Raw genomic sequence first — 230686 nt, forward strand, 5'->3', positions numbered from 1 at the left:
GCATCAGCCTCTCGGCAGGCGGAGGAGCCGTTCGCTTCGCTCACGCCTCCTCCACCTGCCGCATCCTGCATCGATCCGAACTTGGAGATCACTGCGCTACACTAACAATCCAACTGGTACAAAATATCGGTCAGACCACCGTAGCACCGACCGGATGACATAGGCAACGCGGTCTGTCTTTCGGTCGCTATGGCTATCAGATAGTAGTCCACGATGCGAGCACGACCCGCCTCCGAAGAGGCGTCCCGCTCACAGTAACTCAGTGGTGAGCGAAGTCAACGACTATGGCGACCAGCCATTGAGCGGCGACGATGAACCACCACCACCCCCTCTTCCGCTCTCTGGCACGTAAGAGCAGCCCGCCCCACGCTAGATTTGCCAGGAGGAACGCACCTAAAACAGGTAGGGCTAAGGCCCATACGAAGGGCTCTCCTGAAATAGGAACCGCCCCTTGCTCCTGCGGTATTCGCCAGCCCCGAGATGCAAGCCAAAGGTAAACGACGATTCCGACTATATTGACGGCAGTAAACGTAAGGTCTAGCGGCTTCATAGGTTTGCCCGATGAGCGGTCTAGGGTATTGCTGGTTGACATGAATAACTCACCTTTCCAGCAGCCAGAGAGAAGCCAAGATTTCTGAACTGTGCCTGCTGCGAAGTAGCCCCATTGTTGGACATGAAGAACGCATACGTGTTCGAGAGCAAGCTCGCCATGCCTTGCGATGCGCCCGTTGCTTGAACGTAGGCTCCCACAGCTATATTGGCTGCCGGTATGTAGTCCTTGTAATACTGCGTGGCAGCGCCAGCCTGGAATCTTTGAAAGTCATAATAGCCACCTTGAGCCACAGCAGCTCGTGTTCCCGCCAGCCCGTTCGCTGCCCCATTCGCGGCTATATTGCTGACGCTGAATCCGGGCGGAGCGGGAAAGCTAACCCCAGTGCTCGTGGTGCAATTCAGATGGTCTGCGGGAAGCGTCATCCTCATGAAGGAACTGAAACCACCCATGGCAGTCACGTAATACCCTGCGTCGTAAGAAATATATCCATTGCCAAGATTACATCCTCCTGAACAAGACATAAACGCACTACCGAAATCGTAATAGAAGTTCTGCTCACCATAAGCGGACAGTGACCCTGATTGATTGCACCCTCGACCGTCGCCATCGTCACCTACTACAACGGATTCAGACCCATCATCATTTTTGAATGTATATGTCTGACATGAAAGGCCTGAAGGATCGAAAAAAATCAAGGCTCCAATTGGCTCCGATGTTCTTTGGGTCATTCGCCATAAAGCGAATATAGAGCGAATATCGGGTGTGGAGAATTTTACGCTTTTCATTCACTTAGAGGCGGCTATCAATACCTGAAAGCAGGAGGCACTGGAGGCCATCATCGAACGATCACGGACGACCGAAACCTACGCCATTTCTTCGCCTTTGTGGGGTCGGATGTGGGGTTAAAGACGCCCCCACAAACAACCCCACACGCATACTGATGTATAGTGATTTTGGGTGTTATTGCACTACGCTAAGTGATTGTGAATGATATACTTGCGCCGTTTGGGAAGCTGACGTTCTGCCACTGAACTACTCCCGCGCTCTGGAAAGCATTATAGCCTGCATGCAAACTGTGGTTATACAATCCCGTTATGCTTTCTGAGAGAACGACTTCCCCCACTGCGATGGGTGCTCCGCAAGTCTCTCTCTTGTTGCGCTCGCCGCGACTATGGTGGGCGTACCTCGCTCTCATCTCCAACGCGCCCCTGATGGAGAGCCTGCGCTGCTACGACCAAGTCGTATGCTTCGATCATCCACACCAGCTCTCCGCCGAGCAGCTCGCCACGACACAGCGCACCAAGTTTCTCCTGATCTTCTGGGACGGCATCTCCGACGACCAGCAACTCGCTGAGTTCACCGGCAGCTTTCCGAGGACGCTGGACGTCGACTGCGTCCTCGTCGGCGACAACGGTGCGACTTCGCCGCATCGATTCGCGACACACAACCTCTACGCAGAGGGCACCTTCAGCTTCTGTCCGAAATCACTCCGGCTCGATGCGCCGACGCGCAAGCAACTGCGGCAGACACACATGAAGAGCTGGCTGGTGCCGGTGAAGAACGTCTTGAAGCGCAGCGGCAGCTTGTCGGAAGCGCTGAGCCTGCTCTTCGGCGCGCGCCGCGTCGTTTTTTGCGGCGGCTACGGCTTAGACAAGGGCGTACTCGGCATGTTCGCCGATCGCTACCGCTCGAAAACATCTGTGCTGATGACCCGCTGCTGGAGCACAGGCATCCAGCACGAATCGCGCGAAGCTTACGTGGCGCATTACGGCGACGATCTGCTCGCGCTGCAGCAGGCCTACGCTTCCGGCGAGATCACCGCGCCATGCCTGGCAGCGTGCGTTCGTCTGCTGGACCGCGAATACTGCATCCGCCATCTGCAGCACACGAAAGTGCCGTTCTTCGTGAATCAGTTCGGCCAGAAGTACATCGACGTCTACACGACACCGTTCTACAAGCAACACATCTTCCTCGACTTTGGCAGCACCGTGGGCAACGGCAATTATCCCCGCCGCGCGGACCTCAGTTACTATGGGAAAACCATGATTGAAGTGCCGCTCATGGACTCCGCGGAAGCAATTTCGCAGAGTATCGTCGACGGCTCGCATACGTCCAGGCTGCATGAGCTCTGGGCTCCGCTTTTGCAACACACCGCACTGATCTTCGGTGCAGGACCAGAGGCCCCCTAAACGTGGACGGCGCAACCAAGAAGCGATTAGTGCTCAGTTTTCTTTCGAGCAGCGTCTCCCGTTTTGCTTCAACGGGCATTCAGTTTGTTCAGGTCCCTGTCTTCCTCCATTTCTGGAGCGTCGGCCTCTACGGCGAGTGGCTCATCCTCAACTCCCTGCCCACTTACCTTGCGTTCAGCAGCACGGGCTTCGGGACCGTGGCCGGAAACAAGATGGCGATGCTCTACGCCTCGGGTGATGAAGAGGGGTCGCTTAGGGTATTCCAGAGCTGCTGGTGGCTGATCGTCGCGGTGTGCGGCATCGTCACGATGGCGATCGCGGGCGCGTTGCTCTTCATTTCGCCGCATCATTGGCTGAACCTGCGCGATCTTTCCGATCACGATGCGCGCTGGATTCTGTTCATGCTCTCGCTGTGCATCCTCGTCGGCCAGCTGGAACAACTGCTTCAATCTGCGTACCGGGCCGTAGGTCGATACCCCTTCGGCACCCTCATCAAGAGCCTTCTGTCCATTGCGGCCTTCGCCTGCACGATGATCTCCGTCGCCGCCAGACGTGGTCCCATGATGACGGCATTCGCCTACGTTCTTGCAAACCTTGTCGGCACCCTGGTTCTCATCATCATGGTGATGCGTGACCTGAAATGGGTGAAGTTTGGCTGGGATCATGCGAGCCGCAAGGAGATCCGCGAGCTTGCCGGCCCGGCGATCGCCTACATGGCGTTCCCCGTTGGTGTTGCGCTCAACCTTCAGGGAACGCTGCTCGCCGTATCGTACGCATTGGGCCCTGTCGCCGTAGTGGTCTTCTCCACGGCGCGCACCTTCTCGCGCGGCGCGCTTCAGATGGTGCAGATGGTGAACTCAACCTTCGAGCCAGAGCTTGCCTTGTCCTTCGGCTCTGGCAAGATCGAGACGACGCGCACCCTGCATCGTCGTTCATGCCAGCTCGCGCTTGGCGTATGTACGGTGATCGTGGCAGGCTGTTTGCTGGTCGGCCCGTATGTCGTGACGAAGTGGACCGGCCACCATATTCCGCCGGACCGCACGCTGCTCGCGATCCTGCTCGCGGGTGTGATGGTCTATTCCCTCTGGGCGACCAGTTCGACGCTGATCTCGTCGGTGAATCGGCATCAGGGTATGGCTGCGGTTTATCTCTCGGCCACGGCCGCGACATGCCTCGCCTGCTTCTGGCTGGCGAAACATATCGGCCTGCACGGCGCTGCGGCAGGGCTGCTGCTCGCGGAAGTCTGCATGATGATCTATGTCGTTCCCGCGTCGCTTCGCATCGCGCAGGACACCTTCTGGGAGTTCGCCGCTTCGCTGCTTTCGTATCCGGCTTCGCTGCGGCCTTCGGCATTGCTCGCAAACGTTCGCGCACGTCGCAACGCCCAGACGAATTAGTTCCGAAGCTGCCATCATCCAACGCTGGATTGCTGATCTAGCGTTCTTCTCTCGCAGCAACATCTGCGAAGAGAGCCAGTCATCGGGCGGCAACGTTCTTTGCTACTGATGCTGCATTTCGATCTGGGTGAAGATGGCAACGAATAAAGGCTACACAGACCTACCAGCGGGGCCTCTTCGTTACGGTGTCAGCAGGAACGAGAAGGTGCATAGCGGACGACTAGCTGCACGGACACGATGAAGCAAAACTCTTTTTACTCAGGTCACGCATGCTCAAGCAGAAAGCTGACAGCGGATCTGCTTCCCCTATGCGCGTCGTGTCATCGAGCTTATATAAGCAACGACTTGAGCTGGATTCCGCACCTCTGAAAAGAAGAAGCCACCGCCAAGAGCATTGGCGGTGGCGTGAAAGAGTCGTTAGTTAGAAGTTGATGCGACCCACAAGTTGCATGGTGCGCATCGGCTGAGCATTGGTGATCTGCCCGAAGGTCGAGCTGTTGAAGGTCGGCGTCGTGCCCGTCACCGTCGTGGTGAGTGAAGTCGACGGGAACTGCAGGTTTACATGATTGAGCACGTTGAAGGCGTCCATGCGGATCTGGAAGTTCACCTTCTTGTAGATCGGAATGATGCGCGAGACCGATACATCGAGGTTCACTTCGCCAGGCCCGGTGATGCTGTTGCGGCCCAGTGTTCCCAGCGCCGCACGCGTGAGCTGTACACGCGAAGCACCGGTACCCGTGAAGGCCGGACCGCTCGGCGTCAGCGGGAAGCGCGGATCACTTGCGGGCATGAAGTACTGGATAGCGTTGCCCACGCGATACGGCGTGATGCGCAGAGGGTTGCTGTCGCCGTTCGGGCGCTGCGCGGTCACGTTGGGGATCAGGTTCGTCTGCGTGATGTTCACCGGCGAGCCTGAACGCATGATGAAGATCGGAGCGATCTTGAAGCCACGCGTCCAGACCGAGCCCTTCGTCGTGTACTGCACGGCGATGTTCAACGTGTTGCGAATGTCGAACGAGGAAGCTGCGTAGTCCTTCTCGCGCAGCGCCGGGATCGCCATGTACTGCGCGTGTGCTGAAGCGTTCGTCGGCACGCCGTTGCCGAAGATGCTCGAGTCATCGTCGCGGTTCTTCGCCCACGTGTAGTTCACGATGAACGCAAGGTTCGTGCTGAACTGACGACGCAGCGAAGCCTGCATGGAGTCATAGCGAGCGCGACCACCGGTGTAAACCGAGGTCCACGTGCCGAGGTTCGTGAACGGCTTGGCGTTCTGCTGCGCCGTGGTGGTGTTCGCGAAGGCCACGGCATCCCATTGCGACTGCGGGACGGTGTTGATAGGAATGTTCAGCGGAAGATGCACGGCGTGGTTGCCCACGTAGTTCACTTCCAGCAGCATCGCCCACGGAAGCTGTTGCTGGATGCCGAGGTTGTACTGCTGCACGAGCGAGAGCGGATCGAGCTTGCCGTATTGCACGCCGGAGATGGTCAGCGGGTTCGAAGCAGAGGTGCCGGTCAGCACTGCAGCGGGGTTGTTGAGGTCGCGCACGCCATTCAAGGGCAAGCCCTGTGAGAGCGTAAAGGGCTGCGCCACGCCCGAGCCGAGGTTGTTATACGACGAGGTCACGTCGTAGCCGGGATACGCGATCTGTCCGCCGAGGTTCGACAGCACGAGACCGTAGAACATACCGAAGCCGCCACGCACCACTGTGGACGGATGGGCGCTCCACGAGAAGCCAACGCGCGGGGAGAAGTCGAGCTTCGGTGTCGTGATGTTCAACGCGTTGGTCGCGTTCTTGCCAGCCACGAGCAGTTGGCCGTTGCTGTCGTTGAAGCGCGAGTAGATGTTGTTCGACACCGTCTGCGGGCTTTCGTACTCATAGCGCACGCCAGCGTTCACCACTAGCGATGGCGTCACACGATAGTCGTCCTGCAGATAGAGAGCGTAGTTGTAGTTGCGGCGACCTGTAGGAGGCTGCGGCAGCTCATAGTTGCCGGTCTTGATCTTGCCGTAGAGGAAGTCTGCGAGCGCGTTCGCGGGCACGCCGCTTACGCTGTTCGCGCTGGTGATCTCACCCGTGAAGGCGAGCGAGCCGTTGATGTACGACGCCGGATTGTACGAGTTGAACTGGTTCTTGCGCAGGCTGAAGCCGGCCTTGAACGTGTGCGGACCCCACGTCTTCGTCACCGAGCCAAACGGCGAGAAAGTGTTCGTCACGTTGAACTGCGTATCGTTCGTCGTCGCGCCCATCGCGGACTCGCCGGTGATGTTCAGATACGGCAGTTGATCGAGCGGCGTCGACGGGATCTTGAAGGTCGTCGCCACGTTCGCGTTGCCGCCGGTCGGGTTGCGGTAGGAGCCATAGCGGAAGAAGCCCATGTGAATCTCGCTCACCAGCGTCGGCGAGAAGATATGCGTTTCTCCGAGCGAGCCCATCCACGCTTCCGTGCAGGCGCAATCATAGCCGGTGTTCAACAGGAGATCGTTGAAGGTCGGGACCTGCGGGGAGCTGTCGGTGAAGCGATAGACCGAAGCAAAGATGCGGTCGGACTGACGAATCTGCTGGTCGAGACGTGCGTCCACACGCTGCGTCTCAGGACGCGTCGTTGTCTGGTAAGCGAAGTTGTTCGTCGAGCGGCCGGGGTTGGTCGCATCCGGCGTTCCCGCCTGGTTCGGCAGCGGCAGGCGCGCGAGAATTGCCGCGGCCGCGGGATCAATCGCGGTCACCTGGTTGTTCACGAGCGGAACCTTCGTGACTGGGTCCACGATCACCGTGTTCGTCGCGTTCGCAAAGTTGCCCGAGCGCCATGCTGCGGAAGGAACCGTCGCCGTTGACGTCGTCGGCACGATGCGCTGCGTGCGGTCGTAGTTGATGAAGAAGAAGGTCTGGTTCTGGCGACCGTAGAGCTTCGGCACGAAGAGCGGGCCGCCGATGCTGCCACCAAACTGGAAGTAACGATCACGTCCACGCTTGATCACCGGGTTCGCATTGCGGTTGGACCAGCTATTGGCGTTCAGCGCTTCGTTACGCACCAGCGTGTAGAGGTTGCCATGGAAGTCGCTGGTGCCGTACTTCGTGCTGACGGTGATGACGCCGCCCGAGGTGCGGCCAAACTCCGCAGGAGCGTTCAGCGCAAGCACGCGGAATTCGGTGATGCCATCGGGCGAAGGCAGCGCCGCCGTGAAGCCGGTCGAGGGCACCACGAGCGAGACACCATCGAGCAGCAACTCAGTGTTGAGCGAGCGGCTGCCGTTGATCGAGATCTGCTGCTGGTTCACATTGGTCGCCGAGCCGCCGTGCGCGATGCCCGGAACAATTGCCAGCAGGTTATACGCGTCGCGCGACTGCAGCGGCAGGTTCTGCACCTCGGCCGGGGAGATCAGCGTGCTGATGTTCGAGCTTTCGCGGTCAAGCTGCTGTGTGCTGCTCGCCTGCACGTCGACCTGCTCGTTTGCGCCGCCAATAGCAAGCGCGACTTCGAGCGAGGTGGTCTGCGAAACGGAGACGGTGATGTTGTTCAGCGTCTTCTTGCTCATGCCCTCAGCGCTGACGGTCAACTGATACTCACCCGGGGGAACCTGCGGCGCGACGAAGGAGCCGTTCTCCAGCGTCTTGCCGGTGTAGACGACGACCTTCGTCTCCTGGCTCTTCAGCGAGACATCCGCCCCTGAGACGAGAGCTCCGGTGGAGTCGGTGACGACGCCACGAACGGTAGCGTTCGTTCCCTGCGCATACGCTGACGGAGCGATACAGGCTGTTCCGATGATCCCGCCCGCAAGCAAGCTCACCGAGGTGAACGACACCGCAGCTCCTATCGTACGAAGGTTCTTTGCTAGGCGCGACTTCTTACCAGCTACTGTCTGGCGGGCTTCCATTTCTGATGACTTCCTGTGCTTCATGGCTCTCCTCGAAGAGGTGCTCAGCCGTCTTACAGCGCGGCGGAACCCACTCTCAGTGCAACCCGAGGACTGTAGGAAGGTGAATCAACGGCTGTTTAGGGCCTTACCGTTAATCGCGGCACGCAGCGCCGCGAAAACGCGTAAGTCATTTGTTGACCGCGTCTTACGTGGGAGCAATACGTGCTGGACAACGACGTATGATACGTCCCTGAGGCCACCAGGATTCCAAAGGCTGACTGACAGCATGTATCATACGGCGTAGTTCGCGGCGCGTTGAGTGCCTCAGAAATGCCTCAATTCAAGCGGTTGAGGAGATGGTCACCATGTCACAGGTAGCGCTCGACACACTTACCGGAGAAGACCGCCGCGAGATCGATCAGGAGCTCGAGCTCATCCTCGCGCACACGCTCTTCCGGCACAGCCGCCGCTTGCCTGCATTCCTGCAGCATGTTGTCCAGGAGTCACTGAGGCATGGTGAGGCTGCTCCGCTGAAGGAACGCACCCTTGGCGTCGAGGTATTCGGGCGTAAGCCGGACTATGACACGAACGCCGATCCGATCGTTCGCGTCACGGCGACCGAGCTCCGGAAGAAGCTCGCACAGTATTACTACACAGACGGCCGCGAGAGCCGCATCCATATTGAGCTGCCCCCGGGAACCTACCTTCCGCTCTTCCGGCGTCAGACTGCGCCGGTAGCGGTGGAGGCTCCGGCGGCGGAAGCGGCTGTGCCTCCTGAGCAGGCTGCCAGCCATACGGAATCTCCAGCGAGCGAAGTACCCGCCTTTGGCGAAACCCGTCCGTCTGCGACTCCGTGGAAGACGCTTTCGCTCCTCCTGGCAGCGCTGCTGGTGATCACGATTGCAGGCTACTATCCTGTGCTTCGCCGCAACGCGCCTGCACCCATTGACACCTTCTGGACCTCGTTCGCGGGGAGCGCAGGCACGACCGTGATCGTAATGCCGGTGATTCGTCGCGTTCCGGTGGCCGAAGTCGTCTCACCGAGTTCGGTCTCCGTGACGCCGAGTCTCTCGATTGAGGACACCACGATTGCGTCACGGGTGGCGGGACGGCTGGAAAAAGCGAACCTCAAATATTGGCTCGCTTCTTCGTCAGACATCAGTTTCTCCGAACTACGCACGGGCCCGGCGATCTTCATTGGCGCGCTCGACAATGCATGGACGTTACGCTTGAGCAGTGATCTGCCCTTCCACTTTGAAGAGTCGGCGGATAGCCGACAAGCCAGCATCGTTTCTCGCGACGGGAAGACGAAGTGGACAGTAGACATCACCACGCCGCATCAGCGCATTGCGCATGACTACGGCATTGTGGCGAAGTTCCGCAGTCCGCTGTCCGGAGAGCCTTCGGTGTTGATCGCAGGTATCTCATCGCAGGGCACGCAAGCCGCAGGAGAGCTGCTCACCTCCTCTACGGTCTTCAAAGACGCGTTTGCAAAACTGCGCGGTGTTGAGAACTTTGAGCTCGTCGTTGAAACCCAGGCGGTCGATGGACGCGCGGGACCTCCGCACATCGTGGCGCTAAAGACCTGGTAGCAACATCGGACGATGCCGTGATCGGAGCCTGACTCAATCACCTGCGGCCCCAAATACATTGTCTTTGCTTCGAGAGGACTTCCAGGGATAAACGTGTTGCGTCAGAGCGCGCAGCGACGGCGATCTTCGCGAGTCCACTCACGGACCGACCGTGACCCCGATTGGAAATTGGAGGCGTTTCTTGCCCCAGATTCTAAGGTGAAAGCCTGGTAATCATTGGTGGAGCTGAGCGGGATCGAACCGCTGACCTCCTCGTTGCGAACGAGGCGCTCTCCCAGCTGAGCTACAGCCCCACGAGAGCACATTCTGCGAACCTCGACCCGTATCTTGCTCCGGGGAAGCTCACTTCCTGCGATGGAGATTAGTCTATCAGCAGACGGCCCTGGCTCCAAGCTGCATCTGATGGTTTGGGCAGTGCCCGGAGGAAAACTCGCATGACACCGCAGGAACAACAACTGATCGATGGTCTGGTCGATCGTATTCGTTCAACCCAGGCTGTCGACAAGGATGATGAAGCGGACCGCTACCTGCACTCCAAGCTGGATAGCGTGCCGGATGTGCTCTACCTGCTCGCGCAAACCGTGCTCGTGCAGCAGTACGGGCTGGACAATGCGCAGGGGCAGATCACTGGACTGCAGCAGCAGATCGACGAGATGCAGGGACAGCTCGAAGATGCGCAGGCGCAGCTTGCCCAGGCACAGCAGAAGAAGCCCGGGAGCTTTCTCGGCAAGATCTTCGGCACGGACGAGCAGCAGCCGCAGGGTGGCTATCCGCCGCAGGGATATCAGGGACAGCCGTATCCGCCGCAGGGCGGACAGTATGCGCCCGTGAACACGGGCTATCCGCCGCCTCCCCCGCCCTATGGGCAGCCGAGCTATGGGCAGCCGATGGGCCAGCCGGGCTACGTGCAGCAGCCTCCGGCGAGCGGCGGCTTCATGCGCGGAGCCTTGCAGACTGCTGCGGGTGTCGCCGCCGGCGCTATGGTCTTCGAGGGCATGGAGTCCATGTTCCGCGGCTTCGGCGGCAGCGAGCATGAGCGCCCCACCGAGGTGGTAAACAACAACTACTACGGCGATGAGAGTCGCGAGCATGAGCACCGCGAAAGCGGCGACGACAGCAGCTTCTACAACCCCTCACAGGACGCGAGCCGCCAGGGCGTCGATGGCGGAAGCGAGCATCGTGGGTTTGCCGACACCGACAACGACAACTCGGGCTTCGACGACAACTCGTCGAACGACTTCAGCGACGGCGGCGACTATGACGACTCCGGCAGCGATGATGGCGGTGGTTTCGACGATGGCGGAAGCAACGACGACAGCTTCTAGCTGCTTGTAACAAACAAAGGAAACGCCACGGAGATCCGTGGCGTTTCCATTTGCGTTGGACTAAGCTTTGCGCGCCGGTGGCTGAAGGCCGAGTTCGGCCATCACCTGCTGCAAATCCTTCCAGGCTTCGCCCTTTTTGGCGGGGTCGCGCAGAAGATAAGCGGGGTGGAAAGTGACCATGAGCTTGGCACCGCGAATTGCGAGCCAGCGGCCGCGCTGCGAGGTGAGCGAGTCGTTGTTGCCGCGGAGGTAGTTTGCGGCAGTCTTCCCGAGCGCGACGATCACCTGCGGCTGCACGATGTCGATCTGCTTCAGCAGGAACTGCGAGCACGTCGTTGCTTCTACGAACTCAGGCGCGCGATTGTTCGGCGGACGGCACTTCACGATGTTCGCGATGTAGACCTCTTCACGCTTCAGTCCCATCGCGTTGATCATGTTGTTCAGCAACTGCCCTGCCTTGCCGACGAACGGCACGCCGCTGAGGTCCTCGTCCTGCCCCGGGCCTTCGCCGACAAACATCAACCGCGCGCTCGGCGAGCCATCGTCGAACACGATATTGTGGCGGCCGGCGTACGCGAGCGGACAGCGTGTGCAGTCGCCGATCTCTGCGCGCAGGGCGGCGAGAGCGGCCGGTCTGTCCGCCGCAGGAACGCGCTGTGTCGGCAAGGGCGCAAGTTCATCGAAGCTCTTGGGCTTGGGCATGGGAGCGGAAAGTTCTGGCGGAAGCGGCGGAGGCGCGTCATCGCCGAAGAATGCAGGCGCGTCGCCGCGCGGAGGCGCCGTAGCAGGGGGACGCGGTGCGGCCACAGGCGGCGTGGGCGCCGTACGCGCTGCGAAGGCTCCTGCGGCAGGTTGCACAGGACGTGGCTGCTGCGCGGCGGGCGCAGCTGCGCGCGCAGCCGTTGCGGGCGCTGCGGACTTCACCGCAGCTACCTTGGAGGCAGCCTCCAGCAAGCGCGTCCGTACGTCCTCCGGGAGCACCGCTGTGGGTGCTTCCCGGGCGTACAGATCATAAACACCCATGTCGCGCAGGTAGTCGACGTAGGCGCGCAGTTGCTGTTCGGGCGACGTTGCCATCCTCTCCAGATTACCGCGAGAGGCTGTGCGTTAGGCTGCCGGTTCGATCAGCGCCGTCTTCTTCGGCATGACCGTGTAGGTCACCTTGCCGTGGCGGATTTCATCCTGCGCCACGCGGCATGCCTTCAGCGAGTTCGACACACCCAAAGGAGGCGCACCCGACTGCAGTTGACGTGCACGACGCGCTGCGCCACGCACAAGGCTGTACTTATTCTGTAGAAGTTCTCCGTTGATCATGTTGCCCTCCGCTACTTGCCGCTCAGAATTCGGTAAAGCAGAACCACAACAACCAGTCGCCGCACGCCAGCCAGCGTGTCAGCGCTTTTCCTACACTTTCGACAACCCTACGTCGAAACTCGCCAGGGCCGCCTCGAGCTTGGGAGAATGCTCGCTCGTGCGGCAGCGCGCAGACTCCGCGCTCAAATCCTCATCGCAATTTTCATGGCGCTCGCAGAGCACGATGGAGCGCATTTCGCTCACGGCCTGCTCCAGTTCATCGTTCACCAGCGCGTACTTGTAGCTGTCGAGCTTCTCGAGCTCCTGCCGCGCTTGGCGCAAACGCTTCTCGATCACCGACTCGTCGGTGACACCTTCCGCCTGCGAACGATGACGCAAACGCTTCTCGAGAATCTGCGGGCTTGGTGGGAGGATGAACATCGACACCGCTTCGGGCACGCGTTCCATCACCTGCAAGGCACCCTGCACATCGATGTCGAGCAGCAGGTCGTGACCACGCTTGCGCGCGTCATCGAGCGCCGAAAACGCCGTGCCGTAGTAGTTATCGCCGAAGACAACGGCGTGTTCGAGGAACTCGCCGGCCGCGATCATCTCGCGAAACTTTTCTTTGCTGATGAAGTGATACTCAACGCCGTCCTGCTCGGACCCACGCGGCTCGCGCGTGGTGTAGGAGACAGAGAACTCGAGGCCCTGCACAAGACGACGTGTCTCATTCACGAGCGTTGATTTGCCCGATCCGCTAGGCGCCGAGATGATGAAAAGTATGCCGGCCATCGCTTCCGTCTGTGTGCAGATGAGTTAACACGAGTGTATCCCGAAGCCTGTGCAGAACTCGTCCCGCGACGGATATTTTTCTAGGCCACGCCTTCGAAGCCGGCCGCGTTGTCGTCGCCGAACTGCAATTGATAGAGGTGGCTGTACATGCCGCCCTTGGCGAGCAACTCCTCGTGTGTGCCGAGTTCGGTGATACGACCGTGCTCCATGACGGCGATGCGATTCGCGCGACGCACGGTGGAGAGCCGGTGCGCGATGACGAGCACCGTGCGGTCCTGCATCAGGTTTTCGAGCGCGGCTTGCACCGCAGCTTCGCTCTGCGTGTCGAGCGCCGAGGTCGCTTCGTCGAGGATGAGGATCGGAGCGTTCTTGAGCAGCGCACGCGCGATCGCAAGACGCTGGCGTTCGCCGCCAGAGAGGCGCGCGCCGCGTTCGCCGATCACGGTGTCGTAGCCCTCCGGCAAGCGCAGGATGAAGTCATGCGCGAGCGCGGCTTTCGCGGCCTCCTCGATGCGCTCCATGGGCACATCCGGCTGGCCGTAGGCGATGTTATTGCGCACCGAGTCGTTGAAGAGCACCGTCTCTTGTGTGACCTTGCCTATCTGCTTGCGCAACGAGGTGATGGTGAGGTTGCGCAGGTCATGGCCGTCGAGCAGGATGCTGCCGCCGGTGACGTCATAGAAGCGTGGCAGCAGGTTCACGAGCGTTGACTTGCCTGCACCGCTGGGGCCAACGAGCGCCACGACTTCGCCACGCTTCACGTTGAGCGAGATGTCGTGCAGCACGTCCTTGGTGACGCCGCCGTCGGCGGTGTAGCCGAAGCTGACGTGATCAAACGTGATGCTGTCGCGGAATCCCTCGAGCTTGGTCGCGCGCTTGCGTTCAACGACCTCGTCCTTCTCGTCGATGAAGCGGAAGATGTCGTCGCTGGCGCCCATCGCCTGCTGAAAGGCGTTGTAGTAAACGGGCATCTTGCGAACCGGATCGTAGAGCACGATCACGGACGCCAGGAAGGTGATGAAGATGCCGGTCGTCCAGTTGCCATGCACGATGCGGTCACGACCGAAGAGCAGCAGCAACGCAATCGCCACGGCGCCAAGCGCATCCATCAGCGGCGACGAGATCGACTGAACGGCGATGGAGCGCATGTTCGCGGTCTTCAGGCGATCCGCCGCAGAACGGAAGCGCGCCATCTCCCAACGCTCCATGCCGAATGCCTTCACGATGCCGTTGCCAGTGATGGTCTCCTGCATGATGTTTTGAATTTCGGCGAGCTTGTCCTGCCCACGGCGCGTGGTCCGGCGCACGCTGCGACCGATGCGACGCGAAGAAGACACGATGACCGGCACAAAGAGCAACAGGATCCAGGCCATTTTGCCGCCGACGAGCACGACGACGCCGATCATAAAAATCAGCGTGAAGATCTGCTGCAGGAAATCACTAAGCACCGTCGACATCGCCGACTGCACACGTTCTACGTCGTTGATGAGCGTTGAGATCAGCGTGCCGGTGGTGTGGCGCTGGAAGAACGCCGTAGATCGGCGCAGCACGGAGTTGTAAAGATCATTGCGCAGGTCGGTGATCATGCCGAAGCCTGCCTTGTTCGCCAGCAGCGTTCCGAGGTAATCGCAAAGTGACTTCACGATCGCCGAGCCGATGAGCGCGAGCGCAACGACGGTCCATGCGTTATGGAAGTGATGCGGGATGATGCCCTGAAGATTGACCGTCCGCGTGGTGTGCGGGATGACAAAAGTGAGCACTTTGTCCGGCGAAGCCGCAGCGCTCAGCACGTTGTCCACGATAGGTTTGATGAGCAGAATGCGGAACGCAGAAAGGCCGCCGACGACGGCCATAAGCAACACCGAGGCGGACACATGCGCGGAGTAGGGGCGCATGTAACTAAGCAGGCGCAGGAATCGATTCATCGCTGCACCTCGGGGCTGTCAAAAAGCGTCACAAACGCCATTGTAACGAGGCGCGAGCTAGCGCGGCATATCGCGGTGCGAAGCTTTGGCGCGATACCCCGCTGCACCGAGACGCTTCTTCAACTCCTCGGTGATGAGCACCGAGCGATGTTGGCCGCCCGTACAGCCGATGCCGATGGTGAGGTAGCTCTTGCCTTCCTTGATGTAGTGCGGCAGCAGGAAGGTCAGCATCTCCGTGGCTTTGTCGAGGAACTCCTGCGTTTGCGGGAATCCGCGCACGTACTTAGCCACCTTGGGGTGCTTGCCGGTGAGCTTGCGGAACTCGGGAACGAAGTGTGGGTTCGGCAGGAAGCGCACATCGAAGACGAGGTCGGCGTCAGACGGCACGCCGTTCTTGAAGCCAAAGCTCATCACGCTGATCGTGAGGTTGCGATCGGTCGTATCGGCGCTGCCGCGCGAGAACTGCGCGTTGATGTGTGCGCGGAGTTCGTGCACGTTGAACTTGGTCGTATCGAGCAGGATGTCCGCAACATTGCGAATGGGATCAAGACGTTTGCGCTCGGCCTTGACCTGCGAGATCACGGTTTCGTCGCGGCCTAGCGGATGCGGGCGACGTGTCTCCGAGAAGCGTCGCACGAGTGAGTTATCCTCGGCCTCCAGAAAGAGCACGCGGACAGCGAGTGTTTTGCGCACCTGCTTGAGGATTGCGGGAAAGCGATCGAGCTTTGCGCCTTCGCGCACATCGATGACCAGCGCCGCATGTGTGATGTCCGCCGACTTCGCGACGAGTTCGGCGAAGCGTGGAATGAGGTCCAACGGGAGATTGTCGACGGAGTAGTAGCCGAGGTCCTCGAAGGTCTTGAGCGCCGAGGCCTTGCCAGCTCCGGACATGCCGGTGAGGATCACCAGCTCGCGTTCATGCTCGGTGTGACGCGGCGTTCCTGCCGCTTTCTTCGCTACGGTCTTGCTGCCCTTCGACGTCTTCGCCGCCTTCGCCATATGCGAGTCATCCTAGCACCGTTGGCATGAGGATGTGATGAGGTTCGGCGGAATGAAAATGGCGGCCGGGATACTCACGGCCGCCACTCCCCTCCTTTTCGCGTCGCCGCTTAGGCTGCGGCAATATCCAACTGATCCGTTGCGACAACGTCAGCAGGTTTGGGCGTGTGATCGCGGACAGTCGCGTTCTTTTCCTTATGACGAACGGCCTGTGTCTCGAGCTTGATCAGCGCATCGTGTAGCGCCTGCTCCATGGTCGTCGATTCACAGCGGGCGACGAGTGATTCGCCTCGGCACTGCATCGTAAGTTCCGCATGCTTCCGGTATTTGTCTTCGGTAAGCGTCACATGCACATGAGTGCAGCGGTTCGTGACTTTGCCGATCCGCGCAATGCCTTCTTCAGCTTGCGTTTTGAGGTTTTGAGTGATGGTCGTGTGCCGGCCGGTGTATTCAATGATCATCTGCACTTTCCTCCATCGCTGCGGTTGGTTCGCCCGCAGTTCTAGGTTGGATGCGTTCATCTCATACGGCGTTGGTGGGTGCTCGGAATGTTCATGTCCTCGCGATACTTCGCCACCGTGCGTCGCGTTACTTTGATGCCCTGACGCTGCAATTCTTCGGCTAGATATTCGTCGGTCCACGGCTTGCGTGGATCCTCTTCTTCGATCAGTTTTTTGACGCGTCGCTTCAGGAGTACGAGCGGCAGGTCTGCGCCTTCGCTTCCGTTGCCACCTTCACTGAAGAAGAATCGCAACTCGTAGACGCCCTGCGGTGTGTGAACGTATTTGTTCGCCACGGCACGGCTCACGGTGGAAGGATGCACACCAATCTCTTCGGCCACCTCCTTGATCATCATCGGCCGCAAACCCTCTACGCCCTTGTCGAGGAAATCCTGTTGCCTGCGGACGATCGCCTCACAGGTTTTGACGATTGTATTCTTCCTTTGCTCGATGTTGCGAAGAAGTTGGATCGCCGATTTGTAACGCTCCTTCACGTACTCGCGAACGTCGCGCTCCGTGCCCTTCTCGCGCATCATGCGGCGATAGCTGGCGCTGAGGCGCAGCGAAGGCATATCTTCTTCATTCATCGCGACTACCCACTCATCGCCGCGTTTCACAAAGGCTACGTCCGGCTCGATGAGGCGCGTGGTGACCTGGTTGTAGCGCGCACCCGGGCGCGGATCCAGTCGACGGATAAGCTCCACCGCGGCTGCCACTTGCTCGCTCGGCTTCTTGGTGACGCGGATCAGTTCGCGGAGGTCGCGGCGCTGAAGCAGCATCAGGTGCTGCGCGACGATGCTCTTCGCCAGCGCGATCACATCCGGGTCTTCCGCGTCTTCGATCGCTTCGCTCTCGAGCTGCAACGTCAGGCACTCCTGCAGGTTGTGCGCACCGAGGCCTGCAGGGTCCAACTGCGTGAGAACTTTGCGAGCTTCGATGATCAGCGCGGTGAGATCTTCTTCCGAGCCAAGCTCGAAGGCGAACGATCCAGCGATCTCCTCATCGGTGGCGTTGAGATAGCCGTCTTCGTTCAGGTTGCCGATAACGATCTCAACGGCCTGACGGAGTTCGACGCTCAGCGTCAGCGAGCCGAGCTGCCAGTAGAGATGATCGCTCAGCGTAGTGGGCGCAGAGAGGAAATGCTCGAACGACGGGCGGTCCGGATCGAAGTCGTCGAAGGACTGGCCGCCGGTCTTGAACCCAGGGTCGAGGTAGTCCTGAAAGTATGAGCCGAAGTCGATTTCGTCGAAGGGGTCCTTCTCGTCTTTGCGCTCGGCAGCGGAGACCTCTTCGGCAGAACGTTCGCGGTCGCCTTCGCGCCCCACGCGTTCGTCGAAGGACTCACCGCCTTCCTCAATCTCTTCAAGGACAGGGTTCTCGACCAGCTCGCTGTTGATCATGTCCTTCAGCTCGAGCTTGTTCAGAGCCAGCACACTGACCATCTGCATCAGGCCAGGCGTAAGCACCTGGCGTTGCGAGACTTTTGTATTCAGTCGCGTGTGCAGCAACGGTTCAGAACCTCTTATCTCTTAGACGAACGGGGCCGCTCATCGGCGCCGGGGACTCTGCAAATGCAGGCGCGTGTGGTCAATATACTCCGGTTCCGTGCCGCGGGGTGAGCGCGGCGGAACGGCACGGTGTCAGGGATTCCGTTTTAGGAAATGTCGTTGGACGCCGCAGCGCGACGCTCTTGCAGACGGAAGTGTTCGCCGAGATAAACGCGGCGCACCTCAGGGTCGCGGCCAAGCTCGCCGGGCGTGCCGGTGCGGAAGATGCGGCCCTGGTTGATGATGTACGCACGGTCGACCACAGCCAGCGTTTCCGCCACGTTGTGATCGGTGATGAGGATGCCGATGCCGGCAGCTTTCAACTCAAAAATGATCTGCTGCAACTCCAGCACAGCGATGGGATCGATGCCGGAGAACGGCTCGTCGAGCAGAATGAAGGCAGGGTCGATAGCAAGGCAGCGTGCGATCTCGACGCGACGGCGTTCGCCGCCGCTGAGCGCATAGCCCTGCGTCTTGCGCACGTGCGTGAGGCTAAGCTGCGAGAGCAGGCTCTCCATCTTCTTACGGCGCGCTTCCCATGTTCCATGCTGCGTTTCCAGCACGGCGAGAATGTTCTCTTCCACCGTCAGCTTGCGGAAGACGGAAGGCTCCTGGGGAAGGTAGGAGATGCGGTGTTCGCGCGCGCGAAGATACATGGGCGTGCGCGTGATGTCGTTCTCATCCGTGACGATGCGGCCAGCGTCCGGGCGCACGAGGCCGACGATCATGTAGAAGCTCGTCGTCTTGCCAGCGCCGTTGGGGCCGAGCAGGCCTACGACTTCGCCCTGCCTGATTTCAAGCGAGACACCGCCGACGACCTGGCGGCCGCCGTAGCTTTTCGCGATCTCCTCGGTACGAAGCGTTCTCATCCGGTGACTCTCAAATCTCCTGCGGCGCCTACGGCTGGGTAGAGGTTTCCGTGCGCACACGGCCTTTGCCCTTGCCTTCGCCCGACACGACGATGGTACTATCCCCGGCGTTGAAAACGAGCGTAGAGCCGGTGACGCTGCCCTGCTGCGCGTCGACGATGTGCGGCAGGTGGCCGGCCGTGCCGGTCAGTACGAAGTTCTCAGTCGCCGCGGTGTAAAGCAGCTGCTCACCGGTACCTGTGCGCCCTGGCTGTAGAAGACGGACGTTATCACTGAGCACCACGTGATCCAGCGAACGACCCGAGGGGTCCGCCGAAGATATCTGCGGGGTCGTCCGGGGCGTGCGTTGCGAGAGGAAGACCGTCGCGCGCTGCGAACGCACATCGCCCGTCGCTGCGAGCATCCTCACACCGCCGGTGAAGACCGCTTCACCACGGGCATCGGAGTAGTCCAGAGCGGCGCTGTTGATGCGCGTGGACTTCGGCGAGGACGAAGACTTGCCCTTCGCCGCAGGCTTTGTGTCAGCACTGCCCCCCGAGGTGAAAATCGCGGTGACCTGCGCCGACGGCGCGTTGGGTCGAGCCATCAGTGTGTGGCCGCGGCCGTCCAGCGTCAGCTTCGCTGCGAGAATCTGTGAGCCACCCTGCCACAGACGTGCAGGCCTGGCATCGCTGCCGGTGAAGATTGCATACTGGCCACCGCGCGAGAACTGTGCAGCGTCGGCCATGATGTGCGAGCTCTCCGACTTGTCCATCGGCTTGCCGGGCAGCAGCGTGGCGAGGATTTCGCCGCTCGCCTGCGCATCCTGCGTCGTATTGTCGAGCGTAATTTCGCGTGCTGCCATCTGCATCTCGCCCTGCTGCACCTGCGCATGCGTGGTGAGCTTCAGCGTCGCGCTTGCTGCATCGTAAAGAGCGTTCTCTGCCGAGCCGGTCGACACTTGCGTCGTGTGGTCTTTGCGGTTCGCTGTCTCGGAACGCAGATGCACATTGCCGACCTCCAGCGCCTGGGCAAGCTGACCGGCGTTATCAAAGCTCATCTGCACGCGGTCCGCGGTGCTTTGCTGGCGCTCGCCGTTCGAGGTCAGTTGATCCAACATCGCATGCCCATTACCAAGCAACTGCTCGGGCACAGACTTCTGACCACTGCGGAACTTCAGCAGCAGGTCGTCGGCGCGAAGATTGGTGTGACGCTTCAGGTTCGTCTTCGCAGTGAAAGAGTCGCCATCGGCGATGGCATGACCAACAACATGCAGCGTGTCCGCATGCGCGGCTCTACCCTTCGTCTTCGGCAAGAGCGAGACGGTGATGAGATCACCCGCCACGGCGCGAGCGAGACCCTTGTCACTCGAGGTGAAGTGCGCCGCCCCCTGCGCGACGACGTCATGCGCTTCCCCCTTGGCGTCGAAGTGAACCTGCGCCACATTCGAGCCGCCATGCATCGGACGATCCGCAGATGTGTCGTCCAGCGTAACGTTGCCGGTCATGATGGCGAGCTTCGGCATGGCGTTTTCGTTCATCGTCACGTCGAGGCGCTGACCGCGCACAATGCGCGTGCCCTCGGCGAGCTGCACATCGCCCGTCGCAACGCCGGATTCCACCGAGCCGTCCTTACGGAGATTGATCAGCGCGTTAGCGGAGCGCATGCGCTTGCCGTCAGACTCTACCGTCGGCTGCTGCAGCGTGGCGATGTTCTTCGTGCGGTCGAGATCAGCCTTAGCCGCGCGCAACGATATAGGCTTGCCATGCAAATCTCCATCGAGGCGAACGTCCGCGAGCAGATGCACGATGCTCTGGTCCTGATCGAACTCCGCTCCGTGCGAGTGCGCGATGAGGCCGCGATAGGAAAACTCGACATCCTCCTGCGTGGCCGCAACGCTCAAGGCCTTCATATAGACCAGGCCGCTGGTCTTCACATGGATCGTGCGGGTCGCATCGGCGGCCGAACGCAATGCGCTGGGCGCGCGACCTTCCTTGCCACCAATTTGCGGCTGCGCTCCTGCCTCCTTCGATAGCGACTCCGGCGCTTGCAGGTCCATATGGACTTCGCCGAGCGCTTTGGCGAGCCCCGCATCAGGGTCGTACTCGAACTCTGCGCCGTAGATGTGGTCCGCGGGCTTGCCGTTCTTGTCGAAGAGTGTGAGGTCTGCGTCGTGAAGAGCCCATTTGCTGTCGTCGCGCTTCTCAGCGCGCGCTGCGTGGATCGTAAAGAGGGTGCGCCCCTTGGAGGTCTGCGAGTAGGTAAAACCGTGCGTGGAGTGCGTGATCGTTGCGCCGGAATGCTTGATCAGATCGCGGAAAGTCTTCAGCGCTTTGTAGCGGCCATAGCCCACAAAGGCAAAGACGACCAGTACCAGCAGGATCGCGCCCGCGCTCAAAACCCACCGTAACCGTTCGACTGACAATCGCATCGCGCTGCGTCCATCTTCTCACCCGGCGCACGAAAAGCCCTACAATGAAGGTGATGGCCGATCAGCTTTTTCTCAGTCTCTGGTATCCGAATTTCCGGCTCGCTTCCCTGCCCGACGCGCTTGCAGGCGTCCTGCGGCAGTTTGCCACCGTCGCTAAAGACGGGCAGACGAACTCGCCTTTTGGGCGCGTCGTCGCGGCGAGCGCGATCCCTATCGACTGGACGGAAGCGCCGATCTATCAGCGCATCTACGTGAATGACGAGCGCTCGGAGACGGGCGAAGAGTCGATCATCGAGAACGCCGTCGCCGAAGCAACGGAGCAACTACACGACGACACAGCCTACGAGTTCGAGATGCGCTGGAACCTCTGGCAGCCCGACACCGCAGAAGGCAGCGACCTCGGCTTCGACACGGCCTGGAAGCTGGAACCGGCGCGCGTGAAGATCATCGGCTTCGGCCCCGAGTTCGACGCCGGCTCGTTTGAGCAGAATGGCCACCTGCGCATCGACTTCGGCCTGGATACGCCGTGGACCTTCGAGACCGAAGAGGAAATCGACGAAGACGCCGCAAAGCGCATTCAGCAGAATGTTGAAAAGCTGCTGGCGTTCACGCTGCTCATCGAGAAGAACTGCGGCATCAGCTCGCGGCTGCTGTGGACGGAGAGCGGCGAACCGCTCGCCGAGAAGCTGGTCGCTAAGCTGCAGCGCATCAACTAGACCAGCCGCTAGTCAGCCGCTGCGAGCTTGCGCGTCGCGTAGCGTTCGCGCTGCTTCAGCACGCTTGCCAGATTTTCTTCCACCCATAGCGCAAGGTCCCGCACCTGTTCGCCTGCTCCCTCACCCAGCGGGGTGAGGCTGTACTCCACGCGCGGCGGCACGGTCGGAAAGACTTCGCGCTTCACCATGCCGTCGGCCTCCAGATGATGCAGCGTCTGCGCCAGCATCTTTTCGCTGACGCCGCCGATCGTCCGGGCCAGCTCGCTGAAGCGACACTTCCCTTCCAGCAACTGGACCATCACCAACATGCCCCACCGCGACGTGACGTGCTCCAGCACCGTGCGCGAGGGACACATCGGCTCCAGCAGATTCCCACGGCCTTTGCGAATGCGAGTTACCAGTCCGGTCTTCATGTAAGTAGCTTACCCAAAGGTACGTACTTACGCAAAGTAAGCTCCTGCGATATTCTCAGTCTCGACAACTGGCATCCAACCAGTTGAAAAGGAGTTTTCCCATGATCGCAGTCACCGGAGCCACCGGCCACCTTGGCCATCTCGTCGTTGATTCACTTCTCAGCAAGCTGCCCGCTGATCAGATCGTCGCCGTTGTCCGTACGCCGGCGAAGGCCGCTGCGCTCGCCGCAAAGGGCGTCGCCGTTCGCGAAGGCGACTTTAGCAAGCCCGAAACGCTGTCCGCAGCTTTTGTCGGCGTGGAGAAATTGCTGCTCGTTTCCTCCAGCGAAGTTGGACAGCGCATCGCCCAGCATCAGGCCGTGATCGATGCGGCGAAGGCCGCCGGCGTGAAGTTCATCGCCTACACCAGCCTGCTGAAGGCGGACACCGCGACCATGCAGCTCGCGACCGAACACGTCGCTACCGAGAAGTATCTGCAGGCGTCCGGCGTTGCTTTCGCGCTGCTGCGTAACGGCTGGTACACCGAGAACCACATGGCGGCACTGGCTCCGTCGGTCGCACACGGGGCCATCATCGGCGCCGCTGGCGAAGGCCGCTTCGCCACGGCTCCTCGCGCAGACTATGCGGAGGCAGCGGCTGTCGTGCTGGCAACGGCAGGCCATGAGAACAAGATCTACGAGCTGGCAGGCGACACCTCGTACAACTACGCCGAGCTCGCGCATGAAGCTGCAGAAGTCTCGGGAAAGCCCGTTGCGTACGCGCGCCTCAGCGAGGCAGAGTACGCCAAGGCGCTCGAAGGCTTTGGGCTTCCTCCGGCTGCAGCAGCCGTAGTCGCAAACGCCGATGCCAGCGCGGCAAAGGGAGAGCTCGACAGCACTTCGGGTGATCTTGCTCGACTCATCGGACGTGCCACGGTGCCGTGGCAGAACACCGTCGCCGAAACGCTGAAGCAAGCGTAAGCAAGCCACAAAAAGGACGCCCTTGTGGCGTCCTTTGCATTTCTATCAGCGTCTTTTGCGTTCCTATCGCTCGCCCCAGCTGAGCTTCTGTCGCAGCACATTGAACAAGCCATTCTCGTTCAGGCGTAGCAGGCGAATCGAGCTCTCGGAGCGGCAACAGTCGATGCGATCGCCGAGTTGCAGCTCGACCGCTTCCTGGCCATCCACCGTGAGATACGTCTCGTGCGGAACGACGTTCACTGTGACCGAGATGCGCGAATGCCCCGGCACAACGATCGGGCGAATGGTCAGCAGATGCGGACAGATCGCGGTGAGCACCATCGCGTCCACCGTCGGCATCAGGATAGGGCCGTTAGCTGCGAGCGTGTATGCCGTCGAGCCTGTGGGGGTAGAGATGATCACACCATCTGCCTTGAAATTCGCGACAGGCTGACGATCAAGCTCGATGGCGAACTCCCCCATGCGCGCGATCGCACCCTTTGCGAGCACGACATCATTCAGCGCTTCGAATGAGCGGAAAACCTGACCCTCGCGAATCAACTCGGTATGCATCAGCCAACGCGAGTCGAGCACAGCCGTGCCGTTCAGCCACGACTCCAGCGTGCGGTACATGTCCGCAACGGGCACTTCCGTAAGGAAGCCCAGCGAGCCGAGGTTGATGCCGAGGATCGGGGTGCCGGTGTGCGCAAACGCGCGTGCGGCGGAGAGCAGTGTGCCATCGCCGCCAAGCGTGATGACGATCTGGTGGCGCTTTGCAGCGAGTTGTGTGCGCTCTACGCCATCCTGCGGACGGCCAAGATAGATCGCCGTCTGCTCATCGAGCGTGACCTCAAAACCATGGTCTTTCAGCCACGCGAGCAGCTCCACGAGGATCGGCTCGAGCTCAGGCTTTTGCGGCTTGGAGATGATCGCGGCGCGTGGCATCGGTGCTCTTAGTGTAACCCTTACGCTGCGCCGCCGAAGCGTGCGTGCAACAGAAACTCCTTGTTGCCTTCGGTACCCAGAATCGGTGAGTCGATCAGCGCGACAGCCTCGCCGCCAAGCTCGAGCACACAGGTGCGCACGCGGTCGATCGCAAGCTGATGCCCGGCGGGATCGCGCACGATGCCGCCTTTGCCGACATACTCTCGACCAGCCTCAAACTGCGGCTTTACCAACAGCACGGCCTCGCCTTGCCACACCTCGCCTGCAGGAGCAAACGCGCGCACCACGGCCGGAATCACCAGCGTCGCAGAGATGAAGCTGACATCCATCGCGAAGAAAGAGATGCGCGGCTCGACGACGAGCGCGCCCGCTTCCAGAATGCGTGCGTTCGTACGCTCGTGCAGCGTCACTCGCTCATCGATGCGGAGCTTATGCGCGATCTGACCGTAGCCGGTATCGACGGCAACCACAGCAACGGCGCCGTGCTGCAACATGCAGTCGGTGAAGCCGCCGGTGGAAGCGCCGATGTCTGCACAAACCTTGCCTTCGATCGAAATATCGAAGTCCTTCAACGCGCCTTCGAGCTTCAGCCCGCCGCGCGAAACGTAGCGCATGTCATCGCCGAGGACGCGCACGGCATCCTCTTCCTTCACCGAAGCGCCCGGCTTATCGACCTTCTGCTCGTTGACGAGCACACGGCCCGCAAGGATCATCGCCTGCGCGCGCTCGCGGCTGGAAAAGAGTTGTCGATCAACGAGAAGCTTGTCGAGGCGGAGCTTGGGTCCAATGGGTGGCATAGATCTTTCGGGCTTCGCGCGATGAACAAAACTACGCGAAAGTATCACTCATAGGATACGAGAGAGCACGTAGACTGAGGCTCGCATCTTCACGATGCAAAAATCGATAGCTGCAAGTAACCTCGAGTGCTGGTACTCTCGTTTGCAGCATCATCACCGCAAAGTGTCAGAAGCTCTGGAGCAATCCAAAGGGCCTTGTAGAACGTTGTTATGGATAGAGAGTTTGGCGTGAACAATCCGACGGCATCCGCGGCGACAGTCAGCGACGAGCAGCTGCTCGCGCTGGTGCAGCGCGGAGACGAGTCGGCGATGGCTTCACTCTACGATCGATACTCTCGACTGGTTTATTCCGTATCACTGCGTGTCTTGCGCGATCCCGCCGCCGCAGAGGACGTTTTACAGGAGATTTTCATGCAGGTGTGGCGCACCCCCGACAGCTTCATTTCCGCGCGAGGAAGTCTCGCTGGATGGCTGTCGATTGTGTCGCGCAATCGCTCGATCGATACCCTGCGGCGCAAGCGCCCCTCAGAGCAAGTGGAAGATGTCGTGCTCGCCATGCCGGGTAATCTGGCTGCAGAAAGCGAACGCTCGTTGATGGCTGAGCGCGCGAAGATTGTCATCGCGCAGCTTCCCCTGGAGCAACGCAAGACTTTGGAGATGGCCTTCTTCGATGGCCTCACGCACGCAGAGATCGCAGACATGACGGGCGATCCGCTGGGCACCGTAAAGACTCGCATCCGCAGCGGCTTGTTGACGCTGAGAAAGGCATTCAGCGCATGAACACGATGAACCATCTATCCGAAGACGATCTCGTGCTCTTCGCGCTGCAACTGCTGGAAGGCGGCGAGCTCGAGAACACGTTGAACCACCTGGAGCGCTGCGAGCAGTGCCGCCATGAGGTTGCGCGCTTCCAGGGAGACCTGTCGATGTATGCGCTGTCGCAGACGGAGCTGCATACGCCTCCTGCTGCCGCGCGTGAGCGCCTGATGCGCCGCGTCGAGAAGGAAAAGAAGATTGTTCCGCCGGCACCTGTGGCCGCGCCGGTAGAGGTGCCTCGCGCGCCTGTGGCTTCGCTGCCGCAGTATGACCGCTCCTCCACCGCTGTACCGATTGCAGCGACAAACCTCCCGCCGTTGCCGCCGCGCTTTGCGGGGAATCCTGTCGCGAATGACGAAGGCGATGTCTTCCTGCCTGCGCGTGGTCGCCGCATCTTCGGCGTGGAAGCGGAAGAGTTTGTCGAAGACGAAAAGCCGCGCCGTTCCGGCAATGGCCTGCTAACCGTGCTGGGCTGGACAGGTTGGGCGATCGCCGCAGGTATGGCCGTGGTGGCGGGCCTGCAGTTCCGTGAGCGTCAGGCCGTGCAGAGCGATATGGCCTCACAGCAAGCGCAGTTGCAAAGCACGCAGGGGTCGCTGACCGATCTGCAAAGCGCGCTCGACACGCTGACGGACAATAACGCAATGCAGGTTTCGCTGCATGTACCGGTGAACGGCCAGCCTGAGCCTCCGAAGCCTGAGGGCCACGCAGCGTACAACGCGCAGAAGGGCTCGCTGCTCTTCATCGCGAACCATCTTGCGGAGATTCCGGCGAACAAGACGTATGAGCTTTGGGTGCTCCCCGCTGGCGGACAGGATCCGATCCCGGCAGGCACCTTCCGTCCGGACACGCGCGGCGTGGCCAGCGTCGTGATGCCGCAGTTGCCGAAGGGTGTTGCCGCGAAGGGCTTCGGTGTGACGATCGAAGACCAGGGTGGCTCGAAGACGCCGACCCCGCCGATCGTGCTCGCTGGACTTTAGTTCCCGATCCCTGCCATGAAATGAAAACGGCCTCGCGAGAATGCGAGGCCGTTTAATCGTTGTGCTCAGCCGCTTCCGCCTCAAGCGAGTCCAGGAAGTCGCGCATCGCCCAGAGCCTTGGGGCTGCAAAGCTCTTCGTCGTCTCTAACCGGATCTTCTCGGGGAGCGATGCCAGCGATTTCTCCAGCGAGCGCTGCACGTCGGCAAAGACATGGAAACGCGTGTCCGAGCCGAGCTTTGCAACGGTGCGCATGACGCCCACCGCGCCAAGCTGCTCGAGAATATCTGCGTCCCGCAGCAGGACCGCTTCGCTCGACGTTGGTTCGTCCTGCGGCTGATGCTGCTCGATCGCCGCAATCACAGCGGGGATCTTCTCTGCTGGAAACCCAAACTCACGCAGGAGACAGGGAGCCTTGTCACGCACATAGGCCACATGGTCCCACCGGACGAGCGCTGCCGGGTCTTCCGGACGATGGCCGATGAAGACGCCGAGATCATGCAGATATGCCGCAGCGAAGACGACATCGTCGTCATAGGCGAGCGCCTCGCGTTGCGCGATCTCATGCGCCAGCGCGTAAAGCCGCGGCTGATGCGAGTACTTCGACGAAGGCTGCGCTTCCCTGCGCAGGTAGGCGACCAGCTCCTCGCGCCAGCTCATGCGCCGCGCACCTGGGGCTTGGCCTCGGGACCGAAGAACTTCGCAATCTCTTCGGCGAGCGCGCGCAGCTTTGGCTTGCGTTCGGCAAGCTGGGCGTCGTTGTACTCAAACGCACCCTGCCATATATCCGCAAGCACGGGCTCCAGACGATCCGCGGTCAGCTCCTCGATGCTCCAGGTACTGATCGCTTCGTGAATCTCTTCGGCTTCGATCTCGTACTCGTCGCCCGGAGCGCCTTCGGCCAGATAGCCTTCGACGTCCACAGTGGCGACAATTTCGTTGATCGACTCAAGGTCAGGCGGTGGTGGCCACTGTGCCATTAGGCGGGCTCCTGTTGGGTCATGCAGTGCAATGCGCCAAGTCCCCAGATGAAGTCGACGCAGTGGATGCCGGCGACCTTGCGCTTGGGGAAGCACTCGGCGATGGTGTTCAACGCGATGCGATCGTTAGGGTCGTTGAAGGTCGGCACCAGCACGAGATCATTCGCGATGTAGAAGTTCGCGTAGCTCGCGGGCAGACGCTCACCGTCGAAGATTACCGGCGCTGGCATCGGCAACGTCTTGATCTCGAACGGACGCTTCTTCAGGTTGCGCGCAGACTTCAAGCGGTCGAGATTCTCGGCCAGCGGCTCGTGGTTCTCGTCGTTCTTGTTCTCTTCCACGGCAGTCAGAATGGTGTTCGTGCCGACGAAGCGCGTGATGTCATCGACGTGTCCGTGCGTGTCATCGCCCGCACATCCGCGGTTCATCCACAACACCTTCTCGATGCCGAGATACTGCTGGAACGCAGCCTCAAGCTGCTCCCTCGTCACGCCGGGATTGCGCTGCTGCACGTCCGAAAGCAAGCACTCCTCCGTCGTCAGCAGAATGCCCTCGCCGTTCGTGTCGATGGAGCCGCCCTCGAGTACGAGACGCTGCTTCCTGCCGTTGGCGAGCGTGACCTCGGGTTGCACCGACTTCATCTTGTGCAGCTTCGCTACACGCGACGGCAGCTTGTCATCGCTCTTCCAGTTCGGATACTTCGCCCACGCGTTGAAGCGCCAATCGGTGATCTGCTTTTCCCCCGCAGCGTTCTTCACGAAGATCGGCCCTGAGTCGCGCAGCCAGATGCGGTCGGTCGCCCACTGGTGAAAATGCACGCGAGACAGCACGGCGTTCTGGCGCGAGAGAATCGCCTTCGCACGCTTCTCTGCTGCAGCATCGTTGACGAGAATGTGAACGTCTTCGACCGACGAAAGCTGACGCACGATCTCCGCGAAGACCCACGGAATCGGCTGGAACTTACCGGGCCAGTCTTCTGCGTTGTGGGGCCATGCGATCCACGTCGCGGCGTGCTCAGCCCACTCAGCGGGCATGCGGAAATTGTTCATCTCAGTGCTCATTTTGTCTTCTTGTAGAACGTGTAAGTTGCAGTGTACGGAACGCGCAGCATCGTTCCAAGGTGTGTAGCATCGCAGCCGGTCGAAGGAGCGTTGCCACCGTGAGTATCCGTGCGGCGCACGTAGGCCGCGCTCGCGAGATACTTGCCAACCGCGCCCTTCGCGGAGGTCTGCAACAAAAGCCACGGCACACTGTCTGCATCGGTCGATGCTTGCTTCGCAAGCACCTTGCCCACGATGAATCCGCCATCGTTCCAGGTCCATGTCGGACCGGCGGAGTGCTCACCCACCTTCAGGCCTTCGCTGTTCAGCAGCTCTGCCTCCGGAGAGACGAAGCTATACGCAAACGCACCTATCTGCTGGTCGCAACGATAGATCTGCACGCCGCGTCCCTGCACCGCTACAAGCGGTGTGGCGTCAGCGGGCGGAGCGATGGACTGCGCCTGCAACGCCGAGGCAAATCCAACCACAAGCCACAAGGCCTTCATGCGAACTCCTTCAAGCTGCCTTCAGCTTAGTCGAGGAAGCGGCTGGTGATGCCGCCGTACGCATCGATGCGGCGATCGCGCAGGAACGGCCAGTGCTGGCGCGTGATCTCCACTTCCTTCGCATCGAGGTCGGCGTACAGAATCTCTTCCTTGTCGTGCGAAGCCTTCGCGAGGATGCGGCCGAACGGGTCGGCAATGAAGCTACCGCCCCAGAACTCGAGGCCTGCGCCTTCGGGGCCCTTCATCATCACGCCGTTGTGCTCCACATCGCCCTGCTCGTGGCCCACGCGGTTTACCGAGCAAACGAAGACGCCGTTCGCGATAGCATGTCCACGCTGAATCGTCTGCCACGCGTCGTACTGACGCTCGCCAAACTCTTCCTTCTCGCTGGGGTGCCAGCCGATCGCCGTCGGGAAGAACAATGTCTCCGCACCCTTCAGCGCTGTCACGCGCGCGCCTTCGGGGTACCACTGGTCCCAGCATACGAGCGTGCCGATGGGTCCAGCCGAGGTGCGCTGCGTCTTAAAGCCGAGGTCGCCCGGCGTGAAGTAAAACTTCTCGTAGTAGAGAGGATCGTCGGGGATGTGCATCTTGCGATACACGTCGGCGATGCAGTCCTGATTGCTGCTGGCGTGGTCGAGGATCGCGGCGGTGTTGTGGTACAGCCCGGGCGCGCGGCGCTCAAAGAGACTTGCCACCACAACCAGCTTGTACTCGCGCACCACCTCGGCCAGCGCAGCGGTCGAAGGGCCGGGGATGGACTCGGTGATATCAAAGAGCGCGTGGTCTTCGCGCTGGCAGAAGTACTGCGCACGGAAGAGTTCCGGCAGACAAATCAGCGTGGCGCCGTTCTCAGCGGCTTCGCGCACACGAGCTACGGCCTTCGCCAAATTCGCCTCGGTCGAGGCCTCACACGACATCTGAATCAACGCTACACGGGTGGTCTTCGCCGCCATTTTTCTGATCCTCTCTGCATGATGCAAGCGAAAGGCGCTGACAGTGTTCGCCAGCGCCTCGCCATCTACTGCTGCCCTTCTAGTTTACTGCGTCTCGTCAAGCGCAGGTTTTCACTCGGTCAATTTCCAGCTAGGAGAGCTCCGCAGCGATGGCTTCCTTTGCCGCGCGCGAGGAGCTAAACGTCAGCGTGACGGCCGCCACGACGATCATCCCGCCGCCCACATACGCCGCCGTCCCGAGTCGCTCCCCCAGCAGAAATACGCCCAGCAGTGAGCCGATCAGCGGTTCCATATTCAACAGCACGCCTGCTTGCGACGCCGGAACCTGCGTCAGCCCCCAGTTCCACAGCAGCGTCGTCGCGGCGGTACAGAGGAATCCTGCGGCAGCAGATGCTGCCCACGCCTTCGCGCTCAGGTGTACGGGGGGCACGCCGTACAGCATGGGCACCATCAGGACGAGCATCAACATTCCCGAAAGGACACCATAGGACGTGATGACGATAGAACTGTGCGACTCCATCAGCTTCTTGTTCGACAGGATCCAGACGAGCGCGATCAGCATCGACGCCACGACCATCAAATCGCCACGCAGCGATGGATGCGCAGCAGCCGCTGCCACCGACTTGCCGAAGACGATCAACGCCGCCCCGCATGTAGACGCGGCGATCGCTATCCACCCGAGCAGAGGCAGACGCTCGCGCGCGAAGATCGTCGCGCCCACGGCGAGGATCACTGGCATCGTGCCCACCATGAGCGATGCATGCGAGACGGTCGTGAGCGAAAGCCCGTAGAACTGGATCAGGAATTGCAGCGGGATGCCGAAGAACGATCCGATCAGCAGCAGGCGCCACTCCTTCGCGCTGAGGCGAGGCTTGTGCGTAAGCATCAACGGCAGCAGGCCGAGCGTGGCGAAGACGAAGCGATAGAAGACCATCGCGCCGACGTTCATTTCGCGCAGCGCGATCTTGCCGAAGAAGAAGCCGCAGCCCCACAACATGCTGGCCGACGCACACGACGCAAAACCCAGCGGACGATTTTGTTTCCCTTGCTGCAACGGAGTCTCCAGCTACCAGCTTCGCATGGTGCGAGGTGAAGCGACGCCTCGTACAAAAGGAAACGCGCCCCGAGCCGAAGCTCGAAGCGCGTCTGCGTGCTTGTTGCCAGGGCGTTGGCTTAGAACTGGCCCCAGAGAAGCTGGTTGTACACATCGTGGTGGAACTGTACTTCGCAGTCCTTCACGATGGTGCCGAGCAGGCGCGGGCAACGGTCAGCCGAAGCCTGCTTCAGGTCAGCGTAGCGCTGCTTCACATCAGCACCCAGCAGTTCGGTCGCCCACTCTGCGCTGCGGAAATCTTCGAGAGCGGTGTAGATGTTGTCCGGCAGATAACGCTCAGCCTGACGCAGGTTTTCAATCTGCGCAGTCTTGCCGTCGAGGCCGGTCTTGAAGATCGAGTAGAGCACCATGTACGGGTTCGCATCCGGTCCTACCGAGCGAACTTCCACACGCGACGACTTCTCGTTGCCGATAGGGATACGAACCATCGAGCCACGATCGGTGGCCGAAGCCTTGATCTGGTTCGGCGCTTCAAAGTGCGGGTCGAGGCGGCGGTACGCGTTCACCGAAGCGTTCAGCAGCAGGCAAAGGTCGTTGCCAGCGGTGAGGATGCGATCGACGAACTCCCAGCCGAACTTCGAGATCTTCTCTTCGCCCGCAGGATCCCACATCAGGTTCTTGCCGTCCTTGGTGATGGACACGTTGGTGTGCATGCCCGAACCGTTCACGCCGGTCACCGGCTTCGGAAGGAAGCTGGCGGTCATGCCCATCTGGTTCGCTACCTGGCGGCAGATCAGCTTGTAGAGCTGGATCTGATCGGCAGCCGTCACCACGTCGCCGTAGGTGTAGTTGATTTCAAACTGCGAGGGAGCCACTTCAGGGTGGTCCTTCTCATTCTCGAAGCCCATGGCGCGCTGTACTTCAGCGGTCAGGTCGATGAACTCGCGGAGCGGGTCGCCCGGCAGCGAGTGATAGTAGCCGCCCTGGTTGGTGTAAACGAACTCGCCGGTCTTGGCGAAGTTGCGCTCTGCGTCGATGCCCTCGAAGAGGAAGCCTTCGATTTCATTCGCTGCGTTCAGTGCATAGCCGTTCTTGGCAAATTGCTCGTTGGCGTAGCTCTTCAGCACGCCGCGCAGATCGCCCGAGTAGTGGCCGCCGTTCTTGTCGATCACTTCACCGAAGACGAGCACCTTGCCTGAACCGAAGATGTCGGCCGGCGTGTAGTAGAAGGCGCTCCAGTCGAGGCCGAGGCGAAGGTCCGACTCACGCTGCGCCGTAAAGCCGCGGATGGACGAGCCGTCGAAGGTCAGGTTGTCGTAGCTGTTGACGAGGAACTTCTTGTCATAGTCCAGCATGTGCAGACGGCCTTCGAGGTCCGAGAACAGAACCGTCACGGCCTTCACGCCCTTGTTGTCCGTCAGCCACTTCAGTCGCTCTTCCTGGATCTTGCCCGGGTCCACGCGCTTCTTGCGCTGGTCTTTGGCCTTGAGGTTCAGCTCCTCAAGTTCTTCGTAGGACAACTCCAGAAAATTGCGGTATTCGCTCGACATAGTGCTCCTTTACATGACTACACAGATGCCCTGACCCCTTCTCCGGGGCCCGGAAGTTGATGCAGATGGTTCGTACTCAAAAGATTACGACAAAGAGAGCGGCCCGATGCAGACAGGGGGCCAGTTGAGTTCAAATTATCAGAAATGCGCAAGGGGTATGCGCTGAATTTGCGTCCGCGCCGCAGACGCGCAGAACGATCAGAACAGGCGAAAGTTTTGACCGCACTTTTGCCATTCTTCGATGCGCTGGTTTTGCGGCAACGGTGATAGCCTTTGTCCACCAATTCTGTGGAGGATCTTTCGAATGCTTCGCTTTGCAGCAACGCTTCTTCTCGCCTCGTCTTTGGCCGCCGTCGCGCAGACCACCAAGCCCGCTCCGCCGCCCGCGGCGACACCCGCACCCTCCGCCGACAAGGGCGGTCCCGGCGCGGACAAGGTCTGGGTCAACACCGACACGAAGGTCTACCACTGCCCCGGCTCCAACTTCTACGGCAAGACGAAGAACGGCAAGTACGTCACGGAGAAGTGGGCGAAGTCCGAAGGTGACAAGCCTGCGCGCGGACAGGTCTGCTCCACGAAGTAACTCCAACCGCGCTCGAAACTGCAACGCCAGCCGGTGAAGGCTGGCGTTGTTCTGTCTGCGTGGCACGCGACTAAACCGGCGTGATGATGCCGCCTACCGGAAGCGACTTCGGCAGAAGCTGCGGCCGACGCAGCTTGATCGCCTCCGCAATCGTGTCTACGTACTTCAGCCCCGCACCAGTGTTGAAGAGCACCACGCGGTCCGTTGACTTCAGCTCCCCGCTGGCGATCAGCTTGTCGTAAGCCGCCGTAGCAGCTGCGCCTTCGGGTGACAGGAAGAGGCCTTCGTTGGTCGCCCAGTCGGCGATGCTCGCCAGAATTTCTTCGTCCGTGCTCGCCACGACCGAGCCGCCTGAGTTTCTCACGATGTCCAGGATGATCGAGTCGCCGTAGGGCTTCGGCACACGCAGACCGGCAGCCACGGTATCGGCGTTCTGGAAGAACTCGCTGGCCGCAGCGCCCGCGTCGTAAGCCGTCGCTATCGGCGCGCAGCCCGTGGCCTGAAGCGCGTACATCTTAGGGCGTTTGCCGGAGACCCACCCGAGCGCCTCCATCTCTTCGAACGCCTTCCACATGCCGATCAGCCCCACACCACCGCCGGTCGGGTAAAAGACCGCGTCCGGATACTCCCAGCCAAGCTGTTCGACGAGCTCGTAGCCCATCGTTTTCTTGCCCTCGACACGGAACGGCTCCTTGAGCGTGGAGATGTCGAACCAGATATCTTCTGCAGGCGTACCGGCCTCGCGCTGCGCCTTGATCGTCTCGCCGACGATGCGCGCGCAGTCGGAGATGAGGCCGTCGACCAGCGTTACGTCCGCGCCGTAAAGCACGCCTTCGAGGTGGTTCGCCAGCGGCACATCCTGCGGCATGTAGAGATGCGCCTTGATGCCCGCCGCGGCAGCGTACGCCGCCAGCGCCGAAGCGGCGTTGCCGGCCGATGGCACGGCGAGGTGCTTCAGTCCGTAGTGCTTTGCCATCGTCACGGCCAGACCGAGACCGCGCGCCTTGAAGGTTCCGGTCGGGTTCGCGCCCTCTTCCTTCACGAGCAGGCCGCTGTAGCGCTTGCTCTGCAGCATCGGCGTCCAGCCTTCGCCGAGCGACACAGGCTCGACTTCCGGCAGCACATCAGCGTAGCGCCACATGCCCAAGCTGCGCGGCGACGCAGCGGCGCGCTCGGCGACGCGGTCGCGCGAGGCGGTGCGGCGAAGCTCGTCCATGTCATAGCGGACGTAGAGCGAGCCGGCGTCCAGCGGGCAAAGGGTTTGCGGAGTGTCGGCCGATACGTGGTGGCCGCAACGTGCACATTCGAGGTAAGCAATCTTAGGCATCGCTCTCAAGGCTAACGCAGGCGAGCGGCGACTTTTTGCGCTTTGTCACGTCTTTCAGGCAGACTGCATAAGTTGGTGTGCGCCTCGACGCGCCGCTGCCCTGGGCCAAACCTTCTGATGATTTCGAACGACACGCCGCCGCGCCTCATCGCCATCGATATGGATGGCACCCTCCTCAACTCCGAGGGGCAGGTGAGCAGCGCGAATCGCGCCGCCATTCGCGCCGCGGAAGAAGCAGGCTGCGAGGTGGTCATCGCCACCGGTCGGCGCCACTCGTTCGCCATGCAGCCGCTGCGTACGCTCGGTCTGAACCCAGCCCACGCACTCATCAGCTCCAATGGCACCGTCATTCGCTCAGTGAACGCGGATCTGCTGCATCGAAGCCATCTTTCTGTTGCGTCGGCTCGCTGGCTGGTCGAACATGCCGACGAGTTCCGCTCGGCAATGGTCTTCACCTTCGACCGCGTACAGCCCTCGGGCTTCGACCATCGCGGCGCTCTCGTCGCGCTGCACGAGCATGAACTGAACGACAACATCGGCCGCTGGATGGAAGCCAACCGTCCCTACTTCGAGTACGTCGACAAGCTTGAAAGCTCGCTCGCCAACGAAGACGACGCTCCCATTCAGGCGATGCTCTGTGGCTCGCTCGAACGCATGGAAGCGGCACTGAATCGCCTGCTGGAAAGCCAGCGCGTAGCGATGGCCGGCGAAGAAACCGATGCATCCGAGATCACGATCCACCGCACGGCATATCCCGGCAAGGACCTGATGATCGTGGACATCCTGCCCGCGCGCTGCTCGAAGGCTTCGGCGCTGGAAATCCTGGCAAAAATGCGCGGCTGCACTGCGGAAGACGTTGTAGCCATCGGTGACAACTGGAACGACCTGCCGATGCTCGAGTACGCCGGACGCCCGATTGTGATGGCGAACGCGGTTGATTCCCTGCTCGACCTGGGACACGAACGCGGCTGGCTTATCGCCCCATCAAACGATGAGGACGGCGTGCAGTGGGCCATCGAACAATGTTTGGCAAATCCCGCGCAATGCCTCGCGCAACCCGCCGCTGGGGCCTGAAATCGCCGCTAACGATTCGCCCGGATGGTAGTCTTAAAGATAATGATCCCCTGCTCCAAGGTGCGTTTGGTTGCGCTGCTGGCGTTGTGTGCCACGGGCCTTTCTGCGCATGCGTTGGAGCGGATCACACTGCGCACAGGCTTTGCGTATGACTGCACGCGGCATGAGCCGATCGAAGGCGGACACGTCCGCCTCTACATCGACAAGGACGGCAGCAACTACGTCGATCTCTCGGCCGAGCAGATCGCCAGCGTGGACGTTCTGCCCGATCCTCCGCCGCCACCCGTGGTGACGGTAGCCGTAGCGCCCCCGGCGAACGTCGACGTGCGTGAGCTGCTCTCGACCGCAGGCGAAAAGCACAACATCGATGTCGACCTGCTGGCAAGCGTAGTCCGCGCCGAAAGCGGCGGACGTTCACGCGCAGTGTCACGCACCGGCGCTCAGGGCCTGATGCAGTTGATGCCCGGCACCGCACATCAGCTTGGCGTGCAGGACGCTTTCCAGCCTGACCAGAACATCAATGGCGGCACGGCGTATCTCGATGCGCTGCTGACCCGCTACCACGACAACGTCGTGCTCGCGCTGGCTGCATACAACGCTGGCCCCGGAGCGGTGGACCGCTACCACGGCGTGCCTCCGTACCGCGAGACGCGCCAGTACGTGACGCGCGTGGTGAACGAGTTCAAGCGCCGCAAAGCGGCCGCAGCTCGTCAGGTAAAACTGGCGCAGCGTTAGATCGCCACGCAATCTCTGTAGAATCCTGAGCAAGATGCTCAAGCCCCGCACTTTCCTCATCTTCGTCCTGGCGCTGCTACTCATCGCCGGGCTGTGGTGGGCGCGCACGCATGTTGCCTTCGACTGGCATAATCTTCGGCTGCAACTCCGCACGGTGCGCTGGAGCTTCGTGCTCGCGGGCTGCGCGGTCATCTATCTCTCGATGACATTCCGCGCATGGCGCTGGCAACTGCTGCTGGGCAGCGAAGGGCGCAACAGCTCCGGCGCGAAGCTCGTCGCCGCACAGTTCGCGGGCTTCACCGCGGTTGCGCTCTTCGGTCGCGTTGCCGACCTCACGCGGCCCTATCTGCTCGCCCGGCGCACCCAGACCTCCGTGGCCACGCAGCTTGCGGTCTATTCGCTGGAGCGCGCCTATGATCTCGCCGCGGCGGCGATCCTCTTCTCGACCACGCTGCTCTTCATGCCGCGCACCGTCCCTCACCACGAGTACTACGTCCGCGCAGGTGTCGTGGCGATGGCAGGAACACTCTTCCTCGTCGGCTTTGCGCTGGCCGTGCGCTTCACGGGGATGCAGCTTGCGTCAATGGCTCGCGGCGTCTTCCGCATCGTCTCGCAGGAGTTCGCCAACGGCGTCGCGGTGAAGCTACTAGACTTTCGCCAGGGTATGCTGGCGCTCTCATCTGCGATGCAGCTATTCGCAGCGTTGCTGTGGTCGCTGGCGATCTGGGCTCTGATTGCGGCGGCTTACTTCCTCACCGCGCGAGCGTTCGTCAACACCGCACAGCTCGCAGGCTTCACCATCGCCAGCACAATGCTGCTGATGGCCACAAGCATGGGCGGCTCGCTGTTTCAGCTTCCCATCGTCGGCTGGTTCACGCAAACCGGCGTCCTCGCCGTTGCGCTGCACAAGTTCTTCGACGTACCGCTGGAAGTCGCTACCGCAGCCGGCGCGCTGATGCTCCTCACCACCACTCTCAGCGTTGTGCCAGCGGGAGTGATGGCCGCACGCATCGAAGGCGTCAGTCTTCGCACGGCGGCACAAGCAGGCGAAGCAGCCGCCGAAGTCAGCTAGGGCAGCGTGACGTCAGCGGTGCCCATGCGGCCATTGCGCGCATCGCGCACCACGAAGCGAATGCGACGCGCGGTGGCCTGAGGCTCAGCGGCAAGGTGATACTCCGCTCCGCCCACGTCGCCACGCGGATACGTCTCTTCGCTGGCGGCGTGGCCGATGATCTTGCCCTTGGCGTCGTACCAGGCCGCAGCGATCGTCGCCTCGCAAACCTGCTTGCCTTCAGGCGTAGGGTCCGACCAGGCGATGCCCTTCTCATCGACGTGAAGCTGCCAGTGACCATCGTTGGTCTTCTGTACATGCAGCGCCAGCCCGTTGTACGACAGCGCCGACGTGAGCGCAGAGCTCAGGTCGAGCTGCAGGTTCGCTCGCACCTGCTTCGGGTCCATCGCCTTATCGAGCACCGGGTTCAAGTCAGCTTCGGCATGAGCGTAGTAACCCTCGCGCGTGACCGCGATCAGGGCTTTATCGTTCAGCGTGATCCGCGTCTTGTGGTAATCCGTCTTGCCCTCGGGCGAGTTCGGCACGTACGCCAGCGTGTAGTACGTTCGGCCCTTACTGATACCTTCGCCAATGACGTTTTCGATGTCGTTACGACCGCGGAAGGCCATGCCACCTGTCGAGTCGGCAAGGCTCGTAAAGCTGATCGAACCGCTGCCGCCCATCGGATCATTGCCCAGCGCGTCGGTGGACATGTCGAGATCATCGGGCGTATCCGGGATGATTGTGGCCGTCTTTCCTGGTGAGGGATCGATCGTGTAAAGAGTCACGCGCGCTGCGAGCAGGCGCGAAGTTACGCGGCGCATCGCCGCTTCAATCGTGTCGATCGTGCCGTCGTCCATGCCATCCAGCGACGCCGACGGGAAACCAAGGCCCACCCACAGCAGATTCTTACGGCCGGCGGTTCCGGTAGAGGCCTGCGCGATCTGCTGCAACGCAGCCATCACCTGAGCCATTCGCTCCACGGCCACAGCACCGGTGCGCTGGTCGGCTTTGAACGGAATGCCCGGCATGTGCTTCTTCACAATCTGGATCAACGCGTCGCGGTCCTGCGTATAGTCGTGAAGCTCCTGAAAGGTCGTACTGGTGGCGACAAGTAACTGCGTCGCCTGCGGCAATACCGCAGGCTGGGTTTGGAGATACTTCACCATCATCTGGCGCGAGTACGCAGAGTCCTCGAAACGTGTGTTCAGCTCATCCAGCACAAGGATGGTCACCGGTGCGTTCCCAATCTTCGAGAGGTCAGCTGCAGACTTCACAATCGGCGTCGCGCTGGGCGGCATCTGGTGTTCGTCCGGGCCTTCAAAGTGGCGGATGCGCTGCTCGACGCCGTTGTCGAATACCTTAAAGTCGTCCTGGGTGAGCTTGCGCTGGACGAGGTTGCCCTTCTTGTCGGTCACCACAACGTCCAGCACGACGAGCTGCGTCGTCACATGCAGCGTGCCGCCATCGGGCTGCTGCGACTGCGCGGCACTTCGTCCAGAAACACCCACAAACGCCGCCATGCAGGCAGCCAGTAAGAACACACGCACGCGCCACGACATCATCGGATGCAAACCTCACAGGAAGGGCAAAGCTTTCTCATCCTAAACGTTCAACCGCGTGAATAGTTGCGTTGGAACGCCCAGGAAGCACCACAGCCAGCCCTCTTTCACCGCAGGTACAATCATAGGCGCTATGAAATGTCCGTTCTGCGGGTTCACCCAAGATAAGGTGATTGACTCGCGCGAAAGCAAGGAAGCTGACTCGATTCGCCGCAGGCGCGAATGCGAGCGCTGCAACAAGCGGTTCACCACCTATGAACGCCTCGACGAGATCCCCTACATGGTGGTGAAAAAGGACGGTCGCCGCGAGAAATTCGATCGCCAGAAGGTGCTCCAGGGCCTGCTGCACTCCTGCCAGAAGCGCACGGTTTCTGTCGTGCAGATGCAGCAGATCGTCGACGCCGTCGAAACCTTCGTGGTCGACTCCGCCGAGCGCGAGCGCCCCACGACAGCTATCGGCGAACTCATCATGGCGCGCCTGAAGGACATCGATACGGTCGCCTATATCCGCTTCGCCAGCGTGTATCGCGACTTCAAGGACGTCAACGAATTCAAGGAAGAGCTCGAAGGCCTGCTGCGCGGCAGCAAGGATCCCCTCCGCGCTCGCCGCAACCTGCGCTAGAAGATTCAGAAACGAAGGAGAAAGTAGATGGCTGAAGTTCGCACACACAAGATCACGCTGGTTCCCGGCGATGGCATTGGTCCTGAAGTCTCGGCAGTGATGGTCGCCGCGGTGGAAGCTGCCGGCAAGAAGTTCGGCGCTGCCTTCGAGTGGCACTCTTTTGAAGCCGGCGCGGACGCCCACGCGAAGAACGGTGTACTGATCCCCGAAGAGCTCTACAAGTCGATCGAGACGAACAAGGTCGCCATCAAGGGACCGACCGCGACTCCCATCGGCGGCGGCTTCTCGTCGATCAACGTGGCGATGCGCAAGAAGTTCGACCTCTACGCGAACGTACGCCCGGTGAAGTCCCTGCCCGGCCTTGAGACAAAGTACCCCGGCATCGATCTCGTGATCTTCCGCGAGAATACCGAAGATCTCTACGCCGGCCTCGAAGTGATGGTCAACCCCGACATCGCGCAGAGCCTGAAGATCATCACGCGCAAGGGTTCGACACGTATCGCCGAGGCCGCCTTCGAGTATGCGAAGAACAACGGCCGCAAGAAGGTGCACTCGATTCACAAGGCAAACATCATGAAGATGTCCGACGGACTCTTCATCAAGTGCACGAAGGAAGTCGCGGAGAAGAACACCGAGATCGCCTACTTCGAGCACATCGTGGACAACGCCTGCATGCAGCTTGTGATGAACCCGTACCAGTACGATGTGATCCTTACCGAGAACCTCTACGGCGACATCCTCAGCGATCTCTGCTCGGGCCTCATCGGCGGCCTCGGCCTGGTCCCGGGCGCGAACATCGGCAAGGACTGCGCGATCTTCGAGGCCGTGCACGGCTCGGCTCCGGACATCGCAGGTCAGGACAAGGCGAACCCCACGGCGTTGCTGCAGTCGGCCGTGATGATGCTGCACTACCTTGGCGAGAACGAGGCAGGTACGGCGCTGCAGTCCGCTATCGAAAAGGTCTACGCCGAAGGCAAGACGCTGACCGGCGACGTTGGCGGCAACGCTGGCACGAAGGCATTCGGCGAAGCGGTTCTCGCAGCGCTGTAACTCATTCGAGGACTCAAATGACAGTCCGCAAAGCATTCAAGGCCGCAGCGATCACGCTCTTTGTGATCTTCTGCGGCCTTGTTGTTTCTGCGCTGCTCCTTTACTGGAGGAACCGCAGACTTCAGATTGCAGACGAAGCAACCTTCGAGATGAAGGCAGTTGAACTCGAGCGCGCCCTACCCGCCGGCACTCCGCGAGCAGCCGTCGAAGACTATGCAAGACAGCACGATCTGGACATCGTCGAAGATGGCTCGTCGAATGTCGTCTTCAGACTCCAGCGCATCCATTCAGCGCAGTGGTATTGCGGGTACTGGATAGGAGTCGAGCAACTTGGCTTCGACTCGAAGAGTGATGCGGCTCCCCGCACAACAGCGCGCCGCCATACCGACGGTGACTGCTTGTGACGAACTGGGACACAAAGGCGCATCATAGAAGCTGTGAAGACGCTCGTTACGACCTCGCTCCTCTTTGCCGCCTCCCTCTCGCTCGCCGGATGCAAGTCCAACAAGCCCCAACCTACTGAGTCCACCAACAACGCTGCCGCAGCCGTCCCCGCCGACGCAGGCACGATCTCCGGCGTGGTGAACTTCTCCGGCAAAGCGCCGGAACGCGTCAAGATCGACATGACGATGGATCCGGCGTGCGGCATGACCGCAGGCACGAACCTCAGCGAGCAATTCGTGGTGACCGGCGGAAAGCTCGCCAATGTGTACGTTTACGTAAAGGGCGTGAAGCCGAGCAGCGCGCCCGCAGGCCAGGCACCCGTTTCGCTCGATCAGAAGGGCTGCAAGTACGTGCCGCACGTCATCGCACTGCAGCAGGGCGGAAGCGTAAAGTTCACGAACTCCGACCCCACCATGCATAACGTGCACACCATGCCGGAGATGAATGCCACCGTAGACGTGAGCGAAGGCCCCATGAGCGGCTCCGACACCAAGCAGTTCGCGAAGGCCGAGACAATGATCCCCGTCCGCTGCAACAACCATCCGTGGATGAACGCCTTCATCAACGTCGCCGACTCGCCGTACTTTGCCGTCACCGGCACCGACGGCAGCTTCACCATCAAGGGCCTCGCGCCGGGAACCTATACCGTCGCAGCCGTGCATGAGAAGCTCGGCGAACAGGATGTGCAGGTCACGGTCCCCGCCAAGGCAACCGCAAAGGCCGCGTTTACGTTCCAAGCGAAGTAAGTAGATTCGCTAGGAGCGTAGCCCATGGGCGTGGCACTCGTTACACACAATATTCCGCTGTGGTTTCTCGTGCTCAGCCTGTTCCTGCCGCGCCTTTGCATCGCGCTCGCGTTCCTGCAACATACGATGGGCCAGTACATTCCGTCAGCGGTCGGGCTCATTCCGATCCTCGTCTGGCTGCTGGTGCCTCGCATCCTCATCCTCTTCTGGATCTATCAGGACCAGGGCATCGGCCTCTGGTTCCTGATCCACGCTATTGCACTGTTGCTGGCCTGGGGCGGCGGAGGCACCCGCGTGGTGCGCCGCCGACGCGTCGAGGTCATTGACTAGCGTTTCTTACGGCAAATAAGCGCTTGGCTATATCGCAATTCTTATCGGGCGATAAGTAAAACCAGCGTTATAGGGGATAACCAATCCGTTATCCTTAAGCCATGGAACGTCGTCAAGTCGGAATTCTGGGTGCAACCGGCGCTGTAGGTCAGCGCTTTATTCAACTCCTCGCCAACCATCCATGGTTCGAGATTTCGTGGATTGCCGCGAGCGATCGCTCTGCAGGCAAGACCTACGAGGACGCCTGCAAATGGCGCCTGAGCACGCCCCTGCCCGAACGCATTGCCAAGATGGTGCTCCAGCCGAACGTGCCGGAAGGCTCGGCTGTCGAGCTGCCTCGCATCATCTTCTCTTCCGTGGACTCCGACATCGCCAAGGAGCTTGAGCCGAAGTTCGCCGCTGCAGGTTGCGCGGTGATCTCGAACAGCTCGGCCTTCCGCATGGGCGCGGATGTACCGCTCGTTGTGCCGGAGGTGAACGTCGACCATCTCGACGTCATCGAGCAGCAAGCGACACGCAAGACCTCGGGCGGCTACATTGTCACCAACCCGAACTGCTGCGCCATCGGTCTTGTGCTTCCCTTGGCAGTGCTCGAGCAGAAGTGGGGCATTGAGAAGCTCTTCGTTTCAACGATGCAGGCGGTCTCCGGCGCGGGCTACCCCGGCGTTGCGTCGCTCGACATCCTCGGCAACGTGATCCCCTACATCAAGAACGAAGAAGAGAAGCTGCAGGAAGAAGTTGCCAAGCTGCTTGGCGGCGTGAACGACGGAGCCTTCGCGCCCGGCGACATGACCGTCTCGGCGATGTGCCATCGCGTGCCCGTCATCGACGGCCACACCGAGGCCGTCAGCGTAAAGCTGAAGAAGCCCGCGACCGCTGAAGAGATCATCGCCGCCTGGCGCGCGTTCAAGCCTCTGCACCAGGGTGCTGACGCAACACACCTGCCCTCGGCCCCGGATTCGCCCGTGGTTTATGAAGAGGGCGTCGATCGCCCGCAGCCGCGCCTCGACCTCGAGACCGGCAACGGCATGACCACGACCGTTGGCCGTCTGCGTCCCTGCACGCTCTTCGACTGGAAGTTCACGCTGCTCAGCCACAACACCATCCGTGGCGCAGCAGGTGCAGCACTCCTGAACGCAGAAATCCTCGCCGTTCTCGGCAAGTTCGACTTCCGCAAATATCCGCCGGTGAACTCCGCGCGTGAAGAAAGCTCGGTGAACGCATGAGCACCCCGCGTCCGCAAATCGTTGTGATGAAGTTCGGTGGCACCTCGGTCGAAGACGCGACCGCGATGCTGCGCACCGCCTCGATCGTTGAGGGCCGTATCCGCAAAGGCCTGCGTCCTGTTGTCGTTGTCTCCGCGATGGCGAAGGTAACCGATGCCCTGCTCGCCGCAGCAGCAGCCGCGGGCAAGAACGAGCGCGATGAAGCGCTGAAGATCAGCGATGGTCTCCGCACGCGCCACCTTGGCGTGGCTGCGGAACTCGCATCGGGTGACGCACTCACCTCGCTGCAGCTCAACGTGCACCACGACTTCGATGCGCTCGACGAAATGCTGCGCGGCATCTGCGCCGTGGGCGAACTCACGCTGCGCTCCACTGACAACATCGTCAGCTTTGGCGAGCGTCTCTCCTCACGCATGGTCACTGCGGCGTTCAAGCACCGCGGCATGGACTCCGCGCACGTGGATGCGCGCACGGTGATCATCACCGACGATCACTACGGTAAGGCCGCGCCCGACGAAGCGAAGATCGCTCTCGCTCTCGAGGCCGGCGTGCTTCCGCTCGTCGAAGACGGCAAAGTTCCGGTCATGGGCGGCTTCATCGGCTCGTGTAACGGCATCACCACCACGCTCGGACGCGGCGGTTCGGACTACACCGCTGCCCTCGTTGGCGGCGGTCTGCACGGCGGCGCCATCGAAATCTGGACCGACGTGAACGGCATCATGACCACCGATCCCCGCATCGTGCCTGAGGCCCTGCGCGTAAAGACGATCAGCTTTGAAGAAGCCGCTGAGTTGGCGTACTTCGGCGCCAAGGTGTTGCACCCCGCGACAATTCTCCCCGCTGTGCAGAAGAACATCCCCGTGTGGGTGCTCAACTCGCGCAACGCCGAGAATGAAGGCACGGTCATCACGGCGACGCAACCGCACTGCAAGAGCCCGTTCAAGTCCATCGCCGCCAAGAAGAGGCTGACGATCATCGACATCGTCGCGAGCCGCATGCTGCTCGCACACGGCTTCCTCAAGATGGTCTTCGACGTCTTCGACAAATACGGTTGCGCGATCGACATGGTCTCGACCTCCGAGGTCTCGATCTCCGTCACGGTGGACTCGCGTGAGTCACTGCCGGAGATCTGCGCGGAACTGTCAAAGATCGCGGACGTAAAGCTCGAAGGCTCCAAGGCGCTCATCTGCCTCGTCGGCGAAGACATTCGCGGCCACGCAGGCATCGCCGGCCAGGTTTTCAGTGCTGTCGAGCATGTGAACCTGCGTATGATTTCGCAGGGTGCCAGCGAAATCAACATGAGCTTCATGATCAACGAAGAAGATGTAGAAGAGGCAATCCGCTCGCTGCACAAAAAGTTCTTCTCTTCGCCAGATCCGAGCATCTTTGACGTAGAAGCTGCAGCCGCAGCCAAGGCATAACTCAGCCACAAGCTGAAGAAGGAAACACCATGCGTATTCTCGTTCTCGGTGTAGGCAAGACCGGCAAGCTCGTCGCGGAGATCGCGGCCGAGCACGGACACAGCGTGCACGTACTCGACGCCAAGGAAAACAAGGACGCAGCGGCGCTCACGCCGCCGTTCGTCGCAGGCTTCGATGTCGTCATCGACTTCACCACGCCTGAGGCCGTCATCTCCAACATGCGTGCGGTGCTCGCCACCGGCGGCAAGATGGTCGTCGGCACCACGGGTTGGTACGAGAAGCTTGCGGATATGAGCAGCCTCGCAGACCGTCGCGGCGCTTCCCTGCTCTACGGCACCAACTATTCCATCGGTGTGCAGATCACGATGGAGCTGGCAAAGCGTATGACCGATGCGCTGAAGAACTTCGGCTACACCTTCTCGATCTCCGAGACGCACCACACCTCGAAGCTCGACAGCCCCAGCGGAACGGCACTGACGCTACGCGATGTCGTCGCCGCAGAGCTTCCTGCAGACACCGCCGTCACCATCACCGCACATCGCATCGGCGATGCTGCCGGCATCCACACGCTGGAAGCCGAAAGCTCCTCCGACAAGCTCCTGCTCACGCATGAGTCGAAGTCGCGCCGTTCGTTCGCCGAAGGCGCCGTACGCGCGGCCGAATGGCTCGCGGAGCAGAAGCCCGCGGTTTATAACTTCCGCGACGTCTACGACAAGGTCTAGGACACGCCAAGACACAGAGGCCCGCGAAGCTAACGCTCCGCGGGCCTCTCCTTTTGCGGCGCTTACTTCTTACTCAAGACAATCTCAACACCACCCCCGAACGCGCGCGTCTGCATCGGCACGCCCACGACCTCCTGATAGCTCGCGTTATTGAGGTTCGTCATCTGCACGTAGGGATGAACACGCCAACGCTCATACGCGGCCGACGAATCAAACACCGGATAGAGCTGCCCGTTGTAGCGATTCACCACGCGCAAACGCTCGCGCAGCGTAAGCCCGCAGCGCAACGAAGCGTTGTAGCTCAGACTTGCGTTCTCGTTGGCGTAGTTGAAGACATAACGCGATTGATAGCCGTTCAGCGCATCGCGAGCACCGCTCAGTCCGGTAAACGCTGCGCGAATCTCCTGCCCCTGCGCTGGTCGCCACAGTACGGAAACCTCTGCACCGGTGAGTTGAATGTGCGTCAGGTTCGCCGCCGTGTAGATCGTTGCAGCATTGGGCCGCACGTAGTCAATCACGTTCTTTTGCGAAGAGGTGAAACCCGTCGCCGAGATCGCCCAGTGCATGCCGGGATAGTAGTCGAAGCCGCCCTCGTAGCTCCAGGCGGACTCCGGCTTGAGATTCGGATTGCCCTTCGAAGTTGGGTCTGAGTAGTAAAGGTCCGTGTACGTCGGGATGCGGAAGCCTTTGCTGATCGCACCGCGCAGCTTCAGCCGCTCACCGATGTACTGGTCCAGCGCAAACGAAGGCACAAACACCTTGGTCCCACCTGAGAAGATCTCTTCGCGTCCACCAATCGTCAGCGCTCCGTGCTTCGTCGTGCGAACGCGTGCGTTCAGATAACCTGCGCCGCGATTGCGTCCATGATGACCGAGGTTCGAACTCGCAATCTGATCGAAGTTGAAGTCCAATCCTGCGTCCAGGCCAAGCTCCTGCCACCTGAAATCATCATGCCGCCGCACCACTCCCTGCCAGCTCGTATCAACATGGTTGTTCTCATACGCCGCGGGGTTCAGACGGTAGAGCACAAACTCGTCGGTGTGCCGGCGATAAGCCACCGCCGTCTGCGTCTGTTTACCGAGTCGCTGCTGCAGCGCGGCATACCAATCCTTCGTGCGCTCCCACGACGGGTAGTTGCCATAGAACTGCGCTGCGCCGTAAGCTCGGTCGCTCGCTGCCACGAGCAATGATCCTTCGCCAAACGGAGCAGCATACCGCGTCTCGTTCGCGACCTCCTCGGAGCGATAATCGCGATCAGCGATGAAGCCTTCAGAGAACTCGCGATTGCCACTCAACTGATCGCTGAACTTCTTACCACCGTAGCCGAGCACCGCGGACCCGCTGTTACCACCAAAGCTCGCAGCGCCCGCCCGCAGGCGCGCCGACCAGCCTGCCTGCGGCTTGGCGGTAGTCAGATTCACCACACCGCTCACCGCATCGGATCCGTAGAGCGTCGAACCCGCACCATGCAGCACATACGCACCATCGAGCGCCTGAAACGGCACAGGGATATCAAGGTTGAAGTGTGAGGTCTGCGCGTCGTTAATACGCAAACCGTTCAAGAGCACCAGTGTCTGCTCATACGACGAGCCGCGGATCGACACGTCGCTCTGTACGCCACCGCCGCCTCGCTGCTGAATATCCACCGAGGCGTCATCACGCAGCAGAGACGCCGTGCCATCCGTAGTGAGTCGCACAGGCTGCACGACCAAAGACGCTGTAGAGCGCTGGCTTTGCGCCTCCGTCACAGGATCGAGCGTGCCGACAACGGTCACCGACTCCTTCACCGGAGCTGGCGCTGCAGGCGCTTGCTGCTGCGCGGCCACTGAAATACAGCAGGCCACGCCAAAGGGCCACAGCAGCATACGCGCCGAAGAAGAGATCCATGTCATATCTTTCGAGCTTGAACGAGCTCGATGAATCCTTCAATCCTAGTTCTGTATGATCTGAAATAATTGAACGCATCAATCAAAGCCATGCGCATAGAAACCTTCCTCCACGAAAGCCCTCTCTTCTGTGTCATGCAGACCTCCCGTCGCTTCGACGCGATGACCGCCGAGCTCTTCAAACCAGATGGACTCAGCCTCCTCGAAGCCCTGGTGCTTTCGGCGCTCTTTTTCGAGTCCGCCGTGCCGGTCAAGCCATCACAACTCGCGGAAACCTTCGATACGACTCGCAGTAACGTGAGCCATTGCATCTCTTCGCTGGAGGCGCGCGGCTTCGTGCAACGCAAGGTCGATCCAGCCGATGCCCGCGCTTATCACCTCGTGCTGAAGCCGCAAGGCCGTAAAGTCGCCGTGCGCGTCATCGGCGCGATGGACAAACTGCAGAACCACTTCGAGCAGCAGGTCGGCAGGGACTCTCTACGCCGCAGCCTCGGCGTCATCCGCAAGCTGGCGACGCCTGAATAAGCCGAAAATCATCCGCCCTTGCCAGCGCGGCATTCGCGACCTAGGCTAGTACGCATGGCAACCGCATCCGCTTCCGTCTTCGCGTCTCTTTCCTTCGAACAAAAACTCGACCGTCTTGCAGAAGTCGCCGTGCGCATTGGCCTGGGCCTGAAGGAAGGCCAGGAGCTCGTGCTGACCGCGCCGACCGACGCTCTGCCGCTTGTGCGCCGCATCACCGAGCACGCATACAAAGCGGGGGCGAAGATGGTGACCACGTTCTTCTCCGACGACGCAACGACGCTGGCGCGCTATCAGTTCGCTCCTGACGACAGCTTCGACTACGCGCCCACCTGGTACTACGACGCGATCGCTGCGTCCTTCAAGTCCGGCGCAGCTCGCATGGCCATTGCTGGCGCGAACCCTGCGCTGCTGAAGTCGCAGGACCCCAACAAGGTTTCGCGCGCCGGCGTTGCGGTATCGAAGGCCTATAAGCCTGCGATGGAGTTGATCACGCGCCATGAGATCAACTGGACGATCGTCGCCGCAGCCACGCCAAAGTGGGCGGAGCTTGTCTTCCCCGGCGAGCCGGAAGATGTTGCCGTGGCGAAGCTGTGGGACGCGATCTTTCACGCTTCACGCATCACCAGCGACGACCCCGTTGCGCAGTGGCGTGAGCACGGCGAGAACCTGAAGCGCCGCGTGGACTTCCTCAACGCCAAGCGCTTTCACTCGCTGCGCTTCCACAGCGATGATGGCAAGACCGACCTAACGGTCGGCCTCGCAGACAATCATCTGTGGGCAGGCGGCGGAACGACCGCAGGTAACGGTATCTACTGCCAGCCGAACATCCCCACGGAAGAGTGCTTCACCACGCCGCACAAGGACCGCGTGAACGGTTTCGTCACGGCATCCAAGCCGCTCTCGCATCAGGGCACACTGATCGAAAACATTCAGTGCGACTTCGTGAACGGCAAGATTGTGAAGGCCACCGCGACCGCTGGAGAAGAAGCGTTGAATAAGTTGATCGCGACCGACGAAGGCGCACGCAAGCTCGGCGAAGTGGCCTTGGTGCCTCATGCATCGCCCATCGCAGAGTCAGGCATTCTCTTCTGGAACACACTTTTCGATGAGAACGCCGCGAGCCACATTGCGCTCGGCCAGGCGTATTCCACCTGCCTTATCGGCGGAGAGAAGATGAGCGACGAGGAGCTCGCCAAGCTCGGTGCCAACGAGAGCCTCATCCACGTGGACTGGATGATCGGCGGACCGACGATGAACGTTGATGGCGTCAGCGAAGATGGCCACGCCGAACCGCTGATGCGCGGAGGCAACTGGTGCGACTAGTTCGCACAGTAGCGATCGCAACTCTGCTGTGTGCGTCCTCCGCGGCGCACACGCAGACGCAGAGCATCGACAGCTACATTCACGAGAGCTGGGATAAGCTCTCGCGCTCGACTACCGAATGCACTTCGGTGGTCGACACCAAGCTCAACACCACTCCGATTCTTTACCTGCCTGCTGACGTGCGCGAACCCGCGTCCGTAAACGCAATGCGCACGCAGTGCAAGGTGGATGTGCAACATCTTCCGCGTGTGATCGAGCACGAGGGCGATGTCATGCCTGCAGACATTCAACGCCCCGGCTTGCTCTATCTGCCGAACCGCTACGTCGTCCCGGGCGGCCGTTTTAATGAGATGTACGGCTGGGATTCGTACTTCATCCTGCTCGGCGAACTCGAAGACGGACGCAACGATCTCGCTCGCGGAACGGTAGAAAATTTCTTCTACGAGATCGATCACTACGGCGCGATTCTCAACGCGAACCGCACGTACTTTCTAACGCGTTCGCAGCCTCCATTCCTCTCCTCGATGGTGCTTGCTGTGTATCGTGCGGAGCAGAAGCAAGATCCGAAAGCCGCGAAGAAGTGGCTGCGTCGCGCATGGCCCTACCTGCAGCGGGATCATGACCTGTGGACACATGCGCCGCACCTTGCAGGCAGAACCGGACTCGCCCGCTACAGTGATCTCGGCCACGGCCCCGTGCCGGAGATGAGCGATGACAGCACGTACTACGTCGACGTCATTCACTGGCTGCGAGCGCACCCTTCGCAGGAGACGGCAGCGTATCTCGAACCTGCGAACGCGAAGCAGAAGTGCGCAGCGAATGAGCAGTGCCTGCGCGCAGAAGCAGACGGCTATCAACTCACGGAGAAGTTTTTTGCGGGTGATCGAGCCATGCGCGAATCAGGCTTCGACACCACATTTCGCTTCGGTCCTTACAGCGGATCAACGGACGAGTTTGCGCCCTTCTGCTTGAATGCGTTGCTCTACAAGTACGAACGTGATGTCGCATTCATCGCTGCAGAGCTTGGCCACAGCGATGATGCGGTGGCGTGGAGCACGACCGCAGGCACACGGCTCGCCAAGATCCGTGAACTGCTGTGGAGCGAGAAGCTTGGCATCTTTGTGGACTACAACACGCACACGCAGCAGCAATCGTCTTACGCGTACTCGACAACGTACTACGCACTCTGGGCTGGGATCGCGACGCCGGAGCAAGCGAAGCGTCTCGTCTCGGCCCTTCCCCTCTTCGAGCGCAAGGGCGGCTTGATGACGAGCAATGTCACGACCGGCGTGCAATGGGACGCACCCTACGGCTGGGCGCCGTTGCAGTGGCTTGCGGTCGATGGACTGCAACACTACGGCTACGATGCAGAGGCTCGTCGCATCGCGGAAGAGTTCATGACGAGCGTGCGCAACGGCTACACCCACGATGGCACCATCCGCGAGAAGTACAACGTAGACACCGCATCTGCCGAGGTCGTCGTCGGCACAGGCTACAAACAGAACGTCATCGGATTCGGTTGGACGAACGGCGTTTATGTGAAGCTGCGCGCCTTACTGGCACCGGCGACGAAGTAAACTTGCAGCATTCTTCCTTGAGAGTGCACAAGCCATGTCCGAGCGACAACTTACACCGAATCGACTCGAAGCCTTCACCGATGGCGTGATCGCCATCATCATCACCATCATGGTGCTGGAGCTGAAGGTCCCTGCGCGCGAAGTAAGCAACGGCGAAGCGCTGATACATACGCTGCCGATGCTCTTCATCTACCTGCTCAGCTTCGTGCAGACGGGTATTTATTGGGTGAATCATCACTACATGATTCATGAGGTGAAGCGCGTCACACACGGCCTGCTGTGGGCGAATCTCTTCTTCCTCTTCACCTTGTCGCTCATCCCTTTCGGCACCATGTGGGCTGGCGAACGAGGCCTCACCTCGTTCAGTGTCGCCCTCTACAGCGTGTGCTGCGTGCTTCCCGCTGTCACATGGAACCTGCTCTCAAATGCCATCTGTCGGTCGGGCGGCAAGCACGTTGCAGGGAGTGGAAGAACGGCGAAACAAGTGCTGTCTGGTTGTCTATACCTTGCTGCGATTCCCACCGCATACTTCTCGCGCATCGCTGCAATCGCCTGTATTGGCGCGGTCGCGGTGATGTGGCTCATTCCTCCGAAAGAGATTCGTGAGCTATCGCGTCAGCCACTCAGCTAACGCGATAAACTTACCTCTGGAATGAACCTCGAAGGCTGCGGCACCGCACTGATTACACCTTTCCGCCATGATGGCTCGCTCGATGAAGCGGCCCTGGTGGCTCACGTCAATTGGCAGATCGCCAACGGCATCAACCTCCTTATCCCATGTGGCACTACCGGCGAAGCCGCCACGCTCAGCGAGCAGGAATGGCTGCGGGTTATCGAAGTGACCGTGCAGACGGCCGCTGGTCGCGTGCCCGTCTTTGCGGGTGCGACCCACAACGCAACACACCAGGCTGTGCTGAACGCGAAGAAGCTCGCGGGCATCGATGGCCTCACCGGCATCCTCACGGCGAACCCGTACTACAACAAGCCTGGGCAGGAAGGTCAGTACCAACACTTCAAGGCGATCGCCGAAGCAGTGGACATGCCGATCATGCTCTATAACATCCCCGGGCGCACCGGCACGAACTTGTTGCCGGAGACGATCCTTCGCCTCGCGGAGTTGAAGAACATCGTTGCCGTGAAGGAGTCAAGCGGCAACCTCGTGCAGATCACCGAGTTGCTCACGCAGGCTCCGCGCTCACTGCGCGTCTTCGCAGGCGATGATGCGCTGGCTCTGCCCACGATCGCCGTCGGTGGCTGCGGACTTATCTCCGTCGCATCGAACGCGATGCCCACGCTGATGTCTGCCATGACGAACTCCGCCGTACACGGCGACTGGATCAACGCGCGCCGACTTAACCGTCAGCTCTTCGAGTTCATGCAGGCGAACTTCATCGAGCCGAGCCCGGCACCGATCAAGACCGTGCTGCAACTGATGGGCCGCAGCAACGGACAACTCCGCTTGCCGATGGTTCCGGTGAGCGCAACGACGCGTCGCAAACTCGAAACCGTGATCGGCGAGCTCGGACAGTTGCAGGACCGTCCTGACGCACGCCCGCGCATGTTCTAAACAACAAACGAACTAGGAGAGGCGAGGAAGTAGGAAGAAGGCACAACTGTGCTGCTCTTCTGAATTCGACCTCACCCTCAGCAAGAGGAGAGATGATGAGCACTGCAACACTGGAACAGACGATTGAACATTGGTTTGCCGCAGGCGCCGACGCAGCAGGCAACGCGGAAGCCAAGCAGGCGTTCCTCGAACTGCGCGATGCGCTCGAAGCAGGCACCCTGCGCTCGGCCGAGCCCGACGCCTCGCAGCCGACCGGCTGGCGCGTCAACGCGTGGGTGAAACGCGGCATTCTGCTCGGCTTCCGCGTAGGCGCGATGGAAGAGATGAACGGCAACCACCCTGAGGGCGGTTCCATCCTGAGCTTCGTCGACAAGTCCACCTACCCTGCGCGCCGCTGGACGCCGGAGCAGGGTGTGCGCGTCGTTCCTGGCGGCTCGTCAGTGCGTTCGGGTGCTTACCTCGCGAAGGGCGTTGTGATGATGCCCCCGGCTTACGTCAACGTGGGTGCGTACGTCGACGAAGGCACCATGATCGACTCGCACGCGCTCGTGGGCTCATGCGCACAGATCGGCAAGCGCGTTCACCTCTCCGCTGCAGCGCAGATCGGCGGCGTACTCGAGCCGGTGAACGCTTCACCGGTCATCATCGAAGACGATGTGCTCGTCGGCGGAAACACGGGCGTGTATGAAGGTACGATCGTGCGCTCGAAGGCCGTGCTCGCGGCTGGAACGATCCTCACGCGTGGCACACCGGTGTATGACCTCGTCAACGGCACGATCCTGAAGGCGACTGCTGAGGCGCCGCTGACGATCCCGGCTGGCGCGGTAGTTGTCCCCGGTTCGCGCGCTGTCACTGCCGGCCACGGCAAGGACATGGGCGTCAGCGTCTACACGCCGGTCATCGTGAAGTACCGCGACGAAAAGACCGACCTGTCGACCGCGCTGGAAGACCTGCTGCGCTAAGCGGCAGTTACCCCAAGTGTTACAAAACGACAAATTTCCGGACCGAACGGAACTCGCCGCACTTTTTCTTCGTCACAAGAGAAATGTGCGGCGACTTATTTGGCGTCATCGTGTTATCAAGAACATCTGTCCTCAGGAGGTGCGTGTGTTTAAGCGTCGATCGCTTTCACTCGTCATGTTAATTTTCGCCGGCGTGCTCGCTGGCTGTGGCGTCGAAAACACGACCTACTCCTCTTGCTCTCCGGGCACGTTGACGAACACGGCCTCCAGCGGCAGTAACTTCACGCTTTCCGCGCCGAACTCCATCCTGACCGTCTATCCCGGTGAAACCACCACCGTCAGCGTCAACGTGAACTCGGTCAACGGCTCGACCGGTACGGTGAACCTCGGAACTACCGCGCTGCCACTCGGCGTCACGCTGACGGGCGGCACCGCCGCCATCGGTTCCACCGCAACGATGACCCTCGCAGCTGGCCTCAACGTCGCAGGCACCTGCTTCACCGGCGTGGTGAACCACATCGAAACAGCGGACCGCACGTTGACCATCACCGGCTCGAACTCCACCGGCAACGCGACGGCGCAGATCGACATGAACGTCGTGCTCGAGAACAAGACCTTCCTGCCGACGACGAACTACCTCCCTGTGGTGAAGATCACCACAACCAACAGCGCGGCGATCACCAGCGAAGATGACTACGTCGATGGCACGATGACGATCACCGACACCGCGAATCCGTCTTACAACTACAGTGGAACGCTCGGCATCAAGGGTCACGGCAACTCGACCTGGCTGATGCCCAAGAAGGCCTATCGCCTCAACCTCGACTCGAAGGCTCCCCTGCTCGGCATGACCTCCGACAGCAACTGGATTCTGCTGGCGAACTATGACGACAAGACCCTGCTGCGCAACGACGTCTCCTCCGAGATCTCACGCCGCTTCAGCATGTTCTGGACGCCATCCAGCACCTTCACAGAGGTCTATCTCAACGGCGAGTACGAAGGCGTCTATCAGCTTTATGAAAAGGTTGAAGTCTCGAAAGCGCGCTTGAACATCGGTTCAATCGACGATGACGACATCAGCGGCACGAACCTCACCGGCGGCTACCTCGGCGAGATCGATGAGCGCAAAGATGAAGACTTCATCTTCAACTCGCAGTACACGCAGCTTGCCATTGGCCTCGATGATCCGGACAACGATGTCGATGTTCAGAACCAGTACTTCAAGACCGCGCTGAACACCGCCGAAGGCTCTTTGTATAGCTCCAACTGGACGGACGCATCGACCGGCTGGCAAGCGTATTGGGACGCGCCTTCAGCCGTGAATTACTTCCTGATCGAAGAGTTTGCGCTGAACCCCGATGCTGGCGATGTCTCAGGTGACTACTTCTACAAGCCACGCAGCGATGCACGGTTCTACCGGGGCCCCGTGTGGGACATGGACATCACCTTCGGCAACGTAAACTACTCGCCGGTGTGGGATCCAACCTACAACTACCTCAACCGCGCTTCAGTCTGGTATGCGCGCCAGTTTGAGGATCCCGCCTTCCCCCCCATGGTGAAGGCACGCTGGCAGGCGATGTACTCGTCGCTGTCGACGATCAACGACTACATCGACACGCGCGCAGCCGTACTGCAGCAGGCACAGGCGAATAACTTTGGCCGTTGGCCGATCCTCGGCGAAAAGGTATGGCCGAACCGCGCAGCGTATGGCTCGTATCAGGCTGAGGTTGATCAGTTGAAGGCGTGGATTACGCAGCGTCTCGCACACATGAACAGCGTCTACGGTCAGTAGACGCTGCGTCCCTGCTACATCTGCACTGTGCCGTCGAGCAGCTTCGTGAACTTGTGCAGCAGCTTGCCGTTAGGATCGATGTGTCGCACGATAATGTGCTCCGTCGTGATCTGGAGATGAGTGAAGCCGTACGTCTCCTGCGAGTACCCGCCATGCCGCTTGCCGGGCAGCGGATACAGGAACTGCCCGCCACCACCCGACATCGCAAACGACGTGTAGTAGCCGCTGATCTCAAGATGCTGCATGTCGTGGTCATGGCCCGCGAGGTACAGCGGCACCTTGTACTGCTGGAAGAGCGGACCCCAGTCGCGAATCAAGGTCTGGTTATCGCCATGCTCGCCGTTTGAAAACAGCGGATGGTGTCCCAGCACAATGGTGAACGGCGCTGTCGTTCCCTGCGCAAGCTCGTTTTCCAACCACTGGATCTGCGCCAGTCGCGAAGCATCGTCCATCGTGTAGAAGTGGCCGGTGGGCAAAGGCTGCGCCGGCTCGTTGGGCATGTTGCTGTCGAGGCATAGAAACGTCACGATCGGATTCACATCCGGAAACGAAACACGGTACGACTGCGCAGGCATCGTCCAGCGAGTCCCCTGCGTCTCTGCAGCGTACTGCTGTTCCGCTTCGTACTTAGAGACGGGCAAGACTTCGTAATCGTGATTGCCGGGGATCGCCAGGGCCGGGCAGTTGAAGGTGTCGTCCGGGTACATCGCCTCAAACTGCGTCTGCCACCGCGTACTGCCCGCGCCGCCGGGCAGCGAACCGTAGAAACTATCGCCCAACATCAGCAGCGCCGAGGGGCTGAGGTTCCATTTCTTCACGTAAGCAGCCATCGCGAAGGCCACCTGAGTCTGCTGTGTAGGCGTGCCATCCTGCCCGTAGTCACCCAGGGCGATGAAGTGCAGCGTGCCGCCAGTAACGGCATCGACCTTCCCCTGCGTGGCATAGTTGATGCCTGATCCGCAGCCAGCCAGCATGGACGCCGCGCTGAACGCGAAGGTGCGTTGCAGAAATTGACGACGATTCAACGGATTTTTCGGATCATCGGCCACAGAGGAATCTCTTTCCGGATGGGGTACGCGACCAGAGACAGCAAATGAAGCAAGCCGCGGCAGAATCTCTGAGCTGCGGCAAAGCGTAGTGCCCTCAATACTCTACGGGGTTAGACGTCATTCTATTGCAGAAAGATGACAGCGCCTGTTTTCGCCTGCGAAAAACGCGCGCAGCGCAAGAGTTATGGCGCGCGGTGCGGGCGCCGCGCAAGTGCTGGGATAAACTGAAGCTCCATGGCAAGTGAAAAACTGCAAGTAATCCCGCTCGGTGGTCTTGGCGAATTCGGTATGAACTGTCTCGCCCTGCGCTACGGTGACGATATTCTCGTTATCGATGCCGGTCTGATGTTCCCCGAAGAAGAGTTGCTCGGCGTCGACATCGTCGTCCCCGACATCAGTTACCTCGTCGAAAACCGCGACAAGGTGCGCGCCATTCTGCTCACCCACGGCCACGAGGACCACATCGGCGGCCTGCCGTGGATTCTCTCCGAGCTGAACGTGCCCGTCTACGGCACCGAGTTCACACTCGCCTACGTCGAAGGCAAGCTCGAAGAGCATCGCCTGCTCGATGACGCCGAACTCATCGAGATGCTGCCCGGTCGCCAGTTCGGCATCGGACCATTCACCGTGCGTCCTATCCGCGTAACGCATTCGCTGGTCGACTGCGTCGCCCTCGCGATCACTACGCCGCTCGGTGTCGTGCTGCACACCGGCGACTTCAAAATCGATCTCTCCTCACCGGACGGTCATCCCTTCGATCTGCAGGCCTTTGCCGAACTCGGCAAGCAGGGCGTGCTGCTGCACCTGCAGGACTCGACCAACGTCGATCGGCCCGGCTTCACGCCCGGCGAACGCGCAGTCATCCCCCGCCTCGACGACATCTTTGCCGCGACCAAGAAGCGCCTCTTCTTCTCCTGCTTCTCGTCGTCGATCCATCGCATCAAGATCGCGATGGACCTGGCCTACAAGCACAACCGCAAGGTCGCGCTCATCGGCCGCTCCATGGACAACTCCACGGAAATCGCGCAGGACCTCGGCTACATCGAGCCACCGCAGGGCCTCATCATCCACCCGAGCAAGATCAAGGAGTATGCGCCTCACGAAGTATGCGTGATGATCTCCGGTACTCAGGGTGAACCGATGAGCGCACTCTCACGCGCCGCAGTCGACAACCACAAGTACGCGAAGATCGAAGCGGGCGACACCGTGCTGCTCAGTTCGCGCGTCATCCCCGGCAACGAGAAGTCGATCTACCGCGTTATCGATCATCTCGAGCGCCGCGATGCCCGCGTCATCCACGACGACGGCACGAACGGCCTCATCCACGTCTCCGGCCACGGCTCGGCAGAAGAGCTGCGCATGATGATCAACCTCACGCAGCCGAAGTACTTCATCCCTGTGCACGGCGACTACCGCCACCTGAAGCGTCACGTCGAGCTCGCGAAGTCGACCGGTATTCCCGAGAAGGTGCTGCTGCTCGAAGACGGTGACGTTCTCGAGATCGACAGCCGCGGCGCAGAGAAGGTGGGCAAGGTCAACGTCGGTCGCGTCTGCATCGACAACAACTCCACCGCTGACGTCGTACTCGACACCGTCATTCGCGACCGCAAGCACCTTGGCTCCGACGGCCTCTTCCTGCCGATCATCGCGATCAACAAGCAGACCGGTGCGATCGAAGGCATGCCGGAGATCACCACGCGCGGCTTCGTCGCAGACGACCCCGAGCTCCTGCGCAACGCACGTGACGTCGTACGCCGCACCATCGAGGAGTCCAGCGGCGAAGAGCGCAAGGACTACGGTGTCATGAAGGACAAGGTGCGCGGCGATCTCAAGCGATTCATTCAGAAGAACGCCAACCGCCGTCCGCTCATCATGCCGATCATTCTCGAGCTGTAAGCAGCAATGCAAGAAAGCTCCCTCTTCGGAGGGAGCTTTTTTTTGTGGGACACTCCCCTTACGCAAGCTCGGACTCCGCAAAGGCGAAGCGCTCAACGTGCCGCCACGGCCCGTCGAGGTACTCCCACCAGTCGAGCCCGACCGCTTCACAACGCCAGGGCTCGAACGAGCGCAAGAGCTCTTCATACAAGCCACGCGCCTCATGCGGCGGTACCTTATTCTGCACGACGACGTGCGGCTGAAACCGCTGCTGGTCCTGCGGAATCAGCTCTGCCACGAAGCGACGTGCCAACGCGTCGTGGAGCGCCAGCAAGGCGGAAGACTCCAACCGATACGCGCTCCCGCGTCCCAGAAAACGGACGCCGGTGATGCTCACGTCGAAGCGGCGCCGCGGCGACGATTCCTCCCGCAACATTCTGCGTGTGGCATCCTCCAACGGCAGCCGGTGAAAGAGTGTCACGTGCGCGGGGATTCGGTTGAACGCTGGCGGAAAGTACAGACGGCGAAGGCCCTCGAAGCGCGCTTGCGACGCAACATCGAGGGCCAATGTCAGTACGGTGGTCGACACCTGCTACTCGCCGTCAGCCTCGGCCGTTACGCTTGACTCGAGCGGCTTACGCGCAAAGTAATACAGGCTGAACGCCAGCAGGCCGAAAGCCACGACGCTTACGCCATCGTGATGCAGCGGGTTCGTCTCGCTGAAGTGCCAGACCGTCTTGTGGCTCAACGACTCGTAGAGCTTCGCGCAAACGCCAACCAGCCCCATGATGCCGCCCGCAGCGATCAGGCCCGAAGCATAAAGCGAACCGGGCGAAACCTCTTCGCTCAGTTCGTCCGCGCCGTGGCCCGAACGCTTCAAAGCTTCGTCCACAAGCCAGCGAATGACGCCACCGCAGAAGATCGCGAGCGTCGTGCCGATCGAGAGATACGCGCCCACAGCGAACGTGAGCGAGCGAATGCCGAGCAGTTCGATGCCGATGACCAGCATCACGCCGAGCGTCACCAGCCCCCACGCCAGCTTGCGGCTCAGGATGCCGTTGATCACGGTGGCCATCAAGCGGCCCTGCGGCGCAGCCACGGTCTCACTGCCAATGCCCTGCACCCACTGCACTTCAATCTGCTGCGTCTGCGGGTTGTAGAGGTACTTGCCGTCCTCAAGCGTGGTCGAACCGATCGCGTTGAGCAGAATGTAGCTTCGCGTATTGCCAAGGTCGGTGTGCGTCACATCGCCGTTCGCGGCCTTCACCGTCAACGAGACATGGTCGCGTGTGAATGCACCCTGGTTGGAGACGCCATCGGGCAAAGCCGCGAGCGAAACCTGCTTCACCACCGGCATCTTCTGGAAGCTTTCGAGGCCGCGGTTCATCGCGTTCATCGTCAGGCCGATCGAGAAGGTCGAGATGATAACGCCGACCATCAGCGCTACCTGCTGCTTCCACGGCGTCGCGCCGATCAGGAAGCCGGTCTTGAGGTCCTGCGAAGTGTCGCCCGCGTTCGAGGCCGCGATGCAGACGATGCCGCCGATGGTGATCGCCAGCGCGCCGAACGCCGGAGCCGTCCAGCCCTTCACAAGGAAGATCGCGGCCGTCGCCATCAGCGTAGCGATCGTCATGCCGCTCACCGGCGACGAGCTCGAGCCGACGATGCCCACGATGCGCGCCGAGACCGTCACGAAGAGGAAGCCGAAAACGAGCACGAGGACCGCTGCAGCGATATTCGCCAGCAGCCCCACCTGAGCGCCGGGCACAGGCTTGAAGTAGAGGAAGATGACGATGAGCGCGAGCAACACAGCGCTGCCGCCGAAGATCACCCAGTTCGGCAGATCGTGCTCCGTGCGCGAGGTCACAGTCGCTTCGCTCACCGCTGCCTTCTTGCCCATAGAGCCCTTCAGCGCGCCGATGATCGTCGGCGCCGTGCGGCACAACGTAATGAGGCCGCTGGCGGCCACCGCGCCTGCGCCCATCGGACGAATGTACGTCTTCCAAAGCGCCGACGGATCCATCATGCTGATGGGGATCGTGCCGGGATACAGCGGCCCGTTCAGGTGCTTGCCGAAGAAGACGATGGCGGGCATCAGCACCAGCCAGGAGAACACGCCGCCCGCAAGCATCACCGCCGCAATGCGGATGCCGATGATGTAGCCCACGCCAAGGTACTCCGGCGTAACGTCCGCGCGCAGTGACGCGCCTTTGAGGATCTGCTGCCCTGCCGGGTCAAAGTTCAGATCAGCCTTCGGGGTGGACGGGAACAGACCGAGCAGGCCGTCGTTCTGGAAGAGCGTGTACGCACCGCCGATGCCAAGGCCCAGGAAGACGCGGCTGGCGAAGGAGCCGCCCTGCTCGCCGGCCTTCAACACGTCGGCGCACGCTGTGCCTTCGGGGTACGTGAGTGTGCCATGCTCTTCCACAATGAGCTGGCGGCGCAGCGGGATCATGAACAGCACGCCAAGCCAACCGCCGAAGAGCGCCAACGCGAAGATGCGGAAGCTCTCAAGATCAAAGCCGAGGAAGATCAGCGCGGGCAGCGTGAAAATGACGCCCGAAGCGATCGACTGACCGGCGTTGCCGGTCGTCTGCACAATGTTGTTTTCGAGAATCGATGCCTTGCCGAACGCGCGCAGAATCGAGATCGACAGCACCGAGATCGGAATCGACGCCGCCACGGTGAGGCCCGCCTTCAGGCCAACGTAAACCGTCACCGCCCCAAAGATAATGCCAAAGATGGAGCCGAGAATCAGCGCCCTGGCGGTCAGCTCCTTGGGCGATTCACTCGCCGGTACAAAGGGACGAAAAGTCGTACGTTCGGCCATTAGAAAAACATCTCCCTACCATTACGGTGCGTTATGAGGGAGTGTATCAGCGGCTAAGGTGTGTTTGCTGACGAGGCGCTCGCCGCGCAATGCTGCTGAACCCACGCGACATATTCCGCGTAAAGCGGCTCCCGCACCATGCGCTTCAGCGCGCGGACGTGCGGATCGTCAAGGTTCCGCCCCTCGCTGCGCACCTTCATGAAGTGAACCCCGGTTGCAAGCGGCCCACAATCGCCTGCCACGGCCATCTCCTTGGTCTTCAGTAAGGAATACTCGAACGCTGCCTGCTCGCTGCGGTCCTGACGACGCTGCTCTGGTGCAGTGGTCTGGTAATAGTGCAGGTGACCGATTTCGTGAAACAGCACGACCACCATCCGGTTGTCGTCGAACTGCGGCCGCGGGTGGTCGAGGAAGTCGAGATCGATCGTGATGACGCCGTTGGGTCTGGCGTTCGCGACGGAACGCGCGATGCGCCCACCACGCTCGAAGCGAATCTGCCGGATCAGCGCATCGTGCTGCTGAATGTCACTGAACGAAGCGTAAAACTTGGGAAACTGAGATTTCGACGCCTGCAGCACAGCCTTCACCTCGGCATCGCTGACAGAAGTTCCTTCTGGCGCTCTTTGCGCAACAACCAGGCCGGGCAGCAGACAGCAGACGAGTGTCAGTCGGCGCAGCACGTAGCCTAGCTCGCGACTTCGAGCGATCTTCCGAAGCGGCTCACGATCGCCAGACGCTCGCCACCGAGAATCCGCTTGGCTTGCGAACGTGCATGGCTCGCCCACGGGCCCTGCGGATCGAGCTGCGCGTACGCCGTCCAATGCTTCAGTGCGCGGCGCGGCTCCTGCAGTCGTTCAAATGCCAGCGCAAGGTTGTAATGCGCGTCCGCATACTGCGGCACCAGCGCCAGGGCTCGCTCGTAAGCCTTGATCGCCTCAGGCAGCTTCTGCATCTCGTCCAGCACGTTGCCGAGGTCAAAGAACGCCAGCGCGTACTCCGAGTCAGCTTCCGTGGCCTGGCGATACAGGCGCTCTGCGCCGAGGAAATCGCGCTCGTTGTAATGGATGGTGCCGAGGTTGATCGCAGCCGCAGCGTGCGCCGGGTCGGCGGCCAGAATCTCCTTATAGAGCGCCTTCGCTTCTGCAAGTGTCGCGGGCTGCTCCTCCAGACGCACCGCGCGCAGGAACATCTCCTGCAGCTCGCCGGGATGCGGCAATGCCTCAAACGCATTGCGATCGACGATCGAGATGCCCTGCGGCGAGAAATCAAAGTCGAAGCCGAGCTGGCCGGTCATGGGGTCAACCAGCGCCCCGCCCTGCCGGAACGCCACGCGCGTGCCGTTCGAAACCGCCACGGACTCCAGCAGAGGATTCGCCATGCCCGCCACCTTGCGCATCGCGTCGACAGACTCGCGAATACCCCTTACCGAAATGCGGGTCTTGGCGAGGTCGCGCAGCTTGCGGAGCTGCACCAGGTGATCAAACGTATATTGCTCAGCGACAGAAACCAGCCCCGCACGCTCCCAGGATGCCAACTGCCGCGACGGCAGACGGAGAATGCGGAGTACATCTTCACGGCGATATCGGCTCACGGCAGCGCTCGTCTTTCGGATGCAAGAACTCAATGACACTCTCCAGCCGAACCCGCCTTAGCTGGATTCCTTGAGATGGAGTATGCGTGTAGTTATTGCCGCATTCAAGAGTTTCGTGCATGGCTTTTGCGAAAAGACGTGGATAACTCGAACCAACGATGGTTCATCCTGACTTTTCAACAGCAAAGCACGTTCCAACAGGCTTTCCACCCATGCGTTGCGTAGACTCGGCTCGATGAAACTTCGCTCGACGCTGCTGCTCTTTGCTCTGCTTCCGCTGGCCGGTTGCCGCTCCACTCCGGCCGTGAACGGCGGCTTCGAAAGCCACTACGCGCCCGCCGAAAACCTCGAAGCCATCGACACCTCGAACTTCCGCACTGCGCAACGCAGCATCGAACTCTGCGCCTACAGCCTCACCGACCACCTGCTCGCGCAGGAGCTCATCAACGCCGGCAAGCGCGGCGTGCGGGTGAGGATCTATCTGGACCAGGTACAGACGCAGGGCGAACTCGCGCGCGAGGACAAGTCCCAGGAGCGCGTGCAGGATGAAGAGTCCGACGACCTCAGCAAGTTCGATGTACTGCGCTCGCTCGCAGCCACGCCCAACGTCTCGGTCGAGGTGAAGCGCTCGAAGACGCTGATGCACCTGAAGAGCTACGTCGTGGACGGCAGCCTGCTGCGCTCAGGCTCAGCGAACTTCTCGCCCACCGGAGAAAAGCGCCAGGACAATGACCTGACGCTCACTCGTGACACAGCTGCCGTCGGCCGCTTTGAACGCAACTTCGAGGTGCTCTGGGCGCGACGCGATAACGTCGGCCTCGACAATCTGCGCCGCTAGCGCAGATTCACCCAGCGCCCTTCAACCTTTTTCTTACCGATGGCGTCGAGGACGCGTGCCTCTTCCTGCCCCAGCCTCGTGCGGCATTTCGCAGTGTCGTTTCCGCTGGTGGACTGGATGCGGCAGGCCCGCAGCGCGAAGAGCAGATCGTTCACCTCCGCGAGCGCGCGCTCCTCGCGGTCGGTGCTCGTCATAGCCTTCAGATTGCCGTAGACGGTTTCCACGTTCTGCATCTGGCTCGTAAGCTGCTCCGGCGCTGCGGCCAGGTCGACCGCGTCCACGGCATCGACGGTGCTCTCCACCGCAGTGACGAAGGTGTTGCTCAGCGGCTCCCCTTCGGGACGCACTTCGCGCGGCGTCTGCGCAGCGACTCCCGCAGAAGCCATCATCAACACCACCGCCAAGCCCCAACGCTTCGTCGCCATCCACTCTCCCCTTGCGGCATCACCATGCCCTTCTCCGAACATAAACCGTCGCGCCGGCTTGGGATCAGAGCGACGACGCAACTATTCGCCAGCGCGATTTGGTTTTCCACGCAATTTTCCGTAGAATGAACTCAAGGAAGTTGGCCGATGTAGCTCAGTTGGTAGAGCAGCTGATTCGTAATCAGCAGGTCAACGGTTCGAGTCCGTTCATCGGCTCCATTACGCCAAGCTTTCTGAATGACCGCCGCTCGCGAGAGCGGCTTTTATTTTTCCCCGCGACATTCTCTGTTCAATTACGACCGCGTTTTCCACAAACGCAAAAGAGCCGCCCGGCAACAGGGCGGCTCTTTCATCTATGGGAGGCAGTTCCAACGGAGGCAAAGCCATCAGAACTCTCTGGTGCAAGAGTATGGTCGGTGTTCCCGCATGTCAAGGTATTCCGCAGGGAAATCATAAACCGTTCTACTTCAATCACTTGCGCGCTTTTCCGGCGGTTTAGCGGGTTTCTTCCGGGTTTTCTGGCCGCTCGACGGATTTTTCCTGTGCAAAGCTCGCGGGAGCGTTCTGCGGATCGAGGTGAAGGCTCAAAAACTCCACTTCTGCAGCCGCGGGCTTGCCGCGTAGCACGCGAATGGCCGCTCTGCCGCCGCCCAGGAAGAGCCCCAGCAGGACCGCCGCTGCGCAGAGGACGCCGGAGAGGATCATGATGTTCGCCAGCAGGCTTGCGGTCTTGCGCACCTCGCTGTGGAACTCCGGCGGAGGATTACCGCGCTCGGTCGAGGCGATCTGCTTCATATGGACGCCATCGATCATCGCCTGCGCCGCTGCTGGTGAGAACGTGCCGCTCGCCAACACTACCAGCAGGGCTTCACGCTTCACCTTGGCCGTCTCGAACTTCGGGCCAAGCCCAGGCAGAACAGCCTGCACATGCTTCAGCGAGGCGGTGGCGATCTGCGGCGTCGGGTAGAAGAAAAGCGTCAGCGTTTCTTCACCCCGCTTGTCCTTATAAGTGGCGGTCACGGCTTCCCCGCTCTTTTCCCAGCCAAGACCAGCGGAAGGCAGCACGCCGCCCTCGCCCGAGTAAGTCGCCGCGCCGAGCGCGTAGCGGACACTGCCGTCCACCAGCGACTTCGTCGGGAGATACGTTGGCAGCAACGGCGGTTGAGCGGCCGAACCGCGAACCGCAGGCAGCGAGCCAGCGAGCGGCTTCAGCGCCTCAACATCGGCACGCGTTACCGGATAGGCCACCACGACGGTCGCGCCCTGCTGAAAGAGGATCGCGTTCTCGCCGACAGCATCGGAGGCACCGAGCGACTTCTCGTCCTTGAGGCCCGGCTTGCGAACGAGCGTGTAAGCACTCCACGCTCCGGAGAAGTCCCCGAACTGAACCGCTTCGACGCGCATCACGCGTCCGCCGGGGCCGACGAAGCTAGTCACCTCCGAGCGCTGCGGATTCGCCTCCTGCAGTGCGGCGTGGTTCGCATTCACCAGCGACATCGCCGGTTCTGCGGTGGGAGCCTGCGCGCTGGCATCGGCCTTCCACGCACCGAAGGCGGGCGGCAACAGAGAGGCGTGCGCGGGTACGAGCGTCGCGGAGTTCTGCGCCAGAGCGGCGGAAGCGGAAGCACCGAGGAGCAAAGCTCCGAGGGCGCTGAAAAGGGTGCGGCTGCGTCGCGTCATCATCTACACCTTCGAGACTACACGCGGTCGAAGGACGCCGCACGAGCCTCCTTATTAGACACCGCTCGCGCGCATCGGTTCCCTTCGCGAAACTCCTCAACTCATCGGGTTAGAATCACCTGCATGGGTATGCGCATTGGTCTCGGCTTCGACTCTCACGCTTTCAAGGCGGATGTTCCGCTCGTCATCGGCGGGCTGAAGATCGATCATCCTGAGGGCCTGGCCGGACACTCCGACGGCGACCTGCTGCTGCACGCCATTACCGACGCTCTGCTCGGCGCAGTTTCTGCTGGCGATATCGGCACGTTCTTCCCGCCGACCGACCCGAAGTGGAAGGGCACCGACTCGACCGTCTTCCTGAAGACGGCGCTCGAGGAAGTCGCGCTCGCTGGCTACAAGATCGTGAACCTGGACTGCGTGCTCATCATGCACCGCCCCAAGATCGTGCCGATCGCCGAGAAGATGCGCGAGCGCGTTGCAGACCTGCTGGGCATCGACATGAAGGACGTGAGCCTGAAGGGCAAGACCCCTGAAGGTCTTCCGCAGGATGGCACCGCGGTAGCGCACGTCGTCGTGCTGCTGGAGTCGATCACGATTCCCGACGAGCACAAGCACCTGACGCTGCACGCTGAAGCTCCGCTCGACGCAGACATCGACGGCGTAGTGGGCGAACTCGTCCGCGACACGCACGACATCTCGGCCCTCGGCCGCAAGGTGCCCGCCTTCGATCCCGGCGACGACCTCACCTAATGAAGCCGCTCACACTCGCTCTGCCGCTCGCGTTGTGCCTCTGCGCTTCGTCCGCTCACGCGAGCGATAAGAACCTGCATCCGTCGTTTCCCATGGATGACGGCAAGGCTACGCTGACCTTTGACTTCACGAACGCCCCCGACCTCGCGGACTGGGGCATGGAGAAGATCGCGCCAGCGATCGAGCGCTGGTATCCGCGCATTGCGACGATGCTCGCCTCGCCCGGCTTCCATGCGTCGAAGACCGTCGTCGTCGAGTTCAAGACGCAGACGAATGTGCCTGCTTATACCGAGGGCCACACCATCACGGCGAACGCGGAGTACTTCCGCAAGCGACCTCAAGACGTAAACGCGCTGGTCCACGAGGCCACGCATGTCATTCAGGCATACGGCTCAGCGGACAATCCATCGTGGCTCGTTGAGGGCCTGGATGACTATATCCGCTTCTACATCGTCGAGCCCGAGACCAACGGCGCAACGATCAAGCCGGAGCGCATCGCGAGCGTGCACTACAACGACAGCTACCGCACCACGGCGAACTTCCTTCACTGGCTAGTGAAGCAGTACGGCTCCAACGTCATCGAGGAGTTGAACGCCGCCATGCGCGACGGTCGCTACAAGCCAGAGATTTGGATCAAGCTGACGGGACACTCCGCGGATGACCTCGGCGCGCAGTGGAAGCAAAACCTCACTGCCACAGCATCGAACTAGCCTTCGATCCTTCGGCTAACTGCGTGATGCGCTACACTGGCGCAAATGCTCCCCCATCGCTGTGTTGCTGCGCTCCTGTTGAGCGCGTCGCTTTCTTGCGCCGCGCAGAGCACCCCCGCCCCTGAACACTTCCGCCTCGTGCTACCTAACGCTCCGGGTGCTATCGTCATCGAAACCTCCGGCGGTTGGGTGATCGATCACGCTACGCTCACGAACAAGGGCAAGCGTCCAGTGGTGCAACTCCACCATGAAAAGCTCGGCTTCGAGGTTTCCTACATCCTCGACCACGACCCACCGTATTACGAAACCGACGAAGCGTGTCTCAGAGACACGTTGAGAGGCCTGGAAAAAGGAAAGCTCTCCACATGGTCGATGTCTGCGCGCAAGACAGCTACGCACCCGCTTGACAATGGCGGCAGTATCCCCGTGATCTCCTACCGCATCGATGCAATCGAAGGGAAACCGGTCGACCAGCAGAACGTCTTTGGCTTCCGTGCAGAGGACCACACCTGCGCCACCATCCACATCTCTCGCGCTAATTTCACCGTTGCGGATCAGCCGGTCCTGGACGCTCTGCTCTCCAATTTCCGCTTCGAACCGAAATACGTCGCCACGGAGGAGGACCGCCAGCAGATGGCGAAGCTTCTGCCTCCGGCAATGGCAAGACTGTATGACAAAGGTCTAAGTGAAGCTGCCGACGCCGGGCCCGTTCCCGCACGGCAAGACAGCCGACAGTCGCTCACCTTCTCCCTGGCATCGCATCCGGGCTACCTCCATCTGGACGCGCCGAATTTCGTCATTAGCGAACTCTCCGCGAAGCCGAATGGCAAGGAGTTCGGCATTCGCGCTGAGGACAAGACGCTAAGCCACGCAGGCTTCCTCGGCTTCCTGTTTCTGCCTGAACCAGCGCAGCCCAATGCAGAGGCTTGCCGAGAGTGGATGCTGCGCCACGAGGGGAAAGGAGGGATGAAATCGAAGGTCCTTTCGAGGTCCACGATCAAGAGCGACTCGGGCGTTGAGATTGCCATGGTTGACCTGCGCGACGATAAAGCTGGAGCCTTCGCCTATCAGCGTCGCGGCTTCATCGCGCAAGGACAGCTCTGTGCGGACCTGGTGCTCTTCGCGGCCAACGAGACGATGCTGCAGAGCGATCAGTCCCTCTTCACCTCAGCCACCTTCCATCCCGATCAAAAGCCAGACTTCTTCGCCAAGATGCGCTACGCCAAGGTGCTATCCGATCACCATGCCGACGTAGCCGCGGCTCCTGTATACGAAGACGCGATCAAGGACGCCGATCAAACACCAGAGCCGTTGAAGTGGCGTCGTGTCGCCGCCGATCAAGCGAGTATGGCCTACGGCATGGCGGGCGACCTCAAGCACTCGCGCGCGATCAACGAAGCGGCTATCGCGAAAGACCCTGACTATCCGCTCTACTACTACAACCTCGCCTGCGCCGACGCCGAAGCTGGCGACGCGAAAGCAGCCCAGAGCCACCTGAAGCAGGCATTCAATCGCCGCGCCAATGTGATCCCCGGAGAAACTCTTCCGGACCCGAGGACAGATGACTCGATCCTGAAACTTAAAGGCAATCAGGAGTTCTGGCAGTTTGTGCAGAGTCTGCCGAAGTCTTAGACTGGTCGCCTCAGCTCACTACACGACTTGCATGCCCTCTGGAGGTTTCACCGATGGATCCGCAACAAGCTCAGCAGCAAATGGCACACGCCTTCGCCCTCCTCATTCCGATGATCCTGATGTTCTGGGTGGTCGGCGCGGCGATCATCATCATTCCCTTCTGGCAGATCTTCAAGAAGGCCGGCATGGCGCCCGCGCTGTCGTTTCTGATGGTGCTGCCGCTGGTGAACCTGGTGATGCTTTACGTGCTCGCGTTCTCGCACTGGAAGATCATCCCGGCACCGCAGTTTGGCTACCAGCCCCAGCAGCCATACCCTCCGGTTCCCTATCCTCCGCAGGCCTACGCACCGCCGCAACCGCCTTCGCCGTACGCCACCCCTCACCCGCCTGCGACCACCCCAACGGGCGATCCGGTCCCGCAGGTCGTCACGTCGATTCCTCCGGCGGACGACGAACCTACGGGCGTCTAGCCGTCATCTGCAGGTCGCGACGCGTTCGCGGCCTGCAGACCTAGTAAGATCAGGGGTGGAACGATTTACGAAATGACTCCTGAGACAACTCCCGCATCCTCTGCGCGCAAGACGCGCGTCCGCATCGCCCCCTCGCCCACCGGCGACCCGCACGTTGGCACGGCCTACATCGGCCTGCTCAACTACCTCTTCGCCAAGCAACGCGGCGGCGAGTTTGTCCTGCGCATCGAAGACACCGACCGCACCCGCTTCGTCGCAAGCTCCGAGCAGATGATCTTCGACGCCCTGCACTGGGTCGGCCTCGAGTGGAACGAAGGCCCCGACGTCGGCGGTCCGTTCGGCCCGTATCGCCAGAGCGAGCGCACCGAAATCTATCGCGAATACTGCGACAAGCTGCTGCAGAGCGGTCACGCGTACCGCGCGTTCGAGACCGCCGAAGAGCTCGAAGCCGAGCGCAAAGCGCAACTCGCAGCGAAGCTGCCCCCGCGCTACACCGGCCGCTCGCGCAACCTGAGCCCCGAAGAAGTACAGGCTGAGCTCGCCGCAGGCAAGCCCTTCACCATCCGCCTCAAGGTGCCCTCCGAAGGCTCGATGACCTTCCGCGACGAGCTGCGCGGCGACATCACCTTCGAGTACACCAACGTCGACGACCAGGTGCTGATGAAGTCTGACGGCTTCCCCACCTATCACCTGGCCAACGTGGTCGATGACCACCTGATGGGCATCACCGACGTCATCCGCGCCGAAGAGTGGATCTCCTCCACGCCGAAGCACGTGCTGCTCTACAAGGGTTTTGGCTGGGAAATGCCCAAGTTCTGGCACATGCCCCTGCTGCGCAACGTGGACAAGTCAAAGATCTCCAAGCGCAAGAACCCCGTGAGCCTGAACTACTACAAGGACTCCGGCTACCTGCCGAACGCGATGCTAAACTTCCTCGGCCTGATGGGCGGCGGCATGGCCCAGCCCACCGAGCAGGAGATCGTCTCGAAAGGCTTGAACACCAAGGAAGGCGATATCTTCTCGCTCGCCGAGATGACCGAGCGCTTCGACTTCTCGCGCATCTCGCTCGGCGGCCCGGTCTTCGACCTCGTCAAGCTGAAGTGGCTGAACGGCGAATATATCCGCAAGCTCACGCCTGAAGAGTTCTTCGCCGAGATGCGCAAGACCGTCTTCTCCGACGAGTATCTGCGCGCGATCGCGCCGCTGGTGCAGAACCGACTCGAGACCCTCGGCGGCTTCGGCGACATGACCTCGTTCCTCTTCTCCGACAACGTGATGCCAGCAGAGACCACGTGGCTGCCGAAGAAGCGCACCGTCGAAGAGACGCTTGCCTTCGCCGGCGAACTGCTCGGCGTGCTCGAAAAGGCAGAGTGGGAAGCCTCGGCCATCGAGGCCGCGATGAAGCAACTCGGCGAAGAGCAGCAGTGGAGCGTGAAGGAAAACTTCATGCTGCTGCGCGCGATCCTTACCGGCTCGACGCAGTCGCCACCGCTGATGGAGTCGCTGATCGTCTTCGGCAAGGCGCGTTCGCTCGACCGCGTGCGCCGCTTCATCGACGCACAGAAGAAAGTTCGTCGCTAAAACCCGAGCGAGGTTTATGCTGACCCGCATGAGCCTCGCTTCTCACGCACCGATCGGCTTCGTGCCGACGAATCACGCAGACCAGGCCCTGGCGTTCTACGAACAGACGCTGGGGCTTTCGTTTGTCTCCGATGACGCTTTCGCGCTCGTCTTCCGTTGCGCCAACGGCGTGATGCTCCGCGTAGTGCGCGTCGGCGAGTTCACGCCCGCGAGCTACACGATCTTCGGCTGGGAGACCGCGAACATCGAAGCCGACGTCGAGGCGCTCGCTGCCAAGGGCGTCGTCTTCGAGCGCTTCAGCAACTTCGAACAGGATCCTCGCGGCATCTGGACCGCGCCCAACGGCAACAAGGTTGCGTGGTTCAAAGACCCGGACGGCAACACGCTCTCGCTCTCGCAGCACTGATAGAACAAAGAAAAGCCCTGTTCCACCACAGCAGGTGGCGGAACAGGGCGTTTCTTGTTCTCGGCAACCGCAGCTTAGGCCGAAGCCTTCAGCTCCGCCACCACTCCGGCGATCTTGTCGAGGATCTGGTTCCAGCCCTCGAGCTGACCGCTTTCCTTCGCGCTCTCCATCGGCTCGTTGCCGATGAAGGTCAGCTTCGTCCTGCCCTCGCCCAGATCTTCAAAGAGCGTCACATCGTAGGCGTCTTCGATCGCTTCATGCTCGATGCCGAGCGCCGACGCGTCGATCTTGTTGCCCTGCGCGTCGGCAAAGTACATCGACGACACGATCTTCTCGTACGGGACGATCTCGATATAGTCGATCCCGTTCCAGAACTCCTGCCCGTCCGGCGACTTCATACAGAACTGCGCCTTGCCGCCGACGCGGAAGTCCATCTTGCAGACGGGGCAGGTGAAACCGTCCGGCCCCCACCACTGCATCACGTACTTCGGGTCTGTCCATGCCTTCCACACCAGCTCGCGCGGGGCGTCGAAAACTCTCGTCACCACCATCCGCTCCTTCTCGCTACCTTTGCTTTCTGCCATCTTGGACCTCCTCTTTCTTCATCTGATCGAGCACCCCTGCCAACTTGTCGAAACTCTGCTCCCAGAACTGGCGATAGCTGATCGCCCATTCGCTGACCGATTTGATCGCCTCAGGCCGAAGACTGCAGATACTCTCCCGACCCCGCTTCGTCTTGATCACGATCCGCGCCCGCACCAATATAGCGATGTGCTTGGAAACCATCTGCTGCGAAATCGCAAAGGGCTCCGTCAGGCTGTGCACCGACGCCGGCCCGCGAGCGAGTTGCTCCATCATCGCTCGGCGGGTCGGGTCAGCCAAAGCAGCGAAAATCAGGTCAAGCGCATCCACAACCATATAGTTGTGGATCGAGGCGCGATTGTCAACGGCAATCTTCTCTGGTTTGAAATTTGAGTCTGGGGCTACTGCCCGGTCACAACGAACCGGAGCGGCAGCGTCCTCGGCGGGAAGCAGCTCGCCGTGTCGCAGGCCTGGTAGCGCAATACACCGCTCACCGGCGTTGTGCCCTTCGGCGCGGCGAGCTTCACGCGCACACGGAACTCACCTTCATAGACATCAAGCAGCTCGCCCTTACCGACATTCAGCTTGAACGGCTTCCCTGCCGGGTACGCCACGTTCAGCACGTGCAGCGACTCGAGTTTCACCGCCGTCGGCAGCAACAGCTCATCCTTCGGCGCGTGCGAGTTGATGTGCAGACCGGAGTCGATGCGGAAGCGCAGCTCAATCTCGTCGGGCTTATTCGCCGCGACGATGTAGGAGTCGCTCAGCAGCTCGACATGCTGACGCACGCCAGGCTTGCTGGCAGAAGGAGTATCAAACGAAATCCCCTGCGCGCGCATGGCGGCAGGGGCAAGAAGGACCAGAGCGAGTGTAAGCTGCTTCACTGGCCACCGATGATCTTTTGAATATTGGCTTCGATTTCGTCCTTGGACGGCGCGCCTGGGGTCTGGATCAACACCTTGCCGTTCGCATCAACGTAATAGGTGCTGGGCAGGTAGTCGCCAAGGCCATACGCCTTCTCGATGCTCGTGTCCGCGATCAGGATCGGATAGGTGACGCCGGTCTTCTTCACCGCAGCGTGAATGTCGTCCTTGCTGGCCCCCTCTTCGTCGTCGATGCCGACGACCTTCAGGCCCTTCGCCTCATACTTCTTCGAGAACTCCTCGAACCACGGCATCTCCAGGCGGCAAGGACCGCAGTATGTCGCCCAGAAGTTGATGACCATGGGATGGCCCTTCAGCGAGGCCGAGTCGAATTTGCCGCCCTCGAGCGTAGCGAGCTTGAACGCCGGTGCAGGCTGGTTGCGAAGGTCTTTGCCGAGCGAGTCAGACGAGCCCTGCATGGTCATCGTCGCCGAGCTGTCGCCGTCCTTCACCAGCTTGATCTGGCTTTCGCGCGCGGCCTGCATCTTCTGCTGGCGCTCGTGGTAGTTATACACACCGCCCCAGATCATCAGCCCCAAGCCCGCAATCATCAGCACTACCATTGCCACGCGACGTAACACTCTTGCACCTCGAAACCTTCTGCGCGGACGAAATCAACGCGCCTCTTCAGTGTAACGCTCTGCTAGCATCGGGTTTGACCCGATATGCTCGACCCGTTTGACGCTCCGCATGATTCGCCCGCCGCGCTTGTCCGCGTAGAAGCTGCTGCGCTGGAAGCGCTGGCCAAGCGCCTCGACGGCCCCATGTACGGCAAGTTTGTCGGAGTGACGAACCTGCTGCTCACCACCGTCCGCACCGGTCGGCGCGTCGTCGTCACCGGCATCGGCAAAAGCGGCCTGATCGGGCGCAAGATCGCCGCCACGCTCGCATCCACTGGCACCCCGAGCTTCTTCCTGCACCCCGCCGAAGCGCTTCATGGCGACCTCGGTGGTGTGATGCAGGGCGACGTACTGATCGCGCTCAGCTACTCCGGCGAGACGGAAGAAGTGCTCCGCCTGCTGCCCGCGGCCAAGCGCATCGGCGTCACTATCGTCAGCTTCTGCGGCGAGCTGCACTCCACGCTCGCCTCGGCAAGCACCCATGTGCTCGATGTCTCCGTGGACCGCGAGGCCTGCAATCATCAGCTCGCGCCCACAGCCTCCACCACGACGATGCTCGCACTCGGCGACGCGCTCGCGATCGACGTCAGCCGCCGCCTCAACTTCCAGCCACAGGACTTCGCGGAGTTTCACCCCGCGGGCAGCCTCGGTCGCAAGCTCGCCACCGTGCAGCAACTGATGCACAAGGGCGATGCACTGCCCGTCGTTTCGCCCACGGCTGCGATGCCGCAGTTGATCCACGAAATGTCCGCGAAACGCCTCGGCATGACAACCGTGCAGCAAGGCGGTCGACTGCTCGGCGTGCTCAGTGACGGCGACCTGCGCCGCCTGCTCGAACGCAACGGCCCCTACGCCTTCCACAAGCAGGCGCAGGACGTGATGCATACGACGCCGCGTACGATTGCCCCGAATCTGCTGGCCGCAGACGCCCTCGCGCTGCTTGAAGAGCACAAGATCACCGCGCTCGTCGTGACCGAAGACGGCACTCCGCAGACGCAGGTCATGGGTGTTGTGCACCTCCATGATCTGTGGGAAGTGGCCCCGGGGAAGAAGTAGCCGTAAGCCTCATCCCGTCAACGCCGCAAAAAACGACGCCGCAAAAACAATGCCGCGAGAAATCAACGCCGTGAGAACCCGTGTTGCAACGAACGGTAGGTCACGGCTTTAGCCGTGACCTCGGACCAACACAAGCCACGCGGTTTCAGCCGCTGAGGCAGGATTGGCCGAACTTACCTCAGGGGCTAAAGCCCCTCGTCATCGGCCATCCATGGCGCGGCTGAAGCCGTGCCCTACCGTTCGTGCCATCCTCATGCACTTGCATCCGTGCCGGCCTCCAATGCTTCCACCTGAAACGTGCGAACGCGTCACGACACACATGAACCACGACGCATTTCCGCCCACGCGCCCCTAGTACAATCAACGCTGTATGCAACGTTGGTCTAAGCTCTTCATCCCTACGCTCCGCGAAGCTCCGGCTGACGCGGAAGTCGCCAGCCACAAGCTCCTTCTCCGCGCCGGATACGTGCGCCAACTGGGAGCGGGCATTTACAGCTATCTGCCGCTGGGCCAGCGCTCCATCAACAAGATCATCGCCATCGTCCGCGAAGAGATGGACCAGATCGCGCAGGAGTTCTTCCTGCCCGCGCTGAACCCCGCCGAAGTCTGGCAGGAGTCCGGCCGCTGGACAGGCATGGGCGACAATATGTTCCGCCTGAAGGACCGCAAGGGCGCCGAGCTTTGCCTCGCCATGACGCACGAGGAGATTATGACCTCGATCGCGCGCAACGAACTGCGCAGCTACAAGCAGCTCCCGCAGATCTGGTATCAAATCCAGACGAAGTTCCGCGACGAACCGCGCCCCAAGTCGGGCCTGCTGCGTGTGCGCCAGTTCACCATGAAGGACGCTTACAGCTTCGACATCGATCAGGCCGGCCTCGATATCAGCTACGACAAGCATGATGCGGCCTACCGCACCATCTTCACGCGCTGCGGACTGGAGTTCGTGGCCGTGGAGGCGGATTCGGGCTCCATGGGCGGCTCGCAGTCGCAGGAGTTCATGGTCTACACCGAAGCCGGTGAAGACCTGATCGCGTCGTCGACCTCGGGCTACGCCGCGAACCTTGAGAAAGCAACCTCCAAGCTGGCGCCGGTCGAAGACCTCGCTGCAACGGCTGAGGCTCCGGAAGAAGTGCACACGCCGGGATTCCGCACCATCGAAGAGGTGGGCAACTTCCTCAGGACGCAGCCGCACCACCAGATCAAGACGATGGCCTACATCGTCGAGCATCCTGAGTCGGACGCCAAGCAGATCAAGACCGTCGGCAAGACGCGCGCCGTCGTCGCCTTCCTGCGCGGCGACCACACGCTGAACGAGACGAAGCTCGGCGCGATTGCGCTCGGCGAAGTGCGTCCGATGACGCCCGAAGAGATCGCTGAAGTCTTCAAGGCTCCGGCAGGCTACCTCGGCCCCATCGGCCTCGAAGCGGCGCCCCATCCCCGCAAGCCGGGCGTACTTGTCGTGCTCGACGCTTCGCTTGAAGGCCGCACGAACCTCATCGCGGGCGCGAACAAAGAGGAGTACCACCTCCGCAACGTGACGCCGGGCCGCGACTTCAAGCCAACCGTCATCGCCGACGTGCGCAACATCAACGAAGGCGAGCTGGACCCCATCGGCGGTCAGCCGCTGCGCCTGGGCAAGGCCGTCGAAATCGGCCACATCTTCAAGCTCGGCTATAAGTACTCCGAGGCGATGGGCGCGCGTGTGCTCGACGCCAACGGCAAGGAAGTGACGCCCATCATGGGCAGCTATGGCATCGGCATCGAACGCATCCTCACAGCGGCGATCGAGTCGAGTGCAGCCAAGTTTGCTGAGCAGACGAAGGATGATCCGAAGGCCACCGAGCAGTATGCACTGCCCGCAGCCATCGCTCCATTTGAAGTCGTCGTCTCCGTCACCAACGTGCGCGAAGCCGACCTCGCCGAGGCCGGCGAGAAGCTCGCGAGTGAGCTCGATGCCCTGCGCATCGATGTGCTGCTCGACGACCGCGACGAGCGCGCGGGCGTGAAGTTCAAGGACGCGGAACTGATCGGCGTTCCTTTCCGTATCAACATTGGAAAGAAGCTCGCCGAAGGTCTCGTGGAGGTGGTCGATCGCCTGACGGGAACCACGGCGGACGTGGCTATCGACGGTGCGGCGCAATACGTCCAAACTCTCGTGGCGACGGCCAAGAAGTAAGCATCCAAACCGTAAGACGCGACAAACGAGTACGACGAGGCAAAGCGCTGATGGCAGTGAAAGTGAAACTGGGTGGCAGCGGCCACTCCATCTGGTGGAAGCTCTTGCGAGTCGTACTCGTGGCCGTACTGGTGGTTGCGGTCATCGGCGGCATCGTCTTCGCAGCGTACTACCACCAGTACGAAGGCCTCGTGGATGCGCGCCTCTCCTCGGGTCCGCTCTTCGCCTCCACCGCGCAGATCTACGCCGCACCGCAAGAGGTCCGCACCGGCCAGCAGCTGTCTGCGCAGTCCATCGCGATGCATCTGCGCAAGGCCGGCTACAACGTCAACCCGCAGATGGGCAGTTTCCAGATGCGTGGCGACTCGATCCTGATCAAGCCGGGCGCACAGAGCTACCTCGCCACGGATGGCGCAACCATCAACACCAGCGGCGGCACGGTGCAATCGATCACCGCAGAGAACGGCGCCTCGCTCGCTGGCTACAAGCTCGAGCCGCAGCTCATCACCGCTCTCAGCGAAGATAAGAACCGCACCAAGCGCCGCATCGTCACCTACGACCAGATTCCACCGCGGATGGTCCAGGCCGTTACCGCGATTGAAGATCGCCGCTTCTTCGAGCACGGCGGCATCAACTACGTTCGTACCGCCAAGTGCGCCGTGCAGGACATCGTCGCTGGCCGCAAGAGCTGCGGCGGATCGACCCTGACGCAGCAATTGGCACGCGGCTTCTTCCTTTCGCCCGACAAGAAAATCTCGCGCAAAATCGCTGAGATCATGATCACCTTCCAGCTCGAGCAGCGCTTCAATAAGCAGCAGATCTTCGCGATGTACGCGAACCAGATCCCGATGGGCCAGCGTGGATCGTTTGCGATCGCAGGCTTTGCCGAAGCGGCGCAATCGTACTTCGGCAAAGACCTCCGCCAGCTTGATCTCGCCGAATGCGCCATGCTCGCGGGCCTCATCCAGCGCCCCAGCTACTTCAACCCCTACAAGCACGCCGACCGCATGCTCGAGCGCCGCAACATCGTGCTCGACTCCATGGTCGAGACCGATGCGATCACCGCAAGCGAAGCGCAGCGCGCGAAGGCCGAGCCGATCCGTCTCGCTCCGCCGAACGTAGATGCCAGCGAAGCACCTTACTTCGTCGATCTCGTGCACGACCAGATCGTGCAGCGCGTCGGAGACTTCAACACCTCGCACTCGCAGCTTCGCATCTACACTTCGCTCGATCCGCAACTGCAGCAGGTTGCCTCTGAGGCGGTCGAAGCAGGCATGCCGCACGTGGACGAACTCGTCCGCAGGCTGCATCGCAAGAGCACAGGCGCGATCACCTATCCGCAGGTCGCGCTCGTAGCACTCAACCCGCACACCGGCCAGGTGCTCGCGCTCATCGGCGGGCGCAACTACGCGATGTCGCAGCTCAATCACGCGCTCGCCGAGCGTCCTACAGGCTCGATTTTCAAGCCGTTCGTCTACGCGGCGGCCTACAACACCTCGCTGAACGGCACCTCGCTCGGCGACGGTGGCGTCTTTACCGCAGTCTCGCGCATCAACGACGATCCGCAGGACTTCGGCGGCGGCTACATCCCCGGCAACTTCGAGAAGGGCGAATATCCCGGCATGGTTACGGCCGCCGATGCACTCGCACACTCGCTGAACATCGCCACCATCGCGCTCGCGCAGAAGGTCGGCTACGACAACGTCGCGAGCCTCGCACGCATCTCTGGCATCACCAGCGTGAAGGCCACGCCGTCGATGGCCATCGGCACCTACAGCGCTACGCCGATCGATATGGCCGGCGCCTACACGGACTTCGCCAACTACGGCGTGCACATCAAGCCGTGGCTCCTGTCGAGCGTTCGTAATGAGCAAGGCGACATCGTCTCCGACTTCACGCCCGATGCGAAACAGATCCTCGACCCGCGCGTGGCTTACCTCACGCAATCGCTGATGGAAGGCGTCATCAACCGCGGCACCGCAGCACGAGTGCGTGGCCTCGGCTTCACCGCTCCTGCAGCGGGTAAGACAGGCACCTCGCATGACGCGTGGTTCGCGGGCTACACCTCGAACCTGCTCTGCGTCATCTGGATCGGCAACGATGACTACTCAAACATCAATTTGCAAGGCGCCGAAGCGGCTGCGCCGATCTGGGCTGAGTTCATGAAGCGCGCAGCGAAGCTGCCGCAGTACTCCGACATGAAGGGCTTCAACGCGCCGGACGGCGTGCAGATCATCCCGATCAACCGCGCCACGAACCTTCCCGCCGATGAGACCTGCCCCGGCGACAGCCTCTCGCTCGCGTTCCTCGCAGGCACCGCTCCCGGCGGCACCTGCTCGCACATGGGTGAAGACGCGCAGTCACTCGGCAGCCGCATCTTCGGCACCGATGGCAGCAGCGACCCGAACGGCGACGGTCAGCATCGCAACTTCTTCCAGAAGATGTTCGGCATCGGTAAGAAGAAGGAAGATGATCCGCAGCAGCAAGCGCCACCGCAGTAGTCCTTCAACAACCTGAGCGTCGACGACGCGGCCCCGTGTGCTTGGTATTGCGACCCACCGGGGCCGCTTCGCTTTGTCCGGCATCGGCAATCCACGGCTGACACTGCGGACACCAGTACGTAGGCCGCGCCTGCTCGCCCTGCAGGCGTCGCTCCACCGCAGTGCCACAGCGCCGGCACTCCTGTCCTTGCCGGCCATACACCCACAGGCGATCGCCAGCGTTCATGCTGTGCGTTGTGCGCCGGTTGCCGGAGTACGTCACAATGCCGTCACCCGAGCCATCCATCACATTCGCCTTCATGTAACGCTGCGAAACATCCGCCATCGTTTCAAGCTCGCGCTCCGTCACCGTACTCATGCGACGAAACGGATTCACTCCAGCAGCGAACGCGACCTCGCTCTTGTACACATTGCCGAGGCCCGCGAGCACTCGCTGATTCAGCAACGTCACCCCTACTTCCGCCTCAGGATGCGTTCGCCCATAATCACGCAACGCAGCCACACCGCCTTCCGGCGTATAGGCATCGCTCAAGACATCCAGACCCAACGCCGGAATCTGACGACTCCTCGCAAGGCTGCGCTCCGTATGAAACTCCGCTATCTGCGCATCAAAGAGCACTGCCTGCATCTCTCCGCAAGTGATGGCGACGCGCATGTGCGAGCGGCCCTTCCACCACTTTTCACCGGTGCGATAGATGTGCCACGAGCCCGACATCAGCATGTGGCTCGTCAGAATAAGATCGCCTGAGAAGAAGATGAGGTTCCACTTGCCGCGCGCCTCAACGCGCTCCACCAAGCGGCCTGCCACCGGCTTGTCATCGTTCACGCTCGCAAGCGTCGCAACGCCAGTTTCAAACGCGGTGACGACGCGGCCTGCGAGCGCTTTCTCCAGTGCGCGCGCCGTGCGAAAGAGTGTGTCCCCTTCAGGCATGAGGCATTTCCTTCATGGCATCATCCGTCGGCAGGCGCGGCAGCGCACGTCGCACGTTGAAACCCACCGGTGACGGAGTGAACCCAGCATCGAGCAGGAAGCGAGCGAATGGGTGCTCCGCGACAGGCACACCATTCACCATGTTGATCAACATGCCGCTGCGATCATGGCCAGGCTCATCCCGCACGCGCTGCGTCTCGCGCACGAAGAACTCTGCAACCGCGCGCGCAAACTGTGAGCGTTGCGGCTCTTCCTCCGGCAACAGCAGTTGAATGCCAGGATTGCCGCGCCGCATGTATGCCGTGAGCGCGCCGTCGACCAGCACGACACGCGCACCCACAGAACGCGTCATCGCCGATCCCTCTTCCTGCGCCGCAGGCCAACGCAACATCGCACCGTAAGGATTCGCCGGATCCGTCGCAGCGAGCATCACGACTTCCTGTTCTTCATCGCGGCTCCCTGCGCGCAAGGACCGCAGCAGATCTACTGCAGCTGGCATAGCGAACTGCGTTACGCCGAGGTCTGCCGCGAAGTATCCGCGACGCACTCTCCCTGACTCCTCCAACGCCTTCAACACGTCATAGATCGCCGAAAACCCACCCGGCAGATTTTCGGCATGAGCGGTCTCACGCAGCACCACTCCGTAGCGCGTGAGCAACTGCTGCGCGATAGCATGTGACCAATCCGTCATCCGCGCAGGCTCAAGCCGATGCAGATCAAACGCCACTTCGTTCAAGCTCCAACGCCCTTGCGCCGTTGGTGGCGTCGTCCGACGCGAACGAAATGCGCTCTGATTATGCACGCGGCGCTGCGGCTTCGCACGTCCTCCGCCTGAAGGCTTCTCGCAATAAGCGCGCAGTGCATGGAGCGCATCATTCGTCAGCAGGCCACGCCACACCAGAGACCAGAGCGCTTCGATCGTCTCGCCGGGAAAGCCGCCGCCGATGCCATCGTGCAACGGCTGAAAGAACGACGCACCATGCGAGCGCAGGTACTCAACGATGGCGGCTTCCTTCTCGCTCAGCGTCTGCTCCGGCGTCGCGCCCTTTGTAGCTCCGCGATAAACATGGTCAGGCGGCCACAGCATGGGCAGCTTCTCCGAAAGATAAAGCCCCACGCGCCCATCGCGTTCACCAAGCGGCTCGAGCCCCGTCCATACGACTTCGCCAGCAGCAATCAACGTGTCGAGATCTGCAGGCCGATACCCGGCGATACGGTATGGCAGTATCTCGGTTTCAATCAGCGACGCCGGCAACGGCGCGCCCTCCAGACTCTCGATCACATCGAGCAGCGCATCCAGCCCTCGACGCGGCTGCAAAACACCCTGCCAACGCGTGAACATCCGCGCAAGCGTCCGCTGCTCTACCGGCTCAATCTCCTTGCGCAGCTTCGCAAGGGACTTGCGTCGCACCGTGCGCAATACCTCCGCGTCGATCCACTCGCGCGCAAGCCCACCGGGACGGAAGCCGCCTTCAACAATGCGCCCTGCTCCGACAAGATGTTGCAGCACAGCTTCAACGCTTGCTGTCGGCAACCCATAGCGCTCCACAATCTCCGCCGTGACGAACGGACCATGCGTGCGAGCAAAGCGACGAACGACATCGAGCAACGCATCCCGCGCTGGCTCGAGAAACGCCGTGGGCAGACCCGGTGGCAACGGTACACCGAGCGCGTCTCGCATACGCGCAGCGTCTTCAACGGCGATCAATCGCTTCTCGCCGTTGATGCCAAGTTCGAGCACACGGCGCGCTTTGATAAGCCGCGTCGCGCTCGCCGCTATCTCCGCGCTCTCGCATCGTGCAGCAAGCTCTTCGCGAGTCAGGTCCCCGAGACGCAGCAGAAGATCGTGCACACCATCCAGCGATCGCGCCTTATAGCTATCGACCACACACTGCAGCTGCTCTTCTGTCTCCTCGATCGCATTGATGTCGAGCAACTCGCGCAGATCAGCATCACCCAGCAACTCGCGAAGCTGTTCCTGATCGATCGACAACGCCTGCGCGCGCCGTTCAGCCAGCGGCGCATCGCCTTCGTAGATGTAGTTCGCCACATAGCCAAACAGCAGCGCACCCGCAAACGGCGAAGGCGTGCGCGAGTCCGTAACATGCACACGGATAGAGCGGTTCTGCAATGCGCGCAGCGTCTCCATCAGCGCAGGCATGTCAAACACATCGCGCAAGCATTCTCGATACGCCTCGAGGATCATCGGGAAGCTTGCATAGCGCGAAGCGACAGACAGCAGATCATACGAGCGCTTGCGCTGCTGCCATAGCGGTGTGCGGCCATCTGCACGACGGCGCGGCAAGAGCAACGCGCGCGATGCGGCCTCGCGGAAGCGCGCTGCAAAGAGCGCGGTCGCGCCGAGCTGCTGCATCACATGCGCGGACGCTTCCTCCGGTTCCATCAGGAGGAAGTCCACATCAGGCGCGGTCTCACTCTCCGGAAAACGCAACACGAAACCGTCTTCGCTCCACATTGTCTCCGCCGCGATACCGGCGGCGCTCAAGCGTGCACTCGCGGCCATGGCCCACGGCGTGTGAACGCGCGAACCGAACGGCGTGAGAACACAGACACGCCAGTCCCCCAACTCATCACGCACTCTCTCTACAACGACCGTGCGATCATCCGGCACCTGCTGCGTCGACAACTCCTGGTCAGCCAGATAGCGCAACACATTCTCCGCGGCGCGCTCATCCAGATCATGGTCCTTGGTTAGTTTCACGATCGCTGCGGAGCGCGGAAGCTCGCGTAGCTGCCGCACGAGCGCACCAATGCGTCTGCCAAACTCAATCGGTCTGCCTGCCTGATCGCCATGCCAGAACGGCATCTTGCCCGGCTCACCCGGAGCCGGCGAAACAAGCACGCGGTCCTGCGTGATCTCATCGATGCGCCACGTAGAAGCGCCGAGCACGAACGTCTCCCCCGTGCGCGCTTCGAAGACCATCTCTTCGTCGAGCTCCCCTACACGCAGTGGCTTCGTCGCGCCTGAGAGAAACACACCGTAGAGTCCGCGATCAGGAATCGTGCCACCGTTCAAGATCGCAAGGCGCTTCGCTCCTTGCCGCGGCGTGATCCAATTACGCTGACGGTCCCACGTCACGCGCGGCCGCAGCTCCGCAAACTCGTCTGAAGGATAGCGCCCGGCGAGCATATCCAACACGCCTTCGAATGCTGCCGTAGAGATACTCGCAAACGGCGCCGAACTCCGCACGAGCGCGACAAGCGCGTCATAAGAGATGCCCGGCGACGCCTCTTCCTCTTCCGTGCGACGGCGCTTGGCACGCAGAGCGACCTCCTCTGCAGGTAACGGAGGTTGTGCGACGATCGCCACGATCTGCTGCGCGAGAATGTCGAGCGGATTACGCAGAAACCGCGTCGACTCGACATGCCCTTCATGCATGGCTTCGGTGACCGCAGCACAAGCGATCAGATCCGCACGATACTTCGGAAAGATGATGCCGCTCGATGGCGCACCGACCTGATGCCCTGCACGACCGATGCGCTGCATCCCGCTCGCAACCGATGGTGGAGCTTCGATCTGCACGACGAGATCGACCGCGCCCATATCGATGCCGAGCTCCAGCGACGACGTACACACGAGTGCTTTGAGTCGCCCGGCCTTCAGCAGTTCTTCAATCTCAGTGCGCTGCGCCGAAGCCAGTGACCCGTGATGCGCACGTGCGATTGAAGCGTCGGCCAACTCATTCAACGCGCCCGCAAGTCTCTCAGCCACACGACGCGCGTTCACGAAGATCAACGTGGACGTATGCGCCTGCACGATCTCCAGCAAGCGTGGATGGATCGACTGCCAGATGCTTGTTCGCTTCGGCCCCTGGGACGCAGGACCACTCGGCAGCTCGTCGATCTCGCCAAGCTTGGCCATGTCCTCGACCGGAACTTCGACTGTAAGCTCCAGCTGTTTTCGTACACCCGCGTTAACGATCGTTACAGGCCGATACTGCGGCCCACTGGCTTCGCTCGGCACGTCAACGGATTCAGAGTCCGCGAACTCCGCCACCAGCTCCGTCTCATCGGAGCTCTGCGAGCGCTTCGGCTTGGCGATGGCCGCACCTTCCGCCCCACCGAGGAAGCGCGCGACCTCCTCGAGCGGCCGCTGCGTCGCGGACAAACCGATGCGCTGGATCGGCCGTCCCACAAGCGCCTGCAAACGCTCCATCGACAGCGCCATGTGCGCGCCGCGCTTGGTCGGAACCAGGGCATGAATCTCGTCGATGATGATCGTCTCGACAGTACGCAGCGTCTCCCCCGCATCGCTCGTGAGAAGCAGATAGAGCGACTCCGGGGTTGTCACCAGGATCTCGCCCGGATGCCGCTTGAACTGCGCACGTTCCTTCGAGCTCGTATCTCCGGTCCGCACACTGATCGTCGGCGTGTGCACCGGTACGCCTTCGCGCTCGGCCATGTTCGCGATGCCCGTCAGCGGTGAGCGCAAATTACGCTCCACGTCCACGGCAAGCGCCTTGAGCGGAGAGATGTACAACACGCGGCAGCCTTCGGTCTGCGGCGGCTCGCGAAGCATCAGCTTGTCCAGGCACCAGAGAAACGCGGTAAGCGTCTTACCCGTGCCCGTCGGCGCAAGGATCAGTGTGGACTCGCCGCGAGAAATGGCAGGCCAGCCTTCACGCTGTGGAGGAGTTACGTCCTCAAACACTGCGCGGAACCACTTCGCCGTCACCGGATGAAACAGTGAAAGCGCCTGCTCGCTGGCATCACTCTGCAGCTTCAGGTCGCTCATCTTTCGGTTTGCCGATTTCTTCGTTGCCACGCGCACCGGTCCTTACGATCCTGCAATCAATCTATTGGATGCAATCAACAGCGCAACGCTGTTTCCACACTGCATCACTTCGTATGCCGACCCGGCTTGTTGCGACCCTGTAAAAGCAACACCCCACACTTGCCGTAAAGCCACAAAGGGGCTACGCTAAACGACTCGACCATGTCGAACGAAACTCAAACACCAAACGCCCTCAGCGCCGAAGCCAAGATCGCGCTACGCCGCCTTGCGCTCGAAGCCGCCGAAAACTCTTACTCGCCCTACTCGAAATTTCGCGTAGGCGCAGCGCTGCTGCTCACCGATGGCACCATCATCACCGGCTGCAACGTGGAGAACTGCTCCTACCGCCTCACCAGCTGTGCCGAGCAAGGTGCCATTGCGCGCGCCGTCGCGCAGTACGGCCCGAAGATCCGTCTGGAGGCCGTCGCCGTCGCCAACCTCAACGAGTCGGCATCGATGCCCTGCGGCGCCTGCCGCCAGACGCTCACCGAGTTCGGTGACGACAGCGTGCTCGTGCTCTACCCCGGCGAGGGTGGCAGCGACGAAGAAACCACCATCGGCGACCTCCTGCCACATGCATTCCGCCTCGAGTTCATCAAGTAGACCAAGACTATGAGCAACACACCGATTCATCCTCTCGACGTCATCATTCGCAAGCGCGACGGCCACGAACTTACCAAAGCCGAGATCGCGCACCTCGTGCATACTGTGGTGCTCAACGGCGAAGCCAAGCTGAACCCCGCCACAGCCCCCACAGTCGCCACCGATAAGATCACCGACGCGCAAATCGCTGCCTTCCTGATGGCGGTCTTCTGGCGCGGGCTATCGCGAGAAGAGCTCGCCCACCTCACCACGGCGATGCGCTTCTCCGGCGAAGTCTTCGACACGAAGTCGCTCAACAGCTTCACGGTCGACAAGCACTCCACCGGCGGCGTAGGGGACAAGAGCTCGCTGCTCATCGCGCCAACACTCGCTGCAGCAGGCATCGAAGGCACGCCTTCGATCTCCGTGCCCATGATCAGCGGTCGCTCGCTCGGACACACCGGCGGCACGCTCGACAAGCTTGAAACGATCCCCGGCTTTAATACGCAGCTCACGCTGACGCGCATGATGGAAGTCCTGCACGAGTGCCACGCCGTGCTCGTCGGCCAGACGCCGAAACTCGTCCCTGCCGACCGCATGCTCTATGCGATGCGCGACCACACCGGCACCGTCGAGTCGCCGTTCCTCATCACCGCCAGCATCATGAGTAAGAAGCTCGCCGAAGACCTGCAGGGCCTCGTGCTCGACGTGAAGGTCGGCTCCGGCGCCTTCATGCCGAGCTACGAGCAATCGAAGTTCCTCGCCGAGTTGATGGTTTCCACCGGCGAACACTCCGGCACCAAGACGGTCGCCGTGCTCACCACCATGGATGAGCCGCTCGGGCGCTTCTCCGGCAACTGGGTCGAGGTGTGGGAGTGCGTGGACATCATGCAGGGCAAGCGCCACGCGATGTCGGCCGACCTCATCGAGCTCTCGAACGTACTCTCCGGCTGGATGCTCTTCCTCGCCGGCAAGTCAGACTCTCCTGAAGCCGGCGCCAAGCTGGCCGACGACCTGCTCGCCAGCGGCGCAGCGTACAAAGCATGGCTCAAGCTCGTCGCCGCACACGGTGGCGATGCCTCCGTCTTTGAAGATCCCGCAGCGTTCCATAAGCCGAAGGCTACACAGGTGTTAAAGGCCAAGCGCAGCGGCTACCTCGCTGGCATGGACTGCAAGGAGATCGGCTGGGCCGTGCAGCGTCTCGGCGCAGGCCGCGCCAAACCCGGCGATCCCGTCGGCGCACACGCTGGCATTGAGTCGCACGCGAAGCTCGGCACGAAGGTCGAAGAAGGTCAGCCGCTCTTCACGCTCTTCGCCGAAGAAGCCTCGCTCCTCGCTGAACCGCTTCGCATGATGGAAGAGACGATCGTCATCGCAGACGAGCCGCCGACCGTACAGCCGCTCATTCGCGAGATCGTGAAGCAGTAGTCCCGCAGCATAACGACGAAGGCCGAGCCATGATGGCTCGGCCTTCGTCGTTCACTACTACTTTGTCTCCGTCCAAAGGAACGCCATCTCGTCCGCGTAGTCCTCCACGAGCTGGCTCATCGACACACCCGCCGAGTGGCCGCCCTTGATCGAGTAGTGCAGCAGGATCGGCCTGCCGCCGCGTGATGCCTCCTGCATCGCAGGCGTCATCTTGCGTGCGTTCATCGGGTCCACACGCGTATCGCCATCGCCCGTGAAGAACATGATGGCCGGATACTTCGCGCCCTGCTTGATGTTCTGATACGGCGAGTACTTTGCGATGTACGCAAACTGATCAGGGTTCTCCGACGAGCCATACTCCGTGGTCCACGTGCGACCCAACAGAAAGTACTGGTAACGCAACATGTCGAGCAACGGATAACCACACCAGATCGCCGCAAAGAGGTCCGGGCGTTGTGTCATCGCCGCGCCCATCAACAGGCCACCGTTCGAGCGTCCACGAATCGCGAAGTGCTCCGCGCTCGTGTATTTGTTCGCGATCAAATACTCTGCCGCTGCAAACCAATCATCGAAGACGTTCTGCTTGTGCTCGAACATAGCGGCCTTGTGCCAGACCTCGCCATACTCATTGCCGCCACGCAGATCAGGCAACGCAAACCAGCCGCCCTGCTCCATCCACCACGCATATTCGGGGTTCCAGTCCGGTCGCATCGCCAGGGCGAAGCCGCCATATCCGGTCATCAGCAAACGCTCTGTGCCATCGCGCTTCAAACCCTTCTTGCCTGCGATGAACATCGGTACGCGCGTTCCATCCTTCGAGGTGAAGAAGACTTCCTTCAGCTCATACTGTCCGCTTTGAAAAGGACTCGGCTGCGTGTAAAAGACCTCGCTTTTTCCGCTCTTCACGTCGTAGTGGAAATACGTCGGCGGCGTGATCAGCGATTGAAACGCGTAGAAGCCATCGTCGCTCTTGAAGCGCCCCGCCATCCCCGACCCGGACCCCACACCGGGAAACGCGATGTGGCCTGTCTCCTTGCCGTCGAGCGTGTAGACGCGCAGATCGCCCATCACATCCTTCAAGCGCAGCACAAACATCCTGCCACCCACGAAGCTCACGCTCTCGATGACGTCCTTACCTTCAGGAAGGATCGTCTTCCACGCATCCGGTGCAACACCGACCTCGGCCTTCAACACACGATGGTTCGGTGCCTTCCAGTCCGTGTCGATGAAGAACTCATCCCCGACCACATCCAACCCGAAGCGCGCATCGATGCCATAGACCAACGGCACAATCGGTGCATCCGGCTTGGTCAGGTCCTTCAGCAGAATGTCTTCGCGCTTCGCAGGCACACCACGGTTGATGTTGAAGACGAGCCAGTGTCCGTTCTCCGTCACACGCACACCGATGCCATCAATCTCGCCCAGCTTCTCGCCTTTGTACTCTCCGCCGAGCAGCAGCTTGTCCGCCGTCATCGGCGTCCCGAACGCGTGGAAGTACACCTTGCAACCGACATGCGGCGTAAAGCGCGAGTAGTAAACACCCTTCTTGTCCTTCGCAATCGAGACGCCGTAATAGCGTGCACTCGACAACACCTCGCCTACATCCTTGCGTGTCGCGAGATCGAAGAAGTGCACTTCGCTCTCATCCGCGCCGCCCACACGAACACCATAGGTCAGCAGCGAGCCATCTTCCGTCACACCCATGAAGTTCACACTGGTGTTGCCATCGGCCGAACGGCTTGGCCCGTCAATGAGCTTCACATCCGCACCATGCAAGCCCTTGCGCATATAGATGGAACCCTGGTTCTCGTCCGCCTTGCGCCTGCTGAAGAAGTACACGCCGTTGCGCTCCGTCGGCATATTCATCTGGTCGACCTTCAGCAGCGCTGCCATCGACTCACGCACCCTGGGTAGCATCGTCAGCTTATCGAGATACTGCTGCGTATACACGTTCTGCGCATCGATGAACGCGCGCGTCGCCGGTGCCTTCGCATCTTCCAGATAACGATAGTTGTCGGTGTACGAGACATCGGCACTGCCGGTCACCTTATACGTGTCCGTAACAGGCTTCTTCTCCACCACTGGCGGAGGCGGCAACGTAAACCCCGCACGGCTCGTAATCACGGGCTTCTCCTGCGCCGCGCCCGTCAGGCTCATCGCTACGCAGGCCAGCATCAATGTCTTCTTCATCGCGCAAACTCCCTCTCCGCATACGCTATCGCATTTGCGCGCCAAATCCCCCTCGCAGGCAGTACACTACTCTGCATTCACCCCCTTGGACTCCACGGAGAGAAGCATTGGCACGTTTCACCGGATTGCTCGGCCTCATCGTTTTTCTTGGCATCGCCTACGCGCTGTCCACTGACCGCAAGGCCATCCGCTGGCGCACCGTGGCATGGGGACTCGGCCTGCAGGTCTTCTTTGCCTTCATCGTGCTGCGTGCCTCCTGGGGACAACGCATCCTGAAGAGCGGCGCTGATGCTGTCGCTGGCCTACTCGGCCATGCCGCAGACGGCTCTGCCATGGTCTTCGGCAAACTCGGTGACCCGCACTCGCCCATGGCGATCTTCGCCTTCGCCGTGCTGCCCACCATCATCTTCGTCTCGGCACTCTTCGGCGCGCTCTACCATCTCGGCATCATGCAACAGATCATCAAGGTCGTGGCCTGGGTGATGCAGCGCACCATGGGCACCTCCGGCGCAGAGTCCACCAACGTCGCGGCCAGCATCTTCATGGGCCAGACTGAAGCCCCGCTCACCATCCGCCCGTACCTCAATGACGCGACGCGCTCGGAGCTGATGACCATCATGACCTCCGGCATGGCACACGTCTCCGGCGGCATCATGGCGGCATACATCCTCTTCGGCATCCGCGCGCAGGACCTGCTCTCCGCTGTCATCATGACCGCACCCGGCACTATCCTCATCGCCAAGATGCTGGTGCCTGAAACCGAAGTGCCAAAGACCCTCGGCACCGTGCACATGTCCGAGAACGAAGAGCATAAGAACGAAAACCTCATCGGCTCCATCGCGCGCGGCACCATCGACGGCGGTCAGCTCGCCTTCAACGTCGCGATTATGCTCATCAGCTTCCTTGCCATCGTCGGTCTCATCAACGCGATCATGCTTGGCACGTCGAATGCCCTCTGGGTGCACGGCATCCGCTTCCCGCACTCGCTCGGCAACGCGCTCGGCGTGCTCTGCGCACCGGTAGCGTGGCTCATCGGCATCCCGTGGCATGACGCGCCGATCGTCGGCAACCTCATCGGCACGCGCGCTGTGCTCAATGAGTTCATCGCCTACAACCAGCTCGGCACGCTCGCCAAGTCCGGCGCCATCTCTACCCGCACCCTGGCTATCGCAACCTTCGCACTCTGCGGCTTTGCCAACCTCGGTTCAGTCGGCATGCAGATCGGCGGCATCGGCGCACTCATCCCGTCGCGTCGCAACGATCTCGCCAAGCTCGGCCTTCGCGCCATGCTCGCTGGCACGATGGCGAACCTCATGTCCGCCGCGATCGTCAGCATGCTCATGAAGTAACCCTCGAGCTCGAACAACAAAACGCCCGCAAGTGACAGCCGTCACTGCGGGCGTTTCTGCGTCGGCGCAACATCAGAAGCATGAGAGCCGATGCCCATTCTCTCGGAGTGACACCTTACAGCCCGCACGCAACGGCGTTCCTGGACTGGCGCCTGAAGTCGCCGTTGCGTGGGCCGCTCGTGGTGCTTGCCAACCTCGCAGTGGTCGTCGCCCTGTCGCATTTCCCCGCACTGCGACCCAACTTGTGGATCGCGCTCCCAACGCTTGCCATCGCCCTCGGCACTTGGGATACGCTCCGCAACCTGCACGTGCGCTGGGACATGCGACAGGCGGGCCTCGTGCTCTGCGTATACATGGACATGATGGCGCTGTTCATCGCGCTCTTCTGCCTCGTCTATCCGTACTTCAACCTCAGCGCAGGTTCCCTGTAGAGCTCAACCTGCGCACAAGACACGATGAGCGGGCCCCTTCAGGCCCGCTCATCGTGTCCATGTCATGAAGTACGGGTTCCAGTCTGTCTCAGGACACCCGACGAGCTTAGTGGCCCGACATCATGTCGTTGAACTGCTTCACAAACGCGTGCTCGTTCGGACCAGCGTTGTTGCGCAGCGGCAATACGCGCTCCACCAGGATCTCGTCATGGCCTTCGCCGAGCAGTTTCATCGTCTCAGCGATGTACTCATCGAGCGGCATCGCGCGCGGATCGCTCTTCTGGTGATCACCCATCAACTCCGTCTGCACGTACGGCGGAGCGATCTCGATCACCTTCACATTCGTTCCCGCCAGCAGATAACGCTGCGACAGAGCATACGAGTGAATCGCAGCCTTCGTCGCGTTGTACGTCGCCGTCGGAGCCAGCGGAGTGAACGCAAGCCCTGACGTCACGTAGGCAATCGCCGCTCCGGGCTGAGCCTTCAGGTGCTCGATGAACGCCGACGTGATGCGAATCGGCCCCAGCAGGTTCGTCGTCACAATCGACGTTACCTGCTTGTCATCGACAGGCTTGTCCACGCCGTCCATGCTCATGATGCCCGCGTTGTTGATCACCACATTCAGCGCCGGGAACTTCGCAATCAGTTCCTTCGCCACCGACGCAATGCTCTCCGGACTCTCCACGTCGAGCACGATCGAGTGCATACCCGGGTTCGCTGCCGTTACCTCATCGAGCTTGTCTTTGCGACGTCCCGAGATGATGACCGTGTTGCCAGCCTTCTGCGAGGCCTCTGCCAATGCGCGACCGATGCCCGATCCGCCGCCCGTAATGAAAATCGTATTTCCTGTGTGCTTCAACTTTTGCTCCGTTCTGCATCGGCCTTGCCCGGTGCTAGGATTGAATCTATCGCCGACACTCTCTTTTGGGAAGTAGGCACTATTTTCTGCTCTAGTTACCAAAAGGAGAGCGTGCCCATGCCCGCCAGCAAAACCAAAGGCCATGCCGCAGTCTGCCCCATCTCGAACGAACGCGTCGAACTCCTCGTCACAGAGATCATCGGCCGCGTCGCCGACAAGTGGACCATGCTCATTCTCGAAGAACTTGAGCAGCACGGCACGCTGCGCTTCACCGAAGTCCGCAAATGCGTTCCCGGCATCAGCCAGAAGATGCTCACGCAAACCCTGCGCCAGATGGAGCGCGACGGCATCGTGCTGCGCACCGTTCATCCCGTCGTTCCGCCGCACGTAGACTACGAACTCACCGAGCTCGGCGGCTGCCTTGGTGAAGCCTTCTGCGGCGTCTGGCAGTGGGCCGAGAAGAACTTTGCGCGCATCGAAAAGAGCCGCGCCGCCTTCGATAAGCGCGCCGAAAAAGCTGCGACGAAGACCGCTGCAACGCGCTAGACTAAGCATCCGTATGAGCGATAACACACAGCAAGAAGCCAAGCCTCTCGACCAATTTACGCGCGCCACCCAGGCCCTCACGCACATCTTCCTCAAGACCGAAGTGAAGCCGGTCGTAGGCATCATCCTCGGCTCGGGCCTCGGCAACTTCGCCTCGCAGGTCGAGAACGCCGACGTGATCCCCTACGACGAGATCCCCGGCTGGCCGCTCTCCACCGTCGAAGGCCACAGCGGCAAACTCGTGCTCGGCACCATCGCCGGTGTGCCCGTCGCCGTGATGCAGGGCCGGGTGCATGCGTACGAAGGCTACGAGATGAACGAGGTCGTCTTCCCCATGCGCGTGCTCGGCATGTTGGGATGCAAGAAGCTCATCGTCACCAACGCCGCCGGCGGTATCAACACCAGCTACGGCGAAGGCGCGCTGGTGAATATCACCGACCACATCAACAACACCGGACGCAATGCTGCCATCGGCCCGAACGACAAGCGCTTTGCGGTGCAAAGCGGCTTCGGCCAGCGCTTCTTCGATATGTCCAACGCCTACTCGCCGCGCCTGAACGCGCTCGCCAAGGCCGAGGCCGCCAGGCAAGGCATCGCGTTGCACGAAGGCGTCTACATGGCTGTGCTCGGCCCCAGCTACGAGACACCGGCAGAGATCCGCGCCTTCCGCACACTCGGCGCCGACCTCGTCGGCATGAGCACGGTGCACGAAGTCATCATCGCGCGCCACATGGGCATCGAAGTTCTCGGCTTCTCGCTGGTCACGAACATGGCCGCAGGCGTGATGCCCGAAGCGAACATCAACCACGAAGAAGTGATGCAGATCGGCAAGCGCCTCGAGCCACAATTCGCCTCGCTGGTAAAGGCACTCGTGCCGCAAGTCGCAGCTGCTTAAACTCCCCGCGAATGGGTGCCCCAGGTCTCGCTTCTGAGACCTGGGTTCGCAGGATGCTTCAGGAAGCATCATCTCCCACCCGTCCGCATGAAACCCGCACGGATGGGACACCCACCAATCTCGGAGCATTCCTTCCTGCGGAGAATCTGCGCCTTCGCGACCACGCACCATCGGCGTTACACTAACGTCAATGTCCACCGAACCAGAACAGCTCACCTTCCTCACGAAGCCCATCATCATCGGCATCGCGGGCTGCTCCGGCTCCGGCAAAACGACCCTCGCGCGCGAGCTCGCCACGCAACTCGACGCCGCGCTCTTCCCCTTCGACTTCTACTATCGCGATCTCTCGCATCTCCCGGTCGACGAACGGGCCGAACAGAACTTCGACCATCCCAATTCGCTCGAGCACGAGCTCCTGGTCGAGCATGTTCGCCACCTCGGCCAGGGTAAGGCCGTCGCCCGTCCCGTCTACGACTTCAGCGTGCACACACGCGTCCCTGATGAGTTCGACGAACTCGCACCGCGCCGCTACGTGATCGTCGAAGGCATCCTCGCGCTGCACTACGCCGAGCTGCTGCCTCTCTACGACTTCAGCATCTACGTCGACGCCCCGAACGAAGTCTGCCTGAACCGCCGCATCTACCGCGACATGCGCGAGCGCGGCCGCACCGAAGACTCCGTCCGCGCCCAGTTCGACGCCACAGCCAAGCCCATGGCCGAGCAGTACGTCATCCCCTCGCAAACCAACGCGACCATGACCGTTACCGGCACCGAGAGCCTCGATTGGTCCATCGAACTGATCTTGCGCAAGCTGAATGAGATGAAGCTGACGTAGCTGCGACTAATGCGCAGCGCTCGCAGGCGGTTCGCGCCCCACGCGAGGATACGTTTCCAGCCGCGTCTGTAACTCCTCATCGTCGACGCGATGTGGGAACACAACCTCGACACGATCTCTCCCGCCATCCTTCGCACGATACAGCGCAATGTCCGCAGCGCGCAGCAGCATGCCAAGCGGTAGGTGATGCCGATCAAACATCGCAATGCCAATGCTTACGGTAGCGGTTAACGAACTGCGCGTTCGGCCATCGCCCAGCTCTCCTGGCAGCCCGGCATCCTGCACGGCAAGACGAAACTCATCGGCTCCTGCTTGCACCGACTGAACGGGCTGATCCGGTATAAACACGGCGAACTCATCGCCCCCAAGACGCGCGCATACTGCGCCTTCAAACTGGGCAGTCATCGCCTTCAGCGCCAACGCAATTCCGCAGAGCACGGCATCCCCTGTCAAATGGCCGTGAGTGTCGTTCACTACCTTGAAGTTATCGGTATCGATAAGAAGCACCGCGTATTCCGCCGAATCCTCGCGCAGCAGTATCTCCGTCACTAGTTGCTCGAAGCCGCGGCGGTTTGGAATTCCGGTCAGCGAGTCGTGCAGCGCAAGCGCCTGCATCTGCGCAGACTCGGAGCGAAGGTTCTCTTGCTCGAGATACAGCTCGTTGTAAAGCAGCTGTGTTCGCAAAAGGTAGCAGATCATCGTCAGCACGATCCATGCATCCGCCAGGCGGCTATGTTCACGCAACACAATGAGCGAGAGAAACACGCTGCAAGCAGCTAATAGAGAAGGTTGCAGACTCTCAATCAACACGCGGTTGCTGAAACGGATTCGTTGCCTGTCACCACGTCTCTGCGGCGCAGTGCAAGCTCGCAAAGCACGAGTGTCGGCACGGGCAAGAGCACGTCGGACAAAAGAATCTGTGGCTTCGGCAGCACAAATTCGTTCACGATGTTCAGCAACAGTATCGAAGCCGCTCGGAACCAGAGATAGATGCTGACGGTGCGGAAGAAATGCTCGCGCTCCGGCAGTCTGTTCGCTTGCCAGGCAGCATGCGCCAGGCCTGCCATGATGCAAGCGACCAGTAGCAGTACGAGTTGCCGCTTGATCGGCTCTGGTGACACCCAGTTGATGCTGATGAACGCGGCGAGCATAAAGATCGCCAGCGCGAGCATCACCAGATCCAGACCGCGCAGCCAGCGGTTCCCTTTTGCGCCCGAGTATGTAATCGGCACGATGATGAGAACGGTAAACAGGCTCTGCATCACGGCCGCGATCTGAAACCGCCGCGCGTGCAGCAGATCATTACCCCAAACATGAAGAGCATAAGCAATGGCTGAACAGCAGAGCGTGACGGCCAACACTTGCCAGCACCATCGCGCCGTGCGCTCTCTCATCCCGACAAAGAGACAGCAACACACAGCAAGAAGATTTGCGGCCACAAGAAACGGGTAGATGAACATCCCATCGTTAGTGGGCGCAGCAATCGGCGTCAAGAGAGCCAGCGAAGCGATTACGATCAGCGCGATGCGGCGCGCACAATCCCGCTCAAGGATGCCAGCTACCGCCTCCATCATCGCCCCATGGCCACGGAACATACGCGCCTCACCCGCGCCGTATCCGTTTGTGAACAAACGAAAAACGGTGAGACATAATAGTCTCACCGTTCCGCAATTCATGTGCAGCTCAGCTGCAATTCGTTACACAGCAACCGGCTGCTGCAGCACTTCCGAGAACGCCTTGCCCGTACGGCCAGCCTGCGCGTTCTTGTGGAACGCGTAGCCAGCGATCAGCGGGAACGCGATCGTCGCTTCTGCGTAAACCATCTGCTCAAAGGTCAGGTCGACCTTGCCCCACGAGCTGGCTTCCTTCAGGGTCGAGCCCGAAAGAGCGCCATCGCGCGAGTCAGCTACCGTGATCTGGATCGCGTACTTGTGCATCGACGCTTCCACGCCAAGGATGTCCGCAGCCACCACGATGTCCTGTGCGAAGTTCTTCGGCACGCCGCCGCCGATCATCAGCAGGCCCGTCGTCGGGTTCGCAATCTTGATCTGCGTCAGCTCGTAGAAGTCCTTGCCCGAGTCAATCGCCACCACCGGCTTGCCAGCGTTTGCATGCTGGTGAGCCACAATGCCGAAGCCGAACGAGCAATCCGAGAACGCCGGGCAGAAGATCGGCACGTTCAGCTCATAGCAAGCCAGAACGATCGAGTCGTCTGCGCCCGCCTGCGGCGTGCGGCCGTTGTCCACCAGATACTTGCCCATCGCGGCGATCAACTCGCGCGACGAGTACGCACGCGGCTCGAGCGAGTTGATGATCTTCTCAGTCGTGTCGTCGCAGATGCGCAGTTCTTCTTCGTCGATGAAGGTGTCGTAGATACGGTCGATCATCATCTCGCGCAGGTCAGCATCGCCCGCGCCGTACTTGTACTCTTCGCCCGCAACGTAGTGGCGGAAGCCGAGGGCCTCGAAGAAGTCCTGATCGACGATGTTCGCACCGGTCGAAACAATCGCGTCGACCATGTGGTTGCGAACGAGATCGATGATGACCTTCTGCAGACCAGCCGAAATCAGCGAGCCAGCAAGGCAAAGGATGACGCCGCACTCCGTGTCGCGGAGCATCATGTCGTAAATGTTGGCAGCGCGCGCCAGATCGCGCGACGAGTAAGCCATCGAAGCCATCGCATCGACCAACGGCACGACGTTGTGCTCGGCAATGTTGATGTGCTTAATCGGGGTTGTCAGAAGTTCTTGTTTGGTCGCCATATCGTGTATCAGTTTATCGTGATTCCGTTCAATGCTGACGCGGGATTCATGTAATTTTCACGCAACCGAAATTCACCCTGCCCAACCGCTCAATCGGCCGCCTGGCCTTACGCGCTTGGCGAAATCAACAACGCGATTCCCGCCAGAACGAACAGCACCGAAACCACATACTGCAGCACCGTCTTCACCATCGTTCGCTCCTTCAGCGCGCGGCTACAGCGCACAGCCTTCCGTCCGCTTTACGCGCACGGCCATCACCATGATGCGAATCGCCATCGCCACCACGACCGCTGTCCACACCCACAACGCACGGGAGTGCCCACGCATCAGCACCGGCCCCACGCCGCTCATGGAAGCCATCACGGAACACATCACCACCAATCGCCGTCTCGCTTCGCTCAACTTTCGCATCGCCTTCTCCTTATTCGTTGTCCGAAAAAATCGTCTCGATCGGCAGCGCAAACAATCGCGCTATCCGAAACGCCAGCGGCAGCGACGGATCGTACTTCCCCGTCTCAATCGCGTTCACACTCTGCCGCGAAACCTCAAGCTGCTCGGCCAGGTACGCCTGCGACCAGCCGCGCTCGCCGCGCAGGTCCTTCAGCCGGTTATTCATCGTCCTTCACCCGGTTGCGCAGCTTCAGCACCAACTGCACCACGGCCATGCTGCCCCAGAAGATGAGGAACTCCACCAGCGGAGGAAGCGCGGTCATCGCTCCATACGCACGCAGAAAGTCAACCACCGTTGAAACCGCCAGCGTGATCCCGATCGACCAGAGAATCGCCTGCACCGTCATCCAGCGCTTGAACTCGTCCCGCTCATCGCGCAGATACAGCCCCACCACCGCCAGCAGTCCGAGGATCGGAACCGCAGGCAGCATCGCCACGCACCACAACTTCGCTCCGGTGAAGTGGTGCGCGTGAAGCATCCTGGTCACCGACCACACGCAGCCCACATAGCAGAGCATCACAGCGAACGCGCGCCGTTGGTACTCCTTCGCCGCCTTGCTGCGATCCCTGCAAACCAGCCCGCCTAGAAACGAAGTCATACGTCTTCTCCCTTTTGAAGCGCGGTATGCGCTCCACTCAATGACAAGCAAACTTTACGTCAAGCAAACTTGTCATGTCAAGCATCCTTGTCACAACTCCTGGAGATTTGGAAGGTCAATCTCTGATCTCTCATCTCTAATCTCTTCACCCACTCGCCGAGCGCCCCTCTCATCTCGTATCGTTGAATACCAAGCCATGAACGTGAACTTCGCCGAACGCGCCCATAATCACAACTTCAAGCTCGACCCCATCGTGCGTTCGCTGCTCGACACGGACTTCTACAAGCTGCTCATGCTGCAGTTCGTCTGGAAGAACTTTCCGACCACGCACGTGACCAGCGAAGTGCATAACCGCACCGTGCGCGTGCGGCTCGCCGAGCGCATCTCCGCCGAAGCACTGCGCGACCAGATGGAGCATGTGCGCGGACTGCGCTTTCTCAAGTCCGAACTCGTCTGGCTCGCGGGCAATAGCTTCTACGGCACGCGCCAGATCTTCGAACCCGCGTTCCTCGACTGGCTCGAGCACAAGCACAGACTCAGCGACTATGAGATCCACGAAGAAGACGGACAGCTCATCCTGCGCTTCTCCGGCCTCTGGTCCGAGGTGACGATGTGGGAGGTCTACGCGCTCGCCATCGTCAGCGAAATGAAGACCCGCGCCGCTCTCGCCGAGCTGAACGAGCTTGAGCTCGACGTCCTCTACGCACGCGCGAAGACGCGCCTCTGGGACAAGATCGAGCTGCTGCGTAAAGTGCCCGGCCTGCGCATCTCCGACTTCGGCACGCGCCGCCGCCACAGCTTCCTGTGGCAGGAGTACTGCGTGCAGGCGATGGACGCCGCACTCAACACGAACGCCGCCGACCAACGCTTTGTCGGCACTTCGAACACCGCGCTCGCGTATAAACACAACCTCGAAGCCATCGGTACCAACGCGCATGAGCTTCCGATGGTACTCGCGGCGATCGCCTCGCGCGGCAGCGACGAAGAGCTGCGGCAGTCGCAGTATCGCGTACTTGAACTCTGGCAGCGCAGCTACGGCGGCGAACTGCTCATCATGCTGCCCGACACCTTCGGCACGACACAGTTCCTCGAAGGCGCGCCTCCCTTCGTTACGCGCTGGACCGGCGAGCGCGTGGACTCGAAGGATCCATTCATCGCGGGCGAAGAGTACCTTACGTGGCTGGAACAGCGTGGTGAAGACCCGCGCAAAAAACGCCTCATCGCCAGCGACGGCCTTGACGCCAACACGATCGTTCGCCTGCACGAACACTTCTCGCAGCGCATTCGCTTCTCTGCGGGTTGGGGCACGCTGCTCACCAACGACTTCCGCGACTGCCATCCGCGTGGCCCTGAAGAGGGACAAGCAACCTTCGAGCCGATCTCGATGGTCTGCAAGATCACGAGCGCCGACGGCATCCCGACAGTGAAGCTCAGCGACAACCCCGGCAAAGCCAGCGGGCCAGCGGAGTTGGTCGAGCGCTACCGCAAGGCCTTCGGCTCACCGGTGCTGGAAGAGCTGCCGATTCTTGTATAGGCAAGCACAGAGCTTTTTCATTCGTCCTCCCAGCAGGGAATCTGCGTTCCACACGAGCCGCCACGGATTTCTATGAGGCACGGACGGTAGGTGACAACACAGCCATAGGCCTCTATGAAGCACGGACGGTAGGCGACGTCTTCAGCCGTCGCACCATGGCGAAGAAAGACTCGCGGCTTTAGCCGCTGAGGTAAACTCCCGCCATGCCGCCACCGCAGAGCTCCACGGCCACCTATTTCATCACGTCCGCGACATGGGAACGCCGCCCTTTTCTATCCATTCCGGGACGCGCAGAGCTATTTCTACAAACACTGCAGCATTACCGACGCGAAGGCCGTTACAAACTCCACGCCTTCGTCGTGATGCCCGATCATTTCCATCTCTTGCTGACTCCGCAAGGCATCACGATCGAACGCGCAATCGGCCTGATCAAAGGCGGGTTCTCGCATCGTCTGGAAACGAATTATCCGTTCTGGCAAAAGGGCTTTCACGACCGCCGCATTCGAGACTCGGATGAGTTTCTGGCGCAAAGACATTACATCCACCAGAACCCTGTTGTTGCGGGTCTCGTTGAGCGGGCGGGGGATTATCCGTTCTCCTCAGCATTCACCTCAGCGGCTAAAGCCGCTCCTGCAGATGCGGCTGAATGCGACGGCTGAAGCCGTCGCCTACCATTCGTGCCTCACGAATATCCCTAACCGGTCAAGACCAGACGTTGCGTCATATACTCCCACCATGCGCTTCCCGTCCCTCACCCGCATCGCCTCTGCCTCTGCGCTGATCGCCGCCATCGCCGTTCCCGCCAACGCCTGGGGACCCGACGGCCACATGATGATCAACCGCCTCGCCGCGTTGAACCTCCCCGCAGACGTACCCTCCTTCGTGCGCGACCAGTCCGGTGCTGCGGTCATCGAGTACCTCGGGCCGGAGCCCGACCGCTGGCGCAACAAGGCCGAGAGCGAACTCGCCGCCACGCAGGCCGCCGACCACTTCATCGACATGGAATGGGCGAACTACGGCAAGGTGCCCTGCGGCACGAACTCGCCCGCACCCGATGCGCCCGACGCGAAGCCGGTCAACGACCCGTCCTGCGTGAACGGCTGGATGCTTCCGCGCAAGCGCTTCGACTTCCTGCGCTCGCTCGCCGCCGCGCAAGCCCAGCATCCCAAGGACAACCTCTCGCCCGAAGGCGTCGGCCTGCAGCCCTGGCAGGTGGAAGAAGTCTGGCAGCGGCTCAAGGTCGACTTCCGCGAGTACCGCGCACTGAAGAAGGCCAACAAGGACACCCACGGCGTCGAGACCGCGATCCTCTTCGACTGCGGCTGGCTCGGCCACTATGTCGGCGACGGCTCGCAGCCGCTGCACGTCAGCATCCAGTACAACGGCTGGACCGGCCCCAACCCCAACGGCTACACCACCGCACATAAGATCCACTGGCAGTTCGAGAACAACTTCGTCATCAACGGCGCCGATAAGGAAGACGTCGCCAAGATCGTCGCCGCCAGTAAGGCGAAGATCTACGACGATGAGTGGATTCAGTACTTCACCTACCTGCACCAGACCGGCACCAGCGTCCAGCAGGTATACAAGTTCGAGAAGGCCGGCGCGCTCAACGACAAGGGCACGCCCGAGTCGCGCGCCTTCGTCGACCAGTGCCTCGCCAACGGCGCCATCGAACTCCGCGACCTCATCTACTCGGCCTGGGTCCATTCGGCTGATCCGGTGGAAGAGTACAACGGCTAAACTCCGCCAACAGAAAAACGGCAGACTCATCGCGAGTCTGCCGTTTTTGATGTCCTCTGCTAAGCGGCGACGCTTTGCGACGTCAACATCCTGCGCAGAGCCAGACGCAGCGCCCACGCCATCACCGGAACCGCCACGCACATCGCCGCAGCCCAGACCACCAGCGCATGCCACTCCCACCCCCACAGCAGCTTGGTGGTGTCCCACGGATGATGTTTCACCGCGTCGAAAAGCGCATCCTTCGTCAGCGGCAGGCCCTCCGTGCGGAAGAGCATGACGCCCAGCTTGATCCACACCGGAAACAGCAGCAGTTCCAACGGATAGAGCAGATGGTTCGAGAGTTGCGACGCCACCACATTCAGCCGCAGCACCGCAGCCAGCGCCAGAGCCAACAACGTCGTCGAGCCCAGCAGCGGGTTGATGCCCACCGCCGCACCGACTGCCAGCGACCACGCCAGCCTTTCGGGCGTTGCTCCGCTGCGCAGCAAATCCAGCAGCGGTCGCACAATCTTGTTTTTTACGATCGTCAGCACCAATTACTAAGGATACGCTTCCTCCCCTTCGAGATGCCCGTCCGGGCATACAAGGGATACACTCGAGGCATCACAACCATTAGCCTTTTCGGTTGCACGGGGTTCCCACCGCTTGATCTTCCGCAAGTTATTCCGCCTTGTCCGCGTCGTCCTTGTCTTCGCTTACTACATTGTTGAAGTCATCATCCGTCGCCCGAAGACGCGCGCCCTCCGCGCCGCATGGCTCTCGCGTCTCTGCAAGAGCCTGATGCGCGCGGCGAACATCACGGTCAGCGTGGAAGGCCCCATCCCCACGCAGGGGGCGGTGATCACCAACCATCTGAACCTCACCGACATCCTCGCTCACTCTGCAGTGAACCCCTGCGTCTTCATCTCCAAGATGGAAGTGCGCAAGCTGCCGGTGATGGGCTGGGTCAGCATGATGGCTGGCACGCTCTACGTCGAGCGCGGCGCTGGTGGCCAGGCAGCGAAGGCCGCCGAGCGCATGGCGCGCGACTTCCGCGAAGGCGTTCCCGTCGTCTTCTTCCCGGAAGGCACCACCGGCACGGGCGAAGTAGACCTGCTGCCCTTCCGCTCCGGTCTGATCGCGCAGACCATCATGGCCAAGCAGCCCATTTATCCGGGCTTCCTGCACTACGATCTCTCTGCGGACGATCTCGCTCGCGGCCTGACCACGGTCAAGGATCTCCACTGGGGAACGCAGCCGATGGGCGCTCATCTCTGGACGCTGCTCGGCATCAAGGCCACCCATTGCACCATCCGTTTCGCCAGCGAGCCCATCGCCTTCACGCCCGCCGGCCTTGCGAACCGCAAGATCGCGGTGGTGGAAGCGCAGGCCGCCGTGCAGGCGCTGGTAATGCCTCTGCAATCAACACCTGCGCCCGCTAGTCGCTAGTCCGGATAACGACCTCTGTGCGGGATGCGGTCCGCACTTGGCGTGGAACTCATTTACGATGAACAGGCCAACACATTTGCCTGAGCATGAATACACTCGTCATTGCCGTCGTGGTCTTCCTCACCGTGTTCTGCGGTGTGCTGGCCATGCTGCTGATGCGTGCAAGCCATAGCGAGCGCGAACTGCGCCAGCGGCTCTTCGAGCTGCAACGGCAACTCACCAACGCCGAACAAGGCCTGATGGAACGTCGTCAACTCGACGGCATCAAGGACGAGTTCATCTCCACGGTTTCGCATGAGCTGCGCACGCCGCTCACCTCGATCCGCGGCGCGCTCGGTCTACTCTCCTCCGGTCTGCTCGGCCAGCTCGACGTCAAAGCCGCGAACCTGCTGCGCATCGCGGTCACCAATACTGATCGCCTCGTCCGCCTCATCAACGACATCCTCGACCTCGAGCGCATGGACTCCGGCCGCGCAGCCATGCAGTTGCGCCCCTGCTCGCTGCACGAGATCATCCAGCAGTCCGTGGAAACGATGCAGTCCATGGCGCATGACGCAGGCGTCCGCATCGAAGTGGTGCCCGAGCCAGGCGGCATGCCTGCAGCCTTTGAAGGCGACCCCGACCGCATCCAGCAGGTGCTCGTCAACCTGCTCTCGAACGCCGTCAAGTTCTCCACGACGAATTCGACGGTACTCGTCCGGTCGCAGTTCGATGCCAGCACGTTGAGCTTCCGCGTGCAGGACTCCGGCCGCGGCATCCCCGCCGACAAGCTGGAAAGCATCTTCGGCCGCTTCACCCAGGTCGAAAACGCCGACTCCCGCCAGAAGGGTGGCACAGGCCTCGGCCTCGCCATCTGCCGCACCATCCTCGCGCAGCACGGCGGCATCATCCACGCAGAGCGCAATGACGGTGACGGCTCCGGTCGTTCCGGCTCGACCTTCGTCGTCAAGCTTCCGCGCTCGGCATCCGCTGAAGCCGAAGCCAAGGCCGCGCAGGAACGCAACGCGAACACCGTCCTCGTCTGCGATGACGATGAAGACTTCCGCCACCTCGTCGCCGAGATGCTGCGCATCCATGGCTACTCGGCAATCGAAGCGGGCAATGGCGAAGACGCGCTCAAGCTCGTCACCTCGCGCAACATCGAAGTCGTGCTGCTGGACCTCTGTATGCCGGGGCTTTCCGGCTGGCAGACACTCGAGCTGCTCAAATCCAATGCACGCACGGCGCGCCTGCCGGTGGTCGTGCTCAGCGTTCTTGGTCCTGCAGAAGGCTCCGCGCGTCATCCCATCGAAGTGCCGCCTGAAGGCTGGGTGCAGAAGCCCTTCGGCCCCGAAAGCCTCCTCGGAGAACTCTCGCGCGTGCTCTATGCTTCCGGCAGCGACGGCCGTATTCTGCTCGTCGAAGACGACGCCGATCTTGCTGCGATTGTGATGGCGAGCTTCGCCGAAGACCGCACCGCATCCGATGTTCGTATGCAGCATGCGCGCTCGCTCGCCGAGGCGCAGAACTTCTGCCGCGCAACGCCGCCCGAAGCGATCATCCTCGACCTGAAACTGCCCGACGGGACCGGCTTCATGCTGGCCGAGTGGCTGCGCCAGCAGCCTTCCCTGCGGTCATTGCCGTTGATCGTGTACTCCGGCGCGATGCTCAGCCAGGAAGAGCGCGAACAGCTTCGCCTCGGCCCCACGCAGTTCCTCGACAAGGCCCGCGTCTCCCCGCAGGAGCTCGAGCGACTCGTCGTCAGCATGATCCAGCCCGCCGCGGTATAAGTCTTGAGTCGCCTTCACGCGACGACCACCGACTCAGGCTAGAATCAAGCGGAGAATCCACCGCTCCCGAGGACGCCCCTTTTGAGACACATCCTCATCATCGACGACGAAGACGACATCCGCGAGGTCGCCAGCCTCGCGCTGGAATCCGTAGCTGGCTGGCGCATCTCCACCGCCAGCTCGGGCGCTGAGGGCATCCACAAAGCGATCGAGCTCCGCCCCGACGCCATCCTGATGGACGTGATGATGCCCGCGATGGACGGCCCTACGACCTTCCGCGAAATGCAGAAGCAGCCCGAGATCGCCCACATCCCCGTCATCCTGCTCACCGCCAAGGTGCAGGGCGTCGACCAGCGTCGCTTCGCAGGACTCGGTGTACAGGCGGTGCTCTTCAAGCCGTTCGATCCCCTCACGCTCTCCGATCAGATGTCCGCCGCCCTCGGCTGGTAGACCCTGTTTCTCAACTGGAGTCACCCGTAGCGAAATCCATTTCGCTGTGCCGTGCGTTCCCCGATAGAGTCGAGAAGAATCGTGAGCGAACTAACCAAGAAGACCTCTGCTGCCGCGCAAAGCGCAGCTCTGCTCGCTGCCCTCTGGCAGCGCAACCTGCCCCGCGTCCGCGAGCGCATCCAGGAGCTTCACGACGCCGTCATGGCCGCCTCCATTGGCGTACTCGAGACGGTGCAACGTGAATCTGCCGCGTCCACCGCGCACAAACTCGCTGGCTCGCTCGGCATGTTCGGCTACCACGATGGCACGGACGCTGCGCGTCGTCTGGAGCTGACGCTCGAAGCCGAAGGAGAACTCGACATCGTCGCACTGGAAGACTCCTTCGACGCTCTTTGCCGATCGCTGCCGCTCTGAATCTATTGGCAGGTCAACGCAGTCCACACCCCAGCCGCCGCCGAGGATGATCCGTCGATGCGAAAGTCGATGAAGCTTCCAGCCGGGATCGTCACCGAGCCCGTCGCCGGGCAGCTGCCCGCCGTAGACGGCGTACACGACAGCGTGGTGTCCGCCATCGCAGTCGGCGACGAACCCGCCCTCAGCGTCACCGTGATCGCTCCGGACTGCATCGAGCTCACCTCCAGCCGCGTCGCCTTGCAACCCTGCGGCACCCACGAAACCACCGCCACGGTCTCCGTCAGTGCACCAGCCGCCGTGTTCACCGAGTAGTAGTTCGACGCGTAATTCACCGAGTGATACATCGCCGCGAAGGTGCCGATCGCGGTCGTAGAAGACGACGAACCACCACTGCCCGCTACGCCTTGCGGAATCGCAAAATTCAACACCGCCGCACTCGTCGTACCCACGTTCGTCACCGTTGCGGACGCCCCCGCTGCCAGCGTCGTCACCGTGCCGACAGTCACGGTTGCAGCCTGCCCGGAAGCACCCGTAGGCCCCGCGCCACCTGCCTGCGCCAGCACCGTCCAGCTCTGCACATTCGCATCCGGCGGCGAGTTCAGGTTCGCCGCCAACGCCAGATATGTCGAGCCGCTATACGTCACGGCATCGTTCGTCGCATAGTAGGTCGACGCATTCCAGGCCGCGCGAAAATTCATTCCCGCCGCGCCGGTAGAACCCGTCGGCCCCGCTACGCCCGTCGCACCTTGCGGCCCCGTAGGCCCGGCCACGCCCTGAACGCCCTGCGCGCCGGTCGCGCCCGTAAGACCTTGCGAGCCCGCAATACCCTGCAAGCCCGTTGGCCCCGTCGCGCCAGTTGTGCCCGTCGCGCCGCGCGCAGAAAACATCGTCCAAAAGCTCGGCGACTGGTCCGGCGCATTACCGTGGTTATTCGCCTGCAGCGATACGTACCCCGCCCCGCTGTAGAGCACGCCGTCGCCCGCCGCATAGCTCGTCGTCGCGTCGTACGTGCCTTTGAAGCTCATGCCGACCGCGCCGGTCGCGCCCGTTGGCCCCGCGACGCCGGTCGCACCCGTCGGCCCGGCCACGCCTTGAATCCCCTGCGCCCCAGCCTGACCCGCGACACCCTGAGCACCGGTCGGCCCTTGCGCGCCTTGCACCCCCGCAGCGCCCTGCAAGCCTTGCGCGCCTGCAGGTCCCTGCGCTCCCACCGGCCCTTGAACGCCCTGCGCCCCCTGCACTCCTTGCGGCCCCTGAATACCCTGCGAACCCGTCGCGCCTGTGGCTCCGGTCGCGCCAGTCGGCCCGACTCCACCAACGGCGGCCAGCAGCCCCCAGTACGTCGGCGAGGCATCCGGCGCGTTGCCATGGTTGCCGTCCACCAACGACGCGTAGCTCGCGCCCTGCCACTGCACCACGTCACCGAGCGCATAGTTCGTCGCCGACGCGTACGCGCCGCGATACGCCAGCCCAGCCGAACCCGTTGCGCCCGTGAGCCCCGTCGCTCCCGTGGCTCCGGTCGCGCCCGTAGCACCAATTGCCCCAGCAGCACCGGTCGCGCCGGTGGCTCCAGCGGCCCCATTGCTTCCGCTCGCGCCTGCCATCGCAAACAGCGCCCACGCGCTCGGCGACTGGTCCGGTGTGTTGCCATGGTTGTTCGCCACCAGCGACACATACCCCGCGCCTTGCCACAGAACACCATCCGCCAGCGCATAGTTCGTCGCCGCGCTATAAGCGCCCTTGAAGCTCAACCCTGTCGGCCCAGCCACACCGGTCGCACCCACTGCTCCCGTCGCTCCGGTTGCTCCCGTCACACCCTGAATCCCCTGCGCGCCAGCTTGTCCCGCGACACCTTGCGCGCCCTGATCGCCTTTCTCGCCCGGCGAACCCACAGGCCCAATCGCACCCGTCGGCCCAGCGACACCTTGAACGCCCTGCGCACCCGTAGCACCTGTCGCCCCAACATTTGCCAGCACAGCCCACATCGTCGGCGAGGTACTCGGCGTGTTGCCATGGTTGCTCGCCACCAACGAGACATAACTCGATCCCGACCACAGCACCACATCGCCCAGCGCGTAGTTGCTCGCCGAGCTATAGCTGCCCTGATACACAAACCCCGCCGCGCCTGTGGCACCTGCTATGCCAGTGGCTCCAGTGGCACCCGTAGCTCCCGCTGCGCCAGCAGGCCCCTGAGCACCAGTGGCTCCTTGCGAGCCTGTCGCGCCTTGCAGACCCGTGGCTCCAACAGCCCCCGTGGCTCCGGTAGAACCAGCACTGCCCGTTGCTCCTGTTGCTCCCGTTGCTCCCACGCTGCCAGTCGCGCCTGTAGCCCCTTTGGCTCCAGCAGCTCCAGCAGCGCCTGCAGCGCCGGCTACCCCCTGAATACCCTGCGCTCCGGTAGCCCCAGTAGCTCCGGTAGCACCCGTCGCCCCAACCGCACCCGCAGCTCCACTCGTCGCCAGCTGAATCTCCAACTGCGGCGCATGCCCGGTCTGGTCATTTTCCTTGGAGTCGAACTGCACCACCGCGCTCGCCGACGTCAGCAGCAAACCATGGTTCGCCGTTCCCGCAAGCCATGCCTGTACCGCTGCCGTCACATCGAAGACGGCATAACCGTCCGCGCTCGCATCCGACGTGCCGAGCACGCCACCAGCAGCAGGCAGCGTCGCATAGGTCACGCCGTACTCGCTCCACGCGGACTGCAGCAGCGCCACCGACACCGCACCAGCCGTATCCGCACGATTGCAATAAACCCGCAGCGTCGCCTTGCTCACTTGCGCCGCCGTCGTTCCGCTCGGCAGCGTGCCCAGATCAAACTGCAGCAGCGCCGAGTAGCCGCCGCCAACATTCAGATTCGTGAGCGTTCCAGAGTTCACCGCAGGCCGCGCGCTCGACACATGCGCGTCCGCCATCAGCGTTGCCTGCTGCGCACACAACGGCACCGCCGCCCACAGCCCCACGGCTGCGGCGACGCACACGCGCGCCCACCTCTTCATCCTTCGCACCAACGTTTCCCTGCTCAGCGAATCCACATTGCCGCGAACGAGCGCGAGGCCGTCGTGACAGTTTCAACTCGAAACGAATATGTCCCGTTTTAGCAGAGTTTTCCCGAAACGCAAGTGGCATCCTTCATGCCATCTCCACGCTTCTAACCAACATGGCATTTCCTATCACCGACGCACCCGCGTATGCTGGCGGCATGTCCGCGCATTCGACCCTGCTGAACACCCCTGGCCACCACGCTTCGCCCGACAAGCTCGTCAATCTGCCCCGCCTGCTCACGGCGTTCTACGCGAACCATCCTGACCCCGAAAATCCCGCGGAGAAGGTCAGCTTCGGCACCAGCGGCCATCGCGGCTCCTCGCTCTCCACCAGCTTCAACTACGCGCACATTCTCGCCATCACGCAGGCCATCGTGGAGTACCGCACCGCGCAGAAGACCACCGGCCCGCTCTTCCTCGCGCAAGACACGCACGCACTCTCCGAGCCCGCCTTCATCGCTGCACTTGAAGTGCTCGGCGGCAACGGCGTCACCGTCTTCTACGACAAGGACATGGGCTACACGCCTACGCCCGCGCTCTCGCACGCCATCCTCACCTACAACGCGGGGCGCAAGAGCGACTACGCCGACGGCATCGTCATCACGCCTTCGCACAACCCTCCCGAGGACGGCGGCTTCAAGTACAACCCGCCCACCGGCGGCCCCGCCGACACCTCCGCCACCAAGTGGATTCAGGACCGCGCCAACGAACTCATCGCCAGCCGTCTGCAGGGCGTCAAGCGCCTCAACGTCGGTAAGGTGATGTCGCTCGACACCACCAAAGAGTTCGACTACATCACGAACTACGTGAACGACCTCGCGAACGTCATTGACTTCGACGCGATCCGCGGCACGGCGCTCAAGTTCGCGGTGGATCCTCTCGGCGGCGCAGGCGTAGCCTACTGGCCGCGCATCGCCGAGCAGTACAAATTGCCGCTCGAAGTGCTGAACCCCTACGTCGATCCCACCTTCCGCTTCATGACCCTCGACTGGGACGGCAAGATCCGCATGGACTGCAGCTCCCCCAACGCGATGGCCTCGATGATCGCCAACAAAGACCTCTTCGACGTCGCATGGGCCTGCGACACCGACCATGATCGCCACGGCATCGTCTGCAAATCCGCAGGCCTGCTGAACCCGAACCACTTCCTCGCCACGAGCATCCAGTACCTCTTCACGCATCGCCCCGAGTGGTCGGCGAAGGTCGGCATCGGCAAGACCCTTGTCTCCTCGTCGATGATCGATCGTGTGGCACAGGGCCTTGGCCGCCCGATGCTCGAAGTGCCGGTCGGCTTCAAGTGGTTCGTCGATGGCATCCTCGACGGCTCGCTCGGCTTCGTGGGCGAAGAGTCCGCAGGCGCAACATTCCTGCGCCTCAACGGCACCGCCTGGACCACCGACAAAGATGGCCTCATCATGGGCCTCCTCGCCGCTGAGATGACCGCTCGCACCGGCAAGGATCCCGGCCAGCTCTACAGCGAACTCACCGCGAAGTACGGCGCACCGGTCTACCAGCGCGTCGATGCCGCAGCGACGAAGGAGGAGAAGGCCAAGCTCGGCAAGCTCTCTCCCTCGGCGGTCACGGCGAAGGAGCTCGCGGGCGAGCCGATCACGCAGATCCTCACCGAAGCGCCCGGCAACAAGGCTTCCATCGGCGGCTTGAAAGTCGCCACCGAAAACGGCTGGTTCGCCGCGCGCCCCTCGGGCACTGAAGACGTCTACAAGATCTACGCCGAGAGCTTCAAGGGCGAAGACCACCTCAAGCAGATCCAGCAAGAGGCGAAGGCCGTCGTCAGCGCAGCCCTCAGCTAAAACCTCACACAATCACAACGCCGCTGAGCCACCACTCAGCGGCGTTGTTGCGTTTGAACTCACAACGCATCGCTCACGACTCAAAACTCGAATCAACTCCAGCCACACTCCTCGCACAAATCCGTTGCAAAACGATCAGACCTCGCCGTAGCATTCCGCGAAACATCTGCACCACTTTTCCGAGGAGTAAAGCACCATGAAGCTGAAACCATTGGCAGTGCTCGCCGCGCTGCTCATCACGTCCACCGCAAGTTATGCCGAGAAGATTCCACCCGCTCTCTTTGAGACCTTCGCTGGAACGAAGAAGATCTCCGAAGCCAAATACACGCTGAAGAAGACCAAGACCGGCATCGAGATCCGCTCCGACATCACCTATCCCACCGACTCGCAGGGTCAGGTCACCAACGCCTATCACGTAGGCAACGACGGCATCCTCGATGACGCTGCGCTGCGTGCAAGCGCAGACAAGTCGCTCATCATGTACACGCCTTCCAAGACCAACGACGTCATCACCGTCGATGTGCTGAAGAACAACCAGAGCGTCGGCGGACGCAAGGTTCCGCTGCAGTCCCCGGGCGACCTCGTCATCGCCTTCACGGATGACCCCAGCGCCTTCGAAGTGCTCATCCGCAACCTCGAAGCGCATCCTCACACCAACAGCATCTACACGCTCTATGTGCCGATGAAGGGCGATAAGACCGATCGATTCGAGCCCTACCAGTTGATGAAGAAGGACGAAGCCAGGGGCAAGCTCGAAGACAAGGAGATCGAGCTCGTGCACTACACCCTGCGCTTCAACGCAGGCACCAGCGACATCTACACCGACAAGGACGGCAACCTGATGCAGGCCAGCATCGCCCCGCTGCGCGTACGCCACAATCGCAAGGGCTTCGAACTCGTCAAGTAACCGCGACCGCGGGAAACCACACCGACCGCTCTCCCCTCTGCGCGTTTGCAGATGGGGGAGAGCGAAGAGGTACAGAGCACCATCGAACGATGACTCCACGTACCTCTCTGGTGGCCCACATCTCAGCACCAAGGTGTGGGCCACCCGGTCTCGCAGATTTCCGCAACCGCTCCGCTCCGCGACGCATCTCATCACCTGTAGCCGCAAGCCGTCTTGACACGGTTTGCTAACTACCGTAGGCTCAATACCTGAATGAAGCAGAACCTCACCACCGTCGCGAACGCCTGTTGCATGTGTTGTTGCATGCCGCGTTGTTGCGCCGGTGTTTGTCTGCTCTAAGCGAGTTCTTACCTCCTAAGATCGCTTCTCCAGACCTAGCAAAAGCACCCACGCAACAGGCCATCCGCCGGCGTGGGTTTTGTATTTGCCCCTCTGGATTTCTCCCGACTCAGTACAACTGAAGGCAACACCCGGAGACGCTTCCCATGTCCCCTCGCATCCAGCCCAGCAAGGCCATCGCACACGCACAGGCCCGCCTGAACTTCAACGCCGACGCAGCCGCCATCGTTCTCGGCCTCGCGCTCGCCGCGCTCATCCGATTGAACGTGATTCACCACATCGGCTGGTAAGGACCTCTTTCGCTCGTGCCCACAGCCACCATGCCTAACCCCAACGCTGCCCCTGCAGCCACAGCACCAGACTCCCGCGCCGCGCATCTCTTGTCGCTTGTGCCAGGGACGCTGCTGCTTTTCGGGTTAGGCTTCCTCGGCAAAGTGATGGAGTCGCTCGGCACCATCCTGCCGAAGCACCACATCCCCTTCCCTCACATGGAGTACGTGCTCTGGGCCATCGTGCTCGGCCTCATCGTCTCCAACGTCACCACCATCCCCCGCATCTTTCGCGCCGGCATCGCCACTTATGAGCTCTGGCTGAAGCTCGGCATCGTGCTCATCGGCGCGCGCTTCGTGTTGAGCGATATGCTCCACGTCGGCGGCGTGACCATGCTGCTCGTCTTCGTCGAGCTTGCGCTTTCGCTCGCCGTCATGACGCTGCTCGGCCGCCTCTTCGGGCTGCGCCCCAAACTCACCTCGCTGCTGGCGATCGGCTCCTCCATCTGCGGCGTCACAGCCATCATGGCCGCGCAGGGCGCCATCGAGCCCGACGAAGAAGATACCTCCACCGCCATCGCCGCCATCCTCGCGCTCGGTGCCATCGCGCTCTTTACCTTCCCGGCCATCGGCCACATGCTGCACATGGGCCAGCAGAGCTACGGCATCTGGGCTGGTCTCGCCGTGGACAACACCGCAGAGGCGACCGTCACCGGCGCGCTCTATGGCGAAGAAGCTGGCAAGTACTGCGTGCTCGCGAAGACCGCACGCTCGGCCTTCATTGGCTTCGTTGTACTCGGCTACGCGGTCTACTGGGCCTCGCAGGGTCAGGCCAAGAAGGTCGAGCGCAAGGCGCTCTTCCTCTGGCAGAAGTTCCCCAAGTTCATCCTCGGCTTCATGGCGTTGAGCGTGCTTGCGACCTTCGGCTTCTTCAGCAAAGGCCAGCTCAACTCCATCGCCAACCTCTCGAAGTGGGCGTTTCTGCCTGCTTTCGCAGGCGTCGGTCTGCGCACCAACCTGCGCGACCTCATCGATCAGGGTTGGCGTCCGATCCTCGTCGGCGTGCTCGGTGAAATTTTCATCGCGCTGCTGACGCTCGGCCTCGTCGTCCTCGGCTTCCATGGAGCCGGTCGATGATCAAGCTCTTCACCAAGATGTGCAGCTGTTGTTGTCGCCGCTAGTCACCCTGACTCAGCGCGAGGACCAGCCCACGCCATCTTCGCTATCCCATCCATAAGCGATCTGCCCGCATAAAAATGGCAGACGCCTACACGCAACACATTCAGGAGAGCCTCATCATGTCTTCACGCAATCGCGTGTCTGCTTCATTGCTGTTCGCTGTGGCCAGCGCCGCCGCTTCCGCGCAAGTCGTCGGCGGCAACATCTCGGGCGTCGTCACCGACCCCTCAGGCGCGGTCATTCCCAAGGCCCACATCACCATCCATAACGACGACACCGGCTCGCAACGCGACCTCGTTTCTTCGAGCAGCGGCAGCTTCACCGCGCCCTCGCTCACCGTCGGCCACTACACCATCACGGTGGACGCACCCGGCTTCGCAGCCTTCCATCGCTCCGACAACATCACCGTCGGCCAGACGCTCGAAGTGAACCTGAAGCTCGCCCTTTCCGGCTCAGAGACCGTGACCGTCAACGGCGACCTCGCCTCCAGCGTGAACCTCTCCACCGAGCAGACCTCCGGCCTCGTCAACGCACGTCAGGTGAAAGAACTTCCGCTCAACGGTCGCTCGTATGACCAGCTCCTCACGCTGAATCCCGGCGTGGTGAACTACACCAACCAGCGCAGCGGCTCCACCGGCACGTCGAACTCGTCGGTCGGCAGCATGTTCTCCATCTCCGGCCGTCGCCCGCAGGACAATCTCTTCCTGCTCAACGGCATCGAGTACACCGGTGCATCGCTCATCAACACCACGCCCGGCGGCACGAGCGGCCAGCTGCTCGGCATCGACGGCGTCCACGAGTTCAACGTCGTCACCGACACCTACTCCGCCGCCTACGGCAAGCGCGATGGCGCACAGATCTCCATCGTTTCGCAGAACGGCACCAATCAGCTGCACGGTTCTGCTTACGGCTTCGAGCGCAACAGCTTCCTCGACGCTCGCAACTACTTCGACAACGCGCGCATCCCTGAGTTCCAGCGCCACGTCTACGGTGCTGCGGTGGGTGGCCCCATCAAGAAGGACAAGCTCTTCCTCTTCGGCAACTACGAAGGCTATCGCCAGAACCTCGGCGTGTCGCTGCAAACGCTTGTGCCCGACAACAACGCGCGCGCAGGCTTTGTGCCGAACCCCACCACCGGCGCGCTCGTCCCCGTCACCGTCGCGCCGAACTCCGCAAAGCTGCTGAACCTGTGGCCTGTCGCCAATGGCGCTGAGGTCACGCAGAACGGCATCCCCACCGGCATTGCCAAGTGGACCGGAAGCGCGCCGCAACGCATTCGCGAAGACTTCGGGACCACGCGCTTTGACTGGAACATCGGATCGAAGGACAACTTCTACTCCACTTACACGATCGATGACTCCTACGCGAACACGCCCAGCGGCAACCCCTACACCTACGTGCAGGAAACGCTGCGCGAGCAGGTCTTCAGCGCGCAGGAACAGCACGTCTTCTCGCCGCGCCTGCTGAACATCGCGCGCTTCGGCTTCTCGCGCTCGTCGTTCTACTTCTACGGCTACGTCCCCGCGGCGCAACAGGCGCTCGCGCCAACCGTCCGCCCTGGCGTGCCCACCTACGCGGTCGTCATCTCCGGCTCCACCGCGTCGAACGGCGCATCCGCCATCACCGGCGCAGGAGCGAACGTCGGCTCGAACAACGCCATCGCTCGCAACCTCTTCACCTTCGACGACCACCTCTACTACACCGTCGGCAAGCACACCTTCCAGGGTGGCGTGTGGGTGCAGCGCCTGCAGTCCAACGACAACCTCGCACAAAACCAGTACGGTCAGGCATCGTTTGCCAGCCTTACCACCTTCCTGCAAGGAACCATCAAGACCTTCACCTACGCACCGACCATTACCCCGCTCGGCTGGCGCGCCACATACGTCGATGGCTTCATCGAAGACACCTGGCACATCACGCCGAACTTCGAAGTACGCGCTGGCATTCGTACCGAGTCCTCCACCGGCTGGAGCGAAGCGCAGAGCCGCGCCTCGGTCTACACCTTTACGAACAATGTGATCAGCACCAACCCCACCTCGGGTCTTTCCAACGCTCTCACCGACAACAAGGCGAAGATCCTCATCGAGCCGCGCCTTGGCTTCGCCTGGAACGTCTTCGGCAACGGCACGACAAGCGTAACCGGTGGCGTGGGCTTCCACCACACGCTGCTCGATGCGCTGGACTACCGCCTCGATCAGGCCGCGCCCTACAACACCACCTACTCTTACAGCACAGGCTCCACCGTAGCGAACCCCGTTGCGGGCACCGGCAAGGTCTCGCCGTCCACTGTGGACAGCGGCATGGCGACACCTGCGCTGCTGAGCTACACGCTGAAGGTCGAGCAGCAGCTTGCGCCCTCCACCACGCTCTCGGTTGCCTACAGCGGCTCGCACAGCTACCACCAGATCATGAACGGCGATCTCAACGAGCCCGCGTTCACGCGCGTCAACGGCCGCGTCTTCTACCCGGCGTCCGGCACACCGACGGCTCCCGCGGCTCCGGTCTACGCCAACCCGAACGTAGCGAACACCACCTCGTGGTGGGCAGGAGCTTCGGGCAACTACAACGCGCTCATCGTCGACGTTCGTCATGATCTGCGCAACGGCTTGCAGTTCCGCGGCAACTACACCTGGGCCAAGAACCTCGACGATGGCTCGGCGTGGAACACCTCGGTCTCCTCCAACACGCCGGCCTTCGTGAGTGTGCCGCAGCTTCCGCATCTCGACTACGGCCGCGCCGCAACGGACCTTCGTCACATCGCAGCCATCAACGCCACCTACGAGCTTCCCTTCGGCGACGGCAAGCACTTCCTCGGCAAGACGAACGGCTTCACCAGCCGCGTCATCTCCGGTTGGTCGCTTTCGAGCATCGTGAATCTGCTGAGCGGCTTCCCCTTCTCGCCGCAACTCGGTTACAACCCCACCGGCTCCGGCGACTCGCGCAACCCTGTGCGTCCTGACGTGAACGTCGGCTTCACCGGTCAGCTCTACACCAAAGGCACCACCGCTCAGCGCGTAGCGAAGTACTTCGACTACACCGCGTTCTCGGCCCCTGCAGCGGGCTACGTTGGCAATGTCGGTCGCGACACTCTCAGCGGCCCGCACTACGCCAACGTCGACGCATCACTGCTGAAGAACACGCGCATCACCGAACGCGTCCACGTTCAGTTCCGTGCAGAGTTCTTCAACGTGCTCAACCACACCAACCTCGCACTGCCGAATACGATCGTCTACACCGCTGGCCCCACGCAGGGCACGCTCGCTTCGCAGGCAACCACCCCACAGTACGGCTCGCCTGGCGTCATCTCTTCGACAGCCAACACCAGCCGCCAAATCCAACTCGGTGCGAAGATCCTCTTCTAGCCATCACGCAAAATGACGAAGCCTCCGCATCATGCGGAGGCTTCGTCATTTGTACTTAGCGCTACTTCCCTACATACGCAAAGTCGATGAACGCGCGCTCGGGGTCCGTGTGAATCAGCTTCACCTGCACCTTATCGCCCACGTCCAGTCCTTCACCGCCATGCACCACACGTCCTTCAAACGGAGGACGAATGACGCGCACGTACACGCCCTTGTCGGTCGCGCCGGTGACCACACCGTGGAAGACCTCGCCCACACGCTTCGCCATCGCCACCGCAGCAACGCGCTTCTGCATGTCGCGCTCAATCTTGCGCAGCGCCTTGTCCGCATCGTTGCAGTGCATTGCAATGGCTCGCAGCTCATCATCGCTGTACGGGGGCTCCGCCTTGTCCTGCAATGCATGAAGCGCGCGCTGTGTCACGATGTCGGGAAAGCGGCGGTTCGGTGCGGTCGAATGCGTATAGTCACGCGCCGCCAAACCGAAGTGCCCCGTCGGATCATCATCCGGCCGCGCAAGAATATACTCGCCCGGCCCCATCAGCTTGATCACCGATAAAGCCACGTCAGGATAGTGGTCCGCATCCTTCGCGCGAATCTGCTCGAGCACATTGTTCAACGCCAGCGAATCAGGATTCACCGGAAGGTCATAGCCCTTGTCCTTCGCCAGCGCGACGATACGGTCCCAACGCTTCGGAACCACCACCACGCGCTGCAGGCCCGAACGTCCACCCTTGCGCAGCGTGCGCGCCATCACGCCATTCGCTGCAACCATCAGATCTTCGATCAGGAGCATCGCGCGATTCTGCGTCGCCTCCTGCACGTCGATCACCTTGCCGTCGACGACCACAGGGTCGGCCTCAGCCTTGTGAAACTCCAGCGCGCCCTTCGCCACGCGCGCGGCATGAAGCCACTGCGTCGCTTCATCCTGCAGCTTCAACTGCTCCACGAGCCAGTTCGCAGGCAGCGCACCTGAGTCCAGCTGCGCTTCATCATGCTCGCGCGCAGAGTCTGAACGCAGCGCCATTACATCATCATCCTTCACGCCCGCAGCCACACGCTCCAGCCACGGCCCTACACGCGAGTACGCCAGCTGCGCGCGATTGCGCACACGTGCACGACGCACCAACTCATCTGCGATCGATCCATCCTCACGCACCGTGAAGCTGATCACCACCGCGAGACGATCGCCGTTTTCATTCAGCGAAGTCATGTCCGTCGAAAGCTCCAACGGCAGCATCGGAAAGTTCCTCACTGCGGTGTAGATCGTCTGCGTCTGGTCCTTCGCATGTTTGTCGATCGGCGAATCCTTCTGCACCGCCGTTGCTACGTCACCGACTCCAATGTGCAGGCGGATCCCACCGGCGACGCGCTCAGCAACCTCAATCTGATCGAGATCGCGCGAGGTATCGTTGTCGATCGACGACCAACCCAACGCGCGCATATCTTCAAAACCGGCAGAGGTGTTCTCATCAGCGAGCATGCGAGCAATCTCCTGCACCTGCTCCTCGACGTCGGGCCCGAAAGCAGGGTGAAAACCCGCCTCCTGCATTTCTTCCAGCGCGGCGCCAGCCAGATCAAAATGTGCCGCATCTACGTGATGCCCTGTATGCGTCGGCGCTGGCGTGAACCGCTCATGGCGCTGCTGGCGGAACTGCTTCAACTGATCATGATGCGACCGTTCGTATGTATTGCCCTGCCCGGAGCCCTGCGACTGCGAATGACGATGATGCGACATGCCTCGTGTTCCTTTCTGCTGCCTTGCCCTGCCTTCGCATAGGATGCAATCCATGCAACCCGCTGATCCGTAAATCGGATAGGCTGGTTGTGCATGGCGACTCCCTCACCCTCGATGCGATTTCTCGAAGCGCTGATCCAATCCAGCGAGAAGTCCCCCATGTTCGCACAACTGTTGGACGCCCTGCCCGAAGGATTGATACTCTGCGACGCAGACTTTCGCATCCTCTATGCGAATACCCGCGCGCAGGAAGTCTCTCGCCTCGTTGATGAAGACTTCAACTCGCGCACGCACTGGGAGCTCTTCCCTCAGTCCGTCGGCACCATCGTCGAGACCGTCTACCGACGCGTGCAGCGAACCCGCGTCGCTGAAAACCTGCCGGACGTCTACTACGCTCCCTTCGACACCTGGTTCCGCGTGCACGCGCTTCCTGTAGGCGACGCCGACCTTGCACTCTTCTACGCAGACGTCACCGAAGAGCATCGTCTCGCCGCTGAACGGAGTGACGTCGAAGGCCGCCTCGCACTCGCGCTCCACGCTTACAACGGCATCGGCATGTGGGACTGGGACATCGTCAACGATCGCGTCTACTCCGACAGTCATTTCGCGCGCATCTATCGCGTGGATCCCGCCGTCGCCAGCTCCGGCACACCCATCGCTGAATTCACACGCTACATCCATCCGGAAGACAAGCCCGACATGACAGCGCGCATCCTGCGCTGCATCGAGACAGACAAACCGTTCGATGCCGAGTACCGCGTACAGCAGGCTGACGGCACCTCGGTCTGGATCGCCGCGCGCGGACAGGTGCAGCGCAACGCGACCGGGGACCCCATCCGTTTCCCCGGCATCGCCATCGACATCACCGAGCGCAAGAAGACCGAAGCTGCCCTCATTCAAGCCGAGAAACTCGCAGCCGTGGGTCGCCTTGCGTCCTCGATCGCTCACGAGATCAACAACCCGCTCGAAGCCGTGACGAACCTCGTCTACCTCGCGCGCCAAGGTCAGGATGCGCAGGACATCCATACGTTCCTCGATCTCGCCGAGCAGGAGCTCAAGCGCGTCTCCGTCATCGTCAACCAGACCCTGCGCTTTCACAAGCAATCCACGCGGCCCACACCCTGCCACGCGAAAGACCTCTTCGACAGCACGCTCGGCCTCTACGAAGGTCGCCTGCGCAACTGCAACATCAAGGTCGATCTCCGCAGCAACGCCGGAACCTCCATCGAATGCTTCGAAGGCGACATTCGTCAGGTGCTTTCGAACCTTGTCGGTAACGCGATTGACGCCATGCCCCAGGGCGGACGCCTCATCCTGGCTGCGCGTGAAGCAACGGACATCCTGAGCGGTCGACGCGGTATCCGCTTCACCATCGCCGACACCGGCGTGGGCATATCCCGCGCCACCAGCGCCCGCATCTTCGACGCCTTCTTCACCACGAAGGGCCACAGCGGAACCGGCCTCGGGCTTTGGATCTCCGCCGACATCATTCAGCGCCACGGAGGCACGTTGCGCCTGCGCTCCTCACAGTCCCCCGAGCACCACGGCACCGTCTTCACCCTCTTTTTGCCCTTCGGTCTGGGCGACGGTGTGATCGCGGATACAACTCTCGCACAAAGCGAGCGGTAACCGAACAAACCCTTCCATCTGCCCCTCGCAGAGGTCTAGCATAGATACGCCATGCCGACCACAGCGACGAAGCCCGCGTCTACGAAGACTGCCGCCAACAAGGCCGCAGCCCAGCCTCAACCCTCCAGTAATTCGCCTCAGCGCGAAGTCGTTTTCGACATCTTTCGCCGCTGGGGCTTCCTCCAGGCCACGCTTGACCCGCTCGGCCAGTACCTGCCCGCCGAGCCCTTCCCCACGCCCGCCCCCGACGGCCCCGACAGCGAAGAAGCGCGCAAGTATTACTGCGGCAGCATCGGTGCAGAGTTCATGCACATCGCGTCGCCCGAGAAGCGTGAATGGATCCAGCGCGAGCTCGAACGTGACTACACCGTCGAGAGCACCGCGAACATCCTCACCGATCTCATCCGCGCCGACGTCTTCGAACAGGTGATTCAGCAGCGCTACCTTGGCACCAAGCGCTTCTCCCTCGAAGGCCTCACCGCCACCGTTCCCTTCCTCTCGCAACTCTTCACCACTGCGGCTGACCTCGGCGTCGAGCGCGTGCTCTTTGCGATGGCCCACCGTGGCCGTCTCAACGTGATGGTGAACACCGTCGGTCGCGACGGCTACGAGATCTTCTCCAAGTTTGAAGACGTTGATCCCCGCACGACCATGGGCGGCGGCGACGTGAAGTACCACATGGGCGCGACCGGCGACTTCACCACCGCGCACGGCAAGACCGTCTCGCTGCATCTCGCGTCGAACCCCTCGCACCTCGAAGCCGCCGACCCCGTCGTCATGGGCCGCACGCGTGCGCGTCAGCAGCGCATCGGCGCAGAAGGCAAGAAGCAGATTCTGCCGATGATCATTCACGGCGATGCAGCGTACGCCGGTCAGGGCATCTGGGCCGAAACGCTCGTGCTCGCGACGATCAAGGGCTACGAAGTCGGCGGCACCATCCAGGTCATCACGAACAACCTGCTCGGCTTCACCGCGAACCCCGAAGAGTCCAACTCTTCGCGCTTCGCTTCGGACATCTCCAAACGCCTGCCGATCCCGATCTTCCACGTCAACGCAGAAGACCTCACCGCCGTTGCGCGCGTGGCGGAGCTCGCCGCGAAGTATCGTCAGGAGTTCAGCTCAGACGTTGTGATCGATCTCATCGGCTATCGTCGTCACGGACACTCCGAAGTGGACGATCCGACCGTCACGCAGCCGCGCCGCTACGCGAAGATCAAGAACCACCCGACGCTTTCGAAGCTCTACGCTGACCAGATCGGCGTCGATCCCACCGAAGAGATCAAGAAGTATCAGGACGAGTTCCTCGAAGCGCAGCGCAAGGCCGCAGCCGAAGAAGCGAAGGGCAAGAACACCTTCGTGATGAAGCGCCTGCATGAGCTGCCCGAGTACTGGCACGGCTTCACCGGCGGCGCGCTCTCGCCCAGCGACAGCCCCGTTACCGGTATCGATGCGGCCAAGCTCGGTGAGCTCACCACGAAGCTCGTCGCTTCGCCTGCTGGCTTCAACGTGCATCCGAAGGTCGCCAAGTTGCTCGAGCAGCGCGCTGAGATGGGCGCAGGCAAGAAGCCGCTCGACTACGGCTTTGCCGAACTGCTCGCCTACGCTTCGCTGCTCGAAGCAGGCAAGCCGGTCCGCCTCTCCGGGCAGGACTCGCAGCGCGGCACCTTCAACCACCGCCACTCCGTACTCATCGACACCGAGACCGAGCAGCGCTGGTCGCCGCTGAACCACATCGCCGACAACCAGGGTAAGTGGGAGGTCTACAACTCCATGCTCTCGGAAGCCGGTTGCCTCGGCTACGAGTACGGCTTCTCGCGCGACTACCCCGAAGCGCTCACGCTCTGGGAAGCGCAGTTTGGTGACTTCGCCAACGGCGCGCAGATCATCATCGACCAGTTCATCGCTGCGGGCGAAGCAAAGTGGGGCCTGCTCTCCGGCCTCGTGATGCTGCTGCCGCACGGCTACGAAGGCCAGGGCCCGGAGCACTCGTCCGCACGCATCGAGCGTTACCTCCAGCTCGCCGCGCAGGACAACATCCAGATCGCCCAGCCCTCGACCGCAGCACAGCACTTCCACCTGCTGCGTCGTCAGGCGTTGCGCACCTGGCGCAAGCCGCTCGTGGTCTTCTCGCCGAAGTCGATGCTGCGCCACCCCGACGCGCTTTCGCCGCTCAGCGACCTCACCACCGGCCGCTTCCAGCCTGTGCTCGCGGACACTTCGGTGACGAACCCGCGTCGTATCCTGCTCTGCACCGGCAAGATCGGTCACAACCTCCGCGTGGAGCGCGCCAAGCGCAAGCTCGACGACGTGGCGATCATCTTCATCGACCAGCTTTACCCTTGGCCGGAAGAAGAGATCCTCGCCGCGATCAACCAGCACCCCAGCGCTCACGAAGTCGTCTGGGTCCAGGAAGAGCCGGCCAACATGGGCGCACTCTTCTACGTGATGCCGCGCCTCAAGCAGCTCGTCGGCGACCGCGCCCTCACCTCGGTGAAGCGTGTTGCCTCCGCCAGCCCGGCCACCGGTTCGGCAAAAGCACACGAGATCGAAGAGAAGGCGTTGATCGATCTCGCTCTCGGCCACAGCCACTAGAGGCAGTCGTAAGTGTGAAGTCGTAAGTAAAAAGTAAAAGCAAAGGCGGGGCATATGCCCCGCCTTTGTGTTGCCCTTCCGACTTCCGACTTCCGACTTCCGACTTACGACTTACGACTTACGACTTACGACTTCACACTTACGACTGCTTCAGCCACCGGCACTTCCGCCACCCAGATCTGATGCGTCACCTTCGGAGGCCCATCTCCCGAGTGCAGCTTCCACACCTTCTCAATCAACTCCGCATCTGAAGCCGTCGTACGCTCACGCGAGCGCAGATAATCCAGCCAGCTCTCCATGACGAACGTCTCGTTCAGATGGTCCGGCCGCGCGGCATCGCGATACACCGCCCAGCGCACAGCACCATCGCGCAGCCGCACGCTCTCCAGCCGATGAATCGCATGAGTGAACTCGGGATAACTCTCTGCCGTCACGCAGTACTCAATCGAGATGCGCACCGGCCCATCCTCTTCATCCACGGCCGCAAAATACGCAGGCGCAGGACGCTTCCGCTTGAACGGCGTCAGGTCCGGTAGCTCGCCCTTGAGAATATGAATTCTCTGCGTGAACGGAATCGACACCGCGAACAGCGCCGCCGCGCACGTGAACGCTACCCGCAGCGAAGTATGCTCCGCGATCGCTCCCCACAGAATCGAACCCAGCGCAAGCCCGCCCTGGAACGTCATCAGATACGCACCCAGCGCCCGCGCATACACCCAGGCCGGCACGCTCAGTTGCACGCTCACATTCAACGTCGACATCGTCGAGGTCCAGCAGAAACCCGCGCCCAGCAAGGTGATGATGACGATCGCCGGCATCTTCAACCAGCCCAGCACCAGCAGCGCCACGATGTAGTAGCAGGATGTAAACAGCAGCAACTTGTCCGCGCTGATCTTCTTGCGAATCTTCCCCAGCGTCGTCGCCGCCACCACCGCGCCGATGCCCAGGCATCCGTTCAGAATGCCGTAGCCCATCGCGCCCTGCTTCAGGTCCTTCTTCGCCACCAGCGCAAGCAGCGACCACACCGCGCTCACGAAGAACGCAAACAGAAACGCCCGCAGCAGCGAGCCCTGCAGCGTCGGCGAGTAGCGCAGAAAGCGCAGCCCCGAACGCACCGAACCAGCGATGCGTTCCGCAGGCAGCGCGCTCTTGTAAATCGGCTGACGATGCCACTGCCACAGAATCCAGATCACGCCCGCAAACGATGCCGCGTTGAACGCAAACACCCACGCCGCGCCGATCACTGCATGAGTAAACACCGCGACCATCAGGCCGCCGAGCGCCGGTCCGACCGCGCGCGCAATGTTGTTGCTCGCCGCATTCAGCGTCACGGCCGCCGGGAGATCCTCACGCGGCACAAGCTCCGGCACAATCGCCTGCCACGCAGGATTGTTCATCGACGATCCGATATTCAGCAGGAACGTCAGCCCCAGCAGCGTCCACGGCGACATCACGCCGAAGAACGTAAGGATCGTCAGAATGCCGACGCTCACCAGCATCCACGCCTGCCAGAAAATCAGCAGCCGTCGCCGGTCATAAATGTCCGCCGTCGCTCCCGCAAGCAGCCCCAGAAACAGCACCGGCAAGCTCGCCGCTGTTTGCATCAACGCAATCAGCAGCGGCGACGTCGTCAACGCGGTCATCAGCCACGTGCCGGCCGTGTCCTGCATCCACGTGCCCACGCTCGACACCGTCGACGCGATCCAGCGATCACGGAACAGCGGCAATCGCAGCGGCGCAAACGATCCTCCGCCAGAATCCACCGTCGGAGGCTGCGGCGCTTCAGGCGGCGTGGCCGCGGGATTGACCTTCGGCGCGCCGAGGTCCGTACTGTCTACATGTGCTGTCTCACCCACATCTTCTAGGATGCATTACCTTACACAAATCCATCCACCTCAAAGCGTAAATACCGCGCGATACGCGGTTAGCATCAGTGCATGGTCTTGCGCAGTGCCTTGTCCGCGTTCACTCTCGCTCTCACGCTTAGCAGCGCAAGCCTCTGCGCGCAGCAACCTGCGCCGCCTGCAGAAAAGCCCCTGCCCTCAGTCGATGAACTACTCAAAGCCGTCGAGAAACACGAAGCGCGCGATGAGTCGCTGCTGCAGCTGTACACCTACCATATCCATCGAGTCGAAGAAGACTTCGACGGCAGCGAGGCCGTGAAGAAGACCGAGATCACCGACTACGAAAGCATCCCCATCGACGGCGTGCGTGTCCGCAAACTTGTGGGCAAGAACGGACACCCGCTCTCACCCCAGGACGCGACGAAGGCCAACGACGAGTTCGACAAAGCGGTCGAAAAGGCCAAGAGTCAGCAAGCGAAGAACGAAGCCAGAAAGCAGGACGACCTCATCTCCGCCGCACGCATGTTGCAACTCGGCGACTTCACCCACGAGCGCCGCGTCGACCTCAACGGTCGCCCCACCATCGCGCTCGACTTCGCCGGCAAGAAGGCCGTCAAGGCCAACGGCATGTCCGAAAAAATCATGCAGGACCTCTACGGCACGGTTTGGATCGACGAAGAAGACCGCGTGCTCGCGCGCGTCGAAGGCCACTTTCGCGACGACTTCAAGCTCGGCTTCGGCCTGCTCGCCGACATCCACAAAGGCTTGAACTTCACCATGGAACAGCAAAAGGTGAACGGCGAAGTCTGGCTACCGAAGTCCTACGGTGGCCAGGGCAAAGCCAGCCTGGGCTGGCTCGTCTTCCGCATCCACGGCCGCGCCCGCGCCACCATCAGCGACTACCGCAAATACCGCACCAGCTCTCGCATCGTCTCCGTCGACGACCAACCCACCGATACACCTCCCCAGCCGTAACCCCACGATCGGGTGCCCAGGTCTGTGACATGGGATCGCAGCCTGCATTATGACTTGATCGACAAGAAAAGAGGAGACAGCCGAAGCCGTCTCCTCTCTTCTGAAGCAATCTTGTGCGATCGTTTCTGACCTCAAAAGTGCTGCAATTTGTCTTGCTCGTTTGTATCGGCGTTACAGCTTACAGAGGCTGCACGTCCGAAGCCTGCCAGCCCTTGGGTCCCTTGACCACGTTGAACTGAACAGCCTGGCCTTCCTGAAGGCTCTTGAAACCGTTGGTGTTGATGGCCGAATAGTGCACGAATACGTCTTCACCATTCTGACGGCTGATGAAGCCAAAACCCTTGGCGTCGTTGAACCACTTAACTGTTCCCTGTTCCATAATCCGTGAAATCCTTGCTTGTGATTGTGACGCTGAACTCAAATCGGGGCTTCGGCTGCGTGGAGCTGCAGAAAACCAATCTGTTTCAAACGATGGGGAAATGTTAGCACGGGAGGCTAATTATCCACCGAAAAATTTAGATTTCTGCTTTTTGCCCTACGAATGGTGCAAACCTGCTGTAGCAAGGTGTTCGCGAACGATCGTCTCAGCCTTTTCCAGCACTTGCTCCAGCGTCAAACCGGTGGAATCGAGAATCACCGCGTCATCCGCAGGTTTCAGGGGCGAGTCAGCACGGTTACGATCGCGTTCATCACGCTCTTTCAGCTCTTTTACCAGCGATTCTTCCGTAACCTTCGCGTCATCAGACCCAGTCTGCTTGTAGCGACGGTTGCCGCGCACTTCCGGCGCCGCATCAAGGAAAATCTTCACCTCAGCGTCGGGGAAAACCACCGTGCCGATGTCGCGGCCTTCCATCACCACGCCGCCCGAATTGCCGAGCGCGCGCTGCTGGTCAACCATCCACACCCGGATCGGCGGATGAACGCTGATCTTCGAAGCAGCCGCCGTCACATCACCATCGCGAACACGACGCGACACATCCACGCCATCCAGCAGAACGCGATTGCCTTCCAGTTGCGGCTCGAGCTTGATCGTCGTGCGCGTCGCCAGTTGCAACATCTCGTCGGCGTCGGCGAAGTCGAGATCGTTGTCGATCGCCTTCAGCGCCAGCGCGCGATACATCGCGCCCGTTTCCAGGTTCAGAAACCCGAAACGACGCGCCAGGTGCGCGGCCATCGTGCTCTTGCCAGCACCTGCCGGACCGTCAATCGCAACCACGGGGCGCTCGCGACGAGCCGCCCCCGTGGAATTCTTCTGCTCAGATTCAACGTGCATCGCGAGCTACTTTACTCCCCGCTACCCGGTCTTGGCTTGCGCGGACCGAAATTTTTCGGACCACCCTTGAAGCCACCCGGCTTCGAACCGAACCCGCCGCCAGACTTACCCTTGAAGCCGCCGGGCTTGGAACCAAACCCACCCTCGCGCTTCGGTCCACCGAACTTGCGATCGCCTCCCGCAAAGGGCTTACGATCACCACCGGCAAAAGGCTTGCGGTCGCCGCCGCTGAACGGACGGCGCGGACGCTCATCTCCACCCTCGCGAGGCGTAAACGGGCGACGCTCACCACCTTCGCGCGGAGCGAACGGCTTACGATCTCCAAACGACTTACGCTCGCCAAACGGCTTGCGGTCCCCGAAGGGCTTGCGGTCGCCACCACCGCTGTACGGGCGGCGCTCGCCGCCTTCGCGCGGAGCGAAGGGCTTGCGGTCCCCAAACGACTTGCGCTCACCGAAGGGCTTGCGGTCTCCGCCACCGCTGTACGGGCGGCGCTCGCCGCCTTCACGCGGAGCATACGGGCGACGCGGACGGTCATCTCCCCCCTCACGCGGCGTGAACGGACGACGCTCACCAAACGGCTTACGATCGCCGAACGACTTGCGCTCGCCACCGAACGGGCGCGACGGACGGTCGCCACCTTCTCGAGGCGTAAACGGACGACGCGGACGGTCGTCTCCGCCTTCGCGCGGGGTGAACGGGCGACGCTCGCCAAACGGCTTGCGGTCACCAAACGACTTACGCTCGCCGAACGGCTTGCGGTCACCGCCACCGCTGTACGGACGGCGTTCGCCGCCTTCACGCGGAGCGTACGGGCGACGCGGACGGTCATCCCCACCCTCGCGCGGCGTGAACGTGCGGCGCTCGCCAAACGGCTTACGGTCGCCGAACGACTTGCGCTCGCCACCGAACGGACGCGACGGACGGTCGCCACCTTCGCGAGGCGTAAACGGACGACGCGGACGGTCGTCTCCGCCTTCACGCGGGGTGAACGGGCGACGCTCGCCGAAGGGCTTGCGGTCACCAAACGGCTTGCGGTCGCCAAACGACTTACGCTCGCCGAAGGGCTTGCGCTCGCCAAACGGACGCGACGGACGGTCTCCGCCTTCATGCGGCGTAAACGGACGGCGCGGACGCTCTTCCCCGTCCTCGCGACGCGGGCGGCGCTCTTCATCCCAGGGCTTGTTGAACTCAGGCTTGGCTTCGCCCTCAGCGCGGCGCGAGAACGGACGACGCTCGCGATCGTTGCGCGGCTCAAACGAGCCCGCAGGCTTGCGCTGGAATCCGCCACGGCCTTCGCTGGCCCCACCTTCGCGCTCGAACTTGCGAATACGGCCCGGCTCGGGCATTTCCGTCTCGGAGAAGCGCACCGGCGGCGCTGCAATCTCCGCGGCGATCTCTTCTTCGGTCTTCGGAGCAGCGGCCACTTCCGGGAACACCGGCAGGCTGCCTGAAACGTACAGATACTCCGTGCCGCTCAACACGGTCGGCTCCAGCTCACGCGCCGAACGCAGCGCACCCACCACTTCGCGTACGCGCGAACGCGCCGTCAACGGCGAAAGGAACGCTTCAATCTCATCCACCGTCGCGGCAATGGTCTGCTCGAAGAACATCGAGATCAGGCCCGACATCGCGGTCGGCTGGCCGGCGTTCACGCCAGCCTTAATCTGCTTGGTGAAGCGGCGCGTGGTCAGCTCCCACATCGTCGCGCCATCGCCCTGTGCCAGCAGCGGAATCACGCGGAGCAACTGCCAGAGTTCGCTCAAAGCGCGAATCACAGCCGTCTCCGTCACTTCGCGGCCCAGCTCGTTGGCGAGCTCAGCAGCGGTCATCGCCTCGCCGCGTGCCGTCAACGCCTCATAGGCGCTCAGCGCCAGCGGCGAAACCTTCACCGCGCCCGAGGTCGACGGAGCCTGCTTCCAGCTCTTGTCGCCGCGCAGCGTGAAGATGTACTTGAACGCCGGGAGCGAAACGATAAAGTCCGGCAGGTCACCAGCAACACCCGTCAGGTTCAGCGGCAGCGCGGCACCATCGGCCACCAGGCGTGCCACCAGGTCGCGTGCAATCTGCGACTGCGCCATCGTCGGCGCTTCATTCTTCTCACCCAGTGTGGCTTCCACCAGGGTCGGCGCATGCAGGCCGAACTTCTGCGGAGCAAAGGCTACCAGCCCGAAATGCTCCAAAAACTCGCGTGCCGCTTCGAGCGTAAGGACCGGCTCGCCGGCTTGACGCCACAAAGGGATTCGCGCAGCGGCAAGCTGCGCCTCATTAAACTGCTGTACTGTAGCCAAAACTCGGTTCCTTCCGAAAAAACGTCGCCGGTCAGCGTGGGGAGGCCGACCTCGTACGACGCGCAAGACGTGGCGCAACTAGATGCGCTGGAACGCCCGCTGAATGTCCTTCATAGAATACCGCAAAGCGATCGGTCTACCGTGCGGACAGCTCGTTGGATGTGCAGTCTTACCCAACTCTGACAAAAGCCAGGCCATCTTCGACGGCTCCAGCGGCATATTTACCTTGATCGCCGCGTGGCAGGCGATCGACGCCGCAATGCGCGTGCGCCGCAGCTCTTCGTTCTCTACCTGAGCCGTTTTCTCCGTACTCCCCAGCACTTCCTCGAGCATCAGCTCGAGTTCCTTGCCCTGCAGGCCCACCGGCGTCGCCTTCACCGCCAGCGTGCGCGGACCAAACGGCTCGGCCTCGATACCATTGCGGCCCAGCTCTTCGGCAATCTCCGCAAAGCGCACCATCTGCTCAGGCATCAGGTCCACCAGCACCGGCATCAGCAGACGCTGACGCTGCACCGCCTCCACCTGCCGCTCGCGCAGAATTTTCTCAAACAGCACGCGCTCATGCGCCACATGCTGATCGACGATCCACAACCCCTCTTCGTTCGTGGCCAGAATGAACGAGTCCCGCAGCTGCCCCAGCGGACGCAACGACGCAAGATTGTTCAACGTCGGCTGTTCGGCTTCGCTTTCGGCAACCGCCGCCGCAACCGAACCGTCCCCGTAGCCCACAGGCATCGTGCCCTCGAAGCTGAGACGCCCTGGCGAAGGCGGCACCACACGCTCGCGCAGATCGAACGGCGCCACATCGCCCGGCTCAATCATCTCGCTCTGCTGCGCCACATGCAGGCCGTCCATCGGCTGCATCATCGGCTGGTCGATTCCCGGCAGCGGACTCACATCCACCGTCAGCGACATGCCCGCCGTCGGCGCTGCGTGCAGCGCCTGGTAGAAGCTTGCCGCAGGCCGCGCATTCATCAGCGCCGTGCGTACGGAGTCGCGCACGAAGTCATGCACAAATGCGTTCTGCCGGAAGCGCACCTCGGTCTTCGCCGGATGCACGTTTACGTCAACCTCTGCCGGCGGCATCTCGAGAAACAGCAGCACCACCGGGAACGACGTCGGCGGAATGATGTTGCGATACGCCTCCGTCAGAGCATGAAGGATGAGTCGATCGCGGATCAAACGCCCGTTCGCAAATACATACACCGAGTTGCGATTAAGCTTCTGCAGCTCCGGCTTCGACACGAAACCCGTAATGCGCATCGCACCCGGCTCCGGCGCTTCGTAATCCTCAGGCCGCTTCCACGGCGGCAACTCCGGCAAGCCCGCGCGCGCAAAATCCTGCTCGGCCGCGACAGGAATCATCGCCTCGAACGCATCGCGCCCGAGTATCTGAAACAGCCTCTCGCCTGCGTCCGCCACAGCAGGCGCAACGAGCAACGACTGCGTCGCCGAGTGCAACTCAAAGTGCTTCTGCGGATGCGCCAGCGCATAGTGCGTCACCAACGCCGCAACGTGCCCAAGCTCCGTTTGCTCGGAGCGCATGAACTTCTTGCGCGCCGGAGTATTGAAGAAGAGATCCCGCACCGAAAGCGTCGTGCCCGCAGGCAAACCCGCATCTTCCACGCGCAGCATGTTGCCGCCGTTGATCTCAACCACGGTGCCGACTTCATCGTCCGGAGCACGCGTCTCTAACTGCACACGTGCCACAGAAGCAATCGACGGCAACGCTTCGCCACGGAAGCCGAGCGTCGCAATCGTCAGCAGATCATCGCTTGAACGCAGCTTCGAAGTAGCATGTCGCTCAAAGGCCAGCAACGCATCGTCGCGCCCCATACCGTGGCCGTTGTCGGCAATGCGAATGAGCTTGCGCCCGCCGCCCTCCACCTCAATGCGAATGCGCGTCGAACCCGCATCGAGCGAGTTCTCGAGCAGCTCCTTCACCACAGACGCGGGACGCTCCACGACTTCACCAGCAGCAATTTGATTAGCGACTTGGTCGGAGAGAACTTTGATGCGGCCCATGCTTAGAGATTAGATATCAGAGATAAGAGATTAGTGTGGGAAACAGGTCAAGAACTGACAGGCCTACTCTGATACCGACGAGGGTGAAGTCGTCCCTCGCGCCTTCAAGGTGTTGAGCGTGGCGAAAAGCATACGGTTGATCTCGCTACAACACTGCTCGCAGACCGTGATCTTGTCGGCTGTGCCGAGGCCGAGGTCAGCTGCGAGGATCAGCTGCGACTCAACCTCAAACACCGACCCTCGAGCGATGGAAAGAAAGTGCATGAGTTGCAGACGCGATCCACGACCATGCCCTTCCGCGATATTGCTCATCACGGAAACAGCGGCCCTGCGCAACTGGCTCGTCATGCCATAAAGTTCTTCGCGCGGAAAATCGCGCGTCAACTCATAGACACTCCTTGCCAGTTCACGGGACCGCTGCCAAACAATCAAATCTCGAAACGAACGAACCTTCAATGCCGAAACCTCTCCGCGGGCATCTTCCGATCTCTTATTTCTGATCTCTGATCTCTAAACCTACTTACGATCGCCCACCAGATGCAGGCGCATGAAGTTCGTCGCGCCCGACTTCGTCGCCGTTCCGGCCACGATGCCCAGCACTTCCTTTGGCTTCACGAAACCCTCAGTCTCGAGAATGTCTTCGGCCATGTTCACCAGACCATCCGTGCCCTCGAAGCGCTGGCAGGTGATCGGGAATGTGCCCCAGAGCAGCATGTTGCGATTCGTCACCGTATCAAACGGCGAGAGCGCCACAATCGGAGCCGCCGGACGATACTTCGACAGCAGACGCGCAGTGTTGCCGCTCTCCGTGAAGATCGCAATCGCAGCCAGATCCACTTCCTCAGCCGAGTGCGCCATCGACTCGCAGATCGTCTCCGGGATCGACAACTTCGCGCGCTTCACCGGCAGTACCGGAGCCTTCGGCTCCTGGCGAATCTGCTCTTCCGTCTCGGTCACGATCTTCGCCATCATGGCAATCGCTTCCACCGGATACTTGCCCGCCGCGCTCTCTGCCGAAAGCATCACGGCGTCGGTGCCGTCATACACAGCGTTCGCCACGTCCGACGCTTCTGCACGCGTGGGGCGCGGGTTTTCGATCATCGACTCCAGCATCTGCGTCGCCGTGATCACCGGCTTGCGCCACGCGGCGCAGCGGCGGATGATGTGCTTCTGAATCGCAGGAACCTTCTCCGGCGGAACCTCCACGCCGAGATCGCCACGCGCGACCATGATGCCGTCCGTCGCTTCCAGAATCGACTCAAGATGGTCCACAGCCTGCGGCTTCTCGAGCTTCGCAATCACCCACGCATCCGAACCCAGCTGCGCGATGCGCGACTTCACATAGCGCACGTCATCGGCGGTCTGCACGAACGACACTGCGACCGCGTCGCACTCCTGCTTGATACAAAATTCGAGGTCGATCTCGTCCTTCTCCGTCAGCGACGGCACCTTCACATTGATGCCGGGCAGGTTGATGCCCTTCTTCTCGCCGAGGTAGCCGCCGTTGATGATCTCCGTCACCACGTCCGCGCCCTTGAGCTCGACCACGCGCAGTTCGATCAAGCCATCGGAAAGCAAAATCTGATCGCCAGGCGTCAGGTTCTCCGCCAGCGTCGTGAACACCGTGCTCACACGCTCGGCCGTGCCTTCAATCTGCTCCGGCGTAATCGTGAGGTGCTGCCCCGCGACCAGCATGACAGGGATGTGGTCCACCAGCACGCCCGTGCGGATCTTCGGTCCCTGCAGGTCGGCGAGGATGCAGATGGGCTTGCCCTCTTCCTTCGACACCGTGCGAACCATCTGGATCAGCTCGGCCTTCTGCTCATGCGAGCCGTGCGAAAAGTTCAGACGGGCAACATCCAGACCAGCGCGAACCAGTTGGCGGAAGATCTCCGGCGTGCTCGAAGCCGGTCCCAGCGTCGCCACAATCTTGGCTCGACGCGAGCCTCCCTGATTTACCCACTGCTTGCTTGCGGTCATTTCGTATGCCCTTTGGAAAAAATATTCAGCCTGCCCATCGTACAAGCCTGTCAGTCAGTCATTCTACCTGTGCGCCCCGGCAAGTGAAGACGGCGAAGGTGCGGGAGTTTCCACAGGAACTCCGTAGCGCGGCGATCGCGGCCCGGCAGACGCAGTTGCGCGTTGAACTCCGCCCCCACCAGAACGCTCAGCGCAATAATGTACAGCCAGATCAGCAACGCGATGCCTGCACCCAGCGAGCCGTATACCTGGCCGTAGTTTGCATAGCGCGTCACATACCAGCCAAAGCCCAGTGTGGACGCAAACCAGAGCACCGTCGCGACGGTTGCACCCGGCAGACTCGCGCGCCAGCTCCAGTCCTTGCGCAGCATCGCCCACGGCTCCTTCAGCAGCGGATCCAGGTGCTGGCGCATCCCCGTGCTGAGGTCTGTACCCAGGTGGTAGATCACCGCAATGATGCCGACACTCCCCGCAAGCGCCACCGTCCAGCGCATCGCAAACGAGATGATGTACACCGGCTGCTGCAGCGCAAACGGTACGCGACCGGCGATCCACACCGACAGAAAATGCCCGAAGACGACCAGCGCCGAAGCCGCTGCCATCGGAAGCAGCGAGAGCGGAACCAGCGCCAGCGCACGGCGACGACGCGGCCAGAAGCTTCCTCGCGTCAGCGGCAGTTCATGCGCGCGGCGAAAGCCTTCCATCAGCGTCGCCATCACGTTCGCCGCGCCGGTGATGCTCACAATCCCCGAGCCAGCCAGCGCACGCAGCGTATGTGGAGCCTCATGCGACCCTGCGAAGTATTCGTGCAGCAGCGGCGCCACCGTCGGCGGTAGCACCTGATTGAAGAACATCGCCATCTGGTACTGAAACGGCACGGAGTCCGGCAGCAGCGGCACCAGCGCCGCCAGCACGATCATCGCCGGGAACAACGCAAACATCGCCGAGTAGGCCACCGCCTGCGCGACGGTCAGCGCGTCATGCTCCACCGCGGCCATGCCCGCGCGGCGCAGCGTATGAAACACGCGAACCGGCTGCTGCCATAGCGGAGTCTCCTCCGCCACGTCAGCAGCCGGGCTGTGCGTGGTCTCTTCCAAACTCACCGTGGCTTGGTTTAGGCCTTCCACTTGTTCAGGAAATCCGTGACCGACTGCGCTTCCATGTAGCGCATGTCCGAAAACTCATTGCCCTGTGCGTACAGCACCTTGCCACGCGCATCCAGCACCGCCAACGCCGGAACACCCTTCAGCGCCATGCCAAAACGCTTGGCGATGTCGAGGTTCGCATCTTCGTGGCCAATGTTGACATTCACCTTCACGAAGTACTTCGCCAGCAGCGCATCGTTCGGCGCCTGGTTGAAGTACACGTCCAGCACCTGGCAATCGCCGCACCAGTCGCCACCAAAGTCGACGATGACGCGCTTGTGCTCGGCCTTCGCCTTCTTCAGCGCAGCCTGAAGGTCGCCCGCGGCTGCGGTCGTGTCCGGATAGATGTGGCGAGGCTGCGGATGAATCACCGGCTGGTGCATCGCCTTGCGCTGCTCCGGCGTAAGCTGCTGCGCCGCGTGGACGGAGGTTCCGAGAGGGCTACAGGCAGCGGCCGCCAGGATTGTCCCGAAGAGGGCCGAGGCAGCAACGATGCGTGTGCGAACTGAGGTTTCCATGATGCTTCCCATAATGCTCCTTCCCCGCGAGGAAACCAAGCCCGAGAAGCCGCAAAAGCAACGCGTTCGCACCACAAAATCATCGTACTTACCATGCGTGCCGCCACATCGCATGCACAGGACCCTTATGGACATCGAACAACTTCCGCCGAACCGCCCTAACTTTCAGCGTGTACTGCTTCTCTCAGCTGCCGCTCTGCTCTTGATCTTTGGGGTCGCCTTATATCTGCTGCGCACCTCAGGCACCGAACTGACGCCGCACCATGTAGCGACTCCCTCGGACGCCACCGGCCCGGCCACCTCGGGCAGCTAGCTCGCCGCGTAGTAGCCATCAGGAGCCTGCAGCTCCACCTTCTTGCCCTTGTCCGATCCATGAACGTCAAGGTCGAAGAGGTGATACGCCTGCCGTGCCGCCGGGCCTATCGGCGTGAACTCCACCCAGTACATCGCCTTCATGTCGGTAGCGATCGACGCCATGCCGTCCTCCAGCGTGTCGTGCCTCTCTCCGCTCAGGAACCGACCACCGCTGTTGCGGCTAAGCTTCGCCAACACCTGCGTGCCGTCTACATTCGGTCGATGCTCGCGGTCCCCGGTCGTCGGTTTGTTCTGCCCATTCGGCGAGTTGCCGCCGCCGCTTCCGCCCGTAGGTGAGCCAGACCCTGGATACGTCGACCCCGGCCAGCCTCCGATCGAAGGGCGACCACTCCCGCCGCCGTTGCCACCCTGCTGCCCGCCACGATTCCCCTGTCCTTCCCGCGGCTGCAGCTTCGTCGGCGTGTACGCCGTGTAGACCACCGCGCGCGTCCGCTCAATCGACTCCACCAGCTCCGTCGAAGACTTCTTCGAGCGAATGTCCACGCCGTCCGAAACGACGACCAGCACACGCCGTCCCTTTTCGCGCGCCAACACCTCTTCGCAGCTCAGGTACACCGCATCATTCAGCGAGTTGCCACCCGACTCGATGCGGCGGCCTTCTTTGTCGCGTCCTTCATCCGGCGGCATGTGCGGGTTGAACGTCGGCGAACTCGTGCCGAGCAGGTTCAGCGCCTTCACCAGCTTCGCGCGATCGTTCGTCGGCTCTTCGAGCAGCTCAATCTGCCTGGCAAACTGCACGACGAACATCTTGTCCCCCGGCTGCAGACCATCGATCAGCGCCCGCGCCGCACGCTTGGTGCGCTCCAGGTTATCGCGCTCGCCATCGCTTACATCCACCACCAGCCCAAGCACCACCGGTCCACCCGGCCCAGCGGTGACGCCGGTGACGGGCTGGTCCTTGCCATCGACTTTGATCGAGAAGTTGTCCTTACCAAGACCCGCGACGCCATCGCCCTTCTTATCGCGCACGACGATCGGCACGCTCACAGGAGCGCCCACGCGCAGCTTCTCTTCCTGCGCCCACGCCGCGCCAGCCACCAACGCCAACACCACTGCCGTCTTCATCCGCATACTGGCTATAGACGTTACACCCGCAGCCATGGACGACAAAAGCCTCCACAAAAGTAGAGGATCCGTCTGCAGCCGCTCTAACGAATCGGCAGAACCGATGTGGCTGCCAGGCGCGCTTTCAGCAGCACCGTCGTCTCGTCGCGGCTCACCGGACGGCCAAAGAGATACCCCTGCGCCAACGCACATCCCAGCCGCTGCAACTGCAGCGCCTGCTGCTCGGTCTCCACGCCTTCCGCCACCACGCGCATCCCCAGGCCATGCGCCATATCCAGCAGCGCCTTGATGATCACCACGCCGGAGTCGCCATCGGAGATGCGATGCACGAAGCTCTTGTCGATCTTCAGGATGTCTACCGGGAAATGCAGCAGATGCGTAAGCGAAGCAAACCCCGTGCCGAAATCATCCAGCGCGACGCGCAGCCCATCCGCTCGCAACCGCTCGATCTCTTCCGCGACTCGCCGATCATGCTCGTCCATGTAGACCGACTCGGTGACCTCGAGAATCACATGCTCCAGCGGCACACGGTACTTCGCAAACGCCGCCGCCACGCGCTCGCGCAACCGCTCCTTGCGAAAATCCGCGACCGAGAGATTGATGTTCACATGCCGCAGCGGCAAGCCTTCATCGATCCACAAACGCATGTCCCGCGCCACGAGTTCGAGCATCCGGTCCGTGACGAAGCTGCCCATCGAAAGGCTTTGCAGCGCTTCGCCAAACTGGTCCGCAGAAACCACGTCTCCTGCCGGCGTACGCACGCGGCACAGAGCCTCGAGGCTGACAATCTCCTGCGTATCGATGTGAACGATCGGCTGGTAATACGGCTCGACTCGCGCCTCAGCCAGCGCATGCGTCATCGTCTGCAGCACGCGAAACTCATGCGCCGCCGCACTGCTCAAGCTCTCCTCGTACTGAACGCACGAACCACGCCCCGTCTGCTTTGCATGATGCAGCGCAAGATTGGCTCGCTGCATGACACCCGCCACATCGATATGCGCCGAAGGCTGCGCCACGGCCACTCCGCAACTCACAGAGAGCGGAAAGTTCACATGCCCGGCACGGTCAGCCACCGTAGGAATCGCCGCGAGAATCTCACGACCGATCTGCGAAATCTTCTCTTCCGCATCCGCGCCATCGACGAACACCGCGAACTCATCGGCGTCGATCCGAAACAGCGGCGCAGGCGCAGTGATCTGCGAAACCAGCTTGCCGATCTCATGGATCAATCGGTCACCTGCCGAGTGCCCCAGCACGTCGTTGAATCGCGCAAGGCGATCGATGTCGAAGACCAGTACAGCAAACGGAGTCTCCGTATCCACGCCATAACGCTCCAGCGTTTTCAGAAAACTCGCACGGTTCCCTAACCCCGTCAGTAAGTCGACATAGGAAAGCCGAAAATTCTCCGCTCGCACCTCGTCGCGCTCCAGCGCCAGCGCGCACAGATCGACGCACTCCTCGACGATGCGACGCTCTTCTTCTGTAGGTCCGCGATGCTCCCTGTAGTAGAAACCGAACGCACCCAGCACACGACCATCACGCAACAGGATCGGGCTCGACCAGCACGCTGTCACACCGCTCTTCTCCGCGAGCATCTCCGCCAGCACCGGATAGTCGGCCCACAGCGGATCCGTGAAGATATCCGTCACGCTCACCGAAGCGCGGCGATAAGCCGCCGTGCCACAAGAACCAGAGGTCGGACCAACGCGTACGCCTTCGAGCGCCGCCGAATACTCCGGTGGAATGCTCGGCCCTGCGAGCGGATGCAACACGCCCTCATGATCGACGCGAATGACCGTGCAGATCGCTCCAGGCGCAAAGCGCTCTGCATAACGGCACACATGTTCGGCAGTTTCAGCCATCGTGCAGCCGCTGGCGATCATGTCGAGGATTTCCTGTTGAATCTCACCGCGCATAACTGCTCCGAGGGCGCTATCTATTCGGAATTCTAACGATGTCTCATCTCTCTTGAGGATACGGACAACGAGAGCGCCTTGGATTTGCGTAGCTACGCATAACTCACCCGATAACTTCCAGTACACGCAACAGAAAAAGACGGCATCCCGGGTTGGATGCCGTCTTTCCGGTGAGCAAGGAAAATCTTCTTAGTCGTCGTTGTCGCGCAGCTTCGCCAACAGGCTGAAGTCCTCAAGCGTTGTGGTATCACCCTTGATATCACCCGTCGTCGCCAGCTCACGCAACAGACGACGCATGATCTTGCCCGAGCGCGTCTTCGGCAGAATCGGCGTGAAGCGCAGATCATCGGGACGCGCCAGCGCACCGATCTCCTTCGCCACCCACTGTCGCAACTCCTGCTTCAACTCATCCGAAGGATCGAGGCCGTACTCCAGCGAAACGAACGCTGCAATTGCCTGCCCCTTCAACTCATCAGGACGTCCCACCACCGCCGCTTCCGCAACCTTCGGATGCGCCACCAGCGCGGACTCGATCTCCATCGTGCCCAGGCGATGTCCGCTGACGTTGATCACATCGTCCACGCGCCCCATCAGCCAGTAGTAGCCATCGGCATCGCAACGCGCGCCGTCACCCGTGAAGTAGCAGCCCGGGATCTCCGAAAAATATGCCTGCGCAAAGCGCTCGTCATCGCCCCAGATCGTGCGCGCCATCGACGGCCACGGCTTGCGAATCACCAGCAGACCACCGTGATCGTTCGGAACGGGGTCACCTTCCTTCGTCAGCACGGCAGGCTCAATGCCGAAGAACGGACGCGTCGCCGAACCCGGCTTCGTCGCAATCGCACCCGGAATCGGTGCCAGCATGTGGCCGCCCGTCTCCGTCTGCCACCACGTGTCGACAATCGGGCAGTTCTCATGCCCGACCTCGCGGTGGAACCACATCCAGGCCTCAGGGTTGATCGGCTCGCCCACCGTGCCCAGCAAGCGCAGCGAAGCCAGCGAGTGCTTGCGCACCTTGTCCACACCAAACTTGATGAACGCACGGATCGCCGTCGGTGCTGTGTAGAAGATCGTTACCTTGTGGTCGTCCACGATCTGCCAGAAGCGGTCCTGCTCCGGGAAGTTCGGCGCGCCTTCATACAGCAGTACCGTCGCGCCGTTCTGCAGCGGGCCGTACACCACGTAGCTGTGGCCGGTGATCCAACCGATATCCGCCGAGCACCAGTAGATGTCGTCGTCGTGAATGTCGAAGACATACTTCGTCGTCAGGTACGTCTGCACCGCGTAGCCGCCGGTCGTGTGCACCAGGCCCTTCGGCTTGCCGGTCGTGCCGCTCGTATACAGGATGAACAAAGGATCTTCGGCTTCCTGCTCGGCGCACGGACACTCAGCCGAAACCTTCGCCGCTTCCTCATGCCACCACGAGTCGCGCCCCGCCTTCATCGGCGTCTCGAACTTCGGCTCGCGCTGATACACGATCACCGAGCGCACATCCGGGCAGCTCTCAAGTCCGGCATCGACGATCTCCTTCAGCTTGATCGGCGCGCCACGGCGATAGCTCATGTCCTGCGTCACCACCACGCGGCAGTCGCAGTCCTTCACGCGGTCGGAGATGGCATGGGCCGCAAAGCCGCCAAAGATCACCGAGTGGATCGCGCCAATGCGCGCGCACGCCAGCACCGCAATCGCAAGCTCATTCGTCATGCCCATGTAGATGGCGACGCGATCGCCTTTCTTCACGCCATGCGCCTTCAGCACGTTGGCAAAGCGCTGCACTTCCACCAGCAGTTGGCTATAGGTCAGCTTTACGACCTGGCCCACCGGCTCACCTTCCCAGATCAGCGCAACCTTGTCGCCACGCCCCGCCTCCACATGGCGGTCCACGGCGTTGTAGCAAAGGTTCAGCTTGCCGCCCGTAAACCACTTCGGATCGGGGAACGTGCCCTCAAGCACCTTGTCCCACTTCTTCGACCAGGACAGCTCCTCGGCCGCCTCTGCCCAGAACAGCTCAGGGTGTTCGATCGAGCGGCGATACATCGCCTCCCACTCCATCTCACTCTTGATCCAGGCGCGGCTGGCAAACTCGGCCGGCGGCGGAAACACGCGGTTCTCGCGCATCAGTGAATCGAAGCTGCCTGAATCTGCGGTAGCTCCGCCCTGCGTGGAACCTTCGTTGTTCGTGCTCATTGCTTTCCTTTTCTTCTCTCTTCCAGCTTCTCTGCTGGCTTGTTCGTCGTGAGGAATGGTACCGGTTCGCTTCGTGTCGAAAATCGGCCAAATGTTTTATGCAACGCCAACGGTACGACAAGCCCGTGTTGACTGGCAACCACTGGAACGCTGTATTAGCAGGTATTATGCCGACCTCTATCGAAGGCACTACCTCGGGCGCGGCGAGGCGTCGCATTGTGAGACACCCATCCACCAACAACCGGGGTCTCTACGCCGCCCGCAGACCGCGAGCCGGACATCTGCGCCGGTGCAGATGTCGGTTTGCCGAAGTGTCCCCGCGACACACACCCACTCAACTTCGCCGCAGATCCGCCGATGAATGCCACCAGGTGAACTCATGGTCGCAATCACGTTCCTCTGTTTTCTGTTGTTGCCCTGCCTCCTCGCACAACGTTCTCGCGAGCTTTCGGATACAGAGGACGGCGCACCGCCGCGCAGGCGTCGCCGCAAAGTATGCTCAAGAGCATGGGCTTCGAGTGGGCGACAGTAATCGGATTTTTTCTCGGCTTTGTCTTCGGCGTCGGCTGCGCGCTCGCGGTGATGTACTCGATCTACATGGGCGGCTACCGCGCCGCTCTTCGGGACTCCGCCCTGCCCACCGCGCCGGAACGCCTCCTCAAGACGCGCAGCAAACTCGACTCCGCCAAAGGCTGATCTCCGCCAGCCAAAGACCGAGTGCCCCGTATCTCGCTTCTGAGACATGGGTTCGCAGGGCTCTCAGGAACTCGCCGCCTTCTACCGCGCCTCGAGCAGCTTCCGCAACTCCGCCACCTGCCGGGTCAGCTGGTCCACCGACTCCTGCAGCCCGGTCTCGCGGCTTTCAATCGGCGAGGGAGATTTACCCTGCACAAAAAATGTTCCGTTCGGTTCCAACGCGCACTCAGATACATCGGACGGGCTATTGAAACCGTTCCGGTTGAGGACTGATGTTAGATCACGATGGGTAAGGGCCTCAGCTTGCAACGCCTTTTCGTCCACGCGACCATCCTTGATCAGGATGGTGCGGTCGCCTTCCAGCGCGCTCGTCAGGCGCGGCGACCGGAAGATCGCCTTGCTCAGCAACCAGTTGATCCCCAGCAACCCTACCGCGCCGATAATGCCACCCGTCACCGAGTTGTCGTCGCCAATGATCGCATTCTGCACCGTGTTCGACAGGCAAAGCAGCACCACGAGGTCGAACGGATTCAACTGCGCCAGCTCACGTTTGCCGAAAATCCGCAGAAACCCGACCAGAACGATGTACATGATGACCGGTCGGGCCAGTTTTTCCACCACCGGAATCGGCAAGTGAAACATATTACTCATGGTTGTCGACAAAATTCCATGCATGGGTGCTCTCAGCCTCCTAGCGGCTACGCAAAACTCACAGGTGGGAGCCGCAATCGAACGCTCTCCCCGGAAAGAGCCATTGAGTTCCTCTACGGATGGGGCATAATCGTCCATATCGACGTAACGTTACCCAAGCGCGAGGGCTCCGGTTCGATCCAGACCACGCCTGAAACCTTCAGCCCTCACCATACGACAAAGATCAGCAACAAGCCTTATCCGGAAGCCTGAAAAGCCGCTTCCGGGACGACAGAAACCTAAGCAACTGCCATAGTTACCGACTAACAAATAACCAAAAACGGGCAGAAGAAACGTAATCCCGCAGAGAACATCTTCTGGTACTCTTGCGGTAACTTTCGCCCTACTGCATCCCTGTTGGAACATGCGTTCCTGCAGTCGGTTCTGATCAAAGGACTCAAAGAGACACATGGCCAAGCCTCTTCGCAGCGACGACCCGAACCCTAAATCGGTCCAGTTCAGCCAATTCGGCGTACTGGAAGATAAGCACCGCTCGAGCCGGTCGTTCATGGTATCGATCGGCATCAACGTCACGATCGCAGCCCTCATCGCGATTCTGGGTTTGGTCGCTAAAAATAACCCTGTCGTTGCCAAGAAGCTGACGGCGATCGCGCTTCCGCCCAAGCCGCCCGAACCGCCCAAGCCTGCGCCGAAACTCCCCAAGCCGCCTCCGCCGCCGCTTCCGAAGCCTCCTGTGATCAAGGAAGAGCCGAAGCCGCTGCCGGAGCCGAAGCCGCTGCCGGAACCCAAGCCCGTACCGGTTCCCGTAGTGCCCAAGCCTGTGCCGCCGACGCCGAAGGCTCCCCCGGCGCCCGTCGCCGTGAAGCTCAACAACTTCGCGGCCCCGCATAAGATTGATCCGCCCGCGGCCTCGCACATCGCCCTCGGCGCCTCGGCGGCTTCCATGCCGAACCACGACGCTCATCCGTCGGCGGTGAAGCTCGGCAACTCAGCCGTCAACCCCACCGGTCCGGCTGTCGCCACTAAGGTAAACATGGGTGGCGGTATGCCTAACATGAACGCCAGCAATACCGGCAACGGCCCGCGCGCCTCCTCGGTGAACCTCGGATCCGGTTCGCCGAACGGTTCCGTGGGTGGACACGATCGTGCAGCCGCCCCCGTGGCGGGTCTCAGCAACAGCTTCGGCAGGCCCGGTGGTCATGGCGCTGGTGGCCCTGCAGCCGTCAGCGTCGGTGGACTCGGCCAGGTGCAGCACGCCGCTGCTCCGCCTCCCGCACCGAAGTCGGCTGCGACTCCGCCGGCACTCACCTATCGTCCTGAGCCTGCGTACACCGAGGAAGCTCGCGCTGCGCACATCGAAGGCAACGTTCAGGTTCGTATCCGCGTGCTCACCAACGGCACCGTGCAGTTCATCAGCATCGTGCATGGCCTCGGCTATGGCCTTGATGCTCAGGCCCGCAAGGTTGTGGAAGGTATGCGCTTCAAGCCGTCCATGGACGCCTCCGGTCAGCCGGTCGAGTGGACTGGCGAAGTCATCATCCGCTTCCACCTCAGCTAAATCTTCATGCGGGTGCGACCGAAAAGGGTTGCATCCGCATCTGATTGTTTACCGATTCACCTGTTTCACGAGTTTCCCCGTCTCATATTCACGGTGGGCTCGCTAGACGTTCACCGCAAGACCAAGGAGTTCCTAAGCCCATGATTCTCCGGACGAAACTGACTGCTGCAGCTTCACTGTTGTTGCTGACCGCTCCGGCCCTCACGGCCTCGGCCTTTCCCCTCATGGGGAAGAAGAAGCCGACCGTGGCGACCGATCTTCATAAGCCGAACGCAGCGCAGAATGCTCTGATCGACAAGGCAATCACGCGCGAAGCGGTGGTGGTCAAGACACTCAAGGAGCGCGCGCCGCTCGTCGAAACCTACATCCAGAACATGCGCCCGGACAAGGTCATGAGCCAGGTTCCTGACTCGGACCAGCACTTCCTTGGCCGCGTCGACTTCGGCAAGGTCATCACGGACGTGAACTACACGCCCGACAAGAAGGACCTCGGCGAGAAGAAGGGCAAGTTCGGCCTCGGCTTCCTCAAGGGTTCGCTCGGCTTCATCAACGGCCTCTCCGCCGGCCTGCACCTGCAGTATCACCAGGCTGGCTTCGTGCAGATGCTGTTGATCGATTCGAACAGCTTCAACCGCCAGACGTATCAGTTCTCCTACGTCCGCAGCGCCTTCCTCGGCTCCGTGCCGACGCTCGTCTTCGACGTTTCGCCGATCAAGAAGAACGCTACCGGTCGCTTCATCGGTCGTATCTGGATTGAAAAGGACGGCGGCAACATCGTTCGCTTCAACGGCGACTTTGCGGGCACCTCTGAGAACGAGATCAAGGAATACTTCCACTTCGACTCCTGGCGTATGAACGTGCAGGAAGGCCTCTGGCTGCCGACCTCGATCTACATCGAGGAAACCGACCCGAAGAGCCCGACGCACAGCCTCCGCTTCAAGGCCGTCAACCACATCTGGGGCTACGCTCTGAAGGTTCCCGCCAAGGAATCCGAACAGACCGAAGTCGACGTGGTCGGCGCCAAGAATGAGACGCAGCAGGATGCGCAGGACGTATCTCCGCTCGGCGCTTCGCGTGAATGGGTCCAGCAGGCTGAAGACAACGTCATCGACCGCCTCTTCCAGGCCGGCCTGATCGACGCCCCTTCGGACTTCGACAAGACCCTCGAATCGCTCGCGAACAATATCCTGATCTACAACAAGATCGAGACCTCCCGCCCGCTGAAGGTGCGTGTTCTGCTCACCTCGCCGCTCGAGTCGATCGCTGTCGGTAACACCATCCTGCTCTCCAAGAGCCTGATCGATACCGCTGACGTTCCGACGCAGGACGGCGCACAGTTCATGGGCAACCTGAACTGCATGCTGGCCTTCCAGATCGCACACATCCTGCTCGGTCACCACATCGACACCAAGTACGCGTTCAACGATAAGCTGCTCTTCCCTGACTCCGCCGCACTGCAGCGCCTGCCGATGCAGCACACCGAAGAGGACGATGCTTCGGCTGTGAAGAAGACGATGGAACTGCTTTCCGTGGCAGACCTGCAGAGCAGCCAGCAGTACATGGGTCTCTACCTGCAGCAGCTCCGCGATCGCCAGAAGGCCCTCAAGGCCCTCACCACCCCGCAGGTGGGCGACAGCCTCATCAAGACCGACGGCACCTTCTGGCTGAAGGACCTGATGTCGAAGGCTCCGAAGCTCAACAACACCGACCTGAAGCAGCAGGCAGCTATGCCGCTCGGCCAGTTCCTCAAGTTCGATCCGTGGACCGACCAGGTGCTCCAGATGAACGTGACCTATGAGCCGCTCCTCGGCGCGGCAGACAAGCTCCCGTTCGAAGTCACCCCGGTTTACATCAAGCTGAAGTACTGGACGGCGCCCGCGGCACCGGCACCTCCGGCAGCAGCTCCGGCTGATGCTACTGCAGCTCCGGCTGCAGATGGTACGACCGCAACTCCCGCACCGGCAGCCCCGGCTGCAGATCAGGGCACGGCTGCTCCGGCACCGGCGACCCAGCCTGCTCAGCCGCAGCCTCAGCAGTAAAACGAACCACAAGGACGGCGGGACCAACGTGTCTCGCCGCCTTGAACTCACAAAGATTCACCCTCGTACGGTGCCTGGGGACTCCTTCTACAGGCGCCGTAACTTCAGGAGACGACTATGTCAAAGCTTCGCTCTTGCCTGCTTGCATTGGGTACCATCTTTTTAGGAGCCTCGGCCATGCGCATTCACGCGCAGGCGATTCCGACCGCAACTCGCGTCAGCCCGTGGCAGGTTGGCGGCGGTATCTCTTACGGCAGCAACGATGAGTTCAAGGACAAGGTCACCGGCTACACGATTTACGGTACCTACGACCTCACCTACCACCTCGGTCTCGAAGCAAGCTATCAGTCAATGTCGATCACGACGCCGAATGACTTTGCCATTTCGTCGTTCCTTATCGGACCGCGTTACGTCTTCCACTACCGCCGCTACGATCCGTACGTCAAGATCCAGATCGGCGAAGGTAGCGCGAAGGCACAACTGCCCTACGTGCACATCAACGGTGAAAACCTGCCGGCGAGTTCCTTCGCAATTGGTCTTGGCGGCGGTGTTGATGTACGCTTGTCACAACACTTCAGCGTTCGTGGTGACTACACCTATCAGGACTGGACAAGCTTCAAGCCGAACGGCCTGAACCCTTACGCCGCCACGATTGGTGTTTCGTACCATCTTCGTTGATGAAGTACGCATCGATTCAGGCGATGCGAAGTATGGAGAATTGATTGCGTCGCTCGTTTCTGATCTGTGCAGCCCTGTTTTTGGTCGCCTCCGCCCGTTCCTTCGCGCAGGCTGGCCCCACCGCTTCTCGTCTCACCGACCTGCAGGTAGGTGGCGGCTTCACCGCAGCCAATTCGGATTACACCACGAACAAAATTCGTGGCCTGATGATCTACAGCACCCTCGACTTCACCGAGCATCTCGGCGTTGAACTGGAGTTCCACCAGTTGAACGACAACCAGCCCACCAAGGTGTACGAGCGCACCTACGAGGCTGGCGTCCGCTACGTCCGCCACTACAAGATCTTCCATCCGTACGTGAAGGTTCTCTACGGCCGCGGCGTCTTCAACTTCCCGCAGGACTCTGGAAATCTGGCCTACAACCTGGCCGCTGCCGGCGGTGGTGTGGACATCAATGTTCACCGCCGCGTGAACGTCCGCGCCGACTTCGAATACCAGGACTGGTTCTCCGGCCCGGGCCTCTCCAATGGACTTTCGCCGACGCTCTTCACCATCGGGGCGGCTTACCACTTCGGCGCAGGCGTTCCCCGCCGCTAGTTCCCTTCACTCTCGGCACAGCAAAAGGCCCGGCAAGCGCCGGGCCTTTTGTTTTGCGCCGAAGCGCAGATTTTAGAAGTGGTACGCGATACCGATCGTCGGCTCAGAGAGCCAGTAGTAGCGGTTGGTCTTGAACGCCGTGTTGCCAAAGTCCGGCGTCTTCAGGATGAAGCCGCGGTACTCTGCACGGATATCGAAGCTCGGGCTGATTTCGTACGCCACACCCACGCCGGCAAGGCCGCTGATGTTCGTGTTCTGCTTCGAGTCAAACTGGTGAGTTCCGTTGTCGAGGATCGGCGTAAAGATCAAGCCGCCCACGCCGACTTCTGCAAACGGGTTCCAGTTGCGGTAGGTGCGCGAGTACACATAGGCACCCGTCACTTCCTGCATACGGGTGTGAACCTGGCCATACGGCGTCGGCACGGACTTGTAGCGGATCGTGTACTGCGAGAAGCCGTAGTTGACCTCGAGGGCCGAGCGCGGCGTCACCATGTAGCGATAGCTCGCTAACACACCGGTGGTCATGCTCGAGTGCATCGGGTACACACCATTGCCGTAGACATCCGGCGAGATTGTCTCGAAGCCGCTAATGCTCACGTCCTGACGGCTTTCCTGGGCCTGGGCGGCCACTGAACCCAACAGCAGGCACGCGCCGAGCAACATCATCTTCTTCATGCTTACTTCGATCCCTTCAACGGCACGCCCACCTGAATCCCTCGGCACAAAAAGCAGCTGCTTCCGGCTGACGGCGTACTCAACATTCATTGTACCCAATGCGGCACGTTTCTCGGGCAATGAAAAGCCCTCGATGGAAATGAAATGCTCCATCGAGGGACGTTTCGGATAGGAAAACGTTAGTTGTTCGCGTTCGGCGGAGGCGGAGGAGGCGCTTCCCCGTCACCACCACCACCGCGACGACCGCGCATTTGCTCCCGCATCTGCGACTCAATCTGGTCGAACTTCGGCTTCTGCTCATCGGTCAACGCGTCGCGCAGCTGCTTGGTGGTTTCGCTGCGCATCTTCATCATCTGCTGACGGCGGGCGTCCTGATCGAGCGTGGAGTCGTCACGCAGGGCGCGCATTTTGTCGCGCTGCGCCTTCATCACGTCCGCAAAGATCTTCTGCTGGTCCGGCGTCAGATTCAGCGACTGAAACTGCTGCATCATGCGTCCCTGCGCGGGCGGGGGCGGCGGCGGAGTGGTCGAGTCCTGCGCCTTGGACGGCATCGCCGCCAGGAAAAGCGCGGCGCTCATTACAGCCAGGCCACACTTCAATCTCATCTTGCTCATCATCGTTTGCTCGCTTTCCAGCAGGGGGCGTCGCCCCTCGCATTCACTGCCAGTACAGACGCAGAACGCGCAGATTAGTTCCGCGCGTTCTGCAGGAATACCCTCGCATCGTTGTCTGCGCGCTATTGGCTCTGCGAGTTCGTCGAGCCGTTGCTCGAACCATTCCGATTGCAAGGCGGCGGCGGCAAAATATTCCCGTTGCTGTCGCGCGGCGGCGAAGGCGGGCCGCCGCTTCCCGAGCCGCTACTCATCGTGGGCATGGAAGAGCTTCCGCTCTGGGAACCATCACCGCTTCCAGACGGAGGGGTAGGCGGCATCGAGCCGTCTTGCGTCTGCGTAGAGTTCGAGTTACCGCTGGCCGCCGAACTCGTACTGCTGCTCCCCGAACCATTGCTATTCCAGCCCGGCGGCGGGCCACCCATGCCCCGCGGTGGAGGACCGCACGGCGGACGCCGACTGTCGCTCGATCCACTGCTCGTTCCGTCACTCGACCCGCTCGTCGAAGACTGCGCCACCGCAGCCAACGACCCCACACACAACACGGCTACGCCCAGCCAGCGCGCCACACCATACTTCGTTATCACGAAAGCTCTCCTCAGCAGACGCGCGAAACAACACACCTCTACTTCACGAGGACGAGCATTCCCTCCGCGCGTTTCACTCAGCGGAGAGACTTTATTTTCGCGCTCCGTCGCTCACATTTCGCGGGCGACATCGTCTGCGCAGAGCCGCAAAGCTAGCTGCGTTCGGGCGCAAACTGGAACGGGTCGCCATGCTTCTCCGCATGCTTCTCCACCACAGCGAGAAACGCGCGCGCGGCATGGCTCAACGCCGTCTGCTTACGTTGAATCAGCCGCAGACGGCGCTCCATCGCAAGCTCGGGCACAGTAATCTTCACCAGCGTCCCATTGCGCAGCTCCTGCTCCGCAGTCAGGCGTGGGATCAGCGCAATCCCGTTGCCCATGCCGACAAAACGCTTGATCGCGTCCAACGACGGCAGTTCAATCTCCATCGCCAGCGGAGTCTTGTGGCGGCGGAAGGAAGCTATCACCTTCTGCCGCATCGGCGAAGGCACGTTGTGCGCCACAAAGGTCTCGCGACCCAGGCGCTGAATGCCCGCCTTGCCCACATCCGCCAGCGGATGCTGCGCACCGACCACGCACACCAGCTCATCGCGGTAGACCGCGATCGAACGCACCTGCGGGTCCTCCGGCTTGAAGCTCACGACGCCAATATCGATCGAGTGCGAAAGTACCTCGTCCGCAATGCGAGAAGCCAGGGTGCGCTGCACCGTGACCTTGATGCGCGGGTTCTCGCGACGAAACGCGTCGAGCACCGGCAGAAGGTAAAGACAGGTGTACTCATTTGCCGCCAGACGCAGTTGCCCCGTATGCAGCGAGCGCAGGTCCACCAGCGCGGCCTCAGCGTCGGTGCGTAGATTCAGCAACTTCTGCGCGTAGCCCTTCAGCACTTCGCCCGCATCGGTCAACGTGCCGTCTGCGCGCTCCAGCAACGTTTCGCCCAGCTCACCTTCGAGCTTCGCAATCACCTGGCTGATCGCCGGCTGCGTGCGATGCAGCCGTGCGGCCGCGCGCGAAAAGCTGCGTTCTTCAGCAACAGCGAGGAAGGTTTCCAGTTGAAACAGGTCCACGTTCGAGTCCCTCTCGATCCCGGCAGCACCATTCACGTAGGAGCAACCTGTTCAAGCAGTTGCCCACATTGCGCGAAGCCCCGAGCGGCGATAGCCTAATGCCATTAGGGGTTCTATACCCCACATTAGAATTCGCAATATCTCTGGAACCGAGCATAAGCTCCCTTTATCCTTGTGTCTAGTAAGGAAGGCCCATAAAAATGGCAAATCAAGATCGCGTCATTTTCTTTGACACCACGTTGCGCGATGGCGAGCAATCGCCCGGCTGCACCATGCACCATGCTGAGAAACTTCGCATGGCCGAGCAGCTTGCGCGCCTTGGCGTAGACATCATCGAGGCTGGCTTTCCTATCGCTTCCACCGGCGATTTTGAAAGCGTCAAGGCCATCGCCTCCACCATCGGCCGCGAAGCGAACGCGCCCGTCATCTGCGGCCTCGCCCGCGCCAAGCAGGGCGACATCGAAGCCGTTGCCAAGGCCATCGAGCCCGCACATCGCCGGCGCATCCACACCTTCCTCGCCACCAGCGACCTGCACCTCGAAGCCAAGCTCCGCATCACGCGCGAGCAGGCGCTCGACCAGGCCGGCGAAATGGTGCACCTCGCTCGCACCTTCACCGACAACGTAGAGTTCTCTGCGGAAGACGCGACGCGCTCGGACATCGAGTTCCTCATCAAGATCGTCACCATTGCCATCCAGGCCGGTGCGACGACGATCAACCTGCCCGACACCGTCGGCTACTCGACACCCGCTGAGTACCAGGCGCTCTTCGAGACCGTCATCGCACGCGTCCCCGGCGCGCAGGATGTGATCTTCTCCACGCACTGCCACGACGACCTCGGCATGGCCACAGCGAACGCGCTGGCTGGCGTGCTCGGTGGCGCGCGTCAGGTGGAGTGCACGATCAACGGCATCGGCGAGCGCGCTGGCAACGCAGCGCTCGAAGAGATCGCCGCTGCGCTGATGGTTCGCAAGGACCGCTTCGCGCTCGAGAACGGCATCGTGATGAGCGAGATCGGACCGAGCTCGCAGATGCTGAGCGAGATCATCAGCTTCGGCCCTGCGCCGAACAAGGCTGTGATCGGTAAGAACGCTTTCGCGCATGAGTCGGGCATCCACCAGCACGGCGTGCTCGCGAACCCGCTCACCTACGAGATCATGACGCCCGCCTCGATCGGCGTCACCGCGAACGCGATCGTCCTCGGCAAGCACTCTGGCCGTCGCGCGCTGGAGCATCGCCTCGCCGAGCTCGGCCACACGCTGACGAAGGAAGAGCTCGACGTGGTCTACCACCGCTTCACCGAACTCGCCGATCGCAAGAAGTCGATCTACGACCAGGACATCGTCGGCCTACTCACCGCAGAGCCCGCGAACGCATAGCTCCAGCACCGCTTCAAGCGCCAACGGCGCGCAACATACCAGCGAGGGGCGAAGCCCCTCGGTAACGCCTCACAAAGGCCCGAGCGCTGAAAGCGCGACATAAGGAAACACATGAAGCTCAACATTGCAGTTCTCGCCGGTGATGGCATCGGCCCCGAAGTCACCGCCGAAGCCGTCAAGGTATTGAAGACCGTCGCCAAGCACGGTGGCCACGAGTTCACCTTCACCGACGCGCTCATCGGCGGCGTCGCGATCACCGCAGAAGGCACGCCGCTGCCGCAGAAGACCATCGACGTCGCGCTCGCCGCAGACGCGGTTCTGCTCGGCGCCGTGGGCGATAACAAGTTCAACGCGCTCACCCCGGACAAGCGCCCGGAAGCAGGCCTGCTCGCGATCCGCCAACACCTCGGCGGCTTCGCGAACCTGCGTCCCTGCCTGGCCTTCAACGCGCTCAGCGAGAACTCGCCGCTGCGCCCGGAAGTAACGAAGAACGTCGACATCCTCTTCGTGCGCGAACTGCTCGGCGGCCTCTACTTCGGCAAGCCGCGCGCGTGGAACAAGGAGACCGGCGAAGCGCACAACACGATGGTCTACACGAAGCCTGAGGTGGAGCGTTGCGCTCACATCGGCTTCCAACTCGCGCAGAAGCGCCGCGGCAAGCTGACGCAGGTGGACAAGGCGAACGTGCTCGAGTGCTCGCAGCTCTGGCGTGCCACCGTCGATGAAATCGCACCGCAGTACCCCGATGTCAAGGTCGAGCATCAACTCGTCGACTCGATGGCGATCCATTTGATGAACCGCCCGCGCGACTTCGACGTCGTCCTCACCGAGAACCTCTTCGGCGACATTCTCTCCGACGAATCCGGCGTCATCACCGGCTCGCTCGGTATGCTGCCTTCGGCCACCATCGGCGGCAAGGTCAACCTCTACGAGCCCGTCCACGGTTCGGCGCCGGACATCGCTGGCCAGGGCAAGGCGAACCCGCTCGGCGCGATCCTTACCGCGGCGATGGTGCTGCGTCACAGCGGCAACCTCGAAGAAGAAGCCCTCGCAATCGAGAAGGCCGTCAACGAAGTGCTCGCTGCAGGCCATCGCACCGGAGACATCGCCGGCCAGGGCAAGAGCGCGAACGTCACCACCAGCGAAATGGGCGATCTCGTGAACACCGCGCTCGTCTCCGCACTCAACCGCAGCGAATCGCTGCACGCTGTTTAGTTCTAAGTTGCAGGTTCTACGTTGTAAGAGCTTCTAGCTTCTAGCTTCTAGCTTCTAGCTTCTAGCCTCTAGCAACGGATTTTGCTTCACCGTTTCTGCTTCATCCCCGAAGGGTCTACGTTCTCTTCGGCCCCAAATCGATCATGCGCCGCACACTCCAACTCGCCGCTACCGCACTGCTCTTTGCAGCGACAGCGAGTGTGCGCGCGCAGATCCAGAACGACGATGTGCTCGGCCCGAAGGCTCCGCGCAACCCTGCCGATCGCAAGACGCTCGCGAACCTCAAGCCCGGCTCGCATGAGTGGCTCTGGTCCTTCACGCAGCCCGGTCCCAACGGCCGCGCCAACGACCTCCTCATCGACTCGCGCTTCGAGTCGCTGCTGCTCGACAACTTCCATCAGCCGCAGGCGATGTGGGGCAACGACAACGCGCGTCCTTCGCTCGCGCAAGTCATCACGCTCTTCCTCGGCAAGTACGGCGAAGCGCTCAGCGAAGACAATCGCTACTTCATCGCCGACGGTTGCGTGCCCAGCTTCTGCCCCGCGAGCGGTCTGCTCTGGATCGACCTCAGCGCCAGGCATCCGCTCATGATCTTCGCCGCGCGCAACTGGTCCACCACCGGTCACTCCACCGACGAAGCCAACGCCAACTATCATCTCTGGCTCTTCGCCAACCGCAATATCACGCCCGACGCTCTTCCCTTCGCGTTCAAGCAGTCGCTCGCGCACTGGGACATGCGTCTCGCCGCCGCACATCGCGGCGTGCCCCATATTCAGCGCGCCATCCTCGTCGAACCCGACGGAAGCGCGCTTCCACTCGAACCCGCCGATGTTGGCGCGAACGTGGTCGCCGCACAGCCCGACACCGTTACGCCCCAGCCAACGGACAACGACTAACCGGAACACACTGCGAATCCGAGACACCATGAGCACACCGATCAAGCCGCGCACACTCTTCGAAAAGGTCTGGGACAACCACGTCGTTGTCTCCCCCGTTGGCGAACCGACTATCCTCTACATCGACCTGCAGCTCGTTCACGAGGTCACGTCGCCGCAGGCCTTCGACGGACTCCGCATGGCAGGCCGCAAGCTGCGCCGCCCGGATCGTCACATCGCGACTGTCGACCACAACGTGCCCACGACCAGCGTGCAGGACCGCCTGCACATCGTCGATCAAATCTCCTCCGCGCAGATCAACGCGCTGCGCAAGAACTGCGCCGAGTTCGGCATCGAGTTCTTCGACACCGAAGACTCCTCGCAGGGCATCGTGCACATGATCGGGCCCGAACTTGGCGCGACCAAGCCCGGTATGACGATCGTCTGCGGCGACTCGCACACCAGCACGCACGGCGCCTTCGGGGCACTCGCCTTCGGCATCGGCACCAGCGAGGTCGAGCACGTGATGGCGACGCAAACGCTGCCGCAGGCCAAGGCCAAGACCTTCCTCATCAACGTCGACGGCGAGCTGCCCTACGGCGTCACCGCGAAGGACATCATCCTCGACATCATCGGCCGCATCGGCACCGCAGGCGCTACCGGCTACGCCATCGAGTACGCAGGCTCGGCCATTCGCGGACTCTCGATGGAAGGCCGCATGACCATCTGCAACATGAGCATCGAAGCCGGCGCACGCGCCGGCATGATCGCTCCTGACGAAACGACCTTCGCTTACATCAAGGGCCGTCGCTTCGCCCCCGGCACGCGCCCTGACGGCACTGTCGACGAAGCCGCATGGAACCTCGCGGTCGAGCAATGGAAGGCGCTCGTCACCGACGAAGGTGCAACCTACGATCGCGAGCTGCACATCGACGCAACCAAGCTCGTACCCAGCGTCACCTGGGGCACCTCCCCCGGCATGGTCACGACCATCGACGGCACCGTGCCCACGCTCGACCAGGCCACCGACGAAGCCGACCGCAAGGGCTTCGAGCGCGCCTACGAGTACATGGATCTCAAGCCCGGCACGCCGATCACCGAGATCGCCGTGGACGCCGTCTTCATCGGCTCCTGCACCAACGGCCGCATCGAAGATCTGCGCACCGCAGCAAAGGTCGTGAAGGGCCACCACGTTGCGACGACCGTGCGCGCGATGGTCGTCCCCGGCTCTCAAGCTGTGAAGGCGCAGGCCGAAGCAGAAGGCCTCGCCGAAGTCTTCAAGACCGCAGGCTTCGAGTGGCGCGAGCCCGGCTGCTCCATGTGCCTCGGCATGAACCCCGACATCCTGCAGCCCGGCGAGCGTTGCGCGTCTACCTCGAACCGCAACTTCGAAGGCCGCCAGGGTCGCGGCTCACGCACGCACCTGCTCTCGCCTGAGATGGCCGCAGCCGCCGCCATCACCGGCCACCTCACTGACGTTCGTGATTGGAAGTTTGAGGAAGACGCACGCTAATGACGCTCTCGCCCCAAGTGACCACGCCTGCAACTGGCATCTTGCCAGCGGAAGCTCGCGTGCGTCTGCTTTCAACGGATCCCGGCTACACGTACAGCGCACCTTTGTGGTCGCTGTACGGTGACCAACGTCTGTTGGATGCACTCCTCTCTAGCGGCATCGAGTGGACTTGGGAAAGCAGCATTGATCTTGGCCTGCCAAAGGATGATCCACGTCAGCAACGTGGGTGGACGCAACTTAGCGATGCTACGGCTCACGATCTCCGCAACGACATGACGCAGTTCAACGCTGATGAAAAAGGCCGTCGTTTCACGCTCTGCGGAAATGTCAGCAACAGCAATCCAATCAAGACAGAGTCCGCTCTGACTGAGTTCTTGAAGAACGGGAACGGCCTTGAGGTCGTCATCCATCAATGCAGCGACTCCGACGAATACATCTTCGTCGCCGCAAATCCAACGAACGCTACGCTGCGCTTTCTAGGCACGCTCTTCACACCGACGCGAGCAGAAAAAATCTCCGAGCCTTCGTGGCTCAAGCACACACGAACCACTGGGACATTGCCCCTCTAGAGGACATCATTCATGGAACCGATCAACATCCTCACCTCCACCGCCGTGCCGCTGCCGCTGCCGAACATCGACACGGACCAGATCATCCCGAAGCAGTTCCTCAAGCGCATCGAGCGCACGGGCTACGGCGAGTTCCTCTTCTTCGACTGGCGCTACAACCTCGAGACGCCCGACCACGTGGAAGAGCGCAAGGACTTCGTGATGAACAAGCCCGAGTACAAGGGCAGCGAGATCCTCATCGCCGAGAAAAACTTCGGCTGCGGCTCCTCGCGCGAGCACGCCGCGTGGGCGATTAACCAGTACGGCTTCCGCGCAGTCATTGCGCCGAGCTTTGCGGACATCTTCTTCTCAAACGCCGGCAAGAACGGCATCATCCTCGTGCGCCTCACCGAAGAAGAAACCGAAACGCTGCTGCAGCGCTCGACCGCCAACCCGAAGCACCTCATCACCATCAACCTCGAAGCCCAGACCGTCACCGACGACGACGGCTTCAAGGCCGGCTTCGAGATCGATCCCTTCCGCAAGTACTGCCTGCTGAACGGACTCGACGACATCGGCCTCACGCTGCGTCACGCTGATGACCTCAGCAAGTTCGAAGACAAGCACAACGAAGAGTTCTGGCTCGCACCGAAGGCCGAAGAGGTCGTTTAGTTTCTGTTCTGCCCGAAAGGGGATCTGCGTTGCCCTTCGATTGCAGCTGCACGAACGGTAGGTCACGGCTTCAGCCGTGACATTCACTGAAGCAAACAACGCGGCTTCAGCCGCTGAGGGAACGAATGGACAAGCTTCACCAACTCGACCGGCGCACACTCCTCAAATCGCTTGCCTTCGCGAGCGCCACGAGTGCGTGCCCCACGGCTTTTGGTGAAGCGGCTTTCGGTGAAGCCGCGTTTGGTGAAGACGCATCGCTGCATCAGCCCTTGCCCGCGTGGAGCGAAGGCCACTTCGACATTCACCACATCGACACCGCGCGCGGTAACTCGACGCTGCTCGTCTTCCCTGACGGCACGACGATGCTCATCGACGCAGGTGCGGTAACGACAGCGCCCGAAGGCACCACAAACCCCGCGCGCCCGAACGGCACGACACTGCGTCCCGGCCAGGTACTCGCCGAATACATCCTCGCGCATGCGCCTGAGAAGAAGCTCGACTACTTCCTCGCCACGCATCTGCACAACGACCACGTGGATGGCCTCGCCGACGTTGCCGCCAAGCTGCCCATCAGCATGTGCATCGACCGCGCCTTCCCGCACTATGCGGCGAACCAGCAGCCTCCCGCGAGCGCAAAGGCCTATCTCGACTTCCTCTCCAGGCGCGAGGACAAAGGCGAGTTCGTCATCGCAGCCAACGTCGGCGCGACCGACCAGATCACGCTGCGCAAAGATGCCGCGCGCTACAAGAGCTTCAACGCACGCATCCTCGCCGCGAACGGCAACGTGTGGAACCGCGCAACCGGCAATGTCGATGAGCTGCTGAAGAACATCCCTTCAGCCGGCAGCGCGCACGGCTACGAGAACAACTACTCCATCGCTACGCGTTTTGAGTACGGCGCGTTCAGCTATTACACGGGCGGCGATCTCAACTTCGACACCTTCGACGGCCACACGCCCGCGCTCGATACCGAATCCCCCGTTGCGCGTTCGTGCGGTCGCGTTGAGGTCGCTGTCGCCAACCATCACGGCTACTTCGACGCGTGTGGTGCAGCCTTCACGAAGGCACTCGATGCGCAGGCTTACGTTATTCCCTCGTGGGACATCGGCCACCCCGGCTCCGCGCAGATGCAGCGCATGATGGGCGCGTGGGACTACACGAACAACACGCCGACGCACGATGTCTTCGCGCTCGAACTGCTGCCGCAGAACGCTCTGCTCAATCGCCGCTTCGCTCCGAAGCTGAAGTCACAAGGCGGCCATGTCGTCGTGCGCGTCGCGCCCGGCGGCCGCACCTACACGATCTACACGCTCGACTCCACCGTCGAACACGGCAACATCACCGGCGTCTCCGGCCCCTACACGAGCCGAGCAGCAAAGGCAGGCACAGCGTGAAGTCAACTTCTAAGTTCAACCCGATTCTGTGCGCCATGCTGTTCACAGCGAATACGCTGATCGGACGTGCACAGACATCGCCGTTCGTGCCCGCACAACTCGCAACAGCAAAAACTCTGTTCGTTGGATTTGATGGAGGTCAGGCGGCTGACCTCACCAACCAAGAAGCGCTTGTGATTTTGCAAAAAGCTCTCATCCAAGAGCATCGCTATACGCTCGTCAGGACTCCAACGGAAGCGGAAATTTCTGCCCGCGCTTTTCTCACCCCAAACGGAATAGTTCTTTCACTTTTCGATACAAAGACCGGAGCGCTGCTGTGGAAGATCACTGCAAACCACGGTGGTGGAGGCCTGAAGGCTTCCTACACAAAACGGTTTGTTCGCTCTGCGCAGGAAATCGCTGACCAGCTTGATGAGCTAAGCGCAGGAAGAATTCCTGAGCCGCCGAAATAAATCATTTCCAACGACAGCCATATCAACGAAGTGAAACAACCGTACAAAAGGAATCCCATGAGCAACATCCCCGCAGGCAAAACGAATTCGATCGCACTCACCGAAGGCCCGAACCGCGCGGCCGCGCGCAGCTATCTGCGTGGCGTTGGCTTCAGCAAAGAAGATCTGCACAAGCCCATCATCGGTATCGCGAACACCTGGACAGAGATCGGCCCCTGCAACTTCCATCTGCGTAAGGTCGCCGAAGCCGTGAAGCAAGGCATTCGCGAAGCGGGTGGCACGCCGATGGAGTTCAACACCGTCACCATCTCCGATGGCATCACGATGGGCACTGAAGGCATGAAGGCCTCGCTGATCTCGCGCGAAGTCATCGCGGACTCGATCGAACTCGTCACACGCGGCAACTCGTTTGACGGCCTTGTCGTCATCGCAGGCTGCGACAAGAACATGCCCGCCGCCATCATGGCGCTCGCTCGCGTAAACATCCCCGGCCTCATGCTCTACGGCGGTTCCATCGCGCCGGGCAAGCTCGCCAAGGCCGATGGCAGCAGCGAAGAGATCACTATCCTCAAGGTCTTCGAGGCCATCGGTTCGCACGCCGCAGGCAAGATCAACGACGACGAACTCGAAGCCGTCGAAGCGGCTGCCTGCCCCGGCCCCGGCGCATGCGGCGGACAGTTCACCGCAAACACCATGGCCATGGCTGGCGAGTTCCTCGGCATCTCGCCGATGGAGATCACCGGCGTGCCCGCGATGTCGCCGGACAAGCACTCGGCCTCCGTACAGGCCGGCCGCGATGTGATGGAGCTCGTGCGCAAGGGTATCAAGCCGCGCGACATCCTCACGCGCGACGCGATCGACAACGCCATCGCAGCCGTCGCGGCATCGGGTGGCTCGACCAACGCCGTGCTGCACCTCATGGCCATCGCGCATGAGCTCAACATCGACCTCACGCTCGAAGACTTCGACCGCATCAGCGAAGCAACGCCGTTCATCTGCGACCTCTCGCCGGGCGGCAAGTACGCAGCGAAGGACTATCAGGAAGCAGGCGGTTCGCGCGTGCTCGCAGAGCGTCTCATCGCCCGCGGCGCGCTCAAGGACATCCCCACCGTCAGCGGCAAGAGCCTCTTCGCCGAAGCACAGACCGCGAAGGAAACGCCCGGCCAGGTCGTCATCCACCAGTGGAGCGATCCGCTGAAGCCCACCGGCGGCCTCGTCATCCTGCGCGGCAACCTCGCACCCGAAGGCGGCGTGATCAAGGTCGCTGGCCTTGAGCGCGATTACCACTCCGGCCCCGCGCGCGTCTTCGATAGCGAAGACCTCTGCTTTGCTGCAGTGGAAGCGGGCAAGATCAAACCGAACGACGTTTGCGTCATCCGCTACGAAGGTCCGAAGGGCGGCCCTGGCATGCGCGAGATGCTCGCTGTTACCGCTGCCATCAAGGGTATCCCCGAGCTTTCCGAGACCGTGGCTCTGCTTACCGATGGACGATTCTCCGGCGCAACGCGCGGCTTCATGATCGGCCACGTCGCACCCGAAGCACAGGTTGGCGGACCGCTCGCTGCTGTACGCGAAGGCGACACGATCACGATCGACATCAAGAAGCGCACGCTGAACCTCGAAGTGAGCGACGAAGAAATCGCCGCACGCCTCAAGGACTTCAAGCCTCGCGAGATCCCCTACAAGCGCGGCGTGTTTGCGAAGTATGCGAAGAGCGTCGGCAGCGCCAGCAACGGCGCCGTCACCGACTAACCCCACATCGATATCGCTATGACCTCCACGCCACAACTCGCGCATGTCGTCCCCGGCAAGAACCATCGGTTCCATTGCCTTGACGGCCTGCGCGGCGTTGCGGCTATTCTCATCGTCTTCTTTCATCTGCCGTCAGAGATGTACTCAAAGCTCAGAGGCCCCAACGCGTACCTGGCTGTCGATCTCTTCTTCCTGCTCAGTGGCTTCGTCATCGCGTTCTCTTACGAGGGCAGACTGCAAAAGGGCATGCGCTGGAGCGACTTCTTCGCCGCCCGCGTTATTCGACTTTGGCCGATCTACCTGATCGGTACGGCGATTGGTGCCTTGCACCAGATTGTGCTTCCGCACGTCGGTATGAGCCTCGCCACACTCGCAAAGCAAACAGCCTTGGCGCTCTTCATGCTGCCTGATCTGCACAAGCAAACGCATGGAAGTTTCCTGTACCCACTCGACTTCCCTGCGTGGTCACTCTTCTTCGAGATGATCGCAAACCTCTTGTACGCAGCCCTGGTGAAGCAAGGAGTGGCAAAGACGAGTGGACTCATCGGCCTCTGCACAATCTCTCTAGCAAGCTTGACCGCATGGGCATGGCGCACAGGGAATATCAACGCTGGCTCGGATGCCGGAACATTTTGGGGCGGGTTCGCGCGCGTCGGCTTCGGGTTCTTCCTTGGCGTGCTGCTGTTCCGTGCCTATCAGCGTTGGCTTCAGCATCGCAACATCCTCGCCACGAAAGGGCCGTTGCTGGCGATAGCCACTACGATCGTGACGATCGTTGCACTCATGACTCCAATGGCCTCATCGCCGATACGTCAGGTCCTGACCGTGACCATTATTTTTCCGGCGGTGGTTCTCTTCGGTTCGCTTTCGCGCCTGCCGTCTTCATGGAAGCCACTGATGGTGCTGCTGGGCGAGATTTCATTTCCGGTCTACCTCCTGCACATTCATTTCGTTTCACTCCTACAGTTGCACGTCATTCAGAATCTCTTCCAGCGTTCGCCTTCATTCCCTTCGGCGATTCTGTTTGCACTCTTCTGTGCCCTGCTGCCGCTGAGTTGGCTACTCAACAAGATCTTCGACCTGCCAGTGAGGCGTTTCCTCACACACAGCTACAACTCGCTCTTCCGTGCTACCGAACTTCAACCCACGCTTCGCAGCGCGGAATCATCGCCTCGAGCTGATCTCTAAGGAAATGACTATGGCTAACATCTCCAGCACGAACCCCACACTCACCGGATCCGAGATTCTCTGGGCCACACTCGCTGGCGAGAACGTGACGACGGTCTTCGGCTATCCCGGTGGAGCGATCCTGCCGATCTATGACGCGCTGCGCAACTTCCCCACCATTCACCACGTGCTCGTGCGCCACGAACAAGGCGCCTCGCACATGGCCGATGGCTACGCGCGCGCCTCCGGCAAGGTCGGCGTCTGCATGGCGACCTCCGGACCCGGCGCGACGAACCTCGTCACCGGTCTCGCCACCGCGATGCTCGACAGCATCCCCATGGTCGCGATCACCGGACAGGTCTCGTCCAAGGTCCTCGGCTCGGACGCGTTTCAGGAAGTCGACATCACCGGCATCACCCTGCCGATCACGAAGCACAACTTCCTCGTGACGCGCGCCGAAGACATCGCGCCGACCGTGCGTGAAGCCTTCCAGATCGCGCAGAGCGGCCGCCCCGGCCCCGTACTCGTCGACATCACCAAGGACGCACAGCAGGCCAGCGCCCTCTTCGACTTCGACGCAGCCAAGCCCGCCGCCTATCGCCCGCACCCGATGCTCAAGGTCGAAAGCCCTGCCCTGCAGCAGGCCATCGAACTCATCAAGTCGGCGAAGAAGCCTGTGATCCTCGCCGGCCACGGCATCGTCGAAAGCGGTGCACAGCTTGAAGTCCGCACGCTCGCAGAGACACGCCAGATCCCCATCGCCTCCACACTGCTTGGCCTCGGCGCGATCCCCGCAGAGCATCCGCTGCAGCTTGGCATGATGGGCATGCACGGCGAATCGTGGGTGAACAACGCGATCCAGGAAGCCGATCTGCTGCTCGCACTCGGCATGCGCTTCGACGATCGCGTGACCGGCAACCTCGCACACTACGCGCCGAACGCGAAGAAGATTCACATCGAGATCGACCCCAGCGAGATCAACAAGAACGTGCGCGCCGACGTCGCGCTCATCGGCGACCTCAAGGAAGTGCTCACACTCTTGCTGCCGGAATTGCCGAAGTCAAGCGACACGACGTGGCTCAAGGAGATCAACGCCAGCAAGGGTACCGCTGCTGTGCGCGACATCATCAACCTGCCCGACACCGGTCACCTCTACGCCGCGCACGTCATCCATGACATCTGGCAGGAAGCCAAGGCCGCCGGTCGCGTCGAGCAGACGATCATTGTCACCGACGTAGGCCAGCACCAGATGTGGGAAGCGCAGTACTTCAAGCATGAAGCCGCACGCTCGCTCGTCACCTCCGGCGGCCTCGGCACCATGGGCTTCGCTCTGCCCGCAGCCATCGGCGCAAAGTTTGCTTGCCCCGACAAGGACGTGTGGGTGATCGCCGGCGACGGTGGCTTCCAGATGACCGCAGCCGAGCTCTCGACCATCGTGCAGGAGAAGCTCGCGATCAACATCGCCGTCATCAACAACGGCTTCCTCGGCATGGTGCGTCAGTGGCAGGAGACCTTCTACGAGAAGAACTACTCGGCCTCGCCGATCCTCTCACCGGACTTCGTCATGCTCGCCGCGGCACACGGCATCGCGGGCGCAAACGTGAGCGAGCGCAAGGACGTGATCCCCACCGTGACCAAGGCACGCACCAGCGGCAAGGCTTTCCTCACGAACTTCCAGGTCATCAAGGAAGACGGCGTGTACCCGATGATTGCGCCCGGTGCAGCGCTGCACGAAATGGTGCGCCGCCCGAGCAAAGACCCGTTGCTTGAAACAGCAGAGGACGAGTAATCCCACGTAAGCTTGCGGCGATCTCCATCGCACGCCGCGAGCTCACAAAACCATAGCAACAAGCGCCGAAGGCGCGCCGCCATACCAGCGAGGGGCTAAGCCCCTTGTACCTACCCACCAGAAACCCGCGGGCTGAAAGCCCGACCTAACTAATCCCACAAATGCTCATCGGTCGCATCCAATCCGTACTTCCGCAAGAACGCGCTGAACTCGTCGCGAAATGTTTGCGCGCGGTGATGCTCTTCCTGCCGATCGATGTATCGCAACAACGCGTCAACATCCGCCGGGCCAACCGAGAACGCACCATAACCAATCTGCCACGTGAAACGCGGAATCCCCTGCGTCTTCAACCATCGCGACGAGGAGGTTTTCAATTGCTCGACCAACTTTGCAATCGTCTGTTGTTTCAAAAGTCGAATCGCAAGATGAACGTGGTCCGCAACGCCTCCGACGCGGTAGCACTCGCAGCCTGCATTCCGTGCGACCGTAGCGAGATACGCAAAGAGGTCAGGGCGAACCTTGTCATTCAAGATTGGCGTTCGATCTTTGGTGCTGAAGATCACATGAATCACAACAAGGGCAAGCGATCGCGGCACAGCGGAAATTATAGGGCGGGCCTTCAGCCCTACACATTTCCCACCTCGCGTTCAAGGGGCGTTGCCCCTCGCTGGTATAGGGTCGCGTCTTCGGCGCTCAACCCCATGGCGATCCTAACCTTCACCGCTTCGCTCTGCTTCACAGCTTCGGGCTGCAAATCTCCCGCGCCGAAACCTTCGCCTACCGCGTCGGCATCGCAATACCCTGCGCGCCCCAACATCACGCCACCCTACGTGAAGCTCTTCCACAAGACCGATGACTCGCTCACACTCGTCGTCGATGAAGACGTGACCGACACACAACTCGCCGCACTGCTTTGGGAACTACACGACGCTGCGAAGGCACACACCTTTGACAGCATCGGCATCCCGCAAGCCTTCGTCGACAAGCGCGACCCCATCGTGTGGATGCACATCTATCGCGGCGCCAAGTGCGCCAGCGAGAAGTACACCAACGGAAAGTATCCCTGCGGCGCAAGCTATCACGGCGCCGCCGACTACACCTTCGGCGGCTTCACGCATAAAGACCGTGACGACGGTGTCGTCATCTCCAACGGAAAAGAAACACACCTCTGGGACCCAAACACTCAACACTAACCGTCCGCCTTCTGGACCCTGAACCCTGGAACCTGGACCCTCGCACTTATGCTGCACACATTCATCGCACTCGTAGACGACAAGCCCGGCGTGCTGACGCGCGTCGCTTCCCTCTTCCGCCGCCTCAACATCAACATCGTCTCGCTCACAGTTGGTGAGAGCGAGCGCAACGACGCCTCGCGCATGACCATCGTCTGCGAAGCACCGGAGCAGGCCGCACACCGCATCAAGGCCTCGCTCTACAAGCTTGAGAACACCATCCACGTGGATGAGGTCGATCGCTCCGCCGCCGTCGTGCGCGAACTCTGCCTCATCAAGGTCGCTGCCGGCCCACGCACACCGCACGGCGTTCACTCGCGCTCACAGATCTTCGAGCTCGCCACCGTCTTCCGCGCGCGCGTCGTCGATCTCGCGCCCGAGAGCATCATGCTCGAGATGACCGGCTCGGCCTCGAAGATCGAGGGCCTGCTGCAGGTGCTGCGCGAAAGCTCCTACGAAGTCCTCGAAGTCTCGCGTACGGGCCGCATGGCCATGCGTCGTGGACACCACGGCGGCCGCGTCTTCAAGGCGCTCGGCCTGCGCAAAGACCTCTCCCCCGCCGAGTTCCCTGCCGTCGATCACGATGTCGATCCCGACGCGCTCCCGCTCGACGACATGCTTCCGAACCAATTCGACGAGTAGGGATCGATCAATATGGAACATCTGTACTTTCGCGCGTTCACACTCACCGTCACGTTGTTCGGCATCGCTGTCGTCTACGTAGCGGGTGTGCGTGCACGTAAGGCAGAAGCTGCTCGACTAGCCAACATGATTGCAACAGATAAGCCGCAATCCGAGCAGCAGCGTACCGCTCCCTGGGCACGCGGTACACACGTCGCGTTGGGTCTAGCAGCGTTCTATCTACTCTTCTTCAGACTCATCAGTCTTGCACCACCATTTGTTTGGCAGCAAGACGGTGGCCCAATTCTGATGAGCTTGTCTTTTCTGTTCTTAGGCCCGTTTATCGCTGGCTTCATCACCGTATCCAAATCAAATAAAGAAGCCGCATGGCCGTTTCGGTTTTGGATCCTTGCGCCTTGGATTCCAATCGGGCTCAATATTCTTCTCGCAATCAGCTTTGCATGGGAAGGCACCATCTGCGTCATCTTCATCCTGCCGCCTGCTCTCTTTTCGTCATCGCTTGGTGGTATCGCGGCTGGAGTGTTCCATGAGCGCTCGCAGAAGCGCATCAAGAATCGAACACTGTATTGCGCGGCCGCGTTGCCTCTCTTGCTTGCAGTTGTAGAAACCTACGTTCACCAACCGCTTCAAACTCGAACAGTAGACACTTCGATTATCATTCATGCGCCTGTTGCAACAGTCTGGAAGAACATTGAACGTGTTCCAGCTATCTCTCCTTCAGAGCTTCGACGCTCTTGGGCTAACACCATCGGCTTTCCTCGTCCCGTTGAAGCCACCCTATCGCACGAGGGCGTGGGTGGCGTACGAAACGCCAGCTTTGAGCGCGGATTGAACTTCACCGAAACCATCACGGAATGGGTTCCTAACGAACGGATCGTATTCACCATTCAGGCGGATACATCGGCTATTCCAAGCACAACACTCGATGAGCATGTCACAGTCGGAGGGCGTTTCTTCGACGTCCTCACCGGCGAATATGATCTTCACCCCTTGCCGAACGGCGAGGTGATGCTTCATCTCAGCAGCCGCGAAAGACTCTCTACCGACTTCAACGCGTACGCTGCGCTTTGGTCAGATGCCGTGATGCATGACATGCAGTCGAACATTCTTCACGTGATTCGTAATCGTTGCGAATCGAAATCTTCGGAAGCGAATGTCGGGTTTCCCACTCGCCCTTCGACTCGATAAAATCAAAATCAACCACTTGTAGAAAGAGAAAATCATGGCAAAGACTTACCACGACAACGACGCAGACCTCGCACTCATCCAGGGCAAGAAGGTTGCCGTCATCGGTTACGGCTCGCAGGGCCACGCACACGCGCTCAACCTCAAGGACTCCGGCGTTGACGTCAAGATCGGCCTCCGCCCCGGCTCTGCTTCGGCCAAGAAGGCTGAGCTCGTCGGCCTCGAAGTGGTCAGCGTAAAAGACGCAGCCGAGTGGGCTGACGTAATCATGGTCCTCGTTCCCGACCAGACCGCTGCGGCCGTCTACGAAGAGATCGCGCCCGGCCTGAAGGCTGGCAACACGCTGATGTTCGCGCACGGCTTCAACATCCGCTTCCGCACCATCAACCCGCCGGCAGACGTGGACGTTTCGCTCGTGGCGCCGAAGTCGCCCGGCCACCGCGTACGCGAAGTCTTCACCGAAGGCGGCGGCGTCCCGGGCCTCGTCGCCGTGGAGCAGGATGCTTCGGGCAACGCGCTCGCACTCGCTCTCTCCTACGCCAAGGGCATCGGCTGCACCCGTGCAGGCGTGCTGGAAACCACCTTCACCGAAGAGACCGAGACCGACCTCTTCGGCGAGCAGGCTGTGCTCTGCGGCGGCGCTGCAGCGCTCGTCAAGTGCGGCTTTGAGGTGCTGACCGAGGCTGGCTACCAGCCCGAGCTCGCGTACTTCGAAGTACTGCACGAGCTCAAGCTTATCGTCGACCTCATGTACCGCGGCGGCCTCGAGTACATGAACTACTCGGTCTCCGACACCGCTGAGTGGGGCGGCTATGAAGCGCAGGCATACATCGTCACGCCCGAGACGAAGAACAAGATGAAGGAGCTGCTCGCCAACATTCAGAGCGGCAAGTTCGCCGAGAAGTTCATCAACGAGAACAAGACCGGCCGCAAGGAGCTCGATGCTTACCGCAAGGCTGAAGCATCGCACCCGATCGAAAAGGTCGGCGGCGCACTCCGCGCAGCCATGCCCTTCCTCGATCCGCTCAAGGTCGAGAACGGCACCGTCGTCAAGGCGTAACCCACTCGCAACATCGCAAAGGCCCGGCATATCGCCGGGCCTTTTGCTGGCCTCGCGCATAGCCTATGATGGCGCTAGCGTTATCCAGGAGCACACACACATGCCGCAGCAAACTCTCACCACTCTTCGCCGCGCTCTACTCGCTGGCTGCATGTCTCTCGCGCTCCCGCTCGCTGGCTGCAACTACACCAACACCGCCGACACGCGCATCAAGGACGAGCAGCTCATCCGTACCGCGGATGCCAAGTGGTCCATCGCCGCCAGCGAACACAACATCGACGCAACGATGGCGCCCTACACCGACGACGCCATGCTGCTCGCCCCCGACGAAGCCGTCGCCACCACGCCTGACGCCATCCGCGACTCGTGGACCAAGACCTTCGCCGCGCTGTCTTCGCTCTCCTGGGAGATCACGCGCATCGAAGTCGCGCGCTCCGGCGACCTTGCCTACCTCACCGGCAAGTGGACCGCCATGCTTCCCGACAAGAAGACGCAGATCACCGGCAAGCTCCTCGAGGTCTGGCACAAGCAGCCCGACGGCTCGTGGAAGTGCATCGCCGACACGTACAACAATGACGCTCCCGCAAAGTAATCGGTGGCTCTATCGAAAGACACGCGCATCAGGCTAATATGTTCCGCGTCGCACACAACACGCGACGCATCGAACACACTATGAGCACTGCACGCGCACTACGTCTTCACGCATTCGGCCTCGACAATCTCACACTCGAAGAAATCACACTCCCTGCACTCGGTCCGCTGGACGTACACGTGCGCTTCCACGCAGCATCGCTGAATTATCGCGACCTCATGGTCGTGCTCGGCGACTACAACCCCAAGCTCGCCATGCCCCGCATCCCCGGCTCCGACGCCGCAGGCGAAGTCGTCGCCGTCGGCCACGCCGTCACGTCGCTGAAGCCCGGCGACCGCGTCGCCTCGCTCTTCTTCCAGCAGTGGGAGGAAGGCCAGATCAACGCAGCCACCGGCAAGTCCGCGCTCGGCGGCCCCATCGATGGAGTCTTCGCCACCGAGCGCGTGATGCCCGCCAGCGGCCTCATCCGCATCCCCAACACACTCTCGTGGGACGAAGCCGCAACGCTGCCCTGCGCCGCTCTCACCGCATGGAACGCGCTCGTCGAGAAAGGCCAGCTCCGCGCCGGTGAAACCGTCCTCGTGCTCGGCACCGGCGGCGTCAGCATCTTCGCGCTGCAGATCGCCAAAGCCCACGGCGCTCGCGTCATCGTCACCAGCTCATCCGATGACAAGCTCGCACGCGCCAAAGCACTCGGCGCCGATGAACTCATCAACTACCGCACCACCCCCGACTGGGAAAACGAAGTCATCCGCCTCACGCACGGCATCGGTGTCGATCACGTCATCGAAGTCGGTGGCGCAGGCACGCTGCAGCGCTCGTTGAAGGCCGTCCGCGTCGCCGGACAGATCCACCTCATCGGTGTGCTCACCGGCAAGGGCGCCACCATCGACCCCACACCGATCCTCGGCCGCTCCATCCGCATCAACGGCGTCTACGTCGGCTCGCGCGGCATGTTCGAACGCATGCTCGCGGCCTTTGCGCAGAACAACATCCGCCCCGTCTTTGACCGCGTCTTCACCATCGATGAGTACCGCGCCGCCTTCGAGCAAATGCAGCACGGCGCGCACTTCGGCAAGATCGTACTCTCGCTCGCCTAACCTCGACCGCATCACCACCAACGGCGCACAGCCGCGACTTTTCCCGCAAAGTGTAGTCTGAACTTGCAGGACAATCGCGCTGTGCGCCGACTCGTCGTGCACCGCTTGTCCTACCTGCTGGTCTTGGAGGACTGTTCATGCGTCGCCTCACTCTTGCTCTCGTCGCCTGCACTCTGGCTGCGCCCACACTCGCGCAAACTGCGACGAAGACCGCAGCAGATTCACACGCTGGTAAGAAGCTCGTACCCGCACGTCGCTGCCTCGTCTACGAAGACGATCCTGAAGCGATGCCTGCCGCATCCGCGCCCACAAAGGCCCTCGCAACAGCGCCCGCCGCCGACTCTACCGTGCATCCGATCGTGCTGCCAGCCAGGTCCACACGTGCCGTTGCAGCCACGACGAAGACAGCACCGACGACGAAGGCAGCGCCGACGAATTCAGCATCGACGGCGAAGCCCGCACCATCGCACAGGCCCGTTGCCACCATCGTCGCCGCAAACCACCTGCCGCCGCGCCCCACAGCATCGCGCCCCGTGGCCGCATCAGCAGCGGACGCCCCCGTGGCTCCCGCGCCCTACTCCGCGAACCCGATCCAGCAGCTTCGCGGCAACGCACGAGTGCTGCTCCTCTTCGCGCCTTCGCTTGAAGCTCCTGACATGCAAACGGAAGTCGCGATGCTCGAGCGCCATCAACTCGAACTCACCCACCGCAATACCGTGCTCGTGCCCATCCTCGGCAAAGACTCCAACACCTACATCTTCAACGGTGAATTCATCCGCCCCGGCACACCCGCAGACCTCGCCTCCGCACGCGACAAGTTCGGCATCAAGCCCAACCAGTTCGCCATCGTGCTCCTCGACGAAGATGGCATCGAGCGCACGCGCTGGCTCGTCCCGGTTTCGGCCTCTGACCTCGATGATCAGATCGACGTGATCGATGAAGACGCAGGCGTCGTCCACTCACTGCACGATAAGCAATAGAAGCAACGCCAAGCAGTAGAGGCAACGCCGAGCAGTAGAGGCAACGCCGGGCAGTAGAGGCAACGCCGAGCAGTAGAAGCAGAGTCAGGCAGTAGAAGCAGTGCCTCGACAACATCGATATTTGCGCAGACATTCTTGATGCTTCGAACTTACCTTCACAGCGATCAGGCTTTCTGCGCGTTCGCTTGCGCATCCAACTCCGCATGAAGACTGCAAGCATCGCCACATTCATCGCTGCCGCGCTGTCATCGCTTACAGTGCACGCCCAGTCCACAGGCATCACCAGCCTGCACAACCTGCGCGATCATCAACGCGTGCTGCTCGTCTTCGCTCCAACCCCGGATGATCCGCAGTTGCAGATTCAACTCCGTACCTTGAACGAGCATGCAGCCGACGCGTCCACGCGCGACCTCGTGCCGATCGCCCTGCCTTATAACGCGCCCTCACCCACGCCCGCAACGCTGACCACAGCCGATGCCGACGCAGTCCGTCGCCGCTATCACGTCGCCCCGACCGAATTCACCGCCATCCTCATCGGCAAAGACGGCGGCGAAAAGCTCCGCGCTCACAAGCCTTTCAGCATGAGCGAACTCAACGCCACCATCGACTCCATGCCCATGCGCCAGGACGAGATGAAGCAGCAACGCTAACGCCTTCGCTCCGACCGACCTTCAAGCACTCCCCTCAAAAGATAGCGGAACAAATCACGCCGCACGCGCGTACAAAGGGTCATGCTCGCCCGTACGCTCGCGCCCATCCTGTGCCTCTTCGCGCTCACCGCCTCGGCCCAAAGCTCGCTCACCGCTGACGAGATCATGCATCGCGTCGCGGTCAACCAGGACGCTGCGCAGACCGCGCGCACCCACTTCGTCTACACCCAGCACACGCTCGCCCGCTCGCTCAAAGGCAAGTCCGTCCGCTGCGAAGAGATCACCGACTACCGCATCACTCCCGGCACAAAAGGCAGCGACCGCCAACTCCTCGCGCTCAACGGCCGCGTCCTCTACAAGGGCAAGTACATCTCCTACGACTCACTCAAAGGCCCCGCAGGCATCGAGCCCCCGAAGGACGACGGCAAGGACGACGAGAGCCTGCGCGGCGCTCGCGAGGCCATGAAAAAGGCCGACGAAGATACCGACACCGACCGCAGCCTCGTCGAAAACATGCGCGACAACTTCACCGGCAAGAAAGAGTCCAAGGACGGCATCACGCCTGAGCTCTTCCCCCTCGCCTCCAAACAGCAAAAGCAGCTCCGCTTCCGCCTCATCGGTCGCGAGCAGCGCAACGGCCACGACACCTTCCACCTCACCTTCGAACCCGCCGACAAAGAAGACTACGGCTGGAAGGGCGATGCCTGGATCGACGCCACCGCCTTCCAACCCGTCGTCCTGCGCACCGAACTTTCCCGCAAACTGCCCTTCGCTATCCGCGGCATCATGGGCATCGATATCCCCGGCCTCGGCTTCACCATCACCTACGCGCCGCAACCCTCAGCGACCGATCCCAAGGCCGTCTGGTTCCCCGAAACCTTCGGCACGGAGTTCCGCATCAAGATCTTCCACTTCTTCAATCGCCAGATCGTCCTCTCGACGACAAACCGCAATTTCGCGATGACGCATACGGGAGCTCGCATCGTCGAAGTCGATGGCGCTCAAATCGACCAAAAAGTGCCCTCAAACGACGAAAAACACCCCTAAAGTGACGCAAAAAGGCCTCCGTTCACTCGGAGGCCTTTCCTCTTTAAAATCAATCGCTTACGCGGTTACTTCCACACCACGCCAGAACGCCACATGATGCTTCACGCCACGCGCTGCGGGCTTCGGATCGGGGTAGTACCAGGCCGCGTCGGGATTTTCCTGACCGTCTACCAGAACGGTGTAATAGCGAGCGCGTCCCTTGTTCGGGCAGCTCGAACTCGTGGAGCTGGTGCGCAGAAAAGCCCTGTTTACAGTCTCTTCCGGGAAATACACAGTACCGTCAACCGTTTGAATCTTCTCGCTCTCCGCAAGAGTTTGACCGTTCCATACTGCCTTTGCCATGTCCGCCTTCCAATCTCAAAGAGAATAAGCGGGTGTCACCCGGTGCGTCCGTCAAAAGATCGTCGCTAAGTCACTCTAGCGTCGTCGGTTGCAAACCGGCCCGTAAACCATCGTAACACGTCGCTCCCGATTTTGGAAAGTCCCCTCCTCGGTTCTCCGCTTCCCCATAGCAAGATATGAGCGTTCGTCACTCCGAAAGCCGTAGTGCCGCAACCAACGCCGCGAGCGCCGCAGGCTGATTTCGCCGACTCGGATAGTAGAGAAAGAACCCCGGAAATACCGGGCACCACTCTCGCAAAACCTGCACAAGCTTGCCCTCCGCGATCAGCGGCGTCACCATCGGCTCCATCGCCATTCCGATGCCCACCCCGCGCAAAGCCGCCTGCACCACCATCTCCGGATCATCGGCGCTGAGCGGCCCCTGCGGCGCGAAGGTCATCGCGCGCTTGCCTCGCTCAAACTCCCACCGATAGACGCCGCTACGAAACCGAAACGCAATGCAGCTATGCTCTCGCAGGTCGCGAGGCGAGCGCGGCGGCTTGTGCTGTGCGAAGTACTCCGGCGACGCGAATGCCGCCAGCCGCATATCGGCGCTCACTCGCACGGCGATCATCTCCCGCTGAATGAACTCGCCGATCTGGATGCCCGCGTCAAACTCTCCGGCCACCAGGTCCACCGGATCGTTCACCGAGGTGGTCTCCAGCACGATCTCGGGATACTCCTGCACGAAGCGCTCTAACTTCGGCAACAGCACCAGATGCGCCGCCGTGCGCGACAACGCCAGCCGAATCTTCCCCGCCGGACGCTCGCGCTGCTGACGCACCTCACCGAGCGAACGCTCGATCCGCTCCAGCGATGGCAGCAGGTCCTTGAGTAACGCAGCACCCGCTGCTGTGGGCGATACGCTGCGCGTCGTGCGCGCCAGCAACTGTAGCCCCAACCGTTTCTCAAGCCCGCGCATGGAGTGGCTCAGCGCCGACTGCGATACGCCGAGCCGGGCCGCCGCCCGCGTGAAGCTGCGTTCCTCCGCCACCACCGCAAACGCTGAGAGATCGCCTAAATCATTCCTCATGATTCATGAATATATCTCATGGCTCCATCCATTTACGACCCACTACCGCTCATGACTTCCGCGGCCTATGCTGAACTCAGCCGCACCAACGGCAAGGAGTTTCCCAATGCAAATCCGCACACTTGGCAGCAGCAATCTGCAGGTTTCCGCCCTCGGCCTCGGCTGCATGGGCATGAGTTTCAGCTACGGCACCGCTCACGACGAGCAGGAGATGATCTCCCTGATGCACAAGGCCGTCGACCTCGGCGTCACCTTCTTCGACACCGCCGAAGTCTACGGTCCGTTCACCAACGAAGTGCTCGTCGGCAAGGCGCTCTCGCCTATCCGCGATAAGGTCGTCATCGCCACGAAGTTCGGCTTCAACCTGAACGCTGACGGATCGCCTGGCTGGCAGGGCCTGAACTCGCGCCCTGAGCATATCAAGCAGGTCGCCGAGGCCTCGCTGAAGCGTCTGAACATCGACGCAATCGACCTCTTCTACCAGCATCGCGTCGATCCCGACGTACCGATCGAAGAGACCGCCGGCGCGGTGAAGGACCTGATCGCAGAAGGCAAAGTGAAGCACTTCGGACTCTCCGAAGCAGGCGCGCAGACCATCCGCCGCGCGCACGCAGTGCAGCCCGTCGCCGCACTGCAGAGCGAATATTCGCTGTGGTGGCGCAAGCCCGAGGAAGAGATCATTCCGACGCTCGAAGAGCTCGGCATCGGCCTTGTGCCGTACAGCCCGCTCGGCAAGGGTTTCCTCACCGGAGCGATGAGCTCGAGCTCGGAGTTCGCCTCGAACGACTTCCGCAGCCAGCTCCCGCGCTTCACGCCGGAGGCGCTGGCGGCCAACCAGGCCTTCGTCGATCTGCTCAAGCGCATCGCCGCCGACAAGCAAGCCACGCCTGCACAGATCGCCCTCGCATGGCTGCTCGCACAGAAGCCGTGGATCGCGCCGATTCCCGGAACGACGAAGCTCTCGCGCCTCGAGGAAAACCTCGGAGCCGTGAACGTCACGCTCACAGAGCAGGACCTCCGCGAGATCAACGCTGGCCTCTCGACCATCACCCCTGAAGGCGACCGCTACCCGGAGCACCTCAACAAGCTCGTCGGCCGCTAACGACTCCTCCCAGCGCAAGCGAAGGGTGAAACTAAAAGCAAGAAGGCCGCTCAGATTGAGCGGCCTTCTTGCTTTTCTTGAGCTGCAGTTAGCGAGCGGCCAACTGAGCGTTCATGATCTGCGTGAGCTCCGGCTTCTTCAAACCGTGCACTTCCTCGTTGTACTTGTCGACCTTCGAGGACCAGTTCATCGAGCAGAACTTCGGTCCGCACATCGAGCAGAACGCTGCTTCCTTGTAGTAATCGTCCGGCAGCGTTTCGTCGTGCATGCCCTTCGCCGTTTCCGGGTCGAGCGACAGCGCGAACTGCGCGTCCCAATCGAAGGTGTAGCGCGCGTGCGAGATCGCGTCGTCACGATCACGAGCGCCGGGACGGTGGCGTGCAATATCCGCCGCGTGCGCAGCGATCTTGTACGCGATGATGCCGTCCTTCACGTCCTTCTCGTTCGGCAGGCCTAGGTGCTCCTTCGGCGTCACGTAGCAGAGCATCGCCGCGCCGTGCCAGCCGATCATCGCCGCGCCGATCGCCGAGGTGATGTGGTCGTAGCCCGGAGCGATGTCCGTGACCAAAGGTCCAAGAACATAGAAAGGTGCACCGTCGCAAAGCTCGACTTCCTTGTCGACCTGCTCCTTGATCTTGTCCATCGGCACGTGGCCGGGGCCTTCGATCATCACCTGCACGTCGTCCTTCCAGGCCTGACGGGTGAGCTCGCCGAGCGTCTTCAGCTCTGCAAACTGCGCTTCGTCCGAAGCATCGGCCACGCAGCCGGGGCGCAGGCCGTCGCCGAGCGAGTACGACACGTCGTACTTGGCGAGGATCTTCGTAATGCGGTCGAAGTTCTCGTACAGGAAGTTCTGCTTGTGGTTCGAGGTCATCCACTGCGCGAGGATCGCGCCGCCGCGGCTCACGATACCCGTGATGCGCTTGGAGACCATCGGTACGTACTGGATCAGCACGCCAGCATGGATCGTGAAGTAGTCCACGCCCTGCTGCGCCTGCTCTTCGATGACTTCGAGATAGAGATCGATGTTGAGGTCTTCAACGCGCTTCACGCGCGACAGCGCCTCGTACAGCGGCACCGTGCCGATCGGCACCGGCGAGTGCCGCAGAATCGCCTCGCGAATCATCGGGATGTCGCCGCCGGTGGAGAGATCCATGACGGTGTCCGCGCCGTAGTGAACAGCCGTGTGCAGTTTGCGCAGTTCTTCGTCCACGTTCGACGACAGCGCCGAGTTGCCAATGTTCGCGTTGATCTTGCACAGCGAACCAACGCCGATCGCCATCGGCTCCAGTTCAGGATGGTTGATGTTCGCCGGGATGATCATCGTTCCCTTGGCGATTTCCGCGCGGATAAATTCGGCTTCCAGCTTTTCCTTGTGCGCGACGTAGGCCATTTCCTCGGTGATCTTGCCGAGGCGCGCAAAGTGCATCTGGCTCATGTTCCAGTCGCCGGTACGCGCGGCCTCAGCCTTGCGGTTGACGATCCATTCCTTGCGCGGCTGCGGAACGACGTAGTCGTTGCCGTGCACGTGCTGATGCCCATTGCCGTTTGTGCTCATTCGCTTAGAACCCTCCACAGACTCGCGCCCTCGTCGCGTTCGCTGTTATCGGCTTAGTATATCGCCGCGCGCGGTGCAGGACTCGGCTCGCTACAATGCTCACTGTGAGCACAACTTCTCCCGCACAACTTCCGCTCGGTTTCCGCTGGGCGTCTGTGACCGCTGGTATCAAGGCCTCGGGCAAGCCCGACGTCGCCCTGGCCGTGGCCGATGAACCCGCCGTTGCAGCCGCAATGTTTACGAAGAATCAGGTGACCGCCGCGCCCGTTCAGCTTGGCAAGAAGCATCTTGCCGCCACCGGCCACAAGGTCCGCGCCGTGCTGGTCAACGCGGGCAACGCCAACTGCTGCACCGGCGAGCAGGGCCTCGAAGTCGCGCAAAAGTCCTGCGCCGCAGTCGGCGACGCCTTCGGCTGCGTTTTTGATGAGGTGATCCCGTCCTCCACCGGAATCATCGGTGTGCCGCTGCCGGTCGAAAAGCTGCTGGACGCCATCGAACCCGCGAAAGCTGCACTCGGCAGCACGATCGAGCACGCCGATGCCTTCGCCACCGCGATCATGACCACCGACACGAAGCGCAAGACCGCCAGCGCCAGCTTCTCGGTCGACGGTAAGGTGGTGACGTTGTGGGGATGCTCCAAGGGAGCCGGTATGATCGGCCCGCAGCTTGGACCACCGCATGCCACGATGCTCGTCTATCTCTTCACCGACGTAGAGATAGACGTCGATCAGCTGCAGCCGCTGCTTGAAGCCGCCGTGGATGACAGCTTCAACGCGATCTCCATCGACGGAGATACGTCGACGAACGACACCGTCCTATTGCTTGCCAGCGGTAAGTCTGGGGTAAGTGCTTCGGGCAATGCGCTAACTCAATTCACAGCAGCACTTACAGAAGTTACCCAATCGCTGGCTTATCAGATTGTCGACGACGGCGAGGGTGTTACCCACGTCGTTCGCCTTGAGATTTCCGGTGCGGCAACCAAGGAAGACGCTCGCGTCATCGCTAAATCCATCGCCAACTCGCCGCTCTGCAAGACCGCCTGGAGCTCGGCCGACCCGAACTGGGGGCGCTTGCTCTCTGGCGCGGGTAAGGCAGGCGTGCCCTTCGATGCTTCCCAAGTCACCATTTTCATTGGGGGATTGCTGGTATTTGACCGTGGAACGCGGGCAGTCAGCTATGACGAGGCTGCTTGCCACGAGGTCATGAGCGCCCGTAATTTCACCATCGCAATCGATCTTGGCGCGGGCGACGCAGCAACTCACTTCCTCACCTGTGACCTGACGCACGAATACGTTTCTATCAACGCGGATTACTCGACTTAAAGATTCTCAGCGGAAATCCGATGAGGCACTACGGGAAACGTAGTGCCTTTTTTGTTTGTCTAGTTACACGAAGAATGTAACTCCATCGCGGGGAATCAAAAAACAGCGGTTTTGAACCAACCGTTCGGTGATATCACCACCTTCGTGTTACTAACCACGCCATAGGTAACTGCTACGCTTGCCCACAACTGAAGTTCGGTAACTCAATTCCCGAACGAAAGGGTGACTTATGGCGTTCCCGTTGCGTTTTACTTGCCTGTCCCTGTCCTTGCTCTTGGCTGCGGCCACGCTGACTGGCTGCTCCTCCTCCTTCGATCCTTCCACCAGCACTGATAGCCATGCTGTATCTATGGAAGGCATCCGCGGCACCGTCTTTGGTGGCCAACAGCCCGTTACCGGCGCAAAAGTCTACGTCTACCAGGTAGGAACCAGCGGCGCTGGCGGTGCGTCGGTCTCCGTTCTTACAAATGGAAGTAACAACTATGTTACTTCCGGCCCTGACGGTTACTTCACACTTACGAACCTGTATTCCTGCACCTCAGGCAGCTCGGTGTACGTGTACATCGTGGGCGGAAGCTCTGACTCGGTGAACACCAACACGGGCATCGGCCTGCTCGGTGCGCTGGGCGTGTGCCCCAGCAGCGGCAGTTTCGCCTCGCAGGTGCCTTTCCTCTACGTGAATGAGGTATCCACCGTTCTTACGGCATACGCTCTCGCGGGTTACGCCACCGATGCGACGCATATCTCGTCCTCAGGCTCTACGCTTGCTCAAAAGGGTGTAGCCAACGCGATCGCGAACGTGGCGAACCTGATGAACATTGGTACAGGCCTGCCTTACACCACGGCAGCCTCGACGACGAGCAGCGTTGTTCCCGCTCCGATGATCTACACGCTGGCTAACATCCTGGCGGCCTGCATCAACACTTCGACGGTGGCTTCCACGAACTGCGCCACGCTGTTTTCGACGGCGACGTCCACCGGCACCACCGGCGGCACGGTCCCCACGGATACGGCTACCGCTGCAATCAACATCGCTCATCATCCGGGCGTGAACCAGACGAAGCTCTTCAACCTTATCCCGGCCACCGCACCGTTCTCCGGCGCGTTGACCGTGGTCCCGAACGATTACACGATCGGCGTGAAGTACTCAAACGTTCCTGCAGCGCTTGATCTTGCGGTCGACGCCAGCGGTAACACGTGGGCGGTAACAGCAAGTTCGCTCTACGCTGTAACTCCTCAAGGCAGCTCCCTCACCGGATCACCTTTCACGGGCAATGGAATGCAGACCAACCGCCATCTTGCGATTGATAAGTCGGGCAACGTCTGGGTAGGTTCGCAGACCACACTCCTTGGCGCTGCTACAGGAACTTATCTGAGTAAGTTCAGTTCTGTTGGAGCGGCATTGACGAACACGAGTAACTCCACCGCCGCAGGTATCGGAGGCATGGCGATCGACGGTGCCGGCAATATCTGGTGGGCGGGTTCGGTGCTCGGTCGTTATAACCCCACGGCAAACACCTTCCTGACCTCCGCTGCCGGCCTCCTCTCCGGTCCCATCACGGTGGCGGTGGATGGTGCAGGTTACGGCAACGCGGCAAACACTACGACCGTCGGCCTGACGGGCGACGGATATACGACATGGAACACCTCGGTCGCGAACGTCTCCACCTTCAAGACCAACTCCAACCTCTATACCGTGACCGCAGAAGCCATTGATAGCGCGGGCAATGCCTGGTTCTCTGACAGCTTCTCGAACGCAGCGGTCAAGATCACACGCACCGGCATTACCAGCACAGCAACCTTCACCGGAACGCCGTACACCGGCGGTGGCATCTCCGCACCGACGGCCATCAACCTCGATGGTGACGCCAATGTCTGGCTCACCAACAACACCAATACGCTGTCCGAGCTTAGCGCCGCAGGCACAGTGATCTCCGAGACGGCTCTGCCTACCGGCGTCACTGGATCACTGGGATATAGCGGTGTCAGCAGCTCGAGCAGTTACTTTGCCACACCGGTAGCCGTCGCCACCGACGGTTCGGGCAACGTATGGGTCGCCAACTCCGCTGGCTCCTATGGTTTGACGATGTTGCTCGGAGCCGGCGCTCCTGAAGTTACGCCAATCGCAGCAGGCCTGCCCACGACCTTCGGGACGACGGCAGCCAGCAGCCTGGCGACGCGTCCCTAACCAGCCATTGTTGAGCTCCTGCAACGGGGACCGAACGGCGCAGCCACGAGCTGCGCCGTTCGTTTTTCGACAGGGAAAGTTCCTGCGACTGGTCAGAGGTCATAAGGCGCATTTATCCTTGTAGAGCGAAATTGCATACCTCCCCGGAGATTGGAGTCACCCCGCATGGCAGCACTGGACGAAGCCGTAAAGAAGGACCTGACCGCAGAAGTACAGGAATGGATCGAGGCGTTTGACGAGGTCGTCGCGCACGATTGGGAACAGGCCGCTGAGCTTCTGTTGTCGCTGCGTTCGCGAGCTCGCGAAGCAGGCGTACCGGCTCCCGGCGATGTGGTCACGCCCTACGTCAACACCATTCCCGCGCACGACGAAGTGGCCTATCCCGGCGACCGCGAAAAGGAGAGCCGCATCGAGGCCCTGCTCCGCTGGAACGCCATGGCGATGGTGCATAAGCAGAACAAGTACGACGCCGGCATTGGCGGACACATCTCCACGTACTCCTCGCAGTGCACGTTGCTCGAAGTGGGCTTCAATCACTTCTTCCGCGCCAAATACACCACTGCCGCTGGCGACCAGCCCGGTGACTTCATCTACTTCCAGGGCCACGCTTCGCCGGGCGTGTACTCGCGCGCGTTCCTCGAAGGCCGCTTCGAAGAAGACCGCCTGAAGAACTTCCGCCACGAACTGCGCGACACCCCGGGCCTCAGCTCGTATCCGCACCCGTGGCTGATGCAGGACTTCTGGCAGTTCCCCACCGTGTCTATGGGTATTGGCCCGCTGAACGCGATCTATCAGGCGCGCTTCATGCGCTACCTCGAGAACCGTGGCCTGATCGAAAAGACCGACCGCAAGATCTGGGGCTTCCTCGGCGACGGCGAAACGGATGAGGTCGACACGCTCGGCGCTATCTCGCTCGGCTCGCGCGAGAAGCTCGACAACCTGATCTTTGTCGTCAACTGCAACCTGCAGCGCCTCGACGGCCCGGTGCGCGGCAATGCGCGCATCATCGATGAACTCGAAGCGACCTTCCGCGGCGCGAACTGGAACGTCATCAAGGTCCTGTGGGGTTCGGATTGGGATGAGCTCTTCGCCCGCGACCACACCGGCCTGCTGCTCAAGCGCATGGAAGAGTGCGTCGACGGCGACTACCAGCGCTTCAAGGCCAAGGACGGCTCATACCTTCGCAAGGAGTTCTTCGGCAAGTACCCCGAGTTGCTGAAGCTCGTGGAAGACAAGACCGACGAGGAGCTTGCGAACCTGCACCGCGGCGGACATGATCCGAAGAAGATCTACAACGCCTACAAGCGTGCGATGGAGCACGTCGGTGGACCGACGGTCATCCTGGCACACACGGTGAAGGGCTACGGCCTGCCTTCGGCGCAGTCGCGCAACGCGACGCACTCGGAGAAGAAGCTGAGCGACGGCGATATGAAGCTTTTCGTCGAGCGCTTCAACATTCCCCTGCCCGCACAGGCAGCGGAGAATGCCGACTTCTATCGCCCGGACTCGAACGACGCGGCGATCCAGTATCTGCAGGAGCGTCGCGCGGAACTCGGTGGTTATCTGCCGAAGCGCGAAGTGCCTGCCGTGAACTTCAAGGCGCCGGAGCTCGAATTCTTCAAGAGCTGGCTCGGTGGTTCGAACGGCCGTGCGATCTCGACGACGATGGGCTTCGTGAACATGCTGAACGGCATGTTGAAGCACCCCGAGATGGGCAAGCTGATTGTGCCGATCATCCCCGACGAAGGCCGTACCTTCGGTTTCGAAAGCGTGATGAAGGCCGTCGGCATCTATGCGCCGGAAGGTCAGAAGTACGTGCCGCACGATGCGGACATGCTGCTCGGCTACAACGAGAAGAAGAACGGCCAGATCCTCGAGGAAGGCATCACCGAGGCGGGTTCCATGGCCAGCTTCACCGCTGCCGGCACGGCGTATACCAACTACAAGATCCCGATGGTGCCGTTCTACCTCTACTACTCGATGTTCGGCTTCCAGCGCATCGGTGACATGGCGTGGGCGTTTGCGGACTCGCGCGGCAAGGGCTTCCTGATGGGAGGCACCGCCGGCCGTACGACGATGCTCGGCGAGGGTCTGCAGCACCAGGACGGCCACTCGCATGTGCTCGCTGGCACGATCCCGACCTGCGTGACATATGATCCTGCGTTCGTCTACGAACTCGCGGTCATCGTGCAGGACGGCATCAAGCGCATGTACGAGCAGAACGAAAACGTCTTCTACTACATCACCATGTACAACGAGGACTACGTGAACCCGGCGATGCCCGAGGACGCGAATGGCAAGGTCCGCGAAGGCATTCTGCGCGGCATCTACAAGTACAAATCGGCGGCGAAGCCTGCAACGATCCAGCTCTTCGGCGCTGGCCCGATCCTCAACGAGGTCGTGAAGGCGCAGGAGATTCTCGCCGAGAAGTACGACGTGCACGCCGATGTGTGGTCGGTGACGAGCTACACCGAGCTTCGTCGCGATGCGCTCGAGGTAGAGCGCTGGAACCGCCTGCACCCGACGCAGCCGGAGAAGAAGCCCTATATCGTCGAAGCACTCGCCGAGGCGAAGGGTTCGATCATCGCGGCGAGCGACTACATGAAGTCCCTGCCGGATGGTCTTTCGCCGTGGCTCGGTCAGCGTCTCGTGACGCTGGGCACCGACGGCTTCGGCCGCTCGGACAACCGCGAGCACCTGCGCCGTCACTTCGAGGTGGATGCGCCGTCGATCGTCGCCGCAACGCTTTCCAAGCTCGTGCGCGAAGGCTCGGTGAAGGCGAAGGTTGCCGAGAAGGCGTTTGCGGAGCTCGGCGTGAACACCGAGTGGGCTGGCGCTGCGAAGGCATAATCGCTTCCCAACGAAACAAGGAAGGCCGCTCATCACGAGCGGCCTTTTCCTTGGCGCGATTCCGTGTACTCTAGGCTGAACACCCTGTCAGGAGTCTGTTCCCTTTGGCTGAAAATCCGCTGCTTCCTCATCGCAAGCTCCAGGAGCTTTACTCCACACTGGAGCGCGCACGCGTGCTCGAAAAGAAGCAGCGCACCACGTTTCATCGCGAAGCCGTACTCGCCGCGACGACGATGCAACTCGACAAGGGTGACTATCTTTCGCACGCAGCCAAGGACATTCCTGCATCGCTGCTGGCTCCGCCGGTGAAGCACCCTGCGGCCAAGAGTGATGAGGCGACACGTCTGCAGTACGCTGCGGCGACTGCGCGTGGACAACAGCTTTGCGGCGAGCACATCACGCTTGCCTACACGCAGGCAGGCGATAAGGCGACCGGTTGGAAGGAAGCTCTGACGCTCGCGCAGGAAGAACGTCTGCCGTTCGTGCTCTGCATCATTGACCCCATCGGCGCGGACGTGAAGCGCACGAAGGACACGTTGCAGTGGCCGACGTTTGACGCGTTCGTGCGCAAGATCAAGATGCCGGTGCTGACCGTTGACGGCGATGATGCCGTGGCGATGTATCGCGCGATGCAGGAGAGTGCTCTGCGTGCGCGAACAGGACTGGGCGCATCGACCATCTGGGCCGTGGTTTCAAAGTCTGCGAAGCTCACCGCATCGCAGCGACCTGTAGCGCGCCTGCGCCGCTATCTTTCAGCCAGAAACATTCCTCTCGAGAACTAAAACCTCCACGTCGCCTGCGATTCTGCATCCAACGACGTAAACGTCACTCGCGCCTGAACGCCACCGCTCGCGGGTACACTGGAGCTATGTTTTCTTCTCGTTTCTCGGGCTTGCGGCGAAATCGCTACGCGTTGCTCTGCGGAACCGCCCTTCTGGCGGCCGCTCCTTCTTTTGCGCAGAACTCCGCGCCCGCGACACCGACCGATACCTTTCCCTCGGTGCCCGTGAGCAACTCGACGCAACCGCCCACACCGGCACTTCCTGCGTATCAGGCCCCCGAGAAGAAACCGGTCAGCCCGCATCCTGAGGTGCAGACGGTTCCTACGCAGCCTTTGCCTGCCTACACTCAGGCGGCTGTGCCTGCGTATGCCCCGGTAGTTGAGAGCCATCACGATGCTCTTGGCAGCACCTACATCAACGTGGACTCGCAGATTTACCCGATGGCGATGCGGCTTTACTCCATGGGCTATCTGGACACCGCGTTTATCGCGATGCGTCCATGGACGCGCCGCGCGTTGCTGCACATGCTGCAGCAGACCGAACCCCGCGTTGTGGGCGACCAGAACGAAGAGGCGATGGGCATTCTCGCGCGCCTCAAGACTTATCTGCAGGACGAGACGGAAGGCCGCGACCGCTGGAACGCCGTCTACGGTGCCGATCAGTTCTATACGCGCCTGCAAGGCGTCAGCGGCCTCACGCTGAAGGACAGCTTCCACCTTGGCCAGACGTTGATGAACGACTACGGTCGCCCTTACAGCCAGGGCTTCAACAACTTCACCGGCTTCTCTTCGACGAACGAGTGGTGGCGCTTCTCGCTGCAGGTTCGCGGCGAGTACCAGTACGCTCCTTCGTGGGCCGGCTATAGCTACGCGGTGGCCAACCAACTCAGCGGCGTGGACTTGATCACGAATCCGCCGATGCCGACGAACTATACGCAGGACACGATTCCTTACCTGAACACCGGTCGCGTCAGCGCCTTCCGCCTGCAGGAAGCCGTCGTGTCGTTCCATGTGCTGGGTCACGAAATTTCCGGCGGCAAGTCAGACGCCTGGCTCGGACCCGGCATGGGCGGAGCGATGGCGTGGTCGAACAACGCCGAAAACATCTACTCGTTCCGCATCAATCGCGTGGAGCCGCTGTATATCCCACTGGTGAAGCGTGTGCTCGGTCCGCTGCGCTATGACTTCTTCGTCGGCTCGTTGAAGGGCCATACCTCGCCCAACGAGCCGTGGATCCATTCGGAGATGTTCAGCTTCCGCCCAACCTCGAACTTCGAGTTCGGCTTCCAGCGCAGCGTCATCTGGGGCGGCCACGGCCACACGCCGATCACTCTGCATACGTTCCTCAATAGCTTCTTCAGCTTCGACGACACGGGCACGGCGCAGAACAAGTACAGCCGCGACGATCCTGGCGCGCGCTTCTCAGACTTCAGCTTCTCGTGGCGCCTGCCGTTCCTGACGCACTCCGTCACGCTGTACACCGATTCGATCGTGCATGACGACGTGACGCCGCCGAGCGCTCCTCGTCGCGCGGCGTATCGTCCTGGCATCTACCTTTCGCACGTGCCCGGTATACCCAAGCTCGACCTCCGCGTGGAAGCGTCCTCGACAGACACTTCTACCCTGAGGTCGATCGGCGGACAGTTCAACTACCGCGAGGTCGTGCAGCTACAGGGCTACACGAACAAGGGCTTCATCATGGGCGACTGGGTAGGACGTGAAGCCAAGGCCGGGCAGGCGTGGCTCACCTATCACCTCTCCCCCGATGAGTTTGTGCAGGTGGAGTACATGCATAAGAAGACGCCGAAGGACTTTATCGCAGGCGGCACCACGCAGAACCAGTTCAAGGTGGAAGGCGTGAAGCGATTCGGCCGCAACCTCGAACTGGACGCCTGGATGCAGTATGAGCGTTGGGTAGCGCCGGTTTACTCCGTTCCCGACGTCGGCAATCCGCTGGTGTCCACGAACATCCCGCTGTACAAGGCGACGCCGCAGAACAACGTGGTTGTCGTCGGTCAGTTGACCTGGTATCCGAAGCTGCGGCATTCGCCCCCTGCGAATGCCAAGCTCAACGGCAAGTAAGCACCGCAACGGAAAAGGCCCGCACTCAAGGAGTGCGGGCCTTTTCTTTATGGATGAACGATTACTTCTCCGCAGCGACGCAGGCCTTGAAGTAATCGAGCGACTTCGCGAGGCCTTCACGCAGAGGAACCTTCGGCTCCCAGCCGAGCAGGCTCTTCGCCTTGGTGATGTCCGGCTTGCGCTGCTTGGGGTCATCCTGCGGCAGCGGCTGGAAGGTGAGTTCGCTCTTTGAGCCGGTGAGCGCCAGCACTTCCTGCGCGCACTCAATCATCGTGAACTCACCGGGGTTGCCGATGTTCGTCGGCAGATGCTCGTCGGACTTCGACAGAGCCAGAATGCCAGCGATGAGGTCCGAGACATAGCAGAAGGAACGCGTCTGCTTGCCGTCACCGTAGATGGTCAACGGCACACCGCGCAGTGCCTGCATCATGAAGTTCGAGATCACACGGCCATCGTTGGCCTGTAGACGAGGACCGTAGGTGTTGAAGATGCGGACGAGGTGCGTGTTGACGTGGTGATAGCGGTTGTACGCCGTCACAGCGGCCTCAGAGAAGCGCTTGGCTTCGTCGTACACCGAGCGCGGACCGATCGGGTTCACGTTGCCCCAGTAGCTCTCCACCTGAGGATGCACTTCGGGATCGCCGTAGCACTCTGAGGTGGACGCGTGCAGGTAGCCCGCGCCGTACTTCTTCGCCACTTCCAGTGTGTTGATCGTGCCCGCCGAACCGACCAGCAGCGTCTCGATACCGAGACGATAGTAGTCCACGGGGCTGGCAGGTGAAGCGAGGTTGAAGACGTAATCGACGTGGCCGAAATCGAACGGCTCGCAGATGTCTTTCTGCTCGAAGCGGAAGCGCGACTCGCCCTTCAGGTGGGCGAGGTTATCGAGCTTGCCGGTCGCGAGGTTATCGACGCCGAGGACGTCATGGCCTTCGGCGAGCAGGGCGTCAGTAAGGTGCGAGCCGAGGAACCCGGCCGCACCGGTAACGAGAATCAACTTGTTGCTCAAACGCTTCCCTTTCGGAGTGCTGCCCTAGGCCTTGACGACTTCGCGCGCAGGGTTGGCGACCGGACGGCCGACGCTCAGATACGTGAACCCAGCTTCGGACATCGTCTTCGGGTCGAACATATTGCGACCGTCGATCACGATCGGATAACGCAGCGTGCGCTGCAGCATCTCGAGGTCGATGGACTTGAACTCAGCCCAGTCGGTCAGCACCAGCAGCGCATCCGCGTCCTTGGCCGCGCCTTCGACGCTGTCAGCGTATTGCATCTGCGCCGAGGGAGGAAGCTCGAGCTTGGCGCGCTCGATCGCTGCGGGATCGTAGGCCACGAGCTGGCAGCCTTCGCCAAGCAGCATTTCGCAGAGGTCGATCGCCGGGCTCTCGCGAATGTCGTCGGTCTCGCCCTTGAACGCAAGGCCGAGGACCGCGAGGCGCTTGCCACGCAGCGTCCACAGGGCCGAGCGCACCTTCGCGAGAAAGCGCTTCTTCTGCGTCGCATTGATGCGTTCCACCTCGGTCAGCAGGTTGAAGTCAACACCCATCTGCTCGGCCACCGAACGGAAAGCCGCAACGTCCTTCGGGAAGCACGAACCGCCGTAGCCGATGCCCGGACGCAGGAACTTGGGCCCAATGCGGGAGTCCAGACCGATGCCGCGCGACACCTGCTCGACGTTCGCGTCTGCCGCCTCACAGAGGTTCGAGACCGCGTTGATGAACGAGATCTTCACGGCCAGGAACGCGTTCGAGGCGTGCTTGATGATCTCGGCGCTCTTGGTCGAGGTGAAGAGGATCGGAGCCGGAGCATCTTCCGTGCAGATGCCGGGGATCGGCTCGGCGGTCTTATAGTACGTGCCTTCAGTCAGCGGCGAATAGATATCGCCGAGCACCTTTGCAGCGCGTTCTGAGTCCGCACCGACGACGATGCGGTCCGGATGCAGGAAGTCTTCGACGGCAGTACCTTCGCGCAGGAACTCAGGGTTTGAAACGACATCGAACATCTCGCGCGAGACGCCGTTACGTTCGATGACGCGACGAATCCACTCGTTCGTGTAGACCGGCACCGTGCTCTTTTCCACGATGACCTTATAGCTGTCGACGTGGCGCGCAATCTCGCTCGCGACGGCTTCCACGTACGAGAGGTCGGCATCACCGGTTTCGGACTGCGGGGTGCCGACGGCGATGAAGATCGCTGCAGCCTGCGCAGTCGCTTCGGCGAGATCCGTGGTGAAGACCACGCCTTTGTTGCCATGCCGAGCCAGCAATTCAGGAAGATGCTCTTCGTGGATGAGCGTGTCACCGCCGCGCAGGGCGTCTACTTTGCGCTGATCGTTATCGACGCAAATCACCTGGTGACCTAGTTCGGCAAAGCAGACAGCCGCCACCAGACCAACGTATCCCGAGCCTACAACTGCAATTTTGATGGACTTGCTCATGAAGCTCCCACTACTCTTTTCGCCGGATGAAAGACGGCTTTCCTATAGGCTACTGCGAAATGGCAATACTGCGTAGTGTGTCGAAACGTTCTCGCGTAAACTGGTGGCGATGATCCAGGATCCTTTTGAGTCACACGCGGCTGGTTCCGCCACGCCGCCGCCCAATGCGTCGCACGCACCGCAGACCGCAAAAGAGTCGGGGCTGCTTGATGCGTTGACCACGCTGCGTAAGCGCAAGTGGATCATTCTTGCGTTCTGCCTCGGCGGTATTTTGCTCGGCCTGGTGCGCTATCACCGCCAGCCGCGCCTCTATGAGGCTGTCGGTTCGCTGGAGATCGGCGGTGGATCTTCGAGCGCCTTGCGTCAGGCCTCCGCGGCCGGTCGTGGCGCAGGCTTCGGCGGATCAGATCTCAGTTCCTCGACGCAGACGCAGATTGCGATTCTGCAGAGCCACACGCTGCTGCTCAGCGTGGCGCGCGACCTCGATCTGGCGAACAACCCCGATTTCTGGGGCGCCAAGGGCACCATGCCGCACCGTAGCGTGGATGACCCCCTCGTGCAGGCGCAGGTCGTGGCGATGCTCAACGGCACGCTCAATATTTCCGCACTGCAGAAGACCGACATCATTACCGTCACGAGCCGCACGGGCAGCGCGAAGCTTTCGGCCGACATCGTCAACCGTCTGATGACGGATTACATTCACCGCAACATGCAGACCCGCTTCGACGCCACGAAGCGCGCGTCCTCCTTCCTCTCCGGTCAGCTCGACGACCTGAAGCAGAAGGTCGAAGATTCGCAGGCGAAGGTCATCGAACTCGGCAAGCGCATCGGCGTACTGGGATTCGACCCGACCAAGAACCAGATCACCAGCAACCTCGACACGCTGACGAAGGCCGTCGGCGAGGCTGAGGTGCACCGCATCCTCTCGGGCTCGCGCTATAGCATTCTGCGCAACATGGATCCCGGCGCACTGGACGCGAGCATCGACGCCAGCAGGCTCACCGGAGCTTCGGCGCTTTCAGCACTGCGTGCACAGCGCGAAGGCGAGCTGGTAAAGCTTGCCGAACTCTCGCAGCAGTACGGCCCCAAGCACCCCGAGGTCGAAGCGATCCAGCGTGAGGTCAACGAACTCAACAAGCAGATCAATGTCGAGCAGAACCGTCTGCTGACGCAAGCCCGCGAAGAGTTCGCTGCTGCGCGTGCGGAAGAGGGCGGCACACGCTCCGCGCTGGAAGACGAGAAAGCCGACGCTTACCGCCTGCGCGACGACCTGCTGCAGTACACCCTGCTACAGCGCGACTTCGAGTCCAGCCGCACGCTGTACGACAGCCTGCAGAATCAGCTTCGTTCCGCTGGTATTACAGCGGGCCTGGAAGCTACTGAAATCGACATCGTCGACTACGCGACCCCGCCCGTCATGCCGTCGATGCAGCCGCGCAGCACGATCATGATGGTGAACTTCGTCGTAGCGACCCTGCTCGGCCTGATCATCGCCTTCATCGTCGACGCGCTCGATACCGGCATCCATACCGTGAGCGAACTGGAGCAGATCTCCGGCCTTCCATCACTCGCTCTGATTCCCCGCGCGCGCCGTATCGCCGAAGGCGCAACGCTCACGGTGGCACAGCGGAATCTCGCGCTGCTCAATGCGCCGCGAAGCCAGTTCGCTGAGTCGTTCCGCGCGCTGCGCACGTCGCTGCTGCTCTCCACGCCGGGCAGTGAGCCGCAGGTCATCCTCGTCACCAGCTCGATTCCCAACGAAGGCAAGACCACTGCGGCGATGAACCTCGCCTGTGTGCTTGCGCAGCGCGACATGCGCGTGCTGTTGATCGATGCCGACCTTCGCCGTCCCAGCATTCATCATCGCCTCGGGCTGAATGGCAAGAAGGGCCTGACGTCGATCCTCTCGGGTTCGGCTGATCTTGAAAGCGTCATCCAAAACCTGCCCGAAATCCCGACACTCGACGTGCTGGTCTCCGGGCCGGTGCCGCCGTTCCCGCAAGAGATGCTGGGTTCGGAAGATATGCGTCAGCTGCTGCTAGAGGCTCGCCAGAAGTACACGCACATCATCATCGACTCTCCGCCGTTGCTTTCTGTGACCGACTCGCAGATTCTCGCCCGCGAAGTAGACACGGTCGTGCTGATGGTGCGCTACGGCAAGAGCACGCGCCAGTCCGTACGCCGCGGCCGCGAGATGCTCCAGCGTGCTGGCGCGCGCGTGGCCGGCATCGCGCTCAACGCAGTCGACACGAACTCGCCGGAGTATTACTCCTACTACGGTTACTCCGGCTACACCACCTACGGCTCCGGCGGTCTGGAGCAGAAGAGCTGGGACGCTCGCTCGGATGCGAGCAAGGACAACGGCTCCACGAAAGGAAGCTCGCGATGAAGCTGAATCGACTTCTCCAGTGGATGTCCGCCACCCTATGCCTGCTGCTTGGCGTAGTGACAGCTTCGGCTCAGAGTCCTCTGACTTCGCCCTCCACCTGGAACAATCAGCCGCAGCAGACGCAGGGACGCTCCCTCGGGCAGATGCCCGGCAGCCTGCAGCGCTCGGGCTCCGAGACGGGCGGCCTGCTCATCCCCACGACGGACAAGGCCCTGCTTTATCCGTCGCCGTCGGCTTATCATCTTGTTCCCGGCGATCTCATCACGGTATCGATCTACGGAGTGGCGTACCAGACAACGGCGCGCGTTGATGAAGCTTCGCGAGTGAAGCTTCCCTTGCTGGGCTCTGAGCAAATTTCGGGGATGTCGATCCAGGACGCTGAAACCTTCCTCGCGCATCGCTTTGTCGAGGCGCAGCTTTTCCGCAGTCCGGAAGTTTCGATCAACCTGCTCGAAAGCCCGACCTCTAACGCCACGGTCTATGGCGAAGTGAACTCCGTCGTGCCGGTACTCAGCAACCGCCGCCTGATCGACGTGATCATCGCGGCAGGCGGTCTGCCGCCGACGGCGAGCCACATCGTCACCATCAATCGTGCAGGCGCCTCCGCTCCGCTCGTGATCAACATGGGTGATAATCCCTACACGAGCCCCGCAGCCAATATCCCCGTGATGCCCGGCGACAGCGTCTTCATCAACCGCGAAGGCATCGTCTACGTGGTTGGCGCGTTCAGGCAGCAAGGCATGTTGACACTGACCGGCAACCACCAAATGACGCTGATGGAAGCCGCTGCGCTCTCGGGTGGCCCTGACCCGACCGTGGCGAAGTACGACGATCTGCATCTGATCCGCACGATCAATGGAAAGCGCACCGTCGTCGTTCTCGATATCAAGAAGGTCCTCTACGGCAAGGAAGCTGATCCGATTTTGCAGGCAGACGACATCGTCTTCCTGCCGACGAGCGGCGCGAAGATGGTCTTCTCGAACGGCACCGTCAACGCGATCGTCTCAGCTGCCTCATTGGCCATTTCACTGCTCTCGGTTACACGTTAGGAACGCATGAGTCACGCTGCTGAACAACCTCAGCAACCGCTGGCCGATCGCCCTGCGGTTCGCCTCGGCTACTACGTCTCGCATCCGATTCAGTATCAGGCTCCGCTCCTGCGCCGCATCTCGCAGGAGCCGGACATCGACCTCACCGTGCTCTTCGGCTCGGACTTCTCTGTCCGTTCCTACAAGGACGAGGGCTTCGGTGTCGCCGTGGAGTGGGACGTACCGTTGCTTGATGGCTACAAGCACGAGTTCCTGAAGCCGATTCACGACAAGGGCGGCGTCTCTTCGACGACGCCGATCTCACTAAGCCTGGTGCACGGCCTGCAGAACGCCGATGGCTCGCCTCGCTTCGATGCGCTGTGGGTGCATGGATATGCGTCCGTCAATGCGCTACGCGCCATCATGGCGGCGAATGCGCTAGGCATTCCGGTGCTGCTGCGCGCGGAAAGCTGGCTCGCGGACCGTGCACGCTCGCCGCTGAAGCTCGCGCTGAAGAAGATGTTCTTTGACCTTCTGGGTCGTGGCGTTGCGGGTGTGCTGCCGATCGGCACGCACAATGCCCAGTACTGGCGTCACTACTGGGGCGACAGCGTCCCGCAGTTCCTCTTCCCTTACGCGGTGGACAATAGCTACTTCGCGCAACGTGCGATCGCCGCGACGCCGAACCTCGCCAAGCTGCGTGCAGAGCTGCAACTGGAAGCCGATCGCCCGGTCGTGCTCTTCGCGTCGAAGCTGCAGGAACGCAAGCACGCGAATCATCTCGTAGAAGCGTATGCACGCTTCGTGTCGAAACGGACGGCGAGCGAGCCGAAACCGTACCTCGTCATCGTGGGCGACGGCGAGGAGCGCAAGAATCTGCATCAGCAGGTTGCCGCGCTGGGCCTCGACGCCGATGTGCGCTTCGCCGGCTTCCGCAATCAGTCTGAGCTCCCTGCATTCTTCGCGATGAGTTCGGTCTTCGTACTGCCCTCGCGACACGAGCCCTGGGGCCTGATCGTCAATGAGTCGATGGCCTCGGGCTGCCCGGTGATCGTCTCCACCGACGTAGGCTCTGCCCTCGATCTCGTCGCGGATGGCGTCGAAGGCTGCGTCTACCCTGTCGGTGATGTCGACGCGCTCACCGAGTCGCTCGCTCGCGTCTTCGCCACCCCGGACACGCCCCGCCAGATGGGTGAAGCCGCGCGTCTGCGCATGACGACGTGGAGCTTCGAAGAAGACGTCGCTGGCCTTCGCGCCGCGTTGGCCCACACCACCCGCAAGCTGATCGCCTGATGCATATTCTGCATATCATCGGCACGCTGGACCCGCGCGCGGGCGGCCCGCAAACGGCGATGCGGATGCTCATCGACTTCCAGCCGGAAGGCTACACCAGCGAGGTCGTCACCACCGACCTGCCGGATGCGCCCTTCCTCGCGGAGTACCCTGTGCCCGCGCACGGTGCGGGCAGCGGCGGTTGGTATGCGCCGAAGCTCGTGCCCTGGCTCAAGGCGAACCGCTCACGCTTCGATGGCGTCATCGTGCACGGCTTGTGGGAGTACACCGGCATCGCCGCGCGTAAGGCGTTCAGCGGGCACGTGCCGTACGTGGTCTTCCCGCACGGCATGTTGGACTCCTACTTCAAGCGCACGTTCCCGATGAAGCACCTGAAGAAATGGCTGTTCTGGCTGCTCGCCGAGTACTGGAACCTGCGCAAGGCCTCGCGTGTGCTCTTTACGACTGAGCTCGAAGAGAAGCTCGCCGCAGAGAGCTTCCCGTTGCTCTATCGCTGGCGTGCTGAGATTGCGCCGCTCGGTTCGATCGCCGCCCCGCCTCGCAGTGAAGCGCAGCTGGATGCGTTCTACGCACGATGCCCCGAAGTGCGCGGCCAGCGCTTCATGCTTTATCTTGGCCGCATCCACCCGAAGAAGGGTGCGGACCTGCTGCTGAAGGCGTTCACCTTGCGGCAAAGCGATATTCATCTCGTGATGGCTGGCCCAGGTGCAGACGATGAGTGGGCGCAAGGTCTGCGCTCGGCATTACCCGCTGACGTTGCAGCTCGCGTTCACTGGCCGGGCATGCTGCAAGGCGATGCCAAGTGGGGAGCCTTCCACGCGAGCGATGCGTTCGTGCTGCCATCGCATCAGGAGAACTTCGGCATCGCTGTCGTCGAAGCGCTCGCCGCAGCGCGTCCTGTGCTTATTACAGAGCCGGTGAACATCTCGCCTGAGATTGAAGCTGACGGCGCAGGCCTTGTCGGCAAAGACACGGTGGAAGGCGTGAGCTCACTGCTCAAGCGGTGGCTGACGCTCAACGAAAGCGACCGCGCAGCGATGGGCGAGCAAGCCCTGCGAACCTTCGCCAAACGCTACGATATGCGCCGCAACACCGGGCCGATCCTGCAGGTTTTCGAGCGCATCCGCGCAGACAGACGGCGCTAACCCGCTACACTCTAGGACATGCCCCGGCAGAGCGATTACAACACCGCAGAACACATGCCCCAGACCGAAGACGCCTACACTCAGGCGGCGTTTCCGCTATCGAACCGCTTGCGGCGGCTGGTGTGGAACATCGTCTGGCTGCTGCTCTTTCGCCTTTCGCCGCGCCCCTTTCATGCGTGGCGCGCGATGCTGCTGCGACTCTTCGGCGCAACGCTGGGACCAGACTGCCACTTCTACCCCGCCTGCAAGGTCTGGGCTCCGTGGAACCTCGTCTGCGCCGATCACGTGGCTGCAGGAGACGGCGTAGAACTCTACAACCCTTCACCGATGCACCTAGGCTCGCACGCGATCATCTCGCAGAGCGCTTACATCTGCGGTGCCACGCATGACTACAACGACCCGCGCTTCCCGCTGCAGTCGTTCCGCATGGAGATCGGTGCCTATGCGTGGATCTGTGCGCGCGCATCCGTTTTGCCGGGCGTGAAGGTGGGCGAAGGCGCGGTGCTCGGCCTCGGCTCCATCGCGTCGAAGAACCTGGAACCGTGGACTGTCTACTCCGGCAACCCCGCGCAGGCTGTGCGCGAGCGTGTACGCGTGACGGACGTGCCGGCATGATCTCCGTCCTGATCCTTACGCGCAACGAAGAGCAGGACCTGCCCACGTGCCTTGCGTCGGTCGCGTTTTCTGATGACGTTCACGTGCTCGATTCCGAATCCACCGACGCGACGCGTGCGATCGCCGAAGCCGCCGGTGCGAAGGTCACCGTGCGCCGCTTCGACGGCTACGCCAGCCAGCGCAACGCCGGTCTGGCGCTGCCGTTCGCGCATCCGTGGGTGCTGGTGCTCGACGCCGACGAGCGCGTGACCGCAGAGCTTGCGAGCGAGATCTTCGCGGCGCTGCCCAGCGCGCTGCCCACGGTCGATGCCTTCCGCATCCGCCGTCGCGATTTCCTGTGGGGCACCTGGCTGAAGCACGCGCAGTTGACCCCCCTGTATCTGCGGCTCTTCCGCGTAGGCCGCGTACGCTACGTGCGCGACATCAATGAAATCGCCGAGGTCGATGGCGAGATTCGCGACCTCAGTGCGCCGCTCGATCACTTCCCTTTCTCCAAAGGAATCGCGCAGTGGATCGACAAACACAACCGCTACTCGACGAGCGAAGCCGAGTTGCTTGCAGCGGGCATGGCGACCAGCGACGCGTCGCTCAAGACCGCGTTCACGGCGAAGGACCTGCACGAACGCCGTCGCGCGCAGAAGGCGATCTTCTACAAGCTGCCGGGGCGACCGGTGATCAAGTGGTGCTACATGATGTTCGTGCGCGGCGCGGTGCTCGATGGCAGTGCCGGCGTGATGTACGCCACGTTGCAGAGCATCTACGAGTACTTCATCGAAGTGAAGCGACGCGAGATGCTGCGGCGGCGTGAAGGACAGGGCCTTTGAGGCTGCGCGCAGCATCCGCCAACGATCCCTGCGGGAGATGCCAACGACAGACCAACACGAACGCAAAAGAAAACGGCCTCCGAAGAGGCCGTTTCATGTTTCGTGGTGAGGGCTAAGCGCGGAGCTTCGCCAGCAGGTCGGTGGGGTGCACCGGCTTGGCGAGAATCTCGAACTCGTGGCCCTGGGCGCGTGCGCGCTCCAGCAGATCGGCCGTTGCCGCCTGTCCGGAGAAGAGCAGCACTTTGCAGTTCGGCAGCTTCGTGCGCGTCTGGATCGCCGCTTCAATGCCGGTCATGCCGGTCATGATGACGTCCGAGATGAGCATATCGGGCTGGAAAGAATCGAGTGCCTCGAGCGCCTTTTCGCCGCTATAGACGGCGCGGGCTTCAAAGCCTGCCTGATTGAGAATGATGGCGAGTGTGTTGGCGATAACCTGTTCGTCGTCAGCAACCAGAACGCGCGGCTTGCTCGTCGTGTTCGTGTCCGTCATGAGTTTCCTGAAGGTTCCTTCCCTTGCAATCTGGCCCGGGCGGTGCGCCGCGAACAAATGCTCTCTTGATGATACGACGCAGGAGGCTAGAAGTTTCCTGACCGTAAATCTGAACCAGATTATGCCGGTATGATGCGGCAGCTGTCGAATAGGCTGCCTCACGCTTTCGTCATCGAGAAGTGCTAGGCTCGAAGAAGCGATGTTCGATATCCATAATCATCTTCTGCATGCCCTTGATGACGGCTCACCGAACCTTGAGACCTCTGTGGAAATGGCGCGCATGGCCGTCGCCAACGGCACAACGCACATGGTGTGCACGCCCCATGCGTCGTCCGCGTTCAGCTTCCAACCGGAGCTGATCGCAAGCCGCATGGCCGAACTGCGTGCCGCGCTGCAGACCGAAGGCATCGCGCTCCAACTCGGCCAGGGCTGCGACTTTCACATCGCGTACGACAACGTGCAGGACGCACTCGCCCACCCGCGTAAATACACGATCAACAACAGCGAGTACCTGCTGATCGAGCTGCCCGATAACCTGATTCCGCCCTCGTTCGAGCGCACACTCTACGACCTTCGCGTCGCGGGCATCACCCCGATCCTCACCCATCCGGAGCGCAACCCCGCGATTCAGGAGAACCCCGCACGCCTGAAGACCTGGGTAGAGGGTGGCCTGCTCGTGCAGGTAACTGCGAACTCCGTTACGGGCGACATGGGCAAGAAGGCCGCAACGCTTTCGCACGAGTGGCTGGAACGCCGCTGGGTACACTTTCTCGCCAGCGATGCGCACGACCTCGTGCGCCGTCCGCCAAACCTCAAGAAGGCCCGCGCCTGGGTCGATCACCACGTCAGCGAGCGCTACGCGGCCCTGCTAACCGTCGACAATCCGCAGGCCGTCTTCGAGACCAGGCCTCTGCCCGAGCAAATGCCCATGCTCGGCCTCGATGACGACTACGATGTCGATGACATGGTGGATGATTACGTGGAAGGCCCGCGTCCATGGTGGAAGCGCTTCCTTGGCATCGGCGTCGACTAGAGCCCGAGGCCGCCGTCCACCGCGAGCAACTGTCCGGTGATGAAGTGCGGCGCCATGGCAAAGAAAATCACCGCAGCCGCAACATCCTCTGCGCGTCCGTTCCGGCGCATCGGCGTCTTCTGCGCGAAGTGCTCGTACGCGGGGTCGACCTCGCCGTTCACGATCATGCCGGGAGCCACGCAGTTCACGCTGATCTCCGGCGCCCATGCCTTCGCCATCGTCTGCGAAAGCATGTGCAGCGCGGCCTTCGAGGTGCAGTAGTGGCCGTGTGTGGCCCACGGATGCAGCCCTCCGAGTGAGCCGATGTTCACGATGCGGCCATGCGCTGCCTTCAGCAGCGGATACGCGGTCTTCGCGACAAGGAACGGGCCGCGCGTGTTCGTTTCAAACATCGCGTCCCACTGCTCCACCGTGACGTCTTCGAGCGCGGCTGTCTCAAACGCGCCCGCGTTGTTCACCAGGATGTCGAGACCGTCCCAATCCTCTGTGACCTTCGAGATTGCTGCCTGAACACTAACTTCGGAACGCACGTCGCAGTTCAGCGCGAGCGCCCGTACGCCTCTCTGGTGCAGATCAGCCAGCGTCTGCTCGGCTTCCTGCTGCGAGCCGCGGTAGGTGATCGCGACATCGGCACCGGCATCTGCAAAGGCCAACGCAAGCGAGCGGCCAATGCGCTTGGCCGCTCCTGTAATGACGACTCGCTTGCCCGTTAGCGGGCGTGCTGTGTGACTCACTGCTTGGGCTCGCTCTGAGTTCCCGTCGCGGGCGCCGTGCTCGTGGAAGGCGTCGTGGACGTTACGGGCGGCGGAGCGCTCGCGGCTGGCTTCGCCGGGGTCGCCGTTGGCTTCTTCGGAGCAACATGTTCCTGCACACCGGGCTTCGCTGTCGCGGCCTTACCGTCGTTGTTCTCATACATCGACACCTGCGCGCGCGGACGAAGCATCTTGACGAGCATTTCCTTGTTCGGCGCGTCGGCGTCGAACTCGCTTGCATACGTTGCAAAGCCAGGCGCAATGATCTGCAGCGTCACATGACTGCCCACCTCGATCAGGTCGAGCACTGCGCGGCCATCAGGATCGGTCTTCACTTCGAGGTTGCCGTCGTTCTCGCCGCCGCGCGTGGCGTGGAAGATGACCGCAGCATTCTGCAGCGGCTGCCCATTGTAGCCCTTCTCCACCGTGATGACGATGTGCGTGAGGTCCGGCAGCGGCTTCCACTTGCGGCCGTGCTGTTCCTTTTTATCCTGCGCCTGCGCCAACGAGCCGAGAGTCATCCCGACCGCCACTAACGAAACCAAACCTGCCCGAGCCATGGGGCTTATTGTAGCGAGTTTCGTATGCCTTCGGCGCGTACCGCAGGCCGGTGAACGAAAGATAGGCTGCGAAATCGACGTAATTTCGACAACGACACAAACATGAGTGCGATTCACTCAGATTTCACAACAGACGCTTGACTCTCTCGTTTGCCGGGCGTACATTAGCACTCGGCGGCGGATACTGCTAACGGCCTGAAAATCCTCTGGCCCGCGTTCCGCCCACAGCAACACTCAGCACTCATCAGAGAGGAAACACAACATGGCATCGACGTTTACGCCTCTGCACGACCGCATTCTCGTGCAGCGCCTCGAGGAGACCGAAAGCAAGACCTCCTTCGGCATCATCATCCCCGACTCGGCGAAGGAAAAGCCGCAGCAGGGTACGGTTGTTTCGGTCGGCAAGGGCAAGAGCAATGACGAAGGCAAGGTCTTCCCGCTCGATGTGAAGCCGGGCGACCAGATCCTCTTCGGCAAGTACTCGGGTACGGAAATCAAGCTCGACGGCGCGGACTACCTCATCATGCGTGAGGAAGAAGTCCTCGGCATCCTGAAGAGCTAAGGGTTCAGGGCCCAGGGTATAGGGCCCAGAGAAGACCTATTCGCATTCTGGACCCTGGGGCCTGAGCCCTGGGCCCTCGTTTCACCATCATTCATCCGCGGCCACAAGCGCCGCGACGGAGAAGAAAATGGCAAAGCAGATTCTGCACGGAGAAGATTCGCGTCAGGCGATTCTGCGTGGTGTGAACCACCTCGCAAACGCAGTGAAGGTGACGCTCGGTCCCAAGGGCCGCAATGTCGTCATCGAGAAGAAGTTCGGTTCGCCGACGATCACCAAGGACGGCGTGACCGTTGCCAAGGAAATCGAGCTTGCGGATTCGCTCGAGAACATCGGCGCGCAGCTCGTGAAGGAAGTCGCTTCGAAGACCTCCGACATCGCCGGCGACGGCACCACGACCGCAACCGTTCTCGCACAGGCGATCTTCCGCGAAGGCGTGAAGACTGTGGCAGCGGGTGCAAACCCCACCGCTCTGAAGCGCGGCATCGATAAGGCTGTGGAGGCCATCATCGGCAAGCGCGACGAGCACGGCGCAGTGGTCGGCGGCGCTCTGAGCGAGTTCTCCAAGCCGGTTTCCGGCGACATGATCGCCCAGGTCGGCACCATCTCGGCCAACTCGGACGCGACCATCGGCACGATCATCGCAGAAGCGATGAAGAAGGTCGGTAAGGACGGCGTCATCACCGTTGAAGAGTCGCGCACGATGGAAACGCAGCTCGACGTCGTGGAAGGCATGCAGTTCGATCGCGGCTACCTCTCGCCCTACTTCGTCACCGACGCAGAGCGCATGGAAGCAGCCCTCGAGAACCCCTACATCCTGATCTACGAGAAGAAGATCTCGACGATGAAGGACCTGCTGCCCCTGCTCGAGCAGACCGCTCGCCTGGCCAAGCCGCTGCTGATCATCGCTGAGGACGTGGACGGCGAAGCGCTCGCCACCCTCGTAGTGAACAAGCTGCGCGGCACCATCAACGTGGCTGCCGTAAAGGCTCCTGGCTTCGGCGATCGCCGGAAGGCCATGCTGCAGGACATCGCTGTGCTGACCGGCGGCCGCGCTATCACCGAAGACCTCGGCATCAAGCTCGAGGGCGTGAAGGTAGAAGACCTCGGTACCGCAAAGCGCATCACGATCGATAAGGACAACACCACGATCGTTGATGGCGGCGGTAAGGATGTCGACATCGAAGGTCGCGTCAAGGAGATCCGTGCACAGGTCGAGAAGACCACCTCGGACTACGACCGCGAGAAGCTGCAGGAGCGCCTGGCGAAGCTCGTCGGTGGCGTTGCAGTGATCAAGGTCGGTGCTGCTACCGAGACCGAGATGAAGGAAAAGAAGGCTCGCGTGGAAGACGCGATGCACGCAACCCGCGCTGCTGTCGAAGAAGGCATCGTCCCGGGTGGTGGTGTGGCTCTGGTCCGCGCTGCCAAGGCTCTGGAGCCGCTGATCGCATCGCTGGAAGGCGATGAGAAGGTGGGCGCTCAGATCATCAAGCGCGCTATCGAAGAGCCGCTGCGCACCATCGCTCACAACGCGGGCGAAGAGGGTGCAGTGGTCATCAGCAAGATCCAGGAATCGGACGTTCCCCACTTCGGCTACAACGCCGGTTCGGGCAAGTACGAGGACCTGGTCGCGGCTGGCGTCATCGATCCGACCAAGGTCACGCGCACGGCTCTGCAGAACGCTGCGTCGATCTCCGGCCTGCTGCTCACCACCGAAGCCATCATCTCAGAGATTCCTGAGAAGAAGGCTGAGCCGGCGGGTCACTCGCACGGCGGCGGCATGGACGGCATGTACTAAACCATTCGCTCAACCGAACGCAGAAAAGCCCCGGAGAAATCCGGGGCTTTTTTGTTTTGTGAACGATTAGTATGCCGCGACGATGCCCGCCAACTGGTTGCTCGACGTCGTGGTCAACGAGGTTGAGGTGAACGTGTTGCTGACCGACTGCGAACCCGCAGCAATAGCAGAGATGCTAAGCGTACCGTTCGTGCTTTGCGTTAACAGAAAGGTATCACCATACTGATTCACTGCAAGCGTTCCACCAGCGCTCTGCGTAAGGCCAAGCTGGCTGGCGCTGGCAGATGTCCACGTTGGACTATTCCCCGAGGTGCCGGCTCCAGTCAGGAGTTCATCGAAATACCCGCTCATCAGATCACTCGACACGTGCAGGCTATTATTTCCATCCACCGCAAGCCCGTAGAAGACCTCAGACGCAGACGATTGGAGATGGAGACCGGTGATGTTGCCGTAAAGGTTCGGATAGAAGCGCCAGACATTCCCGTATGTGTTGCTCACATAACTTGTGCCGATGTTGCTTGAATAGATGTAGCCATTACCGTCCACAGCGAGACCGACAGGATACGCCGTAAGACCCGTATTTCCGCCGGTAATGACACCGAGCAACGAACCCGTGCTGGAGAATTTTCGGATCGCAGGAGTCGTGTCCTGCACATAGATATTGCCAGAGGCATCCACCGCAATAGCGGTCACGGTAGAGGAAACACCCGTAGAGAATGTCCGCACTGGCGTCGCCGTTCCTGTTGCGCCCTTCGCATACACAAGCACCATATTCGTCAGAGTCGAGATCGAGAGGCCACCAAGATAGATCTGGCCAGAGGAGTCGACGGCAATGGCGCTGATACCCACTGTTTGCGAGGTTGTTAGTGTACTGACCGGCGACACCGAACCCGAAGAGGAACCCGAAAAAACAAGAACGCCCCGGGCATTCGGCTGAACGACATAAACGTTGGTTGAACTGATGTGATTCGCTGAAACGTTGTTGGAAGACGAAGAAGAGCCGCTATTAGCGCAGCCAAGAAGGCTGCTGCCTAGAGACAGCATTGCGACCGCACACAAAATATTGCGCATTGAGCCCAGAGACCTCAGATTGTTTTGAATAATCCGAGTATCCTACCAGAAATTCAACCGGTTAATTGCGGTTCTGAGATAGTGCTTCTGCTTGCCGACCCGCTGTTTTCAGAAACGCCTCAAACTGCATCAACTCGTCTTCATTGAACTTGGAGAAGACTCTCGCCATCGCGGCAGCGTGTTTCTCGAAAAGCGGCTCGATGAGAGCGCGACCTGATGCGGTGAGCGAGACGATGCGGACGCGGCGATCTTCCGTGCTTTCGACACGCGTGACCAGTTCACGGTCGAACAAGCGATCCACGGCAATCGAGATCGCTCCGGGCGTCAGTCCTACCTTGGGTCCGAGCGTGTTCACGGGCATACAGCCCTTGTGCAGCAGAAGCTCCAGCACGCGGAAGTCCGAGTCCCCCAAACCGGAGCACGTCATATCGGCGAGCGAGTACTTCATGATGGCCTGATAGGCCTTCATCATCACCAGCCAGACGTGGGTCTCTTCTCGAGCGGACTTCGCCATACGACGTTCATCATACCTGTGGGTTGAAAAAAACGAGCCCCGCGGTGAAAACAATTTCACAGCGGGGCTTTTGAGTCGTGATCGAAAAGCTTAGTTATCGTTGCCGACACGAACAGTGTCCGGGGCGCGAACCTTTGCGCCCGACTGCTGTGTCTTCACCTTGAGACGAAGGACGTTTCCGTTCTTCTCGTGGCCCTGCGCCGCGTTGAAGGTCAGGAAGTAGCTCTCCTTCAAATAACCGGCAAAGCGGTCGAGGTATGGACGCAGGCTCGGCGGCGTAATCGTGCCGTTGTAGAGCGACTCACCACCGGTGGCGCTGGCGACCTGCTGCAGGTAACTCTGTCCACTGAAGTTTGCAGCCATGCCGCGCATGCCCGCGTCGCCGTAGTAGAGCGCGTAAACCGTTACGCCTGCGCGGAGCGCGTCCTCCTGCGCTTGCTGCACGTAAGGGCTGTTCTGATTCAGCGGTGAAACGCTGCCGTTGTACGGATCAACTCCGTTGGAGATCATCAGTACCACGCGTGCCGCGCGAGCGTTCGACGGCCAGTGCTTCACGAAATCCGAGAGGCAGAAGTATGGGCTGGCGCTGATGCCCGGCGAGGAAAACGGCAGACGAATCTGCTTGGCGAGCGCTTCCTTGTCGGTGATGAAACCACTGGCAGCGCGCACGGTTCCGTTGCTCATGTAGCCGACCATCACCTTAGTGTCCGGCGGCAGGCTCAGCAGAAATTTGGACATATCTTCCAACTGAATGCCGAAGCTGCTGCGCAGGCCGTCGTCAATCAGGATGGCGACTTCAAGCTGCTGAGACTTGATCGGCTGCACAGCTTCGATCGCCGTCTTCTTGCCGTTGACGTCAAGCGTGATGGCGTTGGTGTCCACGGGCGCGTCTCTCTTCGTATCGACGCTGATGACTGCCGTGGTGGGAACCGGGTTTTCCTGCGCGCGAAGCATTGCCGGCGTCACAAGCGTCGCGGCCAAAAGTGTAAGCGTTCCAATCGTTTTCATGGAAAAAGGCTCCTATCTCGTTAGATGAGATAGGAGCCGAAATGTTGCGCTGGCCAAGGACTTATTTGCCGCCGAGCTGGAACTTCATCCCTGCGCGGATGCTGAAAGGCAGTCCAGGATAGCCGATCGGCCCGATGTGCTGGTTGTTGGTGAGGTTTGTCAGCTGCAGGAACAGCTGTGCGCGGCGTTTCAGGCTATAAGTTCCGCCTGCATCCACCTTCACGTAGCCGAAGTCCAGGTTGCGGTTCGGCAGCAGCAGCGTGTTGTCGCCGTTGATGTCCGAATAGGAGAGGAAGGTTGAATCATCCGACCGGCTCGCCATGGCCGCCTGCGCGCTGACGCCCCACTTCCTGCGCGTGTAGTTGATGGCCGCATAACCCGAATGTGGCGGGCGACGGAACGGACGCGCGCCAATCAGCGGATAGCTTGAACCGATCGGCACATTCGGCAGGTTGGGGTTCGTCGTGGACAAGCCACCGTACGCTGCGTCGGTGGAGAAGGACTGCACGACCCGACCATCAAGGTACGTGTATCCGCCGTGGACGAACAGATGCTCCGTCGGCTTCCACTCCACCTCGGCTTCGATGCCCTGCGCGCGATAGGCGAGCGTGTTGGCTTCGGCGCCAAAGATGCCCGTGCTCGAAATCGACTGGCCCGTGATCTTCGCCAGTGTACCGACGTCAATGTAGTCCAACTGATGGTCGAACATGTTGTGGAAGTAGCCGAGCTTCGCGACCAGCTTGTTGCCGAAGAGCGACTGGTCGATGCCGATGTCGTAGGTGCGCGAACGCTTGGACGTAAGCGGCGTGACGCGGAACTGCGCGATCTGCGCCGGTGTGAGCTGGCGATACAGCGAGGTGAACTCATCTGCCAGCGCAGGCTCACTCACGCCCTTCGAGAAGTTCGCGCGCAGCTTCGTTCCCGCAAAGCGACGAATGCCCGGGAACCACGCAAGGCCGATGCGAGGCTCCGCCGCAACGCCGTAGAGGTGGTTCTTCTCGATAGCGCCGCCCACGGAGTAGAAGAGTCGATTGGACCAATCACCCTGCAACTGCATGGTGTACTCGAAGTTTGTGCGCTCGATCTTGCGATCAGTGCCATAGGAAGGAACAACACTGCCGCCACGTTCGTCGATGTAACGGAACGCACCCAACGCTGTGATGTGGCGATTGAAGCGTTTGTCCGTCTGGTAGTAAAGCTCATCGCGGTTGGAGGTAAGGTAATCGTCACTGTTGAAGATGCTGGCCTGACCGGAAGCGCTATAGCCGTTTGCGCCGCGGATCGTGACGGGGTTGCCGAAGTAGCTGGTGTAGCTGTAGGACGTGCCGGGGTAAAAAACCACGGGCGTGCCCACGTTGCCGAAGTAGCGCGCGGTTTCACCCTTGCGAGCCACACCATAACGCACGAAGTGGTGCCAATCGCCTTTGGTGGAGTAGTCCAGATTGCCCTGGGCGTACAGGTCGTGGTCCTGTTGCCTGCCGAGCACGGTGAGGCCGAGGAAGTCATACGCGCCGGGCAGCCCCTGCGCCACAACGGAGTCTCGCACGATGCCGCGCAGCGTCAGACGAGGCAGCACGCGATAACCCACGTTGCCGACGCTGGTGATGAGGTGCGTCGCATCATTGGCCAAGGCGTTCGACGTGTTGTAACGCGAGAACGCGCCATAGTAATCAAGCTTGCTGATCGCTCCACCCACAGCGACTTCGTTTCGCACCTGATGGAAGTTGCCAGCATCGCCACTGTAGCTGAAGAGCGGGAACGTTCCCCTGCCGCGCGGCGTGGTGAAGCTCACGACGGAGCTTTCCGCATCGGTGCCATAGAGCACAGAATCAGGCCCGCGGTAGGTCTCAATACCGTCGATTCCTGTCGAGCCTACAGTGCCGAAGTCGAAGCCTCCCCCAACGTCGTTCAAAGGCACACCGTCGAGCACGACCTTGTTGCCGTCCGACGGTCCTCCACGCATGAAGAGTGAGGTCACGCCGACGCCCTGCCCCGTCTGCACGATGAACGCGCCCGGCTGCATGCGTAGTTCGTCGCTTACGCCTGTGCGAAGGTCAAGATCTTCGGTCTTCACCAGCGATACAGGCGCGGTGAGCTGCGGCAGCGGCGTAGGGAGGCCGGTAGCGGTTACGGAAACTTCCTGACGGACCTCCGTCAGCGAAAGCACCACGTTCTTCTCGATGATTTCGGTAGCACCGCCGTAGAATTCATCGACCACGGCGGGCGTATAGCCGCGGCCCAGGCCGATCAGCGTGAAGCGTCCTGCCTGTGCGAAACGAATTTCGTAGCGGCCATGGGCGTCAGAAAACGCATAGGTGGCAACGGTCTTACCGTGCATCAGCTTGACCTGTCCGCGAGCGACAGGCTTGCCACGAGCATTGGTCAGGCGACCACGCACGACGATGGCATGAGCTTGTATCGGGAAGACAGCAAAGGCCGCTGCAGCCCAGGCCGTCAGCGTAAGAAGACCAGCACGGCGTGCAGGCATGGATCGAAAACGGGCGTAGAAAAGCCCAGATAGAGTCGACATATTTTCCCTCCGCTCCCCCTCGGAAGCGTGGCATGAAGCAACGCAGCGGAGCCGGTCTCCTGACTGGCACGATTTCAAGTGCGGCCTTCTAATAGGACGATCGAGTCTTCCCATCGTTTCGCAGAACGAACGACAGTGACCGATCGCAGGCCACACTCACCACAGGTTCGTGGTGCGTGCATCACAGTTGCGGGGCAGTGGCGGAATCTCACCGCGCTTCCCAAAGCACTCCGTTGCGGTAGCAACGTGAATGATTGCAAGGTCGCAGAGCAACATCGCAGGGTGGTTATGCCTCTAGTGTACTGGATACCGCGCCGGTACCCCGTGCAACAATGGGCAACATGCCTACGTTCGTATTGCGTCTGCATCCGCCGCGACCGTCCTTTCCGCAGGACATGACCGAAGACGAGCGCAAGATCATGCTTGCGCATCGCGAGTATCTGCAGCAACACTTCGACGCGGGCACGCTGCTGCTCTTCGGCGGCGTCTATGAAGAGGGCAACCCTCATGGCATCGCGTTGCTCGACAACGTCGAAGCGGCCGACGTGGATCGCTTCATCGCCGAAGATCCGTCTGTGATCGCCGGGCTCAATCGATACACCTATGCGCCGATGATGCTGGGCGGCATTCAAGGCCCGCGCAGCTAAACCGCAGCAGAACGTCTAGAGTGTCAGCAAGACCTTGCCTGTGGTCTTGCGTGCCTGCAGGTCCTCGTGCGCGCGTTGCGCGTCTTCAAGCTTGTACCGCGCGCCAATATTCACCGTAAGCGAGCCATCACCGATCGCGTTGAAGATGTCGCGCACGCGACGCTCGAGTTCCACGCGGGTGCGAATGTAGTCGCCCATCGTAGGACGCGTCACATAGAGCGAGCCGGTTTGCGAGAGCCGGATGAGATCAAACGGCGGAACGGCTCCGCTCGATGCGCCGAAGAGCACCATCAAGCCGCGTGGGCGAAGGCACTTGAGCGAGTCCTCAAACGTCGTCTTGCCCACCGAGTCATACACCACAGGCAAGCCTTCGCCTCCAGACTCCTGCTTCACCGCCTCGACGAAACTTTCGGTGACGTAATTGATAACGCGATCTGCCCCGGCAGCGCGCGAAAGCTCCGCCTTCTGCATCGTTGATACCGTCGTCAACACACGCGCCCCGAGCGACTTCGCCATCTGCGTCAGCAGAAGGCCAACGCCACCAGCGCCCGCGTGTACGAGCACGGTATCGCCGGCCTTGATGGCATAGGTGTCATGCGAGAGATAGTGTGCGGTGATGCCCTGCAGCATCACCGCTGCAGCATCGTCCATGCGAACGTTCGAAGGCACATGCACCAGCGCACTCGTCTCAGCAACGACGTACTCCGCATAGGATCCGCGTACGGACGCCCACGCTACGCGATCGCCACGCTTGAACTCCGTGACACCTACGCCGACCTCTTCGACCGTGCCCGCGCCTTCTGATCCAGGCACGAAAGGCAGCGGCAGAGGATAACGACCTTCGCGCTGATAAATGTCGATGAAGTTGATGCCCGCGGCTTCCACGTGCACCAGCACCTGGCCTGCTGCCGGTGTGGGCTGGGGAAGGTCCTTCAGTTGGAGAACGTCAGGGCCGCCGGTCTTTTCGATCTGGATCGCACGCATCGCTTCACTTCACCTCGCTACGGTATGCGATGCGGCGGAGCGATACGAGGTCGCTAGCGCAACAGACTTTCTTCGCTGGGCTTCATGCGCACCACGCGGTCCACCGCATAGGGCGAACGCTGCGACTGCGTGAAGAAGTGCCGCACCTGCAACTCGCCAAGCAGCCCGATGCCGATCAACTGAATGCCCGCCAGGATGAGTACAGCGGCGATCATGAACCACGGCGCATGTTCGTCCACGACATCAGCATGAGTCATCAGCTTGTGCATCAGCAGCCACAGCGAAATGCCGAAGCCGCCAACGACGCCCAACGAACCCACGCTGCCGAAGAAGTGCAGCGGACGCGTCATGTACTTCAGCAGGAAGCGAATCGTCAGCAGATCGAAGAAGACGCGGAAGGTACGCGAGATGCCGTAGTGGCTCTTGCCTGCTTCGCGTGAGGGGTTCGAGATCGGCACCTCGCAGATGCTCGCGCCATACCAGCTTGCCAGCGCGGGGATGAAGCGATGCATCTCGCCGTACAACGGAATGTTCTGGATCACATCGCGCCGATACGCCTTGAAGGTGGTGCCGAAATCATGAATCTGCACGCCACTCAGCTTCGCCATCATCCAGTTCGCGACGCGCGAAGGCAGGCGGCGCATCAACGCGTTGTCACGCCGTTGCGCGCGCCATCCGCTCACCACGTCGTAGCCTTCTTCGAGCTTGGCAAGGAATTGCGGAATCTCTGCGGGATCATGCTGCAGGTCGCCATCCATCGCCAGCACATACTCGCCGGTGGCATGATCGAAGCCCGCGGCCAGCGCCGAGGTCTGACCGAAGTTGCGTCGCAACTTGATGAGCAGCACGCGCGAATCCACCGCTGCGATCTCTTCGAGCAGGCGGTAGGTGCGGTCACGCGAACCATCGTCCACGAAGACCATCTCGAACGACGAGCCGACCTGTTCGAGAACGTCCTTCACGCGGTCATAGAGGCGCGTGACGTTCTCTTCCTCGTTGTGAAACGGCACGACGATGGAGTACTTTGGCACCTCTTGATGATAACCCTTTGCGCGGCGCGGGTATCTAGGTCGATTCCGCCGAATCGCTTTTCCTGACGCAAATGCTGCTCGCGACCGCCATGATGTTGGAGTGGTGTGTTCCGTAACCGCGGTTCGCACCAACCAACTTTGCACGCTGGGTCTTTGCATCCAACCAGTAAGGCGCATCGCAGGTGCGCGAAGGGAAAGGAAGTCAACGCGGATGACGCTGAAGCGTATTCTCTGGACCGTGGTCGTGATCGTGCTCGCCATCGGGATCTACTACTGGTATCAGCAGCGCAGCGATGAAGACACGCTGAAGGCAGGCGGTGTCACCTCGTCTGACAACTCCTACTCGGCCGCCTCCAAGGCGCGCATGGACTCCGGCGCCGTGGATCTCGACGGTCGCCCGGTGAATACGACTCCCTCGCCTGCTCCGGTGCGTCAGCTACAACCGACACCGACACCCGCTCCCGTCGTCACGCAGAACACCCCGGTCGCAACACCGGTCAGCGCGACTGCGCCCGACAACTCGATGCCCGCAGGCGACACGCTTTCTCCGGACGCTCCCGCAGGCATGGCCTTCGGCGGCTCGGGTAAATTCCAGTGGTATCGCCAGGGCAATCTGACCTGGCGCATCAACACGCAGAGCGGCGCGACCTGCATCGCTTTCGCCACGATGGAAGAGTGGGAAAAGCCGATCGTCTACACGCACGGTTGCGGCAACGCCTAAACGTACGAGCATCCCCGAACGAGCTCCTGCCAGTGCAGGAGCTTTTCTCTTTGCGGCGAAGCTCAGAGGCGATATCTTCACAGCATCTTCCCCAAGGATGAACCTGATGCGCCTGCAGACTTCGCTCTTCGCCGTAGCTTCCCTGCTCTTCGCTGCGTCCACCGGCCTTGCGCAAAACGCGCCTCCGTCTCCGTGGAAGAAGTCGACCGGCTTCACCAATGATTGGCAGCACCTAAAAGAGACGAGTCTGCCGCTCGCTCCCGGAGTCAGCCTGCTACATGCCTCCGGCGGCAACACGCTGGTGCTCACCGGGCCTGACGGCACGCTGCTCGTCGACCCAAGCTTTGCGCAGGTGGCGCCCGCGCTGCAGGCGAAGCTGAAGGAGATGGGCGCATCGCCTGTGCGGTTCGTCATCGACTCGCATCTCCACGCAGACCACAGCGGCGCCAACGGTGTCTTTCATACAGCGGGGGCGACAGTGATCGCGCAGGACAACGTGCGCGCGCGCATGTCGCGCACACAGGTGTCTCCGCAACGCACGACTTCTGCCGCCCCCGCAGATCAACTGCCCACGCTGACGTACGACCACTCGCTACATCTCTATCTGGACGGCGAAAATGTCGTGCTTGATCACCTGCATCCTTCGCACACCGATGGCGATACAGCTGTGTTTCTCGAGCACGCCAATGTAGTGCATCTGGGCGATGTCTTCATCAACGGCATGTATCCATACATCGACGTCAACAACGGCGGCAACATCGATGGATACTTCCCCGCCCTTGACGATGTGCTGGCGCGCACGGATGACAAAAGCAAGATCATTCCCGGCCACGGAGACCTGGCCGATAAAGCACGCCTGCAGTTCTATCGCAACATGCTGAAGACGGTCCGTGATCGCGTCGCAGCCGAGGTGGCCAAGGGAGCAACGCTGGAACAGATCTGGGCCACGCATCCTTCGCATGAATTTGACGCCGAGTGGGCCAGCGACCGGATCACGCCCGAAGATTTCGCCGCGATGATCTACCAAAGCCTGACCGGCAAGCGCCTGGACTATAAGCCCGGCCTGCTTCGCTGATGCGATAGACTCATACGTACGGCCCGGTAGCTCAGTTGCATAGAGCAGCGCACTCCTAACGCGAAGGTCGCAGGTTGGACTCCTGCCCGGGCCACCACTTCACCCGCATCTGCAACGTCGTTACGTGCATCACTGCGGGCGGGCCGAGCGTTATGCCACTTCGTGCTGACGCTTGATGCCAGACACCACATACTCCAGCGCATCCATACACCGAGCATCGAGCTTCGTCCCTGCGTCCGTACGCAGGATGACCATCGCCTGCTCGGGCGTAAGGGCATCGCGATACGGTCTGCTGCTCGAGAGTGCTTCATAGATGTCGGCCACCGCAAGAATGCGTGACAAGAGCGAGAGAGAGTCCGCATTCTTGCCGAAGGGATAGCCGCTTCCGTCCAGCTTTTCGTGGTGCGATTCAGCGACAGCTGCGATCGAGTCGAAGCTTGGAATCTTGCGCAGCAGCTCCCCACTCAGCCTCGCGTGAGCCTCCATTGTGCGGCGCTCTTCCACAGTGAGAGGCCCCGCTTTCTCAAGGATCGCCACAGGGATGGCGAGCTTCCCGATGTCGTGCAGCAGCGCCGCACGGCGCAACGTCGCGATATCTTCTGATGCCACCCCCATCACCTTGGCGATGGAAAGCGCCAGGCGCATCACGTGCGTCGAGTGCTCGTGCGTGAAGTGCGAGTAGGAATCGATGATCTTGGCAAAGGCTTCGCAAACGTGATCGACCGCGGAGGAGTCGAAGTCGATGCCACGCGGCTCGGGCTCGAGGGACAACGTCATCTGCAGCAGGTCGTCGCTCTCAAGCTGCTTCCACAGCACGCCGGAGCGCTCGAGCATGGACGCAAGCCGCACCAGCGCTCGGTCAAACCATCCCACGCAACGCTTCTGCAGCATGGCCATCGCATTCGCTTCGCCATACGCGGCGCGGAAGGCATCAAGCGTCTGCGCAAGTTTGATCAGTTGTGCGCACACCGGAATGCTCGGGCCACGGAGACCATCGGGCACGCCGCGGCCGTCCCAGCGCTCGCCGATGTGATAAATGTAGTCGGCCGTGTCCCAGCTCATGCCGAGCTCACGCGCAATGTCGGCGGACTTTCGATTTGCCTCGCTTTCCGCCTCCGACCCGAGCAGCAGTGCAGCCCGCGACCGCGTATGCAGCTTTCCGAGAACGCGGCGCAGTCCGAGCCAGCTATAGCCGGTCAGTTGGCGCGGCGTCTTCTCGGGCGAGCCTAGAGGAAACCCCAGAATGCTCGACATGCGGAACGAGTTGAAGCTGGAGCCCGCGTCCTTGAGCAGCAGAGCGTAGTAAAGGTCCTGCATCTCGGCAGGTGAGAGACCGACGCGGCGGGCGATCCGCATGCCGATGATGCAGCTGCGCAGCACATGGCCTTCGGGGTAACCCTCGGTGCAGCTCAGGGCGTTCATCAGCGACGTAAGGATCGCCGAATATTTCAGCATAGGCCTGCGTCCGGGAATGAAGGTCATGGGCTTCGATTCGCTCATATGGGGTATAGGAGCAAGATTAGTAAAAATTGGAGGTATGCAGGCGCTGGGCAGTCGAAGATTTTCCGCTCGTTTGATATCTCGGGTGATGTCTCCAAGATATTGTTCATATCTCGGTAAGATTTCCCTTGTTACAACTTTCGTGTAAGTTGGCGCCAAAGATTGTTCTTGTCAAAGGGTTACCTTCGCGTGGATGCTTCGGTACACGACGATTCTGCTAGTTCCTAGCGGCGTCTCGAGAACGACAGAAAGAAGGAACAACTTTCATGGAACCGGAATTCAAGCGGCACCAGAGTTTCCCACTCCGTTTATCTCCCTCGGTCCGTGAACATGCAACGTCCATTGCACGTTCTGAAGGAATTTCTCTCAATCACTTCGTCAGCCTTGCGATCGCGGAGAAGATCAGTCGCATGGAACATGATTTATGGATGGCACGGGAGAGATCCGTTCCCTCACAACCTCCAGGAAGGCCCAACCTGACGCACACCAACTAGAGATCCAGCATAAGAAACATCCAAGGCGTGACCCGAAAGGGTCACGCCTCTCTCTTTTTTTGATAACTTCCGCAAGAAAAATAGGCTCGGATATCACCCTTGATATCAGAACGAAGGACTAACTTCTGAAGCCGTACAAATCGCGGAAGCCTTTTGGAATCTATCTCTATCGCATCCGTGCAGTTGGGCCAAAAAGCAGAGGTTCGAGGACATGAGTTACTCCGTCACGATCTCCGTGTCACACCCTTCGTCTTTCTCGACGAGGGCGGCACGCCGTGTCGTGTCGAGCGATCCTCGCACCGTGCTTGCATCCCTTCCCTATCTCACCCAGGCAGTTCTCCTCGCAACTTTTCCTTTTCAACGGCCAGTGTCCCAAGGAGTCCTTTCATGAATCCCGTCCCCCCAAGCAGATCTCTACGTCCTGGGCTTCATTCCATCCTCTTCACCCTCGTCGCCATCATGATTCTGTTCGTGCTGTCCGGTTGCGGCAGCGGCGGATATCCCGGCACCGGCATTACCAAGCTTTCGGCTTCGGCCATCACGATTGATTCCGGCCAGTCGTTCGCGTTTACCGCGAGCGTAGCCGGCGGCGGCAGCGTGAACTGGTCACTGGGCGGATCCTGCTCGGGCGCTGCATGCGGCATGCTTTCAGCCTCCAGCGGCGCTTCAGTCACCTACACGGCTCCTACCGTCACCGAGATGATGAAGGTTACGCTGACCGGCTCGCTGCCTGGCACGAAGAGCACCTCTACCGCGACCATCACGGTAAATCCGTCGCCTTCGATCCTTGGCGCGCCGACGAGCGGCGTCATTGGCACTCCTTATAGCTACACGGTGACGACGACCGGCGGCACAGCTCCTGTAAAGCTGTCTGTCCTTGCGAGCTCGCTGCCCGCGGGCCTCACCTTCGACGTCAACACGGGCATCATCTCCGGCACGCCGACGACGGCGGGCAGCGGCACGCTGATGCTTTCGCTCTCTGACACCAGCGACGTGCCCCTGACGATTCAGTCCACACTGACCGTCACGATCAACTCCACCACGACGCCTCCGACCAGCATTACCCTCAGCGGCAATCCCACCTCCGGTACTGTCGGCACGGCCTACTCTGCGACGTTCACCGCTACCGGCGGCACCGCACCTTACACCTTCTCCATCGCGGGCGGCGCGTTGCCCACGGGACTTACGCTTTCCACCGCGGGCGTTATCAGCGGCACACCCACCGCAGCAGGGACCTACGGCTTTACCGTCAAGGTAGTTGATGCCAACAACGCCACTGCCTCGGCGGCCTTTACGGTCGTTATCGGCGGCGGGACCACCACCAATCCGCTGACCATCACCACTGGCACGCTGCCCGACGGCACCGTTGGCGTTGCGTACTCATCGACGATCGGCGTAAGCGGTGGCACCGCACCCTATGGCTGCACGCTCGCTTCGGGCACGCTGCCTGCGGGACTCACGCTCGGCACAAACTGCGTTGTCTCGGGTACGCCGACCACGGCCGGCACCTCCAGCTTCAACGTCAAGGTTGTTGATTCGGCCTCGCCGGTGAACACCGTCACAGGTCCAGTCAGCATCAAGATCAACGCTGCTGCGACTGTGATCTCCATCAGCGGCAACCCGCCCGCAGGCACTGTTGGTGCGGCATACGCCGTGACGCTGACCGCCGCTGGCGGCACAGCTCCTTACACCTTCACCATCATCAGCGGTGCCTTGCCGACAGGTCTCACGCTCTCCACGAGCGGCGCGATCACCGGTACACCCACGACAGCAGGCAGCTACACCTTCGGTGTACAGGCTGCAGACGCCAACAGCGCCACCGGCACGGCCAGCTTCACGGTCGCCATCGGTGCCGGCACCACCACCAACCCGCTGACGATCACCACGGGCACGCTGCCTGATGGCACCGTCAACGTGGCTTACTCCTCGGCGATCGGCGTCAGCGGCGGAACAGCGCCGTATGGTTGCACGATCACCTCGGGTTCGCTACCTGCGGGCCTGACGATGAGCTCCAACTGCCTGGTGACCGGCACGCCGACGACCGCTGGCACGGCGACCTTCACCGTGCAGGCGACCGACTCGTCCTCACCGATGAACACGGTCTCCGGCCCGATCACGCTGAAGATCAACCCGGCCGCGGTGCTGATCGCGATCGGCAACCCGCCAGCAGCCACGGTAGGTACCGCCTACACCGGAACGATCCCCGTCTCCGGCGGCACGGCCCCCTACAGCTGCACTCTCGTCTCAGGCGCCTTGCCTGCAGGCCTTACGCTCGGCGCGAACTGCACCGTTACCGGTACCCCGACGGTGGCAGGCAGCGCGAGCATCACGGTGAAGGCAACAGACTCCGCCTCGCCGTCGAACACCACCAATGGACCGGTGACACTGACCGTCAACGCAGCCGCGGCGACGATCGTGATCGGCAACCCGCCAGCAGCCACGGTGGGCACGGTCTACAGCGGAGCGATTCCGGTCTCCGGCGGCACGGCGCCCTACACGTGCTCGCTGGTCTCGGGTACGCTCCCAGCTGGTCTGACGCTCGCTGGCAACTGCTCCATCAGCGGCACCCCCACCACCTCTGGCACCTCCACCTTCACGGTGAAGGCGACGGACTCGGCCTCGCCGGTCAACACGACGACGGGTGCGGTTTCACTCACGGTGAACGCCGCAGCGCCCACCATCACCATCGGCAATCCTCCGGCGGCAACGACGGGCCAACCCTACACCGGAACGATCCCGGTTACGGGTGGTACTGGACCGTATAGCTGCACGATCACCTCCGGCACGCTGCCCACCGGGCTCACACTCGGCGCGGCCTGCACGATCACCGGCACGCCCACCACACCGGGCTCGACGATGGTCACCATCCACGCCACCGACTCCAGCTCGCCCCAGGGCAGCGCAACCGCACCCATCACGGTGACGGTCGGCGCCGCTGGCACCATCACCATCATTGCCCCGGGCAACGCCACGGTCGGTGTTCCTTACACCGGAACCATTGGCGCCACCGGCGGCACCGCACCCTACACGTGCGCGCTGCAGAGCGGCACGCTTCCCAACGGCCTCACGCAGACCGGCTGCACCATCAGCGGTACGCCGACGGCTACAGGCACCTTCACCGTGCAGGAGAAGGTCACCGACTCCAGCACCACACCACTCTCCACCACCGGACCGGTCAGCATCACGGTCAGCGCTGGCGCAGCCCTGTCCCTCACAGGCTCACTGCCCAACGCCATCGTGAACCAGACCTACTCGCAAACGCTGCAGGCAACGGGCGGAGCTGGTCCTTATACCTACGCGGTCACCACGGGCTCGCTGCCCGCTGGCCTTAGCCTGGCGTCGAGCGGAGCCATCACCGGTATCCCCACCACGGTCGGAGCCAGCAGCTTCACCGTTACGGTGACAGACTCCGAAGTCCCCGCGAAGACGGCAACCAACAACTACGTTCTGCAAGTCGTCTACGCACCCACCACCACCGACAGCGCTCTGAAGGGACCGTACGCGTTCCTCTTCCAGGGCTATGACGATGTCCTGCTGGGCGTGCTCGCCTATAAGACTTCCACCGCCGGTCAGATCTACGCCGACGGCAACGGTCTCATCACGAGCGGCGTGGAAGACTCCAACCACCAGACCACCACAGTGACTACGGGCAACGTCGTTCCGACGCGTACCGTGGTCGGCAGCTATACGGTCGGCACAGACTATCGTGGCTTCCTTACCCTGACCACCTTCAACACCGACGGCACAGTGCTTGCAAACGCAACCTACGCCATCGCGTTGAAGGCACCGGCCGCACCGGCGACCATCACCGCACGCGCCAGCATGATCCGCTACGACAACGCATCGCTTGCAGGCGAGCGGGGATCGGGCACGCTGTACGCGCAGAACGCAACGGCCGTCAGCACGGGCCTCTCAGGCAGCTATGTCTTCGGCACCTCCGGCGACACGCCCTGCCTTCTGACCTGCACGCTGAGCGTTGCTGGTGGCCCTGTGGCTGCAGTAGGACGCATCACTACCGGCGCTGGTGGCACGCTCACCGGCACCACGGACAGCATGACCGCCAGCACCGGCAACGCGAACGCCACCGTAACGGGTACGTTCTCGGCGACGGACGCCACCGGTCGCGCTACCGCGGTGATGAACGTCACCAACGCAACCGCTAACTACTACCCGACGGACTACGTGGTGTACATCATCGACGCGAACAACGCGATCATGATGTCCACCGATCAGCACTCGAGCTTCATCCTGCTCGCGGGCACCATGCAGAAGCAGACAGCCACCACCTTCGGCAACGCCGCACTGAACACGCCGATGGTGGGTTACGAGAACGCACTGCCGAACCCCGGTCTACTTGGTCTGGGCGTCACCGTGCAGAACGTACTCAACTTCTCCACCGCAACCTTGATCCAGGTGAAGGGTGCTGCCACCGGCTCCTGCAACACGAACTACTCCGACATGGGTAGCACCACCGCCCTTGTCAGCAACCTCACCTCGCTCAACCTCGGCTTGTTGAGCTCCACCCTGAACGATCTTCTCCAACTCCAGAAGACGACCGGCCCGTCCAATTGCACGGCCGACGCCAACGGACGCGGCGAGTTCGACTATCCAGCTCCGAGCAGCCTGCTTGCAACCACGCTGCAACTGCTCGGGATCAACGTCACCGTCAAACCCCGCACCGTGTACCTCAGCTCGGTAGGCACCGGCTACTTCCTGGAGACTGGCTATGCAGGACTCGGCCAGCTGCAGGCACAAACCGGCGCTCCGTTCACGGCAGCCAACTTCAAGGGAACGTACGTCTACAGCTCGCTCCCCGCGGCTTCGCTTGCCAGCACGGACACCTCGGGTACCATCACCTCCACCGGAACCGGCAGTGCCACCAGCACGCTGGATCTGAACGTAGGTGTGGGCAATATCAACCTGCTGCAGCTCGGTACGACGAGCACGCAGACCTACACACTCACTGACGCCACTGCAGGACGCTACACGATGGGAACGATGGTCTTCTATGACCTCGGTGCCAATCAGTTCGTCCTCATTGACACCAGCGCACTCGTCACTTCGCCTACGGTCAACCTGCTGTACTGATCGCCCACCTTGCACGGAGGGCATTCAGCCCAGAAAGGACAACTACGATGCGACGAATTCTCTTCCTCTTACTTGCTACAACGGGAGCCTGGGCAGCACATGCCCAGGCCACCCCGGCCGCTCCTGACCTCATGACGCCGAAATACGATGTCGGGGCCGGCTATCAATTCATCCGCGCAAACGCCCCTCCCGGCGGTTGCCAGTGCTTCAACATGAACGGTGGTTACGCAACCTTCGGCTTCCACTTCAACCAGGGCTTCGGCATCGAGGGCCAATTCACAGAGACGCAAGCAAGCGGCATCAGCGTTCTCGGGCAAAACCTGAAGCTGATGACGTATACCGTCGGCCCCAGCGTGCGTTACCAACGTGGTCGCCTCATCGCTCGCGGTGAAGCGCTCGTCGGCGGCGCGCACGCCACGGACTCTTACTTCCCCTCCTCCTCCGGCTCGATGACGAGCGCCAGCAGCCTGGCGCTCGCCGCCGGTGGCGGCCTTGATCTCTACATCAATCGGCGCTTCGATGTCCGCGCTGTCAACGTTCAGTTCTTACACACCGGCTTTCCGAACGGAGATAACAACTCGCAAAGCCACATCACTATCGGCGCTGGCGTCGTCTTCAAATTCGGCTGGACGAAGACGCGCGACGTCCCCCCGCGCATCGTTGTCGTGAACACGCCAGCGCCCCCGCCAGAACCCGTACTCGCCTTCGCCTGCTCTGCCGGCAGCGGCAATGTCATCGAAGGCAACGACGTCTATGTCAGCGGCAACTCCAGAGGTGTGGACGGTGTGCAATATAGCTGGACCAGCACCGGCGGACGTATCGTCGGCGACGGTGAGCACGTTCGCGTCGACACCACAGGCCTCGCCGCCGGTGAGTACCGCGTGAACGGCAAAGCTGCCTCCGGCAATCTCTCCGCCGATTGCTCGGCCGTCTTCCATGTGGTCGACAAACCCGCGCCTCCGCCGCCCAATGACACGGAAGACAAGGCGTTCCACGAACACGTACCCGATGTCCTTTTCGATTACGACAAATCCGACATCCGTCCTGACGGAGAAGCCGCGATCCAAACCGGCATCGAGTACCTGAAAGCCAACCCCACGGAACGCGTGTTGATCGGCGGCTACGCAGATGAGCGCGGCACGCAGCAGTACAACATCGTGCTGGGTCTGAAGCGCGCGAACAATGTGCGCGATCGTATGATCGCCGCAGGCATTCGCCCGGAGCAGGTCCAGGTCGTCTCATACGGCAAGTATGTACAGGTCTGCACCAAAACCAGCGAAGAGTGCTTCCAACTGAATCGCCGTGCAGCGATGATGCGCCTACCGTAAACATATAACTCACGAACAAAGCGGCGGTGAAGGTTCTTCCTTCACCGCCGCTTCTCTTTGCGCTCTACCGCTGTCAGCTGTTCGGCTCGTACCAGCGATAACCATAAAGCTGCTCTTCTTCACCTTCGCTCAGCAGCTTCAACGTGCGAACACGCTTCACATTGGCGCACGCAGAGATCAGTGCATCCACGAGCGCAAACGCTGCAACGAAGCTACTGCGCAGCGCCGCTCCTTCGATCTCCGCGAGGAAGTGTTCGTGCGCAAGTTGCGCGATCGCATTCGAGCTCCTGTCAGTGATCGCCACCGTATACGCTCCGTGATTGCGCGCATCACGCAAGCCATTCACGGTGATGCGCAAACCGCGCCGGAATGTCACCGCAAGCACAACGTCCTTATCCGTCACTGATCGCATGGAATGCAGCGTCTCGCCATGTCCACTCAACACGATCGGCGCAAGCCCTACCATCACCATTTGATAGCGCAGGTAGTCCACCACAGGGGCCGCAAGGTCTGCACCGAGCAGATAGACCATACGCGCTCCGTGCAGCTTGCGAGCCAGCGCAATCACCTGCTTCGCATCCAGTGACGTCTTCAACTCGGCGAGATGCTCCTGGCTTTTGCGCAACGCCGCATGCACGCTCTCATGCGCACTCTGGCCCTCTGCCGACGTCGCACGAAGGCGCTCAAAAGAGGTTGCGTCCACCAACGCCCGCTCATGCAGGCAGGTCTTGAACTCCGCGTACCCATCGAAGCCAAGCTGTTTCACCGTGCGCAGCAGAAACGCGGAATCTGTGCCAAGCTTCTGCGCTGTCGCGCGCACGGAGAGCAACACATAGTCCCGCGGCGACTCAAATACGGGTCGCAAAATTTCCTGCCGACGCTTGCTCAGCTTCGACCAGTTTTGCGCGATGGCATCTGTACTTTCTTTGATCTTTCCCGGCGTCAAATCAAAAAGTCCTCGGGCCGCACAGTGCTCGGCCCTTGCCTGAATTCAAAAGCTACAACCCAACCCGACTCGAAAGCCGGTCGGGGCAAAGCACACCGTCTGTCTACAGATACTGCATATGAGACGCCGTTGCGGAAGAAAAAGACTCCGTCCGGCGGCAAGCCGTAAACCGCAGAGCATACGCCACTTCGGTGCATTTGTTGTCAACATTAGACAACTTTGACAACAAATGTGGTACAACTAAATCAATCTTTCGGTCATTCAGGATGCACACAGAGTTTCTCGTGTCCTTCGCGTCTCTCTTGCATTACCTGGCCGCTTCCATCGCTCGATAGCCATGAGACAGGTCGCAGCCCCTTAGCACTTCGTGCACCGCATACCGGCGGTGCTGGGATCCCACTCTCGTCTCGGCGAGCGACTCTCACGGAAGGAAGATGCTTCTCATGGCGAGCACCACACTCAGAGCCTCCACGCTCACACTGCGTCTGGATAACGCGCTCACCTTTGCGGAGAGCACCGACGCCGCGAGCATCGTGACCGACGAGGAACTCGGCCTGCGCATGCAAGCCGGCGATGAAACCGCTCTGCGCATCATCTACGAGCGCTATGCGAACGTTGTGCGACGCGTTGTCTTTCGCATTCTCCATGACGACGCCGAAGCCGACGACAGCGTGCAGAACGTCTTCTGGGATATGTATCGCGGCATCCATCGATTCGATCCCTCCAAGGGTTCCCTGCGTGGCTGGCTGATGCAATACGCCCGGCACCGCGCGCTGAATCAGAAGAAGGCACTCAAGCAGCGCGGCTTTTACGACACGGCTGAAGTAGATGCTGCCGACATTCTTCCGGCAAGCCGGCGCTCGCTGCTGACGCCCGAAGCCACGCTTGCCGTGCGCCAGGCCCTCACCTTCCTCACCGACAACCAACGCACGACACTGATGATGGTCTTCCTCGAAGGCAAGGAGATGGAGGATGTCGCTCATCATCTTGGCCAGCAGGTCTCCAACGTTCGTCATCACTACTACCGCGGCATGAGCAAGCTGCGAGAAGTGCTCAGCGAGAAGGTAGCCGGGCGCGATGTAGCCTGAGCCACACCGCACCCGCGTCCCCTTACTGCACGTGGCTGGAGAACCAGTCGAGCACATGCGTCAACAGTGCCTCCTGGTGATCACGCTCGGCAAATACATGCGGCTCACGCGGAAAGCGAATCATCTGCGCTTCGCGCCCCATGAAATGCAGGCTGTTGTAAAACTCCGTTCCCTGCGACATCGGCACGCGATCATCCGCTTCGCCATGCACGACCAGCACCGGCGTCTTCACATTGTTGATGTACGTCACGGGTGAGTGCTCGCGGTACATATCGTGGTGGGAAGCGAAGTCTCCGAAGTAGCCATCAAGGAAGCTTGGTGCGATGTCAGTGATCGTCGCCATCGACGTGAGATCCGTGACGCCTGCACCGATGACCGCAGCCTTGAAGCGGTCCGTGTGTGTTACGGTCCACGAAGTCATGAAGCCGCCGTAGCTCCAGCCACCTGCGACCATCTTGTCTTTATTCGCGATGCCCTGCGCTACCACGTAGTCCGCGCCATCCATCTCGTCCTGGAAGTCCTGACCGCCCCAGTCCTGGAAGTTGTCTTCCGTGAACTGCGTGCCTTGACCATCCGATCCGCGCGGGTTTGGCAGCAACACAGCCCATCCATGCGAGGCCATCATCTGCGCCCAGTCATGCCATGATCCGAGCCAGCCGCTGTCCCACACCCCCTCGGGGCCACCGTGGAATTGCACGAGCGTCTTGTAGCTCTGGCCCTTCACATAGCCTGCAGGAAGCACCAGAACGCCGTAGATCGTACGACCGTCCTTCGAGTTCTTCCAGTGAACTTCCTCCACCTTGCCGAGCTTCCAAGCCTTCACCTGCGGGTTGTTCTCAGTCAACGTCTGCCAGCTCTTACCGCGGAGCGTCATCACCTCCGCCGGGTGCTCCACCGTCCCCGTTGCGAAGGCCAACAGGCTCGCATCGCGCGACATCGTGAAGTCATTCAAGGCGGACATATGCTCGGCGAGGATGCGGATGCTCCCTGTCGCAGGCGCGATTTCACCGACCACAGAAGTCGTCCCCTTCACGCCGACCACAAGCAGATGCTTGCCGTCGTCGGACCAGATCATCTTCTGCCATGTGGCAGGCACTTCGCTCTTCGCGATGACTTCCTTGCCCGTCGCAAGCTCCGTCACTACGGGCACACCCGTGATCGTGCGCTCCGTCATCTTGCTGAACGTCGCGTACTTGCCATCGGGCGACCAGTGCACGATCTGCGACTGCGCATGTTCTGCGAGCGTCTTCTCTACTTCACCGGTCGAAGCGTTGATGATCTGCACCTTCGATACCCGCCAGTAGTCGTCAAGGCGCGGTGTCGGCGCAATGCGCACGAGGAAATGCTTCATGTCCGGCGACCAATCGAAGTCGCACAAGTTGCGTTCGCCTTCGGTAACAAGCGTCGCCGTGTGCGTCGCGAGGTCGTACACATACAGGCGATCGAAGCGATAGTCGAAGTCAACGCGGTGATCATCGATCTTCTTTTCCTTGCGATCGGCCAGCTCCTTCGTATCCGTGTCTGCACGGACGAAGGCGATCTTCTTCCCATCGGGCGACCAGCGATACGCCTTCACGTCGCCCGGGAGATTCGTGAGCGGCATCGCTTCGCCACCGCTCACTGGCAGCAGCCAGAGCTGTGCGCCCTGCTTCGCATCTTTCTTCGGATCGTTCTTCAGAGCTCCGAGCAGTTCAGGACGACTCTCCACGCGAGCAAGAGAAAAAGGTATGGGGCTATCGCCCTTCAGACGAATCGGGTTCTTGCGGGTGGAAAGGAAAGCAATGCTGCGACCGTCTGGCGACCACTGCGGAGCAGAGTCAGCGCCATCACCGCTGCTGATCATGTGCGCACTTGCAGGCTCATTCGCAGAGACCAGCCAGAGGTGCTGCACTTTCGCTTCAGTAGCAGGCATCGGCGTCTGCACGCTGTAAACAATCTGCTTCGCATCCGGCGAGAGATCAACCTCGCTGACCTTCTTCAGCGTAACGATATCGTGTGGCGTAACCACATGGTCCTGCGCGACGACCGCGACCGAACCAGCGGCCATCCATGCGCAGAGACTAAGGCTTGCTGCAAGACGCATTGAACTTCTCCATTCGTTAAGTAAGAAAAAGAAAGGTGGGATGCCTGACCGCATCCCACCGGAGACATTCAAGAGTGGCTTTAGAACATGTACTTCAGGCCGAACTGCACCTGACGTGCTGTGCCGAAGCCCAGCGTGTTGCCGAACGTGCTCGAGATCGTACCGAAGGTGGAGGACGTGGGAGTCCAGGCAACGTTCGGGAAGCCGAAGTTCGGGTGGTTGAGGATGTTGAACATTTCCGCACGGAACTGCAGCGTGGACGTTGTCGTGATCTTCGTGTCCTTCGTCAGCGAGGCGTCAACCTGGTTGAAGCGAGGACCATAGATCGTGTTGCGGCTCGAGTTGCCGAAGGTTCCAGCCGCAGGCGTCGTCCAGGCTGCACGGTTCAGGTAGTTGATGTAAGTACCCGTGAAGCCCTTCGCCACGTACTTAGAGGTTCCAGCAACGACGTTCGGACGTTGGTTCGTGTAGTTCAGGTTGCCGTAGCTGTTGATGCCCGACATGGTCACGTTTGAGGTAACGCCGCTGCGCAGGATACCCAGCGAGTTCAGGTTCCACCCCGAAGCCAAACGCTTCACGATCTCGTTGGAGTTGCCGAGGAAACTATGCCCCTCACCCATAGGAATCGAGTACAGGAAGCTATAGCTGAAGTTGTTGCGAACGTCGCCCGAGCCGTTACCGCGCTCAGCCTTCAGGTTGTTCACATCCTGAGGATCCGACGAGTACAGGCCCTGATCCTGAACGTCATCGATCACGTGACCCCACGTGTAGTTACCCGTGAAGCTCAGTCCCTTACCCATCTGCTGCTTCAACTGCAGGTTCATGCCGTTGTAGAGGCTCGAACCGTTGTTGCCTTCGAGGAAGACGTTACCGAACTTAGTGTTCGGACGATAAGTCTGGTTCTGAACATAGAGGTTGATGTTGTACTGGCGCCACAGGTTCCAGCCCTTGTTGCCAACATACGATGCCTGCACAGCGGTTCCATGACCGAAGTCCTGCGCCACACTAAGGTTCCACTGTTCGGAGAAGATGTCCGGCTTATGCGAGGGGAAACCGTAGCCCGTCGGAGTCAACGCGCCAAGTGCGATGTACGAATCGATCGGATACGACAGACCCGGTGCATTCACCTGGTTGAGCGAGTAGTTGCCTGGCAGCGTGTTCAGAGGTGCGTAGTATTGACCAAAGCCAACCGGATAGGCCTGGTAGAACACACCGCCAGCAGCCTTCACGACCGTGCGCGGCGTGACTGCCCATGCTGCACCAAGACGCGGCGACCAGTTTGAGTAGTTCTCCTGGAAGTAGTCATGACCTGCCGGCATCAGATCACCCGTACGAGGATCGAACGAGCGCGTTGCAAAGAACTTATCGTGCGGGTTCGATGCAAAGTCGTAACGGATGCCGTAGTTGATGGTGAGTGTCGGAATGATCTGCCAGCTATCCTGCACGTAGCCACCGTACTGAGTAGCGCGCGTGCCGAGACCGGGCTGGCTGGCGGACTGCGTTGCAGTCTGAAGTGTGTTGTCCTTGAATGCTTGTATGTTCGCATAGGAGATGGTGGCGTTGGTAACGCTCTTGTTGTTCAACTGGATGCGGTAAATGGTGCCACCGAACTTGATGGTGTGCTTGCCGTGTACCCAGGTGACCGAGTCGCCCCACTGGAAGCTGTTGTTGTTGCCCATCGAGTAGCCGCGCGAGCCAACCGCAGCGTCTACACCCGAGATGTTGACAGTCGGGATATTTTCACGCGATTCAATCGTTGCCGCCCAACGCTGGATGCCGAACAAAGCATCGTTGATGATGTGCGAGTTGAACATGTGCTGCTCACCAAGCGCGAAGTTCGTCGTACGCAGTGGAACGTTCTGGTGATCGTTGATACCGAGAGCGGTCGTCGTCACACCAGCGAGCGGGCCAAAGGTGCTCGTGTCGTTCAGGTTGAAGCGGCCGAAGATCGAGTCCTTCTGGCTGAAGTGGTGATCGATTCGAACGCTGCCGGTATTCTCTTTCACCTGCGTGTTCGAGACATACCTGGAGGCTGTAAGGTCAGCCGAGATTGCGCCATTGTTACCGATCGGCATGTCAGCGAGAATCGGAGCCAGCTCAGGATGGTTAGTAAGCGCAGTAGCGCGGGCCGAGTCGCTCAGCACCGAACCGCTGCCGATCACACCGATGGTCTGACGCGAACCTTCATAGTTGAAGAAGTAGAAGGTCTTGTCCTTTACGAGCGGACCGGAGATGTTGCCACCGAAGTCGTTGAAACGGAAGACAGGCTTTTCAGGGAACGACGACTTGGGCGCGAAGTAGTTACGCGAATCCAGAGCTTCGTTGCGGAAGAAGTCATACACTTCGCCGTGCACCTTGTTCGTGCCGGTCTTGGTGACGATGTTCACGAGCGAACCAGCGGCGCGACCGTATTCAGCCGCGTAGCCCGAGGTCTGTGCGCGGAACTCCTGAATCGTCTCGAGCGAACCGGTGAGCAGACGCGCACCACGCTCGTAGCCGTTCGCCATGTACGGCTGATCGACACGCGAAGCATCGATACCGTCAATGGAGAACTGGTTGTGCACCGTGTGCAGACCGTCGAAGCTGATATCCGAGATATAGCGCGAACGAGCCACAGCGCCCGGGGTCAGCAGCGAGAGACGAGCGTAGTCACGGCCGTTGATCGGCAGTTCCTTGATCTGCTTCTCGTTGAAGTTGTCGCCAAGCGAAGCGTCCGTCGTGTCGAGCATCACGGAAGCGGCGTTCACGCTGACGCTTTCTGAGGCTGAGCCAAGGGTCATCGCGACATCAGCACCCGAGGACGAAGCCGCCTTCAGCGTGATGTTGGAGAGCACGTAAGCCTGGAAGCCTTCATCCTCTACGCGAAGCGTGTAGACGCCAGGCTCAACCGACGGGAAGTTATAGAAACCCGAGCCATTTGCCTTCGTCATACGCACAACGCCCGTGGCGTTGTTCTTGAGGGTGATCTTCGCGCCGGGCAGCACGCTCTTGGAAGGATCAGTAACGGTACCGGACAAGCCACTCAGGGCCTGACCGAGCGCAGACGCCGAAACGATCGCGGCAGCGGCAAACAGAGTGGAATAACGAGTAAGTCTCTTGGACAAGACGGCTCTCCTTGAAAGTTGCAACAACGCAGGCTCTTGGGCGGCTTCTTCTTGGAGCTGGGACCGTTCCGCCGTTCTTTTTTGCGCTGTACACCCCTATGCAACAGAGCGATAAATTTTGTACCAGCGCGGGCAACTTTTTTCTCGTTGGTACATTTCCACCCCGATCGCTGCATACAGAACTACGCAGACTTCCATAGCACCGGAACACCCAAGGAGATCTTGATGCGCTTGACTACGTGCGCCGTAGCCGCGGCCGCTTTGCTTTCACTCCCCCATCTGTCGGCTACCGCAGCAGCGCAGAAGAACGCGGCCCCCGTCTTCGCACCGGCCGCGAGCCTTATCCCCATTGACACGCCTGCTGTGCCGCTCGAACTCGAACGCGCGGCTGCTCCTTATACGGATCATCGCGAAGCGCGCTTTCAGTCATGGAACCCGACGAAGCGCAGCTTGCTTATCCGAACGCGCTTTGGCGATGTCCCGGGCATCCACGAAGTCTCCTCGCCGCTGGGCGATCGCCATCAGCTTACGTTTCTGAGCGAGCCTGCGAGCGCGGCGAAGTGGCAGCGCAAGCTCGGCCACTATTTCGTCTACATGAGCGATACCTCGGGCGCAGAGCAGTATCAGCTCTACCGCGAAGACGCGAACACCGGCAGGATTTCACGCATCACGGATGGCACTTCGCGCAACATGTACGCCGCGCTCTCGCCGGACGGCCACTCGATGGCGTGGGCCTCTACGCATCGCAACGGCACTGATCTCGATCTCTGGGTGGCTGATCCTGAGAAGCCCGCAAGCGCGCACATGCTTGCGGAGTGGAAGGGCGGCGGACTGCAGCCGCAGGATTGGTCGGGCGACGGCAAGATGGTTGTCGTACTCAATTACATCTCCGTCAACGACTCGGCTCTTTCGCTTGTCGACGCTTCGACCGGCGCGGTGACCGATCTCACGCAGAAGCTCGCGGCAGGCGAGAAAGTTTCCTGGGCAAAGGCCACCTTCTCGCGCGATGGCAAATCGATCTATGCAACCTCGGACTGGCACTCGGAGTTTCATCGCCTGTGGCGCATTCCGCTTGATGGCGGCAAGCCCGTCTGCATCACGCCGAAGGCTGACCATGACATCGACACCTACGCCTTCAACGCAAATGGAACGACGCTCGCCTACAGTCTGAACGACGAAGGCATCAGCCGCCTGCATCTCGTGTCCGGCGCTACGGGCAAGGAGCTCGCGACGCCGAAGATCCCGACCGGCGTTGTCGAAGACCTTGAGTTCCACCCGATCACAGGTGAACTCGCGATGTCCTTCTCTACGCCGTCGCTGCCGTATGACGTCTACACGCTGAAGCCCGGCGCTACACAACTGACGCGTTGGACCGAGAGCGAAACCGGCGGCCTGAACATGGGTGATGAGAAGCCTGCCGAGCTCATCCACTGGACCGCGAAGGACAACGTCCGCCTCTCCGGCTTCCTCTTCCGCCCGCCCGCGCAGTACACCGGCAAGCGCCCCGTCATCATCGACATTCACGGCGGCCCCGAAGGCCAGGCACGTCCTGACTATCTCGACGACTATCACGAGTACCACTACTTCCTGCGCGAGAACGGCATCGCCGTCATCTATCCGAACGTGCGTGGATCGATGGGTTACGGCAAGACCTTCTCGATGCTCGACAACGGCGTAAAGCGTGAAGACTCCGTCACCGACATCGGCGCGTTGCTCGACTGGATCAAGACGCAACCGGACCTCGACGCATCGAAGGTGCTGATCGCGGGCATGAGCTATGGCGGCTACATGACGCTCTCGGTTGCCACGCAGTACAACGACCGCATCACCGCATCGATCGACACCGTCGGCCTTTCGAACATCATCACCTTCCTCGAGCGCACCGCTGAGTATCGCCGCCAGCTTCGTCGCAACGAGTATGGCGATGAGCGCGACCCTGCAACGCGTGCAGCGCTTGAAAAGATCGCTCCTGCAAACCTCGCGGGCAATCTGACGAAGCCCATGTTCATCCTCGCCGGCAAGATGGACCCGCGTGTACCTTACGCGGAGTCTGAACAGATGGCTGCCGCCGCGCGCAAGAACCATGCGCCGGTCTGGTTCCTCGGCATGAAGGATGAAGGCCACGTCTTCCAGAAGAAAACCAACATCGACTACGGCTTCTACCTGAAGATTCTCTTCGTGAAGCGCTTCCTGCTCGACGCTCCGTCGCACTAAATCACTCAGTGCAGGACGCGGTGGAACTCTCTCCCGCCGCGTCCTTCTTTTCCGTAGAGACAAAACCTTACAAGCCTTCGTCGCTATGCTCATTGCGCATCACATACGCTCGCCGTTAGCATGGTTCCGCTCGTGTGAACGTACCTCCTCGTGCCTCGATAATGATTTTGCAAACCGTGATTCACGAAATGCACAACCCGCACGATCCCTTTCGCGAGCTCTGCACCTTAGCAGCCGGGGGTCTTCTCACTCCCGAGGAAACGCGCACGCTCCACGAGCATCTCGCTCACTGCGAGTCATGCCGTGCCTTCTACGACGAGATGTGCGCGCTGCATCGCCTGTTGCAGCTCTCCGTGCCGGAGTCATTCGAGTAGCCACTCGTCGCACCTCGCGTCTTTCCATCCTTTCCCATCGCCAAGGGCAACCATGCAGCGCTTCATCGCTCGCATCGTTGCCCTTCCTGTATTTCACGCAATCTTTGACAGGAGACCACCACACATCATGAGCAACTTCTTCCCTCTTCGGAAGTTTCGATTCCTCCTTCCCGTAGCCATCGGCGGCGCACTGCTGGGCAGCACGCTCGCCCATGCGCAAGACAAAGGGGACATCGCACGTCCGCTCTCGTTGAAGCCAACGCGCACCGTGCATTTCACCACCGATGAAGGCACCTGGATCTCGCTCGACCTTTCGCCCGACGGCAAGACGATCGTCTTTGAACTCCTCGGGGATCTCTACACGCTGCCCGCCGCTGGTGGACAGGCGAAGGCCATCACCACCGGTATGGCCTTCGACGCACAGCCGCGATACTCGCCGGACGGCAAGCACATCGTCTTCGTCAGCGATCGTGATGGCGCCGACAACGTGTGGATCGCAGACGCAGACGGCACGCACGCGCGCGTGATCACCAAGGAGCGCCACAACGGTTGGGTCTCGCCCGAGTGGACGCCCGATGGCCGTTACATCCTCGTCTCGAAGACCTCCGACGTCTTCGGCGGACGCGAACTCTGGATGCTCGATGCACTCGGCGGAAGCGGCGTACAAATCACCAAGGCCAGCACAGCGCCAAAGACTCCCTCCGGCGAACAGAGCAATGTCTCCGGCGCTGTTGAATCCCCCGATGGCCGCTACATCTACTACAGCCGCCGCAAGGGCCTGCTCGGCTACAACGCCACCTTCCCCATGTGGCAGATCGTGCGCCGCGATACAACGAACGGCATCGAAGACGTCGTCACGAACGAGTATGGCAGCGCGATTCGTCCGCGCATTTCGCCAGACGGCAAGTGGCTCGTCTATGGCACACGCTGGAACGCGAAGTCCGGCCTGCGCGCACGCGAGCTCAGCACCGGGGCCGAGCATTGGCTCGCCTATCCCATCGACCGCGATGAGCAGGAAGGCCTCGGCACACGCGATCAACTTCCCGGCTATGCCTTCACGCCAGACTCGAGCGCCGTCCTCGTCTCCTATGGCGGACATCTTCACCACGTCGATGTGTTGACCGGCAAGGAGACGGCGATCCCCTTCACCGCTGAAGTCAATCAGCAACTCGGCCCGCTGTCGCACTCGGAGCATCGCGTCGAAACCGGCCCCGTCGTCGCGCGCATCGCGTCGGACGCTCGGCTCTCCCCCGATGGCAAGCAGGTCGCCTTCTCTGCACTCGGCAGCATCTTCGTCGCTGACGTCAACACCGGCAAGCCACATCGCCTGACGCAATCGCAGGACGCCGAGTTCGAGCCTGCATGGTCCGCTGATGGCCGCACCCTCGCCTACGTCACCTGGGATGCAGAAAGCGGCGGCGCACTCTGGACGATTCCTTCCGATGGCTCCGCAGCTCCGCACAAGCTGACACAGATCCCCGGCTTCTTCGAGCAGCCCGTATGGTCGCTCGATGGCAAGAACATTTACGCCATTCGTTCATCGATGGAAGCCCGCGAGAGGCGTCGCGTGGAGTATCAGTTCGCTGCGGCCGCTCCTGTACCGGGCTCGGACTTCGTGCGCATCCCTGTCGATGGCAGCGCGTATGAGACGCTTGCACCGGCACGCGGCATGTCGCGTCCGCAGTTCATCAACGGCTCTGATCGCGTCTTCTATAACGGTCCGCAGGGTCTCGTCTCGTCGCGCCTCGACGGCACCGATGTGCAGGAACTCGTGGCGGTGAAGACGCGCGACATCCAGGGCCAGAAGGAAATGGGCACCTCGCACGTAGTGGTCATCAGTCCCGACGGCACACGCGCTGTCGCACTGGTAAACCACCAGGCGTGGTTGCTGGATCTGCCGCGCGTTGGTGGCTCTGCCTTCGAACTCGACCCCGGCAAGCCTAGCCTCACCGCAAAGCGCCTGAACGTAGAAGGCGTGGACGACCTCGGCTGGTCTCCCGATGGTTCGCAGATCTACTGGACGACCGGCGCCACGCTCTTCCGCTTGCCGCTCGCCACGGTGCTGCAGGCTGAACTCGCCGATGCCGAAAAGACCACCGCCGCCCCCAAGGACGCGAAAGACCCCAACGGCAAGAAGGCCGCGGAAGACGCAGCGAAGAAGCCGGCAGGTCTTGATGCAGCGCACGTAAGGCTCGTCGTCGAAGAGCCGCGCGCCGTGCCCACCGGCAGCATCCTTCTCAGCGGCGCGAAGATCATCACCATGAAGGGTGATCAAGTGTTGCCGACAGGAGACGTACTCGTGACCGGCGACCGCATCATCGCCGTTGGCCCCAAGGGATCGCTCAAGGTACCGACCGATGCGAAGGTCATGGACGTCACCGGCAAGACGATCATCCCCGGCCTCATCGACATCCACGCACACTGGACGCAGATGCGTCGCAGCGTGCTCGAGATGGAAGCATGGCCACTTGAAGCCAACCTAGCCTATGGCGTCACCGCTGGCCGCGATCCGCAGACCTTCACCGTGGACATCTTCGCGTATCAGGACCTCGCAGACACAGGCCGCGTCGTTGGCCCACGTGCCTTCTCCACAGGTCCCGGCATCTTCCTCGAAAACAACTTCCAGTCGCTGAAGGACGCGGAAGACACGGTGCGTCGTTACACCGATTACTACCGCACGCACTTGCTGAAGAGCTACATGGTTGGCAATCGCGGGCAGCGTCAGTGGATGGTGGAGGCTTCGAAAGAACTCGGCGCCATGCCCACCACCGAAGGCGGCATCGATACGCGCCTCGACCTCACGCAGATCATTGACGGCTTCAGCGGCAATGAACATAACTATCCGCAGATGCCGATCTACAAGGACATCGTGCAGCTACAGGCTCAGGCCGGCACCACATATACGCCAACGCTCGTCGTCTCTTACGGTGGGCCGAACGGCACACAATACTTCGTCGAACACACCAACGTGCATGACGATCCGAAGGTGCAGCGCTTCATTGACCCGTACGTGCTCGCGCACGATACAGAACGCTCGCAGTGGACGCTCGACTCCGAGTACATCTTCCCGCAGCAGGCGGGTGATGCAGCGAAGATTCTGCGCGCCGGTGGCAACGTTGGCCTTGGTGGCCACGGCATGATGCAGGGCCTGCAATGCCATTGGGAGCTGTGGTCCTTCGTGATGGGCGGCATGTCTCCGCTCGAAGCGCTGAGCATCGGCACGATCCAGAGCGCGAAGGCGATCGGACTGGACAAGGACCTTGGCTCGCTCGAGCAAGGCAAGCTCGCGGATCTTGTCGTCCTCGATCGCGATCCGCTTGCTGACATCCACAACTCTGACAGCGTGCACTACGTCATGCGCGGCGGCTTCCTCTACAAGGGCGAGAACCTCGATGAGGTGTGGCCCGCCGAGCATAAGCAGCCGCTTCGCTGGTGGGAGAAGGAAGGCGTTCTTCCTCCGACTCGTTAACCGCAACGACAAAACAACAACGGCCTCGGAAGATTGCTCCGAGGCCGTTGCCGTTGCAGTTGGCGCACGCTACTGCACGATGTGAAACATTGCCTGATGATCCGCGCGCGAATCGCCACCGACGAACACCGTGTACTCGGTCGGCTCAATCACCTGCTTGCCCTCGTTGTTCCAGAACGACAGCTCATCGAAGCCGAGGTCGAAGCTCACCGTCTTTGACTCACCGGCCGCAAGCTCTACGCGACGGAAGCCCTTCAGTTCGCGCATCGGCTGCTCCATGCTCGCACCACGATTGCGCACATAGCACTGCACGACTTCACTCCCCGCACGCTTGCCGGTGTTCGTCACCGTGGCCGTCGCCGTGATGTGTCCCGCGTGCTGCACATCCTTCAGCATCAGCTTGTCGCTTGAGAGCTTCACATCCGAGAACGAGAATGTCGTGTACGAAAGCCCGTAGCCAAACGGATACAGCGCGTCATTCGGAGCATCGATGTAGCGCGAAAGGAAGCGCGAGTTCGGCCCCGGAGGAACGCTCAGATCAGCATCCCCCGTCGGTCGCCCCGTCGGGAACTGTGCGTAATACAACGGTTCCTGGCCCACCGTGTACGGGAAGCTCACCGTCAGACGACCGCTCGGCGACGCATCGCCATACAGTACGTTCGCAAGCGCATTGCCCGCCTCCGTTCCCGGAAACCATGCTTGGAGAATCGCGTCCACATGCTTCGCCGCCCACGTCAGCACCAGCGGACGGCCCGAGAACAACACCAGAACCGTCGGCTTTCCCAGCGCGGCAATCTGCTCCATCAACTGCTGCTGCGCGCCCGGCAGGTCGAGATGCGCGCGGGCTCCCGCCTCGCCGCTCATCATTGCGTCTTCTCCCAGCGCCATCACAACAACATCCGCACCACGCGCTGCATCCAGCGCCGCCGCAAAGCCCGACTCGTCCGTTGACTTGATCTCTACGCCCTTCGCATACGTCAGCGTCGCGCCGCTCTTCGACGCACGCGCCTCCATCGCGTCCTTCAGCGTGATCGTGTCGCCCTTGTGGTTCGCGCCACCCCACGAGCCGATCATCTGCATACCGTCATTCGCCAACGGCCCGATCAGCGCAATCTTCTTCGCGTTCGCCGCCAACGGCAGCACATCATGATCGTTCTTCAGCAGTACAAACGACTCTTCCGCAGC

General features: G+C 61.2%; 196 protein-coding genes, 3 tRNA genes and 1 riboswitch (1 of these 200 cut by a window edge). Of the genes, 113 read left to right on the plus strand and 86 right to left on the minus strand.

All coding sequences use genetic code 11. The features are described 5' to 3' along the window. Positions 1-570: 570 nt before the first annotated feature. Positions 571-1248: a hypothetical protein gene (locus OHL11_RS09525; RefSeq protein WP_263371279.1), complete on the minus strand. Its 678-nt coding sequence runs from the start codon at positions 1246-1248 to the stop codon at positions 571-573. 432 nt (positions 1249-1680) lie between these two features. Between OHL11_RS09525 and OHL11_RS09530 the strand changes: the two genes are divergently transcribed. Then, complete coding sequence (locus OHL11_RS09530) at positions 1681-2742, plus strand: hypothetical protein (RefSeq protein ID WP_263371280.1); 1062 nt, start codon at positions 1681-1683, stop codon at positions 2740-2742. A 29-nt stretch (positions 2743-2771) separates the two neighbouring features. After that, positions 2772-4139, plus strand: a complete 1368-nt coding sequence (locus OHL11_RS09535; protein ID WP_263371281.1) for a lipopolysaccharide biosynthesis protein — start codon at positions 2772-2774, stop codon at positions 4137-4139. 421 nt (positions 4140-4560) lie between these two features. Here OHL11_RS09535 and OHL11_RS09540 read toward each other — a convergent pair whose 3' ends face one another. After that, a complete protein-coding gene (locus OHL11_RS09540; protein ID WP_263371282.1) occupies positions 4561-8013 on the minus strand; it encodes a TonB-dependent receptor in 3453 nt (1150 codons plus the stop codon). A 347-nt stretch (positions 8014-8360) separates the two neighbouring features. Here OHL11_RS09540 and OHL11_RS09545 point away from each other — a divergent pair, with 347 nt between their 5' ends. Next, positions 8361-9587, plus strand: a complete 1227-nt coding sequence (locus OHL11_RS09545; protein ID WP_263371283.1) for a hypothetical protein — start codon at positions 8361-8363, stop codon at positions 9585-9587. A 217-nt stretch (positions 9588-9804) separates the two neighbouring features. Here the strand turns inward: OHL11_RS09545 and OHL11_RS09550 are convergent. After that, positions 9805-9880, minus strand: a tRNA-Ala gene (locus OHL11_RS09550). A gap of 141 nt (positions 9881-10021) precedes the next feature. Here OHL11_RS09550 and OHL11_RS09555 point away from each other — a divergent pair. After that, the gene (locus tag OHL11_RS09555; RefSeq protein ID WP_263371284.1) at positions 10022-10912 is read left to right on the plus strand and encodes a DUF2076 domain-containing protein; all 891 of its coding nucleotides are present in this window, start codon (positions 10022-10024) and stop codon (positions 10910-10912) included. A gap of 60 nt (positions 10913-10972) precedes the next feature. Here OHL11_RS09555 and OHL11_RS09560 read toward each other — a convergent pair whose 3' ends face one another. From OHL11_RS09560 to OHL11_RS09600, 9 genes are all read right to left on the minus strand, one after another. Further along, a complete protein-coding gene (locus OHL11_RS09560; protein ID WP_263371285.1) occupies positions 10973-11989 on the minus strand; it encodes a uracil-DNA glycosylase in 1017 nt (338 codons plus the stop codon). A gap of 30 nt (positions 11990-12019) precedes the next feature. Further along, a complete protein-coding gene (gene rpoZ / locus OHL11_RS09565; protein WP_263371286.1) occupies positions 12020-12226 on the minus strand; it encodes a DNA-directed RNA polymerase subunit omega in 207 nt (68 codons plus the stop codon). 90 nt (positions 12227-12316) lie between these two features. Continuing rightward, on the minus strand, positions 12317-13000 hold the full coding sequence (gene gmk, locus OHL11_RS09570) for a guanylate kinase (protein ID WP_263371287.1): 684 nt from the start codon (positions 12998-13000) through the stop codon (positions 12317-12319). Between the two features lie 80 nt (positions 13001-13080). Then, the gene (locus OHL11_RS09575) at positions 13081-14925 is read right to left on the minus strand and encodes an ABC transporter ATP-binding protein (RefSeq protein WP_263371288.1); all 1845 of its coding nucleotides are present in this window, start codon (positions 14923-14925) and stop codon (positions 13081-13083) included. A 57-nt stretch (positions 14926-14982) separates the two neighbouring features. Further along, positions 14983-15924, minus strand: coding sequence for an RNase adapter RapZ (gene rapZ, locus OHL11_RS09580; protein ID WP_263371289.1), 942 nt, complete (start codon positions 15922-15924; stop codon positions 14983-14985). Between the two features lie 110 nt (positions 15925-16034). After that, positions 16035-16385: a ribosome hibernation-promoting factor, HPF/YfiA family gene (gene hpf, locus OHL11_RS09585; protein ID WP_263371290.1), complete on the minus strand. Its 351-nt coding sequence runs from the start codon at positions 16383-16385 to the stop codon at positions 16035-16037. Positions 16386-16441: 56 nt separating this feature from the next. After that, the gene (gene rpoN / locus OHL11_RS09590; protein ID WP_396269794.1) at positions 16442-17872 is read right to left on the minus strand and encodes an RNA polymerase factor sigma-54; all 1431 of its coding nucleotides are present in this window, start codon (positions 17870-17872) and stop codon (positions 16442-16444) included. A gap of 206 nt (positions 17873-18078) precedes the next feature. Continuing rightward, on the minus strand, positions 18079-18840 hold the full coding sequence (gene lptB, locus OHL11_RS09595; RefSeq protein WP_263371292.1) for an LPS export ABC transporter ATP-binding protein: 762 nt from the start codon (positions 18838-18840) through the stop codon (positions 18079-18081). 28 nt (positions 18841-18868) lie between these two features. Then, positions 18869-21250 (minus strand): LptA/OstA family protein, encoded by a 2382-nt coding sequence (locus tag OHL11_RS09600; RefSeq protein WP_263371293.1) that lies wholly within the window; start codon positions 21248-21250, stop codon positions 18869-18871. 53 nt (positions 21251-21303) lie between these two features. Between OHL11_RS09600 and OHL11_RS09605 the strand changes: the two genes are divergently transcribed. Further along, positions 21304-21966: a hypothetical protein gene (locus OHL11_RS09605; RefSeq protein WP_263371294.1), complete on the plus strand. Its 663-nt coding sequence runs from the start codon at positions 21304-21306 to the stop codon at positions 21964-21966. Positions 21967-21974: 8 nt separating this feature from the next. On the opposite strand, the gene OHL11_RS09610 is transcribed toward OHL11_RS09605, so the two are convergent. After that, complete coding sequence (locus OHL11_RS09610) at positions 21975-22379, minus strand: winged helix-turn-helix transcriptional regulator (RefSeq protein ID WP_263371295.1); 405 nt, start codon at positions 22377-22379, stop codon at positions 21975-21977. A 101-nt stretch (positions 22380-22480) separates the two neighbouring features. Between OHL11_RS09610 and OHL11_RS09615 the strand changes: the two genes are divergently transcribed. Continuing rightward, positions 22481-23338: an SDR family oxidoreductase gene (locus OHL11_RS09615; RefSeq protein WP_263371296.1), complete on the plus strand. Its 858-nt coding sequence runs from the start codon at positions 22481-22483 to the stop codon at positions 23336-23338. Between the two features lie 63 nt (positions 23339-23401). Here OHL11_RS09615 and OHL11_RS09620 read toward each other — a convergent pair whose 3' ends face one another. Beyond that, on the minus strand, positions 23402-24262 hold the full coding sequence (locus tag OHL11_RS09620; protein ID WP_263371297.1) for an NAD(+)/NADH kinase: 861 nt from the start codon (positions 24260-24262) through the stop codon (positions 23402-23404). A gap of 20 nt (positions 24263-24282) precedes the next feature. Then, entirely contained in the window at positions 24283-25059 is a 777-nt protein-coding gene (locus OHL11_RS09625; protein WP_263371298.1) for a TlyA family RNA methyltransferase, read from the minus strand. A 210-nt stretch (positions 25060-25269) separates the two neighbouring features. On the opposite strand from OHL11_RS09625, the gene OHL11_RS09630 reads away from it, so the two are divergent. Both OHL11_RS09630 and OHL11_RS09635 read left to right on the plus strand, forming a co-directional pair. Then, positions 25270-25839, plus strand: coding sequence for a sigma-70 family RNA polymerase sigma factor (locus OHL11_RS09630; protein WP_263371299.1), 570 nt, complete (start codon positions 25270-25272; stop codon positions 25837-25839). Continuing rightward, the gene (locus OHL11_RS09635) at positions 25836-26855 is read left to right on the plus strand and encodes an anti-sigma factor (RefSeq protein ID WP_263371300.1); all 1020 of its coding nucleotides are present in this window, start codon (positions 25836-25838) and stop codon (positions 26853-26855) included. Before OHL11_RS09630 ends, OHL11_RS09635 begins: the two co-directional genes overlap by 4 nt. A gap of 52 nt (positions 26856-26907) precedes the next feature. Here the strand turns inward: OHL11_RS09635 and OHL11_RS09640 are convergent, their stop codons facing one another. The 7 genes from OHL11_RS09640 to OHL11_RS09670 all read right to left on the minus strand — a co-directional run bounded on the left by OHL11_RS09640 (position 26908) and on the right by OHL11_RS09670 (position 32939). Beyond that, complete coding sequence (locus OHL11_RS09640; protein ID WP_263371301.1) at positions 26908-27513, minus strand: HD domain-containing protein; 606 nt, start codon at positions 27511-27513, stop codon at positions 26908-26910. Further along, positions 27510-27833 (minus strand): hypothetical protein, encoded by a 324-nt coding sequence (locus tag OHL11_RS09645; protein ID WP_263371302.1) that lies wholly within the window; start codon positions 27831-27833, stop codon positions 27510-27512. The genes OHL11_RS09640 and OHL11_RS09645 overlap by 4 nt, the downstream gene beginning before the upstream one ends. Further along, positions 27833-28894, minus strand: a complete 1062-nt coding sequence (locus OHL11_RS09650) for an agmatine deiminase family protein (RefSeq protein WP_263371303.1) — start codon at positions 28892-28894, stop codon at positions 27833-27835. Before OHL11_RS09650 ends, OHL11_RS09645 begins: the two co-directional genes overlap by 1 nt. Beyond that, entirely contained in the window at positions 28891-29379 is a 489-nt protein-coding gene (locus OHL11_RS09655) for a DUF3455 domain-containing protein (RefSeq protein WP_263371304.1), read from the minus strand. Before OHL11_RS09655 ends, OHL11_RS09650 begins: the two co-directional genes overlap by 4 nt. Positions 29380-29405: 26 nt before the next feature. Beyond that, a complete protein-coding gene (locus OHL11_RS09660) occupies positions 29406-30335 on the minus strand; it encodes a carbon-nitrogen hydrolase (RefSeq protein WP_263371305.1) in 930 nt (309 codons plus the stop codon). Between the two features lie 130 nt (positions 30336-30465). Further along, positions 30466-31389, minus strand: coding sequence for a DMT family transporter (locus OHL11_RS09665; RefSeq protein WP_263371306.1), 924 nt, complete (start codon positions 31387-31389; stop codon positions 30466-30468). A 119-nt stretch (positions 31390-31508) separates the two neighbouring features. Beyond that, positions 31509-32939, minus strand: a complete 1431-nt coding sequence (locus OHL11_RS09670; RefSeq protein ID WP_263371307.1) for a glutamine synthetase family protein — start codon at positions 32937-32939, stop codon at positions 31509-31511. 304 nt (positions 32940-33243) lie between these two features. Here OHL11_RS09670 and OHL11_RS09675 point away from each other — a divergent pair, with 304 nt between their 5' ends. Beyond that, positions 33244-33522: a hypothetical protein gene (locus OHL11_RS09675; protein WP_263371308.1), complete on the plus strand. Its 279-nt coding sequence runs from the start codon at positions 33244-33246 to the stop codon at positions 33520-33522. A 70-nt stretch (positions 33523-33592) separates the two neighbouring features. Here the strand turns inward: OHL11_RS09675 and OHL11_RS09680 are convergent, their stop codons facing one another. Next, entirely contained in the window at positions 33593-34849 is a 1257-nt protein-coding gene (locus OHL11_RS09680) for a threonine synthase (RefSeq protein WP_263371309.1), read from the minus strand. A 117-nt stretch (positions 34850-34966) separates the two neighbouring features. On the opposite strand from OHL11_RS09680, the gene OHL11_RS09685 reads away from it, so the two are divergent. From OHL11_RS09685 to OHL11_RS09695, 3 genes are read left to right on the plus strand one after another with little or no spacing between them, the layout of a single operon-like run. Further along, positions 34967-35923: an HAD-IIB family hydrolase gene (locus OHL11_RS09685; RefSeq protein WP_263371310.1), complete on the plus strand. Its 957-nt coding sequence runs from the start codon at positions 34967-34969 to the stop codon at positions 35921-35923. 60 nt (positions 35924-35983) lie between these two features. Further along, a complete protein-coding gene (locus OHL11_RS09690) occupies positions 35984-36658 on the plus strand; it encodes a lytic transglycosylase domain-containing protein (protein WP_263371311.1) in 675 nt (224 codons plus the stop codon). 34 nt (positions 36659-36692) lie between these two features. Continuing rightward, positions 36693-37730, plus strand: coding sequence for a lysylphosphatidylglycerol synthase transmembrane domain-containing protein (locus tag OHL11_RS09695; protein WP_263371312.1), 1038 nt, complete (start codon positions 36693-36695; stop codon positions 37728-37730). Here the strand turns inward: OHL11_RS09695 and OHL11_RS09700 are convergent. Next, entirely contained in the window at positions 37727-39274 is a 1548-nt protein-coding gene (locus OHL11_RS09700) for a VWA domain-containing protein (RefSeq protein WP_263371313.1), read from the minus strand. The two genes, OHL11_RS09695 and OHL11_RS09700, sit on opposite strands and share 4 nt — an antisense overlap. A 130-nt stretch (positions 39275-39404) precedes the next feature. Here OHL11_RS09700 and nrdR point away from each other — a divergent pair, with 130 nt between their 5' ends. The 8 genes from nrdR to dapB all read left to right on the plus strand — a co-directional run bounded on the left by nrdR (position 39405) and on the right by dapB (position 45832). Continuing rightward, entirely contained in the window at positions 39405-39893 is a 489-nt protein-coding gene (gene nrdR, locus OHL11_RS09705) for a transcriptional regulator NrdR (RefSeq protein WP_263371314.1), read from the plus strand. Positions 39894-39920: 27 nt separating this feature from the next. Continuing rightward, positions 39921-40943, plus strand: coding sequence for an isocitrate/isopropylmalate dehydrogenase family protein (locus tag OHL11_RS09710; protein ID WP_263371315.1), 1023 nt, complete (start codon positions 39921-39923; stop codon positions 40941-40943). 17 nt (positions 40944-40960) lie between these two features. Beyond that, positions 40961-41347, plus strand: coding sequence for a hypothetical protein (locus OHL11_RS09715; protein ID WP_263371316.1), 387 nt, complete (start codon positions 40961-40963; stop codon positions 41345-41347). Between the two features lie 33 nt (positions 41348-41380). Then, the gene (locus tag OHL11_RS09720) at positions 41381-42133 is read left to right on the plus strand and encodes a carboxypeptidase regulatory-like domain-containing protein (RefSeq protein ID WP_263371317.1); all 753 of its coding nucleotides are present in this window, start codon (positions 41381-41383) and stop codon (positions 42131-42133) included. A 24-nt stretch (positions 42134-42157) separates the two neighbouring features. Then, positions 42158-42463: a hypothetical protein gene (locus OHL11_RS09725; protein WP_263371318.1), complete on the plus strand. Its 306-nt coding sequence runs from the start codon at positions 42158-42160 to the stop codon at positions 42461-42463. 101 nt (positions 42464-42564) lie between these two features. Then, entirely contained in the window at positions 42565-43689 is a 1125-nt protein-coding gene (gene asd, locus OHL11_RS09730; RefSeq protein ID WP_263371319.1) for an aspartate-semialdehyde dehydrogenase, read from the plus strand. Beyond that, on the plus strand, positions 43686-45110 hold the full coding sequence (lysC, locus tag OHL11_RS09735) for a lysine-sensitive aspartokinase 3 (protein ID WP_263371320.1): 1425 nt from the start codon (positions 43686-43688) through the stop codon (positions 45108-45110). The genes asd and lysC overlap by 4 nt, the downstream gene beginning before the upstream one ends. A gap of 29 nt (positions 45111-45139) precedes the next feature. Next, positions 45140-45832 carry a 4-hydroxy-tetrahydrodipicolinate reductase gene (dapB, locus tag OHL11_RS09740; RefSeq protein WP_263371321.1) on the plus strand — a complete coding sequence of 231 codons (693 nt, stop codon included), beginning with the start codon at positions 45140-45142 and terminating at the stop codon, positions 45830-45832. 62 nt (positions 45833-45894) lie between these two features. On the opposite strand, the gene OHL11_RS09745 is transcribed toward dapB, so the two are convergent. Continuing rightward, on the minus strand, positions 45895-47724 hold the full coding sequence (locus tag OHL11_RS09745) for a TonB-dependent receptor plug domain-containing protein (protein ID WP_263371322.1): 1830 nt from the start codon (positions 47722-47724) through the stop codon (positions 45895-45897). A 129-nt stretch (positions 47725-47853) separates the two neighbouring features. Between OHL11_RS09745 and OHL11_RS09750 the strand changes: the two genes are divergently transcribed. The 7 genes from OHL11_RS09750 to OHL11_RS09780 all read left to right on the plus strand — a co-directional run bounded on the left by OHL11_RS09750 (position 47854) and on the right by OHL11_RS09780 (position 55464). Next, entirely contained in the window at positions 47854-48243 is a 390-nt protein-coding gene (locus OHL11_RS09750) for a MarR family winged helix-turn-helix transcriptional regulator (RefSeq protein ID WP_263371323.1), read from the plus strand. Positions 48244-48297: 54 nt separating this feature from the next. Further along, entirely contained in the window at positions 48298-49566 is a 1269-nt protein-coding gene (locus OHL11_RS09755) for an aminopeptidase (protein WP_263371324.1), read from the plus strand. Continuing rightward, entirely contained in the window at positions 49557-51143 is a 1587-nt protein-coding gene (locus OHL11_RS09760) for an alpha,alpha-trehalase (RefSeq protein ID WP_263371325.1), read from the plus strand. The genes OHL11_RS09755 and OHL11_RS09760 overlap by 10 nt, the downstream gene beginning before the upstream one ends. Positions 51144-51177: 34 nt before the next feature. Next, positions 51178-51774 carry a TMEM175 family protein gene (locus OHL11_RS09765; RefSeq protein WP_263371326.1) on the plus strand — a complete coding sequence of 199 codons (597 nt, stop codon included), beginning with the start codon at positions 51178-51180 and terminating at the stop codon, positions 51772-51774. Positions 51775-51795: 21 nt separating this feature from the next. Next, entirely contained in the window at positions 51796-52710 is a 915-nt protein-coding gene (gene dapA / locus OHL11_RS09770; RefSeq protein WP_263371327.1) for a 4-hydroxy-tetrahydrodipicolinate synthase, read from the plus strand. 95 nt (positions 52711-52805) lie between these two features. Beyond that, a complete protein-coding gene (locus OHL11_RS09775) occupies positions 52806-53672 on the plus strand; it encodes a 2,3,4,5-tetrahydropyridine-2,6-dicarboxylate N-succinyltransferase (RefSeq protein WP_263371328.1) in 867 nt (288 codons plus the stop codon). Positions 53673-53817: 145 nt separating this feature from the next. Beyond that, complete coding sequence (locus OHL11_RS09780; protein ID WP_263371329.1) at positions 53818-55464, plus strand: CotH kinase family protein; 1647 nt, start codon at positions 53818-53820, stop codon at positions 55462-55464. A 14-nt stretch (positions 55465-55478) separates the two neighbouring features. On the opposite strand, the gene OHL11_RS09785 is transcribed toward OHL11_RS09780, so the two are convergent. Then, positions 55479-56513: a metallophosphoesterase gene (locus OHL11_RS09785; RefSeq protein ID WP_263371330.1), complete on the minus strand. Its 1035-nt coding sequence runs from the start codon at positions 56511-56513 to the stop codon at positions 55479-55481. A gap of 234 nt (positions 56514-56747) precedes the next feature. Here OHL11_RS09785 and OHL11_RS09790 point away from each other — a divergent pair, with 234 nt between their 5' ends. Then, the gene (locus tag OHL11_RS09790) at positions 56748-58409 is read left to right on the plus strand and encodes a ribonuclease J (RefSeq protein WP_263371331.1); all 1662 of its coding nucleotides are present in this window, start codon (positions 56748-56750) and stop codon (positions 58407-58409) included. 58 nt (positions 58410-58467) lie between these two features. On the opposite strand, the gene OHL11_RS09795 is transcribed toward OHL11_RS09790, so the two are convergent. Genes OHL11_RS09795 through OHL11_RS09810 form a run of 4 tightly spaced genes read right to left on the minus strand, consistent with a single transcriptional unit; the run spans position 58468 to position 62809 of the window. Further along, entirely contained in the window at positions 58468-58977 is a 510-nt protein-coding gene (locus tag OHL11_RS09795) for a 2'-5' RNA ligase family protein (protein ID WP_263371332.1), read from the minus strand. Positions 58978-58980: 3 nt separating this feature from the next. Next, a complete protein-coding gene (locus OHL11_RS09800) occupies positions 58981-61218 on the minus strand; it encodes an OPT family oligopeptide transporter (RefSeq protein ID WP_263371333.1) in 2238 nt (745 codons plus the stop codon). Between the two features lie 53 nt (positions 61219-61271). Continuing rightward, positions 61272-61898 (minus strand): hypothetical protein, encoded by a 627-nt coding sequence (locus OHL11_RS09805; RefSeq protein WP_263371334.1) that lies wholly within the window; start codon positions 61896-61898, stop codon positions 61272-61274. Positions 61899-61903: 5 nt separating this feature from the next. Continuing rightward, positions 61904-62809 carry a tetratricopeptide repeat protein gene (locus OHL11_RS09810; protein ID WP_263371335.1) on the minus strand — a complete coding sequence of 302 codons (906 nt, stop codon included), beginning with the start codon at positions 62807-62809 and terminating at the stop codon, positions 61904-61906. A gap of 235 nt (positions 62810-63044) precedes the next feature. Here OHL11_RS09810 and OHL11_RS09815 point away from each other — a divergent pair, with 235 nt between their 5' ends. Further along, a complete protein-coding gene (locus tag OHL11_RS09815) occupies positions 63045-63647 on the plus strand; it encodes a phospholipase D-like domain-containing protein (protein ID WP_263371336.1) in 603 nt (200 codons plus the stop codon). Here OHL11_RS09815 and OHL11_RS09820 read toward each other — a convergent pair. Next, complete coding sequence (locus OHL11_RS09820) at positions 63644-64072, minus strand: hypothetical protein (protein ID WP_263371337.1); 429 nt, start codon at positions 64070-64072, stop codon at positions 63644-63646. The genes OHL11_RS09815 and OHL11_RS09820 overlap by 4 nt on opposite strands. A gap of 143 nt (positions 64073-64215) precedes the next feature. Here OHL11_RS09820 and OHL11_RS09825 point away from each other — a divergent pair. After that, positions 64216-64291: transfer RNA gene (locus OHL11_RS09825), tRNA-Thr, on the plus strand. 276 nt (positions 64292-64567) lie between these two features. On the opposite strand, the gene OHL11_RS09830 is transcribed toward OHL11_RS09825, so the two are convergent. Further along, the gene (locus tag OHL11_RS09830; protein ID WP_263371338.1) at positions 64568-65752 is read right to left on the minus strand and encodes a DUF6599 family protein; all 1185 of its coding nucleotides are present in this window, start codon (positions 65750-65752) and stop codon (positions 64568-64570) included. Between the two features lie 123 nt (positions 65753-65875). On the opposite strand from OHL11_RS09830, the gene ispF reads away from it, so the two are divergent. The 6 genes from ispF to OHL11_RS09860 all read left to right on the plus strand — a co-directional run bounded on the left by ispF (position 65876) and on the right by OHL11_RS09860 (position 71301). Continuing rightward, the gene (ispF, locus tag OHL11_RS09835; RefSeq protein ID WP_263371339.1) at positions 65876-66502 is read left to right on the plus strand and encodes a 2-C-methyl-D-erythritol 2,4-cyclodiphosphate synthase; all 627 of its coding nucleotides are present in this window, start codon (positions 65876-65878) and stop codon (positions 66500-66502) included. After that, positions 66502-67212 (plus strand): basic secretory family protein, encoded by a 711-nt coding sequence (locus OHL11_RS09840; RefSeq protein ID WP_263371340.1) that lies wholly within the window; start codon positions 66502-66504, stop codon positions 67210-67212. Before ispF ends, OHL11_RS09840 begins: the two co-directional genes overlap by 1 nt. 138 nt (positions 67213-67350) lie before the next feature. Continuing rightward, positions 67351-68844, plus strand: a complete 1494-nt coding sequence (locus tag OHL11_RS09845) for a tetratricopeptide repeat protein (protein ID WP_263371341.1) — start codon at positions 67351-67353, stop codon at positions 68842-68844. 53 nt (positions 68845-68897) lie between these two features. Continuing rightward, a complete protein-coding gene (locus tag OHL11_RS09850) occupies positions 68898-69314 on the plus strand; it encodes a hypothetical protein (protein ID WP_263371342.1) in 417 nt (138 codons plus the stop codon). 72 nt (positions 69315-69386) lie between these two features. Further along, positions 69387-70895: a glutamate--tRNA ligase gene (gene gltX / locus OHL11_RS09855; protein ID WP_263371343.1), complete on the plus strand. Its 1509-nt coding sequence runs from the start codon at positions 69387-69389 to the stop codon at positions 70893-70895. A 28-nt stretch (positions 70896-70923) separates the two neighbouring features. Continuing rightward, positions 70924-71301 carry a VOC family protein gene (locus OHL11_RS09860; RefSeq protein WP_263371344.1) on the plus strand — a complete coding sequence of 126 codons (378 nt, stop codon included), beginning with the start codon at positions 70924-70926 and terminating at the stop codon, positions 71299-71301. 74 nt (positions 71302-71375) lie between these two features. Here the strand turns inward: OHL11_RS09860 and OHL11_RS09865 are convergent, their stop codons facing one another. The 4 genes from OHL11_RS09865 to OHL11_RS09880 all read right to left on the minus strand — a co-directional run bounded on the left by OHL11_RS09865 (position 71376) and on the right by OHL11_RS09880 (position 73369). Continuing rightward, positions 71376-71885, minus strand: coding sequence for an SRPBCC family protein (locus OHL11_RS09865; RefSeq protein ID WP_263371345.1), 510 nt, complete (start codon positions 71883-71885; stop codon positions 71376-71378). Beyond that, positions 71866-72219 (minus strand): ArsR/SmtB family transcription factor, encoded by a 354-nt coding sequence (locus OHL11_RS09870; RefSeq protein WP_263371346.1) that lies wholly within the window; start codon positions 72217-72219, stop codon positions 71866-71868. The genes OHL11_RS09865 and OHL11_RS09870 overlap by 20 nt, the downstream gene beginning before the upstream one ends. Positions 72220-72284: 65 nt before the next feature. Further along, positions 72285-72767, minus strand: a complete 483-nt coding sequence (locus OHL11_RS09875) for a protein-disulfide reductase DsbD N-terminal domain-containing protein (RefSeq protein WP_263371347.1) — start codon at positions 72765-72767, stop codon at positions 72285-72287. Beyond that, complete coding sequence (locus OHL11_RS09880) at positions 72764-73369, minus strand: TlpA family protein disulfide reductase (protein ID WP_263372055.1); 606 nt, start codon at positions 73367-73369, stop codon at positions 72764-72766. Before OHL11_RS09880 ends, OHL11_RS09875 begins: the two co-directional genes overlap by 4 nt. 102 nt (positions 73370-73471) lie before the next feature. Between OHL11_RS09880 and OHL11_RS09885 the strand changes: the two genes are divergently transcribed. The 3 genes from OHL11_RS09885 to OHL11_RS09895 all read left to right on the plus strand — a co-directional run bounded on the left by OHL11_RS09885 (position 73472) and on the right by OHL11_RS09895 (position 79162). After that, entirely contained in the window at positions 73472-74482 is a 1011-nt protein-coding gene (locus OHL11_RS09885; RefSeq protein ID WP_263371348.1) for a KpsF/GutQ family sugar-phosphate isomerase, read from the plus strand. 370 nt (positions 74483-74852) lie between these two features. After that, positions 74853-76661 (plus strand): proline--tRNA ligase, encoded by a 1809-nt coding sequence (locus OHL11_RS09890; RefSeq protein WP_263371349.1) that lies wholly within the window; start codon positions 74853-74855, stop codon positions 76659-76661. A 50-nt stretch (positions 76662-76711) separates the two neighbouring features. After that, positions 76712-79162, plus strand: a complete 2451-nt coding sequence (locus OHL11_RS09895; RefSeq protein WP_263371350.1) for a transglycosylase domain-containing protein — start codon at positions 76712-76714, stop codon at positions 79160-79162. 4 nt (positions 79163-79166) lie between these two features. Here OHL11_RS09895 and OHL11_RS09900 read toward each other — a convergent pair whose 3' ends face one another. Further along, a complete protein-coding gene (locus tag OHL11_RS09900; RefSeq protein ID WP_263371351.1) occupies positions 79167-80093 on the minus strand; it encodes an Fpg/Nei family DNA glycosylase in 927 nt (308 codons plus the stop codon). Further along, positions 80086-84849, minus strand: a complete 4764-nt coding sequence (locus OHL11_RS09905) for a DEAD/DEAH box helicase (protein WP_263372056.1) — start codon at positions 84847-84849, stop codon at positions 80086-80088. The genes OHL11_RS09900 and OHL11_RS09905 overlap by 8 nt, the downstream gene beginning before the upstream one ends. Positions 84850-85050: 201 nt before the next feature. Between OHL11_RS09905 and OHL11_RS09910 the strand changes: the two genes are divergently transcribed. Further along, positions 85051-85491, plus strand: coding sequence for a cytidine deaminase (locus OHL11_RS09910; protein WP_263371352.1), 441 nt, complete (start codon positions 85051-85053; stop codon positions 85489-85491). 9 nt (positions 85492-85500) lie between these two features. Next, complete coding sequence (locus tag OHL11_RS09915; protein WP_263371353.1) at positions 85501-86898, plus strand: thymidine phosphorylase; 1398 nt, start codon at positions 85501-85503, stop codon at positions 86896-86898. A 57-nt stretch (positions 86899-86955) separates the two neighbouring features. Here the strand turns inward: OHL11_RS09915 and OHL11_RS09920 are convergent, their stop codons facing one another. Beyond that, complete coding sequence (locus tag OHL11_RS09920) at positions 86956-89088, minus strand: prolyl oligopeptidase family serine peptidase (protein ID WP_263371354.1); 2133 nt, start codon at positions 89086-89088, stop codon at positions 86956-86958. Between the two features lie 107 nt (positions 89089-89195). Between OHL11_RS09920 and OHL11_RS09925 the strand changes: the two genes are divergently transcribed. Continuing rightward, positions 89196-90437 (plus strand): NupC/NupG family nucleoside CNT transporter, encoded by a 1242-nt coding sequence (locus OHL11_RS09925; RefSeq protein WP_263371355.1) that lies wholly within the window; start codon positions 89196-89198, stop codon positions 90435-90437. Between the two features lie 80 nt (positions 90438-90517). After that, the gene (locus tag OHL11_RS09930; RefSeq protein WP_263371356.1) at positions 90518-90868 is read left to right on the plus strand and encodes a permease; all 351 of its coding nucleotides are present in this window, start codon (positions 90518-90520) and stop codon (positions 90866-90868) included. 106 nt (positions 90869-90974) lie between these two features. Here OHL11_RS09930 and OHL11_RS09935 read toward each other — a convergent pair whose 3' ends face one another. Beyond that, positions 90975-91727 carry an SDR family oxidoreductase gene (locus OHL11_RS09935; RefSeq protein WP_263371357.1) on the minus strand — a complete coding sequence of 251 codons (753 nt, stop codon included), beginning with the start codon at positions 91725-91727 and terminating at the stop codon, positions 90975-90977. 117 nt (positions 91728-91844) lie between these two features. Here OHL11_RS09935 and OHL11_RS09940 point away from each other — a divergent pair, with 117 nt between their 5' ends. From OHL11_RS09940 to udk, 3 genes are all read left to right on the plus strand, one after another. Next, positions 91845-92273: a winged helix-turn-helix transcriptional regulator gene (locus OHL11_RS09940; RefSeq protein WP_263371358.1), complete on the plus strand. Its 429-nt coding sequence runs from the start codon at positions 91845-91847 to the stop codon at positions 92271-92273. Positions 92274-92286: 13 nt separating this feature from the next. After that, positions 92287-93168 carry a purine-nucleoside phosphorylase gene (locus OHL11_RS09945; RefSeq protein ID WP_263371359.1) on the plus strand — a complete coding sequence of 294 codons (882 nt, stop codon included), beginning with the start codon at positions 92287-92289 and terminating at the stop codon, positions 93166-93168. A gap of 190 nt (positions 93169-93358) precedes the next feature. Then, positions 93359-94003: a uridine kinase gene (gene udk, locus OHL11_RS09950; protein WP_263371360.1), complete on the plus strand. Its 645-nt coding sequence runs from the start codon at positions 93359-93361 to the stop codon at positions 94001-94003. Between the two features lie 6 nt (positions 94004-94009). On the opposite strand, the gene OHL11_RS09955 is transcribed toward udk, so the two are convergent. The 6 genes from OHL11_RS09955 to OHL11_RS09980 form a co-directional block, all read right to left on the minus strand. Continuing rightward, on the minus strand, positions 94010-94813 hold the full coding sequence (locus tag OHL11_RS09955) for a GGDEF domain-containing protein (RefSeq protein ID WP_263371361.1): 804 nt from the start codon (positions 94811-94813) through the stop codon (positions 94010-94012). Further along, positions 94807-95598, minus strand: coding sequence for a hypothetical protein (locus OHL11_RS09960; protein ID WP_263371362.1), 792 nt, complete (start codon positions 95596-95598; stop codon positions 94807-94809). The genes OHL11_RS09955 and OHL11_RS09960 overlap by 7 nt, the downstream gene beginning before the upstream one ends. 102 nt (positions 95599-95700) lie before the next feature. Beyond that, entirely contained in the window at positions 95701-96765 is a 1065-nt protein-coding gene (locus OHL11_RS09965) for a 1,9-bis(guanidino)-5-aza-nonane synthase (RefSeq protein ID WP_263371363.1), read from the minus strand. Positions 96766-96978: 213 nt separating this feature from the next. Then, positions 96979-97176: a hypothetical protein gene (locus tag OHL11_RS09970; RefSeq protein WP_263371364.1), complete on the minus strand. Its 198-nt coding sequence runs from the start codon at positions 97174-97176 to the stop codon at positions 96979-96981. Positions 97177-97186: 10 nt separating this feature from the next. Continuing rightward, positions 97187-97381, minus strand: a complete 195-nt coding sequence (locus tag OHL11_RS09975) for a helix-turn-helix transcriptional regulator (RefSeq protein ID WP_263371365.1) — start codon at positions 97379-97381, stop codon at positions 97187-97189. After that, positions 97374-97814, minus strand: coding sequence for a hypothetical protein (locus OHL11_RS09980; protein ID WP_263371366.1), 441 nt, complete (start codon positions 97812-97814; stop codon positions 97374-97376). The genes OHL11_RS09975 and OHL11_RS09980 overlap by 8 nt, the downstream gene beginning before the upstream one ends. A 196-nt stretch (positions 97815-98010) precedes the next feature. Between OHL11_RS09980 and OHL11_RS09985 the strand changes: the two genes are divergently transcribed. The 3 genes from OHL11_RS09985 to OHL11_RS09995 all read left to right on the plus strand — a co-directional run bounded on the left by OHL11_RS09985 (position 98011) and on the right by OHL11_RS09995 (position 101091). Next, the gene (locus OHL11_RS09985) at positions 98011-99348 is read left to right on the plus strand and encodes a nicotinate phosphoribosyltransferase (RefSeq protein ID WP_263371367.1); all 1338 of its coding nucleotides are present in this window, start codon (positions 98011-98013) and stop codon (positions 99346-99348) included. A 203-nt stretch (positions 99349-99551) separates the two neighbouring features. After that, positions 99552-100007 (plus strand): REP-associated tyrosine transposase, encoded by a 456-nt coding sequence (locus OHL11_RS09990; RefSeq protein WP_263371368.1) that lies wholly within the window; start codon positions 99552-99554, stop codon positions 100005-100007. A gap of 76 nt (positions 100008-100083) precedes the next feature. Further along, on the plus strand, positions 100084-101091 hold the full coding sequence (locus OHL11_RS09995; protein WP_263371369.1) for a phospholipase C/P1 nuclease family protein: 1008 nt from the start codon (positions 100084-100086) through the stop codon (positions 101089-101091). A gap of 59 nt (positions 101092-101150) precedes the next feature. Here OHL11_RS09995 and OHL11_RS10000 read toward each other — a convergent pair whose 3' ends face one another. After that, positions 101151-101624: a DUF2062 domain-containing protein gene (locus OHL11_RS10000; protein WP_263371370.1), complete on the minus strand. Its 474-nt coding sequence runs from the start codon at positions 101622-101624 to the stop codon at positions 101151-101153. A 112-nt stretch (positions 101625-101736) separates the two neighbouring features. On the opposite strand from OHL11_RS10000, the gene OHL11_RS10005 reads away from it, so the two are divergent. From OHL11_RS10005 to OHL11_RS10020, 4 genes are all read left to right on the plus strand, one after another. After that, a complete protein-coding gene (locus tag OHL11_RS10005) occupies positions 101737-102519 on the plus strand; it encodes a lysophospholipid acyltransferase family protein (RefSeq protein ID WP_263371371.1) in 783 nt (260 codons plus the stop codon). Positions 102520-102605: 86 nt separating this feature from the next. Beyond that, on the plus strand, positions 102606-104288 hold the full coding sequence (locus OHL11_RS10010; RefSeq protein WP_263371372.1) for a hybrid sensor histidine kinase/response regulator: 1683 nt from the start codon (positions 102606-102608) through the stop codon (positions 104286-104288). Between the two features lie 81 nt (positions 104289-104369). After that, positions 104370-104738 (plus strand): response regulator, encoded by a 369-nt coding sequence (locus OHL11_RS10015; RefSeq protein ID WP_263371373.1) that lies wholly within the window; start codon positions 104370-104372, stop codon positions 104736-104738. A gap of 81 nt (positions 104739-104819) precedes the next feature. Further along, a complete protein-coding gene (locus OHL11_RS10020) occupies positions 104820-105152 on the plus strand; it encodes an Hpt domain-containing protein (RefSeq protein WP_263371374.1) in 333 nt (110 codons plus the stop codon). 2 nt (positions 105153-105154) lie between these two features. Here OHL11_RS10020 and OHL11_RS10025 read toward each other — a convergent pair whose 3' ends face one another. Further along, positions 105155-108148, minus strand: coding sequence for a DNRLRE domain-containing protein (locus tag OHL11_RS10025; protein WP_263371375.1), 2994 nt, complete (start codon positions 108146-108148; stop codon positions 105155-105157). 161 nt (positions 108149-108309) lie between these two features. Between OHL11_RS10025 and pgm the strand changes: the two genes are divergently transcribed. The 5 genes from pgm to OHL11_RS10050 all read left to right on the plus strand — a co-directional run bounded on the left by pgm (position 108310) and on the right by OHL11_RS10050 (position 116060). Next, positions 108310-110004 (plus strand): phosphoglucomutase (alpha-D-glucose-1,6-bisphosphate-dependent), encoded by a 1695-nt coding sequence (gene pgm, locus OHL11_RS10030; RefSeq protein ID WP_317890641.1) that lies wholly within the window; start codon positions 108310-108312, stop codon positions 110002-110004. A gap of 196 nt (positions 110005-110200) precedes the next feature. Beyond that, a complete protein-coding gene (locus tag OHL11_RS10035; RefSeq protein WP_263371376.1) occupies positions 110201-110911 on the plus strand; it encodes a hypothetical protein in 711 nt (236 codons plus the stop codon). Positions 110912-111396: 485 nt separating this feature from the next. Beyond that, a complete protein-coding gene (locus OHL11_RS10040) occupies positions 111397-111540 on the plus strand; it encodes a hypothetical protein (RefSeq protein WP_263371377.1) in 144 nt (47 codons plus the stop codon). 15 nt (positions 111541-111555) lie between these two features. Continuing rightward, a complete protein-coding gene (locus tag OHL11_RS10045; RefSeq protein WP_317890642.1) occupies positions 111556-112656 on the plus strand; it encodes a YeiH family protein in 1101 nt (366 codons plus the stop codon). Positions 112657-112817: 161 nt separating this feature from the next. Next, positions 112818-116060, plus strand: coding sequence for a TonB-dependent receptor (locus OHL11_RS10050; protein ID WP_263371378.1), 3243 nt, complete (start codon positions 112818-112820; stop codon positions 116058-116060). 61 nt (positions 116061-116121) lie between these two features. Here the strand turns inward: OHL11_RS10050 and OHL11_RS10055 are convergent, their stop codons facing one another. Further along, positions 116122-117795: an RNB domain-containing ribonuclease gene (locus OHL11_RS10055; protein ID WP_263371379.1), complete on the minus strand. Its 1674-nt coding sequence runs from the start codon at positions 117793-117795 to the stop codon at positions 116122-116124. Positions 117796-117954: 159 nt separating this feature from the next. Between OHL11_RS10055 and OHL11_RS10060 the strand changes: the two genes are divergently transcribed. After that, positions 117955-119424, plus strand: a complete 1470-nt coding sequence (locus OHL11_RS10060) for a PAS domain-containing sensor histidine kinase (RefSeq protein ID WP_263371380.1) — start codon at positions 117955-117957, stop codon at positions 119422-119424. 51 nt (positions 119425-119475) lie between these two features. Then, positions 119476-122016: a 2-oxoglutarate dehydrogenase E1 component gene (locus OHL11_RS10065; protein ID WP_263371381.1), complete on the plus strand. Its 2541-nt coding sequence runs from the start codon at positions 119476-119478 to the stop codon at positions 122014-122016. A gap of 125 nt (positions 122017-122141) precedes the next feature. On the opposite strand, the gene OHL11_RS10070 is transcribed toward OHL11_RS10065, so the two are convergent. Further along, a complete protein-coding gene (locus OHL11_RS10070) occupies positions 122142-123872 on the minus strand; it encodes an MFS transporter (RefSeq protein ID WP_263371382.1) in 1731 nt (576 codons plus the stop codon). A 99-nt stretch (positions 123873-123971) separates the two neighbouring features. Here OHL11_RS10070 and OHL11_RS10075 point away from each other — a divergent pair, with 99 nt between their 5' ends. Further along, positions 123972-124835, plus strand: coding sequence for a hypothetical protein (locus OHL11_RS10075; RefSeq protein WP_263371383.1), 864 nt, complete (start codon positions 123972-123974; stop codon positions 124833-124835). 178 nt (positions 124836-125013) lie between these two features. Here OHL11_RS10075 and OHL11_RS10080 read toward each other — a convergent pair whose 3' ends face one another. From OHL11_RS10080 to OHL11_RS10115, 8 genes are all read right to left on the minus strand, one after another. After that, positions 125014-125214 (minus strand): cold-shock protein, encoded by a 201-nt coding sequence (locus tag OHL11_RS10080; RefSeq protein WP_263371384.1) that lies wholly within the window; start codon positions 125212-125214, stop codon positions 125014-125016. A gap of 156 nt (positions 125215-125370) precedes the next feature. Continuing rightward, positions 125371-126108, minus strand: coding sequence for a (d)CMP kinase (cmk, locus tag OHL11_RS10085; protein ID WP_263371385.1), 738 nt, complete (start codon positions 126106-126108; stop codon positions 125371-125373). A gap of 11 nt (positions 126109-126119) precedes the next feature. Continuing rightward, the gene (locus OHL11_RS10090) at positions 126120-128399 is read right to left on the minus strand and encodes a hypothetical protein (protein ID WP_263371386.1); all 2280 of its coding nucleotides are present in this window, start codon (positions 128397-128399) and stop codon (positions 126120-126122) included. A gap of 78 nt (positions 128400-128477) precedes the next feature. Beyond that, the gene (mutL, locus tag OHL11_RS10095; protein ID WP_263371387.1) at positions 128478-130424 is read right to left on the minus strand and encodes a DNA mismatch repair endonuclease MutL; all 1947 of its coding nucleotides are present in this window, start codon (positions 130422-130424) and stop codon (positions 128478-128480) included. 63 nt (positions 130425-130487) lie between these two features. Next, positions 130488-130880 carry a four helix bundle protein gene (locus OHL11_RS10100; RefSeq protein WP_263371388.1) on the minus strand — a complete coding sequence of 131 codons (393 nt, stop codon included), beginning with the start codon at positions 130878-130880 and terminating at the stop codon, positions 130488-130490. A gap of 60 nt (positions 130881-130940) precedes the next feature. Beyond that, the gene (gene pyk, locus OHL11_RS10105; RefSeq protein WP_263371389.1) at positions 130941-132404 is read right to left on the minus strand and encodes a pyruvate kinase; all 1464 of its coding nucleotides are present in this window, start codon (positions 132402-132404) and stop codon (positions 130941-130943) included. A 50-nt stretch (positions 132405-132454) separates the two neighbouring features. Next, positions 132455-133531 (minus strand): YihY/virulence factor BrkB family protein, encoded by a 1077-nt coding sequence (locus OHL11_RS10110; RefSeq protein WP_263371390.1) that lies wholly within the window; start codon positions 133529-133531, stop codon positions 132455-132457. Continuing rightward, entirely contained in the window at positions 133519-134067 is a 549-nt protein-coding gene (locus tag OHL11_RS10115; protein WP_263371391.1) for a thioredoxin family protein, read from the minus strand. The genes OHL11_RS10110 and OHL11_RS10115 overlap by 13 nt, the downstream gene beginning before the upstream one ends. Positions 134068-134194: 127 nt before the next feature. On the opposite strand from OHL11_RS10115, the gene OHL11_RS10120 reads away from it, so the two are divergent. Next, entirely contained in the window at positions 134195-134380 is a 186-nt protein-coding gene (locus OHL11_RS10120) for a hypothetical protein (protein WP_263371392.1), read from the plus strand. Here the strand turns inward: OHL11_RS10120 and OHL11_RS10125 are convergent. From OHL11_RS10125 to acs, 3 genes are all read right to left on the minus strand, one after another. After that, a complete protein-coding gene (locus OHL11_RS10125; protein ID WP_263371393.1) occupies positions 134377-135507 on the minus strand; it encodes a VWA domain-containing protein in 1131 nt (376 codons plus the stop codon). The two genes, OHL11_RS10120 and OHL11_RS10125, sit on opposite strands and share 4 nt — an antisense overlap. 83 nt (positions 135508-135590) lie before the next feature. After that, positions 135591-137423 carry a putative bifunctional diguanylate cyclase/phosphodiesterase gene (locus OHL11_RS10130; protein WP_263371394.1) on the minus strand — a complete coding sequence of 611 codons (1833 nt, stop codon included), beginning with the start codon at positions 137421-137423 and terminating at the stop codon, positions 135591-135593. A gap of 189 nt (positions 137424-137612) precedes the next feature. Next, the gene (acs, locus tag OHL11_RS10135) at positions 137613-139610 is read right to left on the minus strand and encodes an acetate--CoA ligase (protein ID WP_263371395.1); all 1998 of its coding nucleotides are present in this window, start codon (positions 139608-139610) and stop codon (positions 137613-137615) included. Between the two features lie 495 nt (positions 139611-140105). Between acs and OHL11_RS10140 the strand changes: the two genes are divergently transcribed. Beyond that, complete coding sequence (locus OHL11_RS10140) at positions 140106-140306, plus strand: hypothetical protein (protein WP_263371396.1); 201 nt, start codon at positions 140106-140108, stop codon at positions 140304-140306. An 81-nt stretch (positions 140307-140387) separates the two neighbouring features. Here OHL11_RS10140 and OHL11_RS10145 read toward each other — a convergent pair whose 3' ends face one another. Beyond that, positions 140388-140957, minus strand: coding sequence for a DUF421 domain-containing protein (locus OHL11_RS10145; RefSeq protein WP_263371397.1), 570 nt, complete (start codon positions 140955-140957; stop codon positions 140388-140390). A gap of 448 nt (positions 140958-141405) precedes the next feature. Between OHL11_RS10145 and OHL11_RS10150 the strand changes: the two genes are divergently transcribed. The 4 genes from OHL11_RS10150 (at position 141406) to OHL11_RS10165 (ending at position 145828) form a co-directional block, all read left to right on the plus strand. Continuing rightward, positions 141406-142515, plus strand: a complete 1110-nt coding sequence (locus OHL11_RS10150) for an energy transducer TonB (protein ID WP_263371398.1) — start codon at positions 141406-141408, stop codon at positions 142513-142515. A 140-nt stretch (positions 142516-142655) separates the two neighbouring features. Continuing rightward, a complete protein-coding gene (locus tag OHL11_RS10155; protein WP_263371399.1) occupies positions 142656-144554 on the plus strand; it encodes a hypothetical protein in 1899 nt (632 codons plus the stop codon). Positions 144555-144671: 117 nt separating this feature from the next. Further along, a complete protein-coding gene (locus tag OHL11_RS10160; protein WP_263371400.1) occupies positions 144672-145232 on the plus strand; it encodes a porin family protein in 561 nt (186 codons plus the stop codon). A 44-nt stretch (positions 145233-145276) separates the two neighbouring features. After that, entirely contained in the window at positions 145277-145828 is a 552-nt protein-coding gene (locus OHL11_RS10165) for a porin family protein (protein ID WP_263371401.1), read from the plus strand. A 72-nt stretch (positions 145829-145900) separates the two neighbouring features. Here OHL11_RS10165 and OHL11_RS10170 read toward each other — a convergent pair whose 3' ends face one another. The 4 genes from OHL11_RS10170 to OHL11_RS10185 form a co-directional block, all read right to left on the minus strand. Then, on the minus strand, positions 145901-146503 hold the full coding sequence (locus OHL11_RS10170; protein WP_263371402.1) for a porin family protein: 603 nt from the start codon (positions 146501-146503) through the stop codon (positions 145901-145903). 179 nt (positions 146504-146682) lie between these two features. Then, complete coding sequence (locus tag OHL11_RS10175; protein WP_263371403.1) at positions 146683-147108, minus strand: Spy/CpxP family protein refolding chaperone; 426 nt, start codon at positions 147106-147108, stop codon at positions 146683-146685. Positions 147109-147239: 131 nt separating this feature from the next. Further along, positions 147240-147701 carry a hypothetical protein gene (locus OHL11_RS10180; RefSeq protein ID WP_263371404.1) on the minus strand — a complete coding sequence of 154 codons (462 nt, stop codon included), beginning with the start codon at positions 147699-147701 and terminating at the stop codon, positions 147240-147242. Positions 147702-147853: 152 nt separating this feature from the next. Beyond that, entirely contained in the window at positions 147854-148768 is a 915-nt protein-coding gene (locus tag OHL11_RS10185; protein WP_263371405.1) for a LysR family transcriptional regulator, read from the minus strand. A 200-nt stretch (positions 148769-148968) separates the two neighbouring features. On the opposite strand from OHL11_RS10185, the gene OHL11_RS10190 reads away from it, so the two are divergent. The 11 genes from OHL11_RS10190 to ilvB all read left to right on the plus strand — a co-directional run bounded on the left by OHL11_RS10190 (position 148969) and on the right by ilvB (position 161524). Then, positions 148969-150147: a 2-isopropylmalate synthase gene (locus OHL11_RS10190; RefSeq protein ID WP_263371406.1), complete on the plus strand. Its 1179-nt coding sequence runs from the start codon at positions 148969-148971 to the stop codon at positions 150145-150147. A 111-nt stretch (positions 150148-150258) separates the two neighbouring features. After that, positions 150259-151362, plus strand: a complete 1104-nt coding sequence (leuB, locus tag OHL11_RS10195) for a 3-isopropylmalate dehydrogenase (RefSeq protein ID WP_263371407.1) — start codon at positions 150259-150261, stop codon at positions 151360-151362. Positions 151363-151505: 143 nt separating this feature from the next. After that, entirely contained in the window at positions 151506-152258 is a 753-nt protein-coding gene (locus OHL11_RS10200; protein ID WP_263371408.1) for a hypothetical protein, read from the plus strand. A 28-nt stretch (positions 152259-152286) separates the two neighbouring features. After that, entirely contained in the window at positions 152287-153750 is a 1464-nt protein-coding gene (gene leuC, locus OHL11_RS10205) for a 3-isopropylmalate dehydratase large subunit (RefSeq protein ID WP_263371409.1), read from the plus strand. Then, a complete protein-coding gene (locus tag OHL11_RS10210) occupies positions 153750-154319 on the plus strand; it encodes a hypothetical protein (RefSeq protein ID WP_263371410.1) in 570 nt (189 codons plus the stop codon). Before leuC ends, OHL11_RS10210 begins: the two co-directional genes overlap by 1 nt. A 12-nt stretch (positions 154320-154331) precedes the next feature. Beyond that, the gene (gene leuD / locus OHL11_RS10215; protein ID WP_263371411.1) at positions 154332-154970 is read left to right on the plus strand and encodes a 3-isopropylmalate dehydratase small subunit; all 639 of its coding nucleotides are present in this window, start codon (positions 154332-154334) and stop codon (positions 154968-154970) included. Between the two features lie 125 nt (positions 154971-155095). Next, on the plus strand, positions 155096-156364 hold the full coding sequence (locus tag OHL11_RS10220) for a ComEC/Rec2 family competence protein (RefSeq protein ID WP_263371412.1): 1269 nt from the start codon (positions 155096-155098) through the stop codon (positions 156362-156364). Beyond that, entirely contained in the window at positions 156361-156816 is a 456-nt protein-coding gene (locus tag OHL11_RS10225) for a hypothetical protein (protein ID WP_263371413.1), read from the plus strand. Before OHL11_RS10220 ends, OHL11_RS10225 begins: the two co-directional genes overlap by 4 nt. Positions 156817-156873: 57 nt before the next feature. Beyond that, positions 156874-158568 (plus strand): dihydroxy-acid dehydratase, encoded by a 1695-nt coding sequence (gene ilvD / locus OHL11_RS10230; protein ID WP_263371414.1) that lies wholly within the window; start codon positions 156874-156876, stop codon positions 158566-158568. A gap of 18 nt (positions 158569-158586) precedes the next feature. Next, positions 158587-159756: an acyltransferase family protein gene (locus tag OHL11_RS10235; protein WP_263371415.1), complete on the plus strand. Its 1170-nt coding sequence runs from the start codon at positions 158587-158589 to the stop codon at positions 159754-159756. A gap of 10 nt (positions 159757-159766) precedes the next feature. Further along, positions 159767-161524 carry a biosynthetic-type acetolactate synthase large subunit gene (ilvB, locus tag OHL11_RS10240; RefSeq protein WP_263371416.1) on the plus strand — a complete coding sequence of 586 codons (1758 nt, stop codon included), beginning with the start codon at positions 159767-159769 and terminating at the stop codon, positions 161522-161524. Positions 161525-161673: 149 nt separating this feature from the next. Here the strand turns inward: ilvB and tnpA are convergent, their stop codons facing one another. Further along, on the minus strand, positions 161674-162120 hold the full coding sequence (gene tnpA / locus OHL11_RS10245) for an IS200/IS605 family transposase (protein ID WP_317890643.1): 447 nt from the start codon (positions 162118-162120) through the stop codon (positions 161674-161676). Between the two features lie 105 nt (positions 162121-162225). Between tnpA and OHL11_RS10250 the strand changes: the two genes are divergently transcribed. The 9 genes from OHL11_RS10250 (at position 162226) to OHL11_RS10290 (ending at position 170012) form a co-directional block, all read left to right on the plus strand. Then, positions 162226-162717 (plus strand): hypothetical protein, encoded by a 492-nt coding sequence (locus OHL11_RS10250; protein ID WP_263371417.1) that lies wholly within the window; start codon positions 162226-162228, stop codon positions 162715-162717. 48 nt (positions 162718-162765) lie between these two features. Further along, positions 162766-163398: an acetolactate synthase small subunit gene (gene ilvN, locus OHL11_RS10255; RefSeq protein ID WP_263371418.1), complete on the plus strand. Its 633-nt coding sequence runs from the start codon at positions 162766-162768 to the stop codon at positions 163396-163398. Positions 163399-163410: 12 nt separating this feature from the next. Next, a complete protein-coding gene (locus OHL11_RS10260; protein WP_263371419.1) occupies positions 163411-164586 on the plus strand; it encodes an SRPBCC family protein in 1176 nt (391 codons plus the stop codon). A gap of 34 nt (positions 164587-164620) precedes the next feature. Next, positions 164621-165643 carry a ketol-acid reductoisomerase gene (gene ilvC, locus OHL11_RS10265; RefSeq protein ID WP_263371420.1) on the plus strand — a complete coding sequence of 341 codons (1023 nt, stop codon included), beginning with the start codon at positions 164621-164623 and terminating at the stop codon, positions 165641-165643. A gap of 100 nt (positions 165644-165743) precedes the next feature. Beyond that, positions 165744-166235: a YybH family protein gene (locus OHL11_RS10270; RefSeq protein ID WP_263371421.1), complete on the plus strand. Its 492-nt coding sequence runs from the start codon at positions 165744-165746 to the stop codon at positions 166233-166235. An 80-nt stretch (positions 166236-166315) separates the two neighbouring features. Next, positions 166316-167335, plus strand: a complete 1020-nt coding sequence (locus OHL11_RS10275; protein WP_263371422.1) for a zinc-dependent alcohol dehydrogenase family protein — start codon at positions 166316-166318, stop codon at positions 167333-167335. A 137-nt stretch (positions 167336-167472) separates the two neighbouring features. Further along, complete coding sequence (locus tag OHL11_RS10280; protein ID WP_263371423.1) at positions 167473-168315, plus strand: DUF4174 domain-containing protein; 843 nt, start codon at positions 167473-167475, stop codon at positions 168313-168315. 203 nt (positions 168316-168518) lie between these two features. Then, positions 168519-168965, plus strand: coding sequence for a DUF4174 domain-containing protein (locus OHL11_RS10285; RefSeq protein WP_263371424.1), 447 nt, complete (start codon positions 168519-168521; stop codon positions 168963-168965). A gap of 81 nt (positions 168966-169046) precedes the next feature. Continuing rightward, complete coding sequence (locus OHL11_RS10290; RefSeq protein WP_263371425.1) at positions 169047-170012, plus strand: hypothetical protein; 966 nt, start codon at positions 169047-169049, stop codon at positions 170010-170012. A 57-nt stretch (positions 170013-170069) separates the two neighbouring features. Here the strand turns inward: OHL11_RS10290 and OHL11_RS10295 are convergent, their stop codons facing one another. Together OHL11_RS10295 and OHL11_RS10300 are read right to left on the minus strand one after the other, a co-directional pair. Then, complete coding sequence (locus tag OHL11_RS10295) at positions 170070-170354, minus strand: DUF427 domain-containing protein (protein ID WP_263371426.1); 285 nt, start codon at positions 170352-170354, stop codon at positions 170070-170072. A 187-nt stretch (positions 170355-170541) separates the two neighbouring features. Then, positions 170542-171426, minus strand: coding sequence for a LysR family transcriptional regulator (locus OHL11_RS10300; protein WP_263371427.1), 885 nt, complete (start codon positions 171424-171426; stop codon positions 170542-170544). Positions 171427-171532: 106 nt separating this feature from the next. Here OHL11_RS10300 and OHL11_RS10305 point away from each other — a divergent pair, with 106 nt between their 5' ends. After that, on the plus strand, positions 171533-172528 hold the full coding sequence (locus tag OHL11_RS10305) for an aldo/keto reductase (RefSeq protein WP_263371428.1): 996 nt from the start codon (positions 171533-171535) through the stop codon (positions 172526-172528). Positions 172529-172616: 88 nt separating this feature from the next. Here the strand turns inward: OHL11_RS10305 and thiC are convergent, their stop codons facing one another. Beyond that, a complete protein-coding gene (gene thiC / locus OHL11_RS10310) occupies positions 172617-174086 on the minus strand; it encodes a phosphomethylpyrimidine synthase ThiC (RefSeq protein WP_263371429.1) in 1470 nt (489 codons plus the stop codon). A 95-nt stretch (positions 174087-174181) separates the two neighbouring features. Between thiC and argJ the strand changes: the two genes are divergently transcribed. The 5 genes from argJ (at position 174182) to OHL11_RS10335 (ending at position 183309) form a co-directional block, all read left to right on the plus strand. Beyond that, positions 174182-175408 carry a bifunctional glutamate N-acetyltransferase/amino-acid acetyltransferase ArgJ gene (gene argJ, locus OHL11_RS10315; RefSeq protein WP_263371430.1) on the plus strand — a complete coding sequence of 409 codons (1227 nt, stop codon included), beginning with the start codon at positions 174182-174184 and terminating at the stop codon, positions 175406-175408. Positions 175409-175757: 349 nt separating this feature from the next. Further along, positions 175758-177596 (plus strand): NHL repeat-containing protein, encoded by a 1839-nt coding sequence (locus OHL11_RS10320; RefSeq protein WP_263371431.1) that lies wholly within the window; start codon positions 175758-175760, stop codon positions 177594-177596. A 165-nt stretch (positions 177597-177761) separates the two neighbouring features. Beyond that, positions 177762-180446, plus strand: a complete 2685-nt coding sequence (gene aceE, locus OHL11_RS10325) for a pyruvate dehydrogenase (acetyl-transferring), homodimeric type (protein ID WP_263371432.1) — start codon at positions 177762-177764, stop codon at positions 180444-180446. Positions 180447-180550: 104 nt separating this feature from the next. Continuing rightward, entirely contained in the window at positions 180551-181228 is a 678-nt protein-coding gene (locus tag OHL11_RS10330; RefSeq protein ID WP_263371433.1) for a thiamine pyrophosphate-dependent enzyme, read from the plus strand. 86 nt (positions 181229-181314) lie between these two features. Beyond that, positions 181315-183309: a capsule assembly Wzi family protein gene (locus OHL11_RS10335; protein ID WP_263371434.1), complete on the plus strand. Its 1995-nt coding sequence runs from the start codon at positions 181315-181317 to the stop codon at positions 183307-183309. A gap of 61 nt (positions 183310-183370) precedes the next feature. Here OHL11_RS10335 and OHL11_RS10340 read toward each other — a convergent pair whose 3' ends face one another. Further along, positions 183371-184318 carry a UDP-glucuronic acid decarboxylase family protein gene (locus OHL11_RS10340; protein WP_263371435.1) on the minus strand — a complete coding sequence of 316 codons (948 nt, stop codon included), beginning with the start codon at positions 184316-184318 and terminating at the stop codon, positions 183371-183373. Positions 184319-184342: 24 nt separating this feature from the next. Beyond that, complete coding sequence (locus OHL11_RS10345) at positions 184343-185746, minus strand: UDP-glucose dehydrogenase family protein (protein WP_263371436.1); 1404 nt, start codon at positions 185744-185746, stop codon at positions 184343-184345. Positions 185747-185855: 109 nt separating this feature from the next. Here OHL11_RS10345 and OHL11_RS10350 point away from each other — a divergent pair, with 109 nt between their 5' ends. The 6 genes from OHL11_RS10350 to OHL11_RS10375 are packed head-to-tail and all read left to right on the plus strand — an operon-like array spanning position 185856 to position 193040. Then, complete coding sequence (locus tag OHL11_RS10350; protein ID WP_263371437.1) at positions 185856-188135, plus strand: GumC family protein; 2280 nt, start codon at positions 185856-185858, stop codon at positions 188133-188135. Continuing rightward, entirely contained in the window at positions 188132-189184 is a 1053-nt protein-coding gene (locus tag OHL11_RS10355; RefSeq protein WP_263371438.1) for a polysaccharide biosynthesis/export family protein, read from the plus strand. Before OHL11_RS10350 ends, OHL11_RS10355 begins: the two co-directional genes overlap by 4 nt. A 6-nt stretch (positions 189185-189190) precedes the next feature. Continuing rightward, the gene (locus OHL11_RS10360) at positions 189191-190456 is read left to right on the plus strand and encodes a glycosyltransferase (protein WP_263371439.1); all 1266 of its coding nucleotides are present in this window, start codon (positions 189191-189193) and stop codon (positions 190454-190456) included. Then, entirely contained in the window at positions 190456-191601 is a 1146-nt protein-coding gene (locus tag OHL11_RS10365) for a glycosyltransferase (protein WP_263371440.1), read from the plus strand. Before OHL11_RS10360 ends, OHL11_RS10365 begins: the two co-directional genes overlap by 1 nt. Before the next feature lie 18 nt (positions 191602-191619). After that, positions 191620-192216 (plus strand): LbetaH domain-containing protein, encoded by a 597-nt coding sequence (locus OHL11_RS10370; RefSeq protein ID WP_263371441.1) that lies wholly within the window; start codon positions 191620-191622, stop codon positions 192214-192216. Continuing rightward, positions 192213-193040, plus strand: coding sequence for a glycosyltransferase family 2 protein (locus OHL11_RS10375; RefSeq protein ID WP_263371442.1), 828 nt, complete (start codon positions 192213-192215; stop codon positions 193038-193040). The genes OHL11_RS10370 and OHL11_RS10375 overlap by 4 nt, the downstream gene beginning before the upstream one ends. Positions 193041-193152: 112 nt before the next feature. Here the strand turns inward: OHL11_RS10375 and OHL11_RS10380 are convergent, their stop codons facing one another. Then, the gene (locus tag OHL11_RS10380; protein ID WP_263371443.1) at positions 193153-193530 is read right to left on the minus strand and encodes a response regulator; all 378 of its coding nucleotides are present in this window, start codon (positions 193528-193530) and stop codon (positions 193153-193155) included. A gap of 199 nt (positions 193531-193729) precedes the next feature. Here OHL11_RS10380 and OHL11_RS10385 point away from each other — a divergent pair, with 199 nt between their 5' ends. Continuing rightward, positions 193730-194563, plus strand: a complete 834-nt coding sequence (locus OHL11_RS10385; RefSeq protein WP_263371444.1) for a tyrosine-protein phosphatase — start codon at positions 193730-193732, stop codon at positions 194561-194563. Here OHL11_RS10385 and OHL11_RS10390 read toward each other — a convergent pair. Further along, positions 194560-195297: an SDR family NAD(P)-dependent oxidoreductase gene (locus OHL11_RS10390; RefSeq protein ID WP_263371445.1), complete on the minus strand. Its 738-nt coding sequence runs from the start codon at positions 195295-195297 to the stop codon at positions 194560-194562. The two genes, OHL11_RS10385 and OHL11_RS10390, sit on opposite strands and share 4 nt — an antisense overlap. Next, on the minus strand, positions 195294-195836 hold the full coding sequence (locus OHL11_RS10395) for a carboxypeptidase-like regulatory domain-containing protein (RefSeq protein ID WP_263371446.1): 543 nt from the start codon (positions 195834-195836) through the stop codon (positions 195294-195296). Before OHL11_RS10395 ends, OHL11_RS10390 begins: the two co-directional genes overlap by 4 nt. Before the next feature lie 301 nt (positions 195837-196137). On the opposite strand from OHL11_RS10395, the gene OHL11_RS10400 reads away from it, so the two are divergent. Both OHL11_RS10400 and groL read left to right on the plus strand, forming a co-directional pair. Then, positions 196138-196437 (plus strand): co-chaperone GroES, encoded by a 300-nt coding sequence (locus OHL11_RS10400; protein ID WP_263371447.1) that lies wholly within the window; start codon positions 196138-196140, stop codon positions 196435-196437. Between the two features lie 127 nt (positions 196438-196564). Continuing rightward, positions 196565-198232, plus strand: coding sequence for a chaperonin GroEL (gene groL, locus OHL11_RS10405; protein ID WP_263371448.1), 1668 nt, complete (start codon positions 196565-196567; stop codon positions 198230-198232). Positions 198233-198298: 66 nt separating this feature from the next. Here the strand turns inward: groL and OHL11_RS10410 are convergent, their stop codons facing one another. The 4 genes from OHL11_RS10410 to OHL11_RS10425 form a co-directional block, all read right to left on the minus strand. Continuing rightward, positions 198299-199081 carry an NHL repeat-containing protein gene (locus tag OHL11_RS10410; protein WP_263371449.1) on the minus strand — a complete coding sequence of 261 codons (783 nt, stop codon included), beginning with the start codon at positions 199079-199081 and terminating at the stop codon, positions 198299-198301. A gap of 283 nt (positions 199082-199364) precedes the next feature. Continuing rightward, positions 199365-199817 (minus strand): MarR family winged helix-turn-helix transcriptional regulator, encoded by a 453-nt coding sequence (locus tag OHL11_RS10415; protein WP_263371450.1) that lies wholly within the window; start codon positions 199815-199817, stop codon positions 199365-199367. Between the two features lie 90 nt (positions 199818-199907). Then, a complete protein-coding gene (locus OHL11_RS10420; protein ID WP_263371451.1) occupies positions 199908-200825 on the minus strand; it encodes a hypothetical protein in 918 nt (305 codons plus the stop codon). A 61-nt stretch (positions 200826-200886) separates the two neighbouring features. Then, positions 200887-203355, minus strand: a complete 2469-nt coding sequence (locus tag OHL11_RS10425; RefSeq protein ID WP_263371452.1) for a TonB-dependent receptor — start codon at positions 203353-203355, stop codon at positions 200887-200889. A gap of 32 nt (positions 203356-203387) precedes the next feature. Next, a riboswitch (cobalamin riboswitch) is annotated at positions 203388-203603 on the minus strand. 93 nt (positions 203604-203696) lie between these two features. Here OHL11_RS10425 and OHL11_RS10430 point away from each other — a divergent pair. Beyond that, positions 203697-204002, plus strand: a complete 306-nt coding sequence (locus OHL11_RS10430; protein WP_263371453.1) for a YciI family protein — start codon at positions 203697-203699, stop codon at positions 204000-204002. Positions 204003-204017: 15 nt separating this feature from the next. Here OHL11_RS10430 and OHL11_RS10435 read toward each other — a convergent pair whose 3' ends face one another. Further along, positions 204018-204986, minus strand: coding sequence for a quinone oxidoreductase family protein (locus OHL11_RS10435; RefSeq protein ID WP_263371454.1), 969 nt, complete (start codon positions 204984-204986; stop codon positions 204018-204020). A 53-nt stretch (positions 204987-205039) separates the two neighbouring features. After that, a complete protein-coding gene (locus tag OHL11_RS10440; protein ID WP_263371455.1) occupies positions 205040-206017 on the minus strand; it encodes a glycosyltransferase family 2 protein in 978 nt (325 codons plus the stop codon). A gap of 211 nt (positions 206018-206228) precedes the next feature. On the opposite strand from OHL11_RS10440, the gene OHL11_RS10445 reads away from it, so the two are divergent. The 3 genes from OHL11_RS10445 to OHL11_RS10455 all read left to right on the plus strand — a co-directional run bounded on the left by OHL11_RS10445 (position 206229) and on the right by OHL11_RS10455 (position 207910). Beyond that, positions 206229-206738 carry a RodZ family helix-turn-helix domain-containing protein gene (locus tag OHL11_RS10445; RefSeq protein ID WP_263371456.1) on the plus strand — a complete coding sequence of 170 codons (510 nt, stop codon included), beginning with the start codon at positions 206229-206231 and terminating at the stop codon, positions 206736-206738. A gap of 106 nt (positions 206739-206844) precedes the next feature. Then, positions 206845-207813: an MBL fold metallo-hydrolase gene (locus OHL11_RS10450; RefSeq protein WP_263371457.1), complete on the plus strand. Its 969-nt coding sequence runs from the start codon at positions 206845-206847 to the stop codon at positions 207811-207813. A gap of 20 nt (positions 207814-207833) precedes the next feature. Then, positions 207834-207910: transfer RNA gene (locus tag OHL11_RS10455), tRNA-Arg, on the plus strand. 53 nt (positions 207911-207963) lie between these two features. Here the strand turns inward: OHL11_RS10455 and OHL11_RS10460 are convergent. Continuing rightward, positions 207964-209268 (minus strand): HD-GYP domain-containing protein, encoded by a 1305-nt coding sequence (locus OHL11_RS10460; RefSeq protein ID WP_263371458.1) that lies wholly within the window; start codon positions 209266-209268, stop codon positions 207964-207966. Between the two features lie 311 nt (positions 209269-209579). On the opposite strand from OHL11_RS10460, the gene OHL11_RS17340 reads away from it, so the two are divergent. The 3 genes from OHL11_RS17340 (at position 209580) to OHL11_RS10470 (ending at position 216223) form a co-directional block, all read left to right on the plus strand. Beyond that, a complete protein-coding gene (locus tag OHL11_RS17340) occupies positions 209580-209807 on the plus strand; it encodes a toxin-antitoxin system HicB family antitoxin (protein ID WP_390234279.1) in 228 nt (75 codons plus the stop codon). Between the two features lie 387 nt (positions 209808-210194). After that, positions 210195-214895: a beta strand repeat-containing protein gene (locus OHL11_RS10465; RefSeq protein ID WP_263371459.1), complete on the plus strand. Its 4701-nt coding sequence runs from the start codon at positions 210195-210197 to the stop codon at positions 214893-214895. Positions 214896-214942: 47 nt separating this feature from the next. After that, entirely contained in the window at positions 214943-216223 is a 1281-nt protein-coding gene (locus OHL11_RS10470; protein WP_263371460.1) for an OmpA family protein, read from the plus strand. A 73-nt stretch (positions 216224-216296) separates the two neighbouring features. Here OHL11_RS10470 and OHL11_RS10475 read toward each other — a convergent pair whose 3' ends face one another. Next, entirely contained in the window at positions 216297-217088 is a 792-nt protein-coding gene (locus tag OHL11_RS10475) for a MurR/RpiR family transcriptional regulator (RefSeq protein ID WP_263371461.1), read from the minus strand. 524 nt (positions 217089-217612) lie between these two features. Between OHL11_RS10475 and OHL11_RS10480 the strand changes: the two genes are divergently transcribed. Beyond that, the gene (locus OHL11_RS10480) at positions 217613-218257 is read left to right on the plus strand and encodes an RNA polymerase sigma factor (RefSeq protein ID WP_263371462.1); all 645 of its coding nucleotides are present in this window, start codon (positions 217613-217615) and stop codon (positions 218255-218257) included. A gap of 22 nt (positions 218258-218279) precedes the next feature. Here OHL11_RS10480 and OHL11_RS10485 read toward each other — a convergent pair whose 3' ends face one another. Together OHL11_RS10485 and OHL11_RS10490 are read right to left on the minus strand one after the other, a co-directional pair. Then, the gene (locus tag OHL11_RS10485) at positions 218280-220340 is read right to left on the minus strand and encodes a S9 family peptidase (protein ID WP_263371463.1); all 2061 of its coding nucleotides are present in this window, start codon (positions 220338-220340) and stop codon (positions 218280-218282) included. An 80-nt stretch (positions 220341-220420) separates the two neighbouring features. Further along, entirely contained in the window at positions 220421-223444 is a 3024-nt protein-coding gene (locus OHL11_RS10490; RefSeq protein WP_263371464.1) for a TonB-dependent receptor, read from the minus strand. A gap of 225 nt (positions 223445-223669) precedes the next feature. On the opposite strand from OHL11_RS10490, the gene OHL11_RS10495 reads away from it, so the two are divergent. The 3 genes from OHL11_RS10495 to OHL11_RS10500 all read left to right on the plus strand — a co-directional run bounded on the left by OHL11_RS10495 (position 223670) and on the right by OHL11_RS10500 (position 229501). Continuing rightward, a complete protein-coding gene (locus OHL11_RS10495) occupies positions 223670-225658 on the plus strand; it encodes a S9 family peptidase (protein WP_263371465.1) in 1989 nt (662 codons plus the stop codon). 188 nt (positions 225659-225846) lie between these two features. Then, positions 225847-226032 carry an anti-sigma factor family protein gene (locus tag OHL11_RS17345; RefSeq protein ID WP_390236416.1) on the plus strand — a complete coding sequence of 62 codons (186 nt, stop codon included), beginning with the start codon at positions 225847-225849 and terminating at the stop codon, positions 226030-226032. A gap of 127 nt (positions 226033-226159) precedes the next feature. Further along, the gene (locus OHL11_RS10500) at positions 226160-229501 is read left to right on the plus strand and encodes an amidohydrolase family protein (RefSeq protein WP_263371466.1); all 3342 of its coding nucleotides are present in this window, start codon (positions 226160-226162) and stop codon (positions 229499-229501) included. 69 nt (positions 229502-229570) lie between these two features. On the opposite strand, the gene OHL11_RS10505 is transcribed toward OHL11_RS10500, so the two are convergent. Continuing rightward, on the minus strand, positions 229571-230686 hold the 3' end of the coding sequence (locus OHL11_RS10505) for a glycoside hydrolase family 3 N-terminal domain-containing protein (RefSeq protein ID WP_263371467.1). It continues 1206 nt past the right edge of the window; the window shows 1116 of its 2322 coding nt (coding positions 1207-2322); its start codon lies beyond the right edge, outside the window; its stop codon occupies positions 229571-229573.

Source organism: Granulicella cerasi (assembly GCF_025685575.1).
GTDB lineage: Bacteria > Acidobacteriota > Terriglobia > Terriglobales > Acidobacteriaceae > Granulicella > Granulicella cerasi.

What these genes read in the sequence shown, in the direction of transcription:
- OHL11_RS09530 (WP_263371280.1), top strand. Translation starts at nt 1,681, where the DNA reads ATGGGTGCTCCGCAAGTCTCTCTCTTGTTGCGCTCGCCGCGACTATGG.
- OHL11_RS09540 (WP_263371282.1), bottom strand. Translation starts at nt 8,013, where the DNA reads ATGGAAGCCCGCCAGACAGTAGCTGGTAAGAAGTCGCGCCTAGCAAAG.
- OHL11_RS09545 (WP_263371283.1), top strand. Translation starts at nt 8,361, where the DNA reads ATGTCACAGGTAGCGCTCGACACACTTACCGGAGAAGACCGCCGCGAG.
- OHL11_RS09555 (WP_263371284.1), top strand. Translation starts at nt 10,022, where the DNA reads ATGACACCGCAGGAACAACAACTGATCGATGGTCTGGTCGATCGTATT.
- OHL11_RS09560 (WP_263371285.1), bottom strand. Translation starts at nt 11,989, where the DNA reads ATGGCAACGTCGCCCGAACAGCAACTGCGCGCCTACGTCGACTACCTG.
- rpoZ (WP_263371286.1), bottom strand. Translation starts at nt 12,226, where the DNA reads ATGATCAACGGAGAACTTCTACAGAATAAGTACAGCCTTGTGCGTGGC.
- gmk (WP_263371287.1), bottom strand. Translation starts at nt 13,000, where the DNA reads ATGGCCGGCATACTTTTCATCATCTCGGCGCCTAGCGGATCGGGCAAA.
- OHL11_RS09575 (WP_263371288.1), bottom strand. Translation starts at nt 14,925, where the DNA reads ATGAATCGATTCCTGCGCCTGCTTAGTTACATGCGCCCCTACTCCGCG.
- rapZ (WP_263371289.1), bottom strand. Translation starts at nt 15,924, where the DNA reads ATGGCGAAGGCGGCGAAGACGTCGAAGGGCAGCAAGACCGTAGCGAAG.
- hpf (WP_263371290.1), bottom strand. Translation starts at nt 16,385, where the DNA reads ATGATCATTGAATACACCGGCCGGCACACGACCATCACTCAAAACCTC.
- rpoN (WP_396269794.1), bottom strand. Translation starts at nt 17,872, where the DNA reads ATGCAGATGGTCAGTGTGCTGGCTCTGAACAAGCTCGAGCTGAAGGAC.
- lptB (WP_263371292.1), bottom strand. Translation starts at nt 18,840, where the DNA reads ATGAGAACGCTTCGTACCGAGGAGATCGCGAAAAGCTACGGCGGCCGC.
- OHL11_RS09600 (WP_263371293.1), bottom strand. Translation starts at nt 21,250, where the DNA reads ATGCGATTGTCAGTCGAACGGTTACGGTGGGTTTTGAGCGCGGGCGCG.
- OHL11_RS09605 (WP_263371294.1), top strand. Translation starts at nt 21,304, where the DNA reads ATGGCCGATCAGCTTTTTCTCAGTCTCTGGTATCCGAATTTCCGGCTC.
- OHL11_RS09610 (WP_263371295.1), bottom strand. Translation starts at nt 22,379, where the DNA reads ATGAAGACCGGACTGGTAACTCGCATTCGCAAAGGCCGTGGGAATCTG.
- OHL11_RS09615 (WP_263371296.1), top strand. Translation starts at nt 22,481, where the DNA reads ATGATCGCAGTCACCGGAGCCACCGGCCACCTTGGCCATCTCGTCGTT.
- OHL11_RS09620 (WP_263371297.1), bottom strand. Translation starts at nt 24,262, where the DNA reads ATGCCACGCGCCGCGATCATCTCCAAGCCGCAAAAGCCTGAGCTCGAG.
- OHL11_RS09625 (WP_263371298.1), bottom strand. Translation starts at nt 25,059, where the DNA reads ATGCCACCCATTGGACCCAAGCTCCGCCTCGACAAGCTTCTCGTTGAT.
- OHL11_RS09630 (WP_263371299.1), top strand. Translation starts at nt 25,270, where the DNA reads ATGGATAGAGAGTTTGGCGTGAACAATCCGACGGCATCCGCGGCGACA.
- OHL11_RS09635 (WP_263371300.1), top strand. Translation starts at nt 25,836, where the DNA reads ATGAACACGATGAACCATCTATCCGAAGACGATCTCGTGCTCTTCGCG.
- OHL11_RS09640 (WP_263371301.1), bottom strand. Translation starts at nt 27,513, where the DNA reads ATGAGCTGGCGCGAGGAGCTGGTCGCCTACCTGCGCAGGGAAGCGCAG.
- OHL11_RS09645 (WP_263371302.1), bottom strand. Translation starts at nt 27,833, where the DNA reads ATGGCACAGTGGCCACCACCGCCTGACCTTGAGTCGATCAACGAAATT.
- OHL11_RS09650 (WP_263371303.1), bottom strand. Translation starts at nt 28,894, where the DNA reads ATGAGCACTGAGATGAACAATTTCCGCATGCCCGCTGAGTGGGCTGAG.
- OHL11_RS09655 (WP_263371304.1), bottom strand. Translation starts at nt 29,379, where the DNA reads ATGAAGGCCTTGTGGCTTGTGGTTGGATTTGCCTCGGCGTTGCAGGCG.
- OHL11_RS09660 (WP_263371305.1), bottom strand. Translation starts at nt 30,335, where the DNA reads ATGGCGGCGAAGACCACCCGTGTAGCGTTGATTCAGATGTCGTGTGAG.
- OHL11_RS09670 (WP_263371307.1), bottom strand. Translation starts at nt 32,939, where the DNA reads ATGTCGAGCGAATACCGCAATTTTCTGGAGTTGTCCTACGAAGAACTT.
- OHL11_RS09675 (WP_263371308.1), top strand. Translation starts at nt 33,244, where the DNA reads ATGCTTCGCTTTGCAGCAACGCTTCTTCTCGCCTCGTCTTTGGCCGCC.
- OHL11_RS09680 (WP_263371309.1), bottom strand. Translation starts at nt 34,849, where the DNA reads ATGCCTAAGATTGCTTACCTCGAATGTGCACGTTGCGGCCACCACGTA.
- OHL11_RS09685 (WP_263371310.1), top strand. Translation starts at nt 34,967, where the DNA reads ATGATTTCGAACGACACGCCGCCGCGCCTCATCGCCATCGATATGGAT.
- OHL11_RS09695 (WP_263371312.1), top strand. Translation starts at nt 36,693, where the DNA reads ATGCTCAAGCCCCGCACTTTCCTCATCTTCGTCCTGGCGCTGCTACTC.
- OHL11_RS09700 (WP_263371313.1), bottom strand. Translation starts at nt 39,274, where the DNA reads ATGATGTCGTGGCGCGTGCGTGTGTTCTTACTGGCTGCCTGCATGGCG.
- nrdR (WP_263371314.1), top strand. Translation starts at nt 39,405, where the DNA reads ATGAAATGTCCGTTCTGCGGGTTCACCCAAGATAAGGTGATTGACTCG.
- OHL11_RS09710 (WP_263371315.1), top strand. Translation starts at nt 39,921, where the DNA reads ATGGCTGAAGTTCGCACACACAAGATCACGCTGGTTCCCGGCGATGGC.
- OHL11_RS09715 (WP_263371316.1), top strand. Translation starts at nt 40,961, where the DNA reads ATGACAGTCCGCAAAGCATTCAAGGCCGCAGCGATCACGCTCTTTGTG.
- OHL11_RS09725 (WP_263371318.1), top strand. Translation starts at nt 42,158, where the DNA reads ATGGGCGTGGCACTCGTTACACACAATATTCCGCTGTGGTTTCTCGTG.
- asd (WP_263371319.1), top strand. Translation starts at nt 42,565, where the DNA reads ATGGAACGTCGTCAAGTCGGAATTCTGGGTGCAACCGGCGCTGTAGGT.
- lysC (WP_263371320.1), top strand. Translation starts at nt 43,686, where the DNA reads ATGAGCACCCCGCGTCCGCAAATCGTTGTGATGAAGTTCGGTGGCACC.
- dapB (WP_263371321.1), top strand. Translation starts at nt 45,140, where the DNA reads ATGCGTATTCTCGTTCTCGGTGTAGGCAAGACCGGCAAGCTCGTCGCG.
- OHL11_RS09745 (WP_263371322.1), bottom strand. Translation starts at nt 47,724, where the DNA reads ATGACATGGATCTCTTCTTCGGCGCGTATGCTGCTGTGGCCCTTTGGC.
- OHL11_RS09750 (WP_263371323.1), top strand. Translation starts at nt 47,854, where the DNA reads ATGCAGACCTCCCGTCGCTTCGACGCGATGACCGCCGAGCTCTTCAAA.
- OHL11_RS09755 (WP_263371324.1), top strand. Translation starts at nt 48,298, where the DNA reads ATGGCAACCGCATCCGCTTCCGTCTTCGCGTCTCTTTCCTTCGAACAA.
- OHL11_RS09765 (WP_263371326.1), top strand. Translation starts at nt 51,178, where the DNA reads ATGTCCGAGCGACAACTTACACCGAATCGACTCGAAGCCTTCACCGAT.
- dapA (WP_263371327.1), top strand. Translation starts at nt 51,796, where the DNA reads ATGAACCTCGAAGGCTGCGGCACCGCACTGATTACACCTTTCCGCCAT.
- OHL11_RS09775 (WP_263371328.1), top strand. Translation starts at nt 52,806, where the DNA reads ATGAGCACTGCAACACTGGAACAGACGATTGAACATTGGTTTGCCGCA.
- OHL11_RS09790 (WP_263371331.1), top strand. Translation starts at nt 56,748, where the DNA reads ATGGCAAGTGAAAAACTGCAAGTAATCCCGCTCGGTGGTCTTGGCGAA.
- OHL11_RS09800 (WP_263371333.1), bottom strand. Translation starts at nt 61,218, where the DNA reads ATGGCCGAACGTACGACTTTTCGTCCCTTTGTACCGGCGAGTGAATCG.
- OHL11_RS09815 (WP_263371336.1), top strand. Translation starts at nt 63,045, where the DNA reads ATGAAACTTCGCTCGACGCTGCTGCTCTTTGCTCTGCTTCCGCTGGCC.
- OHL11_RS09820 (WP_263371337.1), bottom strand. Translation starts at nt 64,072, where the DNA reads ATGGCGACGAAGCGTTGGGGCTTGGCGGTGGTGTTGATGATGGCTTCT.
- OHL11_RS09830 (WP_263371338.1), bottom strand. Translation starts at nt 65,752, where the DNA reads ATGACGCGACGCAGCCGCACCCTTTTCAGCGCCCTCGGAGCTTTGCTC.
- ispF (WP_263371339.1), top strand. Translation starts at nt 65,876, where the DNA reads ATGGGTATGCGCATTGGTCTCGGCTTCGACTCTCACGCTTTCAAGGCG.
- OHL11_RS09840 (WP_263371340.1), top strand. Translation starts at nt 66,502, where the DNA reads ATGAAGCCGCTCACACTCGCTCTGCCGCTCGCGTTGTGCCTCTGCGCT.
- OHL11_RS09850 (WP_263371342.1), top strand. Translation starts at nt 68,898, where the DNA reads ATGGATCCGCAACAAGCTCAGCAGCAAATGGCACACGCCTTCGCCCTC.
- gltX (WP_263371343.1), top strand. Translation starts at nt 69,387, where the DNA reads ATGACTCCTGAGACAACTCCCGCATCCTCTGCGCGCAAGACGCGCGTC.
- OHL11_RS09860 (WP_263371344.1), top strand. Translation starts at nt 70,924, where the DNA reads ATGAGCCTCGCTTCTCACGCACCGATCGGCTTCGTGCCGACGAATCAC.
- OHL11_RS09865 (WP_263371345.1), bottom strand. Translation starts at nt 71,885, where the DNA reads ATGGCAGAAAGCAAAGGTAGCGAGAAGGAGCGGATGGTGGTGACGAGA.
- OHL11_RS09870 (WP_263371346.1), bottom strand. Translation starts at nt 72,219, where the DNA reads ATGGTTGTGGATGCGCTTGACCTGATTTTCGCTGCTTTGGCTGACCCG.
- OHL11_RS09880 (WP_263372055.1), bottom strand. Translation starts at nt 73,369, where the DNA reads ATGGTAGTGCTGATGATTGCGGGCTTGGGGCTGATGATCTGGGGCGGT.
- OHL11_RS09885 (WP_263371348.1), top strand. Translation starts at nt 73,472, where the DNA reads ATGCTCGACCCGTTTGACGCTCCGCATGATTCGCCCGCCGCGCTTGTC.
- OHL11_RS09890 (WP_263371349.1), top strand. Translation starts at nt 74,853, where the DNA reads ATGCAACGTTGGTCTAAGCTCTTCATCCCTACGCTCCGCGAAGCTCCG.
- OHL11_RS09895 (WP_263371350.1), top strand. Translation starts at nt 76,712, where the DNA reads ATGGCAGTGAAAGTGAAACTGGGTGGCAGCGGCCACTCCATCTGGTGG.
- OHL11_RS09900 (WP_263371351.1), bottom strand. Translation starts at nt 80,093, where the DNA reads ATGCCTGAAGGGGACACACTCTTTCGCACGGCGCGCGCACTGGAGAAA.
- OHL11_RS09905 (WP_263372056.1), bottom strand. Translation starts at nt 84,849, where the DNA reads ATGAGCGACCTGAAGCTGCAGAGTGATGCCAGCGAGCAGGCGCTTTCA.
- OHL11_RS09910 (WP_263371352.1), top strand. Translation starts at nt 85,051, where the DNA reads ATGTCGAACGAAACTCAAACACCAAACGCCCTCAGCGCCGAAGCCAAG.
- OHL11_RS09915 (WP_263371353.1), top strand. Translation starts at nt 85,501, where the DNA reads ATGAGCAACACACCGATTCATCCTCTCGACGTCATCATTCGCAAGCGC.
- OHL11_RS09920 (WP_263371354.1), bottom strand. Translation starts at nt 89,088, where the DNA reads ATGAAGAAGACATTGATGCTGGCCTGCGTAGCGATGAGCCTGACGGGC.
- OHL11_RS09930 (WP_263371356.1), top strand. Translation starts at nt 90,518, where the DNA reads ATGAGAGCCGATGCCCATTCTCTCGGAGTGACACCTTACAGCCCGCAC.
- OHL11_RS09940 (WP_263371358.1), top strand. Translation starts at nt 91,845, where the DNA reads ATGCCCGCCAGCAAAACCAAAGGCCATGCCGCAGTCTGCCCCATCTCG.
- OHL11_RS09945 (WP_263371359.1), top strand. Translation starts at nt 92,287, where the DNA reads ATGAGCGATAACACACAGCAAGAAGCCAAGCCTCTCGACCAATTTACG.
- udk (WP_263371360.1), top strand. Translation starts at nt 93,359, where the DNA reads ATGTCCACCGAACCAGAACAGCTCACCTTCCTCACGAAGCCCATCATC.
- OHL11_RS09960 (WP_263371362.1), bottom strand. Translation starts at nt 95,598, where the DNA reads ATGTTCCGTGGCCATGGGGCGATGATGGAGGCGGTAGCTGGCATCCTT.
- OHL11_RS09965 (WP_263371363.1), bottom strand. Translation starts at nt 96,765, where the DNA reads ATGGCGACCAAACAAGAACTTCTGACAACCCCGATTAAGCACATCAAC.
- OHL11_RS09970 (WP_263371364.1), bottom strand. Translation starts at nt 97,176, where the DNA reads ATGCGAAAGTTGAGCGAAGCGAGACGGCGATTGGTGGTGATGTGTTCC.
- OHL11_RS09975 (WP_263371365.1), bottom strand. Translation starts at nt 97,381, where the DNA reads ATGAATAACCGGCTGAAGGACCTGCGCGGCGAGCGCGGCTGGTCGCAG.
- OHL11_RS09980 (WP_263371366.1), bottom strand. Translation starts at nt 97,814, where the DNA reads ATGACTTCGTTTCTAGGCGGGCTGGTTTGCAGGGATCGCAGCAAGGCG.
- OHL11_RS09985 (WP_263371367.1), top strand. Translation starts at nt 98,011, where the DNA reads ATGAACGTGAACTTCGCCGAACGCGCCCATAATCACAACTTCAAGCTC.
- OHL11_RS09990 (WP_263371368.1), top strand. Translation starts at nt 99,552, where the DNA reads ATGCCGCCACCGCAGAGCTCCACGGCCACCTATTTCATCACGTCCGCG.
- OHL11_RS09995 (WP_263371369.1), top strand. Translation starts at nt 100,084, where the DNA reads ATGCGCTTCCCGTCCCTCACCCGCATCGCCTCTGCCTCTGCGCTGATC.
- OHL11_RS10010 (WP_263371372.1), top strand. Translation starts at nt 102,606, where the DNA reads ATGAATACACTCGTCATTGCCGTCGTGGTCTTCCTCACCGTGTTCTGC.
- OHL11_RS10025 (WP_263371375.1), bottom strand. Translation starts at nt 108,148, where the DNA reads ATGAAGAGGTGGGCGCGCGTGTGCGTCGCCGCAGCCGTGGGGCTGTGG.
- pgm (WP_317890641.1), top strand. Translation starts at nt 108,310, where the DNA reads ATGGCATTTCCTATCACCGACGCACCCGCGTATGCTGGCGGCATGTCC.
- OHL11_RS10035 (WP_263371376.1), top strand. Translation starts at nt 110,201, where the DNA reads ATGAAGCTGAAACCATTGGCAGTGCTCGCCGCGCTGCTCATCACGTCC.
- OHL11_RS10040 (WP_263371377.1), top strand. Translation starts at nt 111,397, where the DNA reads ATGTCCCCTCGCATCCAGCCCAGCAAGGCCATCGCACACGCACAGGCC.
- OHL11_RS10050 (WP_263371378.1), top strand. Translation starts at nt 112,818, where the DNA reads ATGTCTTCACGCAATCGCGTGTCTGCTTCATTGCTGTTCGCTGTGGCC.
- OHL11_RS10055 (WP_263371379.1), bottom strand. Translation starts at nt 117,795, where the DNA reads ATGTCGCATCATCGTCATTCGCAGTCGCAGGGCTCCGGGCAGGGCAAT.
- OHL11_RS10060 (WP_263371380.1), top strand. Translation starts at nt 117,955, where the DNA reads ATGTTCGCACAACTGTTGGACGCCCTGCCCGAAGGATTGATACTCTGC.
- OHL11_RS10065 (WP_263371381.1), top strand. Translation starts at nt 119,476, where the DNA reads ATGCCGACCACAGCGACGAAGCCCGCGTCTACGAAGACTGCCGCCAAC.
- OHL11_RS10080 (WP_263371384.1), bottom strand. Translation starts at nt 125,214, where the DNA reads ATGGAACAGGGAACAGTTAAGTGGTTCAACGACGCCAAGGGTTTTGGC.
- cmk (WP_263371385.1), bottom strand. Translation starts at nt 126,108, where the DNA reads ATGCACGTTGAATCTGAGCAGAAGAATTCCACGGGGGCGGCTCGTCGC.
- mutL (WP_263371387.1), bottom strand. Translation starts at nt 130,424, where the DNA reads ATGGGCCGCATCAAAGTTCTCTCCGACCAAGTCGCTAATCAAATTGCT.
- pyk (WP_263371389.1), bottom strand. Translation starts at nt 132,404, where the DNA reads ATGACCGCAAGCAAGCAGTGGGTAAATCAGGGAGGCTCGCGTCGAGCC.
- OHL11_RS10115 (WP_263371391.1), bottom strand. Translation starts at nt 134,067, where the DNA reads ATGGAAACCTCAGTTCGCACACGCATCGTTGCTGCCTCGGCCCTCTTC.
- OHL11_RS10120 (WP_263371392.1), top strand. Translation starts at nt 134,195, where the DNA reads ATGGACATCGAACAACTTCCGCCGAACCGCCCTAACTTTCAGCGTGTA.
- OHL11_RS10125 (WP_263371393.1), bottom strand. Translation starts at nt 135,507, where the DNA reads ATGAAGACGGCAGTGGTGTTGGCGTTGGTGGCTGGCGCGGCGTGGGCG.
- OHL11_RS10130 (WP_263371394.1), bottom strand. Translation starts at nt 137,423, where the DNA reads ATGCGCGGTGAGATTCAACAGGAAATCCTCGACATGATCGCCAGCGGC.
- acs (WP_263371395.1), bottom strand. Translation starts at nt 139,610, where the DNA reads ATGAGCACGAACAACGAAGGTTCCACGCAGGGCGGAGCTACCGCAGAT.
- OHL11_RS10140 (WP_263371396.1), top strand. Translation starts at nt 140,106, where the DNA reads ATGCTCAAGAGCATGGGCTTCGAGTGGGCGACAGTAATCGGATTTTTT.
- OHL11_RS10145 (WP_263371397.1), bottom strand. Translation starts at nt 140,957, where the DNA reads ATGAGTAATATGTTTCACTTGCCGATTCCGGTGGTGGAAAAACTGGCC.
- OHL11_RS10150 (WP_263371398.1), top strand. Translation starts at nt 141,406, where the DNA reads ATGGCCAAGCCTCTTCGCAGCGACGACCCGAACCCTAAATCGGTCCAG.
- OHL11_RS10155 (WP_263371399.1), top strand. Translation starts at nt 142,656, where the DNA reads ATGATTCTCCGGACGAAACTGACTGCTGCAGCTTCACTGTTGTTGCTG.
- OHL11_RS10160 (WP_263371400.1), top strand. Translation starts at nt 144,672, where the DNA reads ATGTCAAAGCTTCGCTCTTGCCTGCTTGCATTGGGTACCATCTTTTTA.
- OHL11_RS10170 (WP_263371402.1), bottom strand. Translation starts at nt 146,503, where the DNA reads ATGAAGAAGATGATGTTGCTCGGCGCGTGCCTGCTGTTGGGTTCAGTG.
- OHL11_RS10175 (WP_263371403.1), bottom strand. Translation starts at nt 147,108, where the DNA reads ATGAGATTGAAGTGTGGCCTGGCTGTAATGAGCGCCGCGCTTTTCCTG.
- OHL11_RS10190 (WP_263371406.1), top strand. Translation starts at nt 148,969, where the DNA reads ATGGCAAATCAAGATCGCGTCATTTTCTTTGACACCACGTTGCGCGAT.
- leuB (WP_263371407.1), top strand. Translation starts at nt 150,259, where the DNA reads ATGAAGCTCAACATTGCAGTTCTCGCCGGTGATGGCATCGGCCCCGAA.
- OHL11_RS10200 (WP_263371408.1), top strand. Translation starts at nt 151,506, where the DNA reads ATGCGCCGCACACTCCAACTCGCCGCTACCGCACTGCTCTTTGCAGCG.
- leuC (WP_263371409.1), top strand. Translation starts at nt 152,287, where the DNA reads ATGAGCACACCGATCAAGCCGCGCACACTCTTCGAAAAGGTCTGGGAC.
- OHL11_RS10210 (WP_263371410.1), top strand. Translation starts at nt 153,750, where the DNA reads ATGACGCTCTCGCCCCAAGTGACCACGCCTGCAACTGGCATCTTGCCA.
- leuD (WP_263371411.1), top strand. Translation starts at nt 154,332, where the DNA reads ATGGAACCGATCAACATCCTCACCTCCACCGCCGTGCCGCTGCCGCTG.
- OHL11_RS10220 (WP_263371412.1), top strand. Translation starts at nt 155,096, where the DNA reads ATGGACAAGCTTCACCAACTCGACCGGCGCACACTCCTCAAATCGCTT.
- ilvD (WP_263371414.1), top strand. Translation starts at nt 156,874, where the DNA reads ATGAGCAACATCCCCGCAGGCAAAACGAATTCGATCGCACTCACCGAA.
- OHL11_RS10235 (WP_263371415.1), top strand. Translation starts at nt 158,587, where the DNA reads ATGACCTCCACGCCACAACTCGCGCATGTCGTCCCCGGCAAGAACCAT.
- ilvB (WP_263371416.1), top strand. Translation starts at nt 159,767, where the DNA reads ATGGCTAACATCTCCAGCACGAACCCCACACTCACCGGATCCGAGATT.
- OHL11_RS10250 (WP_263371417.1), top strand. Translation starts at nt 162,226, where the DNA reads ATGGCGATCCTAACCTTCACCGCTTCGCTCTGCTTCACAGCTTCGGGC.
- ilvN (WP_263371418.1), top strand. Translation starts at nt 162,766, where the DNA reads ATGCTGCACACATTCATCGCACTCGTAGACGACAAGCCCGGCGTGCTG.
- OHL11_RS10260 (WP_263371419.1), top strand. Translation starts at nt 163,411, where the DNA reads ATGGAACATCTGTACTTTCGCGCGTTCACACTCACCGTCACGTTGTTC.
- ilvC (WP_263371420.1), top strand. Translation starts at nt 164,621, where the DNA reads ATGGCAAAGACTTACCACGACAACGACGCAGACCTCGCACTCATCCAG.
- OHL11_RS10270 (WP_263371421.1), top strand. Translation starts at nt 165,744, where the DNA reads ATGCCGCAGCAAACTCTCACCACTCTTCGCCGCGCTCTACTCGCTGGC.
- OHL11_RS10275 (WP_263371422.1), top strand. Translation starts at nt 166,316, where the DNA reads ATGAGCACTGCACGCGCACTACGTCTTCACGCATTCGGCCTCGACAAT.
- OHL11_RS10280 (WP_263371423.1), top strand. Translation starts at nt 167,473, where the DNA reads ATGCGTCGCCTCACTCTTGCTCTCGTCGCCTGCACTCTGGCTGCGCCC.
- OHL11_RS10285 (WP_263371424.1), top strand. Translation starts at nt 168,519, where the DNA reads ATGAAGACTGCAAGCATCGCCACATTCATCGCTGCCGCGCTGTCATCG.
- OHL11_RS10290 (WP_263371425.1), top strand. Translation starts at nt 169,047, where the DNA reads ATGCTCGCCCGTACGCTCGCGCCCATCCTGTGCCTCTTCGCGCTCACC.
- OHL11_RS10295 (WP_263371426.1), bottom strand. Translation starts at nt 170,354, where the DNA reads ATGGCAAAGGCAGTATGGAACGGTCAAACTCTTGCGGAGAGCGAGAAG.
- OHL11_RS10300 (WP_263371427.1), bottom strand. Translation starts at nt 171,426, where the DNA reads ATGAGGAATGATTTAGGCGATCTCTCAGCGTTTGCGGTGGTGGCGGAG.
- OHL11_RS10305 (WP_263371428.1), top strand. Translation starts at nt 171,533, where the DNA reads ATGCAAATCCGCACACTTGGCAGCAGCAATCTGCAGGTTTCCGCCCTC.
- thiC (WP_263371429.1), bottom strand. Translation starts at nt 174,086, where the DNA reads ATGAGCACAAACGGCAATGGGCATCAGCACGTGCACGGCAACGACTAC.
- argJ (WP_263371430.1), top strand. Translation starts at nt 174,182, where the DNA reads ATGCTCACTGTGAGCACAACTTCTCCCGCACAACTTCCGCTCGGTTTC.
- OHL11_RS10320 (WP_263371431.1), top strand. Translation starts at nt 175,758, where the DNA reads ATGGAAGGCATCCGCGGCACCGTCTTTGGTGGCCAACAGCCCGTTACC.
- aceE (WP_263371432.1), top strand. Translation starts at nt 177,762, where the DNA reads ATGGCAGCACTGGACGAAGCCGTAAAGAAGGACCTGACCGCAGAAGTA.
- OHL11_RS10335 (WP_263371434.1), top strand. Translation starts at nt 181,315, where the DNA reads ATGTTTTCTTCTCGTTTCTCGGGCTTGCGGCGAAATCGCTACGCGTTG.
- OHL11_RS10345 (WP_263371436.1), bottom strand. Translation starts at nt 185,746, where the DNA reads ATGAGCAAGTCCATCAAAATTGCAGTTGTAGGCTCGGGATACGTTGGT.
- OHL11_RS10350 (WP_263371437.1), top strand. Translation starts at nt 185,856, where the DNA reads ATGATCCAGGATCCTTTTGAGTCACACGCGGCTGGTTCCGCCACGCCG.
- OHL11_RS10355 (WP_263371438.1), top strand. Translation starts at nt 188,132, where the DNA reads ATGAAGCTGAATCGACTTCTCCAGTGGATGTCCGCCACCCTATGCCTG.
- OHL11_RS10360 (WP_263371439.1), top strand. Translation starts at nt 189,191, where the DNA reads ATGAGTCACGCTGCTGAACAACCTCAGCAACCGCTGGCCGATCGCCCT.
- OHL11_RS10365 (WP_263371440.1), top strand. Translation starts at nt 190,456, where the DNA reads ATGCATATTCTGCATATCATCGGCACGCTGGACCCGCGCGCGGGCGGC.
- OHL11_RS10370 (WP_263371441.1), top strand. Translation starts at nt 191,620, where the DNA reads ATGCCCCGGCAGAGCGATTACAACACCGCAGAACACATGCCCCAGACC.
- OHL11_RS10375 (WP_263371442.1), top strand. Translation starts at nt 192,213, where the DNA reads ATGATCTCCGTCCTGATCCTTACGCGCAACGAAGAGCAGGACCTGCCC.
- OHL11_RS10380 (WP_263371443.1), bottom strand. Translation starts at nt 193,530, where the DNA reads ATGACGGACACGAACACGACGAGCAAGCCGCGCGTTCTGGTTGCTGAC.
- OHL11_RS10385 (WP_263371444.1), top strand. Translation starts at nt 193,730, where the DNA reads ATGTTCGATATCCATAATCATCTTCTGCATGCCCTTGATGACGGCTCA.
- OHL11_RS10395 (WP_263371446.1), bottom strand. Translation starts at nt 195,836, where the DNA reads ATGACTCTCGGCTCGTTGGCGCAGGCGCAGGATAAAAAGGAACAGCAC.
- OHL11_RS10400 (WP_263371447.1), top strand. Translation starts at nt 196,138, where the DNA reads ATGGCATCGACGTTTACGCCTCTGCACGACCGCATTCTCGTGCAGCGC.
- groL (WP_263371448.1), top strand. Translation starts at nt 196,565, where the DNA reads ATGGCAAAGCAGATTCTGCACGGAGAAGATTCGCGTCAGGCGATTCTG.
- OHL11_RS10415 (WP_263371450.1), bottom strand. Translation starts at nt 199,817, where the DNA reads ATGGCGAAGTCCGCTCGAGAAGAGACCCACGTCTGGCTGGTGATGATG.
- OHL11_RS10420 (WP_263371451.1), bottom strand. Translation starts at nt 200,825, where the DNA reads ATGAAAACGATTGGAACGCTTACACTTTTGGCCGCGACGCTTGTGACG.
- OHL11_RS10425 (WP_263371452.1), bottom strand. Translation starts at nt 203,355, where the DNA reads ATGTCGACTCTATCTGGGCTTTTCTACGCCCGTTTTCGATCCATGCCT.
- OHL11_RS10430 (WP_263371453.1), top strand. Translation starts at nt 203,697, where the DNA reads ATGCCTACGTTCGTATTGCGTCTGCATCCGCCGCGACCGTCCTTTCCG.
- OHL11_RS10435 (WP_263371454.1), bottom strand. Translation starts at nt 204,986, where the DNA reads ATGCGTGCGATCCAGATCGAAAAGACCGGCGGCCCTGACGTTCTCCAA.
- OHL11_RS10445 (WP_263371456.1), top strand. Translation starts at nt 206,229, where the DNA reads ATGACGCTGAAGCGTATTCTCTGGACCGTGGTCGTGATCGTGCTCGCC.
- OHL11_RS10450 (WP_263371457.1), top strand. Translation starts at nt 206,845, where the DNA reads ATGCGCCTGCAGACTTCGCTCTTCGCCGTAGCTTCCCTGCTCTTCGCT.
- OHL11_RS10460 (WP_263371458.1), bottom strand. Translation starts at nt 209,268, where the DNA reads ATGCTGAAATATTCGGCGATCCTTACGTCGCTGATGAACGCCCTGAGC.
- OHL11_RS17340 (WP_390234279.1), top strand. Translation starts at nt 209,580, where the DNA reads ATGGAACCGGAATTCAAGCGGCACCAGAGTTTCCCACTCCGTTTATCT.
- OHL11_RS10465 (WP_263371459.1), top strand. Translation starts at nt 210,195, where the DNA reads ATGAATCCCGTCCCCCCAAGCAGATCTCTACGTCCTGGGCTTCATTCC.
- OHL11_RS10470 (WP_263371460.1), top strand. Translation starts at nt 214,943, where the DNA reads ATGCGACGAATTCTCTTCCTCTTACTTGCTACAACGGGAGCCTGGGCA.
- OHL11_RS10480 (WP_263371462.1), top strand. Translation starts at nt 217,613, where the DNA reads ATGGCGAGCACCACACTCAGAGCCTCCACGCTCACACTGCGTCTGGAT.
- OHL11_RS10485 (WP_263371463.1), bottom strand. Translation starts at nt 220,340, where the DNA reads ATGCGTCTTGCAGCAAGCCTTAGTCTCTGCGCATGGATGGCCGCTGGT.
- OHL11_RS10495 (WP_263371465.1), top strand. Translation starts at nt 223,670, where the DNA reads ATGCGCTTGACTACGTGCGCCGTAGCCGCGGCCGCTTTGCTTTCACTC.
- OHL11_RS17345 (WP_390236416.1), top strand. Translation starts at nt 225,847, where the DNA reads ATGCACAACCCGCACGATCCCTTTCGCGAGCTCTGCACCTTAGCAGCC.
- OHL11_RS10500 (WP_263371466.1), top strand. Translation starts at nt 226,160, where the DNA reads ATGAGCAACTTCTTCCCTCTTCGGAAGTTTCGATTCCTCCTTCCCGTA.